The sequence below is a fragment of the Streptomyces sp. NPDC023573 genome, assembly GCF_055559735.1.
Genome location: NZ_JBVHKB010000001.1, coordinates 1,225,116 through 1,444,787 on the forward strand (window position 1 = coordinate 1,225,116; position 219,672 = coordinate 1,444,787).

Sequence of the window (219,672 nt, forward strand, 5' to 3'; positions counted from 1 at the left end):
CCCTCGCCGAAGCTCTCGAGCCTGACCGCCCACGCATCAACCATGACTAAATTGCGAGTTGATCTTGATTGGGGGCCGGCTACACTTCGCCTATGACCTCTGCACCCCATCCACCACGCCTACCTGCGGATTTCCGCATCGTGGATCTCTTCGCCGGACCCGGCGGCCTCGACATCGCGGCCACGGTGATGGGGTTGGAGAGCATCGGGGTCGAGTGGGACGACGCGACACGCGCTACGCGCAAGGCGGCCGGGCTTCTGACCACCACGGAAAAAGATGTGGCTGTACTGAATCCGTGCGATGGACAGGTAAGAAGCGCGAATGTTCTCACGGGCGGGCCACCGTGTCAGTCGTTCTCCGTGGCCGGCAACCGGAAGGGCCACAAAGCCCTGGAGGACGTCAAGCGCTTGGCCACTCGCTTGATCGGTCACAAAGACCTCCTCTCCTTCCAAGCCGCTTGGAAGGACGTCAAGGCCGAGACCGACGAGATGTCGGACGAACGAACTGGTCTCGTCCTTCAGCCATTGCGCTGGATCATGGAAGCCGAGCTCGAGCAGGAGAAAGAGCGCTACGACGTTGTCGTACTGGAGCAGGTACCCACCGTCCTGCCCGTATGGAAGCACTACGCCAAGCTCCTCAGGCAGGTCGGCTACGCCGCCGACGCCCACGTACTGCACGCCGAGGACTTCGGCGTTCCGCAGACACGCCGCCGTGCCGTCCTGATCGCCCAGTGGGACCCGGAGAACGTAGGACGGCGTGTGGAGTTTCCCCGGGCTACTCACCAGCGCTACAGCAAGGGCACCACTCGCCTCCTTCAGCAGCACGCCTCGGAGCGCGACCAGGAGGAACTGCTGTTCCCCTCGCCTCGAAAAGAGAAGACTGCGGTCAAGCCCTGGGTAGCCATGCAGGACGTACTCAGTGAGCGTCCACGCGACTTCGAAGTGGTCTCCAACTACGGATCAGGGGGCGACCCCAAGAACCGAGGCCGCCGCACATCCGACCAGCCCGCGGCGACGATCACCGGAAAGGTCCGGCGCAACCGAGTCTTCCTTCTCAAAGAGACCAAGCTCGGGACCAAGGAGATCGGTGAGGAGTTGGAGCGGCTCACATTCGAGGAAGCCGGCCTTCTCCAGTCGTTTCCGAAGCGGTACCCCTGGCGGTCCACCGACGTGGCCCAGCAGATCGGGAACGCCATTCCGCCCCTCCTGTCCCTGCACATTCTCAGCAGTGCGCTCCGGCTCGGCCCGCCGAGCAAGGAACTGATCAACAAGCTGGCAACCTGGGAACCGAAGCACTCGGACGGTGCATCGGATGAGGTGGTCCTCACCAAGGACGCATGAGCCGGACGGGGCCCTGCCACGGCAGGGCCCCGTCCGGACGCACGTGCACTTTTCAGTCCTGTGAGGCGGCGGAACGAGTTCTGTCCCGCAACGGCGCCTCTGCGGCGAAGCGCTCGAACATCCGCGTAAGGACCTCGCAGGAGGAGCGCCGGGCGGTGCCGTCGGCCGGCCCTTCGGGGAGTCGGTCCCACGGGACGGCCGGAGCCGATTCCACATCTTCGATCCAGTCGGAGAGTGCGAAGTGATCCGGTACGTCGTCCGGAGCTATCACCTCGTACATGAGCGTGCTACCGGCTACGTTGACCGCCGTACACAGCGCGTTGACTCGATCCCCGAGTCGCGTGGTTCCCTCTCGCAACAGGCCCTCAAGGACCCGCACCAGGGCCAGAGCGGTGGGTTTGTGATCGATGGTGGAGAGCCGAAGAGCGGTGTTGATCATGTCCTGGTTCCCGCAGGCGATCTCCGCGGAGGCGTAATCGGGACCGTCCCTGAACATCTCGGCCGTCCACCACAGCCGGGAAAAGGCCTGAGTGTAGTGGGGGCCTACGAACCTGACGCCGCTGACCTTCTTGGGATCGTCGTCGGTCCCTCCGAGCGGCAGGTGCCTCCACAGGACGTAGTCCGGCGCCACGGCCAAGGCCAGGAAGTTCCATAGGCCGGGGTTCGCCGCCTCGCCACGGGTCATCCGCAAGGTCGCGTGCAGTCGTGGCGCCACCCAGGCATCGGCATCGGTCCTCGCTTCATCGAACCGGCTCATAGCCTCGTCGAAAAGCTCTCGCACCGGTTCGACGCTCCATCGGACGGAGTCGCTCTCGATCGGTTCGCTCGCCCGAAGTATCGCCACCTGCGGCAAGCTGTCCTTGCCGGCGCGTACACCGTGGGTGAGGAAGGCCGTGGCTGCATTGCCCGGCAGCAGAGCGAGCCGTTCGGGAGGCTCGATATGGTGTGGGCTCATCGACGCAGACCTTCCTGAGCACGATTCACGGCGCGGATATTTGCCGTCAGATTCTTGGGCACCTGCCCTCGTCTTCCCGCTGCGTAGTGGATCCGCGACTGGATCTCCGCCCATCCCCGGCCGTCGCCTCGACGGCTGTGTGCCTCTGCCAACGCTTCGGCGAGGGGAATACCCGGAAACACCTCAGGAAGCATGGAGCGCAGCACCGACTCCCGCCATCCGCCAGGAAAGTGCGGGGTGCCGTCCTCATCGAATTCGAGGTCGCTCAATGCCGAGTGGAACATGGTCGCCCATGCCTCGCCCGCGATCTGCGCGGCCACCATCCCGGCGGTCGCCTTCTCCAACGGACCACGAGCACCGGAAAGCAGCTCGGAAATTCCCTCGAAGGACGTATTGATCAGGATCGCCGGCAGTTCCCCGCCGGTGTCGATCAGCCAAGGTGCATCCACGAAGCGGCGCAGCCAATCCTGCGGCCCCTCCCGGAAATCCATCTCCAGGATCTCCAGATCGCGTTGCCTGGTCGGCGTACGGGCAAGCAGGTCCACGACCCAGGGCGTGTCCGTCCTGCCGATGACGCGCCCGTCGATCCCCCCGTGGCTGCCGACGACGTTCACATCGAGGAGCGCGCGTGCCGCGTGGGTGGAGCGGCGCACCCGGACCTCACCACGCCAATGGTCGTCGCCCCGACGGCGCTCCAACCGAGTCACAACACGGGTGTTGGTGGCGCCCTCGGTCAGTACGGCGACGCAGCTGACCTCTGACCACGGGCCCTCGTCCAGCTCGTCTGTGGGGAGGGAGACCTCCAGGTCGAGGACACCCTCGGTCCAGTCGTCCCGCTCGACCTGATGCAAAGCGACGACCTGATCGCGCTGGGAGATCAGTGAGAGCTGCAGGGGCCTCCCGTCCATGGTCGCCCCTCGAACGGTGACTTCGATCTTCCCGATCAGGGTCGGGTACGCGTACACAGTGCTCACGCCGAAATCTCCCGTGCCTGTTGGATGTCCACGATCACACCGGCCATGGCAGCGGCCACAGGGTGGCTGCGGACAGCCGTGACGCCCCCGAAGCGCGCCGATCGCACATCCGGGTCGATGAGCAGTCGACCATCGACGACCTGGCAGTTCTCCTTGGCGGACAGGTCTGCCCATTCCAACGAGGGGCGACCCCCTGATCTCACATCGAACTTGACCACCGGCAGCAGCTGCCAACGGCTGTCGCGTTGCGGGACGGTGAGTGACACGTCCAGGGTCCAGGCCCCCTCCCTGTCCACCTTCCCGACGACCCGGTCCACGAGTGGGTGCCCTGTGCTCCGTCGACCGCTCGCGGCCGCAGGCGCATCGATACGCAGAAGCTTTCGAAGGATCTCCGGGCCGGTCGAGTCCGCACCGACGGTCCGCCGACCGATCACACTGCGCAGGGCGGCATCCATGGCCGTGTTGAACTCGGTCAAGCGCCGTGGCGCGTTGGCGTAGGCGGCGGTGAGCTCCTCGGTCGTCCCCCACCTGTCGTGCTCCGGCGGCTCCGCGGCCCGGAGGAATGCCTCGGCCGCATGCGTCGCCGGACCGTCCTCACCTGTGGCGAACCCGGCGAGCAGGACCGCTTGGAACGGATCCCCTCCTGCACCCAGGCCCCGTGGCGTCCGGGCCGTGACGGACATACGGGTGCCGCGCATACAGATGATGCGGCTGTGCTTCTCGTCGTTGTCCGCAGCGGGAGTCACAAGGAGTACGGCACGATGGTCATGCCCTCTGGCTCCGCGCCCGGCGGCCCGCGGCGACGGGACACTGAAGTGGACGTCCCTGGCCGCCACTTGGTCAGGGCCTGTGAGTTCGTCGACCGTTTCGCCGTCGAGGTATGCCCGGACAGCGTGGACCAGCGCCGGGTGCCGGTCGAGTGGGTCGACTCGCTGTTCATGAACCACGACTTCACCGTTGCGAAGTGCGCGGACAGAGGCTTCCAGCATGGCTGACGTCGAACGGCCCGAGGTCATGGCGGCCCAAAAGTTGTCGGACAGCGCCTGGCCGAGGGCCGCGTGCAAGTCCTCCAAGCTGTGGTTGCTCCCGGCGGCGTCGTGAGCACCGACGACGAGGAAAGACGTTCCCGGATCGTCACTGTCCCGATCGAGGCGTAGATCGGCGACCACCCCTTCGTCGGCCCACCAGGACCGGGCCACACCTTCGTGCTCCTTCTCCGTGTCCGGCTCACCGAGCCAGGCGGGTCCTGCGTAGGCGACTCCCTCGACCTCCCGCCAGGGAAGGTCCAGACGACCGACCACCCGACGGACCGTCCGCCCTTCATGAGTCTCCGACAGGGTGCTGTTGATCAGCACCAGGCCCAACCGGCTCGCCGCCCACAGGGTGGCCTTGCCCAAGCCGTACGAGCCACCGGCTCGGTCGTTGCTTTTGTGACTGTCGAGCTGCCGGCGCACCACGGCGGCGTATCGACCGTCTCCGTACTCGGGTCCGGTCAGACCCGAGGCGTTGTAGTCGTCGACCCTGAGGAGCAGGAGGGAGGAGTCCTCGCGCAGCGCTCGCAGCCCTTCGGCGAGGGCCCTGCCCACCTTGTGCCGGGACTGCGCCGCCGCTGCGTAATGGGGCTCGAGCTCGTCCCACTTCAGTGCGGACAGGAAGGAATGCAGGTGTTCGCCGGTGAGCTCGTGCAGGGTGAACCGCACCCGCACCGGACGCGCCGTATCCAGTCGTTCGTCCAGGGAGTTCTGCGTGACTTCCCTGGCCAGCACAGCGAGGTTCGCGTCGAAAGCGAAGACAGCCGCGTTGCCGTACTCCCGGCCACCGTCCTGGTGCGCGACCCGGTGGTACCAGCTGATCGGCCGGTCCGAACCGGCGTCGGCGTCCCTGGTGATCAGGGTGGCGACGTCGGTCTCCAGGATCTCGGCGATCTTTACCAACACCTCGGGCCTCGGCCGGGCTCTGCCCGTCACCCACGCCGAGACAGCCGCACGCGTCAGACCCAGCTGTTGGCCGAGCCCCTGCTGCGACAGCCCCTTGCGACGGAGCTGCCGCCCGAGCCAGACACCGAAGTCCTCGCTGTCCTCCATTGCCCCACTCCTTCCTCATGCCGAGCGGGGACACACGGTAGCACCGCACTTGACGCCAGCGCTTCGTCAAATGTCATTTGACGCGCAAGGTCCGTCCGAGCGCCAGCAGAGGTTGTTTTGATTCTTCCCGCTTCTGATCGGCTGGCCGATCAGTACGTGCTAGCGTTCATCTCGGCAACTCCCAACCCGGTTCGGGCCGTTGAGGGATGCGCCTCCTGAAGGCGGGAGAGCTCTGCCCTCATGTTCGATCACAAAGCGGTCTTTATGTACTCCAACTGATCAAAAGCGCTCGTTGGCGTACCTACTGGGAGGGGAACCCCAAATGATCGATGACGACGACGCCTGGATGACCTGGTTCGTCCGGCAGTACGACGAGCTGCAGGACCCGGAGCTGCAGGCCGAGCTCCTGGCATCTCACGGCATTCACCCCCAGGCCCTGGCGGCGGAACGGCGGCGCCTCGCCCGCCCCTCGCGCACCATCGCACCCACGGAGCAGGTCGCCACCCCTTCCGACCCTCCCGTGCGTCGCACCTCTCGGGCCACCCGGCGCCCCAGCACCCCTCGGAACGCCGGTCGCCCTCGCACCTACCAGGTCACCCGCACCCGCCGGGTCCGGACGAACGGGCGGACGGTGACCGTCGTGACGACGACCGTCACCGTCACGACCGTCACCACGGTCACGACCACTGGCATCTGAGCCCCTTGGCTGCACCCTCCACGTAGCAGCTCCACGTCGTTCCGTGGGGTGCCGGTATACACGCCGGCACCCCACTCCCCCCGCGCGTCCTCGGTTCGTTCAACCTTTGAAACAGGTACCTCATGACCGACCGGCAGCTCGCCGACTCCTCGCTCCCGCCCGTGATCGAAACCGTGATGCGGCAGTCCGCCACCGTCCTGAAGACCTACCAGGTCGATCCGGGGCTGATACAGGAGCACGCCAACGGCGAGCGCCGCATCACCCAAGGCGGCTACGGCGAGCGCCAGTTGTACGAACTCGTTCAGAACGCGGCGGACGAGATCGCGGCCGCACCCGGCGGCAAGCTGCACGTCGTCCTCACCGATGACTTCCTCTACTGCGCGAACGTGGGCAGCCCTGTCACGCCGGAGGGAGCCGAGACGATCCTGCGAATGGGCGTCTCCCGGAAGCGCGGCGGGCAGATCGGCCGGTTCGGCGTCGGCGTCAAGTCCGTTCTCTCCGTGAGCGACTCCCCCCAGTTCTTCAGCGGGAACGGCGCCTTCGGCTTCGGCTTCGACAAGGAGTGGTCAGCTGCTGAGATCGCGCAGGCTCTCGGACAACAGGGCGATCTCCACATGGACACCCCGGTGCTCCGCATGGCCCGTCCTCTCGACGTCGAACAGGAACGCGCCGACGACGACACCTTGGACAAGCTGCTGCGCTGGGCCACCACCGTCGTCCGCCTGCCCCTGACGGCGGGGGCGGCTGAGCGCCTCGCCCGCGACATCGTCGGCCACAGGGGGCGCAACGGACGTGAGACCGACGCCTTCCCCGCCCACTTCCAGTTGTTCTCCCCCCATGTCGGCGAATTGTTCCTGCACGACCGTCGCTCCATGCCGCAGGTCCGCCGGGAAATCTCGATCGAACACAAGGGCAACTACCGGACGCTCAAGGAGGTGGCGAGCGGCGCCAAGCAGACGACGGAACAGTGGAAGGTGTTCTCGGCCTCCTACTCCCCTGCCGGCGAGGCCGAGGAGAGCGCGGGCGAGCTTCACGGCCGGCCCGTACTGGAGGTCTCCTGGGCGATGCCGGAGTACACCGTGCGTAACGGCCTGCACACGGTACCTGTCGGCAAGGGGTCCTTCTGGGCGTTCTTCCCCACCAAGTACGAGGTGTCGTTGACCGGCATCCTCAACGCGCCGTGGAAGACGAACGAGGACCGCCAGCACCTCCTCGACGGAAGCCCCTTCAACCGTGAACTCCTCCAGGTCGCGGCACGGTTGGTGATCGATACCCTGCCCTCGCTCGTGCCCGCCGAGGATCCCGCCGCCTACCTCCCCCTGCTGCCGGGACGCACCAAGGAGAAGCTCAACTGGGCCGACGAGTACTTCCTGCGCCGCGTTTGGGAGTACGCCGCCGAAAGCCCTTCCCTGCCCGATCAGAACGGCGTGCTCCAGCGGCCTCGTGAGCTCTTCATCACGCCTCCTGGCCTGGACAAGGAATGGGTCCAGATCTGGTCCGAGTACAGCGGTCGCCCGGCCGGCTGGCTCCATCCGTCCGTCGACGCGTCCGACACCACTGTTCGACGCGGCAAGATGAACCACATCCTGGAGCAGGCGGGGAAGACGCCCGAGAGCGTCAAGGACTGGCTCGAAGCTCTTGTCTCCGACGGCTCCGCGGAAGCATCGACCCACGCCATCGAGATCTTCTCCCTGATGGTGCTCAAAGACCAGGCCGGACGGCTGCGCGAGGATTCAGCGATCACCGCCGCAGCTCGCCGGGCGAAGATCGTCCTGACCGAGGGCCATGGGATGGTCGCACCCGTCGCCGGAGAGATCTACCACCGGACCTCGGCCGACACCCTCCGTGACGACATGGTCTATGTGCACCCGTCGATCTCGGATCGACCCGAGATGGCCAGGCACCTGCACAACATCGGTATCCGGGTCGCCGACGCGCAGGGGCGGTTCGAAGGCGTCCTTGACCAAGGTTTCGCCACCTACGACACCGACGCCTGGTCCAATTTCTGGGTCCTGCTCCGGAGCGCCGGGGGAAGTGCGCAGACCGAACGCATCCGCGCGAAGGTGCCGAAGCCCTCGCATACGCTGCGCGTCCGGACTTTGGACGGCCGGTACCGACCGATGCGCGACTGTCTCCTGCCCGGACCGGTGGTGCCCGCCGACGGAAGTCGGGACAAGGGCCTCACCGTCGACATGGACTTCCACGACAGCGACAGGCCGGTGTTCCGCGACTTCGGGCTGTCCGACCGCCCGACCGGCGGCCATCGGCCGCAGGGTGAGACTTGGTTCGAGGAGTATCGACAGGCTGTGCACGAGAAGCACCTTCGCGGCCTGCCGAGCACGTCACCGCGCCCCAACATCTCCCGCCTCGTCGTGGAGGGCGCCGCGACCCTGGGCCCGCTGCACCTGCTGCCGGTTCTGTCCGACGAAGGCCGTGGCGCCTTCGTGTCCGCCCTGCCTCCGTCCGACATCTCGCAGCACTGGCAGATGCGGTACGGAACCAACGGCAACACACGCAGCCCCGTGGTGTCTCCGCTGCGCTGGATGATCTCCAGGCACGGCCTCGTACGCACCTCCATGGGTCTGACCCGCGTGTCCGAGGCCGTCGGTCCCCAACTCAAGGCCTTTCATTCCGTGCTGCCCGTCGCAGAGATCTCGGACGAGGCGGCGCGACGGCTGAGCATGCCCACGACCACCGATGAGGTCCCCGCACGTCGCTGGGGCAAGCTGCTGGACCTTCTCCTGCAGAGCGAGGACGACGCCTTCATCGGGCATGCCTATGCCCTCCTGCACCGCGTCGAGTTCGAGTTCCCGGACGATGTGCTCACCCGGTGCCGCGTGGGGAACTCCTGGGAAGGACGCCCGGACAACGAGATCGCCGTAGCGACGAGCACCCCGGAATTCAAGGAACTCGTCCGCGAAGGGCTCCCCGCGCTGCTGGTCGCCGACAAGGCCGACGCCGCCTCCGCCAAGGCGATGATCGAGGACTGGGGCATGCTCAAGGTCTCCGACGTCATCAGCCGCGAGATCGACGCGGTGAAGATCGGGCGGGCCTCCTCCCTCATCGAGGAGTTCCCCACGGTCAAGGCCCGCCTCGGTCAGGCAGGAAGCAACTACAAGATTCAGCGCTGCTCCGAGCTCACCCATGTCATGCGTACTCCCATGGGCAGCAAACGAAAGCCCCTCACGTTCGCCAGGAAGGGGCAGACCCTCTTCGTCCTGGACTCCCTCGAACGCCTCCAGGTGCTCCAGGCCGCGGACGAGGAGTTCAAATGGGGCTTCGGGCTGGCGGGCTGCAGCCAGGCCCTTGCCCTCCAGGAGAGGCAGGAGCACGATCAGGCCCTCCAGAAGCGGCTGCGCGAGGTCCGGGAGGCCGAGAGCGTCATCGACAAGATCGCTCTGCTCATCGGCGAGGAAGCCCTGCGGGGCGGGCTTCCGCCCGGGCTCATGGAGAGCGAACTCCACGAGCACGGGAGCGAACCGAGCACTCGCCGCGTCGCCGAGATGGCGTTCAACGCCCATGGCGAGGCGATCCTGCGGATCCACTCCCACGATCTCACGTTGAACTTCCCCACCCGGGCGCCCGCGTCCTTCAGCGGGGGCCAGAAGGCCCTGCTCTTCGTCACCGATCTCGGGTTCCCGGACTCCTTCGCCGGCGCCCAGGTGCCCTCCCTGGAAGCACGCCTGGAGGTGGAAGGTCCGATCGAGTTCCCGGCCCTGCACCCGTATCAGGAAGACCTCGCCCAAGCACTTCTGGGACTGCTGGAGAGCCCGATGCCGCAGCGCGGCATGCTCAGCCTGCCGACCGGAGCCGGTAAGACACGTGTCACGGCGGAAGGCGTGATCCGCTGGATCCGTGACCGCGAGACTCTTCCGGGCCCGGTCCTTTGGATCGCTCAGACCGAAGAGCTCTGCGAGCAGGCTGTACAGAGCTGGAGTTTCGTCTGGTCGAAGGTCGGCCCTGAGCACCCCCTCGTCATCAGCCGGTTGTGGGCGTCGAACGAGGCCACCCCGGTCGACGGACGGCCCCATCTGGTCGTCGCGACAGACGCCAAACTGGACCGTTGCATGACGGAGGAGAACTACACCTGGTTGCGGGAGTCGGCCTCGCTCGTCATCGTCGACGAGGCACACACCGCGATGTCCAAGCGCTACACACGTCTTCTTGAGCAACTCGGCCTCACACATCACCGGACCAGCCGTCATCTGGTCGGTCTGACCGCGACCCCTTACAAGAACAACGCGGAATTGACCCGGCTCCTGGTTCAGCGTTTCGGCAACCGGCTGGACACGGGGGTCTTCGACGGCGACCTGTCCGTCGCCATCAAGTCGTTGCAGGACATCGGAGTGTTGGCCCAGGTACGGCACCGAGAGCTGAAGGGCGCTGCCATCGCCCTGACGGCCGACGAGCGGGCCCAGTCCGACACGTTCGCCACGTTGCCCAAAGGCGCGGAACAGCGGCTTGCCGAGGACCACGACCGTAGTCAGCGCATCGTCGACGAGATCGCCGCCATGCCCTCCGACTGGCCGGTACTGGTATTCGCCACCTCCGTCGCCCACGCCAAGCTGCTCGCGGCCAAACTGGGAGACAGGGACATCAAGGCTGCGGCGATCGACTCGAGTACGCCCACGAACGAACGGCGTCAGCGGATCAGCGACTTCCGCAAGGGTAGGACCCAGGTGCTCACGAACTATGGTGTGCTCACCCAGGGCTTCGACGCGCCGGCAACTCGTGCCGTGGTCGTCGCCCGCCCGACGTACAGCCCGAACATCTACCAGCAGATGATCGGACGTGGCCTGCGTGGCCCGAAGAACGGTGGCAAGGAGAACTGCCTCATCCTGAACGTGCGGGACAACATCACCAACTACGGTGAGGCGCTCGCATTCACCGAGTTCGAGTACCTGTGGGACGGGAATCAGTGACCGCCACCCCCCTCACCGAGCATCGACTCACTCCTGCGCAGCAAGCCGTGGTGGACCAGCCCTGGGACGCTCGGGTCCTGGTCACGGCCGGAGCAGGCGCCGGTAAGACGCACACCCTCGTGCGACGACTCGACGTATTGGTGGACCGCGAGGAGTTGGAGGCCGGGGAGATCCTGGTACTCAGCTTCTCCCGCGCCGCCGTACGCGAGCTCACGGAGCGGATCGAGCGGCACGCCGCCGCCGCACAGCGCATCCGTGTCCAGACCTTCGACGGCTGGGCCTCCGCACTGCTCAACCGCGCCTACCCGGACGTGGACTGGGCGACGTACTCCTTCGACGGTCGCATAGAGGCGGCCACCGACGCGATCGACAAGGGAGCGGTCGAGGGTGGCGAGTACGTGCCCGCGCATGTGGTGATCGATGAGGTCCAGGACCTTGTCGGCGTCCGTCGGGAGATGGTCGAAGCGCTGCTCGACCGCTTCCAGGAGAACAGCGGATTCACCGTGGTGGGGGATTCGGCCCAGGCTGTGTACGGCTTCCAGGTGTCCGACCCGGAACAACGCGCCGAGGAGACCGACCGCTTCCTGGAGTGGGTGCGTGCCACATTTGGCGAGGAACTGGTGGAGCTGCACCTGGGCGACAACTTCCGGGCCCGGAGCGATGCAGCTCGGATGGCTCTGCCCTACGGCGCCCCTTTGCAGCGGTTGCCTCGCGATCGGGCCGCAGCCGCTGGCGAAGCGGAGCGTATCCACGGTGATCTCCGTGCGCTGCTGCTGTCGACGCCGAACTTCGGAAGCTTGGAGCACGAGTTCGTACGGGCGGCCCTCCGGGACTATCCCGACACCACCGCCATCCTGTGCCGCGACAATGGTCAGGCACTGACGTTGTCCGGCATCCTCGCCGCAGCCGACGTACCGCACACGCTGCAGCGTTCGGCCCGCGAGCGCTCCGCCCCTGTCTGGATCGCCGAACTCCTCGCCTCGACCAGCACGAGCGCCCTCACCCAGGAGCGCTTCGAGGAGCTGCTGGCCGATCTTCCGGTCCCCGCCGGCAGTGTGCCGGAAGCGCTGTGGCGGTCCGTACGAAAGGTGGCGCGCGGCCGTGGTCGCGGGACTCTCGATGTCGTCGCTCTGCACCGCGCACTCGCCGAAGGCAGGCTGCCGGACGAGCTCACCGCGGCGCAGCCGTCCTCTCTCGTGATATCGACGATGCACCGGGCCAAGGGCCTGGAGTTCGATCGGATCCTGATCGTCGAACCACGCGTACTGAAGGAGCCTGCCCAGGTCAGGAAGAAGAAGAACGACTACGACCCTGCTGCCGAGGCCCGGTTGCTCTATGTGGCCATGACGCGCGCCCGGGACGACGTCTACGTCTTGGACGCACCCAACTCGTGGCTCATTCGGAAGGACAAGAGGATCGACCGTTGGTACCTGGGCGGTCGCAGTTCCTGGGCACGTAACGGGATCGAGCTGATCGGTTCGGACGTCTCCCACGACCAGCCTCCCGGCACAGAGGGATTTCGACAGGACGCCGAGGAGCTCCGGCACCACCTGGTGACCGATGTCCCTGCCGGCACCGAGGCACAGCTGGTTCTGTTGCACGGTATTCCGATCGACTCCGACCAGTCGCCTCCCTACGCGGTAGTGGTCGGAGGGCGACAGATCGCCGTGGTGTCCGAGCGTTTCCGGACCCATCTGAACCGCTTGCTGCGCCGCACATCCCACTCGGAGGTCGATCGATGGCCACCTCTGATCACCGGCCTTAGGGTCGAATGTGTGGAGGGGGTGGCGGGCAGCCCCGCCGCTACCGAAGCTGCAGGCCTGGGGTCGCACGGCGCCTGGGTCGCACCCCGTTTGTGCGGCCTGGGACGCTTCCGCTGGTACGCGACCGACACCGAGGGGGACGAATAATGAGCGGGGCGACCCACCAGGCGCACTACGAGATGCGTGACTCGCTCCTCGCAGCGCTCCGCCAGGATCTGCTCGGTCCCGTGGGGGGCTTTGACGAGGTGCTGACGGATGACGCGCCGATCACCATGTACCCGGTCGGCGTGCTCTTTCCGCGCTCCCGCCCGGAGGCGTCGGGCAGCTCCGCCCAGGCCGGCGCGGTGGAGCACGGGGAGCTGGAATCCGAGCGGGACGGGCTCGACACGGTACCTCTCGGCGTCCGTCGAGATGTCGAGGAAGGGCCCGGCGACCTGGGCGTATCTCTTGCGAACGTCCGGATGCCGTCGTCCATCGGTCTCACCTTCGCCGTCGATCCGGCGGTCTCGGAACGGATACGGTTGACCGTGAGTACCGCCGTCTACCTTCCCGAGGATGCCGAGGGGAAGCCGGTGGCCGCGAAGCGGACCGAGGCGCGGAGCACGAAGGCCCAGCGGGAGCACTGGCGACGTTCCGCCTTGCGGATCGAACCAGTTGATGTGGACGTCACTCGGCCCGGGCTGCTCGATCCCTTCGTTCTTCACCCGGGGCTGGAACTGCGTCTGCTGGTCCGTCCCCGATCCACGTCGGACGGGACCGTGACCGTGACGGCCACTGTCGTCAACAGCCTTGAGGTCGGTCGGTACGACCTCCGTGACGCGCATTGCTTCTACCAGCCGGTGCTGAGCGTCACCGCGGAGGACGGCATCAGCCCGATGTTCGTGGTGCGGCCCGCCACTCTCGGCGCGGTCGACCCGGAGCAGGCTCTGAGCCGGCTCCTGCACCGCCATGTCCCGAGCTTCGCCATCGGCCACGGATGCGCGGCGCAATGGGATTGGACGCCACCTCCGGTGGGATCGGTATCGATCGAACGCCCGACGGTCACCGCTCTGCGGACCGAGCTCGTCCCCTCCCACGAGGTGCTGCTGACCGACTCCAATCCCGCGATCGACGACAAGCCACTGACCATGTACCGGTTGGGAACCGACCCGACCCACGAGGTCGTGTCGGCTTTGCGCGCACTGCTGGCAGGGTACGAACGCTGGATCCTGACCCAGGAGGACCAGGCACGTCTGCTGAGTGGCACGGAGGACGGTACCGCTGCGGCGGATCAGGTCCTGCTGTGCCGCCGAGCTCTGAGCCGGATGCGTCAAGGTGTGGCTCTGCTGGAGGACGCCGAGCAACCGGACGTCATGCGTGCGTTCCGGCTGGCGAACCTCGCCATGGCCGACCAGCGGGCACGTACCGTGTGGATCAAGGGTGGCAGGTCCGGCCGGCCGGACGAACAGGCAGGACGGTGGCGGCCCTTCCAGCTGTCCTTCATGCTGCTCTGCCTGGCCGGAATCGTCGATCCGGACCACGAGGACCGAGAGGTCTCCGACCTGCTCTGGTTCCCCACAGGCGGTGGCAAGACTGAGGCGTACCTCGGGCTGATCGCTTTCACCACCTTCCTCCGGCGGTTGCGGGACGGGGTGGCAGGGGGAGGCGTCACCGTGCTCATGCGGTACACGCTCCGGCTGCTCACGCTCCAGCAGTTCGAGAGAGCGGCAGCGCTGATCTGCGCCATGGACCTGCTGCGGGCCGCCGATCCCGCGCGGCTGGGACGCGAGGAAATATCGATCGGCATGTGGGTGGGCCGCTCGGCTACTCCCAACACGCTGGCGGTAGCCGAAGGTAAGCTCACCGACCTCGTGCGCAACGAGACCCTCCAGTTGCAGACGGAGAACCCGGTCCAACTGCGCAACTGCCCGTGGTGCGGTGAGCCACTGCGGGCCCGTGACTACGCGGTCGACAAGAACGCCAGGCGCATGGCAGTGAGTTGCCCCTCGGGCAGCTGTGCCTTCCGACGAGGGTTGCCGGTGCACCTCGTCGACGAAGCCGTCTACGCCCATCGCCCGACCTTGGTCATCGCGACGGTCGACAAGTTCGCCTCGATGCCCTGGCGACCCGCGTCAGCGGCTCTGTTCAACCGGGACATCGACGGGATCAGGCCGCCCGAACTCATCGTGCAGGACGAGCTACACCTCATCTCCGGCCCACTCGGCACGCTCACCGGCCTGTACGAAACGGCCGTCGATGCGCTGGCCGAGCGTCCCAAGGTCATCGCCTCGACCGCGACCATCCGACGCGCCGGCGAGCAGGGCACCCGGCTGTTCGACCGTAGGGTGGCGCAGTTCCCGCCCGGCGGCCTCGACGCGAGGGACTCCTGGTTCGCCGTCGAGACACCACGTGAGCGCAAGGCGGCACGCTGCTACGTCGGCCTGCTGACCTCCAGCACCAGCCAGGCCACGTTGCTGATCCGCGTCTACGCAGCCCTGCTTCACAGGGCTCACGCCCACGATGCTCCGCCAGAGGTGAAAGACGCGTACTGGACACTGGTCGGCTACTTCAACAGCCTGCGCCTGCTGTCGGCGGCAGAGCTCCAGGTTCTCGACGACGTGCAAGAGCGGCTGGGGCACCTCGCGACACGTGACGGCCTCAAGGCGCGCCGGGGGGACGCTCTCACGGAGCTGAGCAGCCGAGCAAGCGCCAGCGACATCTCCCGCCGGCTCAAGGATGTCGAGCGACCGCACCCCAGCCCGGAGGCGCTCGACGTTCTGCTCGCCACCAACATGATCTCCGTCGGAGTCGATGTCGATCGACTCGGGTTGATGGCCGTGATGGGGCAACCGCAGACCACTGCCGAATACATCCAGGCAACGAGTCGTGTCGGCCGACAACACCCGGGCCTCGTCGCAATCATGCTCAACTCCACCAGGTCGCGAGATCGCTCTCACTACGAGGACTTCCAGAGCTTTCACTCCGCCCTGTACCGCGAGGTGGAGTCCACGAGCGTCACACCGTTCTCCGCCCGGGCCCGCGACCGAGGCCTGCACGCCGTGGTAGTGGCCCTGGCCCGGTTGATGTTGCCTGCCGCGCGGGCCAACGAAGCGGCAGCCCACGTGGAGGACTTCCTCACCGCTCTCCACGACGAAGTCGGAAGAGTGCTGCTCGACCGGGTCGCGGCGGTCGAACCGGCCGAGATCGAGGCCACCACCGCAGCCTTCGAGCAATTCGTCGAATGGTGGCGGGAAGAGGCACACGACCATCCGAACCTCGTGTACGAGGCTCCACGTGGGTCGCGCAGCACCGCTTTGCTGGCCAACTACGACGACGAGTCGGCCTACGTGTCGCCGTGGAAGACACTGTGGAGCCTGCGAGACGTAGACGCCTCGTCCACCTTCTTCGAGGAGCGCTGATCATGGGCCCCGTACCGCCCCGCACCCGCCGTCGCGGCCTTCCCTCGACAGCGGCACGAAGCGCCCGAAAGCTCGGAGAGATTCGTCGCGCGCAGCTCATCACGACCTACGGCGTCGGAGCCATGATCGCAGTCGAGAACGAGTCCTTTCTCGTTCGTGGCATCGACTCGTGGGACATTTCAGAGGCACCTTTCATCTCGGAACCCCGTTTGGCTTGGCAGCTGGGAGTCTCCGGATTCCGCATGCCCCCCGCTCCAGATACAGACTCGGCACAGGACGGGGTGCGAGCGGTGCGCTTTCCGGAGATGTACTCATGCCCTCACTGCCACCAGTTGCAACCCTTCCGCAAGTTCAACTCACCAGCCGGGCGAGCAGAGTGTTCGATATGCCAGGAGAGCTTGGTGCCTTCCCGGTTCGTGATCGCGTGCACCCATGGTCATCTGGAGGATTTCCCCTACTGGAAGTGGGTTCACCGGGGCAACCGGACGGGCACCGGCAGCTGCGGTGGCCAACTGACCTTCCAGACCGACGGCTCGACCGCGTCCCTGCGCGCCGTGTTGATCGGTTGCAGTTGCGGGGTGGAGAAGGTTTCCATGGAGGGATCGTTCCGGCGCCAGGCGCTCAGGGACCTCGGCATCCGGTGCAGCGGCCGTCGCCCCTGGCTCAAGGATGCTCCGGCCGAGGGCTGCCAGGAGGCACCGCGCACCCTCCAACGTGGTTCCTCCTCCGTCTGGTTCCCGGTCATGCACTCGGCCTTGTCGATCCCGCCGTACAGCCAGGGCATCGCCAAGCTGGTCGCCCCTTTTTACGACGGCTTGAAGGAGGAGAATCCCTCCTCCATCAAGACGTTCGTACGCGTCAGCAAGCTGTTGCTTCACTCGAAATACACTGACGACGACGTGGTGGCAGAAGTCGAGCGAAGGCGTGCGGTCGAGATCGCCGCTGCGGCACAGGACGAGGACACGGAAGCTGCAAAGCGTGCAGGCGACTACCGGCGGAAGCTCTACGAGGGCGAGTACCGGAGTCTGTCCGCGCCACATCCCGAAGATGCCGAGGAGGAGCAAGAGTTCGTCTGCGAGCCCCCCATTACGTCGATCGACGCCGTGCGCACGTCGCACGGACTGGCACAGGTCATGCTGGTCAAGCGACTGCGCGAGGTACGTGCGCTGCAATCGTTCCGACGGGTGGAGGAGCCGAGCCCGGCCGATTCCCAGCTGCGCCAGGCAGCCCTCTCGTTGACGAAGCCGAGCTGGCTTCCGGCTTTCGAAGTAAGCGGCGAGGGTGTGTTCCTTCGTCTCGATCAGGAGCGGCTGCGGGCATGGGAGGAGCAACCGGCTCAGGTGGCTCGCGCCGCTCGGATCCGCGAAAACCACGAGAGACTGCTGGCGGCACGGGCAGGCGACTCGGCCAAGCCGATTCCTCCCTCACCGGCGACGCCGCGCTTCCTCCTTCTGCACGCCTTGGCCCACATACTGATCAACGAATGGAGCTTGGACGGCGGCTATCCGGCCGCGTCCCTGCGAGAACGGCTCTACAGTGACGAGAACATGGCTGGCGTGTTGATCTATACAGCCACCAGTGACTCCGCCGGCAGCCTCGGCGGCGTCGTCGCGCAGGGTGAACCGAGCCGTCTCGACTGCTCCCTCCGGGCCGCTCTGCGCAGGGCGAGTTGGTGCTCGAACGATCCTCTGTGCATGGAGGCGGAGGCGAGCGGCGCGGACAGCCTGAACATGGCTGCCTGCCACGCCTGCCTGCTCCTCCCGGAAACAAGCTGCGAGAACAACAACATTTTGCTCGACCGCGCCGCCTTGGTGGGAACGCCGGATGGTCGGGTGCCTGGGTTCTTCACCCTCTGAGTCGCACCGCTCAGGTGGTCGAGCAGCCGACACGACCAACACCCGTGGGTGAGGCGCGGATTGTGGGGTCTGTCGAGGGATGGCGGGCCGGCTCTGTCTCCGAGCCAGGCGCATGGACCTCGCCAGTTGGCTGGGATGTGCTTGCGTCGGAGATCGCGCAGCTCGTGGCGGCCGTCCGCAAGGACGTGCTGGCGCTTGGCATTAAGCCCGGCCTGATACCTGATCTTTGAGGAAAGCCCAGAAGTGCCCCAGCTCTACTCGTCCGCCACCTCTGCTACACCCGTGAACTGTCCTTTACCGCTGCCGCTCCGCCACTCGACGATCTTGTCGAGGTGGTCTATGGCCACCCCGGCGCCTATTCAGACGCGCGAGTCGGCAGCGAGCGCCCTGAACGCGGACCACGCGTGAGGAGAGACCGTCAATGCGCGCCTCCGTACTTCCTTCGAATCCCGGATCAGCACGGCCTCGGCAGTAAAGGCGATCTCCACGCAGTTGCCGCCGCCGCCACCGCTGTAGCTGCTCTTGAACCAGGCAAGTTCGGTAGTGCTCATAGCGCTCCTCGCATCTGCTCCAGCAGACCCGTGGTGGCATGGTGGCTCAGAGCCTGCGACCGCATCTTGCCATAGCGCTGAAGCATCGCGCTTGCGGCTTTCGGGTCGGTGATCAGCATGCTGCTGTCATGGGCCTCGACATATCCCACCCACCGGTTCTCTGCCGTCTCGGCAAGGGAGAGTGGGCCTTCGAACCCTGAGTGGTCCTCCTGGATCAGGGGCATGGCCTGAATCTCCACGTTCCGCAGGCGGCCCACCGCGAGCAGGTGGTCGAGGAGAACACGCGTGATCTCGTTGCCTCCCATGCGGCGTTCCAACAAGGCCTGTTCGATGACGAAGCTGAAGGTGGTGTTCGGCCGCTCCGCCAGGAGACGCTGCCGCTCCAGTCGGGCGGTGACCTGATGCTCGAACTGTTCCTCTGCGAGGGGCGGTAGGCGGCGCTCGAAAAGCGCACGGATGTACGGCTCCGGTTGCAGCAGGCCTGGGATCACGCTGGACTCGTACGAGAGGAGCGAGACCGCATCCTCCTCGACCGCCGCCCACTGCAGGAACCAGGACGCCAGTCCCACCTTCCGCGTCAGACTCCTCGCCGCCGCCGCCAGTACCCGCGCCGCCGCGGGCCCCAGCACCGCTTCCGAGCGGTCGAGCAAGTCCCTCGGAGGGAATCGCTTGCCCTGCTCGATCTTGGCGATGTACGCCACCGAGTACTGCACCAGCGGTGCGAACTGCTCCTGCGTCAGGTTCGCTTCGTCGCGCAGCGCCTTCAGCACGGCTCCGAACGTTTTCAGGCTGTCCGAGGACTCCGGCTCGCCACAGTGTCCCCCGCCGTTGTCCGAAGCCATGCCCGGCCACCTCTCCCGCTGCGCTGCGCCCGCTTGTGGGCCACGAGCAAGAGTTACGTACAGTGACCCTCCCAGTCCAGCGCGTGAGCCAGTACAAGCCGATCTGTATCGGCGCCGTGCCTGCCGCTCAGCATCGTCTCCGCACCAGGCTGGGGCCATGCCAGCCCCTCACACCCACTCCCCCGCCGCCACACGCCTGTTCGTGCAGCGCTTCTCCGCCACGCGACGCGGAGCCCGCCTCGCCCGCCTGCTTGCCGGGCTGCAGTTGGCCGAGTGGGGGCACCCCCGCGGTACGGACGACCACGACACCGTCACGATCGTCGTCGCCGAGCTCGCCGCGAACGCCGTCCTGCACGGCCGCGTGCCCGGCAGGGACTTCGCCCTGGTCCTCCGTTACGACCGCGCCCGGGGCGTCATCCGTATCGAGGTCTCCGACACCCACTCGGCCCGGCCCGCCCTCGTCGTGCCGGCCTCCGGCGAGGACCACGGTCGCGGGCTGGTCCTCGTGGACGCCCTCGCCACCCGTTGGGGCGTTCATGACCGCGTGGGTCCTGGCAAGACGGTCTGGGCGGAGTGCGCCCTGTCCACGGCGGCCGGATAGCCCGGGGCCGGGTCGCACGCGTACCTGCCGACGCCTGATGAGGCGAGGCCTCCGCCGCACCCGCGCGTATCGCCGGTGCGGTGGAAGCCTCGCCCGAGGGCCCTGGGCTCAGGATGCGTAGAAGCCGAAGCGGCTGTAGTCGGCGTCCGCGAACTTGAAGCGGAAGATGGTGCCGTCGTTGACGTCGGTGGCGATCGTCGTCCACTCGTTCGCCCTCGTCGTCTTGTAGTTGGTCTGGCAGTAGTTGAGGCTGCCCGAGGGCTTCTTGTAGAAGCAGACCTTCACGCTCTTGGCGTCCGGGATCTGGATGTTGATGTCGGCGCAGTTGCTGGTCGCCGACCAGTAGCTGTTGCCGGTCGGCAGGTACTGATTGCCGTCCGACTTGTAGAAGGACTTGTAGCTGCCGTAGCAGGTGGCCGCACTCGCGGACGTGGCGCCGGCCAGGCCCCCGCCCGCCAGGGCACCGGTCAACGCCATCGTGACCAGCAGGCTTCGCTTCTTCATGGTGCTTCTCCCCCGTGACGACCGACACTGTGACATCGCCCATCGTGGCGGCGTACGCCCGTCACGGGTACCTGGAACCTTCCAGGTACCCGTGTCACCGAGCGGCTGGTAGGCGACGGGGCCGGTCCGTCAGGGGGTCTGCTCCGGGCCGCTGCCGCTGGGTGCGTGGCTCAGGTCCACCACGCAGAAGATGTTGCCGTCCGGGTCGGCGAGCACGACGAAGTCGGGGTCCGGCGGGTACAGGTCCCAGTCGACCGTCTGCGCGCCGAGGCCGATCAGGCGCCGCACCTCCGCCTGTTGTTCCTCGGCCGTGTCCGCGAAGAGGTCCAGGTGGATACGGGGGCGCGGCTCGGCCGGGGAAGCGCTCCGCATCAGGCCGAGGGCCCGTCCCGGGCTGCCGGGGTACTGGAGTGTCCGCCATGTGTCGCTCGCCCACTCCTCGGCGACGACCAGATTCAGCGCCTCGGTCCAGAAGGCCACTGCGCGGGGGATGTCCGTGACACCGATGACAGGGATTCCGAGTTTCAGCATGGGGCGAGCCTAATCAGGGGCCGGTGGAGACGGCCCGGACCCACCAGGATCGCCCGTCGACGTCGTGATGCCCCTCGGGCCCCCTGCCCCGACGCTTTGGCGGACCCGCGACGTACCGGCACCCACACGGTTCGAGGCACCGGTGTCGCTGATTGCCGGGCGTTGCCGCATGTTGGTCGGTATCAAGACCGTGCCGGGCCCTGGAGCGCGGAGTGACGGTCGAGCAGGCTAGTTTGCTCGGATGAGTCTCCTTGATGATGTGGCCGAGCGCGACGGCTGGCGCTGCTGGGTGTGTGACGAAGCGGTCGACCCCGACGAGTCGGTGAACGACCCGCGGGGTCCCAGCGTCGACAGCCGGACCGCCGACCGGAAGGCCAAGGTCGCCGAACGGCTCGCCCACCGCGGATGCAACACCCGTAAGGGTGCGGTCAAGGTGGCCATCGCTTGGCCGGACCACCTGTACGTGGTCGAACCCGCGCCGCTGATCACCGTTGCCGGAAGGCTGGAGCGCAAGGGAGGTCGCGAGATGGTGGGCCGCTGTCCGACCAAGCGGGACGCCCAAGAGGCCGCGGACTGGCTGGTGGACCGGTTCTCCCGACTGGTGCCGGGACTGCCGGTGACGGCCGACATCGAACCGGGCGGCGGTCAGTTCCTCGTCATCCTGTCCGCAGGCCGCCGCTGACCATCGGCGGGGCCGCACCCGTGACAGGGGCCGAGCCGGGAACGCGGCATGTGCCGCCCCGCGGCCTGGATGCGCTCCCGCTCATCGACCGGGGTGCGGCTCCCGTCCATCGTCGGCCGGCTTCCCGTCGGGACGTTCGCGCAGCCAGGCGCGGTCAGCCAGTTCGCAGCTCGCGCCGGTCAACTCTGGAACGAAGGAAAACTATGGCTCGCCCTTACGCATCCGGACCGAAGCAGTTCGTCTTCGTCGGCGGTGACGGTGACCATCAGCAGGTCTCCGTGGGCGACCCCCAGGAAGCCTACGTAGCTTTCTCCGCGTTCTTCCGCGGTCGGGAGTCCGACACCTACACCATCGAAGACGAACCGGCCGGTCAAAGCCTGGTGCTCATGCCCGGTCAAGGTGTGATCGCCCGGATCGAAGCGGCGGAGCAGCCGCGGTCGGAATATCTCCAGGTCGACAGGGCCAATCGCTACCTGCCGAGCGCGATGCTGTTCTTCGAGAACGGATATGCCGGCCTCGACCACTTCGGCCAGTGGTTCTCGGACCTCGCCGACCTCGACGCGTCACCGGAGACCCGCGGCGCCACCCGCGCCGCCACTGTCACGACCGAGGCCGCGGCAATCAGGGAAGTCGCCCGGATCTGGGCGGACTCGGGCATCGTGGACCCGAGCAACCAGTACTACGTCTTCTTCGACTCGCATGATGTCGGCGATGACCGCGCTGAACGAGCCGAGCTGCTCAAATTGATCGAATTCCTTGGTGTCGAACGCGTCGACGCCCCGGCCGAGGCCGCCGAAGGCGAAGTCTGGGTGCGCACCGACGTGCGCCTCGACGCCGAATTCGAACGGTGGTCCTGACCAGGCACTACGGCCACGATCCTCGGCGCCCTCCGGCCCGGCCGACCGGTCGCCGGCGGGCCCGGGCCCCTCGCGCACCGGTCCGGACAGCACCGCCCCGTCAGCCCGTCCGGGGGCCGGGGCGAGGGTTGGGCCCGCGCGGTGGGGGCTCGTCCGGGGGCCGGGGGAGGAAGTCGACGCTGTCGTCCATCAACTCCGTACGGGACCAGGTCCGGTAGTCCGCCGCAGGGATGTCCGCGTTCGGCCACTGCGGGTCGGCAGGCGCGTAGCCTTCCTCGGACAGACCCGCGACCTGCAGCAGGTCCAGGAGCATGCGCTGCGTCAGGGGTTCGTCCAGGTGCTCGGCGGCGTCCTCGGCCCCCCAGCGGACCACTGTCTCGGCTGCCCGGGCAAGGCCCTCCACGCTGGCCGCCGGAAACGCCAGAGCGAGGGATACCTTCACGATCTCGACGGCGTCCTCTCCGCGCATGGTCTACCGCCTCCTTTCGCAGACGATGCAGAGTCCCGCAAGGGCGGTGAAGAGCAATCCCATCTTGCTGGTGTTCTGCGCCTGGCGCAGGCACTCGCGCCGGTCGAGATGGGCGTACTGCGGAGTGGACATGATGTCCCGGACGTAGACCTCCCAGTGGTCCTGCGCCCGCTTCCAGTCGTTGCGGTGCGCGACCCGGACCCAGGCGTCGACGAACTCCTGCCTGGCGTGGTTGCCGTGGAAGTAGGGCCGGAGGTCGTCGATCAGCCCGGGCGGCCTGAGCCGCTGGCCCCAGGTGCGCTGCCGGAAAAGGGAGTTGGCGGAGATCGACTTCACGCTGCCGATACGTGTCGTGATCACATGTCCGGCGAAGCCACCGATGAGGGCCGGGACGAGGAGCCAGCCGAGCAGGGACAGGGCCCAGAGGAGGGTGTGTTTGGGCGCCTCGATCAGCGTGAAGACCTCGTACACGCCGGTCGGGCTGCCGGCTCTGGCGGCGAAGACGTACAGCACCAGCAGGCAGAGGGCGATGGGGACGCCCCAGTCCAGCACCCACTGTGTGACGCCCTTCAGCGCCTTTCGCGATCTCCAGGTGCGGCGCAGGCGCGCCGTGAGCCCGGACCGGCCTGGCGGCAGATCCAGGTGACTCGGGACAGGAACAGGGCCGTGCACCGACTATCGCCCCCCGGCTGGTCTTTTGTGTCCGGCACGCGGCCACCGGCCGTCGTGCTCCCCGGCTGCCGCAGTCGGCTTCGCCAGGGCGAAGGTCAGGATAAGGGTCGTGCGTCGCCTCCGATCCTCGCTGGGCCATCGCCGGACCTCTTGGACCTCCTGGACTTGCCAGACCTGCCCGAGGGTCCGCCGGTCAGCCCGCCCGGCGACGCCGGTCAGCCCGCCCGGCGACGGCGCCGGGCTCGCTCTCCCCTTCAGCCGCCGCTCAGCGGCGAGCGCCACGCGGATTCGTGCCGGGGCCGTCCCATGAGATGGGCGAGCAGTCGCTCCGCCGTCTCCGGCGCGGTCCCCTGCGGCGCTCCGGCCGAAACCAGGGCGGCCCCGAGCCTTGCCGGCGCCGTCTCCGGCACCTCCAGGTCGTCGAGGAGGGGGAGGGTCAGCAGGAGCCGTGCGGCGGCGTCCTCGACTCCTTCCGACGCGGGGCACGGATGGTCGGCCATACGGACCAGGTCCCGCCACGGCAGCCCGGCGCCCAGGACCCCTCCTTCCCGACTGACGGTCCGCTGCGCGCCGCTCCGGTCCGGGTGGGTGAGGAGGTAGTCGATGCCGTAGTCGCCGACGAGGTTGCGGTAGATCAGCACGGCTCCGGGGCCGTGCGCGGCGGATATACGGAACACCGGCCACCGTCCGGGGTCGAACAGGGTCTCCGACAAGGCATCCGTATCAGCACCGTCGTCGCCGAACCATTCCGGAGAAGCGCGCCCGGTGCCCGTCCCCTCACCGCACATCGCCAGGAGGTGGTTCGACCAGAAGCCCCGCCGGGCCAGCAGCGGCTCCCCCGCGACCAGCGGAGCGTCATATCCCTCGATCAGCACCCTGTAAGCCTGCCACCGGCCACTGACAATGCCGGGTCGGCGATCCGCCAGGGTTCCGGCCTCGCAGCCGTACGCGTCCGTCCCGCACCCCGGGGCGCGGGACGGACGCGTACGGGGGTACTCAGTCGCAGAGCATCGCCCACGAGTTGTTGGGGCGCCAGGTCTTCTCGCCCGAGGAAGCGCCCTTCCAGCTGAACGTCGCCACCACACCGAAACTCGACGTCGGCCACCTGCACGGATCGACGCTCGTGGCACCCGCCAGGTCCTCGGTGTCCTTCCAGCCGTCGTAGTCCTTCGTGGTCCGCAGCGTCACCCAGCCGTTGCCGTTGAAGCGCTGGAGCTTCACGTCGGTGACCTTGACCTGGTAGCTGCCGCCGCCGGCGACGTCGGTGATCTTCGCCCGCGCCCGGTAGGTGTCGGCCGTCTCGTCCCACCAGACGGCGGCGCACCGCTTGACCGCGGTGCCGTAGCACTCCCACGCGCTCTCCGCGGATGCCGGCGACGGTGTGAAGACGATCGAGGCGCCGAGCGAAGCTGCGACCAACGCGCCTGTCGTACCGAACCGGCCCACACGCTTGAACCTCATGAAAACCCCCTCATGATTCACCAGTGATTCCGGGGGACCTTATCCAGCGGGCGGACGTGGTTCCCGCGACGTGCGGAGCGGTTGCCCCGCTGTGACAAAGTAAGAATTCGGTCCCTCCGCAGCCCGCGGCCCGCGGCCCGAAGCGGGTTACGGAACTGATGCCCGGCCAGGGGGTCGTGCTTGCGCAGACACGCCGGACCGACAAGCGCGCGTTGGTGCGGCGGGGGCGGGGCGTGCAGCGGCGGTCAGCCTCGCGATGACGATGAGCATGGTGGCCCGGTCGACCAGCGCATGAGGCAGGTCGAGGGCGGCGGGACAGTGGAGCCGAAGGGATCGGGGACGGCACCGGATCCGTGAACGGGAAGGACGGGCCGCGTTCCCGTCGGGCCGGACGCTGAATTCGGAGTTCGTGGAAGGTGCCGTCGCGGAGCGTCGTGGGGAGCACGTCACCCCGTTGCCCCGCTCGGGTCCGCGATCAGTTGTGCTCCTCGTCGATGGTGACGGCGGCCCCGTCCTCGACCTGGACGACGACGGCGACGCTGCCCTTCTTGGCTGCGGCTTCGAGGTCTTCCTCGGTGCAGGGCGTGACGGTCTCCGCGTCACCGCAGATCCAGCCGGCTCCGTTGATGACGGTGCTGGTGGCGGTGAAGAACGCACGCTCGTTACCGTCGCGGCTCACGGAGTACTTGCCCGGGGCCATGTACCCGAGCGTGCCGGAGAAGAGCCCCGACTTCTCGCCCTCGCCCATACCGTCGCCGGTACCGGTGCCGCTGTCGGTGTGGTCCTCGACGATGCTGACAGCCACTCCGTCCTTGACGTCGACCGTCGCCCCGAACCCCTTCTTGGCCGCGGCTTCGAGCTCCTCCTCGCTGCACGGCGTGGCGGCCTGGCCGTTCGCGTCACCGCAGATCTTGCCCGCGCCCTCGATGTCGGTGTCCTCGGAGATGAAGAACGCCTGCACCGCGTCGTTCGCGTCCGTGACGGTGTATTTGCCGGGGGCGAGGTAGGAGACCGTGCCGACCCACTTGCCCGACACCTTGCCGCTCTTCGAGCTCTTCTCGCCCGACGCGGACTCGCTGCCGGCACCGTCGCCGCTCCCGCCGTCGTCGGACTTCCCCTTGGCGGCCGAGTCCGAGACCGTGGCCCCGGCCGGCTTACCGCCGTCCTCTCCCTGACAGGCGGTCAGAAGCATCGTCGTGGCCACCAGGGCCGCGGCGGCGAGGACGGACTTGCGGCGGTGCGTGCGAAGCATGGTGGGGCTCCCCCTGCTGATGGTGATGTGGCCGGGCCGGACTGGTCATTCCGGCTGGTCCCTGCCTTGTCGATCACCATCCTGATCGGTGCGGCGCCCCCCTGGGAAGCGGGGTTACGGTGTCATGACACTCCTGTCGTGAGCACGGGACACCGCTACCCCGACGCCCCGCCCTCCGCGATGTGGGGCGCTACTTCTCCGGTGCCGGCTCCTCGCCCCGGGCGGGGGTGGGGGCCGGGGCCGGGCCGGCCTTCGTGCGGCGGGGGGCGATGGCCGGCGCGAGGAAGACGGCCACGGCTACGAATCCGAGGACCACGATCATGGCGGACCGCAGCCCGTAGTGGTCGCCGAGGAAGCCCAGTCCCGGAGGCCCGACGAGGAACGCGATGTAGCCGATCATCGCCACCAGGCTGACCCGGGCCGCCGGGTCGGGGCCCGAGTCGCCCGCCGCCGAGAGGGCGACGGGGAAGCCGAGGGAGGCGCCCAGGCCCCAGAAGAGGACGGCAGCGCCCGCCAGGACGGGTGAGTCGGCGAAGATGACGACGGTGAGCCCGATGGCCGCGGACAGGGCGCTGGCCCGGACGACGGGGGCTCGGCCGAAGCGGTCGATGAAGAAGCCGCCGCAGAAGCGGCCGAGCGTCATGGCCGCGGCGAAGCCCGCGTAGACGGCCGATCCCAGGGCGGGGTCGACGCCGTGGCCGTCGACCATGAGCAGGGGCAGCCAGTCGTTGGCGGCGCCCTCGGCCAGCGCCATCGCGAGGATGATGCCGCCGATCAGCAGGAGGCGGCGGTCCTTCCACACCGCGGGGCGGGCCGGCGCGGTGCCGCCCTCGGAGTGCCGGGAGTTCCTGGTCCTGCCGACGCCGGCGGGGATCGAGCGGATGGCGTACGCGAACATCCCGGCCGTGACCAGGGCCATGGCGGCCAGGTGCCACTGCACCGGGAAGCCGACCGCGGTGCACAGGATGCCGAGCACGGCTCCCACGACGGTGCCGAGGCTGAAGAAGCCGTGCAGGGTGGGCAGTACGGTGCGGCGGGTGATCCGCTCGACCTCCGCGCCGTCGATGTTGACGGCCACCTCTCCGCCGCCCATCCCGGCGCCGAAGAGGAACAGCCCGGCGGTGACGGTGGGGGCGGAGGAGAGCGGAGTACCGCAGCCGATGGCCACCGCTCCGGCGATGATCAGCACGGTCCCCACGCCCATGACGGGCCGGGTGCCGAAGCGTGCGACCAGCGGGCCGGAGGTGAGGATGCCGAGCATGGAGCCGACGGAGAGACCGAAGAGGACGAGCCCCATCTCGGCGGTCGACGCGCCCAGTTGGTCCCTGATGTCCGGGGTCCGCGTCACCCATGAGGAGATCGAGAGGCCGGGTATGAGGAAGAAGAGGAACAGTGCCGCTCGGCGGCGGCGTGTGGCCAGGTCCATCAGTGACGCGCTCTTTCAGGAGTGCACGGCCGGGGCGGACGCCGACCCCGGATGAGTATGTACAAACGTACACTCCTAGGGGGAGCAGGAACGGACCCGCTCGCTCCACGGCCCGCCGACGGCCGGAATCAGTGCCCCCGGCGGCGACTCCGGCAGGAGACACCGCGAGCAGCGGGGACCTGCGGTGCGGCCGGTACGAGCGTCCTGGCAGTCAGGACGTCAGCCACGGTGGTCCGCCGTCCCGGGCTGCGCGGGAGACTTGGTGATCTCGGCGTGGACCACCTCGAAGCCGCCCTTGACCACGGTCGTGAAGGGCGCGGGGGCCATGCACGTGCCCGTTCTCGGACTTACGGGCAGGCCGTTCTCGTCGACGTGCCCGGGGTCGGCGTTCACCACACCCCACGAGAAGCCGAGCCGGTCCGGTTCGCCCTTCCCGCCCTGCTGGACGCTGATTCCCAGCCGGGCGCCGATGTCCCCGACGTTCGACTTCGTCACCACCGCGGTCAGGGTCGCCGTCCGGCCGCTGGTGACCAGGCAGTCCACCCGGGCCTCAGCCCACCCGGCGGCTCCGCCCGGAGAGGTGTGGGAGAACTTCAGCGTGCCCCGGGCGTCCGTGGACAGCCCCTCGGGGGCCTCGGGGGGAAACGGCCGGGTGAACGGCTTCTGTTCGGCACGGATGGCGAAACGGATGTCGTCGTCGGGTGACTCGATGTAGAAGATGCGTCCTTCCCCATGGACGCCGGCCGCCCGTGCCGGCTTCTTCTCGACGGACGCGGCCGGAACCGCGGCAGTGGGACCGGCGTTGACCAGCCCGGCAAGGAGGGCGACGGCCGCCGTGGCGCCGATTGCGGTGTTGCGCATGGTGAACTCCCGTGGAGTGGAGGGACTGTGTGCCGGCCTGTTCGGTCGGACGGCTCAAGCCTCACCTCCTGCGCCTCCGGATCCCATCCGCCGATCGGCAGAGCGATCGCGTTGCCGCCCGGCCTCCCTATGCCGTTGGGCAGAGAGCCGCCCGGCCCACCCGCCCGTACGCTGACCGTCATGTGGGAAGCAACCGGCCCGGCTTTCACGGTGCTTGACGCCGCGCCGTCCGTCGTGGCCGCGTGCACGCTGGTGTGGGCCGTTGCCGTTCCCCGTGCCACGGCCCGTGAGCGGCTCAGCCGTCTCGCCTTGCCGACCACGGTCTGCGCGGCCCTCTCCCTGATCACCAGTTTCGCCCTGCCGACGGCCGGTCTCGGCTCCGGCTGGAAGCTGGTGGAGTCCGCCGCCCTACTGCTGCTCCTGGCCGTGGTCACCCGCTGGTCACCCCAGCGCGAAGTCGCTCACGCCCTTCCGTCGGCCGCCCTCGCGGTGTCCCTGTGGCCGCTGCCGCTGATCGCCGGTGAGTCCTTCCTGGAAGCCACCGGAGTCGCCGCCTTCTGGCTGCTTCCCGTGGCCGCCTCGGTGGCGGCCGGCGGCTACCCCCGCCGCCAGGACCTCCGCCGCCGGAGCGCGGTGGCGGAAGCCCGGCGGGCCCAACGCCTTCAGCTCTCCCGCGACCTGCACGACTTCGTCGCCCACGACATCAGCGGGATCGTCGTCCAGGCGCAGGCCGCCCGCTTCGTCGCCGCCACCGATCCCTCCCGCGCCCTGATCGCCCTGGAGCGCATCGAAACGGCGGGTCTGAGCGCCCTGGCCGCGATGGACCGGACCGTACAGATGCTGCACGGTGCGGAGGCACCCACCACCGAGGCGCTCCCCGACGTGTCCCGACTCCCCCGACTCATAGAGAACTTCACCTCCGCGGGAGCCACCGAAGCACGTCTGGACCTGTCTCCCCGGGCCGCGGGTGCGCTCTCCCGCGAGGCCGGCGCCGTCGCCTACCGCATCGTCGTCGAGGCACTGACCAACATCCGCCGGCATGCCCCCGACGCCTCCCGCGCCACCGTCGCGTTCACCCCCACGGCCACCACCGTGGAAATCCGGGTCACCAACGACCGCGGTGCCGGTCCGGCTCCGGCCCGCCGTCCCCGGGGCGGGCTCGGCCTTCCCGCGCTCAGCGAGCATGCCCGGGCCCTCGGCGGCACCCTCTCGGCGGGCCCGTACGGCGACGGTGGCTGGCAGCTCACCGCCGTCCTGCCCGCCACGCTCCCGGAAGAGACCCGATGACCACGCCCCTCGGCCCCACCCGCATCCTGATCGCCGACGACCAGGAGGACATACGCGGCGGCTTCCGGCTGATCCTCACCTCGCAGCCCGACATGACCGTGGTCGGCGAGGCACCGGACGGCGTCACCGCTCTTGGTCTGGCCCGCACCCTGCGCCCCGACCTGGTCGTCGCGGACATCCGGATGCCGGGCCTGGACGGCCTCGAACTCACCCGGCGGCTCGCGGGCCCCGGCGTGGCCGACCCGACACGCGTCCTGATCGTCACCACCTTCGACCACGACGACTACGTACGCACGGCGCTGCGCGACGGCGCCTGCGGGTTCCTGCTCAAGCGCTCGGGACCCGGGCTGCTCATCGAGGGCGTCAGGGCGGCGATGGCCGGGGACCTCCTCATCGGTCCACAGGTCACCGTCCGGCTGCTCCGGACCCTCGCCCCCGCCCCGGCAGCGCCCACGGCACCGTCGCCTCTCACCACCCGGGAAGGGGAAATAGCCCGGCTGGTCGCCGAAGGACTCACCAACGCCGAGATCGGCGACAGGCTCTTCATCTCGGCGGGCACCGCCAAGACACATGTCGCGAACGTCCAGGCGAAGCTGAAGGCCCGTAACCGGGTGGGCATCGCCGCCTGGGTCTGGGAGAGCGGCCTGGCCGGTCCGGCACCACGGGGGTAGGCCTCCTCGCGTGTCAGAGCCAGCCGTGTTCGCGGGCGATGCGGGCGGCGACGTGCCTGTTCTCCGCGCCGAGCTTCATCGCCGCGGCCGAGAGGTAGTTGCGGACCGTTCCGCTGGACAGCGAGGCGCGGGAGGCGATGTCCGCGACCGGGGCCCCGTCCTCGGCGTACGACAGGACTTCCGCCTCCCGGGGAGTCAGGGGTGATTCGCCGGCGGCGATGGCGTCGGCCGCGAGTTCCTGGTCGACGTAGCGGCCGCCGGTGTGGACGGTCCTGATGATCTGCGCCAGTTGCTGCGCGGAGACCGTCTTGGGCACGAAGCCGCGCACCCCCACGCTCAGCGCGCGCTTCAGGGCTCCCGCCCGGGCGTGGCTGGTGACGATCATCGCGGCGCAGCCGGGCACGGCGGCGCGCAACTGGTCGGCGACCGCAACGCCGTCGAGGCCGGGCATCTGGAGGTCGAGCACGGCGACGTCGGGGCGGTGCGCCGTCGCCATCGCCAGGGCCTCGTCGCCGGTTCCGGCCTGTGCGACGACGGTGATGTCGTCCTCCAGGGTGAGGAGGGAGGCGAGCGCGCCCCGGATGAGGTGCTCGTCGTCCGCCAACAGGACCCTGATCATTCGGCTTCCTCCCAGGGGATGCGCGCGGTGAGGCGGAAGACTCCGCCGGAGTGCTGTTCGAAGGCCAGCGTGCCGTTCAGCGCGGTCAGGCGTTCCTTCAGTCCGGCCAGGCCCGTGCCGGTGCCGGGTTCCGTTGCGGACGCGCCGTCGTTCTCCATCACGAGCAGGGCCGTGGCCGGATCCGCCGTACGGAGTGACATGGTGCAGCGGGACGCGCCCGGCGCGTGGCGGAGCACGTTCGTCGTCGCCTCGCGCACCACCCAGCCGAGGGCCGACTGCACATCGGCGGGCAGGCGGTCGGCGGGCCCGTATTCGATGCGGCAGTCGATGCCCGCGGCCTCCAGGACGGACCGCGCTCCGGCGAGTTCGGTGTGGAGGTCGGCGGTGCGGTAGCCGCGGACCACCGAGCGGATCTCCCGCTGGGACTCCCGCGCGATGTTCTGCACCTCTTCCATGTGGTCGACCGCCTCGGGCCGGCCGCGCCGCGCGAGCTCTGCGGCGAGTTCGCTCTTGAGCGCCACGACCGCGAGGTTGCGGCCGAGTACGTCATGGAGGTCCCGGCCGAAGCGCAGGCGTTCCTCCGCGACTGCCAGGCGTGTCTGCGTCTCACGGGCGGCCACCAGTTCCTCGACGAGCCGCACACCCCAGCCGGAGGCCAGGGACGCGACGGCCATGAACGGCACCATGACCGTGGTCGCGCCGATGAGGAGGAGCAAGTCCTCGCCCGTCAGCCCCGCCATGGCCGCCCCTGCCACGGACGCCACCGAAACGACCGCCACGAGGGCCGACCCCGTGCGGGGTCCGAGTCCCAGCACGGGCGGTCCCGCGTAGAACATCAGCAACCACAGCATGAAGGCGGTCAGGTCGCCGTTCTCGATGCGGCCGGACGACAGCAGTACGCATCCCCATGCCGCCGTGGCCACGGTCACGGCCGTGTACACCGCCACGAGCCGGTAGGGCCGTGGGCCGACGGCGAGGTAGTGGTGCAGGGCGGAGCGCCACAGCAGCAGCTGGACTCCGGCGTGCGCCGTGCCCAGCACGATCACGGTCGCCGGCACCAGCACCCCGAAATCGCCCCGCACGACCCAGATCGTCCACAGCCCCACCTCGCAGACGGACATGAAGCCCACGCTGCTCACCGCGTAGCGGCGGTACCGGCCGGGGCCGTCCGGGCCGCCGAGCCTCTCCACCCAGTCCTCCACGCTCATGGTGCTCATGGTGCTCATGGTCCCCGACTTCGTCGTCCGTGCGGGCGCGTACGCCCTCACGCGCACGGTCGGCGTCCGTGCGCCCGCGTGGACCATGGCGCGCTGTCAGCCGCGCGGGCCCCAACGGAACCACTGCCGCACTCCGAGGACCGCCACACCTGTCCAGGCCAGGGCGGCGAGCAGCAGGCGGATCTGGTCACCGCCGCCGAGGCTGCCCGTCCAGCCGCCCTGGAGGAGGTCCATCACCGGTGAGAAGGGCAGCCAGGCGCTGATGTCTCCTGCCACGCCCGGCAGTACTCCACGCGGTACGAACATCCCGGAGCCGACCATGCTCAACAGCCAGAACGGCAGGAAGGTCAGCTGGGCGCTCTCTGCCGTCCGGGTGACCGCGGCCGTCAGCGCGCTCGCGGCCACGAGCATCGCCCCGCCCACCAGCAGGCCGAGGACCACCAGGTGCGGCGCCGCGGGTGCGGGTGCGTCCAGGACCACCGTCAGGCCGATGATCAGCAGGACACACTGCACCAGCGCCAGCATCAGAGCCGGGAGCGCTCCGCCCGCGAAGATCTCCCAGTCGCGCACCTCCCCCGTACGCAGCCGCTTGAGCACGAGGCTCTCCCGGCGCGTGACGTACACACCGACCAGATTCGAGTAGACGGAGAAGATCAGCGCCAGGCCCAGCGAACCGGGCAGCAGGACGGTGGCGATCGAGAGGCCGGTGCCGCCCAGGTCCAGGCCCTTCACCATGCCCCGCATACCGAAGGCCGTGACGGCCGGCACGAGGAGTGCGGTGACCAGCGCGGCCCTGCTGCGCAGCAGGAGGGTCAGCTCCGCGCGGCCGAGGGCGGCCAGCCGGGCGGGGGCACCGCTGCGCGCGGGCGCGGTCGTCCCCGGTCGTGTCACGCTCGCTGTCGTCGTCATCGTGTCTCCCGCTTCCCGGCGTTCGCGAAGTCCTCGGCGTGCTGGGCGTTTCCGGTGTGCTCGGCGTTTCCGGCGTTCTTGAAGCCCTCGGCGTCGTCGAAGCCCTTGGCGATCTCCATGAAGGCCTCTTCCAGCGACGCGGAACGGGCGTCGAGCGCGTGCAGGGCGACGCCCGCGTGGTGGGCCCAGGTGAGCAGTTCGGTGGTCGTGCGCTGGAGGTCCCGGGTCTCCAGCCGCACGGTTCCTCCCTCGTCGGAGTGCCGGGTCACGCCCATCGACGCGAGCGGCGGCAGTTCACCGAGGAAGCGGTCAGGGGGCAGTCGGAAGCTGATCCGGGAGGGCCGCTCGGCCACCACGTCGGCCACCCGGCCGGTGGTGGCGATCAGCCCCTGGTGCATGATCGCCAGCCGGTCGGCGAGCTGCTCGGCCTCCTCCAGGTAGTGCGTGGTGAGGAGCACGGTCGTGCCCTGGGCCTTGAGCTCGCGGATCAGCTCCCAGGTGTCCCGGCGCGACTGGGCGTCCAGGCCGGTCGTCGGCTCGTCGAGGAACAGCACCTCGGGCCGGCCGAGCAGGGCCAGGGCGAGGTCGAGGCGGCGGCGCTCGCCGCCGGAGAGCTGCTTGACCCTGACCGTGCGCCGGTCGGAGAGACGGGTCAGTTCGAGTGCCTCGTCGGCGGGGCGGGCGCCGGTCGTGCAGCCCGCCCACATCCGTACGGTCTCCAGGACCGTCAGCTCCGGCGGGAAGCCGCCCTCCTGGAGCATCACGCCGATGCGGTGCCGTACGGCCCTGCGCTCGTGGAACGGGTCATGGCCCAGCACCCGGACGGTCCCGCCGCTGGGGGTGTCCTGGCCTTCCAGGAGTTCGAGCGTGGAGGTCTTGCCGGCCCCGTTGGTTCCCAGCAGGGCGAAGAGCTCCCCGCGGGCGACCGTGAAGTCGACGCCGCGTACGGCCTCGAAGCCCCGGTAGCTCCGTTTCAGTCCGATGGTTTCGATGACTGGGTTCATGTCCTCCACACTCCCGGCGGCAGAGGCCGGACGGCAGTGCGGTGTGTCATCGGGTCCGTATGACGCCTGTCATGGGGGCGCATGACAGGCGTCATACCGCCGGGCACAGAAAATCCCCGTCCTGAATTGCGGGACGGGGATTTACTCACGTATATTGAGTGGTTCTGTGTGCCCACAGAAAAGGCCCCTCACCAGGGGCCACTAGAAACACTATATCCGGCAGGGAGCGATTTTGTCAACTCGCGGAAACGTCGAATTGCAGAAGGAGCAGGAATTCATCGACCGGCTCTACGACCGTGTCGACGAGCTGCGCGGGGTCACCGCTCAGCGCGTCGAGGACGCGTTGACGCCGGTGGGGAACGGCCTGCAGGCCCGGCTCGAACGCGATGTGCTCGTCTCCGAGCGTTCCGGCCTGCTGGCCGCCCTGAATGCGGTGGACGGTTCGCTGTGCTTCGGCCGGATCGATCTCCGCGACGGCGCCGCGCACCATATCGGCCGTATCGGAATTCGTGAGGACGACACCGAGCACACGCCCCTTCTGATCGACTGGCGGGCACCCGTCGCGCGCCCCTTCTATCTCGCGACCGGGCATACGCCGATGGGACTCCGCCGGCGCAGACACCTCACCACCGAGGGCCGCACGGTCACCGAGCTGCACGACGAGATCCTCGACCTCGGGGACGACGAGCGCAGCGGCTTCGAGGACCCGAGCGGTGACGCCGTGCTGCTCGCCGCGCTGAGCTCCGCCCGCACCGGCCGCATGGGCGACATCGTGCGGACCATCCAGGCGGAGCAGGACCGCATCATCCGCGCCCCGCACCGTGGGGTCCTCGTCGTCGAGGGCGGCCCCGGGACCGGCAAGACGGCGGTCGCGCTGCACCGGGCCGCGTTCCTGCTGTACGAACACCGTGAGCTGCTGGCCAAGCGTGCGGTCCTGGTCGTGGGCCCCAACCCGGCCTTCCTGCGCTACATCGGCGAGGTGCTGCCCGCGCTCGGCGAGACCGGCGTCATGCTCGCCACCCAGGCCGAGCTCTTCCCCGGGGTCCACGCCCGCGCCACGGACACCCCCCGCGCGGCAGCCGTCAAGGGCGGTGCGGAGATGGCCGAGGCCCTCGCCCTCGCCGTACGCGACCGGCAGGGGCTGCCCGAGCCGGGCGCACCCCTGGTCATCCCGCACGACGACGGCGACCTGATCCTCGACTGGGAGATCGCCTACGAGGCACGGCAGTCGGCCCGCGAGACCAGGCTGCCGCACAACCTGGCCCGCCCGTACTTCACGTTCCAGGTGATCGACGCGCTCACCAGGCAGCTCACCGAACGCATCGGCGCCGACCCGTACGGCGGCCCCAACTTCCTGGGCCCGGACGACGTCGCCCAGCTCGGCAAGAGCGTCGCCACGAGCGAGGAGGTGCACGCGGCGGTCGGCGAGCTGTGGCCGCTGCTCACCCCCGAGGACTTCCTCGCCGACTATCTGGCGGAGCCGGTGTACGTACCGGACGAGGACGCGGAGGCCATCCGGCGCGCCCCCGGCGACAGGGAGTGGACCCCGGCCGATGTGCCGCTCCTCGACGAGGCGGCCGAGCTGCTCGGGTCCGACGACAGCGCCGAGCGGGCCGCCGCCGAGGCGGAGCGACAGGAGCGGGTCGCCTACGCGCAGGGTGTCCTGGAGCTGTCCCGGGGCTCGGAGACGTACGAGTTCGAGGACGAGGAGGAGTCGGAGATACTGGCCGCCCACGACATCATCGACGCCGAGCGGATGGCGGAGCGGCACGAGGAGGCCGACCACCGCAGTGCCGCCGAGCGCGCCGCCGCCGACCGGACCTGGGCGTTCGGGCACATCATCGTCGACGAGGCGCAGGAGCTGTCGCCGATGGCCTGGCGGCTGCTGATGCGCCGGTCGCCGACCCGCTCGCTGACCCTGGTCGGCGACCCGGCGCAGACGTCCGAGGAGGCGGGCATCGGCTCGTGGGAGAAGATCCTGGAGCCGTATGTCGGCGACCGCTTCGAGCACGTGCGGCTGGGGGTCAACTACCGTACGCCCGCCGAGATCATGGAGCTGGCCGCCAGGGTCGTACGGTCCGATGACCCGTCCTTCGAGCCGCCCGGTTCGGTGCGGTCCACCGGCGAGACGCCGTGGACGCGGGATTCCGGCGCCGATCTGGCGGGCGCGGTGGCGCGGGCCGTCGAGGAGCTGACGCCCGAGGAGGGGCGCCTCGCGGTGATCGCGCCGCGCGAGCTGCACGACGAGATCGCGGCCCCGCTCGACGGGATCACACCGGGCGCCGAACCCGACCTCACCCGCCCCGTGGTGCTGCTGGGTCCGCGTGAGGCCAAGGGGCTCGAATTCGACCACGTGCTGGTGGTGGAGCCCGGAAGGTTCGGGACGAGCGACCTGTACGTGGCGCTGACCCGCGCCACGCAGCGGCTGGGCATCGTCCACCGGGAGGAGCTGCCCGCGTCGCTGCGCTGAGGGGGTGCCTGAAGGGCTCCGCGAGGGTCGGCACCGGCCAGCTGCCCCGGCCCCGCCCGTCGTCCCGTCCGCCGGGGGCAGCACCCCGATCGCGGGCGTTCCTCGTTGCCGAAAGTCCTGCTGGGCCGTCAGTCGCCGTGCCACAGTGGATCGGTCAGGCCCGGTTCCGTGCGGGCCGGGAGGGCGGGGGCGAGTGGTATCGGGAACCGACAGGCGCGGCGAGGGTCAGTTGTACCCGGTGCGCGATCTGGTGCGTTCGGTCGTGGAGAGCGTCGCGCCGGAGGAACTGCCGCTCATGGAGGGGCTGTGCCGCTTCGACGACGCCACGGTGGTGCGGCGGCTGAGCGGCGGGGACGGGCGTCGCGAACCGCTGGGCTTCGGGATCGGAGAGGTCGCCGCGCTGGTGACACCCGTCGTGTGGCTTGTGCTCAACGGGGTGGCACAGCAGATGGGGAACACCGTCTCCGAAAAGTTGACGGGCATGCTGGGGCGGTTGTTACGACGGCCGGCCCCGTCGGCAGCGGTCCCCGCGATGACGCGCGATGAGATGGCCCGAGTCCGGGCGCTCATCCTCGCGGCTGCCCGGCAGCGTGGGCTCCCGGCCGAACGGGCCGAGGAGATCGCTGATGCGGTGGTGGCCCGGCTGGTTCTGTCCGACGAGCCGGAGACGCCTCCGCCGACGCCTGAGCCTCCGGAGGAGCCGGACGCCACGGGCCCGGCCACCCGGCAGGACTAGGTGTCCCCGGGGCTCGGAGCGGATGGGCGGCTCCGGATCGACGAGAAGGTCCTGGGCGCGGGGACGGGCCCCCGGTTCGTCGCCCTGCTGCTTCTGATGCTGACCGCCGCCGGGTCCATGATCGCGGAGGTCATCGGGGTCCTGGCCGACGGGGATCTGACCGGATGCCGCCTCGCCGCAGGCGTGGACCCCGCTGACGGCAGCTACTGGAACCCGACGCTCAGCATCAGCGGCCAGAGCATAGCCACCCGGTACTGCGTATCCGTCTGGGCACCCGCGCCGCCGTGGTGGCAGTTGGCCGGCTGGCCCGTGCTGCTGATGGCCATGGCCGGGCTGCTGTTCGCCGTGCTGCCGCGGTGGAAGGCCCGTCACAGCCGTGTCGTGCCGCTGGAGTCGGTCGACACGGACGGGGCGATCCTCGCCGAGCTCAGCCGGATGTGCGCCGACACGGGCGTGACGCCACTGCCCCGGCTGGTGATCGACCCGGCGGCCACCTCGGTCGGCGCGGTGGTGTTCGGGCGCACCCGCCGTCCCGTGGTCTGTCTTCACGGCGGCCTGCTCGTCGTCCGCAACAGCGATCCGGAGCGGTTCCGGGCGGTGCTGCTGCACGAGCTCGCCCACATCGCCAACCGTGACGTCACCCTGACCTACCTCACGGTGTCCCTGTGGCGCGTCTTCCTCGCCCTGGTGTTGCTGCCGTACGTGCTCTGCCTGGCGTACGTGGCGTACGGGATGGCTGCGGACGGCGACATGCCAAGGCTGGACCGGTCGGCGGCACTGTCCGTCGTCATGGTCGTGCTGCTGTATCTCTCCCGCTCGGACACCCTGCGGAGCCGGGAGATCTACGCCGACCTGACCGCCGTGCGTTGGGGCGCGGACCCACGCGGCTGGTCCGTCACCGACACGCCGCACCGCAGTGCGGCACACCGCGCTCTCGACTCGTTCCTTGAGCTGTGGCACACACACCCGCGCTGGGGGCTGCGCCAGGGGGCACTCGCCGACCCCGCGCCCCTGTTCCACACCGCGCTCCTGCCGCTCTTCCTCCTCGGCATCGTCCCCGTCATGGCCGTGCCCCAGGTGACCCGGCAGATCGCGCTGTACCACGTCAACTTCACCAACAACTTGATGGTGTTCCTGGTCGTCGTCCCCGGTGCGCTGGTGGCCGGCGTGCTCGTCGTCGCCCTGTGGCGGTCTGTTGCGTACGCCCTGCTGACCGGTTCCCGAGTGCCGTCCGGAGCGCCGGCCGGCGGTTGGCTGGGGGCCGGGATGTCGGTCGGGCTGGTGCTGAGCGGTTTCGGCGCCGGCTGGTCCTGGCTCCCGGAGCGACCGCTGGTCCTGCTCGTGCCGGTGACGGCGGGGGCGGCCTTCGGATGGTGGGTCACGCAGTGCGCGCGTCTGTGGACGAGTGCCTCGCGCGGCCGGACTCTGCGCCCCGCGCTCGCGCTCTGTGCGGCTGTCTCGTCCCTTGCCATGACGGCGTGGCTCACGTGGTGGCTGCTCGCCGGTGCCACCAACCTGAACAGGGACAGTCCGAGCGCCCAGATGATGGCCCGCAGCGTTCTGCGGTGGCTTCCCTCCGCGGAGCCGGCCGGGGACCTGAGCGAGGTTCCCGGCATCACCACGGTGCTGCCCCAGTTGAGCAGCGTCGCGGACACGCCGATGGGCGCCCTGGTGATCACCCTCCTGTGGGTCCTGCCCCTGCTCGCGTGGGCGAAGGGCCCCGCAGCGGGTAGCCCCGGCTGGGAGCCGACCCGGGCGGCTCTGCGGGAAGAGCCCATGGCGTCGCTGCGCAAGGTCGTACGCCCCGGACTGGCGGGCGGGGCACTGGCGTGCCTGGCCGTCGTGGGCGTCCAGGCGTACGTCCACACCGGACAACCGGTTCCGGAGGCGCGGGGCGGCCTCTACGCCCTGCGGTACACATGCCTCCTGGTGCCGGCACTGTGCCTGCCCGCAGCCGTGGCCGCCGCCGCTGGGAGCACCGCGGACAGGCGCTACCGCCTGCTGGGAGCATTGATAGCCGGCCAGTCGGCAGCCCTACTGGGGCTCACCGCCATGACCGTGCTCGTGTCCTTGGACGGCTGCGTCACCCCCCTCAACGTCCTGTCGGACAGCTGCGCCTGGCGGCCGGCCTGGTGGCGGCCGTTGTTCCCGTTCACGTTCGTCCTGAACAACACCCTGGTCCTCTCCGCGCTCACCGCCGCCATCATCGCTCTGGTCACCGGTGTGCTCCGCCGCCGACGGCCACCGGACGCGCGCGTCACCGGACAGACGGCTGCGCGGGTCCAAGGGTCCCGCCCCCGGCTCCTCACGGTGGGTCTGCTGTGCGCGGCGGCGGTCGCGGCCACCGGGACGGACGGAGCCGTCCGGAGATACCAGCTCGGGCTCACCACCGATGCCGTCACCGAGCAACGCAACCTCGTGCAGAGCTGGGGCCTTCCGGACCCGGCGCTGTCGAAGGACACCCGCCTCAGGCAGATAAGGGCCTGGTACCGCCTGCGCGGCGACGTTCTCATCGACGCGGTGACCTGGTACGACCGTCAACTGACCACCGCACTCCGCGCGGCGAAGGCGGACGAGGACCTCTGGGGCACGTTGTACCGGGAGCTTCCGCCGGTCTGCGACGACTGGACGACGGCCGCCTGGTTCGAGACCTTGTGGTTCCGCGTGCCCGCCGACCCGGCCGTACGGGCCGACTGGCATCAGATGGTCACCTGGGCCGATACCGGAAGCAGCCGCTGCACCCGAGCACTGGAAGCACGCGATCCCCGGGCCCTCCTGGACGCCTTGGCCAATCTACGAGCGGCCACCCGCTGCGCACGGGCCGTCAATGCCGGGATCGACGGAATCCTTCGCGAAGGCGGCTACCGGGGCACCTTGCGCCCGGCCGCGACGGGCTCGGACGCCCTCTGTGACCACACCGCCCAGGACCCGGCCAAGGACAGCTCCTGAGGGCAATTCAGAGCCCGTTCTGCCAACAGGAAGCCGGGCCGCCCACGCCCACGCACGCCCGACGCTCGAAGCTCGGGTCCCGGGGCCCGAGCGCCGGGACGGGTCTGTTCACACTTTCGGGGCCCGGAATCGAGGCTTCCGCCCGACGCTTGAGCTTCGGGATCCGGGCGCCGGGATCCGAGGGCCGGGATTCGAGCGATGCCTTTGACCGGGAGGGAAAGAAGGGGGTTCGGGAAGACCTCCCCGACCTCCCTGACCCGTCACGGCCAGCAAGTATGACTAATCGTGACCGACTTGCGGCGGAGCGTGGCCACTGCTTACGGTGCGAGAACCGAACGACCCCGACGCGGTGTTGAACGCACCAGGCCGGGGTCTGACCGCAAGATCGAAAGAGCGATCCCGTGGCTATCCAGCACCCTAGCTCCGCCCTCCGCGCCCCCGCATCCTCGCGCCCGTACCCGATGGCCAGGCCCGGTTACGGCAAGCGCTCCATGCCCGGACAACTCCCCCGTGCGGCGGATGACTTCGCCCTGCTGCCCGCCCGTGAGCGGTACATCGCCGGATTCATCGACCGGCTCCCCGACGGCGCCTCGATGGACGTCAAGAGCCTCGCCAAGCAGCGCCCGCTGTACGGCCAACAGGCCGTCGGCTCGGCCCTGAAGGCGCTGGCCACCGCCGGATACCTGCGCCGCGTACGGTGCCTGATCGGCGAGCAGGGGCAGGTCCGCTGGGTCTCGCGGACGTTCTGGTCGCGTACGGCCCGCGACAACGAGTGGTGGGCGGCCACCGAGGTCGCCCCGGCCGCCGCCGAAGCCACCCTGGCGGCCTCCAAGGGCACCCCGGAAGCAGCCGATGCCCCCTTGGCGGCCGCCGCCGCGCAGCCCTGTGGTCCTGCGGAGTCGCCCGCGCCACCGGAGCCCGCCCGTGCCGCGCCGGTCGTTCCGGTCGCCCCTGCCGTGCCCGTCGTACCGGCTCTGCCCGTCGTGCCCCCGCAGCGTGCCGTGGCCTCCGCCGAGCCGTCCCCCGCCTATCTGACGCTGGCGCGGCTGGGCCGCGTCGACTCACGCCTGACCCTGTCGGCCGCCGACTGCGCGGTCCTGGAGGCCCTGGCCGCCGCGTGGTTCGACCGAGGCGTGGACGCCGACTACCTCACGCAGGCCCTCACCGCCGGGCTCCCGGCGCGGGTCGACTCCCCGGTCGGCTTCGTACGCTGCCGCCTCACCGGCAAGATCCCGGCGCACGTACCCGCCGCCCCCGCGCCGCCCGCACCGGGCGCGCCCGTACACCGCGTGATGCTGGAGTGCACCAAGTGCGGCGCCCCTGGCCGCCCGGAAGCCCTCCCCGACGGCCTCTGTCGCCCGTGCCGCGCACCGGGGGCCGACACCGCGCCCGAGGACACCCTGGGGCGGCCGACCGAAGAAGAGGTCCGGACGTTCACCGCCGGACTCCGGGATCTGCTCAAGTCGCCCTGATCTCACGTCGCGCTGGGCCGAGAGGCCGACTCCCGGTACGGCCTCGCGGAACCGGGAACGCAGCCGTGAGCCGCCTCGTTGACCCCACGCGCACCGCTGCGAACCGTGACCCGAGGGAGTCCGAGTACCTTGCCCGAAGCCCTGTCCGATGCTTCGTCCACCGCCCCAGTGCCCCCGCTCCCGCCGGTCGCCGCCCAGGCGGAGCGGCTGATCGAGCTCGGGGTGCACGAGCTCGCGCGGATACCGGCCGCCGACCTGCGCGCCTTCGCCGGGAGAGCGGGCCAGGACACCGACAACGCCCTCCTGGTGGTCCACCCGGACCGTGTTCCGCCGTCCGCCCTAGCTCCGCTGCTCCGCCGCGACGGCAAGCCCGGCTTCGTCGTCATCGACATGCCCGATGTCGACCGGTTCGCGCCCTCCTCCGTCGAGCCGCCCGACGCCCCGCTCTACCTCGTCACCGGCGTCGACCGGGGCGACCGCATGGCCAACTGGAGCCCGGAGGAGGCACTGCCGGCCCTGACCGGGGAGAACCGCACCCCGCTGCTGCTCACCGAAGGCATCCACTGGGTGCTCCAGCAGCCGACGGCCCTCGCACGCAACCGCTGCTTCATGACCATCGGGTCCCGTCTGCGGAAGGCGAACGGCACCTTCGACGCGCGTACGCCCGCAATCTGGATCAGCAACGGCACCGGGCGGGACGGCCGCGAACGCCGCGGCGCGCCGAAGATCGGCTGGTGCTGGTGGGGCAACCGCCACACCTGGCTGGGCTTCGCCTCCGCGACAGGCCGCACGAGCCAGGAGCCCTGACTGCCCTGACCGGCCCCGGATGAGCGGGGCAGGATGACCGGTCGAGCACCGGGCCCCGGCACGCCCTGGCCGCTCGGTGCCCCGAGACCCCTCGGCCCGCGTCCCGGCCGCGTGCCCGGCGGGCCCCACCCCACCGCATCGGGCACAGGATGTCGGGTCCGGCAGGGTGGGTCCTTCCTAACGTGAGGGACGAAAGGGAAGGAGTCCGGGATGCTGGACCGGCTGAACCAGGCCATGGATCACATCGAGGCCCACCTCGACCGGCCGGTCGACGTGGCCGGTCTCGCGCGCATCGCGGCGACCTCGGAATACCACTTCCGGCGGATGTTCTCCGCACTGGCGGGCCTGCCGCTGTCGGAGTACATCCGGCGCCGGCGGCTGACCGTGGCGGGCGCCGAGGTGCTCGCCGGTGACCGGACGCTGCTGGACGTCGCGACCCGCTACGGCTACGGCTCGGGCGAGGCCTTCGCCCGCGCCTTCCGTGCCATGCACGGCGTGGGCCCGGGCGAGGCGCGGCGCACGGGTGCGGCGCTGCACTCGCAGCCACGGATGTCCTTCCGCCTCATCGTCGAAGGGAGCAGCAGCATGCGATACAAGATCGTGGACAAGGGTGATTTCCGGGTGGTCGGCAGGAAGGCCCGCGTACCGCTCGTGCACGAAGGGATCAATCCGGCGATCGCCGACTTCATCCGGGGCCTCGGCAAGGACACGGTGCGGCGCATCGCCGCACTGGCCGGTCAGGAGCCGTCGGGGATCGTCCAGGTCAGCGACCAGCTCGACCCGAGCCGGGCGGAGGGAACCGAATTCGACTACTACCACGGGGTGGTGACGGCCGCCGAGGTGCCCGATGACATGGACGCCCTCGCCGTCCCGGCGGGACAGTGGGCCGTCTTCGAGAACTCCGGTCCCTTTCCGCAGGCACTCCAGCACCTCTGGCGGGACGTGTTCACGCAGTGGTTCCCGTCCAATCCGTACGCCGGCAGGCCGGGGCCCGAGATCCTGAGCGTGCGGCTGTCCGAGGACGGGTCGCGGGCCGAGGCCGAGCTGTGGATCCCGGTGGAGCGGTCCGGCGCCTGAGCGCGTCCCTACCGGGCGCCGCCCACCTTCTCCTCGATCCACTCGATGCCGAAGCGCACCACTTCCCCGGCCTCGAAGAGGTGACTGCCGGCGGCGCCGACCCTGCCCCTCCGGCCGATCCCGGCGGCCACCATGGCCCGGCCAATCGTCTCGAACGGGTCCTGGCCCTCGGGCGTGACGGCGGAGTAGTCGAAGGCCCCCTTCGACGAGTCGATGTCCCGGAAGTGGCGCCAGACGCGCCGGCCGTCGCCGTCCAGGACCGGCTGCTCGTACTCCACGAACCGTTTGCCGGGCGCCTCGGCGAGCGCCTCCGCATGGTGCAGGAGGGTGAGGGTCTCCAGCGGTGCGCCCAGCATCAGCACCCGCCCGCCCAGGGCCACCAGCCGGGCGAGCGGACTGCCGGGGCCGTGCGGGTCGTCCCACGGGTGGTCGGCCGTCAGCTCGACGGCGGCCGCGCCGAGCGCGGCGCAGCTCACGTCGGGGTGCCGGCTGCGGACGGCTCCCGGCCACCGGCGGAGCGCCTCGGGGAGGCGGCCGTTGTCGTGGTCCGCCTCGCTCGACTCCGGTTCGTACGGCGGGTGTTCCGCGTGTACGGCGTCCCGCCAGGCCGTCGGCCACGCGGAGAAACCGTACGGCAGGGCGTCGTTCCAGCCGCAGGTCACCATCAGGGTCCCCCGCTCCCCCACGACGTCCCGCAGGGCGCCGATGAGGGCCTGGGAGCCACCGGCCACGTAACCGATGGCGGACAGCCGCGTGTGGAACATGACGGTGTCGCCCTCGGCGAGACCCAGCGCGGTCAGATCGCGGACGAGCCGGCCACGGGTGACGGGGCCGTCGGCGCGCGCGAGCAGGGCGTCCTGGTCCAGGGGTGGTTCGGGTGCGGTCACTTGTTCACTCGGTCCGTCTTCGTGAAGTGAGCAGCGGTACGGGTGCGGCGCTCGGGCCGCGCCCAGAAGGTACCAGCGGTCCACACGGCACCGGCGGACCCAGGAGCCGCACGGAGCGGCCGGGCCCGGCTCCGTGCGTAACAGGCCCCGTGGCGGCCGTTCCGTTGCGGCTCGGTGCCGATCCCGACCGCTTGGCACATCCCGGGAACCGCGCCGCGCGGTTCGGCCGTCCTCACGCCCGAACTCCGCGCGGGTCACCACGGGTGCCGTGCGGAACACGCCACGTATCCAAGGAGCAGCATGACCGCCCACGGCAGTACGCGCCCCCGGAACAGCCTCCCGAACAGCGCCGGTTCCCCGTCGAAGCGCAGCACGCGCACGGCCCTCCGGGACTGCGCGAAGGGTGTCCTGATCCTCACGGTCGCGCTCGGTGCCGCCACGGCCTGCGGGCCGCTGTCGGACAGCGGCAGCGGGTCTGCGAAAGGTGGCGGTCAGAAGTCCAGGGACTGGAAGGTGGGCGACTGCGCGGGTCCGGACACGAGCCAGTCGAAGGACGGATTCCAGGGCCTCGACTGCGACGACCCGAAGGCGACGATCAAGGCGCTCGCGGTGAAGGACGGCGAGTTCTTCGCCGGGGCCGTCGAGTGCCCGGCCGGGACCGACGAGATCATCTCGGTGAAGGTCTCCTTCGGCGGGGACGCCTCCACCGGCGGCATCCCCAGCAAGACGATCTGCGGCCGTAACCTCTCCGGCGACCACCCCGGGGACGCGGGCGCGGGCGGCGGGCAGCTCGTGGTGGGCGACTGTGTGAGCGACGAGGCGAAGGAGGTGCCCTGCGCGAGCGGAGGGAACAAGGTCCTCGCCCTGACCAAGACCGCCGAGGAGTGCCCGGCGAACGCGGACAACCCCATCGAGCTCTTCCCGAGCCCGGGACGCCCGTACGACGCGATCTGCACCAGCAAGGCCTGACGACGGCCGCCGGCAGGCCCGCCCCGCTCGGCCGGGGGCGGGCCGCCCGGGGCGCGGTCAAGGCCGAAGTGTGCGCGACATCTTGACGTGCCCCTGTCGAGGTGGCTTTATGGGAGCGCTCCCATAAGCCATCCGATGTTTGCGTCACCCGGCGCCCACTTTCTGGAGTCGCAGTGAGATCAGCACCGAACACGGCACGGAGAAGCCCCTTGACCGTCCTGCTGAAGGGCATGGCCGCCCTCCTCGGCGTCGTCCTGCTGGGCGCGCTCGGCCCGGCCGCGGCGCAGGCCAGGCCCGCTCAGGCGGAGGCCGCGGCCACGGGCCTGCACATCAGCGACGGCCGTCTGCTGGAAGGCAACGGCAACGACTTCGTCATGCGCGGCGTCAACCACGCGCACACCTGGTACCCGGGCGAGACGCAGTCCCTGGCCGACATCAAGGCCTTCGGCGCGAACACCGTCCGCGTCGTCCTCTCCGACGGCCACCGCTGGACGAGGAACGGCCCCGCCGAAGTCGCGGGCATCGTCGAGGACTGCAAGGCCAACCGGCTGATCTGCGTCCTGGAGGTGCACGACACCACCGGTTACGGCGAGGACGCCGCGGCGGGCACCCTGGACCACGCGGCCGACTACTGGATCAGCCTCAAGGACGTCCTCGCGGGCCAGGAGGACTACGTCATCGTCAACATCGGCAACGAGCCCTGGGGCAACACCGACCCCGCCGGCTGGACCGCGCCCACGACCGCCGCCGTCCAGAAGCTGCGCTCCGCGGGATTCGCCCACACCATCATGGTGGACGCGCCCAACTGGGGCCAGGACTGGCAGGGCGTCATGCGCGCCAACGCCCAGGCCGTGTACGACGCCGACACCACCGGCAACCTGATCTTCTCGATCCACATGTACAGCGTCTACAGCACCGCCCAGGCGGTCACCGACTACCTGAACGCCTTCGTCGACGCCGGACTGCCCCTCCTCATCGGTGAGTTCGGCGGCCCCGCCGACCAGTACGGAGACCCGGACGAGGACACCATGATGGCCACCGCCGAGCAGCTGGACCTCGGCTATCTGGCCTGGTCCTGGAGCGGCAACACCGACCCGGTCCTCGACCTCGCCATCGACTTCGACCCGAGCCGGCTGAGCTCCTGGGGCGAGCGCGTCTTCCACGGTGCGAACGGCATCGCCCAGACCTCCCAGGAGGCCACCGTCTTCGGCGACGGCGGCGACCCGGACGACACGGAGGCCCCGACCGCCCCCGGCACCCCGACCGCCTCCGCGGTGACGGCGACGTCGGCCACCCTGAACTGGTCCGCGTCGTCCGACAACGTTGCCACCACCGGCTACGACGTCGTCCGCGTCAGCGGCGCCACGGAGACCGCGGCCGCCTCCTCCACGGCCAACAGCGCCACCGTGACAGGCCTCACCGCCGGTACGGCATACGAGTTCGCCGTCTACGCCCGCGACGCGGCGGGCAACCGCTCGGCCCGGTCCGCCACGGTGAGCGTCACCACCGACGGGAGCGGACCCACACCGGGTACCGGCTGCTCCGTGGGCTACCGGGTGATCGGCGACTGGCCCGGTGGGTTCCAGGGCGAGATCACCATCCGTAACACCGGAAGCAGCACCGTCAACGGCTGGAACCTCGGCTTCGCCTTCGCCGACGGCCAGACCGTCTCCAACATGTGGGGCGGGACCCCCACACAGAGCGGTGCGACCGTCAGCGTCGCCCCCGCCGGATACACGGCGTCGATCGCCGCGAACGGCTCCGTCACGGTCGGCTTCACCGCCACCAGGAGCGGCACCAACACCGCCCCGACCGCCTTCACGCTCAGCGGCACCACCTGCGCGACGGCCTGACCCCGGCCGTTCCACCGGCCGGCAGGGGCCCCGACCCCTGCCGGCCGGCTCTCTTCCCGCCGGGCCCCGGCTTCCGCCATGATCAGGCGATGCAGACCGACAGCAGGGCGGAAGAGCTGGTCCGGGCGGCGGAGACCGGCGAGGTGGCCCTGGTGGCCCAACTCCTCGGCGACGGCGTGCCGGCCGACGCCTACGGGGCGGAGAAGCGCACGGCCCTGGACCTCGCGGTACGCCACGGCCACGTGGAGGTGGTCCGTCTCCTGGTCGCGGCGGGCGCCGATCCGGAACAGCGAGCCGGCGAGTGGGGCGAGTTGAACGTCCTGACCCAGGCGGCGATGTTCAGCAGGACGGACATCGCGCGCGTCCTGCTCGACGCCGGCGCGCACCCGGACGCCCGGGGCCGGATCGGCTTTCCGCTCCTGCTGGCCTCCACCTCCACCGACCCGGGCCCGACCTGCCCGGAGCTCGTGGACCTGCTGCTGGACCGGGGGGCCGACATCGGCCTGCGGCTGAGGGACCTCACCAGCCTGGAGTGGGCCGTCTGGTTCCGGCTGCCGGACATGGTGCGTCAGCTGCTCGGCCGGGGCGCGGACCCTTCCGCCCACGCCCTCGATCTCGCCCATGAGCGGATGGGGCGCTGTCCGGAGGCCCGGCAGGACTACGAACACATCATCGAGGCGCTGCGCGCGGCCGGCGCCCCTGCGAGGACGGGCCCGTGATCCGCGACCTGTACAACGTCCGCCCCGTGGGGCCCCGACCGGGCCCCACGCCGCTGACGCCCGATGAGGAACAGCGGGTCAGGGGCACCCTGTTCACCGAGCTGGGCAACGCGATCGCCGATCGCGGCTGGACGCGCTTTCCCGCGTACAGCCCCGAGGAGCGGCGGCGGCTCGTCACCGTCGGGCGCATGCTGAGCGAGCACTGGGGCAGCCCCGTCACCGTCGAGGCCGAGGACGCGTGCTCCATGCGGCTCTCCCTGGCGGGCCACGCCCTGAGCACCTGACGCCGGGGCACCTCGCCATCCGTCACCCGTCGTCGATCGCGCCGACCACGCGCCGGAGCTCCCGGGCCCCGCGCGGCGACAGTGCCCCCATCACCGTCCCGAGGAGCTCCCGCGCCTCCAGCGGGTCACCGCAGCAGTCCCAGTGGCCGCTGCCCAGCTCGTGCTCGCGCCACAGCACGCGCGGCGACTGCCGCCTGTGCCGCTTCCACGTACGCACGGCCTGACCGACCGCACCGGGCGTGAGGTAGTTGCGGCTCAGCTCCAGGCGGGTGATCTCGGCGAGCGTGCGTGAGGAGAGCCCGTCGATGACGGTGCTCGTGCCGTCGGGCCGGCGCCCGTACGCCCGGCCCCTGCGGTGGTGTCCTGACCGGCTACGCGGCATGGACCTTTCGGTTCGTCGTCATGGCGGCCATGGTGCCATGCGCACACGCGTGCGTACCGGTCATTTTCCGGCGCCCCGACTGATGTGCGGAGCACCTGCCGGGCCGCCGGCCTGGCGTAGAGAGTGTCCGCGAGCCCGGCGGCGTCACCGCTGAGAAGCTGCTGCCATGGCCCCTCTGCCCCGGATCGCCCCCATGCTCGCCACCCCCGGCCGCCTGCCGTCGCCCGCCGTCGACGAGCAGTGGGCGTACGAGGTGAAGCAGGACGGCCAGCGAGCCATGGTCTATCTGCCGGGGGACGGATCGGTCGAGCTGCTGGCCAGGTCCGGGGCCGACATCACCCCCGCGTATCCGGAACTGGCCGCGCTCGGGCCCGCGCTCGGCGGCGTACCGGCGGTGCTGGACGGCGAGATCGTCGCGCTGGACGACCAGGGGCGCAGCGACTTCCAGCGGCTGCAGTCGCGGATGGGGCTCTCCGGGTCTCCCGCGAAGGCCGCCCGCATGGCGCAGCGGGTACCGGCGCACCTGATGCTGTTCGACGCGGTGTTCCTGCGCGGGCGGGACCTCGTACCGCTGCCCTACGCGGAGCGTCGGGCGGCACTGGAAGGGCTCGGGCTGAACGGGCGGCGCTGGTCGACGCCCTCGGTGGTCGTGGGACACGGCGAGGAGGCCCTCGCCATGACCCGGGAGGCCGGTCTCGAGGGCGTGATCGCGAAGCGGCTGACCTCGGTGTACGAGCCGGGGGTCCGCGCCCGTACGTGGATCAAGATCCGCCATGCCCGCACGCTGGACGTGATCGTCGGCGGCTGGGTGCCCGGGCGCGGCCGGCTGGGCGGCCTGCCGGGGGCGCTGCTGGTCGGCGAGCGGCACCCGGGCGGCCTGCGCTACGCGGGCAGCGTCGGGACGGGATGGAGCGACGCCGAGCGGACCGGACTCGCCGAGCTGCTCCGGGTCGCCGCGGTCGACACCTGCCCCTTCGACGAGACGCCACCTGTGGCCGGGGCGCGCTGGGTGCTGCCTCGGCTGGTCGGCGAGGTGCGGTACTCGACGCGGACGAAGACGGGGAAGCTGCGCCAGCCCTCCTGGCACCGGCTACGCCCGGACCTGGCGCCCGACGACATCGGGTGACGGGCCGGGCCGCCGCCCGATGCCGTCGGGCGACGGCGCCGCTCAGGATGCCGTGCGCTTCTTCGCCGCCGTCTTCCTCGCGGGCTGCTTCTTGGCCGCCGTCTTCTTGGAGGCCGCCTTCTTCGCCGCCGGGGCGGCCTTCTTCCGGGCGCGGGACGTGCCGGGTATCATCTCGTGCACCGTCGCGTCCTCGCCCCGCGTCTCCTTGGCGGCCTTCACCGAGGCGTTCAGCGCGGCCATCAGATCCATGACCTTCCCCGGCTCCTCCTCCTCTTCCCCTGCCGCCGCCGGGAGCGCCTTGCCCTCCGACTTGGCCGCGAGCAGCTCCTCCAGGGCCTCCCGGTAGCGGTCACGGAAGCCGGAGATGTCGTCCAGGGCCATGCTGTCGGTGAGCTGCACGGCGCGTTCGATCTCGTCCTCGTCCAACTCCGTCTCCCGGGGGGCGAGGGACGCCGGGTCGCGGATCTCGTCCGGCCAGCGCATCGAGTGCAGCACGATCGCGTCGTCCCGCACCCGCAGCAGGCCCAGCCGCTCACGGTTGTGCCAGGCGAACTTCGCCACGGCGACCTTGTCGCTGCGCTCCAGCGCCTTCCGCAGCAGGGCGTACGGCTTGGCCGCGACCTGGCCGTCGACCGCGAGGTAGTAGCTGTCGCTGATCCGTACGGGGTCGATGCTGTCGGCCTCGACGAACGCGACGATCTCGATGGCCTTCGCCGTCGGCAGCGGCATCCGGTCGAGTTCCTCGTCGGTGACGGGCACGGTCCGGTCCTTGGCGACCTCGTACCCCTTGCCGATCTCGTCCTGCGAGAGGACCTTGCCGTCGATCTCGCACACCTTGCGGGTGCGGATCCGGCCCATGTCCTCCTGGTGGTACTGGTGGAAGGAGATCGAGTGGTTCTCGGTGGCGGAGACCACCTTGATCGGGATCGTGACGAGCCCGAAGCTGATCGCTCCTGTCCACAGGGGCCGCGGCATCCAGTACCTCCATACCCCCCTGACGGCTTGGCCGGGAGGCGGACCGGAGCGCCTGGAAGGGAGACCGGCCCGAGAGGGCCGAGGCGCGGCCGGGCCACCGCCCGTAATGCCGATCCTCGCGCCCCCGCCCCCGGACCGCATGTGGATCACCGGGGCCGGCGGGGGGTCAGCCGCGCGGCAGGTCCGTCTCGCCGACCACCTCGTCCTCGCTCATCTCACCGGTCCTGCGGAAACCGAGCCGGAGATAGAACTCCTCGGGGCCGTGCTCCCCCTGCCCCCAGGTCACCGTCACACGCTTCTGTCCGCGCCGGAGGATCTCCTCGCAGACGGCGTCCACGGCGAAGCGCCCGTACCCCTTGCCCTGCTCGTCCGCGGCGACGGCCAGCCGCCAGAGTCCGGAGCGGAGCCGGTTCCCGGGATCGGCGGGGCCCCCGAGCCCGAACCGTACGTCGAAGAAACCCATCACGAAGGCGACGAGCCGGTCACCGTCGTAGACCAGCCGGGGCCAGGCCCTGTCCGGATCGGCGTACGCCTCGGCCAGCGACTGCGCGACCGGGGAGACGAACCGTTCCTGCTCGGGTGCGACCTTCAGCCGGCACGCGTCGAGGACGTTGTCCGGGGTCACCTTTTCCAGGCGGAGCTGCGCAGTCATACGCGCACCGTACGGGCGCGCCGGGGCGCCGGGCCACCGGATTCCCGCCCCGGCCCGGCGCGGAACCACCAGGCGGCGGGGCCGTCCTCGTCCGCAGGTGCGCGCCGCCGTCACCGGCACCCGGGCCATGGTCTGAACCGCCTCCTGGGAGGCCGCCCGCGGGAGCCCGGGCATCCGGCGAGCTCTCCACATGCTCTCCACATTTTCATCACGTTTTCGCCACCCTTTCGTGGAAGCCGACGCGCCGCCCGTCCGCCGCTGCGAGCATCGCCCTTCCGCTGCACAGCAGCACGGAAGCGCCTTGGGGGGCACATGAACACACACGTGACGAACGGCAGGCTCAGAATGTCGGCGGGGGCCGCGGTCCTGGCACTGGCCCTGGCGGGCTGCGGGGGCGAGAACGGCGGCACGGGGCAGGACGCGAAGCCCGCGGCGGCGTCCGCGTCACCCTCCGCCGAGCGGGCGCTCGCGCTCGCCGACGACACGGCGGGCACGGAGGCCGGCCAGGAGATCGTGATCGACGCACTGGCCAACGACCTCGTGACACTGGAGGACGGCACCGACGGCGAGTTCCTGGAGACCTACGAGCCCGCCGAGTTCACCCTCACCGCACAGAGCCCGACCCCGCACGGGACCGTCACGGTCGAGGGGAACGCGCTCGCCTACACCCCCACGGACGGATACGCCGGCGAGGACGAGTTCACGTACGAGGTCGCGGTGAAGGGGAAGGGGAAGGGGAAGGGGAAGGGCCCGGCGGACGGCAGCGCCGTCGTACGGATCACCGTCTCCGAGCCCACCCCGTCCCCGACGCCCACACCCACCCCGAAGCCGACGCCGACGGTCGCACCGAAGCCGAAGGCGAAGGCCACCAAGCCGGCCGAACCCTCCGTGTACTACGAGAACTGCGATGCCGCACGGGCCGCCGGCGCGGCCCCCGTCCGGCGGGGCGACCCCGGCTACGCCGCCCACCTGGACCGGGACGACGACGGAGTCGGCTGCGAGCCGTACGGGTCGTCAGGCGGCGGCTCGACGGGCGGCAGTTCGAGCGGGGGCTCCACCAGCGGCGGCTCCAGCGGGGGCTCCAGCGGTGGCGGCGACGTCTCGTACGCCAACTGCACCGCCGTACGCGCCGCGGGGGCCGCCCCCATCCACCGCGGGGACCCCGGGTACGGCTCCCACCTCGACCGCGACGGCGACGGCGTCGCCTGCGAGTAGTCCGCTCCCCCGCCACCATCCCAGCAGCCGCCTCCAGATCCCTTCGGAGGCGGCTGCTCTTTTCCAATCTGCTTCAAGCAGGCTATAAATGAGCAACTTCGAGCACCATTCGCCTGGGTTCACGCAGCCCGCATCCGCGAAGGACGCCCATGCCGCTCATATCCACCGGTGTCATCACGCACGGCGCCCGGACCGGCGCGACCGGCGTCGGGGCCTTCAACGTCGTGCAGATCGAGCACGCGCAGGCCATCGCGAGCGGGGCGGAGGCCGCCGGGCTGCCGGTGATCCTCCAGGTCAGCGAGAACACCGCCCGCTACCACGGCGCCCTCGAACCGATCGGGCTCGCCTCGCTCGCCGTCGCCCGAGCCGCGGGCGTGCCGGTCTCCGTGCACCTGGACCACGCCGAGTCGGCCGAGCTGGTGCGCGAGGCGGTCCGGCTCGGCTTCACCTCCGTCATGTTCGACGCGTCGGCGCTCCCGTACGCCGACAACGTCGCGGCGACCCGCGAGATCACCGCCTACTGCCACAGCCACGGCGTCTGGGTGGAGGCGGAGCTCGGCGAGATCGGCGGCAAGGACGGGGCGCACGCCCCCGGCGTGCGTACGGACCCCGACGAGGCCCGTGCGTTCGTGGAGGCCACTGCCGTCGACGCGCTCGCCGTGGCAGTCGGCAGTTCGCACGCGATGCTGACCCGCGACGCCGTCCTCGACTTCGCGCTCATCTCCAGGCTGCGTGACGCGGTGGGGGTCCCGCTCGTCCTGCACGGCTCCTCGGGTGTCGGCGACACGGGTCTCGCGGCGGCGGTCGGCGCCGGCATGACGAAGGTCAACATCTCCACGCACCTGAACAAGCTGTTCACCCGGGCCGTCCGCGGCTATCTGGACACCCACGCCGAGGCCGCCGACCCCCGTGCCTACCTCGGCCCGGCACGCGACGCGGTCGCCGCGGAGGTGGCACGCCTGCTGGGGGTCCTGGCGCGGCCCGGGCGATAGGCTTGTGAGCTGCGAGCGAGGAGGATCCGGTGGCGGCACACACACGGTGGACCCGGCTGCTGGAGATCCTCAGCGACCAGGGCCATCTCGACGTACTCGAAGCCGCCGAACAGCTCGGCTGTTCCGCCGCCACCGTCCGCCGCGACCTGGACGAGCTCGCCCGGCAGAACCTGCTGACCCGCACCCGGGGCGGCGCGGTGGTGAGCGCCGTCGCCTATGACCTGCCGCTGCGCTACAAGGCGGCCCGCAGGGCCGACGAGAAGCAGCGCATCGCGAAGGCCGCGGCCGAGCTGATCCCGACGGGCTCCACCGTCGGCCTCAACGGCGGCACGACGACCTCCGAGGTGGCCAGGGAGCTGGCGCTGCGGCCGGAGCCGTCGGGCGGGGGCGTGGCACTGACCGTGGTCACCAACGCGATCAACATCGCCAACGAGCTGGCGGTCCGCCCCCAGGTGAAGATCGTCGTCACCGGCGGGGTGGCCAGGCCGAATTCGTACGAACTCGTGGGCCCCCTGGTCGACTCGGTCCTGCGCGGCCTCGCGCTCGACTACACGATCCTCGGCGTGGACGCCGTGCACGCCCGGTTCGGCGCGGCCACGCACGACGAGTCCGAGGCCGGAGCCAACCGCGCCCTCGCCGAGTGCGCGGGCACCGTGATCGTCGCCGCCGACTCCTCCAAGCTCGGCCGCCGGGCCTTCGCCCAGGTGTGCGAGACGAGCGCGGTGTCGGTGCTGGTCACGGACCGGGACGCACCCGAGGACGTCGTCGAGGAGTTCACCGCCCTGGGGATCGACGTCCTGCGGGTGTGACCCGGCAGGTCCGCGGCAACGACCGCCGCGCACACCACCAGCAGCACTCAGCGGCTCCGCTCACCCACATTTGCATATACATACAATCGAGTGCATACTCTTCCTATGTCTAAGGTTCTCACCTCCCTGCCCACCGGCGAGCGCGTCGGCATCGCTTTCTCGGGCGGCCTCGACACCTCGGTCGCGGTCGCGTGGATGCGCGACAAGGGTGCCGTCCCGTGCACCTACACCGCCGACATCGGCCAGTACGACGAGCCCGACATCGCGTCGGTGCCCGGCCGCGCGAAGGCCTACGGCGCCGAGATCGCGCGCCTGGTCGACTGCCGTGCGGCACTGGTCGAGGAGGGCCTGGCAGCGCTCGCCTGCGGCGCGTTCCACATCCGCTCGGGCGGGCGTGCCTACTTCAACACGACGCCGCTCGGCCGCGCCGTCACCGGCACCCTGCTGGTCCGGGCGATGCTCGAGGACGACGTGCAGATCTGGGGCGACGGCTCCACCTTCAAGGGCAACGACATCGAGCGGTTCTACCGCTACGGCCTCCTCGCCAACCCGCACCTGCGCATCTACAAGCCGTGGCTCGACGCCGACTTCGTCACCGAGCTCGGCGGCCGCAAGGAGATGTCGGAGTGGCTGGTCGCCCACAACCTGCCCTACCGCGACAGCACGGAGAAGGCGTACTCCACCGACGCCAACATCTGGGGCGCCACCCACGAGGCGAAGACGCTGGAGCACCTCGACACCGGTGTGGAGACCGTCGACCCGATCATGGGCGTCCGGTTCTGGGACCCCTCGGTCGAGATCGCCACCGAGGACGTCACCATCGGCTTCGACCAGGGCCGCCCGGTGACGATCAACGGCAAGACGTTCGGCACGCCGGTCGACCTGGTGATGGAGGCCAACGCGGTCGGCGGCCGTCACGGCCTGGGCATGTCGGACCAGATCGAGAACCGCATCATCGAGGCGAAGAGCCGCGGCATCTACGAGGCGCCCGGCCTGGCCCTCCTGCACGCGGCGTACGAGCGCCTCGTCAACGCGATCCACAACGAGGACACCCTCGCCCACTACCACAACGAGGGCCGGCGCCTCGGCCGGCTGATGTACGAGGGCCGCTGGCTGGACCCGCAGGCCCTGATGGTCCGCGAGTCGCTGCAGCGCTGGGTCGGCTCGGCCGTCACCGGCGAGGTGACGCTGCGGCTGCGGCGTGGCGAGGACTACTCGATCATCAACACCACCGGCCCCGCCTTCAGCTACCACCCGGACAAGCTGTCGATGGAGCGCACCGAGGACTCGGCGTTCGGCCCCGTGGACCGCATCGGCCAGCTCACCATGCGCAACCTCGACATCGCGGACTCGCGCGCCAGGCTCGAACAGTTCGCCGGCCTCGGCCTCGTCGGCACCACCCAGCCCTCGCTGATCGGCGCCGCGCAGGCGGCGGCGACCGGCCTGATCGGCGCCATGTCCGAGGGCGGCGCGCAGGCCATCGCCTCGCGCGGCGAGGTCTCCCACGACGACGAGCTGCTGGACCGCGCCGCGATGGAGTCCGGCACCGACTGACGTCCCGGCCCGTCGGCCGACCGGCTGACGGGCCGCCCGCACCGGGACCTTATCCTCGGATTCCCGGCGGTCACGCCGGCGAGAACGCAGGAAAGCGAAGGTGGCGGCAATGGCGAAGGTCCCGGCAGCGGCAGTGGCGGCGGGCGGACTCGTCGGCGGGTACGGAATCGCCCGCTGGACCAAGAAGCGCCCGCTGGGCGGCGTCGCGCTGGCCGCCGCAGGCTCGGTGGCGGCGTACGAGTGGAACCGTCAGGCCGGGTCCCGGGCGGCCACCGCCTTGACCGTCGCCTACGTCGCCGCGTTCGCCGGCTCGCACCCCCTGGCCAAGAAGCTCGGCGCCTGGCCCGCGGTGTTCACCGTGGCGGGCGGTGTCGCCGCCGCGTCATGGGCGGTCACCCGACGCGGCGACCGGTAGACCCACCGGGCCTCGTCCAGGGCGCGCGGCGCCTTCCGGAAGAAAGTCCGGCCCCGGGGATTGAACACGGGCGCCGCGGGGTGCGTACTGAAGAGCAACTCCCCGCGTGACCCGGGGGCGTGCCCGTACGACAGGACGGGCACGTCTCCGGTCAGCCTCCCAGCGCGTGTGACACCGAATAGATCGCCAGGCCGGCCAGCGCACCCACCACGGTGCCGTTGATCCGGATGAACTGCAGGTCACGGCCGATGTGCGCCTCGATCTTCTTCGACGTCTGGTCCGCGTCCCAGCCGGCCACCGTGTCGCTGATCAGCGACGTGATCTCCGTGCGGTACGTCGTGACGACATACGCCGCCGCGTCCTCCAGCCAGCCCTCCAGCTTCGCCTGCAGCCGCTCGTCCGTGGAGAGCCTGGCGCCCAGGGAGATCAGCGAGGCCCGGGCCCGCATCCGCAGCTCGCTCCGCTCGTCCTCGGCCGCCGCGATGATCATCGTACGGACGGAGGACCAGGCGGAGGCGATGACGTCCTGGACCTCGCCGCGCCCCAGGATCTCCGACTTCAGCCGCTCCACCCGGGCCCGGGTGTCGCTGTCGGTCTGGAGGTCGGCCGCGAAGTCCGTCAGGAACGTGTCGATCGAGCCGCGCGCCGGATGGCCCGGCATGTCACGCATCTCCGTGACGAAACGCAGCAGCTCCTTGTAGACCCGCTCCCCCACCCGCTTGTCGACGAACCGGGGCGTCCAGCCGGGCGCCCCGCCCTGGACCGCGTCCATCACGGATTCACCGTGCAGGACCAGCCAGTCGTGCGCCCGCACGCAGACGAGGTCGACGACCCTGCGGTGACCACCGTCCTGGACGACCTTCTCCAGCATCTTCCCTATGCCAGGACCCACTTCCGCCGCGTCCGCCCGCCGGGTGATCGCCTCCCCGACGACCGCCTGCACATCGGAGTCCCGCAGCACGGTCAGCGCACCACGCAGCGCGGTGGCCAGCTCGGCGGTGACCCGGTCCGCGTGCTCCGGCTCCGCCAGCCACGATCCGAGCCTCTTACCGACCCCCAGAGCGTGAATTCGGTCACGAACGACGTCCCCGGAGAGAAAATTCTCGCCCACGAAGGAACCGAGTGACTCCCCCAACTGGTCCTTCTTGGTGGGAATGATGGCGGTGTGGGGGATGGGCAGGCCGAGCGGACGCCGGAACAGCGCCGTGACGGCGAACCAGTCCGCCAGCGCACCGACCATCCCCGCCTCGGCGGCCGCCGCGACGTAGCCCGGCCAGCCGCCCACACCCGCGTTCTCCGCCCAGGTGGCGAGGACGTACACGAGCGCGACGAGCAGGAGGAGACCCGTGGCGGTGGTCTTCATCCGGCGCACACCGCGCCGCTTCTCCTCGTCGGCGGCGGTGTACGCGAACCCGCCCAACCCCGTTCCGCGACCCTCCGCCCCGGATGCCGTTCCCTGTCCCGCGTCCTGTTCCATCCGCTCCACCTGTCCGCGTACACGTCACCCAGTGCCGTACGCATTGTCCCTACCTCACCTACTCCCGGGCCGCACGTCGAGTTCCCCACGGCTTGCCGCATCATGAAAGCGACCCGAACACCGGGCCGGACACCGCAAGGAGAACCACCACAGATGCCCAGGCGCCAGGGGTATGCCCTGCTCATCGCCCTCGTAGCAGGCACCGTCGCGCTCGCCGCCGCCGTCGCGTTCGGCACGTCGCTGATCGCCGGGAAGCGTCAGGAACCGCTGAGCGCGTCCCAGAGCCACACGGCGGCCCGCAATCCCGCCGCACCGGCCAACTCCCTCGGCACCTGGGTCGCCACCTGGACCGCGGCCCCCGTCAGCGCGGAGCCGAATGCCGCACAGGGCTACCCCGGCAGCACCATCCGCAACATCGTGCACACCAGCGTCGGTGGGGACGCCGCACGCATAACGCTGTCCAACCTCTTCGGCGCCGCACCGCTCGTCATCGACCAGGCCACCGTCAACACCCGCCCGGTGACCTTCCGCGGCCGGCCCACCGTCACCGTCGCCGCCGGCCTCCAGGTCGTCAGCGACCCGGTCGTGGTGCCCGTGGCCCCGGACGCCGATCTGGAGGTCACCCTCCGCACTCCGTCCGCCGGCGGGCCCGTCACCCAGCACCCCAACGCGCACCAGACGTCCTACCTGGCCGACAGCCGGGGCACCTGGAGCACCACCCGGTGGCGCTACCTCACCGCCGTCGACGTCCGCAACGAGGCGTCCCCCGGCGCGATCGTCGTCCTCGGCGACTCCCTCACGGCGGGCAGCGGCTCCACCACCGACGCCAACACCCGCTGGCCGGACGTCCTCTCCGACCGGCTGCGGCACGCCTACGGCATCGCCAACCAGGGGATAGCCGGCAACCGACTCCTGCGCGACAGCCCGCTCACGGTGGACGGCGTCAAGAACGTCGGCGGCCTGAGCGGAGCCCACCGCTTCGAGCGCGACGTCCTGTCCGTCGCAGGAGCGAAGACCGTGATCATCGCCCTCGGCATCAACGACGTACAGCAGTACCCCCAGGAGGCCGACCCCCAGCGCATCACGGCCGGGCTCCGCGCCCTCGCCGAGCGCGCACACGCCCAGGGGCTGCGGGTCGTCGGGGCGACACTGACGCCCTTCCAGGGCTACTCCACCTGGTCACCCGAGAGCAACAGCGTGCGCCTGGCCGTCAACAGGGAGATCCGCTCCGGCCGGATCTTCGACGCGTTCATCGACTTCGACCGCGCCGTACGTGACCCCTACGCGCCCAACCGGATCCTGCCCGAGTACGACTCCGGGGACCGGCTGCACTTCAACGACGCCGGCTACCGCGCCCTGGGCCACGCGATCGACCTCGGCGCCGTGGACGGGACACCGAAGGCCGACACCTTCTGAGCTCAGCCGAGCTCCTTGCGCCCGTCCCCGGCCTCCGGCTTCCGCAGGCGGTTCCCCTCCGCCTCCCTGCGCCGCTGCCGCTGCGCCTTGGTCCACTTACGCGTCACACCCACCCCGCCCATCAGAGCGAACCCGGTCACCCGCACCCGCGGGGCACCCGGTTCCGGTTCGCCCGCGTCCTTCGTCTGCTCGTCGAAACCGCCCATGAAACCGAGGCCGTTGACGTGCACGTCCACATTCGGCGGAACCTTCACGTCGATCCCGCCCATGACCGCGAAGCAACGGATCACGACCTCGCGGTCCTCGAAGTTCGCCTCGCGCAGATCGATGTCGCCGCCGCCCCACACCGCGACCGCGGTGAACACCCGTCCCACCGTCCACCGGCCCTTGCGGCCGAACCCGCTCCAGAAGGCGAACGCCCCCGTCGACGTCGCGGGGCCGCCGATCCTCCGCGACCAGTCCACGGACGTGGAGGCGGACGACCCGTGAGCCGCGACGGGCGGCAGACCGGCCACCGGCGCCACGGTCGTACCCGGCACCGGCAGATCGCGTACGAGCGGCACCAACTCCCCGTGCGTACGCGCCTTGAACGTCGCGTCGAGCCGCTGCTCGAACTCGTCCATCTCCAGCCGGCCCTCGGCCACGGCCTCCCGCAGGGTCTCCGCGACCCGCTCACGTTCCGCGTCGGAGGCACGCATGTCCGGGTTTTCACTTGTCATACCGGCACCCTATAGAGCGATCGAGGGACGGGCCTAGACAGCAGAATCCGACACGTACATCTTCGCGATCACCGACTCGATGTCCGGCTCCCGCACCGACAGATCCACCAGCGGATAGTCCGCCGCGATCCGCGCCACCAGCGGCGCGGCCGACGCCGCGGCCGGGAACGCCAGCCACTGCCGGGGCCCCTCCACCTTCACCACCCGCACCGAGGGCTCACCCAGCTCGACCGGCGGCAGCTCCCTCTCCAGATCCACGACGAGCGTGCGCTCGCTCTCCCCCACCTCGTGCAGCCCGGCGAGCGCACCGTCGTACACCAGCCGGCCGTGGTCGATGACCATCACCCGCTTGCACAGCTGCTCGATGTCGGTCAGATCGTGCGTGGTCAGCAGCACCGTCGTGGAACGCTCCGCGTTCAGGTCCCGCAGGAAACCCCGCACCTTCGCCTTGGAAACCACGTCCAGCCCGATCGTGGGCTCGTCCAGATACAGCACCTCGGGATCGTGCAGCAGCGCCGCCGCGATATCGCCCCGCATCCGCTGCCCCAACGACAGCTGACGCACCGGGACCTCCAACAGCGCGCCCAGATCCAGGAGTTCCACACAGCGGTCCAGATTCTCCCGGTAACGGCTGTCCGGGATCCGGTACATCCGGTGCATCAGCCGGTACGAGTCACGCAACGGCAGGTCCCACCACAGCGTCGTACGCTGCCCGAACACCACACCCATCCGGTGCGCCAGCTTCGTACGCTCCCGGCTCGGGTCGATCCCCGCCACCCGCAGCCGGCCGCCACTCGGCGTCAGGATGCCCGTCAGCATCTTGATCGTCGTCGACTTGCCCGCGCCGTTCGGGCCGATGTAGCCGACCATCTCACCGCGCGGCACCCGGAAGCTGATCCCGTCCACCGCCCGCACCTCACGCCGCTCACGGCGCATGAAGCCCGTCTTACGGCGCACGTCGAAGACCTTCTCGACGCCGTCCAGCTCGATGAAGTCCATGTCGTCCACGCCCACTCCTCAGCTTCCCGTGCTGCGGTACGACCGCAGCCCCACACGCCACGCCAGTCCCGCAAGCACCCAGCACCCCGCCGCCACCACCGGAGGCAGGAACGCCACCCACCCCGGCAGATCCAGCGGATAGTCCCGCCCCAGCACGTACAGAGCCGGCAGCCAGCTCACGAACGCCAGCGGCACCACGAACGTCACCCCGCGCACCAGGTCCTTCGCGAACACCGTCGGCGGGTACTGCAGCATCGTCGTCCCCCCGTACGTGAACGCGTTCTGCACCTCGGACGCGTCCTGGGCGTAGAACTGGAAGGCCGCCCCCACCACGAACACCGCCCCGAAGATCGCCGCCCCGCTCAGCACCATCAGCGGCAGCATCACCACCTTGAGTGGCGACCAGTCGATGTCCAGCGTTCCCAGCGCGTAACCCAGCACCAGCAGGCCCTGCGTGATCCGCCCCAGCCTGCGCAGCGCGAACCGGTCAGCCGCCACCTGCGCCAGCACCGGCACGGGCCGCACCAGCAGCGTGTCCAGCGTCCCGTCCCGCACCCGCCGCCCCAGCCGGTCCATCGACCCCAGCACCAGATCGGACAGCCCGAACGCGGTCGCCGACGTCCCGTACAGCAACGCGACCTCCGGCAGGGTGAAACCGCCCAGCACGTCGACGTGCGCGAACATCAGCATGATCGTGACGAAGTCGAACGCCGTCGACACGAAGTTCCCGACGGTCGTCATCACGAACGACGCGCGGTACGCCATCGTCGATCGCAGCCACATCGCCACGATCAGCCCGTACGCCCGCACCCCCTCGACCAGCGGGGACCGCTCGGCGAACACGGGCTCCGGCTCCGGCTCCGGCTCCACGGCCGCGACACGCTCCACCCGGACCTCAGCCACCCTGGACCACCACCCTCCTGGTCGCCACCGACTGCAGGAGCCTCCCCGCCAGCAGCAGCACCACCGCCCAGCCGGCCTGGAAGGCGTACGCCCGCACGACGTCCCATCCCGCGTACTTGCCGAGGAACACATCGGCAGGGACCTGGAGCAGCGACGACCACGGCAAGGCGCGGGCCAGCTCCCCGAGCCAGCCGGGGAACAGCGTCAGCGGCAGCATCATCCCCGAGAAGAACAACCCGGCCAGCCAGGCCATCTGCATCGCGCCCGCCCCGTCCATCAGCCAGAACGCCGACAGCGCCACCAGGAAGCGCACCGCGAAGCTCACCACGACGCCCAGGGCCACCGACACGAGGAAGGCCAGCCAGGTCCACCCGGAACCCGGCAGCGCCAGATCGAAGGCGAGCGCCCCCAACGCCATCGGCACGACCCCGCGCCCCAGCAGATGGAACGCCGCCCGGCCCAGATCCCCCGCCAGCCACCACAGCTGCAGATCGGCGGGCCGGTACAGATCGACCGCGATGTCACCCGTACGGATGCGCTCCATGAGCTCGTCCTCGAAGCCGCCGCCCATCATCGCGCAGGCCATCAGCAGGGCCTGACCCAGCCACACATAGGTCAGCGCCTGCGACATGTCGTAGCCACCCAGCTGGGGCCTCTCGTCCCACAGGGCGATGTAGGTGTACGCCATGATGAAACCGAAGACGGTGTTGGTGAACACCCCCGCGAACGTCGCCACCCGATAGGTGGCATACCGCCGGAAGCCACCGGCCGCCACCACGGCATAGAGCCGCACCTCGCCCCCCTCAATCCGCCAAAGCGCCCGAGCCTAGGCCACGGCGTTCGGCCGCCGCGACCCCATTTCCACGGAGGGATCCGAGGGTTATCCGCCCGAAAAGTGCACTATAGGAAAATCATCCGCAGTCGAGGAGCCTCCACAGTCATGAGCCAAGAGCCACCGCAGCACGGCGGAGACCCTGGTCAGCAGGGCCCCGAGGGCTGGGCCCCCCGAGACGCCTCGGCCGCGGCCCCCACCCCCGACTCCCCTCACCCGAACGGCGCACAGGACCCCAAGGGGCGCAAAAAACACCCCAAGCGGCCCAAACGCACCGGCTGGCGCCGCGCCCTCCCCACCTGGCGCATGACCCTCGGCGGCGTACTGCTCCTCGCACTGCTCCTCGTAGGCGGATTCATCGCCGGCTACCAGCTCATCGACATCCCCGCCGCCAACGCCGCCGCGACCGCACAAGCCAACGTCTACGTCTACGCGGACGGAAAGACCGTCATCGCCCGCGACGGAGAGATCAACCGCGAGAAGATCCCGCTGGACCGCATCCCCCCCACCATCCAGCACGCCGTACTCGCCGCCGAGGACCGGGACTTCTACTCCGAGGACGCCATCGACATCAAGGCCACCCTCCGCGCCGGCTGGAACACCGTCACCGGCAAGGGCAGACAGGGCGGCTCCACCATCACTCAGCAGTACGTCAAGAACTACTACCTCGGCCAGGAACAGACCGTCATCCGCAAGGCCAAGGAATTCTTCATCTCCATCAAGCTCGACCGCGAGCAGAGCAAGGACGAGATCCTCGAGGGCTACCTCAACACCAGCTACTTCGGCCGCAACGCCTACGGCATCCAGGCCGCCTCCCACGCCTACTACGGCAAGGACGTCGAAGACCTCGACACCGGCGAAGGCGCCTACCTCGCCTCCCTGCTCAACGCCCCCAGCTCGTACGACGTCGTCGCCCACCCCGAGAACAAACAAGCCGTCCTCGCCCGCTGGGACTACGTACTCGACGGCATGGTCAAGCACGACTGGCTCAGCGAAGCCGACCGCGAGGCGATGACCTTCCCCGTCCCCGACGAGGCCAAGCCCGCCACCGCGCTCTCCGGCCAGCGCGGCTACATCGTCCAGGCGGTCGAGGACTACCTCACCAGTAACAAGATCATCGACGCGGACACCCTCGCCACCGGCGGCTACCGCATCACCACCACACTCCAGAAGAAGAAGCAGGACGCCCTCGTCGAAGCCGTCGACGAGAACGTCCTCTCCAAGACCAGCGACGAACGCGAAGCCGACCGCAACGTCCGCGCCGGCGGCGCCTCCATCGACCCCGCCACCGGCCACGTCGTCGCCCTCTACGGCGGCGTCGACTACACGAAGCAGTACGTCAACAACGCCACCCGCCGCGACTACCAGGTCGGGTCCACCTTCAAGCCGTTCGTCCTCGCCGCCGCCCTCGCCAACGGATCCACCACCCAGAAGCACCGCGCCATCACCCCCAACACCCGCTACGACGGCACCAACAAACGCACCGTCCAGAGCGCCGCCGGCTCCACCGGCTACTCCCCCGCCAACGAGGACGACGTCGACTACGGCTCCATCACCGTCCGCGAGGCCACCGACAAATCCGTCAACGCCGTCTACGCCCAGATGGCCCAGGACGTCGGCCCCCAAGAGGTCAAGGACACCGCCGTCGCCCTCGGCATCCCCAAGGACACCCCCGACCTCACGGCCTCCCCCTCCATCGCACTCGGCCCCGCCACCGCCAGCGCCGTCGACATGGCCTCGGCCTACGCCACCCTCGCCGACCACGGTAAGCAGCGCCCCCACACGCTCGTCGCAAAGATCAGCAAGGACGGCACCGCACTGGACCTGCCCGCCAGGAACGCCCGGCAGGCCATCAGCCGCGAAGCCGCCGACACCACCACCTCCGTCCTGCGGAGCGTCGTCGACGGCGGCACCGGCACCGCCGCCCTGGGCGCCGGCCGCCCCGCGGCCGGCAAGACGGGCACCGCCGAGGAGGACAGGGCCGCCTGGTTCGCCGGCTACACCCCCGACCTCGCCACCGTCATCGCCGTCATGGGCCAGGACCCCAGGACCGGCGTACAGAAACCCCTCTACGGCGCACTCGGCCTCGCCCGCATGAACGGCGGCGGCGCCCCCGCCCAGACCTGGGCCGACTACACCCGGGCCGCACTCGAAGGCAGCGAGGTGAAGGGCTTCGAGCTCCACGCCGACGAAGGCCCCGAGGAGCCCGACCCGGAGGAGAGCGGGGAGAGCGAGGACACCGAGGACACCGAGGAAGCCGGAGGCACCGACGAACCCGGCACCGGGGACCCCCGCAAGAAGCGGGACAGCGCCCGCTCCCGCACCCCGGACGCCCCCTCGGGAGCGTCACGGGCCCCACGGGCACACCGCACCGCCGCCCCCGCCGCCGCGCCCTCCCACGTCCCCGCGGACGAAGGCACCGACCGGGGCCCCGCCACGCAGGAACCCGACACCCGGCAGCAGCAGCCCGGCATCCGGCCCGCCCAGCCCGCCTCCGGCCTCCCCGTCGCCCAACGCGAAAGGGGCGGGCAGGGCCACAACGGCCCCACCCGCCCCTGAACACTCAGTGCCCGGACGTCGCCTTCAGGCCCACCACAGCCACCAGCAGCAGACAGACGAAGAAGATTCGGGCGGCCGTCACCGGCTCATTCAGCACCACCATGCCCAGCACCGCCGCACCGGCCGCACCGATCCCCACCCACACGCCGTACGCCGTACCGATCGGCAGCGTCTTCGCCGCCTGCGACAGCAGCATCATGCTGGCCACGATCCCCACGCCCGTGAACACACTGGGCCACAGCCGGGTGAACCCCTCGGTGTACTTCATCCCGATCGACCAGCCCACTTCCAGCAGACCGGCCACGATCAACAGAACCCACGCCACGACAGAACCTCCACGACGAAACACGCGAACAACACGGGTGCGTCGTCTTTGCGGAAACCCGGTACGGCGCGTCTCGTCGGGATCACTCCAGCCTAGCAAAAAACAGCAGAAAGGCCTGGTGACAACGGTCACCAGGCCCACTCACCCCACACCCGCCTACAGATACAGCCCGGTCGAATCCACCGAACCCTCGAACCGGTCCGCGGCCACCGCGTGCAGATCCCGCTCCCGCATCAGCACGTAGCCCACACCCCGCACCTCGACCTCGGCACGGTCCTCCGGGTCGTACAGCACCCGGTCACCCGGCTCCACGGTCCGCACGTTCTGGCCGACAGCGACCACCTCGGCCCACGCCAGACGCCGACCGACCGCAGCCGTCGCAGGAATCAGAATGCCGCCGCCCGACCGCCGCTCGCCCTCGGGCGTATCCGACCGCACCAGCACACGGTCGTGCAGCATCCGGATCGGCAGCTTGTCGTCGGTGTTGCTCATGCCGTTGTCGCTCACGCCCCGAAACCTACCTGCCCCGAACCCCTCCGCACGCCCCAGGGCCGCACCGGGACCGCTTTCAGCGCCTCCTGCGGCGCACGCCCCGCGAAGACCGCGAGGACCGCGAGGACACCGTCAGCAACACGGCCGCCCCGGCCACCACCAGCGCCGCCGGAATCACCCGCTCCAGCCGCGGCGAACCGTCCTCCGCCACGAACTGCGCCTTCACGTCCGAAACCGAACGGTTCACGGCGACGAACGCACGCCCGGCCGTCCGGTCCACCGTCGACGCGACCTTGGCCTTCGCGTCACCCATCATCGTCTTCGGGTGCACCCGCACCCCGATCTCGTCCAGCACCACCGCAAGCTGCTCACGCCTGCTGATGATGTCCGCCTCGATCTGCGCAGGGGTCCTGGTATCCGACACTGCGCCGCCTCCGTGGTCGTCGTCGGGTAAACCTTCATCGACAGTCTGTCAGCTCGGGCGCCCCTACACCCGGCGGCACCCCCTATTACGCTCGGTGCCACACAGCACACGTGCCACTCGAGGAGAAACATGAGCGAGCGACTCCAGACCGGCGACACCGCCCCCGCCTTCACCCTTCCGGACGCCGACGGAAACGAGATCTCGCTCGCGGACCACAAGGGCCGCAAGGTCATCGTCTACTTCTACCCCGCGGCGCTTACCCCCGGCTGCACCAAGCAGGCCTGCGACTTCACGGACAACCTGGACGTCCTCGCCGGAGCCGGCTACGACGTCATCGGCGTGTCGCCGGACAAGCCGGAGAAGCTCGCCAAGTTCCGCGAGCAGGAGAACCTCAAGGTCACACTGGTCGGCGACCCCTCCAAGGAGACCCTGACGGCCTACGGCGCGTTCGGCGAGAAGAAGCTCTACGGCAAAGTGGTGACAGGCGTGATCCGCTCCACGATTGTGGTCGACGAGGAGGGCAAGGTGGAGAAGGCCCTCTACAACGTCAAGGCGACCGGCCACGTCGCCAAGATCATCAAGGATCTCGGAATCTGACCCCGGTTCGTGGGGATCTCGACCGAAAAAGGTGTGAGCGAGCTCGCAATCATCCGTTGATTCGGTTTGCAACCGCCATGACTGCGCAGAAGCCTTTCCTGGAACACCGTTCGACGAAAGGAACCGGCCATGGCGGCCTCCGACCCCCACCAGGCGGCCGACCCTGATGCGGTCAAACGCCACCCAGCGCTCTTCCGGGCCATCCGGAAGCGCCAGAACCCCCGGCTCCGTCGGACCGACATCACCATCACCGACGACCAGGCGGTCAAGCGCGCGGTGAAGGCGGCGTCGCTCGGTAACGCCATGGAGTGGTTCGACTTCGGCATCTACTCCTACCTGGCCGTCACCATCGGGCATGTCTTCTTCCCTTCAGGGAACGACACCACCCAGCTCCTCTCGTCGTTCGCGACCTTCGCCGTGGCCTTCCTCGTCCGGCCCCTCGGCGGCATGTTCTTCGGCCCCATGGGTGACAAGATCGGCCGGAAGAAGGTCCTGGCCCTCACCATGATCCTCATGGCGATCGGCACCTTCGCGATCGGCCTCATCCCCTCCCACGGCACCATCGGCGTCTGGGCCGCGGTCCTCCTGATCTTCTTCCGGATGCTTCAGGGCTTCTCCACCGGCGGCGAGTACGGCGGCGCCTCGACCTTCATCGCCGAGTACGCCCCCGACAAGCGCCGCGGCTTCTTCGGCAGCTTCCTCGAATTCGGCACCCTGGCCGGCTACGTCGGCGCCGCAGGGCTCGTCACCCTCCTGTACGCCCTCCTGGACACCGGCCAGATGGAGTCCTGGGGCTGGCGCATCCCGTTCCTCGTCGCCGGTCCCCTCGGCCTCGTAGGCCTCTACCTGCGACTCCGCCTGGACGAGACGCCCGCCTTCCAGAAGCTGGAGGGCGGCACCGCCCACGCCACGGAGGCCGCGGACCACGTCGAGTCCACCGCCAAGGGCGACCTCGCCAAGATCTTCCGCCAGTACTGGCCGACGCTGATCCTCTGCATCGCCCTGGTCGGCGCGTACAACATCACCGACTACATGCTGCTGTCGTACATGCCGACGTACCTCTCGGACGAGCTCGGCTACAGCGAGACGCACGGCCTGCTCATCCTGCTCGCCGTCATGGTCTTCCTGATGCTGATCATCAGCCAGTTCGGCAAGCTCTCGGACCGCTTCGGCCGCAAGCCGCTGCTGATGGCCGGAATGCTCGGCTTCCTGTTCCTGTCACTGCCGGCGTTCCTGCTGATCCGCCAGGGCAGCATCCCGGCCATCATCATCGGCATGCTGATGCTGGGCCTCTCCCTGGTCTGCATGCTGGGCACGATGTCCGCCGCGCTCCCTGCGCTGTTCCCGACCAACGTGCGCTACGGCTCCCTGTCGGTCGGCTACAACCTCTCGGCCTCGATCTTCGGCGGTACGACCCCGCTGGTGATCACCGCCCTGATCAGCTGGAGCGGCTCGAACCTGATGCCGGCGTACTACGCGATGGCGGCGGCCCTGATCGGCGTGATCGCGGTGGCCTGCATGAAGGAGACCGCCAACCAGCCCCTGGCCGGCTCCCCGCCCTCGGTGGAGACGGAAGAGGAAGCGGCCGAACTGGTCCACTCCCAGAGCCCGGACCCGAAGTTCTGACACACCCTGCGTGAAGGGCCCGTACCGCCACATGCGGTACGGGCCCTTCCGCATATCGTCGCATTACGGACGTGACCATCCGATGAGCGGTTCCTTGCTCCGTACGAGGCTGCGAACGCGCGGCCGGATGCGGAGGGGGATATGCCTGCCAGCCCGTACACCCGAGAGCGCCTCGCAGAGGCGGCCTCGTCCTGACGCCCACCCGACGCCCTGAGGATCTGCTGGTGAAGCACGACGGCAGGCGCCGCACGAAGACCGCGCTGCTGCGTCGAGCCCTGTCCGAGGTCGGAGTGCCCGAGCAATGCGGCGAGTGTGGAATTGATCCGGTGTGGCGTGGATACCCGATCACTCCGGAAATCGACCACATCAACGGCGACTGGAGCGATGACCGGGCTGAGAATCTTCAACTCCTGTGCCCGAACTGCCACGCCATCACCAGCACGTGGTGCCGAGGGGGCACACGCCGAACAGCGCGCCCTCGAGACTCGCTTACCACCTCGACAGCCCGCCCGGTACGATGACAGGCGGCTAGCGGCGGTGGTGCAATGGCGACACAGCAGACTTAGGATCTGTGGCCCGTGAAACGGCTTGAGGGTTCGAATCCCTTCCGCCGCACTCTGGACGGCCTGCGTATCGAAGGTTCGATGCGCAGGCCGTTTTTGCCGCTCTGGTCAGCCCACCAGCTCCCGCACCACCGGCACCAGCGCACGGAACGCCTTGCCGCGGTGGCTGATCGCGTTCTTCTCCTCCGGGGTGAGCTCCGCGCAGGTCCTGCTCTCGCCGTCCGGCTGGAGGATCGGGTCGTAACCGAAGCCGTAGCCGCCGGCCGGGGCGTGGCGCAGCGTGCCTTCGAGGCGGCCCTCGACCACGCGTTCCGTGCCGTCGGGCAGGGCCAGGGCCGCCGCGCAGGCGAAGTAGGCCCCGCGGTGCGGGTCGGAGATGTCGCCGAGCTGGGCGAGGAGCAGGTCCAGGTTGGCCGCGTCGTTGCCGTGGGCGCCGGACCAGCGGGCCGAGAAGATGCCGGGGGCTCCGCCGAGCACGTCGACGCAGAGGCCGCTGTCGTCGGCGATGGCGGGGTGGCCGGTGGCCTGGGCCAGGGCGTGGGCCTTGAGGAGGGCGTTCTCGGCGAAGGTGACGCCGGTTTCCTTGACGTCGGGGATGTCGGGGTACGCGTCCGCGCCGACGAGGTCGTGGGTGAGGCCCGCGTCGGCGAGGATCGCGTGGAGTTCGGTGATTTTCCCGGCGTTGCGGGTGGCGAGGATCAGGCGCGTCATGCGTCGATTATCGCCGCCCGGTCAGGGCGTGCAGACCTTGCCGATCTCCGTGGCCGCGTCGGTGACCGGGGTGATGTCGGGTGTGGCGTCGCCCTTGTCGAGGGAGTCGCGGACGTTGGTGACTCCGGCCTGGAGGTCGTCGACGGCCTTGCTCAGGTCGGCGTTGTCCGTGGTGTCGCCGAGGTCCTTGAGCTCCTTGTCGATCTGGTCCAGGGCTTCCGAGGCCTGCGTCGGGTCGTCGGAGGCGCTGGATATCGCCTGCTGGAGGTTGTCGACGCTGGTGGCGATGGCGTCGGCGGTGCGGACGCAGTCCAGGGCCTTGTCGACGGCTCCGCAGCCGACGGCGGCGGTGAGGGTGAGCAGGGTGGTCGTGACGACGAGTGCGGTGCGGTGGCGGCGCGAGGCCATGGCGCGGTCCCTCCCCGGGGGTGGATACGTGGACGGGCGCACGGTTCGACCCGTGCGCCCGTATCCGGTACGACGCTCTGTGCTGCGTATTTGGTTGCTTCTTTACTCGCCGAGAGTGCGGGCGAGTGCCTCTTCCTGGAGCTTGGCGAGGTCGGTGCAGCCGGCGGTGGCGAGATCGAGGAGTGTGTTGAGCTCGGCGCGGTCGAAGGGTTCGGCCTCGGCGGTGCCCTGGACCTCGACGAAGCGGCCGTCGCCGGTGCAGACGACGTTCATGTCGGTGTCGGCGCGGACGTCCTCCTCGTAGCAGAGGTCGAGGAGGGGGGTGCCGTCGACGATGCCGACGCTGATCGCGGCGACGGTGCCGGTGAGGGGCTTGCGGCCGTGCTTGATGATCTTCTTGCCCTGGGCCCAGGCGATGGCGTCGGCGAGGGCGACGTAGGCGCCTGTGATGGCGGCGGTGCGGGTTCCGCCGTCGGCCTGGAGGACGTCGCAGTCCAGGACGATGGTGTTCTCGCCGAGGGCCTTGTAGTCGATCACGGCGCGCAGGGAGCGGCCGATGAGCCGGCTGATCTCGTGGGTGCGCCCGCCGATCTTGCCGCGTACGGACTCGCGGTCGCCGCGGGTGTTGGTGGAGCGGGGCAGCATGGAGTACTCGGCGGTGACCCAGCCTTCGCCGCTGCCCTTGCGCCAGCGCGGGACGCCTTCGGTGACGGAGGCGGTGCAGAAGACCTTGGTGTCACCGAAGGAGATGAGTACGGAGCCTTCGGCGTGCTTGCTCCATCCGCGTTCGATGGTGACGGGGCGGAGCTGTTCGGGGGTGCGGCCGTCGATACGAGACATGGCGTCGAGCCTATCGGCTGGGGCGGCCGGGTCCGTTCGGGTGCATCGCAGGCCCCGCTCCGGGCCGGTCGGGGCGGGTGGAGCGGGGCCTGGGTGCGGACCTGGGTGGGTCAGCCGGTCACATCATGTCTTCGATGTCGGCGGCGATGGGGTCGGCGTCGGTGCCGATGACGACCTGGATCGCGGTGCCCATCTTGACGACACCGTGTGCTCCGGCGGCCTTGAGCGCGGCTTCGTCGACCTTGCTGGGGTCGTGGACCTCGGTGCGGAGGCGGGTGATGCAGCCTTCGATCTCGTCGATGTTCTCGATGCCGCCGAGCCCGGCGACGATCTTCTCAGCCTTGCTGGCCATGTCCTTCTCCCTGGTCTGTACGTGCGTGGGGCGGCCCACCGTGGGTCCGTTTCGTCACGGTAACGCACGGTTGGCCCAACTTCACGGGCGGGTAACCGCGCAGTCCCCAATGATGACGATCACCGGCGCCCTGCCTTCCGGCGGGGCTCCGCACCGTATCGCAACTGGTCTACACCAGTTTGCAACGACCGCCGAACCAGGTGTGTTCCGGGAGGATGCCGATGAGTGCGAACGCGGCGGCAGCATCGCAGCGGAAGTGGTGGAACGGGCCGGTCCAGGGACTGCAGAAGGTCGGCCGTAGCCTGCAGCTGCCGGTTGCCGTACTGCCCGCTGCGGGCCTGCTCGTCAGCCTCGGCAACCTCTTCGACTCGTATCTGGACGGCGCCTTCTGGAACAAGACGTCCAAGGTCCTGCTCAGCGGCGGAAACGCCATCCTGGACGGCACCTTCGGGCTCCCCCTGCTGTTCTGCATCGGCGTCGCGATCGGCTTCGCGAAGAAGGCGGACGGTTCGACGGCGCTGGCGGCCGTCGTCGGCTTCCTCGTCTACCGGGGGGTGCTGGCGGCGTTCCCCGTGGACGGGTCCGTGACGGAGGCCCTCCCTGACGGCGAGCCCCAGAACCCGGGCGTCCTGGGCGGCATTCTCATCGGCCTGCTCACCGCGGTGGTGTGGCAGCGCTACCACCGCACGAAGCTGGTCGACTGGCTGGGCTTCTTCAACGGGCGCCGCCTGGTGCCGATCCTGATGGCGTTCCTCTGCGTGATCCTGGGCGTGCTGTTCGGCCTGTTGTGGCAGCCCGTCGGTGACGCGCTGACGTGGTTCTCCAAGCAGCTGATCGACCTCGGCGCGTGGGGTGCGGCCATCTTCGGCTTCGCGAACCGGCTGCTGATCCCGATCGGGATGCACCAGTTCCTGAACACGTTCTTCTGGTTCCAGGCGGGTGAGTTCACGGGGGCCGACGGCAAGACCGTGCAGGGTGACATCTCCCGGTTCTTCGCGGAGGACCCGACGGCGGGGCAGTTCACGTCGGGGTTCTTCCCGATCATGATGTTCGGCCTGCCCGCCGCGGCCCTCGCCATCGCGCACACGGCGCGGCCGGAGCGGCGCAAGGAGGTGACGGGCCTGATGGTGTCCGTGGCGCTGACGTCCTTCGTGACGGGGGTGACGGAGCCGCTGGAGTTCTCGTTCATGTTCGTCGCGCCGCTGCTGTACGGGGTGCACGCGGTGCTGACCGGCCTGTCGATGGGGGTGACCTGGGCGCTGGGCGTGCATGCCGGGTTCAGCTTCTCGGCCGGGCTGATCGACTACGTCGTCAACTGGCATCTGGATACGAAACCGTGGCTGATCATCCCGATCGGGCTCTGTTTCGCGGTGATCTACTATGTGATCTTCCGGTTCGCGATCACCAAGTTCAACCTCCAGACCCCGGGGCGCGAGCCCTTGGAGGAGGAGGAGAAGATCGAGGACGACCTCACGAAGTAGAGGCCTTCCCAGTCCTTCGCGCGGCCCCCGGACCTGACGGTCCGGGGGCCTTCGCCGTGTCACCCAGGGTGGCGGTGGAACTACGCGGCAATCGTGAGGGAATTGCAGGTTCCTTATCTAACCCTCACCGTGCTAAAACTGGTCTACACCACTGAGTGGTCCAGACCACGCGGCCGTTTTGCCGCCGCGTTCTTCGAGTCGCCGCCTCCCTTCGATCAATGACATGGGCGGCACCTTGCCCCATGGAGGAAGTTGATGAGCACGGATACCGCTGCGCCGGCACCCGAGAAGAAGAAGGGCGCGGGCGTCATGGCCGTCATGCAGCGCATCGGCCGCAGCCTCATGCTGCCGGTCGCCGTGCTGCCCGCGGGCGCGCTCCTGGTCCGTCTCGGTAACCCGGACATGCTCGGCCGGGACTCGTTCCCGGACTTCATCGTCAAGATCGCCGGATTCATGGCGGCGGGCGGCAACGCGATCCTCGACAACATGGCGCTGCTCTTCGCCGTCGGCATCGCGATCGGCTTCGCCAAGAAGTCGGACGGTTCCACCGCCCTCGCGGCGGTCACCGGCTACCTGGTCTTCAAGAACGTCCTCGCCACGTTCACCGACAGCAACCTGCCCAAGGTCGCGAGCGTGGTGGACGGCAAGATCGTCATGAACGAGGCTCCGGTCAACGCCGGCGTGCTCGGCGGTGTCGTGATGGGCATAGTCGTCGCCCTGCTCTACCAGCGCTTCTACCGGACGAAGCTGCCCGCGTGGGCCGGCTTCTTCGGCGGCCGCCGTCTGGTCCCGATCCTCTCCGCGTTCGCGGGTCTGCTGATCGGTATCGTCTTCGGTTACATCTGGCCGGTGCTCGGCACCGGCCTGCACAACTTCGGTGAGTGGCTGGTCGGTTCGGGCGCGGTCGGAGCGGGCATCTTCGGTGTCGCCAACCGTGCGCTGATCCCCGTCGGCATGCACCACCTGCTGAACTCGTTCCCGTGGTTCCAGGCCGGTTCGTTCGAGGGCAAGAGCGGCGACATCAACCGCTTCCTGGCCGGTGACCCGACCGCCGGGCAGTTCATGACCGGCTTCTTCCCGATCATGATGTTCGCCCTTCCGGCGGCCTGTCTCGCGATCGTCCACTGCGCCCGTCCGGAGCGCCGCAAGGTCGTCGGCGGCATGATGTTCTCGCTCGCCGCGACCGCGTTCGTGACGGGTGTCACCGAGCCGATCGAGTTCACGTTCATGTTCATCGCGCCGGTGCTGTACGCGATCCACGCGGTGCTGACCGGTGTCTCGATGGCCCTCACGTGGGGGCTGGGGATGAAGGACGGCTTCGGCTTCTCGGCCGGTGCGGTCGACTTCTTCCTCAACCTGGGTATCGCGACGAAGCCCTGGCTGCTGGTCCTGGTCGGCCTCTGCTTCGCGGTCGTCTACTACGTGGTCTTCCGCTTCGCGATCACGAAGTTCAACCTGCCGACTCCGGGCCGCGAGTCCGACGAGGAGCTCGCCGAGCTCCAGAAGGCCGAGGCCAAGTAAGTCCGGTCGGCCTCCGTACGTCGCGCGGAAGCCCCACTCTCCCGCGCGGGAGGGTGGGGCTTCCGCGTGGGCCGTGGCGCCCTAGACCTCGTACACCGCGCCCGGGACCGCCAGCTCGACCGGGCCGTCGTAGACCTCGCGTGCGTCGGCGAGGTTGCGTTCGGCGTCCGTCCACGGCGGGATGTGGGTGAGGACGAGGCGTCCCACTCCGGCGCGGGCGGCGTATTCGCCTGCTTCGCGGCCGTTGAGGTGGAGGTCCGGGATGTCCTCCTTGCCATGGATGAACGATGCTTCACAGAGGAACAGATCGGAGCCCTCGGCGAGTTCGGCGAGCGCCTCGCAGGTGCCGGTGTCGCCGGAGTAGGTGAGTGAGCGCCCGTTGTGCTCGACCCTGATGCCGAAGGTGTCGACGGGGTGGCGGAGCTTCTCCGTGCGGACCGAGAAGGGGCCGATCTCGAAGGATCCGGACTTCAGCGTGTGGAAGTCGAAGACCTCGCTCATCGCGTGGTCGGACGGGGTGTCGGCGTGGGCCGTGGTGAGCCGCTGCTCGGTGCCGTCGGGTCCGTACACGGGGATCGCGGCGGGGCGTCCGCCGTCGAAGCGGTAGTAGCGGACGACGAAGTACGCGCACATGTCGATGCAGTGATCGGCATGGAGGTGGCTGAGGAAGATGGCGTCGAGGTCGTAGAGACCTACGTGGCGCTGCAGCTCGCCCAGGGCGCCGTTGCCCATGTCGAGGAGCAGCCGGAAGCCGTCGGCCTCTACGAGGTAGCTCGAGCATGCCGAACCCGCGGAGGGGAACGAGCCGGAGCAGCCGACGACGGTGAGCTTCATGGAGCGTGAACCTCCGAGGCCTGGGAACGGGGAGGGTTCGTGCGGTCCGTCGAGCGTAAGGCGCGAAAGAGCTGGTCGCTCCTCCACGGCCTGCCGTTGTGGGGGAACTCACCTGTGCTGTCACCGGTTCGATGGAAGGCGGGGTGTCGGCGGGCGCCGGTACGGTCGGGATATGAACTCGTGGTGGTGGGTGGCGCTGGTCGTTGTTGTCCTGTTGGCGCTGGTGGCGACGGTGTCCGACGCGCGGCACCGGGGCGGGCGGGGTCCGCGGCGGCCGGGTGGGCGGACGCGGCCTCCGGGGCGGGCTCCGGGGCGGGCTCCGCAGCGGGCTCCCGAGCGGAAGAAGGGGCGCCCGCACGGGGTGCCCCGACCGGGGGAGATCTGGTGGGCGGATGTGCCGTTCGAGGACGGGCCCGGGTCCAAGGACCGGCCGTGTCTGGTGCTGTCGGTGCGAAGCGGCACGGCGGTCGTCGCCAAGATCACCAGCAGGCATCACGAGGAGCGGCCGGGTGTGATCGCTCTGCCGCCTGGTGCGGTGGGGGACGCGCGAGGCCGGCGCAGCTACCTGGAGACGGACGAGCTGCGGGATGTGGCGGTGTCGGGGTTCCGCCGGAAGGCGGGTGAGCTGGACGGCGAGGTGTGGGGGCGGGTGCGCGGGCTGGGGTGAGCGTGCGGGAGGCGCGGGCCGGGGTTTCGCTCCCGTCCCGCGCCTCCTGGGGGTGCGCGGCCGCCGGTGGCAGGCGGCTCGATGGCCTGTCAGGCCCAGAGCTGGCCGTGCAGGGTCTCGATGGCGGCTTCCGTCGTGGGGGCGGTGTAGACGCCGGTCGACAAGTATTTCCAGCCGCCGTCCGCGACGACGAAGACGATGTCCGCGGACTCCCCCGCCTTGACGGCCTTGCGGCCGACGCCGATGGCGGCGTGGAGTGCGGCGCCGGTGGAGACGCCCGCGAAGATGCCCTCCTGCTGGAGGAGCTCGCGGGTGCGGGTGACGGCGTCGGCGGAGCCGACGGAGAAGCGGGTGGTGAGGACGGAGGCGTCGTAGAGCTCGGGGACGAAGCCCTCGTCGAGGTTGCGCAGGCCGTAGACGAGGTCGTCGTAGCGCGGTTCGGCGGCGACGACGGTGACGTCGGGCTTGTTCTCCCGGAGGTAGCGGCCGACGCCCATGAGGGTGCCGGTGGTACCGAGGCCCGCCACGAAGTGGGTGATGGAGGGCAGGTCGGTGAGGATCTCCGGACCGGTGGTGGCGTAGTGGGCGCCGGCGTTGTCCGGGTTGCCGTACTGGTAGAGCATGACCCAGTCGGGGTGCTCGGCGGAGAGCTCCTTGGCGACGCGCACGGCGGTGTTGGAGCCGCCCGCGGCGGGGGACGAGATGATCTCCGCGCCCCACATGGTGAGCAGGTCGCGCCGCTCCTGCGAGGTGTTCTCCGGCATGACGCAGACGATGCGGTAGCCCTTGAGCCTGGCGGCCATGGCGAGCGAGATGCCGGTGTTGCCGCTGGTGGGTTCGAGGATCGTGCAGCCGGGTGTCAGGCGGCCGTCCTTCTCCGCCTGCTCGACCATGTGGAGCGCGGGGCGGTCCTTGATCGAGCCGGTGGGATTGCGGTCCTCCAGCTTGGCCCAGATCCGGACGTCCTCGGACGGGGAGAGCCGCGGGAGGCGGACCAGGGGTGTGTTGCCCACGGCCGCCAGCGGGGAGTCGTACCGCATCAGCGCATGCCGCCGGCGACGGCCGGGAGGATGGTGACGTTGTCGCCGTCGGCGAGCTTGGTGGAGATGCCGTCGAGGAAGCGGACGTCCTCGTCGTTGAGGTAGACGTTCACGAAGCGGCGCAGCTGGTCGCCGTCGACGATGCGCTCACGGATGCCGTTGTGGCGGGTCTCCAGGTCGGCGAGGAGGTCGGCGATGGTCTCCCCGTTGCCTTCGACGGCCTTGGCGCCGTCGGTGTAGGTGCGGAGGATGGTCGGGATGCGGACCTCGATGGCCATGGCGTGGGCTCCTGTCGAAAGCGTGGAGGTGGCGTGGGGCGCGCGTTCGCGCCCCCGCGCGGGGGTGGTGCGTACGTGGTTGCGCTCGGACCGCGGCTCAGGCCGTGCGGTTCACGGGCAGGCGACAGCCGGACACATCGCGCTGGAGAGCCTGCACAGGTCGACGTGCAGCCGCGCGACGAGCAGTGTGCCCGGGGCCTTTTCGCTCACGTCATGGGGAACCATGCGCTCATCGTATCGATTCCCCACCCCGGGGCCGGAGTGTGATCCCACATGGTGGATGGTGAGCGTTCGCCATGTGGACTCTCGATGGAGGGCGGCGCTGTCGGGGCCGTCCCCGGTGGTCACGCCTCGGCGGGATAGGCGTCGACGACCTGGACTTCTTCCTCGGTGATCTCCCCGTCCACGATGCGGTACGAGCGGAACTGGAAGGGGCCGGCGTCGTCGGTGTCCGCGGTGGAGACCAGCACGTAGTGGGCGCCGGGCTCGTTGGCGTAGGTGACGTCGGTGCGGGAGGGGTAGGCCTCGGTCGCGGTGTGGGAGTGGTAGATGATCACCGGCTCCTCGTCGCGGTCGTCCATCTCGCGGTAGAGCTTCAGCAGGTCGGTGGAGTCGAACTCGTAGAAGGTGGGTGAGCGCGCGGCGTTGAGCATGGGGATGAAGCGTTCGGCGCGGCCCGCTCCGGCGGGTCCGGCGACGACTCCGCAGGCTTCGTCGGGGTGGTCCGCGCGGGCGTGCGCGACGATCTGGTCGTGGAGCGCCTGGGTAAGGGTCAGCATGGCGCCAGGATAGACAGACGGGCCCTCGCGTACCGAAGGGTGGTACGCGAGGGCCCGGATGCCGGACAGGACCGTTGGGGCGGCCGGTGTCCCGGGGCTGCCGTGGCGCGGGTCAGCGCTTGGCGAAGGCCTTGTTGCCGGGGTTGCGGGCCTTGAGCACGAGGTAGGAGACGCCGAGGAGCAGGCCCCACACGGGTGCGCAGTAGAGCGAGATCCTGGCGTCCTTGTCGATGGCCATCATGATGATGACGAGGCCGATGAAGGCGAGGGCGAACCAGCTGCTGAAGGGCGCTCCGGGTGCCTTGAAGGTGGACTGGGGCAGTTCGCCCCGGTCGGCCTTGGCGCGGAAGCGGATCTGGCAGATGAGGATCATGATCCAGGCCCACATGCCGGAGATGGTCGCGAAGGAGACGACGTAGTTGAACGCGTCGCCGGGCCACTGGTAGTTGATCCACACGCCGACGAGCATCAGCGCGGCGGAGAACGTGGTGCCGACCAGCGGGAGGCCGTTCTTCGTCAGCTTGGTGAAGGCCTTGGGTCCCTGTCCGTTGAGCGCGAGGTCCCGCAGCATGCGCCCGGTGGAGTACATGCCGGAGTTGCAGGAGGAGAGCGCCGCGGTGAGCACGACGAAGTTGACGATCGCGGCGCCGATGCCGAGGCCCATCTCCTCGAACGCGGCGACGAACGGTGAGACGCCGGGCTCGAAGGTGCTCCAGGGGACCACGGAGAGGATCATGATCAGCGCGCCGACGTAGAAGACGGCGATGCGCCACGGCACGGTGTTGATGGCCTTGGGCAGGACGGTCTTCGGGTCCTTGGACTCGCCTGCGGTGACGCCCACGAGTTCGACGGCGAGGAACGCGAACATCACGATCTGGAGGGTCATCAGCGTGCCGCTGATGCCTTCGGGGAAGAAGCCGCCGTCGTTCCACAGGTTGGCGACGGTCGCGGTGTCACCGGCGTCGGAGAAGCCGATGGTGAGCACTCCGGCGCAGATGAGGATCATGCCGAGGATGGCGGTCACCTTGACCATCGAGAACCAGAACTCGAGCTCGCCGAAGAGCTTCACGGAGATCAGGTTGGCGCCGTACAGAATGACGGTGAACACCAGTGCGGACAGCCATTGCGGGATATCCCACCAGTACGTCATATAGGTGGCCGCGGCGGTGACTTCGGTGATTCCGGTGACAACCCAGAAGAGCCAGTACGTCCAGCCGGTGACGAATCCGAAGAAGGGCCCGAGGAATTCGCGCGCGTACTCCGAGAAGGATCCCGACACCGGGCGGTACATGAGGAGTTCGCCCAGGGCGCGCATGATGAAGAAGATGACGAGGCCCGCGATGGCGTACGCCAGGATGAGGCTGGGACCGGCTCTGTCGATGGCTTTGCCCGCACCGAGGAAGAGTCCCGTGCCGATGGCTCCGCCGATGGCGATCATCTGGATCTGGCGGGCCCCCAGCCCACGCTGGTAGCCCTCGCCCGCGGGGGCGTCGCCGGCCTTCGGGTCGTCCGCCTGTCCGTTGTCGACCTGCGCCGATGTCATGGTGGTGCGCCTTTCTCCACGCCGATCCGCGCCTTCTGCGGCGTCGGATCAGGTCCTGATCCCCCCGGATATGGATGGAGTGCCGCCGGCGTTCGGCCGGCCTGTAGCGCCCCCGGGGACAGGGGTGGCGTCCCCGGGCGGTCGTGAAGATTTATCACGGGTACCCGGTGAGGCCACCGGACATTATGTGGCGTACGCCACATCAAAAAGCGGACAAGGGTTTCCAGCCGCTGCAAAAAGAGCTGTCCGGGTGACAGGATCGTTATTCGGATTTGAGCATCCGTTGAGAGAACCCGCCGGGTCGGCCCGGATCAGTCGGGCATCAGCGTTTCGACGAGGGTTTCCTGCAGTGCGCCGAGCCAGAGATACGCCATCACCATCGGCTTGCGCGGATCGCTGTCGGGGAGCCGGTAGAGCGATCCGTCCTGCCCCTCGTCCTCGTCGGAGACCTCAAGGCGGGTGCCGATGGTGAGCCGGAGGTCGTTGAGGGAGCCCAGCCAGTGGTGGCACTCGTCGGGGGTGAGCGCGAGCACCGTGCCGCTGTCCCCCACGGGCGAGAGCGCGTCGAGCGACCGTACGACGGCGAGGGCGTCCTCGCGCTTGCGGGTGCGCAGGTCGTTCTCGGTGAAGCGGCGGAACTCGGCGGAGGCCTCGCGCAGCTCCTTGTCCTCGTCGCCGTACGCCTCGGGGAAGAGCCGGGCCAGGGCGGGGTCGGACGGGGGTTCGCTGGGCCCCTCGGCGAAGAGGGCGGCGAGCGGGTCCTCGCCCTCGACGGGCTGGTCGCCCGGGCCGATCAGTTCGAGCAGCTGGACTGCGAGGGAGCGCAGGATGGCGACCTCGACCTCGTCGAGCGCGACGGACGCGCCGCCGCCTGGGGTGGCCTGGAAGTGGCCGGCCATGAATTCTCCGATGGTGGGTCGGACGGAGGGCAGCGGTCGGGTCAGTTGCGGTCCTGGGTCAGCGTGGCCCAGAGACCGTAGCCGTGCATGGCCTGGACGTCGCGCTCCATCTCCTCGCGGCTGCCGCTGGAGACGACCGCGCGGCCCTTCTGGTGGACGTCGAGCATCAGCTTGTGCGCCTTGTCCTTCGAGTAGCCGAAGTAGGCCTGGAAGACATACGTCACATAGCTCATGAGGTTGACCGGGTCGTTGTGCACCAGCGTCACCCAGGGGACATCGGGCTCAGGGACGGCGAAGGTCTCCTCGGCCGATTCGGGACGTTCGATCTCTACGGGGGCAGCAACGCTCACCTACCCCATGCTGCCACCAGACAGGGCCTCACGCACAAACGGCGCCCCCATCTCGTCAGTTTGACGAATAGGGAGTAGCATCGCCGGTATGAACTCAGCGGACCTTGGGCGACGGGTCGGTGTGCCGTCGACCGCGCTCTTCACCGACCAGTACGAGCTCACGATGGTGCAGGCCGCACTGAAGGCCGGCACCGCGGACCGGCGCTCCGTCTTCGAGGCCTTCACCCGCCGGCTGCCCGAGGGCCGGCGCTACGGCGTCGTCGCGGGCACCGGGCGGGTGCTGGACGCGGTGGAGAACTTCCACTTCGACGACGAGATGCTCGCCTTCCTGCGCGACCAGCGCATCGTGGACGGGCCCACCGTCGACTGGCTGGCGGACTACCGCTTCAGCGGCGACATCTGGGGCTACCCGGAGGGCGAGGTGTACTTCCCGGGCTCGCCGCTCCTGCGGGTCGAGGGCTCCTTCGCGGAGTGCGTGCTGCTGGAGACCGTCATCCTGTCGATCCTCAACCACGACTCGGCGATCGCCGCCGCCGCGTCCCGGATGTCGGCCGCCGCGCAGGGCCGCCGGCTCATCGAGATGGGCGCGCGGCGCACGCACGAGCTGTCGGCGGTGGCCTCGGCCCGTGCCGCGTACGTCGGCGGCTTCCACACCACCTCGGACCTGGCGGCCGGCTTCCGCTACAACATCCCGACCGTCGGGACGAGCGCGCACGCCTTCACGCTCCTGCACGACAGCGAGCGGGACGCCTTCCAGGCACAGGTGGACTCGCTGGGCCGGGGGACCTCGCTGCTCGTCGACACGTACGACGTGACCGAGGCCGTCCGTACGGCGGTGGAGATCGCGGGCCCGGAGCTCGGGGCCGTACGGATCGACTCGGGCGACCTGCTGCTCGTCGCGCACCGGGTGCGGCAGCAGCTGGACGAGCTGGGTGCCACGGAGACGAAGATCGTGGTGACGTCCGACCTGGACGAGTACGCCATCGCCTCGCTGGCCGCCGCGCCCGTCGACGCCTACGGGGTCGGCACGCAGCTGGTCACCGGGAGCGGGCACCCGACGTGCTCCATGGTCTACAAGCTGGTGGCGCGCGCCCGGTCGGCCGACCCCGCCGATCCGCTGCTGCCGGTGGTGAAGAAGTCGCTGGGTGCGAAGTCCTCGCGCGGTGGCCGCAAGTGGGCGGCACGCAGGCTGGACGGGACGGGAGTCGCCGAGGCCGAGGTGATCGGCACCGGAGAGGTCCCGGCCGGGCTGGCGGACCGGCAGATGCAGGTGGAGCTGGTCCGGGGCGGTGAGGTGATCGGCCGGGAGCCGCTGGAGACGGCGCGGGAGCGCCACATCGCGGCCCGGGCGGGGCTGCCGATGTCGGCGATGCAGCTGTCCCGGGGGGAGCCGGTGCTGCCCACGGAGTACGCGTGAGGCCCCCGGGTACATGTGACACCGGCCCGCGCGTGCGCCCCCGGCCGCCGGAGGGCCCCCGGACAGGGCCGGACCGGGTTCCTCCGGAACCGGCCCCGCACGGCCGGGCACGCGGGGGAAGGAGAGCCGATGCGTGTGCCCCCTCCCGCAGGGTGCGCCGAGTCTCTAGGCTCGGTGGCATCCCCACCGCGCAGGTCCGCGGAACCCGCCGGACCCGCCGAGAACGCCGCGACCTCACCGACCCCACCGAAGGACAACCGTCATGCATCGCGCCTTGATCGTCGTTGACGTTCAGAACGACTTCTGCGAGGGCGGCAGCCTCGCGGTGGCGGGCGGCGCCGATGTCGCCGCCGCCATCACCGACCTGATCGGTGAGGCCCAGCCGGGCTACAGCCATGTGGTGGCCACCCGCGACCACCACATCGACCCGGGTGACCACTTCTCCGTCTCCCCCGACTTCGAGCACTCCTGGCCGCCCCACTGCGTCGCCGGCACGGAGGGCGTGGGCTTCCACCCGAATTTCGCCCCCGCGGTGGCCTCCGGTGCGATCGACACCGTCTTCGACAAGGGTGCGTACGCCGCGGCGTACAGCGGCTTCGAGGGCGTCGACGAGAACGGCACGGGGCTCGCCGAGTGGCTGCGGGACAGGTCCGTGACCGCTGTCGACGTCGTCGGCATCGCCACGGACCACTGTGTGCGGGCCACCGCCCTGGACGCGGCCCGCGAGGGCTTCGCCACGCACGTGCTGCTGGACCTCACCGCCGGTGTCGCGGAGGGGACCACGGAGCGGGCCCTGGCCGAGCTGCGTACCGCAGGCGTGGAGCTGTCCGGCAAGCCGGTCGTCTGACCCGGGCCGCCCCCGGGCGCCGGCCGGTGGCTCAGGCCGCCGGGCGGGCCGGTCCCGCGTAGCCGGAGGCGCCCAGCAGCGCCCGTATCGGGTGCCAGAGCTCCTGGCCGGTCTGCGGCGCCGTGCGCCACAGCAGCCCGTCGGGGTGGTGCAGGACCGCCGTGATCTCGTCCGGGGTGGGCGGATGGGCGTTGCCCCTGAGGTAGACGGCCCGCAGCCCGAGGTTGCGCAGCCTGGTCAGGGCGCGCGCCCGGTTCGCCGCGTGCACCAGCACCCGCACGGGCTCTCCGGGCCCGGACCCCCCGGCCGGGCTGTTCAGGGTCAGTGCCACCACCACAGTGCCGTTGGGCAACCTGCAGAAACCTCCGCCTGCCATGCTTCGTGCTCCCCCGTAAGACTTCGTGTCAATAAGGATCGGTAGGACGCACCTAAACACGACCGGCCGCCGCCCCGCTAGGGGGCGACGGCCGGTCGCGCTTCGACCAGGTGTTTTTCGGACTACTTGCCCGAGGGGCCGACCTTCACGGTCATCGTCGAGCCGCTGAGCGGCTCGTTAACGATGGTGATCCGAGTGTTGGTGTCAGTAACCTTGACACTTCCGGTCGGGTTCTCCTCGTACCAGTAGGTGCCCTTGCGGTCGTCGAAGGCCGGGACCCCCAGCGACGGCTTGATCTTGAGCGGTACGTCCGCGTTGTGCAGCGTGAAGCCCTTGTTCGGGTACCAGCTGAACGGCGCGTCGAAGGGCTGGATCTTGTTGCGCAGGAGCGTGCCGTCCGTCCACTTCAGCGGCTTCGCGTGCGAGTCCACCGGAAGGATCAGCCCCTGTCCGGGGTGGACCGAGGTGTTGTTGTCCTTCTGGGAGGTGTCCCAGAGCCACACCATCAGACCGTTCTGGTACGCGTAGTGCTCGACCCAGTCCGGGCGGGTGGTCGAGAAGCCGAAGTTGTACGGGCCGACCTCGAGGGTCTTGTCGTACGAGACGTACTGGCGGTTCTCGGCGATGTAGTACTGCGGGTAGTCGTTGGTGAACGACTCACCGATCCGCGAGAAGCCCTTGGACGTCCAGCCGTTGTCGTCGCCCTCGGCGTCGTCCGTGAACAGCGCGGAGCCGTCGGCGGTGACCGTGATGGCGTCGGCCGCGAAGCCCTTGCCGCCCGCGCCGCCGTCCGTCTGGTAGCGGAAGCGGAGGTCGATCTTCTTGCCCGCGTAGGCGTCCAGCGGGAACGACAGCTTCTTGTACGCGCCGGAGACGTCCGTCAGGGCCGGCTTGTCACTGGCGTCGCGCGGGATGGCCTTGCCGTCGGCCGTGCCGTCGAGCGCGGTCCAGCTGGTGCCGCCGTTCTCGGACACCTCGGTGTAGAGGTAGTCGTAGTCGGCCTCGATGTCGTACCAGCCGGACAGGTCCAGCGTGGCGGACGACTTGCCGGTCAGGTCGACCGGGCGGGTCAGGGTGTTCGACAGGTCGTCACCCATGTCGCTCCACCACTGCTTGGAGCCCTCGGCGGGCTTCGTGACCGTGGTGGTGACGGCCTTCTCGGGCAGCTCGACGACGAGTGCCTGCTTGTTCTTGGTGTTGTACTCCGAGACCCCCAGCTTGTGGGTCGACTTCGTCGCGGCCTTCGCCGTGTCGTAGTCGAGCCAGCCGAGCTGGAGCTTGTCCCAGGCGGTCATGTCGCCCGGGAGGTCGCCTATCTCGCCCTTGCCGGTGCCGAGCCAGGAGCCCGCCGACATCAGGGACCAGAAGCCGACCGAGTTCTCGCCGCCGCCGGAGGTGTCGTACAGGTCCGGGAGGCCGAGGTCGTGGGCGTACTCGTGGGCGAAGACGCCCAGGCCGCCGTTCTCGGGCTGCGCGGTGTAGTCGCCGACCCAGATGCCCGTGTCGCCGATCTCGGCGCCGCCGGCCTTGTTGCCCTCGGGGCCCGTCGCGCCGGCGTTGGTGCCGTACGCGTACCAGCGGTGCGCCCAGATGGCGTCGGTGCCCTCGGTGCCACCGCCCGCGGACTCGTCCTCGCCGGCGTGGACCAGCTGGAAGTGGTCGATGTAGCCGTCGGGCTCGTTGAAGTCGCCGTCACCGTCGAAGTCGTAACGGTCCCACTCGTCGTACTGCGCGAGGTCGGCCTTGATCTCGTCCAGGGTGCGGCCCTTGGCCTTCTGGTCGGTCACCCAGGCGTTGACGCCGTCGCGGACCGTGTCCCAGACGTTGGCGCAGTTGGTCGAGCCGCAGTAGTTGGAGCCGTAACGGGCTTCGTTGTACGGGACCTTGACCCAGTCGGAGACCTCGCCGTCGACGGAGTAGCGCCCGGAGGACGTCTTCTCGTAGTACGTCTTCAGCGATTCCTTGCCCTTGCCCTCACCGAAGTAGAGGTCCTGGAAGTGGGCCTGGTCGTAATCGGCCTGCCAGGCGGTGCTGTTGTCCTTCGCCGGGTCGGGCTCGGCTATCTCGTTGTGCAGCGGGCCGGGCGTGCCGCCGTACTTCTTGACGGGCGGCTTCGGGCCGTCGCCGTCCGGGTCGAACATCGTGGTGTCGTCGACCTGGTCGCCGAACTCCACGAGGATCGTGAAGATCTTGTCGGTCTTCTCCCGGCCGAGCTCGACGTACTTGCTCTTGCCGAGCTTGACGACCTTGGAACCGCCCTTGGCGGTCACCTTCTTGTCGCCGGACAGGACCTGCTCCAGCGCTGCCTGGCGCTGTGCGTCCTGCTCCTTGCTGAAGGGGCCTTCCAGGTCGTGCTCGTGCGCCTTGGCCGGCGCGGGGTCGCGGCGGTCCACGAGGGAAGCGCCGGAACCTGACGTCCTGTCGTCCGCCTGCGCCGTGGCGAAGGCGGATGCCGTCGCCGCGGTGGCGGCCAGGCACACGGCTACAGCGGTGGCGCGTAGCGCCCGTCTCTGAGTGGTCACTTGATGCAGTCCTCCCCGGCGTTCGCGTCCGCGGCCAGGGGGTGATGTCAGGGCCGCGCGCGTTCAACGCGTCACAAGTGACGACATTCGATCGGAGTTATGAGAGAAAAGACAGACCTTGACTTGGACATACCAAGTGCACTATGCGGGAGTCTCTTCCCGGTATCCGGACGCACCTCCAGGCGGACCGGTCGGCCGACCGGCGCGTCGAAAGCCCGTCCCGGCGTCGGTGTGACTCAGTGCGCCCCCCGTGCACCGGTACCGTGGGTTAGGTCACGCTTACTACCCGTTCCTCCCGGGCATCCACCGTCGTAGAGTCGATTGACAGTGCGAACGTGTTGAGAGACTTCCCTATCCGACGCCCCGAGGACGGATACCGCCATGCCGCGTCCGACAGCCGCACAGTTCTTCTACGGTTCGGCCACCGTCGTCTTCTCCGCCCTCGCCCTGCTGCTGCTGTTCCGCACGGAGTCGGGCCTCGGTGTCGCCGCCGTCTCCACCGTGGCGCTGGCCCTGGGCCTGCTGGTGGCCATGGCCCTGCCCGCGCGCACGAGGACGGCCCGGCGGGCGACGCCACCGCCCGGCACCGCCCGCACACACCGCACGATCGAGGACATAGAGATCGCCGCCGCCCAGCGGGAGCACATCGGGGAGCACTCGCTGCACCGCTGAGAGCCCTAGGCGGTGCTGACGACCACGGTCTTGCCCGCCTTGTCCTGCAGAGCCTGACGGTAGGGCTTGTCCGTGAACATCAGCACGATGTTGATGAGCCACCAGAGACACGGGCAGCACAGCAGCGCGGGGAGCCAGAGCACCACGGCCCGCATCAGCGAGGAGCTCGTGTCGGGGACCGATCCGTCGTTGAGCATCGCGACGCGCATCTTCAGCAGCCGCTTGCCGGGCGTCCGGCCGTCCTTGTGGGTGAAGTACGTGTCGTACGCGACGTAGACCACGAGGCCGATCAGCGACCACACCAGCTGATGTCCGGTGTAGGTGTTGCCGATGGCGTTCCCGAAGTCGTCGTTGCCGTCGTCCGACGAGACGTCGACCGCACCGCCGAAGGGCAGCGAGATCAGGTACAGCGGGATCGAGATGATGAGGAAGTCGATCAACCGCGCCAGGATCCGCTTGCCCGGTTCGGCGAGCGGCGGCATGCCGGACAGCGGATCCGCGCCACCGTAGGGGCCACCGCCGCCGTACGGATCGCGCGGCGGCGGGGGCGGAGGCGGCCCGCTGTCGTAGGGCGAACCGCTCGACGGGGGCGGAGGCCCCTGCGGCGGCCGCTTCGAGAAGGGGTCGTCCTCGGGCGGCGGCGGAGGCGGTGGTTCGTTACTCATGGGGGCAGTGCACCCCGGCCCACGAAGGCCCGCAACGGCTGAGGTCCCTTCGGGGGACGGGGCGTCAGCACACGGGCGTACGGGACGCTTCCGGCCCGCCGTCCGTGGGGATCAGGCCGGGCTCTTCAGAGCGTAGAAGGCCATCGGGGAGTTCGGCCGGAAGCCGATGCGGGGGTAGACGGGCGCGCCGGCCGCGGTCGCGTGCAGCGTCGCACGGGTCAGGCCGGTGGCCCTCCCTCCTTCGTACAGCGCCTTGCGGGTCACCGCTTCGCCGTAGCCGTTGCGCTCCCACGCCGGGGCCGTGGCGACGAGCACGACGAAGAGACGGCCCGCCACCTCCACCGTCGCGGCGCACGTCACCGGCTCACCGTCCCGCAGGCCCAGGTAGGCGTGCGCCCGCTCCTTCCACAGCACGGAGCCGGCCAGGCCGTCGCGGCCGTCCTCCAGAGGGAAGCCGTAGGCCTGGGAGTTGAGGTCGGCGTAGGCCCGCAGGTGTTCGTCGGTGCTCACCCGTACGAACGTCAGACCGCGGGGCGCCGGCTCGGGAAGGGGCAGCACGTCTCCGGCCATACCGGTGCCGGGAAAGGCGTGTTCGAGGCCTGCCTCCCCGGCTGCCGCCCCGAGTGCCTCGCGCGCCTCGCCGGTCAGGAGGTCCTCGAAGACCCACAGGAATCCCGGCCGCTCCTTGGCGCGCATGATCTCCGCCGCCTGGCTCAGCCGCTGCCGCACCAGCGTCGGGGCCGCACCGACGTCGGTCAGCGTGACGCAGTTCCAGAAGGCGAACCGGGAGTCGGCCCACCGTACGGCCATGCCCGGGAGGTCGCGTACATCTGCGGCCGCGTCCCGGTCGAGCACCAGCTCACGCCAGCCCACGACGAGCTGCTCCATCGACTCGACGGCGTCCGCGAGGTCGTCCACCTGAACTCCTGAGGGGCGTAGAACGAAGGGTGAAGCGGACCGGAGCTCTCTCAGCCCGCGACGAACGTACGGGCCGCCTTGTCGTGCCAGCACTGGCGCCACGGGCGGTCGATCAGACACCAGAGCACGTTGAGCACCCCGACGACGACCAGGCCCAGCACCCCGTACACCAGCCAGCGGCGCAGGGCGGCGCCCAGGGACGGGGCGTCGTGGGACTCGATGTCCCGCACCTCGAGACCGCACAGCTTCTTGCCCAGCGTGCGGCCCCACTTGGCGGTGGGCAGGGCCTCCAGGACGAAGCCGAGGACGAGGAACGCGGCGAGCACCCCTCCGAACAGCACGGCCGTGGTGGAGTCCAGGAGCCAGACGGTGACCGTCTCTCCGGAGAGCTTCGCCGCTTCGATCTTCTGGTCGATGTGGTCCGTCGCCTGGGTGACCAGCGGGAAGCCGGCCGCGCCGACGAACACGCCGAGGACGACCGTGTCGATGATCCTGGCGGCCAGCCGCTTGCCGAGTCCGGCGGGCCTGGCCGAGGCCTGGGACCGGACGAGCTGCTGGAAGGGGTCCTCCGCCACAGGCTTCCAGGGCGTGACCGGCTGCTGCCCGGGCCCGGCGCCCAGCTGCTGCGCGGGCATCGGGCCCTGCTGCTGAGGGCTCTGCCGCTGGTGCTGCGGCTGCTGCGGGCGGGCCGCCTGCTCGGGCTGGGCGAGCTGGTGGACCTGCTGCGCCCAGGAAGCTGAACCCCCGCCGGGTCCCGGGGTCATGGGCGTGTTCAGCGGCGCCTGGGCCTGCGGCGGCGTGGGCGCCGGTGCGGGAGCGGGCGGCTGCTGGGTGGAGCCGGGCGGCACGGCGCGGATCGTCATGGTGCCGTCGGCGGGGCCGGAGGCCGGGGCGGGGCCCTCCTCGCGCGGTCTCGGGGGACGGCCGCCGGATCCCACCGCGCGGATCGTGACCGTGCCGTCGGTCGGCGGGCGGCGGCCGGCGTCGCCGTTGCCGGGCCGGTCGGCGCGGATGGTGACGGTGCCGTCGCCCACCTCGTCGTCACCGTTCCGCATGCCGGGCAGGGCGCCGCGCGTCGGGTCCGGGGTGCCGGGCTGACGGGGGTCGGCGGGTGCGTCCGGCGGGGTCGTACGGGCGGGAGCGGCGGGCGGCGTCCCCGTCCTGGATCCGGGCGTGTGCGCCTCGGGCGTACGCGGGTCCGGGCCGCCCCAGGAGACGCGGTGGTCGCGTTCACCGCCGAAGCCGGTCTGCCGGGAGGTGTCCGCCTGCCAGGCGGTCGCCGGCCTGGGCCTGCCGGGGGTGTCGTCGGCCTCGTCCTGGCCTGCCCCGGCGTCGCCGCCGGGCGCGTCCGGGGCGTCGGCCTCGTCGAGGTACATCGGCCCGGTCTCGTCCACCGGCCGCTGCGGGGCGGCGTCGGCCGCCGGGGCGGACGGCGCCGGAGTCGTCTCGCCCTGCTGGGGCGCGGGCCGGCTGGTGCCGGGGACCCACGAAGCGCCGTTCCAGTACCGGACGTATCCGGGAATGGACGGGTCGGGGTAGTACCCCTCGCGGGGGCTTTCGTCACCGGGTGCCGGGGTTGGGGCGCTCATCACCGTGGTCCCGTATCTCTTCGAGGCCTCAGGCCGGCCGGCCGTCGGGGGTGGCCGACCTCAATACAAGGGTCCACATCTATCAGACCACCGAGCACCCCCGGGCCTGTCCTGTCGTTTGGACCACTTTCAGGGTCCGGGGAAGTTTTTCTGGGAAGTCGCGTCATAGACGTCCGTGAGGGCGCTCTCTCCTTGTGCGGACCGGTCACGGGACCGGACCCTACGAGCATCGGAAGGTCGTGCACCCTCATGCAGAACGCTGTGGAACGCGAACTGGAAGTGAAGCTGGTCCTGTCGCCCGAGCGGTCCGTCCCCGTGCCGGCGCGGCTGTCCTACTTCACCGACGACCCGTACGCCGTGCACATCACCTTCCACATCGGCTCCGAGTCGCCCGTGCACTGGACGTTCGCCCGTGAGCTGCTGGTGGAAGGGGTGTTCCGGCCGTGCGGGCACGGGGACGTACGGATCTGGCCGACCAGGGTCGAGGACCGGGGCGTCATCTGCGTCGCGCTCACCTCGCCCGACGGCAACGCCCTCCTGGAGGTGCCGGCGGGGGCCGTGTCCGCATGGGTGGAGCGCACCCTGCGGGTGGTCCCGCCGGGCACGGAGAGCGCGCTGCTCGGACTGGACGGAGCCCTCGCCGAGCTGCTCACCCCGCTGCCGGCGGACGACCTGTGGCTGAGCGACCCCTGGTCCCAGGACGAGACGCCGGACGGGGAGGCCTGAGCGTGGTGCGGATGGCCGTCAGAACAGCTTGCCGGGGTTGAGCAGCCCGAGCGGGTCGAAGGCGGCCTTGATGCCGCGCTGCAACTCGACGCCGACCTCGCCCAGTTCGCGGGCGAGCCACTCCCTCTTCAGGACGCCGACCCCGTGTTCGCCGGTGATGGTGCCGCCCAGTTCGAGGCCCAGCGCCATGATCTCGTCGAACGACTCGCGGGCCCTGCGGGACTCGTCGGCGTCGGTGTGGTCGAAGCAGACGACGGGGTGGGTGTTGCCGTCCCCCGCGTGGGCGCACACACCGATGGTGAGCCCGAACTTCTCGGCGATGGCTGCGGTGCCCTCGATCATCGCGCCGAGCCGCGAGCGTGGCACGCACACGTCGTCGATCATCGTGGCGGACTTGACGGTCTCCAGTGCGGGGAGTGACAGTCTGCGCGCCTGGAGCAGGAGTTCGGACTCGGCCGCGTCGTCGGCGGGCACGACCTCGGTGGCCCCGGCCGCGGTGCACAGTTCGCCGACGGCGGCGAGGTCGGCCGCCGGGTCGGGCGTGTCGAAGGCGCAGAGCAGCAGCGCCTCGGTGGTCTCGGGGAGGCCCATGGAGGCCATCGCGTTGACGGCGCGCACCGTCGTACGGTCCATCAGTTCGAGGAGTGACGGGGTGTGCCCCCGCTCCATGATCCGGCACACGGCGTCGCAGGCGGCCGCCGCCGACGCGAACTCGGCGGCGAGCACGAGCTGCTGCGGGGGCTGGGGCCGCAGCGCGAGGACGGCCTTCACGACGATGCCGAGGCTGCCCTCCGAGCCGACGAAGAGCCGGGTGAGGTCATATCCGGCGACGCCCTTCGCGGTGCGGCGTCCGGTGTTCAGCAGCCGCCCGTCGGCCAGGACGACCTCGAGGCCCAGGACGTATTCGGCGGTGACTCCGTATTTCACGCAGCACAGCCCGCCGGACGCGGTGCCGATGTTGCCGCCGATCGTGCACATCTCCCAGCTGGAGGGGTCCGGCGGGTAGTACAGCCCGTGTTCGTTGACGGCGCGGGACAGCGTCGCGTTGACGACGCCCGGCTCGACGACCGCGATCCGGTCGACCGGGCTGATCTCCAGGATCCGGTCCATTTTCACCAGGGAGAGGACGATGCAGCCGTCGGAGGCGTTGGCCGCGCCCGACAGCCCGGTCCTCGCGCCCTGGGGGACGACGGGGACCCGCAGGGCGGTGGCGGTCCGCATGACGTGCTGGACCTCCTCGACCGTGCGCGGGAGCACCACGACGGCGGGGGCACCGGCATCGCAGAAGCTCGCCATGTCGTGGGCGTACGAGGCGGTGACGTCCGGGTCCGTGATCAGGGCCTCGGCGGGGAGACCTGCGCGCAGTCGTTCGAGGAGAGGGTCCATGATCCAAGCGTGGCACCCGGGGCCAATGGTGTGAACCCGTCTGCGTCACCCTTCGCGGAGCGCGATGCGATCTTCATACTGACGCAGAGTGATGGCCATGGATGCCAAGCCGCAGCAGAACCCGGAGCCGCCCCCCTCCCCCCTGCCGCCCCAGGGTGCGACGGCCGTCCCACCGCCCCCCGCGCCGATGCGCACCACGCTGCGCAGGGCGGCGTTCGGCGCGGTGGCGGGAGCCGTACTCGTGGCCGGTGCGGTGATCGCCGTGCCGGACGACGACGAGGTCGCCGCACCGCCCACGCCGGGGCCGGTGGCCCGGGCCGAGGCCGCCGCGGCGGCGGGCGCCCCGGCGTCCCTGTCCGATCTGACGGCTCTCATCGGTGACCGGCAGAAGTGGGTGGAGACGCACCCCGCGGACGCCCCGTCCTGGGCGGTGCTCGGCACGGCGTACGTGGAGTGGGGCCGGCGGTCCGCGGACACGGCGTACTACACCCGGGCCGAGCAGGCCCTCCAGCGCTCGCTGGCCGCACAGCCGGGTGAGCGCGGGAACGTGCGGGCCTGGGTGGGGCTCGGGACGCTCGCCAACGCGCGTAACGACTTCCTCGCCGCGAAGAAGTGGGGCGAGACGGTCCGCGCGCGGCAGCCGAAGGACTGGACGGCGTACCCGGTGCTGATCGACGCCTACAACGGCCTCGGCGAGTACGCGGCTGCGGCCAGGGCGACGGAGAAGTTCGGCACCCTGCGCAAGGGCACCCCCGCCCTGGCCAGGACGTCCGACATGTACCGCAACCAGGGCTGGCGCGAGGACGCCCTGGCCACCGCCCAGGAGGCGGCGGACCACGCCGGCACACCGGCCGCGAAGGCCGTGGCCCTGCACCGCCTCGGGGACCTCGCCGGCGAGCGCGGGGAGCCGGCGGAAGCCCTCGCGCAGTACGACGCCGCCCTGCGCACGGACCGCGGCCACCTCCCCTCCCTCGCGGGCCGGGCCCGCGCCCTGGCCGCGCTGGACCGCACGGACGAGGCACTGGCGGAGTACCGGACGGTGACGACGAAACTCCCCCGCCCCGAGTACGTGCTCGAACTGGCCGAGCTGTACGAGTCCCTGGGCCTGGACGGCGACGCGCGGACCCAGTACACGAAGCTCCGCGAGCTCCTCACCCGGGCGAGGACGGCCGGGGTCGACGAGTCCCTGACCGAGGCCCGCTTCGAGGCCGACCACGGTGATCCGGAGGCGGCGGTGGAGCTGATGCGCACCGAGTGGGCGGCGCAGCGCCGCAGCGCGGCGGTGTCGGACACCCTGGCCTGGTCACTGCACCGGGCGGGCCGGAGCGAGGAGGCCGTGCAGTACGCGGAGCGGGCGGTGGAGACCGGTGTGCGGGACGCCTCGTACGCCTACCACCTGGGGGTGATCGAGAGTGCGCTCGGGCAGGAGGGCCCGGCCCGCGGCCATCTGGAGGAGGCGCTCCGCACGAACCCGGACTTCTCGCCCCTGGCCGCCCCGCTGGCGCGGGAGGCCCTGGACGCGCTGGGCGACCCGGCGGGCGGAGGCCCCGCGGCGGTGCGGCCGCCCGGGCCGGAGGGCGCCTCCGAGCCCGGGAAGCCGGAGAAGGGGGCCGGGAGCGAGTCCGGGACGGAGCCGTCGCCGGACTCCTCGGCTGAACCCTCCGCTGAGCCCTCGGCTGAGGCGTCGGCGGAAGGCGGCAAGGCGGCCGGGAAGCCTGCCGGACCGGAGCCGGCACGGTCGGCGTCCGCCTCGGCGGCTCCGGGGGCCGCGAAGACCCCGTGACAGCACGCCGCAGGGCCCCTTCTCCCGGCCGGGAGAAGGGGCCCTGCGGCGCTGTGGCTACAGGTTGCCGCGCTTCTCCTGCTCGCGCTCGATCGCCTCGAACAGGGCCTTGAAGTTGCCCTTGCCGAAGCCCATCGAGCCGTGCCGCTCGATCATCTCGAAGAAGACCGTCGGGCGGTCCTGGACCGGCTTGGTGAAGATCTGCAGCAGGTAGCCGTCCTCGTCCCGGTCGACGAGGATCTTCAGCTCGCGCAGCGTCTCCACGGGGACGCGGGTCTCGCCCGCCCACTCCCCCAGGGTGTCGTAGTACGAGTCCGGGGTGTCCAGGAACTGCACGCCGGCCGCCCGCATGGCCTTCACGGACGCGACGATGTCGTTCGTGGCGAGCGCGATGTGCTGGACGCCGGCGCCGCCGTAGAACTCCAGGTACTCGTCGATCTGCGACTTCTTCTTCGCGATCGCGGGCTCGTTGATGGGGAACTTGACCTTCAGCGTGCCGTCCGCGACGACCTTCGACATCAGGGCGGAGTACTCGGTGGCGATGTCGTCGCCGACGAACTCCTTCATGTTGGTGAAGCCCATGACCTTGTTGTAGAAGGTCACCCACTCGTTCATCCGGCCGAGCTCGACGTTGCCGACGCAGTGGTCGATGGCCTGGAAGGTCCTCTTGGGCGCCGGCTCGACGATCGGGTCCGCGGCCGTGTAGCCCGGGAGGTACGGGCCGTCGTAGCCGCCGCGCTCGACCAGCGTGTGGCGGGTCTTCCCGTACGTCGCGATGGCGGCCAGGACGACCGTGCCGTGCTCGTCCTTGACCTCGTACGGCTCGGTGACGCCCCGCGCGCCGTGCTCGACGGCGTAGGCGTAGGCCGCGCGGGCGTCGGGGACCTCGATGGCGAGGTCCACCACACCGTCGCCGTGGGCGTGCACATGGTCGGTGAGGAAGGTGCCCCACTCGGTGGACGCCTTGATGACGGAGGTGAGGACGAAGCGGGCGGAGCCGTTTGTCAGGACGTAACTCGCGGTCTCGCGGCTGCCGTTCTCCGGTCCGGAGTAGGCGACGAGCTTCATGCCGAAGGCGGTCGAGTAGTAGTGCGCCGCCTGCTTGGCGTTGCCCACAGCGAAGACCACCGCGTCCATTCCCTTGACCGGGAAGGGATCGGCCTGCCGGGCGGTGTCGGGGGTGGTGTGCACAGTCTCAGTCATGTCCGAAGGTTCCCGCCGCTCCGCAAGGTGCGCAACAGTTCGCGGATCCACTGGTCAATCTGCACACCCGGACGCCAGGATGGGCGGGCTGTCCGTACAGGCTGACCATCGGGAGACGGATCATGGCGATCGATCGACTGGACGGCCGGCTCATCGTGCTGCTGGCCCGTGAGCCCCGTATCGGTGTGCTGGAGGCGTCGCGGCGGCTCGGGGTGGCGCGCGGGACGGTGCAGGCGAGGCTGGACCGTCTTCAGTCCAATGGCGTCATCCGTGGCTTCGGCCCGGACGTGGACCCGGCTGCGCTGGGCTACCCCGTCACCGCGTTCGCCACGCTGGAGATCAAGCAGGGACAAGGCGCCGACGTACGGGCCCATTTGAGCAGCGTGCCGGAGGTGCTGGAGCTGCACACCACGACCGGACACGGGGACATGCTCTGCCGGCTCGTGGCTCGCTCGAACGCCGATCTCCAGCGGGTGATCGACCTGGTCCTCGGCTTTGATGGCATCGTCCGGGCCTCCACGGCGATCGTCATGGAAAATCCGGTGCCCCTGCGTATTATCCCGCTGATCGAGCAGGCTGCAGAGGACACCGACTGAGCCGAGGGAGCAACATGTGAACTTCTGGGAGTATGTGGGCACACGGCACCAGCAATTGCTCACGGACGCGTTCCAGCACGTCAGCGCCGTCTTCCAGTGCATGGTCATCGCCACCGTCCTCGGCGTCCTGATCGGTGTGGTCAGTTACCGCAGCGGCTGGGGCGGTGCCCTGGCGGTCACCTCCACCTCGGCGATCCTCACCATCCCGTCCCTCGCGGCGATCGGCCTGCTGATCCCGCTGGTCGGCCTGGGGGTCCCGCCCACCGTGATCATCCTGACCCTGTACGGGCTGCTGCCCATCGTCCGTAACTGCATCGTCGGACTGCGCGGGGTCGATCCCTCCCTCGTCGACGCGGCGAAGGGCATCGGGATGTCCCGCACGAGGCGGCTGCTCAAGGTGGAACTGCCGCTCGCGTGGCCGCCCATCCTCACCGGCATCCGGGTGGCCACCCAGATGCTGATGGGCATCGCCGCCATCGCCGCGTACGCCTCGGGTCCCGGTCTCGGCAACGAGATCTTCCGCGGACTCGCCTCACTCGGAAGCGCCAACGCCATCAACCAGGTCCTCGCCGGCACGGTCGGCATCGTCATCCTCGCCCTGCTCTTCGACGCCGCGTACGTACTGCTCGGGCGGCTCACCATTCCTAGGGGGATCCGTGCCTGAGACAGCCACCGGGTCGACGGAGTCGGCCCCGCCCCGCCCGGCCACCTCGGGCGCGACGATCCAGCTGGAGAACCTCAGCAAGTCCTACCCCGGGGAACCCAATCCCGCCGTGGACAACGTGTCCATGGACATCAAGGCCGGTGAGACCGTGATCCTCGTGGGCCCCTCGGGCTGCGGGAAGTCCACCACCCTGAAGATGATCAACCGTCTGATCGAGCCGACGTCCGGGCGGATCAGGATCAACGACGAGGACGTCACCGACATGGACCCGGTGAAGCTGCGCCGCAAGATCGGTTACGCCATCCAGTCCTCCGGTCTCTTCCCGCACATGACGGTCGCGGAGAACATCGCCCTCGTGCCGAAGATGACGGGCTGGTCGAAGTCCGGGGTGAAGGACCGGGTCGAGGAGATGCTCGACCTGGTCGGCCTCGACCCCCGGGAGTTCCACGGGCGGTACCCCCGCCAGCTCTCCGGCGGCCAGCAGCAGCGCGTGGGCGTGGCCCGGGCGCTGGCCGCCGACCCGCCGGTCCTGCTGATGGACGAGCCGTTCGGGGCGGTCGACCCGATCACCCGCGACCACCTCCAGGACGAGCTGATCCGGCTCCAGCACGAGCTGCACAAGACGATCGTTTTCGTCACCCACGACTTCGACGAGGCCATCAAGCTGGGCGACCGGATCGCGGTGCTGCGGGAGCGGTCGCACATCGCGCAGTTCGACACCCCCGAGGCCATCCTGACCAATCCGACGGACGACTTCGTCTCGGGGTTCGTGGGGGCGGGCGCGGCCCTGAAGCGTCTCAACCTCACCCGCGTACGGGACGTGGGGATCGCCGACTTCCCCACGGTGACCGTCGAGGACCCGCTCCAGTCGATCTTCAACAAGCTGCGCGACGGCCAGCACAACGAGCTGTTGATGCTGGACCGCCGCAACCGTCCGTACAAATGGCTGCGGCGCGGCGACCTGATGCGGGCCAAGGGCTCGCTCGCCAGGGCCGGTCAGCTGGTGCACGACACGGTGACCCGTGACGCGACGCTCCACGACGCGCTGGAGGCGGTGCTGACCGACAGCGGCGGGCGGGTCGCGGTGACGGGGCGGCGCGGCGAGTTCATCGGCGTCGTCGACATGCACACGCTGCTGAACTCCGTGCAGGAGCTCCTGGAGGCCGACCGGCTCGCCGCGATGGAGCACCGGCACGACCTGGAGGAGTCCCGGTCCCATCAGACGGAACAGGAGCTCGAAGGCGGTGGCAGCGGGCTATGACCCCCAGCCGTCAGGTATCCCCGAAGGACGCGCGGCCACCCGGCGAGCACGACGTCAACGGTCACGCCTTCCGCGACGAGGAGAGCGAGCCCGCCCCGGCGCCGTCGGGCCCGGCGCGCCGCATCACCTGGAAGAAGCTCGTGCTGGTGCCGGCCGTGTGCGCCGTCGTCCTGGTCGCGACCTATCTGTGGATCACCAACGTCGACCTCGACTCCGTCGCGGAGAACTCCCTGGCCGGCGACACCGTGCAGGTGCGCTGGTGGCAGCACGTCAGGCTGACCGCGATCTCCACCTTCTGGGTGCTGATCATCGCCGTCCCGATCGGTATCGCGCTGACCCGGCGCGGTCTCAAGAAGGCCGCCCCCTGGGTCACGGCCCTGGCCAACATCGGTCAGGCGACGCCCGCGATCGGGCTGCTGGCCCTGCTGGTGATCTGGCTGGGCATCGGCCCTTCGACGGCCATCACCGGCATGGTGATCTACGCGGTCCTGCCGGTGCTCTCCAACACGGTGGCGGGTCTGAACCAGATCGAGCCGACGCTCGTGGAGGCCTCCCGGGGCATCGGGATGTCGGCGATGGGCACGCTCACCCGGGTCGAACTGCCGCTCGCCGTCCCGCTGATCCTGGCGGGCGTACGCACCGCCCTGGTGCTCAACGTGGGCACGGCGACGCTGGCCACCTTCGGAGGCGGCGGCGGGCTGGGTGACCTGATCACCTCGGGCATCCAGACGCAGCGCATGCCCGTGCTGGTGCTCGGTTCCGTACTGACGGTGGTGCTCGCACTGCTGGTGGACTGGCTGGCATCGCTGGTCGAACTGTGGCTGACGCCGCGCGGACTGGAGGAAGCGTGAGGGTACGTACGGGCCTGGCATCGGCGGCCGCGCTCGCCCTCCTCCTCACGGGGTGCGGGCTGAAGAGCGGATCACCGCTGGTGGACGAGGTGGAACCGGGGTCGGTCGGGCAGGGGCAGCCCCTCCAGGGCGCGTCGCTGACGGTGACCTCGAAGAACTTCAGCGAGAACATCATCCTCGGGCACATCATGGGCCTGCTCTTCAAGGCGGCGGGCGCCGAAGTCCTGGACCGCACGAACCTGCCGGGGTCGATCAGTGCGCGCGAGGCGGTCGTCAAGGGTGAGGCCGACGCCCTGTACGACTACACGGGCACGGCGTGGATCACCTATCTGGGCCACGCCGAGCCGGTCGTCGACCCGCAGAAGCAGTACGAGGTCGTCCGCGACGAGGACAAGGGCAACGGGGTGACGTGGCTGCCGCCGTCCACGCTCGACAACACGTACGCCCTGGCCATCAGCAAGAAGAACAACGCCAAGTACCACCTGAAGACGCTGTCGGACGTGGCGGCGCTGGCCAAGAAGGACCCGAAGGCCGTGACGGTCTGCGTGGAGAACGAGTTCGCCTCGCGCGACGACGGACTCCCCGGCATGCAGAAGAAGTACGGGATGAAGCTTCCGGCGTCGAACATCCAGAAGATGGACGCCGGGATCATCTACACGCAGGTGTCGGAGTCCGACTCCTGCCTGCTCGGCGAGGTGTACACCACCGACGGCCGGATCAAGGCGATGAACCTGGACGTCCTGGAGGACGACAAGCAGTTCTTCCCCAACTACAACGCCGCCCCCGCCATCCATACGGCGACCCTCGACAAGTACCCCGAGATCGCCGGACTGCTGGCGCCGGTCACCAGGAAGCTGACGACACCGCTCGCGCAGGAGCTGAACTCCAAGGTGGACGTGGACGGCCAGGACCCGCACGAGGTCGCGAAGGACTGGCTCGTGAAGGAAGGATTCATCAAGGAGGGCTAGCGGAGACGAAAGGCCGGGCAGGACGGGCCGGGCGGAACAGGCCAGGCGGAACGGGGACTTCCAAAGAAGTCGTTGCAAAAAACGTGTTGCAAAGCAGCCTTTGCAACTCTATGGTCATGCCATGCCACCGAACGAGCCCGACCGCCGGCCGTCGCCGTACGCCGACGACCCGAAGATCCACCACGTCGATACCCGCACCCTGCGCGGTCTCGCCCACCCGCTGCGGATCCGGCTGCTGAACACCCTGCGCGAGTTCGGCCCCGCGACCGCCTCCGGACTCGCCGACCGGCTCGGCGAGTCCAGCGGGGCCACCAGCTACCACCTGCGCCAGCTCGCGACGTACGGCTTCGTCGAGGACGACCCGGAGCGCGGCAAGGGGCGCGAGCGGTGGTGGAAGGCCGTCCACGTGGGCAACACCTTCAGCACCGGCGCCTTCCTGGACCACCCGGACGCCGAGGTGCGCGGTGCCGTCGGAGTCGTGCTCCACGAGATCGCCACCACGCACGCCCAGGAGCTCAACACGTGGCTGGGGACGATGCACGAGTGGCCCGAGGAGTGGCGCAAGGGCTGGGACCTCAGCGACTTCAAGGTGCGCCTCACCCCCGAGCTCTCCATGGAACTCGCGGACAAGGTGCGCGAACTGGTGCAGAGCTACCGGGGCCGCGTCCCCGACGACGCCGAGGGATCAGCCAACGTCCGCACCCACCTGCACATGTTCCCGCGTCCCACCGACTGAGGGGATCACCGTCATGCACAGCGACATCCACCTGCTGCTCCACACCTACCGCGCCGCCGAACTCCGTCACGAGGCGGCCGAGTTCATCCCCGTACGCCCCGGATTGCGCCACCGGATGGGCTGGACCCTGGTCGAGCTGGGCCTCCGGCTGGCCCAGAGCCCGCCTCCCCCGGCACGCTCCGTGCGAACGGCCTGACGGTGGACGGGGGGAAACAGACACGGGACCGCACACCGCTCACCGCCGTCCTGGCGGCCAACTCGATATCGACCGCGGGGACTTCGCTCACCCTCATCGGCGTACCGTGGTTCGTCCTGGAGACGACGGGGAGCGCCGGCCGGGCCGGTGTCGTCGCCTTCTGCGCGACCCTCCCGATCGTCGTCGCCGCCCTGATCGGCGGGCCCGTGATACCGCCAGCCTCTTCGACGCGGTGTCGCGTGGCGCCCGCATGGTGGGCGCCGCCCTGGCCGGCGTGCTGATCGCCTTCGCCGGCGCGGAGACCGTGCTCCTGCTGGACGCCGCCACGTTCGCACTGTCCGCACTGCTGGTCGCGGCGGGCGTACGGGGTGTCCGCTCGGCAGAGCCGAGCAGGGCCGCGGCCCCCGTGTCACTTCGCACCTACGGCGCCGAGCTGCGGGAGGGCTACGCCTATCTGCTGGGCAACCGGCTGCTGCTGGCTGTCGTGGTGATGGTGATGTTCATGAACGGCACCGATCAGGGCTGGAACGCCGTCCTGCTGCCCGTGCACGCCGAGGGTGAGCTGGGCGGGGCGGCCCATCTGGGGCTGCTCACCGCCCTGTTCGGCGCCGGCGGGCTGGCGGGCGCCCTGCTGTACGGGGCGGTGGGGCACCGCTTCTCGCGGCGGACGGTGTTCTCGGTCTGCGTGGTGCTGTGCGGCGCTCCGCGCTTCCTGGTCGCCGCGCTGACCGGGACCACTCTGCCGCTCGCCGTCACGATGGCGTTGAGCGGGATCGCGGGCGGCATGCTCAACCCGATCCTGACGACGATGACGTACGAACGCGTACCGGAGCAGCTGCGCAGCAGGGTCGCCGGGGCCCTCACCGCGGGCTGCGAGCTCGCCATGCCGGTGGGCGGGCTGGCGGCGGGGCTGCTGGTCGAGGGGGTGGGCGCGACGGGGGCCCTGCTGGCGATGGGCGGACTCTACTTCCTGGCGACGCTGAGCCCGCTGGTCTTCCCCGCCTGGCGCACCATGGACGGCCCGGAGCCGAAGGTCAGCAGCCCGGAACCTTGCCCCCCTGATCCAGGGCCCGTAGCGAGGACACCGCACCCTTCAGCGTCGTGACGGGGATCAGCCGCAGGCCTTCGGGCTGCTCCGCCTTGGCCTGCTTGCACTCGGCCTTCGGCACCAGGAAGACGGTCGCGCCGTCCCGCCGGGCGGCCTGCGTCTTGAGGCTGACCCCGCCGACCGCGCCGACCGCGCCGTCGGCCTCGATCGTCCCCGTGCCGGCGATGGTCCGGCCGCCTGTCAGATTGCCTCCGGATCCGTTGTCCGAGAGCTTGTCGATGATGCCGAGGGAGAAGAACAGGCCCGCGCTCGGACCGCCGACATCGGCGAGGTGCAGGGTGATGTCCACCGAACCGGGTTCCAGGTCCAGGTAGTTCAGGGCCGCGTCGACGGCGACGTTCTGCGACTCCTCCATGTCCTGGAGGTTGTGCTGCTCGATCTCCTTCTCGGAGTCGCCGGTCGGGTAGACGGAGTCCCGGGGCATGACCGCCCGGTCCGTCCTGAACCAGCTGTCCACCACGTCGCTGACGCCGACGTCGGCCGTCGGTGACGTCGCGAGGATCGTCGTCATCAGCAGCTTGCCGTCGGTGGGGTGGGTCGGCGCGCCCTTGACCGTGATGACCGGTGTCCCCTTGGCGGCCCCGAGGACGTCCGCGGTGGTGCCGGGCTGCGCCACGGTGAACGGCAGCGGCGCGAAGGCCGCCGTACCGAACAGTGCGAGGACGGGCAGCGCGCAGAGGGCGAGGAGGCGGGGGCGGGAGAGACGAATGGCCACCCGCCCAATCTATCCGCCGCGCGCCCCCGGCTCCGACCGCCCCGGCGCGGTGGGGCCGGGGCGGTCCGCTCGTCTAACGCAGCGCGTCGGCGACCTCACGGGCCGCGTCGAGGACCCTCGGCCCGACCCGTTCCGGTACGGCGTCCGCGAGCATGACCACACCCACGCTGCCCTCCACACCGGAGACCCCGACCAGCGGCGCCGCCGCCCCGCAGGCACCGGCTTCGAGCTCGCCCTGGGTGAGGGTGTAGCCCGGGTGGTCGACGGTCTTCTGCCGGGCGGTGAGGATGGCCCGGCCCGCGGCACCCCTGTCCAGGGCGTGCCGGAAACCGGCCCGGTAGGCCACGTGGTAGTCGGTCCAGGTCGGCTCGACGACGGCGACCGCCAGCGCGTCCGACCCGTCGACGAGCGTGAGGTGGGCGGTGGCCCCTATGTCCTCGGCCAGGGAGCGCAGCGCGGGCAGTGCCGCCTCCCTGACGAGCGGGTGCACCTGACGGCCCAGGCGCAGCACGCCCAGACCCACTCGGGCCCGGCCGCCCAGGTCACGCCGGACGAGCGCGTGCTGTTCCAGGGTGGCGAGCAGTCGGTAGACCACGGTGCGGTTGACGCCGAGTTTGTTCGACAACTCGGTGACGGTCAGGCCGTGGTCGGTATCGGCGAGCAGCTTGAGGACACGCAGTCCCCGGTCGAGCGTCTGAGAAGTCTCCGCGGTCACGACGCCCTCTCCCTCGTGGTGAGCGGGGCGGTTGTCTCCGGGATACCGACGCCGGTCCCACGGCGACGCACCGAGAGGCCGCCGACTGGCCATGGCACCGGCTGCGCTCCGCGGCCACACTGCCACGGGGCGTTCATGTTTCGGGGACATTAGCGAGAGGGTCCGCTCAGCGGAAGACCTCGTCCAGAATCCGGTCTCCCTCCGGAGCCGCACGACATAACCGCCGGTCAGCGGCGGACCGTCCGGAACGCGAACATCTACGCGCGTCCAAGTCGGGTGACGCCTCCGCAACGCTGCGTACATGACGCGTGAACGATTGTTAACTCACCGTGAAACAAGTGCCGAAAATATTCCCCACCGCAGGCGCGTGTGGCACCCTCACGCGCCCTCGGGGGACGGCGCGCACCCCCGCGCGAGCCGCCTGCGGCTCGGCCCGGATCACGCCGAGGCCCCGATGCGCGCGGATCACTCCGCCCACGCACCGGGGCCGTCAGGGAGGGGTCACCGCATCCGGGTGGCCCACTCCTGGACCTTCTTGATGCGGTCCTGGATCTGCCCGGCCGTCGCCTCCGCGCTGGGCGGGCCGCCGCAGACCCTGCGCAGCTCGGTGTGGATCACTCCGTGCGGCTTGCCGCTCTGGTGGGTGTAGGCCGAGACCATCGTGTTGAGCTGCTTGCGCAGTTCCAGCAGCTTCTTGTGCGTGACCACGGGGCGGTTCTCGGCCGCCTTCTCCAGCAGGTCCGCCTCTTCCGCCGGCTTCTGCCTGCTGTGCGCGATCTGCCGGGTCTGCCGCTTCTGGAGGAGCAGCTGCACCTGGTCGGGTTCGAGGAGGCCGGGGATTCCCAGGTAGTCCTGCTCCTCCTCGCTGCCCGGGTGCGCCTGCATGCCGAATTCCGCGCCGTCGTACAGCACCCGGTCGAAGACCGCGTCGGACTCCAGCGCCTCGAAGGGCAGCTGCTCCTCGGTCTCCTCGTCCTCGAGTTTCTCCGCGTCCGCGAGGAGCCGGTCCTCCTCGGCGAACGGGTTCTCCTCGTCGCTGCCCTTCTTGGGCTTGTCGAGCACGTGGTCGCGCTCGACCTCCATCTCGTTCGCGAAGTCGAGGAGCATCGGAATGGTCGGCACGAAGACGGAGGCGGTCTCGCCGCGGCGACGCGACCGTACGAAACGGCCTACGGCCTGGGCGAAGAAGAGCGGCGTCGAGATGGTCGTGGCGTACACACCGACCGCGAGGCGCGGGACGTCGACGCCCTCCGACACCATGCGCACCGCGACCATCCAGCGCGATTCGTCCTGGCTGAACTTGTCGATCTTCTTCGACGCCGCCTTCTCGTCGGAGAGGACCACGGTCGGGGACTCGCCGGTCACCTTCTTCAGGATCTTGGCGTACGCGCGCGCCGACTCCTGGTCCGTCGCGATGACGAGCCCGCCCGCGTCCGGGATCCCCTTGCGCACCTCGGTGAGCCGCTTGTCGGCGGCGGACAGCACGTTGGGGATCCACTCACCGGTGGGCGCGAGCGCGGTGCGCCAGGCCTGACCGATGGCGTCCTTGGTCATCGGCTCGCCGAGCCGGGCGGCGATCTCGTCACCGGCCTTGGTGCGCCAGCGCATGTTGCCGCTGTAGCTGAGGAAGATAACGGGGCGGACGACCCCGTCGGCGAGGGCGTTGCCGTAGCCGTAGGTGTAATCGGCCGAGGAGCGGCGGATTCCGTCGTTGCCCTCCTCGTACGCGACGAAGGGGATCGGGTTGGTGTCCGACCGGAACGGCGTACCGGTGAGCGCGAGCCGCCGCGTCGCCGGGTCGAACGCCTCCTGGCAGGCCTCCCCCCAGGACTTCGAGTCACCGGCGTGGTGGATCTCGTCGAGGATCACGAGCGTCTTGCGCTGCTCGCACCGGTTGCGGTGCAGCATGGGGCGCACGCCGACACCGGCATACGTGATCGCGACCCCGTGGTACTCCTTGCTCACGGGTCCGGCGCTGTACTCCGGGTCGAGCTTGATGCCTATGCGGGCCGCGGCCTCCGCCCACTGCTTCTTGAGGTGCTCGGTGGGCGCCACCACGGTGATCTGCTGGACCACGTGGTGGTGCAGCAGCCATGAGGCGAGGGTCAGCGCGAAGGTGGTCTTCCCGGCGCCGGGTGTCGCGACCGCGAGGAAGTCGCGCGGCTGTTCCTGGATGTACCTGTCCATCGCACCCTGCTGCCAGGCTCGCAGCTTGCCGGCCGTACCCCAGGGGGCGCGGCCGGGAAAGGCGGGTGAGAGGTGGTGGGAGGCGGTAGTAGTCACGGTCTCCGGTTCGGGTCTCTCGGGTACGTGGGGTGCTGTCCGACGGGGCCGCAGCCGGCCCGTACGCGATACGACAACCGGGCCACCCTACCGGCGGGGGGAGCGGAACCTCCCTGGGCGACGCCTCTCGGGAGGATAGTGCGACAGCGGTCACACCTCGGCGACGACCAGCTCGCGCAGCTCCTGGGCGATGGCCTTCACCTCGTCCACCTCGCCAATTGCCACCGCGATGACCAGCCGTTCCGCCGCATCGATGTCCGGGCGCAGATCGACCCCGTTCATCGCCAGGAACGAGACGCAGGACAGCCATGCCATCCGCTTGTTGCCGTCGAAAAGTGGACGGTTGACCGCAAGCGACTGGAGGAGCGCCGCGGCCTTGCCGATCACGTCCGGGTAGGCCTCCTCCCCGAACATGGCAGCGGACGGACGGTGCGCCGCGGACTCGAGGAGACCGACGTCGCGCACGACGACCTGCATGTCGTCGCAGGCGTATCCCGCGATGACGAGGATGTCCTCGGAAGAGAGATAGACGCAGGTCACTTGAGCCGATCCATGAGCTCGCCCCACTTGGCTGCCTGCTCCTTGGCGGTCTTACGGACGATGGCCTCCTGAGCCGTCCGGGCGAGGTAGTCGTCCACAGCCTTGAGCAGTAGCGCGTGCATGCTGGTGCCCTCCTGCTCGGCCCGCTGCTTGAGTGCCTCGGTCTGGTCGTCGCGGAGACGCAGGTTCATGGCCATACCAGAACGGTACCACCGCGTGGGGCCACACCAGTACCACTCATTCCCGGCGAGGCTGCACCCGGCCCGCCACCCACACCCCCACCAGCGCCACCGCCGCCATCGGCAGGAACACCACCGTGAACGCCCCGGGGTGCGCCGTGGCCGTACCGCTCCCCACGGCCCCATGGGCGGCCGCACCCACCGAGCCGCCGCCGAGCGCGGCGAAGGCGGCACCGCCCGCGGCGAGCAGCAGTGCGTTGGAGAGGCCGTCCGAGATCTGGAGGGCGGCCGAGTTGGCTCCCGCCTCCTGCGGGGCCGACAGCTTCAGCAGCAGCACGCTCGTCGACGCGATCACGATGCCCATGCCGAAGCACCCGACGCCCCAGACCGCGGCCAGCGTCCACACCGGCACGGACTCGATCAGCACGGCGGGCGCGGCGAGGATCGACAGCGTCACGAGCACCATGCCCATAACCATGAGTGCCCCGCGATGAGGCTCCAGCCGAGGCCGGGCCAGGACGTACGAGCCGAGCGCCCAGGTCAGACCACCGGCGGCCAGGGAGAGTCCGGCCAGCGTCGGGGAGAGCCCCCGCTGCGTCACGAGCATCAGCGGCACGAAGGACTCCGCGACGATGAACGAGCCGGCCGATATCCCCCGCAGCAGGATCACCGCGGGCAGCCCCCGCGCGGCCCGAGCGGTCCCGGCGGGCAGCAGCCCGCGCACGGCGGGCACGAGCAGCGCGGCACCGGCCAGCGCCGGGACGAGCGAGAGCCACCGCAGCTCCTGCCCCGCGTACTGGAGCAGCCCGGCGCCCGCCGAGATCCCCAGTGCGAGCCGGATGCGGCGCCGGTCGAAGGGCTCCGCGGCTGCCTTCGCGTCGGTGGCCCCTCCCGCCATCCGCCGGATCGCGGGCAGTGCGAGGCCCAGCGGCAGAAGGATCAGGACCGGGATGCCGACGAAGACCCAGCGCCACCCGAGGTGCTCGGTCACGGTCCCCGAGGCGAGCGGGCCGACGACGGACGGGACGATCCAGGCCGCGGAGAAGCCCGCCATGATGCCCGGCCGGATCCGCTCCGGGTACGCCCGCCCGATGACGACGTACAGCGCCACGATGACGAGCCCGCCGCCGACGCCCTGGACGGCGCGTCCCAGGATGAACGTCCACATGTTCGCCGCGGTCCCGGAGAGCAGCAGCCCCGCCCCGAAGGCCCCGATCCCGGTGGCGAGCGGGGCGAGGGGCCCGCGCCGGTCGGCCCACTGCCCGGACAGCACCATGGCGAAGAGGCTGGTGGTGAAGTACGCGGAGAAGGCGAACGCGTAGAGCGGGATGCCGTGCAGCTCCCGGGCCGCGACCGGCATCGCCGTGCCCACGGCGGTCGCCTCGAAGGCGATGAGCAGGACGACGGAGACGATGCCGATGCTGAGTGCCCGGTAGGTCCGCCCGAGGACGCCTTCCGCCGGTTCGGCGACCTCCACCGGCTCGGTGGAGGTCTCGACTATGGCGGCGGTGATTTCGGCGTCACTGGGTTCCAGGGCAGTCATGGGCCCCAGAGTAAGGGCCACCACACCTGGTGACCCCTGTCGGTGGGTGGAACGCGGCTGGTCCCTTGGCCGTAGGACCAAGGCTCGCCTGGACCGCGAGCATGAACGCGGTATGGCAGTCATGTTGCGGCCCGCCCGCGTCCCTTGGCCTGGCCCCAGCGGGCCCGTACGGTCGACAGCAGATCAAGAAACGCACGGCCGTGTGCCCGAGAGGCTCAGGGGCTCGACTGCAACTCGAGTTACACCGGTTCGAATCCGGTCACGGCCTCCACACGGGAGAACCCGAAAGGAACGGCCGCCCCCATGGCGCGGGGGCGGCCGTTCCTGCGTGCCGCGACTCGCCGGGTACAACGACGGCTGCGCCTGCAGTGCTCCGTCGTCCTCGCAGCCCAAACTCTTGGCCATGGGACCACAGTCGCGTTGACGAACACATGGTCCGATGCCGTACCGGCCAGCTTCCCCCTCTGCAGCGCGGTGCACCGCGACGCCAGGGCCCCATGGGAGGCTGGCCGGAAAGGCGCCAGGTGATCCGAAGGTGGAAGCCGGTCCCCTCTGGCGCCGGGGGTGTAGACGCAGCAGACGTCCCCGTGCCCTGTTCCGGAGGTTCGCCACAAGGCTTTCGCCGTCCCGGCAGACACCGCAGCACCTCCGCACAGCCGCTCGGGAGGCATGGACTGCTTCTAGGGACTCCCAGGCCGGCTCTTTTCGTCCTCACCGCAGCCGATGGCACCGGCCACCAGCAATACGGCCATCGCCAGGCCCGCGATTGCCTGGCGGTAGGAACACCTCAGAAGCATCTGTCTCTCTGACGCCGGTGGTTCAGCCCATGAGGCTGCGAAACCTCCGCAGAGTCCGCACCGGACACGACGTCTCTACTTCGGGGTGAGCACGGGGGTCTTCGGCAGACCGCCGTTGTTCTGGCAGTCGAGTTCCTTCACCAGCTTGAGCGCCATGGCGTGGAGGATGGTCATGTTCATATTGCGGTACTCACGCGTATCAGGCGCGTCGCTCTTCCCACGCCCGAAACCGCCCTGGATCCGGAGCGGCGTCTTGTCCGAACCTTCCAACTGCGGACTCACGCATTCAAAGTAGAGTGATGCGCCACCCCGCCTGACAGAAGACTGCACACCCATGGTGTACAGCTCGCCGCCCGACGGGAGCCTCTCGTCCTCCGCATCCTGCGGGGCGTACATGGAGAACGAGATGCCAGCCTCGTCACCCAGACCCCCACCTTTCGGGTCGGCTTCACACAGGTGCGCTCCCCCGGCCCACGAACGGCCGGACGCATAGCCCTTTTTGAGCGCCGCCACAACCTTCTCCATGCCGTTTCCGTTCGCCCAGGCGAAGACCTTCTCCCCCGTCACCTTTTCGAGCATCGCCGCCGTCGGACCGGCGAACAGACCGCCGCACACCTCATCAGCCCCGACGAATTGCGCGTGCTCCTCCTCCTGGGCGCCGCATGCCACGCCCCCGGCACCCAGGACCAGGACCACTCCCACAGCCGTCAGCAACCGCCGCACCCTCGCACACCCAATTCCCTGGTCTCGCGTTCGGTTCAACCCATCCACCCGTTCACCACCTGTTGGCGCGCCGGCAGTGCCATGCGCTCAGATCAGGCCTCGGGCCCGGTGCCCTGGACCCTCGCACGAAGGTTCCCGTCCTGGTAGCCCACGAGTCTGGATTCATTCAAGTCCTCGGCCAACGATCCCTCCGTCCTTGCGTCCAACCTTTCAACCTCTTCTTTGTGACGCGACAGGAAATCGTCGACCGGTGTCTCCGTGTACGCCTCTCCAGCGGTGTACACGGCCATCTTTTCGACGTCGGTGAGGTCGTCCACCTCCTCCTTGTTCTCGTCGATCACCTTCTCGCCCATGCCTCCCAGCACATCTCCCATGACCTGCTCGACGGCTCCGGTCGCTGTGTCGGTGAAAATAGGCACCAGGAGTGCCCCAGCGCCGATGACCGGCGCTGCAGGCAGGAAGAACGCGGCTGTCGCCACTCCGGCGCCGAGTGCTGCAGTGCTGCCGAATTCCACCCATCCGGCGCGCCTTTCTGCCGCCTTCTCGAAATCCTCATGGGACTTGAGGTTTGTCGCCTCGATCTGATCTGCACGAGACTGGTCCAGGATGCCCTGTACGCCGGATCCGATCCTCACCGCCCTTCGGGCATCCCCCGTATCAATGTTGCCGTCGGCATTCACCTGGGCCTCCAACACGCTGCCCGTATAGAGCTGTTCGGCAGCACTCACCGACGCGTAGGCGTCCGGGTGGTGGCCCAGAACGCTCAAAAACTTCCTTGTAATGCCCCGGCCGTTGCCGTCCTCGGTATCGGAAAAAGCCATATGCCCGTCGGGGTTTCTCACCGGGGCGAAGACGCTGTCATCCCCATTTTTGTCCAGCGCCCAGTTGATGTCGTCGATGTAGCCAGCACCCATGACGCCCAGGCTGTCGACCATCCCCTCGCGGGGGTCCTCGAGCAGTTTGGCGTCCTCGCCGTACTTCTGCATGACCTGTTCCATGACAGCGACATTGTCCGCGTCCCGCACCGCGCCCGCGTCCGGGTCGCCGACCGGGTAGCCGAGGGTCGCCGCTTCCAAGGCGTGGCCCAGGGCATCGGGCATGTAGCCTCGAGAATCCTTGAGTTCGTCCGAGCCGTTTGTGTTGACGTCCGCGAAGTTGTCCCACTTCTCGTTCCCGAAGAAATCAAGGTAATTACTGATCGCCTCGCCGTCCTTCTTTCCAAGGTCGGCCGTGGCCCCACGGTTGATCGTTCCGTCTTCGTTGTACGCAGTCGGGTCGTCGGCGAAGAATCGCTTCGCCGCGTCCGGACTATTGCCGAGAGCCTCCAACATGGAGACGGTCGGGTCGTAGCCGGCCCCGTTCACACCGGAAGGGTTGAACGGATTACTCCGGGCGTTCGCCACCTTGCTTTCGGCGAACATGTCCGAGTCTTTCTGGTGCAACTGCGCCACATGCTCGGCAATCGGATTCAGGAACTTCGCGTCGTAGTTCCCGTACCGCATGATGCCGCCGAGCAATTGATATCCGAATGGCCCACCGTAGTCGTTCTTCGCCATTGGAATGCGCTCCGTGCCGAGCTTGCGCAGCTCTGGCCCCCACTCGGCCGTGAATGCCTTGTCCTGCGAAGCCGTGGCCAGGTTGAGACCCAGATTCTTCTGGAGCGCCTGGACGTCCTTGAGGCGCTCCTTGTCGACCTGCCCGTACGGGTAAGTGGTCTCCGAGACCTGCCCGAAGAACGCAAGCGATTTCTCGGGGCCAAGCTTCTCGTAGAAGCTCTTCGAGAACTCCACCGATTTACTGTTCTCCTTCAGCAGCTCGTTGAGTGCCTGGAGTTCGGTGTGCGTGATGTCACGACCCTTGGCTGCCAGGTCGGCGGCCCGGGCTGCCTCTTCCTGGTCCATCTTCGAATACTTCGGTGCACTGAAGTCCTTGCGGTCGGTGACGTTGGCCTCAAGGGAGTTCTTGAAGGACACATCGATGTCGTTGCAGTTGTCGACGATCAGGTCGATCTTCTTCTGCCAGGCTCTGAGCGCCGCCTTCTCCCGGCGCACGAGCTCCGGGTAGTCGGGGTCGTGGCGGCGCTGCTCGAAGGGGATGTCCTCCACCGGGTTCCGGGCACTTACCTTGCCTGCGGCGCTCACATGCAAACCAATGGCCGGCGCTTCGTGGTCCCGGATACTGATCAAGTCATCCTTGGCCTTTTTGATGGCCGCATGCGCCTCTGCGAGTATCTGCTTCACACCCTTGGCCTCGGCCGCCGCGTCCTCGATCTCCTTGGCCGTCTTGGATATGAAGGGCTTGGTAACGGCGGCGTTCACACCGCCCCAGTCAGCCTTGTCCGCCTTCGCCTTCATACCGTTACGGGCGTCGTCGGCCAGTGCCTCCAGCTTGGTGACCATCTCCGACCAGTCGTCGGCAGCTGCCTTCAACTTGGCCACAGGGGCTTCGACAACATCCGCGTACGTAAGTCCCGACTTCACTTCTGCACTCCCCCGACCACTGTTCCCCCGACTGTCACCAGCCTCTCACTCCCCGTGGTCGGCTTAGTTGCCGGGCTGCTCAGTTGGCGGAAACTCAACCGATCCGGAGGCCGACGAGCAGGGCCCATCCCTGCACCCGGCCCCCGCCGCCGTCGGCTCGTCGGTACGGGCGCCCGGTGCTGGCAGGGATGGCGTGCGGTCAGCCCGTGACTGTACTCGCCAGGAAGGCCGTCCACGCGGCGGGGGCGACGGTGAAGGTGGGGCCGTCGGTGAGCTTGGAGTCGCGGACGTGGACGGTGTGGGGGCAGGTGGCTACCTCTACGCATGCCTCGCCCTCGTTGCCGCTGTAGCTGGACTTGTGCCAGTCGTAGGCGACTTCGAGGCAGGCCCCGCCCTCGTTGTTGCTGTAGCTGGACTTGAACCATGTCAGGCCGGGTCCGTGGCTCACAGTTGCCTCACCTTCGTCTCGATGACCTCCGCGGACTTCCAGGGGTTGAGCGCCTGCGCCCGCAGGATGCCGAAGAGGTCGAGCTGGTCGCTCACTTGCTCCGGCTTTGAGATCAACCTACCGCCGCCCTGCGCCTCCACATACATCAAGTTGCGTCCTTCCGCCGTGGACATCAACTGCATCGGCCCCATCAACCCCGCATGGTGTGCTGCGCCGACGGCATCACCTGCACCGTCAGGTGGTTGTGTCGCTCCACGCAGTCGAGTACGTGCCGCAGTTGCTCCTTCAGCACCTCGGTCCCGCCGAGTGTCCGGTCCAGGACCGACTCCTCGATGACGTACCCGATGCGCGGCGGCGGCGTGCGCGACAGCACCGTCTGCCGTTCCAGCCGCGCTCCGACGTGCCGGGCGATCTCGTCCTCCGTGTATGCCGGTACCCGCGACCGGTACAGCGCGTGCACGTACGTCTCCGTCTGGAGCAGGCCCGGGATCAGCATCGTCTCGTACGCGCTGATCACCCGCGCGTTCCGCTCCAGCTTCGCCCAGTCCAGGAACTTCGGCGGGTACTTCTCCTCGTCCACCAGCTCGCAGTACGCCTTCAGCGCCCCGCCCGCACCGAACACCCGGTCCGCGTCGATCAGCAGGTCGCGCGACGGAATGCGCTCCGCCCGCTCCACCGCGCCCATCAGCGACTCCGAAATCAGCAGCTGCTCCGCCGCCTCCTTCTGTGTGAGACCCGCCCGCACCCGGTGGATGCGGATCAGCTCCCCCACCAGCCGTCGCCCGCGCGTCGTCTCGCCACCCGTCCCCACAGCCATCACCGTCCTTCCCACATCGCGTGGATGCGGATCGCGTCCTACTGGTCACGCTACGCAGTCACCGTGATGCTCATAGCCATGACGAGCAAGAAGCTCCCCGAATGGGTACCCGCATCGGGGCTACAACTCCGCCTCTTCGGCATCCACTTCGATGCCATCCGACTGCGCGGCGTCCGAGGGGAGGCGGTGCTGCACCACCTCGTCACCCTCACGGACGGCGATCCAGGGCCCGTCGTGCGGGAGATCGCAGGGGCGCGGTGGACGTACTTCCTGCTGGAACCCGGCGCGAGCCAGGACTTCGACTGGCCGCCTGGCGCGAAGTGCTTCGGCCCGGCGACCCGCGACCAATACGTGGGGATTCCGGCCGCGCACGGCAACACGTACCCGCTGAGCTGGCGGTGCGGGCCGCCGGAGGACGGCGACTTCGTGGACGCGGAGCTGCTGTACGGGCTGGTGGTGGCCCAACTCGGCCCGACACATGACCACTCAGGGCGTACGCATCAGGTTGCGGAGGCCTGCGACGAGGGCCGGGACGTCGCGTTCGACCTCGGCCGGGGCTGCGGTCCCTGACGACTCCGCCGACGGGTGCGCGGTCGTACAGGGGCGACAGAGGCCGTCCGGGAGCGCTTCGGCAGGACCGGGGCGGCCGCAGTCGGTGCACTCGACCAGGAGTCCGCGCGCAGGGCGAGCGGCAGGCGGTCCCTGGGTCGGTGCGGGCAGGTGGGGCGGCATCTTGTCGGTGAGGCGGCGACGTACCAGGCCTACGGATGAACCGACGCGTTCGGGGAGCCCGGCCGTGAGTGCCGAGGTCAGGTGGTCAGTGCTGACGCCTCGCGCGAACCATGCGGCGGCGAGCGGCTCCAGCGTGGCGCAGTCGGCGGCGGAGAGCGCCAGGCGGGGCTCACTTCGGCCGAGTTCGGCCAGGGCGAGGTAGGCGGGGGACGGGGCCGCGGCAGCTGTGGGTGCGTTCACTGCGGGTCGCCCCGCTGTGCGCTGCTGGGGTACGGCCGCCGGCTCGCCGGAGGGCACGGGTGCCTGCTCCGGGGCGGCGGCCGGTTCGCCTGCGAGCTTGGCGGTCCACCACTCGTTGTCAATGCGGTGCGGGACCAGTAGGTGAGCGTCACCCACCGGCACTGCCCGGCCCCTTCGACCCGGCAGCGCACACGGCGCAGGTGCCCGGCCACGGCGAGGGCGCGCAGGGTGGTGCCGATGGCCATCTGGCCGTACAGCGGCAGGTCCTTGGCCAGCGACTTGATGTCCATGGCCGCGCCGTCGGGCAGGTGGTCGACATACGCCGCGACGTAGCGTTCACGCTCGGGGAGGAGGGCGAAGGCGCCTGCGACGGCGGGGCCTTGAGCGGGGACCGTCTGCTTGCCGTAGCCGGGGTGGGCCTTACGGTACGGGCGCGAGGCTGCGGGAGCGGGCGGGGCGGAGCTAATGTGCTGGATAGCCACGAGATCGTTTCTTTCTAGGTGTTCGATCTTGGGTCAGACCCCGGCCGGTGCGCCAAACACCGCGTCGGGGCCGTCTCGTTGTGGGCACCGTAAGCAGCCGCGAATCTCCGCTGCAACTCGATCACGATTAGTCATACTTGCTGGCCGTGATGGGGTTGGCGGGAGGGGAGGTTTCCCCAAAAACCCTTACCTACCCCCCGGGTGAATAACACGTCTCGAACCCCGGCCCTCGCGTCTCAGCCCTCGAAGCCCGAAGCTCAAGCGTCGACCCCGCAGGCATCCCCCAACCCTCGAACGAGTGACAGGACCGCACCCGGCGCTCGGCCCCCGAGACTCGGGGCCCGAGCGCCGGGGTCAGGCAGCGTCCAGGGTCGGCTGGGGCTTCAGGCCGCCGTCGTTCTCTCAGCCCAGCTCCTTCGCCATGGACAGGGCGAAGGAGTGCGCCACGGTCGCGTAGGCGTCTTTCAGCGCCTGAGGGTCGCCCTCGGGTTCCGTGGGCATGCCCCCGCGCTCCACACCGATGTCGATGTGGGCCGGTTCAGTGCCGGTCAGCTTTCCGCTCCGGCAGGCGAACCGGAGGAACGAGCCGTCCGTCGCGGTCAGGGCCCGTTCCCCCATCTTCAGCACTGTGAACTTGGAGGCGGGGTCGTCCGTCGGGGCGTTGCCGGACAGCTGCCAGGTGATCCGGAGCTCGTCGTCCGGCGCGTAGATACGGCAGACGTCCCCGTCTCCGGTGGAGGAGGACGCCGAGCCGTCGGTCAGCTCCTGTGCGGCATTCGCGACCGTGGACTTCTCACCCGACGCCTCGAAGCGCGAGGACCCCTTGATCACCCTCAGGGACTCGGCCGCGCCGGCCGACACGGCGTCGCCGCCGCAGAGGTCCGGCCCCGCGACCGTCGCGGCTTCCGCGTGGTCCGGCTCACTCCCGCCACATCCCGCCGCACCGGCCAGCAGCATCAGCACCGCGACCGTGCCGAGGAACACCCTCCCCCCAGGGGCTGCCGCCTCTACTTCGGGGTGAGAACGGGAGCTTCGGGCAGCCCCGCGTTGTTCTCACAGCCCAGCTCCTTCACCACGGAGAGGGCCCCGGCGTGAAGGATCTCCAGATTGGCCTCACGGGTCTCGGGCGTGTCCGGGGCATCGCTCTCCCCCACCGAGAAGCTCCCGTAGACGCGCAGGGGTTCGGCCTCCGAGCCCTTGAGCCGCGGACTCACGCACTCGAGGTAGAGCGAGGCTCCGGTGGCCCTCGCCTCGGACCTCTTGCCCATCGTGTAGGACACCGTGCCGGGGTCGGTCTTCGAGTCCTTCACGTCCTGCGGGGCGTACATGGAGAACTTGACCGCTGCTCCGTCCCCGGCTCCACCCCCCTTGGGGCTGAGCTCACACAGGTCTGCCCCTGTGGCCCAGCTACGCCCGGCCTCGTATCCCTCCGTCAGCGCTTCCGCAACGGCCTTCAGGCCCTTGCCGCTCTGATAGAAGAACTCCGAGTCAGCCGTGACCGCCTCGACCCTCTTCGCCAAGGACGCGTCGAACAGACCGCCGCAGACCTTGTCGGCCCCCACGAAGGTCTCCTCCGTGCTCTTGCCCTCCGCGTCCGAGCCGCAGGCCGCCAAACCCGCCCCCGCGGCCACGACCAAACCGACGGCGGCTGCCAGGCGCCCTGCCCGTGCCAGTCCCACGATGTTCATCCCTCCACCGGTACCCATGTTCTCGTCAGCCCGTTTCCGGATCCTGGCCCTGCTGGTTCTCCCGTTCGTTACCGGTCGAGTAGCCGACCCTCATGGACTCCTTCATGTCCTGGCGGAACACCTTGTCCTCGTCCGAGTCCCCGGTGTTGCGGCCCAGGAAGTCCTCCATCGGCGCTTCGGCCCTGGACTCGCCGGCCCGATAGATCTTGTTCCATTCCTCCCTGGTCAGCTCCTCGGCCTTCTCCTTACTCGCATCGACCGAGTTGTCCGATACATCACCGATGACCTGTCCCGCGAGCTGCTCCAGCCCACCACTGGCCGTGTCGGTGGCCAGGGGGATAAGCACGGCCGCCGTCCCGACCGCCGCGGTGGCCGGCAAAAAGGCAACACCCGCGGCGATACCCGCCGCCGCGCCGAACTCGACCCACCCGGAGCGCTTGGCCACGGCCTTCTCGTAGTCCTCGTGGCTCTTCATGTTGTCGGCCTGGACCTGGTCGGCCCGGGACTGGTCGAGCATGCCCTGGACCTCCGCGCCGACGTGCACGGCATTCCGGGCGCTACCCTTGTCGATCACCCCGTTGGAGTCGACCTGGTTCTCCAGCACACTCCGCGTGTACACCTCTTCCGCGGCCGAGACCGTCGCGTAGGCGTCCGGGTGCTGACCGAGGGCGCTGAGGAAGCCGCGAGTGATGCTCCTGCCCTCTGTGTCGTCCTCGAAGTCGATGTGACCTCCCGAGTCCTTCGGGGCGAACACACTGTCCGAGCCGCCCTTGTCCAGAGCCCAGTTGATATCGTCGATGTAGCCCGCGCCCATCGTGCCCAGGCTGTCGGACATCGCCTCCTGCTCCTTGAGCAGGCCGGCGTCCGCCCCGTACTTCTCCATGACCTGCTGCATGACCGCGGCGTTGTCGTCGTCCCGCACCACGCCCGCGTCCGGGTGACCGGCCGGGTAGCCGAGCGTCGCCGCCTCCAGTGCGTGGCCCAGCGCGTCGGGCATCTGGTCCAGCGACGCCTTGAGCTCGTTCTCGTCGAGGGTGTTGACGTCCGGGAAGGACTCCCACTTCTCGTTGCCGAAGAAGTCGAGGTAGTTCTCGATCGGCGTATCGCCGTTCTTGCCCAGGTCGGCTGTGGCGCCCTTGTTGACCGTGCCGTCCTCGTTGTACGCGGTCGGCGGGTCGTTGAAGAAGTGCTTGGCCGCGTCCGGGCTGTTGCCGAGCGCCTCCAGCATGGCGGTGGCCGGGTCGTATCCCGCACCGTTGACGCCGGAGGGGTTGAACGGGTTCTTGTACGGGCTGTTCACCTGCTTGTTGTCGGCGAACATGTACGGGTCCTTCTGGTGCAGCTGTGCCACGTGCTCGGCGATCGGGTTGAGGAACGCCTTGTCGTAGTTCCCGTACCGCATGATGCCGCCGAGCAGCTGGTAGCCGTACGGCCCGTTGGAGTCGTACTTGGCCAGCGGGACGCGTTCCGTGCCCATCTTGCGGAGCTCGGGGCCCCACTCGTCGGAGAACGCCTTGTCGTGGGAGGCGGTGGCCAGGTTGAGGCCCAGGTTCTTCTGAAGTTCCTGGACGTCCTTGAGCCGCTCCTTGTCGACCTTGCCGTACTCGTACGTGTCCGTGGAGAGCTGGCCGAAGAACGCGAGGGACTTCTCCGGTCCGAGCTTCTCGTAGAAGTTCTTCGAGAACTCCACCGACTTGCTGTTGTCCTTCAGCAGTTCGTTGAGCTGCTGGAGTTCGGTGTGCGTGATGTCGCGACCCTTGGCGGCCAGGTCTGCCGCCCGGGCGGCCTCCTCCTGGTCCATCTTCGTGTACTTCGGGGCGCTGAAGTCCTTGCGGTCTGTGACGTTGGCTTCGAGGGAGTTCTTGAAAGACACATCGGTGTCGTTGCAGTTGTCGACGATCAGGTCGATCTTCTTCTGCCAGGAGGCGATGTTCTCCTTCTCCTGCTGGACGAGCGCGGGATAGTCAGGGTCGTGCGCCTTCTGCTGGGGAGGTATGTCCTCCACCGGATGGCGTGCAGAGACCTTGCCGTTGCCGTCGACCCGGATCCCGGCCGCAGGACCTTCGTGGTCCCGGATGTTGATCAGGTCGTCCTTGGCCTTCTTGATGGCGTTGTGACCCTCTTCGAGGATCTGCTTCACGCCCTTGGCCTCGGCCGCCGCGTCCGCGATCTCCTTGGCCGTCTTGCCGATGAACGGCTTCGTGACACCGGCATTGAGGCCGCCCCAGTCGGCCTTGTCCGCCCTGGCCTGCATCCCGTCGGTGGCCTCGGTGGCGAGCCTGTCCAGATCGCCCGCCATCTTCGACCAGTCGTCGACCGCGGCTTTCAGCTTCCCCACAGGGGCGTCGACTATGTCCGCGAACGTGAGCGTACCCATGTTTCCCCGCCCCCTACTTCATGTAATCCGACAGCGCGGAGATCGGCGCCAGATCTCCCTTGATCTTCACGTCGTCGTTCGAGTGCTGGGCCTTGGTGTAATCCAGGTGATTCGAAATGTGCGCAAGAGAATCCAGCAGCGTCTTCAGGTGCGTGTTCCAGCGGTCATGTACCTTGAGCACCGCCGAACCGCTCGTGAAATTGCCGTTGGTGAGCGCGATCGCTGCGTCGAAGGTGGCGGCGCGGGCGTGGTCGCCCTGCCGGGACACCTTCGTCCGCAGCTCATAGGCGTCATTTCCGATACGACCGAGGTCGTCCCGATTGACCACCAGATCACCGGAACTACCCCCGCCACCCTCGGCCGGGACGCTGTTGATCCGCATGGCGCTCCGCGCGGCTGCGGCAGCGCGCAGTTCGGCCCATTCCTGTTCGAAGCTCACGAATTTCCCCACGTTCGTCTCTACAGACCGCTTCGTCCGAGACAGGCGGCCACCGACCTACTCACCGTATCGGTTTCAGCCTCATGGGCAACGAGCGGCCGGAATACCGGGGCTCGACCGCGACATGGGCCGCGCGGTTCCGGGCCGGTAGCCTCTGCCCCTTGTCCAGGCACCGATTCAGCGGAATCGCGGGGAGTGCGTTCATGGTCGCCGTCGTCTTCTTGTTCTCCATCGCCGGCGCGTTCCTCGTCATCGCGCTGGTCGGCCCCTACCGGCTGTACTGGCGGGCACGTCCGCACGCACCGCGACAGCCGTCGGACGCGGCCCTCGCGCTGGGGCGGATCGCCGCGTTCGGGGCAGCCGGGGTGTTCGTCTTCGGAGGATGCTCGGTCCACGAAGGTGTCGACAAGAGGACCTGGAGCGCCAGCGAGGTCCGGGAGGCCGCCGAGGACGCGGCCGAGTCCATGGCCACCGACACGCAGATCCGCCGTGACCCGACGGACGGCTACACCTCACTGATCGAGGCGGCCGTCCTGAAAGCCGGCGAGGACCAGGGTCCCTCGTACAGGGTCTCCGTGGAACGAGCTGGCGAGGACCACGACTACGAGATCGTGGCGGGCGGTAGCGACACCACCGTCTGCATGCACCTCACGGAGGCGGAGTCCTCGGAGGGCGGAGTCTTCGTCCCGGGCGCGGACGGCAGCAGCAACTCCATCCCTGAGTACGAGCTGACCGCCACCGTCGACGACGGCGCCTGCTGAGCATTCAGGCGGGCCGGTGTCCCGGCGGCGCCCGCCTGCGTCAAGGCCTTCTTCTCCGTGAGCCCGGCCCGCACCCGATGGATGCGACCAGTACGTCGATGCCCCCGCACCGGACGTCAACACGTTGCCCCGGCGCTGGCGTTGTGGGGCGCCGGAGGAGGGCCAGTTCGTGGACGCGGAGTTGCTGTACGGGCTGATGATGGCCCAGCTGGGGTGTCATCACCGAGATCGTCGACGACGTCTACCTCCCGCTGCTCCTCGCGCCGCCGGGTGCCCTACCGAACACCGGCTGGGGCCAGGCGCCGAGCGGCACTGCTGGAGACGCCTAGCAACGCGTCGTTACCCTGCGTGGTATTGCCTGCGGGTGTCAGGCTGTCGGGCCTGGAGGGCTCCCTTGCGGCGCGTTGGCTCCGGGGCCACCGGGCGGGGGGCCGTACTGCGGGTACGGAGGCTGGGATTGCTGCTGCTGGTGTGGGTACGGGGGCTGGTACGACTGCGCGGCGGCCGGGGCTGCGCTGCGGCGGCGGGAGCGGACGACCAGGACGGTCGCAGCGACTCCGATGAGGGCTGCCGCGCCGATGCCCAGGCCGATCCAGAGACCGGCACTGCCCTCATCGTCGGTGGCCGGTGCTGCGGCGGCCGGCCTGTCGCTGTCCTCGGAGCCGGCCGTGGGCTCGGACGGCTCGGCGGAGGGCTTCGAGGACTCGGCCGCCGCCAGGTCCGGGAGGGGGTACTCGTCGGCGGGGCCCGGGTCGCCGGGGGTCGTCAGGGCGATTCGGGGTCGGACGATGCCGTAACCGATGTCGTCCACACGCTCCTCGCCGGTCGTGGGGCCGCCGGCCGTGTTCAGCAGCACGCGAAGGACCTGGTTGTTGGTCCAGTCCGGGTGCTCGGACCAGATCAGTGCGGCGGAGGCGGAAGCGAGAGCTGTGGCGTCACTGGTGCCGTGCGAGGTACAGAGGCCTGTCTCGCTCTTGCAGGCATGGATCATCTCCTCACCCGGCGCGGACAGGTCTACCTGGGGGCCGAACTGGGATTCCTCTGTCCTCTGCAGGTTCTTGCCGATGGCCGCCACACCTACCGCCCCGGGTGTCGCTCCCGGGTATTTGACACTATTGGTGCTCTTGGCATCGTTACCCACTGCAGCGAAGACCAACGAGCCCTTTTCAGTCGCGTACTTGACCGAGTCCGTCAATTGTTGGGAACCCTCACTCGTACCCAGCGAGAGGTTGATGACCTTGGCACCCTTGTCGGCTGCGTACCGGATGGCCACAGGCACCTTCGCGTTGAACTGCTCAATGTCTTCCGCAAGGTTGGCAGCCTTGTCGGGAATCCGGACAGGAAGAATTTTCGCGCCGGGCGCGAGGCCGAAGGCACCGTCTCCGCTACGGCTGTCGCCTGTTCCTGCGATCAGGCCAGCCATGCCCGTGCCGTGACCGTCGTAGTCAGAGTGCTCATCGCCGGATTCGCCCGGAGCGAAGTCCCTCCCGTCGAGCACCTGTCCCTGCAGATCAGGGGTTGACGTGTCGACCCCTGTGTCGATCACCGCAACGGTGACGCCGCTCCCTGTGCTGCTCTGCCACATCTCCTCGGCCTTCATCGCTGTCAGGTGCCACTGATCCGAACGGACCGACTCCGCTTGGGCAGTCCCTGCAGTGACAGCCACCAGCAGTGTTCCGAGCGCCGCCGAAACGATGACCGTTGTCCCGACCCTGTGCACACCGCTGGCGGGCATTCGCGTCCCTATCTGAAGTCGTTCCATCAGTCGATGACGGGCGGCGTTGCGCGACGTCCGCCCTGCTTCCACGTCTCTTCATCTTCGATCAAGTAGTCCGGACGCTCACCGCCCTCATCACGGCGCGGGTCTCCAGGCCGGCGGCTTGACGGTGCCCGCAATCCACCTGCCGTCTGTCCGGCAGCACGCCCGTTTTCGTTGCCCCGGACAAGGCCTGTGCCACCAGGCGTGAAGGGACGCTCACCTGAACGCCCCACCTGCTGGGGCCGGCCACCGACGACTCCGCTGGTCCCACCAGCCGGTGGCCGTACGCCCATGGCCCCGCTCCGAGCGGCGCCGCCGCCACTCATCCCGCCATTCCCCGTGGGGCCCCGCGCCTGCGTTCCCTCACCGCCGACAACGGTTCCGCCGGGAAGCCCTCGGCCTGTGGGCTGAGCTACCGGCCGACCACCGGTGATGCCGGCATCACGAGGCGTGCGGCTGGTCGAGCCCGAACCCGGCGCGCCCTGGCCAAGCAGCGACGGTGGGCGCACACTCGGCCCTGCGCCCTTAGCACTGCCGAAAGTTCCTGGATTCGACCGTGTGCCACCGCCGAACGCGGGCGGCACGGCGAGTCCAGTAGGCACACCGCTGTCCGGCCTACCCGTCACCGGCGGCCCCTGCTGTGGCACCGAGGGCGCGGACGACGACTGCGGCAGAGTCGCCGTGCTGTTGACCTCCGTGCTGACCGAGGTTTCCAGGTGGGCCGGCACGCGGACCGCTGACGAGCCAGGAGCGCCTTGGCTTCCTGAGACCGTTCCCTGCGAGGACTCGGAGTGCGTAATCACCCCGCGAGTCGCGCCTTCGCCCTCTACCGCCGCTCCCCTGCCACTGGCTGGTCCACCGTAGGTCTCGGAGCCACCGTAGCCAACTGTTCGCTCCGGCACGATCGCCCCCGGCGGAGGCGGGAACGCGGGCTTCTCCATCCCGTCCATCTGCGAAGCCGACAACGCATACGACTGGGCCAGTTTGCGCATCTCCGCCGCAGCCTCCTGGCGGTTTGCTTCCTTCTCGGCGATCAGCGTCTCAGCCGACTTCTGCGCCACTGCGGACGCATCCGGGTCGTTCCGCGCCGCCCGCGCCGCATCCAGGTTCGCCTGCGCCCCCGCGTGCGTACGCGGGATGGCCACCTGCGCCGAGGCGAGGGAGTCGGAGGCCCGGGCCAGCCACTTCGATGCACCCTCGCTGTAGTCGCCGAGGCGCAGCGTCGCGTTCGCGAGATCCGCGCTCCAGGTGCGGAACGCATCCGCGCCCTCCCCCTTCCACTCGACGGTCTGCGGGCGGACCTTGATCTCCTCTGCGATCTTGCGGATCTCCTCCGCCGCGCTCACCAGCCGGTCCGACGCACCCTGTATCGCCCCGCTGTTGGCCATGTCCAGCCAGGCCAACATGGTTTCGTGCGTCATGCTGTCGAAGGGCGTACCCTGCCCTGCTTCCCCGTGGTCCATCCCTAGCCCCCGCCCATCCGCCGTGCCGTTCCCGTGCACGTCGTCGTCATCAGATCGCTCCGGTGGACGGCAGCGGCTTGGGCACGTCCGGTGTCGCCTGCCCGTTTCGCTGCCCCGGCGGGTCGTACTTCCCCCCGTAGTGCTCCTCGGCCCCCGCGCTGATCGCGAGCATGCGGCGGCGCAGGTCGTCGTCGATGTTCGCGTAGCCGTTGTGCGAGGCGAGCACCGCGATGCTCATGCCCTCGATGCAGTCCGAGAGCAGCTTGGACAGCGTCTCCAGCTCCGTGATCACCGTCCGGTACGACGTGAACAGCGAGGCGGCTTCGGCCCACCGGTTGTCGCCGCCGCCGAGTTGCTGGCGGGACATGGGGTCCTCGGCCAGTTTCCCGGGTCCCGCAGGGGACTCCTTCAGGTCGCGCAGAAGTTCGTCTATCCGGCTACGGAACTTCGTGAACGACGTGAGCTCCGTCGCCAGAGACGCCGCTGCGATGCCCGCTCCTGCGAACCCCAGCATCGGGACCGCCGCCAGTCCCGCCGCTCCACCCTCACTCGGCAGCACAGCGCCCTCCCCCGGATACAGCCGACTACAGCTACCGAGTCACTGTAACCAGCACCGGTGACACACGGTGCCCCAGGTTGCACATGCGGTGCGTAACCACATCCGAAGCGTTACGACTTGGGGGAGGCCACCGCCGCCTGCGGTCTGATCGGGAGACGGTTGACCGGGCGGCCCGTGGCCGCGCGGACCGCAGAGGCCACCGCTGCCGGGGATGTCACCACCGGGGCCGCCGAGGCCGGCTTGGCGCCGAAGGGGGCCACCACGTCGCGTTCCTCGATCAGCTTCACGATGTGGATGTCCGGCGCGTCCAGGGCCGTCGGAAGCGCGTACCCGGTGAGGTCCGGGTGGCGGATCAGGCCGCGGGCGGTGCGGAGGTTCTCCGTGAGGGCCGCGCCGATGCCCTGGGTGACGCCCGCCTCGATGCGGGTCGCCAGCTGCGACGGGTTGAGTACCCGGCCGACGTCCTGGGCGACCGCCATCTCGACCACCCGGACCGAGCCCAGCTCGACGTCGACGTCGACCACCGCGCGGACCGCGCAGAAGGCCAGGCCCACGAAGGCGTCGCCCTGTCCTGACTCGTCCAGGGGCTCGGTGGGGTGGGGACGGCACTGGGCGGTGGCCCAGAGTTCCTTGCCCTCCATCGCCTCGCTGACCGTCGTGGACAGCACACCGTCGTACGAGGTGATCTTGCCGTCGGCGATCTGGAGGAGCTCCGTGGACATCCCGAACTTGTGGGCCAGCGGCTGGAGGAGCTGCGTACGGACCATCTTGGCGGCGCGTTCGATCGCGCCGCCCGATACCCATGTGTGGCGGCCGTGCGTCGCCGGCCCGGCGGGGGGCTGGTCGGTGTCCACCGCCGCCACGTGGACCTCTTCGACGCCCAGGGTCTCCTGGACGATCTGGCGGGCGAGGGTGGTGAAGCCCTGGCCGGTCTCGACAGCCGCGCAGATGACCGTGGCGACCCCGTCATGGACCCGTACCGTGGCCGTGGAGACCTCGTCGGCGCCCTCGGCTCCGAGCATGTGGACCATGCCCAGGGCGTAGCCGACACCTCTGCGTACGGCTCCGGGTTCGCCGGCGCCCTCCGGGCCTCCCGGGAGCAGCCAGTCGTCCTCCGGCGTGTCCTTGGGGAGCGCGGGGAGCGGGAAGTCACGGAGCGCGCCGAGGAGTTCCGCGACGGGTGCGGGGCAGGTCACGGTCTGACTGGTGGGCAGGAGGTCGCCCGTGGACAGGGCGTTGCGCAGCCGGAGTTCGACCGGGTCGATGCCCAGCTTCGCCGCCAGCTTGTCCATCTGGCCCTCGTACGCCGCGCACACCTGCATCGCGCCCTCGCCCCGCACATGTCCGGAGGGCGGGTTGTTCGTGCGGACCGCCCAGCCCTCGATGAAGGCGTGCGGGACGACGTACGGCCCGCAGGCGAAGGCCACGGCGGCGGCCAGTGACTCGGACGAGGAGTCGGCGTACGCTCCCGCGTCGAGGAGGATCTGTGCCTCGACCTTGACCAGCCGGCCCTCGGCGTCCGCGTGGTGGCGGTAGCGCAGCAGGGTGGGGTGGCGGTGGGCGTGCCCGAGGAAGGACTCCTCGCGGGTGGCGGCCAGCTTGACGGGGCAGCCGGTGCGCAGGGCGAGCAGGCCCAGCGGGATCTGGAAGCCGGGGTCCTCGCGGTCGCCGGTCGCTCCCGGGACACCGGTCACGACGACCTTGACCCGCTCGGGGTCCAGGCCGAAGCAGGCGGCGGCCAGATCGCGGTCGGTGTGCGGGTCGGTGGAGGCCGTGTAGAGCTCTACGCCGCCGTCGGGGCGGGGCACGGCGAGGCCGGCCTCGGCCCCGATTGGGGCGGGGTCCTGACGGCCGATGCGGTACAGGCCCTCGACGATGACCTCACCCACGGCGTCCGGGTCGCCGTAACGCAGCGGGATGTGGCGGATGAGGTTGCCGTCGGGGTGGAGGGGCTCGGCGGCGAAGGCCTTCTCGGGGTCGGTGACCGGTTCGAGGACCTCGTACTCGACGGTGATCGCCGCGGCGGCCAGCCGTGCGGTGTCGGGGTGGTCCGCGGCGACGGCGGCGATCGCCTCGCCGTGGTGGCGTACGAGTTCGGAGGCGAACACGGGGCGGTCGACGACCCGGCGGCCGTACGAGCCGTCCCCGGGGATGTCCTCGTGCGTGACGACCGCGCGCACCCCGGGCATGCCGGCGGCGGCCGCCGTGTCGATCGAGACGATGCGCGCGTGAGGGTGCGGGGAACGCAGCACCGCGGCCCACAGCAGCCCCTCGGCCCACAGGTCGGCCGCGTAGGGGAAGGTGCCCTCCGTCTTGGCGCGGGCGTCGGCGGGCGGCAGCGAGGCGCCCAGTCCGAGCGCGGGCGTCTCCTGGGCCGGGTCGGGGCCGTCGGGCGGCGGTGGGGTGTGCGTGGTGCTGGTCGCGGTGGCTGCGTCGCTGGTCACGCCGCCTCCTTGTCGTTCGCTCCGCTGTGGCGGCTGGTGGTGGGGATGACCGGTGGTGCGGGAGACGGCGCGGTGTTCACCGGACGTCTCCCTCGTGTGCCTGGACGCTGCCCGCGCCGGGGGCGGCCTGGTGCGGGATGCGCGGTTCGGCGTCGTCCGGAGCGGTCGCCGCCGCGTCCGCGGTCGCCTCCCGGCCGGCGACGACGTCGCGTACGGCGTCGAGCACGCCCCGGTAGCCGGAACACCGGCAGAGGTTGCCGCACAGGGCCTGTCGGGTCTCCAGCTCGCTGGGGGCGTGGTTGCCCTCCAGGAGGTCGTGGACGGTCATGGCCATCCCGGGGATGCAGAATCCGCACTGGACGGCCCCGCACTCGGCCAGGGCCCGCTGGACGTCGGAGGGTTCGCCGTCCACCGCGAGCCCTTCGACGGTACGGACCTCGCTGCCCGCGGTGGTGGCCGCGGGAACCAGGCAGGAGGCCACGAGGCGGCCGTCGACCTGGACGTTGCAGGCACCGCACTCGCCCTGCGAGCAGCCGTCCTTGGCGCCCGCGAGGCCGAGGCGCTCCCGGAGCACGTACAGCAGTGATTCGCCGATCCAGGCGTCGCTGACGGGGCGGTCCACGCCGTTCACATGGAGGACGTACGAGGCCGAGGGGTGTTCGCTGGGGCCCGCCAGGGGGGCCGGGCCGGCGTGCTGCTCCGGGGGCACGGGGCCGTGTTCGAGGGTGGGTTCGGGGATGAGCTCGGAGCCGGACCCGGCCTCGGGTGCCTCGGCCTCGGGTGCCTCGGTCCCGGGTGCCTCGGTCCCGGGTGCCTCGGTCCCGGGTGCCTCGGTCCCGGGTGCCTCGGGCGCAAGCACCTCGGCCGCAGGTTCCTCGGACGCGGATTCCGGCGTTTCGGCTGAGGGTTCCGGGTTTTCGGCGGTCGGCGCCGGGGCCTCCGGCTCGTCTGCGGCCTCCGCGACGGCCTCGGGGCCCGCGAGGGGCTCCTCCGCGGTCTCCTCGGCGGTCTCCCCGGCCTCCTCGGCCGGCGCGTGCTCCGGGAGGGCCTCCACGGCCTCCGACGGCCCGGGCGCGGCCTCCTCCGGGGCAGCCACGGGCTCGGCGGCAGGCGGCTGCGTCGCCCACGGGGCGGGCGCGCCGCCGGGCAGCGTGGCCGGAGGCGGGTCGGCGTACCACTGGGAGGCCATCGCCGACGAGGCGAACTCGCCGGATTCCTCCGGGAGGTCACCGCTCGCCACCGGGATCGTCCACTCACCGGTGTGGCCGGCGGGCTCGGGAGCCGGTTCCGGCTCGGGCTCCGCGGGGACGGCCTCGGTGAAATTCCACTGGGCCGTCGTGGACGACGTCTGCGTGTACTGCGACGTGTCCGGGTACGGCTGCTGGTACGGGTCCTGCTGCTGGTTCGGGTCGGGCCAGTGCACCGCCTCCGGTGCGGGCTCCGCGGCCGGGGAGTGGGCGTCCGACCGCTCCTGCCGGCTCTGCGTCTGCACGACCCAGCTGCCGGTCGCCGCGGGGTCGAGACCGGCCGCCGGGGTCAGCGGCAGGATCATCGGCGGGACGTAGCCCTGCCCGGGGGCGGCCAGCGGGTCGCTCCCCAGGCCGGCGAGGTCCTCCGGGTCCAGGTGCACGAAGGCGGTCGCCTCGGCGTCGTACTCACCGCCCTGCGGGGTCGGCTGCCAGCCGGCGTACGGGTCGGGCTGCCCGTGCCGCTGCTCGGGGTTCTCTTCATTGCTCACGACAGTGCCCTCCCCAGTGCGCGTCGGGCGAGCGCGGCGACCGTGCGCCGCAGGTGCAGGACGGCGGGCGACAGCGGAGGTGCCTCTCCCCCGTCGTCCGGTGGAGCCTGGTCCGGGATGCAGGCCGCCGCGACGTACTCGCCGAAGGCTGCCAGCGCGTCGGGGGCCAGGCCGCGTTCGCCGTCCCAGTCGATCAGGGAGGCGATCCAGCGTTCGGCCTCCAGGGGCCGCAGAGGCATCGGGGCGATCGCGCCGACGGCGCAGCGCACCCCGCGCCGCGCCGGGTCCAGGACGACCGCCACGGAGGCGGTGGCGCGGCCGGGACCGGTGCGGCCGGTCGCCTTGAGGAAGACCTGGGGGGCGTGCAGCAGGGGCACGCGGACGAAGCCGATCAGCTCGGCGGGCTGGAGCATCTCGCGGCCCGCCAGCAGGTGTGAGACGGGGATCTCACGGCGGGAGCCCCCGGGGCCCGCGATGACCAGCTCGGCCTCCAGGGCGGCCAGTGCGGGCAGGGCGTCGCCGGTCGGCGCCGCGCTGGCGATGTTCCCGCCGAGCGTCCCGGCGTTACGGATCTGGGGCGGGCCCGCGGCACGCGAGGAGGCGGCCAGCGCGGGGATGAGGGCGGCGAAGTCGGGCCGCCCCATGCGCGCGTGGGTGAGCCCGGCGCCGAGCAGGGCGTGGCCGTCCTGGTAGTGCCAGCCGCGCAGCTCGCTGATCCGGCCGAGGCCGACCAGCCCGGAGGGCCGCAGGAGGCCCTTGTTGACGGCCGACATGAGATCCGTGCCCCCGGCGACGGGGACGGCGGCAGGCATGGCGCCGAGAGCCGCCACGGCCTCGTCGAGCGAGGCCGGGAGCGTCACCGACTGCATCGCCTGCGGTGCGTGCGTGGTCAACCCAGCTGCCCCTTCCCGGTGTCCCGGCAGTCCCGCCTGTCCGCCGTACGGTACGTGCTCACGGCCGGGACGTGGCAACTCTGGCACATCTTCCAGGCTGTCCGACGCGAGGGTCCACCAAGGGTGTTTCCACCCCCGACCAGGGGAAAAGTCACCTTTGGCAGTCCTTCTGCCCGTCGCACGAATTGACGCTCTTCAGCGGGTTCGTACGACTTATTCGGTTCCCCTGGCCGTCGGATGGGACAGCGGTCACACGGTCGGGGGCGGTCCCTCGATCGGGCGACCCAGGACGCCGGGCCGGCGTTGCCACGGGTGCGGGCCGGCCGGGGGCCGGTAGGCGACACCCAGGGCGTCGAGCCGTGCGTAGTGCGTGGTCATCCGGCGTTCGAAGCCGGCGAAGTCCCGCTCGTCCGGGGCCGGGAGCCGCGACCAGGCGACCTCGGCGAAGGCGGCGAGTCTCGGGAAGACCTGGTAGTCGACGCGGTCCCGGTTCTGCATGACCTCGGTCCAGACGTTGGCCTGGGCGCCCATGATGTGCCGGGCCGCCTCCTCTGAGAGACCCGGGGGCACCGGCTCGAAGCGGTAGACGTCCTCCAGGGTCCGGATGTACCCGATGGGCATCGGCTCGTCGGGACCGCCGTCCTGACGGTAGTCCAGGTACACCTGCTGCACGGGGCACATCACGACGTCGTGCCCCGCCTCGGCGGCGGTGATCCCGCCCGCGTAGCCCCGCCAGGACGTCACGGCCGCGCCCTCGGCGAGACCGCCCTCCAGGATCTCGTCCCAGCCGATGAGGCGACGGCCCCGGGCGGTGAGCCAGCGGTCGAAGTGGCGGATGAACCACGACTGGAGCTCGTCCTCGTCGGCCAGGCCGGCCTCGGCCATGCGGGCCTGCGCGGTGGGCGACGCCTTCCACTGGTCCTTGGGGCATTCGTCGCCCCCGACGTGGATGAAGGGCGAGGTCTCCGCGGGGAACAGGTCGAGCAGTTCCTCGAAGACGCCTTCGAAGAAGCGCAGGGTGTTGTCAGTGGGGGCGAGTACGTTCGGATTGACTCCCCAGGTGTCCCACACGGAAAGCGCGGAGGTATCGATGACGTCGGTGTTGCCCAGTTCCGGATACGCGCTGATCGCCGCCTGCGAGTGGCCCGGGATGTCGATCTCGGGGACGACCCGGATATGCCGCTCGGCGGCGTACGCGACGATTTCGCGGATGTCGTCCTGGGTGTAGAAACCGCCGTGCGGGGTCTCGTCCCACAGTTCGGACGCACGGTGGCCGTATTTGGTGCGTGCGCGCCAGGCGCCCGCTTCCGTGAGCCGGGGGTGGCGCTTGATCTCGACGCGCCAGCCCTGGTCGTCGGTGAGGTGGAAGTGGAAGACGTTCAGTTTGTGGGCGGCCAGCAGATCGAGCATGCGCAGCACGCCGTCCTTGGGCATGAAGTGCCGTGCCACGTCGAGCATCAGCCCGCGCCAGCCGAAGCGGGGGCCGTCCTCGATCTCCGTGACGGGGATGCTCCTGCTCGTGACCGGGCCGGCCGGCGCGCGGCGGAACGCCTCGGGGCCGAGGAGCTGACGCAGGGTCTGCGCTCCCCAGAACACTCCGGCCGCGCTCCCGCCGGTGATCCGTACGCCGTCGGCGGGCGTCACGGACAGCCGGTAGCCCTCGGGCTCCAGGGTGGCGTCGATCCGCAGGCCGACGGTGTTGCCGCCCTGGTCGGCCGGGGTGCCCGGGGCCAGCGGCAGACCGAAGGCGGCCCCGAGGGTGGTGCGCAGCCAGCGTTCCGTGCTCCCGGTCCCTGGGGCGGCGTCAAGGGTCGTGGCCCCGTCGAGGAGGAACGCGCCGCTGTCGTCTCCGCCGGTGCGCACCGGCGCGGGAATCAGGTGGTCCATGTGGGTCAGTCCTTCACCGCTCCACCGAGTCCGGAGACCAGGCGGCGCTGTACGAGGACGAAGAAGACCAGTACGGGAATGGTCATCACCGTCGAGGCCGCCATGATCCCTCCCCAGTCGTTCTCGTCGGGTTTGAAGAAGACCAGCAGCGCCATGGGAAGCGTCGACTGGGAGGTGTCGCTGATGATGAACGATTTCGCGAAGAGGAAGTCGTTCCAGGTCGAGATGAACGAGAAGACGCTGGTCGCCACGAGGCCGGGAAAGACGAGCGGGAAGAGGATCTGCCACAGGAAACGGCTGCGGCTCGCCCCGTCGATGTAGGCGGCCTCCTCCAGCGCGTCGGGGACGGCCTTGACGAAGCCGCGCAGCATCCAGATGGCGAACGGCAGCGAGAAGGCGAGATGCGGCAGGATCAGTGATCCCAGGGTGTTCAGCTGGCCGAAGTCCCGCATCAGGAAGAACAGCGGGATGGTCAGCGCCTCGACCGGCACCATCTGCGCCACGAGGAACATGATGAGCAGCGTCGTGCGGAACTTGAAGCGGAACCGGGTCACCGCCGTCGCGGCGAGGAAGGCGATCAGCGCGGACGCGATGACGACGGTGCCGGCGACGATCAGGCTGTTGAGGAAGTAACGGCCGAATTCCTGCTGTTCGAAGACCCGGCGGAACGAGTCGAGGGACGGGGACAGGGTCCAGGGGCGGGGATCGGTGGACTGGACCTCGCCCGCCGGCTTGAAGGCGGAGAGCACCATCCAGTAGAGCGGGAAGGCGACCACGACGGCGATGACGAGGGCCGCGGCCTCCGCCGCGAGCCTTCCGGGCCGGCGGACGCGCAGCAGCGTGCGTGCGCTCACAGTTCCTCCCCCTGGCGCCGCATCAGGCGCAGATAGACCAGCGTCACGGCCAGCAGGATCACGAGCATCACGACGCCGATCGCCGATCCGAGGCTGTACTGCGAGGAGGCGAACGCCTTCTGGTAGGCGTACACGTTGAGCACCAGGTTCTGTCCGGCGATGCCGCCGCCGTTGGTCATGACGTAGATCTGGGTGAAGACCTTGAAGTCCCAGATGACCGACTGGATGGTGACGACGATCAGGATCGGCCGCAGCATCGGGGCCATGACCGACCGCCAGATCCGCCACTGCGAGGCACCGTCCAGCGAGGCCGCCTCCAGCACTTCGGCGGGGATGGCACGGATGCCCGCGTACACGGTCACCATCACGAACGGGAACGAGCACCAGAGCACTTCCAGGAGCACCAGCGCGAAGGCGCTGTAGCGCCCGTACGTCCAGGAGAAGTCGCCGAGCCCCAGCACCTTGTTGACCGGGCCGAAGTCCGGGTCGAAGAGGAAGACCCACACGGTCGAGCCGGTGATGGCCGGCGTCGCCCAGGCCCCCAGCGCGGCCATCATGAGCGCGAGCCGGGGCAGGGCGCGGATCCTGGTCAGCAGGACGGCCAGGGCGCAGCCGACGAACAGGGTGGCGAGCACGCAGGCCGCGGCGAAGACCACGGTCGAGAGGAGCACCTGCCAGAACTGGCTGTCGCCGAAGAGGGTGGCGTAGTTGCCGAACCCCTGGAAGGTGGTCGGCGCGCCTCCGCTGACCTGGGCCTGGGTGTACTCCAGGAAGGAGATCAGGCCCAGCTGGTAGATCGGGTAGACGAGGAGCCCGCCGAGCAGGACGAGCGCCGGGAGCAGATAGAGCCAGGGGGTCCAGCCGGAGCGCCGCGCCGGTGACGCCGGGCGGCGCCGGGGCGTACGGGACGACGCCCCGCTCGCCCCGGACACGGAGGGGACCTTGGGCGGTGCGGTGTCGGCGGTCATCGTCAGCCCGCTTCGGCGAACGCCGCGTCCATCTTCTTCGCCGCGTCGTCCGAGGCTGCGGCCACGTCCTTACGGCCGCTGACGATCTCCTGGAACATGGTCGGCAGGACCAGCGAGGCATCGATCTGCCCCCAGGCCGGGGAGGCCGGGACGAACTTCGCGCCCGCGCCGAGTGTGTCGACGAAGGGGCCGACGAAGGGCTCCTTCTCCGCGGCGGTCTCCAGCACGTCCGTGTACGTCGGCAGGAAGCCCATGGCGTCGAACATCTTCGCCTGCGTCTTCTTGCCGGTCAGGGACTTCATCAGGTCGACCGCGAGGGTGCGGTGCGAACTACTCTTGAGTACGCCGATGTTGTTGCCTCCGGCGAACGCCGGTGCGATCGAGTCCTTCTTCGCGCCGGGGAGCGGTACGACGGCGTACTTGCCCTTCACCTTGCCCGCCTCGACCGCAGCGTGGCTGAAGTCACCCCCGATCGCCATGGCCGCCTTGCCGGACGCGAAGGCGGTCACGGTCGCGTTGCCGCCCATGGCCGCGCACTTGGCGGCCGGGCAGTTGTCGTCGCCGAAGAGCGAGGTGTAGGCCTCGATGCCCTTCCGGGCCTTCGCGCTGTTGATGGCGGACCGGTAGGTCACCCCGGTCTCTTCGGCCAGCTCGCCGCCCTGGGCCCAGATGAAGGGCATGGCGCCGTAGGTGTACGCGCCGCCGACCGCGAGGCCGTACAGGTCCGGCTTCTCCTGGTGGATCTTCCTGGCCGTGGAGATCAGCTCGTCCTGGGTCTTCGGGGGCTTCATGCCGAGCTCCTCGAAGACATCGGTGCGGTAGTACAGCGCCCGTACGCCGACGAAGAGCGGCGCCCCGTAGACCTGGCCGTTCACCGTCACGGACTGCTTGGCGGTGGGGTCGGTGTCCTTGGCCTCGTCCCAGGCGGCGAACTCCTTGGTGATGTCGGCCAGTCCGCCGTCCTTCACGTATCCGGCGGTGTCGGTGTTGCCGTACTCGATGAGGTCGGGGGCGCTCTTCGGGTCGTTGAAGGCGGCCTTGATGCGCTGGGCGCGGGTGTCGACGGGGATGTACTCGACCTCGACCTCGGCCCCCTCGTGGGACTTCTCGAAGTCGGCGACGGCGGCGTCGACGACCTCCTCCTTGGGCTTGTTGCCGACCTCCTGGAAGAGCCAGACGCGGAGCGTCCCGGACTTCTCGTCCCCCTTCGCGCCGGCCTCGGAGGTCCCCGGCGCGCAGGCGGTGACGGTGAGGCCGGCCAGCACAAGTGCCGTGGCCGGAGCGGCGATTCGAGCAGAAAGCTTCATCCGGGACCCCTACCGGTCAATCGTTGCATTCCATGCAACGTGCGTTTCGTTCTGCACAACTCGCAGGAGACTAAGGGCGCCCCAGCACGCCGACAAGTGGTCTCAACCACTCTGTGACCTCGCGGTGCAGCCCGTGCAACGCGAACCCGCGCTCCCGCCGCTCCGGGGACGGACCCGCAGGGACTCCACGGCACGCGAACGGCCCCCGGGGCGCGCGTCTCCGCGCGTCCCGGAGGCCGGGGTCAGGGTCCGTAGAGAGATAAAAGAGCTAAGAGGTCACAAGGGCCGGGCGGGCTACTTCTTGCCGCTGTTGTCCTTGCCGCCCTTGCCCTTGTCCTTGTCGCCACCGGCGCCCATGGACTCGTAGATCTCCTTGCACATGGGACAGACCGGATACTTCTTCGGGTCGCGTCCGGGAACCCAGACCTTCCCGCACAGCGCCACCACGGGAGTGCCCTCCAGGGCGCTCGCCATGATCTTGTCCTTCTGGACGTAATGGGCGTAGCGCTCGTGGTCACCGTCGCCGTTCGACACCTGCGGCGTCGGCTCTACGAGGGTCCCCGTACCTGCCCCGCGCTCGGGCTCAAGAGTGCTCATAACTGCCAAGCGTACTGAAAGCTCCGCGCATCAGTTCAGCGAAGGGTCGTCCGGATACGTCGCGATCATGGCCAGTTCGCTGCGCTGCCGCCGCAGAACCGCACGCCAGAGGTGCTCCGGGCGTGGCGAGGAGACGTCGCCGGGCTCCGACTCGACCACGTACCAGGCGCCGTCCCTCAGCTCCGTCTCCAGCTGGCCCGGCCCCCAGCCCGCGTATCCGGCGAAGATCCGCAGGGAACCGAGGGCCGCCGCCAGCAGCTCCGGCGGCGCGTCCAGGTCCACGAGGCAGATCGCCCCGTGCACCCGGCGCCAGCCGATGGGGGCCGGGGAGGGGCCCTCGTCGCCCGGGATCACCGCCACGCCCAGGGCGGAGTCGAGCGACACCGGACCACCCTGGAAGACCACGTCCGGCTCGCCGGTCAGGCCGGCCCAGGACGCGAGGATGTCCGCGACGCCGACCGGGGTCGGACGGTTCAGGACCACACCCAGCGAGCCCTCCTCGTCGTGGTCGAGGAGCAACACCACCGCACGGTCGAAATTCGGGTCCGCCAGGGCGGGGGCGGCCACGAGCAGCCGCCCTGTGAGCGAGGACACCTCCGTCATGGCACAGATGATCCCGCATCCCGGCCCTCCGCGGGGGCCAAGTGGCGCGACCGCCCCCGGAGCGCGCCCCTCCGCAGCTCAGGGCGTACGGACGCCGCACGGGCGCGCGGGGAACGCACGAAAGGGGGACCGGCGGACGGTCCTCGCGGACGGTGACGCTCCGCAAGGACCGGGGAGCAGAACGTGTTGTGGCGGATTCATGACGTTCGTACACCCCCCGGCGCCTTACGGAAGGGGGGCGGGGGCCCATTACCCTTTTGATGGCCCCCTGCCCGACCACTCCGGAACGCGAGATACATGACCGGCACAGACGATGTCCTGCTTGTCCACGGCGGAACCCCGCTGGAGGGCGAGATCCGCGTCCGAGGCGCCAAGAACCTGGTGCCGAAGGCAATGGTCGCCGCGCTGCTCGGCAGCGGGCCCAGCCGGCTCCGCAACGTGCCCGACATCCGCGATGTGCGGGTGGTCCGGGGGCTGCTGCAGCTGCACGGCGTGACCGTCCGCCCCGGCGACGAGCCGGGCGAACTCATCCTCGACCCGTCGCACGTCGAGAGCGCGAACGTCGCCGACATCGACGCCCACGCGGGCTCGTCGCGCATCCCGATCCTCTTCTGCGGCCCCCTGCTGCACCGGCTGGGCCACGCGTTCATCCCGGGCCTCGGCGGCTGCGACATCGGCGGCCGGCCGATCGACTTCCACTTCGAGGTGCTCCGCCAGTTCGGCGCGGTCATCGAGAAGCGGGCCGACGGCCAGTACCTGGAGGCCCCGCAGCGGCTGCGGGGCACGAAGATCCGGCTGCCGTACCCGTCGGTGGGCTCCACCGAGCAGGTGCTGCTGACCGCCGTCCTCGCCGAGGGCGTCACCGAGCTGTCCAACGCCGCCGTCGAGCCGGAGATCGAGGACCTCATCTGCGTACTGCAGAAGATGGGCGCGATCATCTCCATGGACACCGACCGGACCATCCGGATCACGGGTGTCGACAGGCTCGACGGTTACACCCACCGGGCGATCCCGGACCGCCTGGAGGCCGCCTCCTGGGCGTCCGCGGCGCTGGCGACCGAGGGCAACATCTACGTGCGCGGCGCCCAGCAGCGCTCGATGATGACCTTCCTCAACACCTTCCGGCGTGTCGGAGGTGCCTTCGAGATCGATGACGAGGGCATCCGCTTCTGGCACCCGGGCGGCGCGCTGAACGCCATCGCCCTGGAGACGGACGTGCACCCCGGCTTCCAGACCGACTGGCAGCAGCCGCTCGTGGTGGCCCTGACGCAGGCCGCCGGACTGTCGATCGTCCACGAGACGGTCTACGAGTCCCGGCTCGGCTTCACCTCGGCGCTCAACCAGATGGGTGCGCACATCCAGCTCTACCGCGAGTGCCTCGGGGGCTCCGACTGCCGCTTCGGGCAGCGGAACTTCCTGCACTCGGCGGTGGTGTCCGGGCCCACGAAGCTCCAGGGCGCGGATCTGGTCATCCCCGACCTGCGCGGCGGCTTCTCGTACCTGATCGCGGCCCTGGCCGCCCAGGGCACGTCCAGGGTGCACGGCATCGACCTGATCAACCGCGGCTACGAGAACTTCATGGACAAGCTCGAGAAGCTCGGCGCCAAGGTCGAGCTCCCCGGCGGCTCGCTCGTCTGACGCGCCCGCCGGCGCGCTCCGGCGTACGCACAGTGCTGCCGCACACAGCACTGCGCACCCACGCACCACAGTCCGCCGCCCCGGCCCCCACGAGGGACCGGGGCGGCGGGCTTCTGCGTCGGTCCTGCGCGAGGGTGCCCGCTCCGGCCACGGGCGGGCACGCCGCAGAACGCCCGTACAGAGCCGAACGGGACGCCCGGCCCTCCCCGGGGCCGCCGGAGGGTGCCGGAGCGCCGCAGGGCGCCTCACAGCGCCCGCACGGGCGGTGTGCGCCGGGCTGAAGACCCCCGGACACGGCCACGGCATGCCGAAGGGCGGCCGCCCCGGTCGGGACGGCCGCCCTTCATTGATGCCTTGGGGCCTTACTTGCCCTTGGCGGCTTCCTTGAGCTTGGAGCCCGCGGAGACCTTCACGCTGTAGCCGGCCGGGATGTTGATCGGGTCGCCGGTCTGCGGGTTACGAGCGGTGCGAGCGGCACGGTGGGTGCGCTCGAAGGTCAGGAAGCCGGGGATGGTGACCTTCTCGTCGCCCTTGGCGACGATCTCGCCGACGGTCTCGGCGAGGGCGGCCAGAACGGCGTCGGCGTCCTTGCGGGTCACCTCGGCACGGTCGGCCAGGGCGGCCACCAGCTCACTGCGGTTCATGTTTGTACTCCCGTGTTCTTCTTGCCTGTGAGGCGTGAGATCGAAGCCGATGCTGCCAGGGCCCTCTGACAGTCCCCGGACCCGGGTCTGCTGTCAGACCCTCGCGCCCGAATACGCATCCTGCCCCCACCTGCGGCGCTAACGCCAATCCGGAACCCCTCGTCGTCACACGAAAAGCACCACTGATTGCCCGTGATGACGTTCCGTCGACTTGTTGGAGCGGTCCGCAGCGGATGCCGGGCCTGTGGGGCTCGCTGCCCGCCCACCCTAAAGGGGCGTTTGGGACGCCGCGACCCGCGACGCGCCGTACGGACCGCCCGGACGTGAGCTACGGCACCGTCCGCGGGAGCCGTGGACGGCCCCCGCGAACGGCGTGCGGCAGGGCCGTCGGGGCGGCGGGGACTACGCGGGGTCGGACGCCGCCTCGGCCACGCCGGCCGCCTTCGCTGCCTCCCGGACCGCACCCGCGACCGCGCCCGCGACCTTGTCGTTGAAGACCGAGGGGATGATGTAGTTCGCGTTCACCTCGTCCTCGGCGACCACGTCGGCGAGGGCGCGCGCCGCGGCGAGCATCATCTCCGTGTTGACGGTGCGGGACTGAGCGTCCAGCAGACCGCGGAAGACGCCCGGGAAGACCAGCACGTTGTTGATCTGGTTCGGGAAGTCGGAACGCCCGGTGGCGACAACGGCCGCCGTCTCGCGGGCGATTGCGGGGTCCACCTCGGGGTCCGGGTTCGCGAGCGCGAACACGATCGCGCCCTCCGCCATGGCCGCGACGTCGGCGCCGTCCAGGACGTTCGGGGCGGAGACGCCGATGAAGACGTCGGAGCCGGAGACGGCCTGCTTGAGGGTGCCGGTGACGCCCTCCGGGTTGGTGTTGTCGGCGATCCAGCGGAGCGGCGAGTCCGGGGTGGCGTCCACCAGGTCCTCGCGGCCCGCGTGCACCACGCCGTGGATGTCGGCGACGACCGCGTGCTTGACCCCGGCCGCGATGAGCAGCTTCAGGATGGCCGTGCCGGCCGCGCCGGCGCCGGACATGACGACCCGTACGTCACCGATCGCCTTGCCGACCACGCGGAGCGCGTTGGTCAGCGCGGCCAGGACGACGATCGCGGTGCCGTGCTGGTCGTCGTGGAAGACCGGGATGTCCAGGGCCTCGCGCAGCCGCGCCTCGATCTCGAAGCAGCGGGGGGCGGAGATGTCCTCCAGGTTGATGCCCGCGAAGCCGGGGGCGATCGCCTTGACGATCTCGACGATCGCGTCGGTGTCCTGCGTGTCCAGGCAGATCGGCCAGGCGTCGATGCCGGCGAAGCGCTTGAAGAGGGCCGCCTTGCCCTCCATCACGGGGAGCGACGCCATCGGGCCGATGTTGCCCAGGCCCAGCACCGCGGAGCCGTCCGTGACCACCGCGACGGAGTTCCGCTTGATGGTCAGGCGGCGGGCGTCCTCGGGGTTCTCGGCGATCGCCATGCAGACCCGCGCCACACCGGGGGTGTAGATCATCGAGAGGTCGTCACGGTTGCGGATGGGGTGCTTGGACGCCATCTCGATCTTGCCGCCGAGGTGCATCAGGAACGTACGGTCGGAGACCTTGCCGAGGACGACGCCCTCGATGTCGCGCAGGCCTTCGACGATCTCGTCCGCGTGCGAGGTGGAGGAGGCCGCGATCGTGACGTCGATCCGCAGCTTCTCGTGGCCGGAGGCGGTCACGTCGAGGCCGGTGACCGAGCCTCCGGAGGACTCCACGGCCGTGGTGAGCTGGGAGACCGCTGTGCCGCTCGCGGGCACCTCCAGCCTGACCGTCATCGAGTACGAGACGCTGGGCGCCGTTGCCATGGCCGAGTCCTTCGCTTTCCTGAGCTTCGTTGCCGCACGTGGACGGGGCTCGGCCCCGCACGTGCGTTCCGATCGTCGCACCTACCGGCCGGTAGCAGTTAATGACTGCCACCTTTCGGAAACTTTCTTCCACCATACGAGAAGTAGTGGTGATGCGTAACCCTGGAACCCCAGCAGATGCGTAACCCTTGAACACAAACAGACCCGCGCCACCAGGAGGTGACGCGGGTCTGTCTTCCACGAGTCAGGTGACACCGGCCCGCCATGCTCGCCTCGCGGCAAGTGGTCGCTCGTAGCGACTAAGGTTGGGCCCGGGGGCTTGGATCGAGCCGGTGCCGACTCCAGGCTAACAAACACCCCGGAAAAGTGATTCCCGTGCGACGGGTCGACTCCGCGAAGCACTCGCACGCAGGCGCCGGCGCGGCTCCTCCCTCAGTCCCTCAGCAGGTCCGGGACCCCGTGCTCGTCCGGCATGTCGCGCTCCCCCGAGATCACGGTGAGCTGTTGCGTCGCCCGGGTGAGTGCCACGTACAGCACCCGCAGCCCGGCCGGGGACTCGTCGGCGATCTCCGCGGGTGAGACCACCACCGTGGCGTCGTACTCCAACCCCTTCGCCTCCAGGCTCCCCAGCGCCACGACACGCTCGCCGAGCTCCGCGAGCCAGGTACGGGCCTCGGCCCGGCGGTTCATCGCGACGACCACGCCCACGGTGCCGTCCACCTCGCCGAGCAGCCTGCGGGCCTCCTCGCGGACGGTCGAGGCGAGGTCGCCGTCCCGCACTGCTTCGAAGCGCGGCTCCACACCCGTCGAGCGGACCGCGGCCGGGGACTCCATCCCCGGCATGGCCAGCGCCAGCACCTTGGCCGCCAGCTCGGCGATCTCCGCCGGGTTGCGGTAGTTCACGGTGAGGGTGAACCGGCGCCGCGGCCGGTTGCCGAGCGCCTCGTCACGGGCGGCGGCCGCCTCGTCCGGGTCCGACCAGGAGGACTGCGCCGCGTCACCGACGATGGTCCAGGTCGCGTGCCGGCCGCGGCGGCCGACCATCCGCCACTGCATCGGCGTCAGGTCCTGCGCCTCGTCCACGATGACGTGGGCGTACTCGGTACGCTCCGCCGCCAGCCGCTCGGCCCGCTCGCGCTGCGTCTCCTCGCGCTGCGGCATCAGCTCCTCCAGACCCGTGAGCTGGTCCAGGGGGTCCGCCTCCCGCTGCCTCTTCGGGCGGGCCGGGGTGCCCAGGAGGGTCCCCAGCTCGTCCAGGAGCGCCACGTCGTGGACCGAGAGCGGACCCTTGCCGTCCTCGTCCAGCCGCTTCAGCGAACGGGCGAGACGGCGCACCTCCCCCTGATTGAGGATCCGGCGCGCCCATCTGCTCAGCCGCCGCTCGTCGGACATCGCGGCCAGCACCTGCCGCGGGGTGAGCTCCGGCCACCAGGCGTTCAGGAAGGTGAGGAACGGCGTCTCGGTGGACACGTCCTCGTCGAACGAGGAACGCAGCTCCGCGGCCAGCTCCGGGTCGGTGTAACGGCCCCGGCCGGACGACTTGTTCCACAGGGCGTCCAGGAGCAGCTTGCGGGCGCGCGGGCGCAGCAGGTTGACCGGCGCCGTGCCGCCGAGGACGTTGTGCCGGATCCGCCGGAGCTCGTCGGCCTCCAGCTCGACGCGCGCGCCGAAGGCCACCACCCGCAGCCGGGTGGGGGTCCCCGCCTCGGCGGGGGCGTCCCCGAACTCCAGCTGGCCCTCCTGGGGGGCGGGCCGGGGCGCGGGCTGCTCCAGGGCTCCGCGGGCCGCCTTGCGCACCACGTGGAGCATCCGGGACGAGCCCTTGATCCGGGCGACGGCGGGCTCGTCGTAGGTGGTCGCGCCCTCCACACCGGCGGCCTCGTCGGACAGCGAACCGACCGCGCGGATCGCGACCTGGCCCTCCTCGCCGAGCGAGGGCAGTACGCCTTCGGTGTACGCGACCAGGAGCGGGGTCGGTGAGACGACGAGGATGCCGCCCGCGTACCTGCGCCGGTCCTGGTAGAGGAGGTACGCGGCCCGGTGCAGGGCCACCGCCGTCTTGCCGGTGCCGGGGCCCCCCGAGACCTCGGTGACGGAGGCCGCGGGGGCACGGATCACCAGGTCCTGCTCGGCCTGGATCGACGAGACGATGTCCCGCATCGTGTGGCTGCGGGCCTGGCCCAGCGCGGCCATCAGGGCGCCGTCACCGATGACGGGCAGTTCGTCGCCCTCCAGCCGTGCGGTCAGCTCCGGACGCATCAGGTCGTCCTCCACCCCGAGGACCCTGCGGCCCTTGGAGCGGATGACCCGGCGGCGTACGACCCGGCCCGGCTCCTTCGGCGTCGAACGGTAGAACGGCGCTGCGGCCGGCGCCCGCCAGTCGATCACCAGCGGTGCGTAGTCGGAGTCGAGCACTCCTATACGGCCGATGTGGAGGGTTTCCGCGATCTCGGCGGTGTCGTCCTCCCCCACGGCGTCGTCCGCCGCCTCCACGGAGGTGAAGGCGCCGTCCGGGCCGCGTTCGCCGTCCTTGCCGCGCAGCAGATCGATCCGCCCGAAGAGGAAGTCCTCGAACTCACTGTTCAGCCGGTTCAGATGGACTCCGGCGCGGAAGACCTGTGCGTCCCTTTCGGCGAGTGCCCCGGGGGTGCCTACCTGGCCCCGTTTACTGGCGTCCTGCATGAGAAATTCCGCCTCGTCGATCTTCTCTTCGAGACGGCGGTAGACCCGGTCCAGATGTTCTTGTTCGACACCGATTTCCCGGTCCCGCAGTGAATCGACAGCGGCATCCTGCGCGGCCACCGAGGCCCCCTTCTGACGTGCATCGGGCAGCCGTCAACCGTACGCGAAAGGGGGCCTCCGGCGCACCTGCCGCCCGGATTGTGTCTACGCGTCGATCTCCACCAGCCGCTCGCCGCCGAAGGTGCGGACCTCGAAATGGCCGATGTCCCCGCGCGCCATCGCCGTGCCTCCGTGCACATACAGCGGGCGGCGCGCGTCCGGGTGGGAGGAATCCTTTATCCCGTAACCCCATTTCGGTACGGACCAGGAGGTGACGACCTCCTCGTCGCCGGTCCTGGACACGGCGACGAGGCTGCATTTCTCAGGGCCTTCGACGTTCACGAGCTCCAGGACCGTGTGCGTGCCCCAGGCCTTGGGCTCCATGCCGACCGTGGCGCCGACCCGGGTGGCGGGGTCGGTCGCCGTCAGCTTCTCCGGCATGTGGTGGAAGAAGGCGTCCTCGGCCGGGCTCGTGGGGTGCGGGCCGGCCACCTCGGTCCGCCGGCCCGCGTCCTCGCCGGCGGTGGCCGTGACCGCGACCACCGGACCACCGATCACGAGGACGGCCGCCGCGGCGATCAGACACCGGGCGCGACGCCGGCGCTGCGAGCGCTTCCGCGCGACCTCGTCGACGAGGCCGGTCAGCACCCGGGGCGCGGGGGGCTCAGGGACGTGCGGCACCGGGCGCGCGCCCGGGACGGCGGCCGGCGACTCCGCGAGCATCGCCAGCACGGGTTCCATCCCGGCGAACTCGTCGAGGTGGGCCGCGCACACCGCGCAGCCCGCCAGGTGGGCCTCGAAGGCGCTCGCCTCGGCCTCGTCCAGGATGCCCAGCGCGTAGGCGCCGGCGGCGTCGTGCCCCGGGCCCGGCGCGGGAGGCGTGAAGGGGTCGTCCGCAGGGCCGGAGGGGTGCCGGGGACCGAAGGGCTGCCACTCCTGGTCGCTCATGCCGTGATCCCCCTCTCCTCGAGTGCGAGCTTCATGGAACGCAGTGCGTAGAACACGCGGGACCGCACGGTCCCGCTGGGGATGCCGAGCACCTCCGCAGCCTCGTTGACCGTACGGCCTCTGAAGTAGGTCTCGACCAATGCTTCCCGGTGGGCGGGGGTCAAATCGTCGAGCGCGTCCGAGAGCGTCATCAGCCACAGCGCCTTGTCGATCTCGTCCTCCGCGGGGATGACCTCCAGCGGCGACGGATCGACCTCGCGGGGCCGGGCCTGCCTGCTGCGGTGGCCGTCGATGACGATGCGCCGGGCGACCGTCACCAGCCAGGGGCGGACGGAGCCGGTGGCCCGGTTGAGCGAACCGGCGTTCTTCCAGGCACGGATGAGCGTCTCCTGCACCACGTCCTCGGCCCGCTGGCGGTCGCCCGCGACGAGACGGAGGACGTACGCCAGCAGCGGGCCGGCGTGTTCGCGGTAGAGCGCCCGCATCAACTCCTCGTCGGGGACGCCGGAGGGAGGACGGGGCGGCGCACTGCGATGTCGGGCCCTGTGCGGACGGTCATCGGCCACGGCCGCATCCTTGCGCACCCGAACCTCCCGGTCGAGACCCTGTCGAGCTCTGTGGCCATCGGTACGGACGCGGGCGCCGGTTCATTCAGAAGCCGGGCGGCTTTCTTCCGGGAGTGAGCGTTCGAGACCGTTCAGGTCCTCATGTCAGGGCTCTCACGCGGCGCCGGTGCCTGGCCACCCGCTCCCGGTTGCCGCAGACCTCGCTGGAGCACCAGCGGCGGCGCCGCCCCCTCGACGTGTCCAGATAGAGCCGCCGGCAGGCGTCGCCCTCGCACCGGCGCAGTCCCGCCCGCGCGACCGGGTCGGTCAGCAGGTCGACGGCGTCGCGGGCCACCGCGGCGAGCAGCTCCCCGCACCCCGGGTCCGCGATGGGCGCCCGTACGAGCGCACCGCCCTGGCCCCGCACGGCCCGCAGCCCCGGCGGGGCGCCCGCTGCCAGCGCGTTGACCCGCTCCAGGGCGCTGTCCGCGCTCCCGCCGGTCAGCTGAGCCGTCATCAGCCGGTCGATTCCCGTACGCAACTGCCGAAAGCGCGTCACCCAGGTCTCGTCGACCGCCGCCAGCGGTGTCCCGCGCGGGACCAGCCGCGAGGCCACCAGCCACTCGGCGAGACGCGCCGGGCGGTCGAGCCGCTCGCACGCGCCGGAGGCCGGCCCCGTCGCCACCAGGTCCAGACAGACACGCCCCGAGTCGAACCGCCGGTCGTACGCGCCCGTGCCCGCCGCCATGAGCCTGTCACCGCCTCGGGGGGTCACCTGTGGGGGAGAGTCACCCCCAGAGTGCCCGCATCCGGCCCGGCCCGGAACCCCCGCGGGCACCGCCGTACCGTGTCCGCATGAACGACGCCACGGTCACGCTGACGGCCGGTCCCCTGCTCCTGCGCCCCTGGCGGCGGGACGACGTACCGGCGCTGCTCGCGGCGTACGACGACCCGGCGATGCGGCGGTGGCTGCGGACGCAGGTCCCCGACGCCGGGGAGGCGGAGCGCTGGATGACCGCGCAGGAGGAGGGGTGGGCTTCCGGGAGGCGGTTCAGCTTCGCGGTGACCGACACGGCCGGTCACGGTGAGCTCGTCGGCCACCTCGCGCTGAACCGTCCCGGCCCCGGGGCGGAGAGCGCCCGGGCCGGTTACTGGACGACGGCGTCGGCACGCGGCCGGGGCGTGGCCCCGCGAGCTCTCGGGGCGCTCACCGACTGGGCGTTCACCACCTTCGCCGAGGACGGGCTCCGGAGCCTCGACCTGTTCCACGAAGCCGGCAACGAGGCGTCCTGCCGGGTCGCGGAGAAGTCCGGCTTCCCGCTCGCCGAACTCGTCCCCGCCCGGCCCCCGCGCCATCCGCGGGGCGGGCACCGGCACTCCCGGCAGGCACCGCTCAGCGCTGCGGCGGGCCGTCGTGCAGGATGCGCTGGAACAACCGGTGGTCCTGCCACGAGCCGTTGATGTGGAGATAGCGCGGCGCCGTGCCGTAGAGCTCGAAGCCGCACTTCGCCAGCACCCGCTGCGAGGCCGTGTTGTCCAGGACCGTCCCGGCTTCGACCCGGTGCAGTCCGAGCCCGTCCCGTGCCAGCTCGCAGACCCGGTTCACGGCGGCCGTGGCCAGGCCCCGGCCCGCCCGGTCGACGTCGATCCAGTAGCCGAGCCGGGCGTTGCGGAAGGGCCCGCGCTCGATGGAGGCGAGCGTCATCGCCCCCACGACGCGGTCCTCGTCGTCGGCCAGCGCCCAGGGCATCGCGCGCCCCGCGTCCCGGTCCGCCAGCAGGCCCGTCAGCCGCTGGAGCTGGCCCTCCGGGGTGAAGAAGAGCTCGGGGCGCACGGGATCCCAGCGGCGCATGTACGCGCGGCTGCGGGTCAGGGTCTCGGCGAACGAGGCGGCGTCGTCCAGGGTCACGGGCCTCAGCCGGACACCGTCGGTCAGGGAATGGGCGTCTTCGATCATCCCCGCACCGTAGCGGCCCGTCAGGAGGCGTCGTACTTGGTGTCCGCCGAGGGGTCCAGCGCCAGCCGGTAGCCGCGTTTGACGACCGTCTGGATCAGCCGGGGCACCCCCAGCGCCGTACGCAGCCGGGCCATCGCCGTCTCTACCGCGTGCTCGTCGCTGCCGGTGCCCGGCAGGGCCCGCAGGAGGTCGGCGCGGGAGACCACCCAACCGGGCTTGCGGGCCAGCGTGTGCAGCAGGGCCATGCCGGCCGGTGGCACCGGGCGCAGGGCTCCGTCGACCAGCACGGCGTGGCCCCGGATCTCGACGTGGTGACCGGCGACGGGGAGCGCGCGGGCCCGGGCGGGCAGCTGGGCGCAGAGCACCTGGACGAGCGGCCCCAGCCGGAAGCGTTCGGGCTGGACCGTGTCGATGCCCTTCGCCTGCAGGGGCAGGGCCGTGACCGGTCCGACGCAGGCGGTGACGACGTCATGGCCGAGGGCGTCCAGCACCTCGGGGAGCATGCCGCGCGCCTCCGCCCGGTTCAGGTAGGACGCGGCGGCGGGGGCGCTGGTGAAGGTGAGGGCGTCGAGGCCACGGGCGACGGTGACGTCGAGCATGCGGTCGAGCGGGGTGATGTCCTCCGGGGGCATCCACCGGTAGACGGGTACGCCGACGACTTCGGCGCCCGCCGCGCGGAGCGACTCGACGAAGCCGGGCAGCGGTTCGCCGTGCAGCTGGAGTGCGACCCGGCGGCCCGAGACGCCTTCGCCCAGCAGCCGGTCCAGCACCTCGGCCATCGACTCGGACTGCGGCGACCACGCCTCGGTGAGTCCGGCCGCCCGGATGGCGCCCTTGACCTTGGGACCACGGGCCAGCAGCTCGATACCGCGCAGCAGTTCGAGCAGCTCGTCGCCGACGCCCCAGCCGTCGGCGGCCTCCACCCAGCCCCTGAAGCCGATGGCGGTGGTCGCGATCACGACGTCCGGTGCGTTGTCGATCAAATCCTTGGTGGCGGCCAGGAGTTCGCTGTCGTCCGCGAGCGGCACGATCCGCAGTGCGGGCGCGTGCAGGACCGCCGCGCCCCTGCGCGTGAGGAGCGTCCCCAGCTCCTCCGCGCGACGGGCTGCGGTCACCCCGACCGTGAAGCCCGCCAGGGGCCCGTGCTGTGCGTCGTCGTCGTGCATGGCGTGATACCCGGCTCTCGTCCCGCTGGTGCTCGATGATGCGGAGGACCGAGACTGTCAACCCTGCGTGACAGTCTCGGTTCTCCTGTATTTCCCGCCCGTTACGTCACACGACGTGTTGTGGTCACGCTCACACCTCGGCATAGCTGAGCTGCGGCTTCGCGGCCACCGCTTGGGTACGCCGAAGGTATACCGCCCACGTGAGGGTGAAGCAGACGGCGTAGAAGCCGAGGAAGCACCAGAACGCGGCCGTTCCGGCGCCCGAGGTGGCGAAGGACTGGCGGAACGCGAGGTTGATCGCGAGGCCGCCCAGCGCGCCGACCGCCCCGATGAGCCCCATGGCGGCCCCGGAGAGCCGCCGGCCGTACGCCGCGGCCTCCTCGCCCCGGAGTCCCTTGGCGATGCCCTGCGCGTGGAAGATGCCCGGGATCATCTTGAACGTGGAGCCGTTACCGAGCCCCGTCAGCACGAACAGCGCGATGAAGCCGACGAGGAACACCGCCAGCGACTCGATGCCGGAGGCGTAGACGACGACACCGGTGGCCGCCGCCATGGCCGCGAAGTTCCACAGGGTGATCCGGGCGCCGCCGTACCGGTCGGCGAGCCAGCCGCCCGCGGGCCGGATCAGGGAACCGAGCAGCGGGCCGATGAAGGTGAGCGAGGCGGCCTGCAGCGGAGTGCGGCCGAACTGGGTCTGCAGGACGAGTCCGAAGGCGAAGCTGTAGCCGATGAACGAGCCGAAGGTGCCGATGTAGAGCACCGCCATGATCCAGGTGTGCGGCTCGCGCACGGCCTGGAGCGCCGCCCCGGTGTCGTTCTGCACGGGCCGGAGGTTGTCCATGCGCAGCGCGGCACCGAGCGCGGCGAGGACGATCAGCGGTACGTACACCCCGAGCACGATCCGCGGGTGCGCGGCGCCCGCCGTGCCGATCACCAGCAGCCCGATGAGCTGGACGACGGGGACGCCGATGTTGCCGCCGCCGGCGTTGAGCCCGAGCGCCCAGCCCTTCTTGCGCAACGGGAAGAAGGCGTTGATGTTCGTCATCGACGAAGCGAAGTTGCCGCCGCCGATGCCGGTGAGCGCGGCGACGACGACAAACGTGGTGTACGAGGTGCCGGGCTCCATCACCCAGAAGGCGGCGAGGGTCGGCACCAGGAGCGACAGTGCGCTGAAGACGGTCCAGTTGCGCCCGCCGAACAGCGCGACCGCGAAGGTGTACGGCACCCGGACGATGGCGCCGACCAGGGTGGCCGTGGAGATCAGGAAGAACTTCCCGGCCGGGTCGATGCCGTACTCCGGCCCCATGAAGAGGACCATGACGGACCACAGGGACCAGATCGAGAACCCGATGTGCTCCGAGAGCACGGAGAACCACAGGTTCCTCCGGGCGACCTTCTCGCCCGTCTCGCGCCAGAAGGTCTCGTCCTCCGGCTCCCACTGCTCGATCCAACGACCGGCCATCACGCGCCTCCACAGGGGTCGGGGTGTTGTCCTGCCGACGCTAGGGAGCCCGCGTTTCGGTGCGGTGCCGTGAGGTGACCGGTGCGCAACCTTGCTCTCACTCGGCCGCCGGAGGTGCGGTGAGCCGGACGGCAGGGGTGCGGTGAGCCGGGCCGGCCGCACCCCTGCCGTCCGGGTCAGGCCCTGCGCGCCCCGCCGGCCCGGACCGCCCCGTTCGGCCACAGGCGCGGCCGGCGCTCGGCGGCGACGTCCTCGACCCAGCCGAACGCCAGGATGGCCATGCCGATCAGTGGCCAGACCACGATCAGGACCAACACCTCGTACGACTGTTCGATATACGTGTCGAACGTGTCGCCGAACCACGGGATGGACCAGAGCTCGTTGACGAGGTGCGCGGCCGCCATCAGCAGCAGGTTGTGCCACAGGTAGATCGTCACGGCCCTGTTGTTGGCCAGCGTGACCAGGCTGTCCCAGCCGGCGAGCCTGCCGGGGAGCTTCCTCCAGGCCGGGGCGTAGACCAGGAGGATCGCGCAGAAACCGAGGGACCAGGTGGCCTGGGCGAGCGGGATCTCGTCCAGGTTCCAGCCCTCCTCGGTGAGGTGCCCGGACGCCCACCACAGGCCGAAGCCCATGACGATCGCGGCGGACGACACCGCCAGATAGCGCGGGATCTCCTTCAGCAGCCCGTCGTTGTGGGCGAAGCCGAGGATCCAGCAGGACCCGAACACGGCGAAGTCCAGGAGTCCCTCACCGAAGGTGCCGGGGACGGTCACGAGTCCGGTGCCGATCACCGCGGTGAGGGCGACCGGGGCGAGCAGTGTGGCCCACGGCAGCCTGCGGAACGCCTTGAGCAGCAGGGGCGAGGCCAGGACGAACCAGAGATAGGTCTGGATGTACCAGAGCGGCCCCGCCGCCTGGTCCGCCCAGGTCAGCTCCAGCCACCCGCCGGTGGAACCGTTCTCCTCGGGGTAAGGCGGCGAGCCCAGCGGGAAGAGGTAGTTGCCGAGCTTGATGAACCACCACAGCCCCTCCTCCCGGACGGGCTTCCAGCTCAGCGCGAACATCACCGGCACGACGACGAGCGAGAACAGCCACATCGGGGGCAGCAGCCTGCGCAGCCGGCTGCGGATCACGCTGCCCGCGGGCCGGGCGAGCGAGCGGGCCATCAGCGAGCCCGCCAGGGCGAACATCACGCCCATGGACGGGAAGAGGACGGTCAGCCAGGCCCAGCCGAAGAGGTGGAAGACCACGACACGGACGAGGGCCACGGCCCTGAGCAGATCGAGGTAGCGGTCCCGCACGGGCCTTGCGCGGGGCGCGGGCTCCTGGCCTGCTGCCTCCGGGGCGGCGGTGCCGTGCTCCGGGTACACCGAGGGGACGGGGGCGACGGACGGGAGGGGCAGCGGCACGGTGGACGCGGCACCGGCCGGCGCGTGCCCCTGGTCGGGATGGGTCATGCCACCGGCCTCCGGTCCTTGTCCGTGTCCTTATGTCGGTTCCGGGTGCCGCCCGGTGCCTCCACCACGCCCGTACGCCGCAGCTTCTGCCAGCGCAGCCGGCCCCCGGTGAGAGCGGTGATCCAGGACTGGAGCAGCACGACGTACATCAGCTGCCGGTAGAGGATCTGCTGGAGCGGCAGGGAGATCAGATGCGTCATGCGCTCCCGGTCGAGCCGGAAGGCGTACGCGGCGCAGACGGCCTGCACCAGCAGCACGCCGAACCAGGCCGCGACCGTCTTCCCCGTCGGGCCGAAGACCAGTCCGTAGAGCAGGAAGACGTCGATGAGGGGCGCCAGCAGCGGGGCGACGACCATGAACAGGGAGACGAACGGCAGGCCCACCCGTCCGAAGCGGCCCGAGGGCCCCTTCTCGATGACCGCGCGGCGGTGCTTCCAGATGGCCTGCATCGTGCCGTAGGACCACCGGTAGCGCTGCGACCACAGCTGCTGCACCGACTCGGGGGCCTCGGTCCAGGCCCGGGCGTTCTCCGCGTAGACGACGCGCCAGCCGTCGCGGTGCAGCGCCATGGTGACGTCGGTGTCCTCGGCGAGGGTGTCCTCGCTCATCCCGCCGATCCGGTCCAGCCCCTCCCGGCGGAAGGCACCTACCGCGCCGGGAATGGTGGGCATGCAGCCCAGGAGGTCGTACATCCTGCGGTCGAGGTTGAAGCCCATCACGTACTCGATGTGCTGCCAGGCACCGATCAGCGAGTCGCGGTTGCCGACCTTGGCGTTGCCCGCGACCGCTCCCACCCTGGGATCGGCGAACGGCTGCACGAGCTCGCGCACGGTGGAGGGTTCGAAGACCGTGTCACCGTCCATCATCACGACGATGTCGTAACGGGCGTGCGCGATCCCGTTGTTGAGGGCGGCGGGTTTGCCGGCGTTGCGCTGGCGCACGACCCGGACGTTCGGGATCCACATCGCCTCGACGAGGTCGGCCGTACCGTCCGTCGAGCCGTCGTCGATGACGATGACCTCGATCGGGTAGTCGCTCGCCACCAGCGACCGGACGGTCGCCTCGATGCACTCACGCTCGTTGTAGGCGGGGACGAGGACCGAGACGGGCCGGGTGAACTCCTCGCCCCAGCTGAAGTTCCCGCGTCGCACCTTCCTGGCGTGCAGGAAGGACAGCAGCAGCATCAGGCCGAAGCGGACCATCACCAGCACGCCGATGACGGCGAGGCCCACCACCAGGACGCCGGTGACGTGTTCGGAGATCCCCACCGCTCCGACGAACGCCTTGCCCTTCCAGAGCGCGAACCCGGTGGCCGGGGTGTGCGCGCTGGGGGCGCCGAGCGCCGACGTCAAGTTGGTGAAGTCGTAACCCCGCTCCTGCATCTCGGGCAGGAACTTCCCCAGGGCGGCCACGGTCTGGGACCGGTCGCCTCCGGAGTCGTGCATCAGGATGATCGCGCCCTTACCGTGCCGGGGCGTGGCGCGCTCGATGATCGCGTCGACGCCGGGGCGCTTCCAGTCCTCACTGTCGGTGTTGTTCACGACGGTGAGGTAGCCGCGGCTGCCGATGTACTGCGTGACCGGCCAGGACTTGTCGTCCATGGCGTCGGAGAACGAGGAGTACGGAGGCCGGAACAGCGACGTACGGATACCGGCCGCGCCCGCCAGTACCAGCTGGTTCTGGGACAGCTCCCAGTCGATGCGGCTGGTGGACTGGAAGGAGAGGTCGGGGTGGTTGAAGGTGTGCAGCCCGACCTCGTGCCCTTCGTCGACCATCCGCTCGACGAGGTCCGGGTAACGCGAGGCCATGGTGCCGGTGACGAAGAAGACGCCGTGCGCGTGGTGCTTCTTGAGCGCGTCCAGGACCCTCGGGGTCCAGACCGGGTCGGGGCCGTCGTCGAAGGTCAGGACGATCTTGTGGTCGGGTATCCGGAGCGTCTCGGCTTCCTCGCCTGCCGCGCGGGCGTCGATGACCGGGCCGCCCTCGATCACCTTGTCGGGCACCTGGGTGGTGGGAGCGGGTGGCTGGACGCGGTGGTCGGCGAGGATTTCGCTGTGCACGTATCCGCGCAGCATGAGCATGGCGAGCAGGGCCACGAGAAGGACTGACGGAAGCAGGTAGCGCATGGGGAGTCTGCGCCTGACGGTCCGCTTCTTCTTCCGGTTGTGCCTGCCCCGCGAAACGGGGGTTGTCATCTACTGAGCGCCTTCTTGTGGTTGCACCGGTGATTCCGAGGGGTCCGGGGAAGCCGGCGGACTGTCGTCGACGGACGGCTCGGTGGTACCCGTCGGCGAAGGGTCACCTGCCGGCTGTCCGGAGACCGCGTCGTCCGGGACGACGGGCGCCGAAGCGGCGCCGGTCCGGGCGGGCTCGCCGGCCGCGGAGGCCGAGGCCCTCGCGCCGGGTCCTGCGGAGACGGACGCGGAGGGGCCGCCCGACGGAGGGGCGACCACGGTGCCCGAGGCCGAGGCGGAGGCGCTGGGCGTCGCTCCGGGGCTCCCTGACACGGTGGCCTCACTCGGGGCGGGGCGCACCTCGACCTCTTCGGCGTGCTTTTCCTCCTGCCGGGAGAGCGGCAGCCAGGGAGCGCTGGAGTTCCCCCCGAGCACGGCGACCACGAGCGTCACCGCGTACACCGCGCAGATCGCGGCGAGCACCCAGCCCACACGCCTGTACGTCTTGCTCCGGCGGCCGCTCTCGTCGACGAAGACCGGACCGTCGGACGGAACCGGCGGGCCGGGTTCGACGGGTAGTTCGAAGAGCTGACGCCCGAGTCCGTCGAGTTGGACGGTGACGTCGTTCGGCTCGTGCGTGTGCCCGGTACGGGTACCTTCGCGCCAATTTTCCACAGGTGATCGCACTTCCCCCACTGAATCAAACAGGTGCGCGGGAAATGACTGGAATCAGGCCAACGGAAGGGGCCCCCACCCCGTCCGCGCGCCACCTGTCGCCGAGCACCCGAAGCCCCGAATGTAGCGCACGCCGGCGGCCGGAAGAGGGCCGTATCGGCTGTTGTTCATGAACAGTGACTCATAAGTGATACATCGGCTTCCGGTAGCCATGATGTCCGTGGCCGTACCATCCATCCTTCTGTCGCCGCGAGTTCGGCCGTTGCGGCACGCAATGCGGAGAGGCCGGGGTGGTCGAGCCCCCTGCGCCACACCATCAGCAGCGGCGACAGCGGCACCGGCCGCACGAGCGGGCGCAGGACCGTCCCCGGCAGCGGCGGGAAGTCGACGACGGTCAGGACGGGGTTCCGCGACTTGGCCATCACGCGTTGGAATTCAGCCACTCCGACGGCCATCGGTGCAGGCGGGGCCAGCACGACGCCCCACTCCGCGAAAAGCAGGGCCGCGAGGTCCGTCCACTCGAGCGTGCGCGTATTGCCCGCCCCGGCGTAGACGGTTTCCCCGGTCAGATCACTCATCGCGACCTCCTCGCGCCCGGCCAGAGGATGACCGTGCGGCAGGAGGACGGCCATCGGCTCGTACCGCACGGGCTGTACGGCGAGCTGGGCCAGCACGGCGGGATCGAGCCCGGCGGCCCGCCCGAAGGAGACGTCGAGCCGCCCGGCGAGCACCTCACCGGCCGCCCAGGTCAGCCCGCTCTCGAAGCGCGCCATCAGCTCGCACTCCGGCGCGAGCTCCCGCGCCCGGGCCAGCACCCGGGCCGCCGTCATCCCGTCGGTGTTGAGATCCACGAGCAGCGCGCGGTCCGCCGGGTCCGCGAAGGCTTCGGAGAGCGACGCGTGGGCGTCCAGCACCCGGCGGGCGTGCGGGAGGAGGCGCTCCCCGTCCGGGGTGAGCGACACCTGCCGGGTCGTACGGACGAAGAGCTCACGGCCGAGCTCGCGCTCCAGCCGGCGGATGTCCCGGCTCAGCGCCTGCTGGGCGACGTAGATCCGGGCGGCGGCCCGGGTGAAGTGCAGCTCCTCGGCCACCGCCACGAAGGCGCGCAGGAGCCGGGGATCGGTATCGGATGAGGCCACGGAGGGAATTTACAACAGAAGTGCGTCAATGGCGTCGCATCAGGTGTTGGACGCCACGGGCCGCACGCTCCGAGGGTGAGGACGTGCCTCACGAAACCGCCACGCCCTCTCCCGACCGCGCCCGGCCCGCCCCGTCCAATCCGTACCTCCGGCTGCTCGCCACCCCCGGAGCGCGCGCGTTCACCGCGGGCAACCTCCTCGCCCGGCTTCCCATGGGCATGTTCAGCGTCAGCGCGGTCATCATGATCGCCGGGGCGCACGGTTCGTACGCCCTGGCCGGAGCCGTCACCGCCACCGGCCTCGCCGCCACCGCCGTGGTCGCCCCCTGGACGGCACGCCTCGTCGACCGGTACGGGCAGGCCAGGATCGCGGTGCCCGCGACGGCGGTCGCGGTGCTCGGGTCGCTCACCCTGGTGCTCTGCGTGCACTACGACGCCCCGGTCTGGACGCTCTTCGCCGCGTACGCCGCCACGGCCACCGCCCCGAACACCGGCGGCATGTCCCGGGCCCGATGGGCTCATCTGCACCAGGGCGACCCGGCAGCTCTGCACACCGCGAACTCCTTCGAACAGGCCGCCGACGAGCTGTGCTTCATGCTCGGCCCGGTCCTCGCCGCCACCCTGTGCGGGGCACTGTTCCCCGAGGCCGGCACCCTCGCCGGCGCGATCCTCATGATGACCGGCGTCCTGATCTTCGCCGCGCAACGCGCGACCGAGCCCCCGGTGGCACCCCGGATCCGCGCGGCCTCTCCCCTGCGGACCCCCGGCATGCCCGCCCTGCTCGCGGCCTTCCTCGCGACAGGCGCGGTGTTCGGCGCCCTGGAGCTCGTCTCGATCGCCCATGCCGGGGGCGCGATCCTCGCCCTCCAGGCGGGCGGTTCCTGCGTGGCGGGGCTGCTGTACGGGTCGCTGCGCCCCGCCGTGGACGTCCGGCGCCGTCTGCTGCTCTGCCTCACCGCGATGACCGCGCTGATGTCGCTCCCCCTGATCGCCGCGGCGACGACCGACTCCCTGCTCGTCCTCGCGGGATGCCTGCTGGTGGCAGGTGCCGCCACGGCGCCCACCATGGTCACCGTGATGACCCTGGTGCAGCGGCTCACTCCGCAGGCGCAGCTCAACGAGGGCATGACGCTCATGGTCACCGCGCTGCTCGGCGGAGTGGCCGCGGGTTCGGCGGTCGGCGGCCGTCTGGTGGAGCACTCCGGGACGGTGGCCGGCTACGCGGTGCCGATGTGCGCGGCGGCAGTGGCGCTGGTGGTGGCCACCGCCGGGACGCGCAAGGCCTGAGCGCAGGCGCCCGGAGAAAAACGAGGACCCCGCTGCCAGGGGCAACGGGGTCCTCGTTCACATGGGAATTGTGGAGATGGCGGGAATCGAACCCGCGTCCAACGGTGCGGAACCAGGGCTTCTCCGAGTGCAGTTCGCTACGCTTTTCTCGGCCCCGGAGGTCACGCGAACAAGCCTCCGACAGGCCCAGTCACTGTTTGATTTCCTTCTAGGCCCCGTGACCGGGCTTAGAAGTTTAGATCCCTAGTTGATGCCAGGATCCGGGTCGGGATCAACCCCGGGCTGACACTCCGCAGAGTCTTCGCTCAGCTGCTAATTAGGCAGCGAGGGCGAAGGCGGAGGAATCGCGCTTGGAATTGGCGATTATTGTTTGCGACATATGGTTTACGAGATCATTGCCGCTTCCTCGACTCGCTTCCCCTGCTTCGACATCCGCTGTCGAAACCGATCATCCCCATGTTGTTTTTTCAAAGGCGCACACCCTCTGTGGAGGTGCACGGCCCATCGTACGTGACCAACGCACGCGGATGCCACTGTATTCCGGCGGCTCAGGGGCGCGGGCCCCGGACACGCGCCGCGCAGGTCCGGCTACGCGCTGCGCTGGCGCCTGCGGGCCGCCGAGATCGCGCGGTTCGTCTCCCGCGTGTCCTGCTTCTCGCGCAGCGTCTGGCGCTTGTCGTACTCCTTCTTGCCCTTGGCGAGCGCGATCTCGACCTTGACGCGGCTGTCCTTGAAGTACAGCGCGAGCGGCACGATCGTGTGGCCCGTCTCCTGCGACTTGGACTGGAGCTTGTCGATCTCGGCCCGGTGCAGGAGCAGCTTGCGCTTGCGCTTGGCGGAGTGGTTGGTCCAGGTGCCCTGCACGTACTCCGGGACGTGGATGTTGTGCAGCCACGCCTCCCCGTTGTCGATCTGGACGAAGCCGTCGACCAGCGACGCCCTGCCCATCCGCAGCGACTTGACCTCCGTGCCCATGAGCACGAGGCCGCACTCGTAGGTGTCGAGGACGTGGTAGTCGTGCCGCGCCTTCTTGTTCTGCGCAATCATCTTGCGCCCGGTGTCTTTTTCCTTGGCCATAGTGCGGTCATTTTCGCACTACGACCCACCCCCGAGGCCACTCAATACTGTTTCGCCCCGCTGCTGGGCCTCCCGGTCCGCCCGCACGTCCGGCGTGATGCCGCTGCCCTCGACGGTGCGGCCCGCCGGGGTGCGGTACTGCCCGACGGTCAGTTCGGCCACCGAACCGCCCGGAAGCTCGCTGGGCAGCTGCACGGACCCCTTGCCGAAGGTGCGTGATCCGACGGCCACGGCCCTCCCCCGGTCCTGCAGCGCCCCGGTCAGCAGCTCCGCGGCGCTCATCGTGCCGCCGTCCACCAGGACGACCACGGGCCGGGCGGTGTCGCCGCCGGGCTCGGCGTACAGGGCGTGCTGCTCGCCGTGCACGTCGTAGGTGGCGACGAGCCCTCCGTCCAGGAAGGCGGAGGAGGCGGTGACGGCCTCGCTGACCAGACCGCCCGCGTTGGCCCGGAGGTCCAGGAGGATCCCGGCGTCCCCGGGTGCCTCGTCCACGGCGTCGCGAACCGCGGTGCCGGTGCCCTTGGTGAACGCGGCGACCTTGATCAGGACAGCGGCGGAGGGGTCCTGGCCGAGGCGCCGGACGCTCACCGGATCGGTGCTGAGCCTGGCCCTGCGCAGGGTCGTGTCCCAGGAGTGCCCGCCCCGGCTCAGCCCGAGGACCACGGAGGAACCTTCCGCCGCCTTCGTCCGGTCCCCGCGCAGCAGCGCGACCACCTCGGCGACGGGGCGCTTCTCGACCGGCCGGCCGTCCACGGTGCGCAGCAGGTCGCCCTTGCGGACCCCTGCCCGCTGGGCCGGTCCGCCCGCCCGGACCCCGCTCACGGTGACCTCGCCGCGTGCCGAGCGGCGGGCCGAGATCCCCACCCCGGTGTACGAGCCGTCGAGGGCCTGCTCGAACTCCTCGTACTCCCGCTCGTCGTAGACCGCGCCCCAGCGGTCCCCGCTGCGGCTGACGACCTCCTCGGCGGCGTCCGTACCCGACTTGCCGTCGGCCTCCGCGTCGGCGACCGCGTCCGCGATCTCCTCACGGTCCACGGAACCGACGGTGGAGGACACCGCACGGGTCTCTATGTCCGTGTCCGCGCCGGTCTCACGGGGCAGGGACCCGGTGGCCGCGGCGGTGGCCAGCACGCTCGCGAAAACCAGCGTCAGGGCCGCTCCGCGGCAGACACCGCGGGGTTTCACATGGTGCGTAAGGCCCAACATGTGGCCGAGTGTAGGACAACGCCCCGGCCGCACACGGTTCGTTGGCCGCATGCGGGACGGGGCGCTCGTCACACCTTGAGGTACTTGCGCAGTGCGAAGAGGGCGGCAACTGCGGGCATCAGCAACCCGATCGCGAGGACCAGCGGAAGCTTCGTGAGGACGGCTTCCCATCCGATGAAGTCGATCAGGTTCAGCTTCTCCTGGAGCGCGAGTCCGCCGTCGATCAGGAAGTAACGCGCCGCTATGAGGATCACGCAGGCGAGCAGTCCGCCGATCAGGCCGGCGAAGGCGGCCTCCATGATGAACGGCATCTGGATGTAGAAGCCCGACGCCCCCACGAGCCGCATGATGCCCGTCTCCCGTCTCCGGCTGAACGCCGAGACGCGGACGGTGTTCACGATGAGCATCAGCGCAATGACCAGCATCAGCCCCATCAGGAAGATCGCGGCCACGTTCATGCCGTTCATCAGCCCGAAGAGGTTGTCCAGGATGCTCCGCTGGTCCTGGACGGACTGCACCCCGTCACGGCCCGCGAACGCCGTCGCGACCACCTTGTACTTCTGCGGGTCCTTCAGCTTGACGCGGAACGACTCCTGCATCTGGTCCGGCGTGATGTTGCCGGCCATCGGCGAGTCGCCGAACTGCTCCTGGTAGTGCTTGTACGCCTGGTCGACCGTCTCGAAGAGGACCGGCTTCTCGACGGCCTCCATCTTCTCCAGGTCTGCCTTGATCTCCTTCTTCTGCTCGGCCGTGACGGCGCCCTTGGCGCACTTGGGCACGTCCTTGGCGTCGTTCTTGTTGCAGAGGAAGATCGAGACGTTGACCTTGTCGTACCAGTAGGTCTTCATCGAGCTGACCTGCTCGCGCATCAACAGCGCACCGCCGAACAGGGCGAGCGAGAGGGCGACGGAGATCACGACCGCGAAGGTCATCGTGAGGTTACGACGAAGACCGACGCCGATCTCCGACAGGACGAACTGGGCGCGCATGGCGTCCTTTCAGTACTCGATGCTCAGTGCTGGTAGCCGTAGACGCCACGCGCCTGGTCACGGACGAGACGGCCCTGCTCGAGCTCGATGACGCGCTTGCGCATCTGGTCGACGATGTTCTGGTCGTGGGTCGCCATGATCACGGTGGTGCCGGTCCGGTTGATCCGGTCCAGCAGCTTCATGATGCCCACGGAGGTCTGCGGGTCGAGGTTGCCGGTCGGCTCGTCCGCGATCAGCAGCATGGGGCGGTTGACGAACGCCCGCGCGATCGCGACACGTTGCTGCTCACCACCGGAGAGCTGTCCGGGCATCCGGTCCTCCTTGCCCCCGAGACCGACGAGGTCGAGAACCTGCGGCACGGCCTTGCGGATCTCACCGCGCGGCTTGCCGATGACCTCCTGCGCGAAGGCCACGTTCTCGGCGACGGTCTTGTTGGGGAGGAGCCGGAAGTCCTGGAAGACCGTGCCCAGCTGGCGGCGCATCTGCGGCACCTTCCAGTTGGACAGGCGCGCGAGGTCCTTGCCGAGCACATGGACCATGCCCTGACTGGCACGCTCCTCGCGGAGGATGAGGCGCATGAAGGTGGACTTGCCGGAGCCGGAGGAGCCCACCAGGAAGACGAACTCGCCCTTCTCGATGTCGAGTGAGACGTCCCGGAGAGCTGGACGGCTCTGCTTCGGGTAGGTCTTGGAGACGTTGTCGAATCGGATCACGGATGCACCACGGTCGGCCGGGAGTAGGTGAGCGTGACCATACGCGAACCGGGCTGACGCGTGCATTCGGCGTCCGGCAATGGGCGTTATGTACGGAACGTGACGGCGTACGAACCGGGGCGTGCCGGACCTGGGCCGCTCCTGACCTCGCGGGGCCGCGCCGAAACCCCCGCGACCTGGCACAGTGGTAGGGGGAACGGTTGGGTTTCCCGGAGCGTTGTGCGGAGAGAGCGTATGCGGCTCCGCCGCGCGGGAGGAGGAAAGCGCATGACCTACGACCGACTGGTGTGCGCGAACTGCGCGGCTCCCGTGAGCGAGGGCCGCTGCAGCGTCTGCCGGGCGAGCCGGGAGCGCATGCAGGAGAGCGGCCCGTTCGCGGGGCTGAACCCAGCGATGCTGATCGCCCTGATGGTGATCCTCACGGCCGCCCTGGCGCTCCTCGTGCACCAGGCCGTGTAGCCGGGCGACCACCTTTGGTTACGTACGCCGTTGTCACGCCTCCCCCGGGAGCACCTGCGGGCGCACCTCTTCGAGAAGCTCGGCCACCCTCACCTTCCCGTCCGGCTGTACGCTAGGGACGCGACCTGCGACACATCGGCGGGCAGGCGCGCGGAAAGCGGACAGCCCGGCGACCCCGGCTCACGCTCCGCTGACCAGCGTGCCCGCGCGCGCTCGCCTCGGGTAAGGCTGCGCTGCGCTGCAGGACCGTGAGCAGTCCGGTCTTCCCGCGGGTCGTCCGTTCCAGGCTTCTCGCCGGACACGTTGATCGGGTTGCCCGGCGGGTACGCGATGACGAAGGGCTCGACGACATCCCCCGCCAGGGCCTCGGAAGCGGTCCGGTAGGTGTTCAGGCCGCCTGCGCGCTCCTCGACCTCTCGCACTCCGCCGACATCCCGGGGCCCAACCGGTACGCCGTCGGCGCGCTCGCGGTCGTCTGCTCCGCCGTCAGCTTCTCCTCCGCGAAGAGGGAGAGCGCCTCGACGGAGACCGTGCCGGCATTCGCGAAGGCCGAGGCGTCACCGTCACCCCGCGCCGCGGAGAGCCGGGAGGCGGCGGACACCACGGCCTGAGGGTCCGCCCTCTCCCCCACGTCCCCGCACACGCCCCCACGCAGAGGGACCCGGCCCGCGCATGCGGACCGGGCCCCTCTGTGCGTGCGTGTACGCCGTCCGCTGCTAGGCGGCCGTACGACCGCCGCCGGCCAGACGCGGCAGGATGCGGAAGCCGATGCCACCGGCGATCATCGTCGCGGCACCGATCAGCAGGAACGTGGTCTCGGCCGCACCGGTCTCGGCGAGCTCGTCCTTGCCCTTGCCCTGCTCGACCGGCTGGTTGCCGATGCTGTCGGTGTCGGTGTTGTCACCGGCGTCCGGGTAGGACGGGTCCGACGGCTCAGCCGTGGGCGCACCGGTGTCGCCACCGGTCGTACCACCATCGCCGCCGCCGTTGGCACCGCCGCCGTTGGCGCCACCATCAGCGCCACCGCCGTTGGCGCCACCATCAGCGCCACCGCCGTTGGCACCACCGTCAGCGCCGCCGCCGTTGGCACCACCATCAGCGCCGCCGCCGATAACGCCGCCGTCAGCACCACCATCGGCACCGCCATCGGCACCGCCGTCAGCACCACCATCGGCACCGCCGTCAGCGCCACCATCAGCGCCACCATCGGCACCGCCATCGGCACCGCCGTCAGCACCACCATCGGCACCGCCGTCAGCGCCACCATCGGCACCGCCATCAGCACCGCCATCAGCGCCACCATCGGCACCGCCGTCAGCACCGCCATCAGCACCGCCGTCAGCGCCACCATCGGCACCGCCGTCAACGCCGCCGAGCAGGCCGCCGTCGGCGCCACCATCGGCGCCGCCGTCGGTGCCACCGTCAGCACCGCCGTCGGTGCCACCCTCGGTGCCGCCGTCAACGCCGCCGAGCAGGCCGCCGAGCACGCCGCCCTTTGTGCTGACCTGGGTCTCGCTGGCGTCCTCGTTGCCGATTTCGACAAAGCCCGCGGCCTGCGCTGCGCCCGCGGCCGTAAGCGAGGCACCCGCGGCGATAACCGCGCCGGCGGCTATCCGCGCGACGCGGATTCGCGTCTTCTTGGTCATATGTTGCTACCCCCAGTAGCTGATCTCGTCGATGGAGCAGCCCTATGCGGTCCACGGCCCTGCGGGGTCACTCTCTCTGCAGGGCCACGCCGTACCGTGGTCATCCCGCCCGCCCCCGTTCACACCTGTCCCAGACATAAGCGTGCTGCCCTAGCACCCTGTCCAGAGTTAAGGACTACGTCAAGGCCGTTCCGGGCGCATACGGTCCGCTATGGGGGCACTTGACGGGTATTCGGAATCACGACTGTGACTCATTCACCACAGCTTCCCCTCAACTCCCCTGCGTACCCGGCGGGGTGAGCACGCGGAAGGGCCCGGACAGGAGACCTGTCCGGGCCCGACAGCCTTACGGCCGCCGCTACTTCTCGCTCTGCTTGCGCCAGCGGATGCCCGCTTCGATAAAGCCGTCGATCTCGCCGCCGAAGACCGCTTCGGGGTTGCCCATCTCGAACTCCGTACGCAGGTCCTTGACCATCTGGTACGGGTGGAGGACGTAGGAACGCATCTGGTTGCCCCAGGAGTTGCCGCCGTCGCCCTTCAGCGCGTTCATCTTCGCCTGCTCCTCCTGGCGACGGCGCTCGAGGAGCTTCGCCTGGAGGACGTTCATCGCGGACGCCTTGTTCTGGATCTGCGAGCGCTCGTTCTGACAGGAGACGACGATGCCGGTCGGCAGGTGGGTCAGGCGCACCGCGGAGTCCGTGGTGTTGACGCCCTGGCCACCGGGGCCGGAGGAGCGGTACACGTCGACGCGGAGCTCGGACTCGTCGATCTCGACGTGGTCCGTCTTCTCGACCACGGGCAGCACCTCGACACCCGCGAAGGACGTCTGGCGGCGGCCCTGGTTGTCGAACGGTGAGATCCGGACGAGGCGGTGGGTGCCCTGCTCGACGGAGAGCGTGCCGTAGGCGTACGGGACCTCCACCGCGAAGGTGGTCGACTTGATGCCGGCCTCCTCGGCGTAGGCCGTCTCGTAGACCTCGGTCTTGTAGTTGTGCCGCTCGGCCCAGCGGAGATACATGCGCTGGAGCTTCTCGGCGAAGTCGGCGGCGTCGACGCCACCGGCCTCGGCGCGGATGGTGACCAGGGCATCGCGCGCGTCGTACTCGCCGGAGAGGAGCGTGCGGACCTCCATCTCGTCCAGGGCCTTACGGACGGACTCCAGCTCGGTCTCCGCCTCCGCGCGCGCGTCGGCGTCACCCTCGTCCTCGGCGAGCTCGAAGAGGACCTCGAGGTCGTCGATGCGGCTGCGCAGGGCCTCGGTCTTGCGGACCTCGGCCTGGAGGTGCGAAAGCTTGCTGGTGATCTTCTGCGCCGCCTCCGGGTCGTCCCAGAGGGACGGCGCCGCCGCCTGCTCCTCGAGCACGGCGATGTCGGCCTTCAGCGCATCCAGGTCCAGGACGGCCTCGATCGACCCCATGGTCGAGGAGAGGGACTTCAGCTCTTCGGAAATATCGACGACTGCCACGGGTCCAGCGTAACGGCTGGACGAGTGAACGTGTCCCTCCCCCGGAGCCCGGCCCCTCCCGGACGGCTCTCAGGGGGCCGTGGGAGCCGAATTCCGCGTGTCCTCGGGGGCTGCGCCCGGATCGTCGCCGCTCGTGGCGAACCACCCGCCCACCCCTATCGCCGCGCACACGGCGACCGCGGCGACACCCAGGGTGATCCTGCGCTTGCGGACCGCCGCCGACTTGTTCCGGGCCGAGCCGGGGCGCGGCCGGCCGGGGGCGCGCGGCGCGCGGGCAGTGCCGAGCGGGCCGCCGGAGAGCTCGTCGGGCGCGGGCACGCGCATGCTCGTGTGGGTGTCCCGGTTGGAGTCCGGGGAGGAGCCGGGCACCAGCGGGACCGCGCCGCGACGGCGGGGCTCCTCGGGGGCCGGCGTGTACTGCTGTTCGTCGTATGCCTGCGGCTCGGTCTCGTTGTCCGGCTCGTCGACGTCGAGCGGGGGTATCCCGGACAGCAGCGGCAGCAGCTCGCGCAGCCGGGCCGCGAGCTCGGAGGCGCGCAGCCGGGACGCCGGTGCCTTGGCGAGGCACTGGACGAGGAGCTGCCAGAGCTCCTCGGGGATGCCCGGCAGCGGGACGACCGTCTCGGTCACATGGCGGCGCAGGACGGCCCCGGGGTGGCCGCCGCCGAAGGGGGTGAAACCGGCGAGCAGCTCGTAGAGCACGGTCGCGAGGGCGTAGATGTCCACGGCGGCGCGCGGCGGGAGGCCCTCGACGATCTCGGGGGCCAGGTAGTCCGGCGTACCGATGATCTTGGTGGCCTTGGTGCGGCGGGGGGTGTCGATGAGCTTGGCGACACCGAAGTCGGTGAGCAGGGCGGGGTGCGCGCCGCCGGGGCCGGCCGGTCCCTCCATGTCGAGCAGGATGTTCTCCGGCTTGACGTCGCGGTGGACGACTCCGGCGCGGTGCGCGGCGGCGAGACCGTCGGCGACGTCCGCGATGACCGACGCGGCGGCCTCGGGCGCGAGGCGGCGCTCCCGGTCCAGGCGCGTGCGCAGGTCGGTGCCCCGCACCAGGTCCATCACCAGAGCGAGATCGGTGCCGTCCACCACGAGGTCGCGGACGGCGACGACGTGCGGATGTCCGAGCCCGAGCAGCGCGGTTCGCTCCTGCACGAAGCGGCCCACGAGCTCCTGGTCGGACGCGAGGTCCTCGCGGAGCAGCTTGATGGCGACCGGGCCCTCGGGCCCCTCGCCGAGCCACACCGTGCCGGCGCTGCCGCGCCCCAGGATCTGGTGGGCGGTGTACCGGCTGCCGATATTCCGTGCCAAGACTGCTCCCTCAGCGGCTGGCGTTGACCCCCGGTCGACAAAGTTACGCGGCGAACGGGGTCCTGCGTGCCCTGGATGGCGCCAACCTTCACTTCTGCGGGCGAATTGGGCCCGCAGAAGTCGACAAAGACACAGAGCAGGGGGGTGTTACTGGCCGCTCGTGCCGCCGGAGCTGCTTCCGCCGAGGTCCTCGAACCAGCCGGTGACCTTGCCGATGCCGTCCCCTATGGCGTCCCAGAAGCTCTTGCCCTGGGCCACCCAGTCCTGCAGCGGTGTCAGCTCCCAGATGAGCCAGGCGGCGACGATGAGCAGCACCACTGTGAACAGGCACCCCTTGAGGCAGCCGAGGCCGGGGATGCGCATCGGGTTGGCGCCGCGCTGCCGGGGCGGCCGGGGGGCCGGCGCCTGGGGCGGGGGCTGCTGCGGGGGCGCGTACTGCTGCCGCTGCGGCTGCGGGGGCCGCTGCTGCTGGGGTTGCGGCTGGTAACGCTGGGGCTGCTGCTGCGGCGGGTACTGCTGGGCGCGCTGCGGCGGCTGCTGCTGACGCTGGGGCTGCTGCTGCGGCGGCTGCTGCCGCTGGGGGCGGCGGCGCAGCGGGTCCTGGCTGGGGTCGAGGTACTGGACCTGCGTCTGCTCGTTGCGGTCCCGGGCGGCCCGGAGCTGCGACTGCCACGGGTGCGGCTCGTCGGGCCCGGGCGGACCGTCGGGGCGCGGCGGCACGGGCGGCATCATCGCGGTCGGGTCCGCCTGGCCGCCCCCGCCCGGGGTCTGCCGCATCACGCTGGTCGCGGCCGAGGGGTCGTACGAGCCCGCGTTGCTCGGCAGCACCTGGGTCGGGTCGGCGGCCCCCGGGGTCTCCGGGACGGCGGCCGGTGCCGGGTCGGGCGCGAGCAGGGCGCCCACGCCCTCGGCGGCCGCGATCTGCGCGGAGTTCGCGTGCACGCCGATGCCGGCGCCGACCGTGCGCAGCGCACGGGCGAGGTTCACGGCGCTGGGCCGCTGGTCCGGGTCCTTGCGCAGGCAGCGCTCGATGACCGTCCACAGCGGTTCCGGGACGTTGCCGGGGCGCTGCGGCTCCTCGCTGAGGTGCCGGTGCAGGACCTCGAGCGCGGTGCCCCCGGCGAAGGGGGGACGACCGGTGACCAGCTCGTACAGCAGGATGCCCGCGCCGTAGATGTCCACGGCGGAGGTCTGCGGACGCCCCTCGGCGGACTCGGGCGCCACATAGGCGGGCGTACCGACGAACTCGTGGGTCCGGGTCAGCCCCGGGGAGTCCGCGAGGCGCGCGATGCCGAAGTCCGTGAGCATCGGCTTCATGCCGCCGTCGCGCTCGTCGAGCAGCACGTTGGCGGGCTTCAGGTCGCGGTGCACGACGCCGTCGGCGTGGCTCGCGGCCAGCGCGTCCGCGATCTGGGCGGTGAGCAGCGAGGCGGCGACCGGGGTGAGCGGGCCGTTCTCACGGAGGTAGCGGTGCAGGTCGGGGCCGTCGACCAGGTCCATCACCAGGGCGAGGAGATCGCCCTCGACGACGAGGTCCCTGGTGCGCACGATGTTCGCGTGGGTGAGCCGCAGCAGCACGGAGCGCTCGCGCAGGAAGCGCATGACGACATCCGCGTCGTTGGCGAGCTCCTCCTTGAGCACCTTGATCGCGACGGTCTCGCCGGGCTGCCCGGCGACGGCCGCCTCGGCGCCCGCGGTCTCCCGCTGGCGGGCTCGCCAGACGGTGCCCGTGGCGCCGCGTCCGAGCGGCTCCTCGAGCAGGTACTTGCTGCCGACTGGCCGCACGTCACGCGCTCCCTGCTGATCGTTGTGCTCGCGGTCCCCCGGGGCCCGCCGGATGTTCCGGCCCACTCTAATGCCGCCGTACGGGGCACCGGTCGGTCGTACTCCGGTCGTGTTGCCGCTGTGTCACGGGAAGACGCCCACACGGAAGAGTTGGTTGCCGAACGAGTGTGCAGCACGTCCCCGGCAGGACCAAGCAGGCACTTTTACACCCACACTCAGCCATTCAAGATCACTAAGCGGTCACTCCCGGGCGTGTTGTCAGTGCCAGGTGCGAGGATGCCTGCAGCACAGAACTATGAGGTCGGGAGCCTCACGTTCCGTGACGACCTGTACCGGACGACGCGTCCGTGCCGGGTGGGGGGAATCACAGGGCATTTCCCCTGCCGGGCGCCCCGCGCAGAAGGGACCGCTGACGGCGATGCAGATCCGGCTGACCGTCCTCGCGCCGCGCAGCGGCCAGACCCCGGCGCGCGCCTGCGACGTGCTCGTGACCGCCCCCGCGGGGACGGCTCTCGCGGCCGTCGCCTCCGCCCTGGCCACCGCGGTGTCCGGTCCGGAGAACTCCCTGGGCGGCGGCGCCACCGTGCTGTACGCGGGGCGCGACCGGCTCGACCCGCAGCGCTGCGCACTCGGCGAGCCGCCCCTGGTGGACGGCACGGTGCTCTCCCTCCAGGTGCCCGGCGAGGACGAGGCGGCCGACGACGCCGTCCCGGCCCGGCTGCACGTGATCGCGGGCCCGGACGCCGGCGGGGTCCACCTGCTGCACGGCGGACAGATCCGCATCGGCCGCTCCGCCGACGCGGACGTGCCCCTCGACGACCCCGACGTGTCACGGCTGCACTGCGCGGTCACGGTCGCGGACGACGGGCGCGTCTCCGTCGCCGATCTGGGCTCCACCAACGGCACCTCGCTGGACGGCACGGACATCCACGACCGCCCGGTCCGGCTCGTCCCGGGCGCCCTGCTGCGGCTCGGCGAGTCGACGCTCCGGCTCACCCCCGGCGACCGCACACCCACGCTGACGACGACACCGGACGGCGAGGGCCATCTGCGGGTGGCCCGCCCTGACGCGGGCGGCGCCCCGGGAGCGGCCGGGGAGCCGGACCCGGTCCCGGCCGGCGGACACGGCCACGCCTACGGCTCCCCCACCACCGGGCACGCGGCGTACGACGACGGCCCGTCCGGCCACGACGCCCACCAGGGCGAGCCCTTCGCGCAGGCCACCCACGGCCGCGGCTCCGCACTCGCCCCCTGGGAGACGCCCAGGCGCGGCATAGGCGCCTGGGCCCGGCGGCTCACGAGCGGCAAGGGCGAGCAGGCGCACGGCGCGCCGTCCGGTGACGCACCGGTGGCCGGCCCCGAGCCCGTCTCCGCCCCGCACGCCCCCTCCGTACCCCCGCACGCCCCCTCCGCCCCCGCCGGGACCTGGCCGGACCCCGCGACCGTGCTCCTCACGGCGCTCGGGCCCGGCCCCCGTCTGTGGGAGCGCGACACCGCGCACCCCGAGGCCCTGGTCGTGCGGCTCGGGACGACGGAGCGGGCCGATCTGCCCGCCGTGCCGGTCACCGTCGGGCTGCGTGAGGCCGGCTCCCTCGGGCTCGCGGGCCCCCGGGCCCGGCTCTCCGGCCTCGCCCGCTCGACGGTGGCGCAGCTCGCCGCGCTGCACTCCCCCTTCGACCTGGAGATCGTGCTGATCAGCACGGACCGGACCCGGAGCCTGGAGGAGCGCCGGCGCGAGTGGTCCTGGCTCGGCTGGCTGCCCCATCTGCGCCCCATGCACGGCCAGGACTGCCGCCTCCTCCTCGCGTACGACCGTGAGCAGGCGGGCGCACGCGCGGCCGAGCTGGCGCGCCGCATGGAGGAGGGCCCGCTGGGACCCGGCTGGGCCAGCGCCGACCGGACCTCCGTGGCGGAGGCGGCCCGGCTCCACACCGGGCCGTACACCGTGGTGATCGTGGACGGCGATCCCGGCTCCTCGGCCCTGCGCGAGACCACCGCCGCTCTGGCCGGCGCCGGAGCCGCCGCCGGAATCCATCTGATCTGCCTGGCGGAGACCCCGGCCGCCTCCCCCACCTCCCCGGTCGCCGCGACCTACGACACCGCGTGCCGGGCCTCGATCGCCTTCCGCGAGTGCGGTGCGGTGGCCATGCTCAGCGGCGACGTCGCGACCGCGCTGCGGCTCCTGCGCACAGCGGGCGGCCAGGCTGCCGGCCATGGCACGGTCGCCGCGGTGGACGCCGTGTCGGCGGCCTGGGCCGAGCGCTTCGGGCGCGCCCTGGCCCCGCTGCGCGACGAGGGCACCACAGCCCTCCCCGGCCGGCCCATAGCGGCGGCCCTGCCACCCTCCGCGCGCCTGCTGGACGAGTTGGGCCTCGCCAGGGCCACCCCGGCCTCCCTGATGGCCCGCTGGGCCTCCACGGCCGAGGACCAGCCGGGCGCGACGGTGCGTACCCCCGCGCCGGGCTCCACGGACCTGGACACGACGAACTCGGGCCGCACCCTGAGCACCGGGCCACGGGTGGGCGCGCAGCGCGAGTCCCCCGACTCCGGGCACACCCCGTTCCGGAGCAGCGGGCCGACGAGTTCGGGATCGGGCCGCTCCGCCTACACCCCGGCCGGGAGCGGTGCCTCCCCCCGGATCGGCGCGCAGCGACGCGACAGCGGCTCCCCGGAGACCGGCCCCGCGCCGATGTCCTCCGGTTACGCCGGCCGGCCCGTGATCGTCCTCGGCGCCGGCCCCAGGGGCCCGCTCTCCGTCGACCTGGCCGACGAGGGACCACATCTGCTGATCGAGGGCCCCGCCGGCAGCGGGCGTACGGAGCTGCTGCGCGCCGCCGCCGCGTCCCTGGCCTCCGCCGCCCGCCCCGACCGGCTCGGCATCCTCCTCATCGACGGGTCGGGCGGAGAGCGCGGGGAGCGGAGCGAGGGGCTCCGCCCCTGCACGGAGCTCCCGCACGTCTTCACGCACCTGGTGGCCTCCGACCCCGTACGGATGCGGGAGTTCGCCCAGGCGCTGGGCGGCGAGCTGAAGCGCCGGGCGGAGCTCCTCGGCACGCTGGACTTCGCCGAGTGGCACGCGCGGTACGAGGAGTCGCAGGGGCTCACCGGCCGTCGCGCCACCGGCTCCGCCGAACAGCGCGGTGACCTGGAGTCACCCGCCAGCGGCACGCTGCGGCTGCGGCCCGCCGCGGCCCGCCCGGCGGACCCAGGGCCCTCTCCCCTCCCCCGGCTGGTCGTCCTCACCGACGACTTCGACGCCCTGGTGGCACCGGCGCTGGGCAGTCCGGGCCGCCCGTCAGCCGGGTCCGTCGTCCGGGTGCTGGAGGCCGTGGCCAGGGACGGCGGACGGCTCGGCGTCCACCTGGTCGCCACCTCCGCCCGCCCGGACCGCACCGAGGACACGGAGCTGGCCCGGGGCGCCCGGCTGCGCATCGTGCTCGACCCGCCCGTCGTCCCCCCGTCCCCGGACGAGGCCGCCCCCGGCCGGGGACGGCTGGGGCATCCGGACGGCCGGGTGACGCCGTTCCAGGGCGGCCGGGTCACCGGCCGCATCCCGCGCACGGCGACCCTGCGCCCCACCGTCGTACCGCTGGAGTGGGAGCGGATGGGGGATCCGCCGGCCCGCCGTCCGGTCCGCGAGCTCGGCAACGGCCCCACGGACCTGGCCCTGCTGGCCAGCGCCCTGGAGAGGGCGGCCCGCTCGGTGAACGCGGTGCCCCTCCCTCCGCTGATCCCGTAGGGCCCGCTCAGCGTCTCCTCCTGACGTCACGAGCCCATCACGATCACGGAGTTGGCCCAGGCGGCGGTATTGCGGCCCCGGGGTGCCGGGCATAGGACTGTGCGCACGGACGACGTGAACCGCACGATGTGAGACGTGAACGGCACCGCAGAGTCCCACCGTTGGTGCCGGTCGGTGCTCATGCGCGCGCAGGAGAGACGGGGCAGGAATGCGCAGAACCCTTCGCATGCGTAGGGCCGCAATGGTGTTCACCGCGATCGGGGCGCTGGCCCTCGCCGGATGCGGCGGGGACGGCGACGGCAAGGACAAGACGGCAGACGGGCCCGGCACGACCGAGGACACCACGTCGACCGTCGACCTGCCGAAGCTCGACGGCGAGAAGATATCGGTCGCCGCGGTCTGGACCGGACCCGAGCAGGCCAACTTCACCAAGGTCCTCGACGAGTTCGAGAAGCGGACGGGTGCCACGGTCACCTTCGTCCCGGCACAGGACCCGATCGTCAACTTCCTCGGTACGAAGATCGCGGGCGGCCAGCCCCCGGACGTCGCGATGATCCCGCAGGTGGGCGCGATCCAGCAGGCCGTGGCCAAGAAGTGGGCCAAGCCGGTCGGCAACGAGGCGCGGGCCCAGCTCGGCCAGAACTACTCGAAGGTCTGGCAGGACCTCGGCGCGGTCGACGGCACCCAGTACGGCGTCTACTTCAAGGCCGCCAACAAGTCGCTGATCTGGTACAACGCCAAGGCGTTCGAGAACGCGGGCGCGAGCGAGCCGAAGACCTGGAAGGACTTCCTGGCCACGGCCGAGACGGTCTCCGCCTCCGGTGTCACCCCGGTCTCGGTCGGCGGCGCGGACGGCTGGACACTCACCGACTGGTTCGAGAACGTCTACCTCTCGCAGGCCGGCCCGGAGAAGTACGACCAGCTGGCCAAGCACGAGATCAAGTGGACGGACCCGTCCGTCAAGGACGCGCTGACCACTCTCGCCGAGCTCTTCGGCAAGCCGAGCCTGATCTCCGGCGGCGCCGACGGCGCGCTGCAGACCGAGTTCCCGGCGTCCGTCACGCAGACGTTCACCGGCGGCGACCAGCCCAAGGGCGCGATGGTCTTCGAGGGCGACTTCGTCTCCATCAACATCGCGCAGACCGACGCGAAGATCGGCACGGACGCCAAGGTGTTCCCGTTCCCGGCGGTCGGCGCGGACTCCCCGGTGGTGACGGGCGGCGACGCGGCCGTGGCACTCAAGGACAGCAAGGGAGCCCAGGCACTGCTGACCTGGCTGGCCTCCAAGGACTCGGCGAAGATCTGGGCCGAGGCGGGCGGGTTCATCTCGCCCAACAAGTCGCTGGACACCGCCGCGTACCCGAACGACGTGCAGCGCACGATGGCCGAGGCACTGATCGACGCCGGTGACGACGTCCGGTTCGACATGTCCGACCAGGCCCCGCAGTCGTTCGGCGGGACGCCCGGCAAGGGTGAGTGGAAGACGCTCCAGGACTTCCTGAAGAACCCGAAGGACATCGCGGGGACCCAGGCGAAACTGGAGTCCGACGCGGCCAAGGCGTTCACGAGCTGACGGCATGACCACAGCGACAGCGGGGGGCACGGACAGCGCGCCCCCCGCCGACAAGCGTCCCGGCACGGGCACGGGCACGGGCAAGCGGCCGCGCGGAAGCGTGACCGGCACCAGGAAGGCCGTCGCGGCGGCCTTCCTGCTGCCGGCCCTGGTGCTGCTCGGCTCCCTCGTCGTCTATCCGATCGTCTACTCCGTCTACCGCTCGTTCCTCGACCAGTCCGGCACCGGCTTCGTGGGCCTCGACAACTACAAGGCGCTGTTCACGGACGACACCATCCGGACGGCGGTCAAGAACAACGCGGTCTGGGTCGTGTTCGCGCCGACGGTCGCCACGGTGCTGGGGCTGATCTTCGCGGTGCTCACCGAGCGGATCCGGTGGGGCACGGCGTTCAAGCTGATCGTCTTCATGCCGATGGCGATCTCCATGCTGGCCGCCGGGATCATCTTCCGCCTGGTGTACGAGCAGGCGCCGGAACGCGGCGTCGCCAACGCCGTGGCGGTGGGGGTCCACGACACGTTCGCGCAGTCCTCGGGCTTCCCGAAGGCGCATCCGCTGCCCGTCCATCCACTGAAGGCCGGGGGCGGCGGTTCCTTCGTCACGAAGGAACCGGTGCGTGCCGGCGAGCCGGTGAGCCTGCCGCTGGTCGGCGTGGTCCCGGCGAAGATGCCGGGCGACGCGGAGCCCGCGAAGGCGGCCACCGCGAAGGGTGAGGGCATCACCGGGACGGCGTGGCTCGACTTCACCAAGGGCGGCGGCGGCAAACCCAACGTCGTCGACCCGAAGGAGCTCGGCCTCAAGGGAATCACCGTCGAGGCGGTGAAGGACGGCAAGGTCGTCGCCTCGGCGACGGCCGGCGCGGACGGGGTGTTCACCCTGCCCGCCTCGGCGGACGGGTCCCTGCTCCGGCTGCCGGCGGACAACTTCCGTGAGCCGTACAACGGGGTGGACTGGCTCGGGCCCTCCCTGGTGACGCCGGGCATCATCGGCAGCTACGTCTGGATGTGGGCAGGATTCGCGATGGTGCTGATCGCCGCCGGCCTGGCGGGGCTGCCACGCGAACTCCTCGAAGCGGCGCGGGTGGACGGCGCGAACGAGTGGCAGGTGTTCCGCCGGATCACGGTGCCGATGCTGGCGCCCGTGCTGGCGGTGGTCCTGGTCACGCTGATGATCAACGTGCTGAAGATCTTCGACCTGGTCTTCATCATCGCGCCGGGCTCCTCCCAGGACGACGCCAACGTCCTGGCGCTCCAGCTGTACCGCTCCTCGTTCGGCACGGACGCGGACCTCGGGGTCGGCAGCGCCATCGCCGTACTCCTGCTGCTGCTGGTGATCCCGGTGATGCTGTTCAACATCCGCCGCATGCGGAAGGAGGGGCGCCGGTGACGACGACCGGGAACACAGAGGCCAAGCAGTCCCTCGGCGCGCGGGTCGCCGCCCGGGCGGGCGGTGGTGCCATGCGGGTCTTCCTCGTCCTGGTGGGCCTGTTCTGGCTGATGCCGACCATCGGGCTGCTGCTCTCCTCGCTGCGTGGTCCCGAGGACATCGCGGCGAGCGGCTGGTGGAAGGTCTTCACCGCACCCTCCGAGCTCACCCTCGACAACTACCAGCGCCTGCTGGACAACTCGACGATCACCGGCTCCCTCTTCAGCACGGTCATGATCACCGTCCCGTCCACCTTCCTGGTGGTCGTCATCGGATCGTTCGCCGGCTACGCCTTCGCCTGGATGGACTTCCCCGGGCGCGACTGGTGGTTCCTGGTGGTCGTGGGGTTGCTGGTGGTCCCCGTGCAGGTCGCCCTGATCCCGGTCTCCGAGCTCTTCGGCACCATCGGGATCTTCGAGACGACCTTCGGCGTGGTCATGTTCCACACGGCGTTCGGCCTGCCGTTCGCCATCTTCCTGCTGCGGAACTTCTTCGCCGAGATCCCGCGCGAACTGCTGGAGGCCGCGCGGCTGGACGGCGCGGGCGAGATCCGGCTGTTCACCCGGGTCGTGATGCCGCTCGGCGGCCCCGCGATCGCCTCCCTCGGGATCTTCCAGTTCCTCTGGGTGTGGAACGACATGCTGGTCGCGCTGATCTTCGCGGACTCGGAGTCCCCGCCGATCACCGTGGCCCTCCAGCAGCAGGTCCGGCAGTTCGGCAACAACATCGACGTGCTGGCGCCCGGCGCCTTCGTGTCCATGGTGATCCCGCTGGCGGTGTTCTTCGCCTTCCAGCGGCAGTTCGTCTCCGGTGTGATGGCGGGCGCCGTCAAGTAGCGCGAGGCCGCGAAACGGCACTTCAGCACAGATGTTCGTCAACACCAGGGCGGCCCGTTCACTCGCGATCGGGCCGCCCTACCTCGTACTTCCCCCGAATGCCATATTCCACGTAACCACGTCACCCCATCGGCCGTTTGCGGGCCACCTGCCCTCCCGCGAGCGACCCCTGGATGTGTTGTGCCCCGGTTCAGTGTCATCGTGCCCGCGTACCGGGTCCAGGCGTATCTGCACGCGTGTCTCGACTCCGTGCTGAACCAGTCCTTCAAGGACTACGAGATCATCGTGGTCGACGACTGTTCGCCTGACGCCTGCGGCCCGATCGCCGACGAGTACGCCGTACGCGACCCCCGGGTCAGCGCCGTCCACCTGCCCCGCAACTCCGGTCTCGGACCGGCCCGCAACGCCGGCGTCGCCAGGGCGACCGGGGACTACCTGCTCTTCCTCGACGGCGACGACACCTTCGCCCCCGAGGCGCTCCAGGCCATCGCCGACCGCCTGGACGCCACCGGCGGTCCCGACGTCCTGGTCTACGACTACGCCCGTACGTACTGGTCGGGCGAGAGCGTACGCAACACCTTCGCCCAGTGCCTCGCCGAGCACGGCCCCGCCTCCTTCCGGCTCTCGGAGCGGCCCGAACTGCTCAAGGTCCTGATGGTCGTCTGGAACAAGGCGTACCGCCGCGAGTTCGTCGAGGCCGAGGGCTTCACCTTCCCGCCCGGCTACTACGAGGACACCCCCTGGACCTACCCGGTGCTGATGGCCGCCGGGTCGATCGCCGTGCTGGACAGCGTCTGCGTGCGGTACCGCCAGCGGCGCCGGGGCAACATCCTCTCCACCACCACCCTCCGCCACTTCGACGTCTTCGACCAGTACGACCGGGTCTTCGCCTTCATCGACGCCCGACCCGAACTCGCCGTCTGGCGCCCGGTGATGTTCCGCCGGATGCTCGACCACTTCTCGACCCTCTTCACCTCCCGGGGCCGGCTGCCGCGCGGCAGCCGGGCCCGGTTCTTCCGCCGCGCCCGCGCCCACTGCCGCCGCTACCGCACCCCCGGCGCCCCCGTGTCCCGCCGCACCCGTCTGCGGCACGCGCTGTTCCGGCTGGGCGCCCACCGCACCTACCGCGCCCTGTGGGCCGCACAGCGGGTCCACGGCAGGCTCGGGCGTGCGGCCTCGGCGACGCGCCGGACGTTCCGCGCCGCGGTGCTCCAGTTGCACTACCGCGTCCAGCTGCGGCTGCCCGTCCGGTGTGAGGACGCCGTGTTCGCCGCCTACTGGCACCGCGGCTACACCTGCAGTCCCGCCGCGCTGGAGGCCACGGCCAGGGCCCTCGTGCCCGGGCTGCGCACCTCCTGGATCTGCCACCCGGAGGACGCCCGTTCGGTGCCGGAGGCCACCCGCGTGCTGCACCCCGGGACAGCGGCGTACTGGACGGCGCTGGCCCGCTCCAAGTACCTCGTGAACAACGTCAACTTCGACCGCCGGCTCGTGAAGAGACGCGGCCAGGTGCTGCTGCAGACCCACCACGGGACCCCGCTGAAGACCATGGGCACCGACCTCGTGCACCGTCCGGCGGCGGCCGGCTCCATGGACTTCGGCCGGCTCCTGCGCAACGTCGACAAGTGGGACTACTCGCTCTCGGCCAACCAGCACTCCACGCTCGTCTGGGAGCGCACCTACCCGTCGGCCTACACCACACTGGAGTACGGCAGCCCACGCAACGACGTCTTCCACCGCACCGGCCCCGAGGAGACCGCACGGCTGCGCGAGCGCCTGGGCGTCCCGGAGGGCAGCACCGCCCTGCTGTACGCGCCGACCCACCGGGACTACCGGCGCGCCCAGCGGCACTCCCTGGACCTGGAACAGCTGGTCCGCGTCCTGGGGCCGCACTTCGTGATCCTGGCCCGCTCCCACTACCTGGACACGACGGCCCGGGCCACCGCGGGTCATCTGCGGCACCCGCGGATCATCGACGTCAGCGCCCACCCGTCCGTCGAGGAGCTCTGCATCGCCTCCGACGGGCTGATCACGGACTACTCGTCGCTGATGTTCGACTACGTCAACCTGGACAGGCCGGTCGTCCTGCACCTGGAGGACGCGCAGGCGTACGAGGCGGCCCGTGGCACGTACTTCGATCCGGCGGCCTTCCCGCCGGGCGCGGTCGCCCGCGACCAGGAGGAGCTGCACGAGATCTTCGCCACGGACCACTGGCGCGGGCCCCGCTCCGCGCAGCGCCGGGCGGCGTTCCGCGCCAGGTTCTGCCCCTACGACGACGGGCACGCGGCGGAGCGGGTGGTGCGCCGGGTCTTCCTGAACGACACCTCGGGCCTGCCGTTGCCCGCCCCGCAGCCGGGCTGCGGGGCCGTGGAGGTCCCCCGGCAGGTGACCGTACGGGAGTACAGCAACGGGTGAGGGCCTGAGCGCCCCGGGGACGCCCCCGGGGCTTCAGCGCTCCAGCAACGCGAACAGCTCTTCCCAGCGCCCCATGATCTCCGCCTCGGAGAACCGCTGGACGTTGACCCGCGCCCGGTCCCCCATCGCGTCCCGCATCCGGGGGTTGCCGGTGAGTCTGAGCAGCCGGTCCGCGAGGGCCCCGATGTCGCCCGCGGGGGCGAGCAGCCCGTCCTCGCCGTCGCGCACGATCTCCCGCACGCCCGGCGCGCAGTCGAACGCCGCGCACGGCACCCCGCTCGCCATGGCCTCCAGGAGCGCCAGCGGGAAGCCCTCGCCGCGTGAGGACTGGACGAAGACGGAGGACGCGGCGAGCGCCCCGGGGACGTCGTCGGTGCGCCCCCGCCATCCGACCGAGGCGTCGAGCCCCAGGCCGGTGCACCGTGCCCTGAGGTCAGCCTCGTCCTCACCCGCCCCGTACACGTCCAGCCGCCAGTCCGGGCGCTGCGGGGCCACCAGCGCCCAGGTGTCCAGGAGCATGTCGATGCCCTTCTGGTCGGTGAGCCGTCCGATGCTGGCGACCGACTTCTCGCGGCGCGGGGAGGGCACATCGGGCAGCGCGGCCAGGGCGTTGGGCATGAAGCCCACGTTGTTCATCCCGTCGCCCGCCCACTTGTCGGCGTCCTCCTCCGTGAGGACGAGCCAGCGGTCGAGCGGCGGGTAGTGGTTCCTGATCCAGCGGTAGCGGTGGCTCGCCCGCGAGTAGTCGTAGGACTCGTGGCTCATCCCGATGACCCGCATGCCGCCGGTGTCCGCCTCGCCGACCCACTCCATCGCCCAGACCTGGCTGACGATCACCACTCCCCCGGGGCGGGCCGCCCGGAAGATCTCCGAGAGCTGGTCGACCGCCCGCCGCTTCCGGGCGGCACGGGCGGCCTCCGCGCGCCGGGCGGCGAACCGGAAGCGGTCCCGTGCCCCCTTGGGCGCCCAGGGTGTCGGCGGATGCGCCGGGTACAGGGCGGTCACCGGGTAAGCCGGCGGGTCGGGCAGGGCCATCTTCCGCTCGGCGGCGTGGATGCCGATGGTGTGCACCCGGTGGCCGGCCTCCTGGAACAGGTGGGCGGTCCGGTGCATCCAGCCGGTCACACCCCCGAGTTCGTCGGTGCTGTTGGAGACGATGAAGACGTCACGGCTGCGGTTCATCGACGGGCCTCCCCGGTGCGAGCGGAACGGGACGGAACGAGGTGCCGGGCGAACACGGTGTCGACGACCGCCCGGGCCGCGTCCCCACGGTCGTAGGTCCCGAACTCCTCGGCGAAGGCGGCGCGCTGTTCCTGGAAGCCGGTGTCCGCGGTCTTCAGCCGGGCCAGCACGGCGAACAGTTCCTCCTCGGTCGCCGTCACCGGGCCCGGCGCCTTCTCCCGCAGGTCGAAGTAGCTGCCCCGCTCGGCGGCATAGGTGTCGAGGTCGGGGGCGAAGAGGACGATCGGGCGGTCCAGGAGGGCGTAGTCGAACATGATCGAGGAGTAGTCCGTGACCAGGACGTCGGCGAGCGCGAGGAGTTCGCTGACGTCGTGGTGGCGCGAGACGTCCACGACCGTCCCGGGCGGGCAGACGGGCAGGCTCGCCGCCTCCAGGTAGTGCGCCCGCACCAGCAGCGTGTACGTGTCGCCGAAGCGCTCCGCGAAGCGCGCCGCGTCCAGGAGCAGCCGCTGCCGCTTGCGCGTGCCCGGACCGCCCCGGAAGGTCGGCGCGTACAGCACGACCTTGCGGTGGTCGGGCAGGCCGAGTTCCGCCGCGAGCGCCGGACGCGGCAGCCTCCCCTGTGTCTCGTCCCGGGCTCGCGCGGCGACCAGCGCGTCGTTGCGCGGGTAGCCGGTGCGCAGCAGCGTGCTCCCGGGCAGCCGGTAGGCGCGCGCCAGTGTCCGCTCGTCGTGCTCGGACCGTACGAGGAAGTGGTCGAACCGGTGCACGGCCTGCTGGAGCCGCTCGCGCTGCGGGGCGTTCTGCATGCGCACCCGGGTCTCGTCGAATCCCATGCGCTTGTACGCCGATCCGTGCCAGGTCTGGAGATAGGCCGTGCCGGAGGGCTTGTCGAGGTGCTGGGGGAACCCCTGGTTGTCGACCCAGTACTCCGCCCGTGCCAGGGCCCACAGATAACGCCAGGACCAGCGGCGGACCAGCCGGGCGTCCGCCGGGAACCCGGCCGGGGAGTCGGCGTACGACCAGACGCAGCGCAGCGGGAGCCCCCGGGCGCGCACCTCTTCGTGGACGGCCCGGGGGCTGTCGCCGTAGCAGGTGCCCATGTGGCTCTCGAAGACCACGGAGCCCTTGCGCACGGGCAGCCGGAGCAGCCAGGTGCGGTAGACGGAGACCTTGAAGCCCCTGGCGTGCAGCCTGTCCCGGCGCTTGCGCAGAGCCCGGAGCAGGAGCCTGGCACGGCGGGCGGGGCGGAAGTGGGTGGCGTAGTGGACCAGCCGGCGGGCCGTGCGGGCGGGCCGGCCGTGGGCTTCGAGCCGCAGCGCCAGATGGTCCCGGAGCGTGATGTACGGCTGCCAGGTGTCCCCGGTCGTCCTGCCCAGCCGCGGAGCGGCGGGGGAACGGTCCGACGGGCCGACGAGGTCGTGGGCGGCGAAGAGGTCGCTCACCGAGCGGGCCCTGCCGTCCTCCACGACCATCCGCGCGTCCCACACCGTGTCGCGGGGGCCGAAGGGGCGCAGCAGGCGTGTCAGGTCGGCCCGGACGGACCAGCTGATCCCGGTGGCGTCCGGCCGCAGCTCGTCGACCGGGACGCGGAAGGCGCGGGAGCCGTCGCGTACGCGGAACTCCAGATGGGCCGTGAGGGTGCCCTCCGGGTCGGGCCCGGTGTGCGCGGGCAGCACGAGCCGGCCCCCGATCAGGACCCGGCGGCCTTCGGCCTCGTAGCGGGTGAGCCTGTTCATCAGCTTCAGCTCGCCGAACGCGCGGTACTGATGGCCGAGTTCGGTGACGTCCAGTACGGGGTCGGGGCCGCCCGGCCAGTACACCCGCCCGTCGTCGGCCATGCTGAGGGGCGCGGCCACGGCGCCCCTCCTGCGCAGCGCGTACGCCGCGGTGAGCACGCCCTCCTCGTCCCCCCGCTCCAGCAGCCGCACACCGACGCGCTCGACGGGCGGGAGGGTGAGCAGCACCGGCCCGGGGACGGTGCCGGGCAGCACCCGGGCCGCCGTCTCCGCGACGCGTTCGCGTGCGGCGGCGGGCAGTTCGGGGAACCTGCGCACCAGCGGCACGAGGTGGTCCAGCAGGAAGGCGCGGTCCCGCCGCTCACGCAGTTCCGCCAGCCCCTGGGCCACCAGCACATGGCACACGCGCCGGTGCGCCTCGACGAGTCCGGCGAGGTCCCGGCCGGCGTCGGGCACGGCCCGCCCGGAGACGATTCTGCGGCGTACGAGGGCGATCCGGCCGACCACGGACGCCACCAGGGGGCCGAACAGGACCCCGCTGTGGGTGAGGTCCTCGTCGTAGCGCAGCGCGTGCCGTTCCAGTGCCGCGCGCCGCACGCAGAAACCGGTCACCAGTGCGTCGTGCACGGCCAGCTCCGGTGCCTCGGAGAACCGGACCACCGTACGGGAGCGGAGGAACAGCGGGTGCTGCCAGGAAGGTTCGCGTTCCTTCGCGCCCTCCCCGGTGAGCCGGGCCCAGCGTCCGGCGACCAGGTCGGCACGGGTCCGCGCCCCGGCCTCCCAGAGGTTGCGGCAGGCGTGCCGCTGGAGGCGCTCGCCGACGTCGAGCACGAGGACGTACGTGCCGCGCGCCGCGTCCAGCCCGGCGTTGCGCAGCGAGGCGACGGGGTCCGTACCGGGATGGAGCACACGGACGCGGTCCGGGGAGCGCCCGGCGAGCGAACCGGCCGCACTCCGCACGGCTGCGGGGGCTCCGGCGGGCAGGACGACGAGGGCCTCGACGGCGCGCAGGCTCTGGTCGAGCACGGACTCCACGGACGCCGTCAGCGCGTCCTCGCCGCCCTCCGCGGCGGTGATCACACAGCTGAAGTCGGGCGTACTCATGCCTGCGCCCCCTTCAGCATCCGGTCCACTACCCGGGCGGACGCCGTCCCGTCGTCGAGATCGCAGAACGACTCGCGGAAGCCGGCGTACGCCTCCCGGTGGCCCGCCGTCGCGGCCTCCGGGTCGCGCAGCGCCTCCACGACGGCCGCCGAGTCGGTGATCAGCGGTCCGGGTGCCCGGTTCTCGAAGTCGAAGCAGAAGCCCCGCAGGGTGTCGCGGTAGTGCTCCAGGTCGTAGGTGTGGAACAGCATCGGACGCCCCGTCTGCGCGAAGTCGAACATCAGGGAGGAGTAGTCCGTGACCAGCACATCGCTGATCAGCATCAGCTCGGCGACGTCGGGATGGCGTGACACGTCGCGCACGAAGTCGTTCTCGGGGATGCTCCCGCCGACCAGGTAGTGGCGGCGCACCAGCAGGACGTGGTCGTCGCCGAGCGCCTTCCGCGCGTGTTCCAGGTCCAGCTGGAGGTCGAGCCCGTACAGCCCGCTCTGCTTCGGCCGGTCCTCGCGCCAGGTGGGGGCGTACAGGACGACGCGCTTGCCCTCGGGGACGGCGAGCGACTGCCGGACCGCGGCGGCGACCTTCGCACGGTCGGAGGCGTACAGCAGGTCGTTGCGCGGGTAGCCGCACTCCAGCACCTCGCCCGTGTGCCCGAACGCACGGCGCAGTACAGGCGTGGAGAAGCGGTTCGGCGAGACGAGGACGCTCCACTGGGCGGCCCGGCGGGGCATGGACTCCATGTACGCGGTGTCCGCGAAGGCGGTGCCCGCCAGGTCACGGCCGATGCGCTTGAGCGGGGTGCCGTGCCAGGTCTGGACGACGAACTGCCCCTCCGCCCGCTCGAACCACCCGGGCAACTGGGTGTTGGTGACGATCCACCGGCTGCGGGCCAGGGCTTCGTGCCACTCGGCGCTGTGCAGGGTCACGGCGCGGACCCCGGCGGGCACGACGGCCTGCTGGTCCCGCACCACCCAGAGGTGCTCGACTCCGGTGGCGCGCCGGACCAGCTCCTCGTGGATCGCGCGCGGTGAGTCGGAGTACTGACGCCCGTCGAAACTGGAGTACAGCACGGTGTCGCGCAGCTCCCGTCCGAGCAGGCCGACATACCACTCGCGCAGTCGCCGCTGCCCGTACGCCCCCCGGTCCTCCGGTGGCAGGACGCTCCCCGACCGCAGGGAGAGCCGGTCGTGGAAGCGCCGCTCCAGGGTGAAGTGGCGTCCTGCCGACTCGTGCCCGAGCGGCAGCTGCGCGTGCAGCTGGTGCACCACGCGCAGCGGCAGATAGCGCTCCGGGTCCGTCTCGCCCCGCGACCGGAGGAACGGGTACCACCTGCCCTCGGCGAGCGGCAGCGGGCCACCGGCCCCGTCGACCGCTTCGGGGGACAGCTCCGTACGGAAACCTGAACCCGTGCGTTCCACCGCGAAGGCGTTCTCCTCCTGGTGGCCGCTGTGCCGCAGGACGAGCTCGACCGGGCGGTAGCGCACCGCCGGGAAGGTCCCTTCCAGGACCAGTCCCGTTTCGTCCGTCCAGGAGACGCCCGTGACGACGGGCCGCACGTCCCGGTCGCTGAGCACCAGGTCACCGGAGGGGTTGGCGGCGGCGTAGACCTCGCGGCCGCCGGACAGCGGGTACCGGCCCGCGTCGGTCTCCGGACGGGCCGCGACCGTGAGCCGCCGCGCCCCGCAGACCAGCTGGACACCCCAGTCGCCGTCGGAGCCCCCGAACACCACCAGCGGCACGTCGGCGAGGACCGTACGGCCGTCGGTGTCCTCGTCGGTCACCAGGGGGAACTCGCGGATCTCCTTCGTACGCCACTCCTGGATCCGCAGAGCCGTCGGCACGTCAGGGCCCGGCAGCCGCACCGCGATCCGGATCCCGTCCCCGGCGTCCGTCGGCCGGTGTCCCGCGAGCACGGCGTCCACCCGCTCGGCGCGCAGCTCCAGCTTGTTCCCGGAGAGCAATGGGACGACCCGGGTGCGCTCGTCGACGTACCGCACGGCGGGCGCGGCCGGATTGCCGAGGAGCCGCATCGGGCCGCGCCGCGGGCGCCCCGCGCCGACGACGACGGATTCCAGCTTCCAGAGCGTGCGGGCGCCCCGTGCCGTACCCCGGGTGACGAGCCGGCGCGGGTCGACGACGGTCTCGAAGCCGGAGCGCTCGTAGCGGTGCAGCGAGCGGCCCGAACCGGCCGTCGCCTCGTCCGTCGCCGTCCCGCGCAGCCTCAGGGGGATCAGCCGGCGCCCTGACCTCAGCCAGCCGGCCCCGGCCGACCTCCCCGGGGCGTTGCGGACGTACGCGTACCCCTTGAGGTGCAGCAGCCCGTCCCTCCACACGGCCTCGGTGAGATGCGCGTGCACGGGGAGGTCCTCGGCGGACAGAGCGGTGACCTTGCGCGGCAGAGGGGCGTCGACTCCGGGGTACTGGGCCCTGGGCCGCAGCCGCCCCCGCACGTGGAAGGTGTCGCGGTCGGTGGACTCGTGGGCAAGGAGCGCCAGCAGCTCCGCCGTCCTGCGTTCCCGGATGAGCTGCCACTTGACCCGCAGAGGCAGGGGCAGCGCGTCGAGTACCGCGGGTTCGACCGTCGAGGCGAAGGCGTTGGCGTGGGTGAGGAATGCCTCGTGGAAGCTCTCGTCACCGTCCGGGAGGGCCTCGATGAACAGCCACAGGTCGCCGGAGAGCGCGTGTTCGTCGTAGCGCCGCTTCGCCTCCGTCATGCCCCGGTCGGCGAGGAACCGGCTGACCGTGGAGACCGCAGTGACCCGGTCGCGGATGCCCCGGGCCACCGCGCGCCGGGTGGTGATCGAGCCGTCGCGGTCCCGCCAGTGGTAGACCGGGGCCTCCACGACGTCGACGCACCGGGCCAGGAAGTGGGCCGGCAGGACCACGGCGATGTCCTCGTAGAGGACGCCGGTCGGGAAGGCGAAGGCGTGCTGGTCCCAGAAGGACCTGCGGAACACCTTGTTGCACGCGATGCGGTCACCGAGCAGGACCCAGTCCCTGGTGACATGGGTGGCCCGGCGGGCCCTCTCCATCGGCCTGCGGAACATGGGGGACTGTTCGAGCACCCCGTTCGCCCGGAGCCTGAGTACGTTGCCGGTCGCGAAGTCCGAGCCGGAGGCGTCCAGTTCACCGAGCATCCTGGCGTAGGCGCCCGGCGGCACGACGTCGTCGCTGTCGACGAACGTCAGGAAGTCCGCGTCCGGGTGGGCCTGTGCCGCGCCCGCGTTGCGCGCGGCCCCCAGCCCCGCGTTCCTCTGCCGGATCAGCCGGAAGCGGGAGTCCTGCCGGGCGAACCGCAGAGCCACGTCGGCACTGCCGTCCGTCGAACCGTCGTCGACCATGACGACTTCCAGGTCGGCCATGGTCTGCCCGGCGAGCGAGTCCAGGCAGGCGCCGAGGTACTCCTCGACGTTGAAGAGCGGGACGACGACGGTGAGACGGGGTGACATGACGCTGCGCACGATCCTTCCGGACGGACGAACGGACTTCCTCTGTATGGAACGAGCCCCGTGCCGGTGAGGCACGGGGCTCGCAACGGGACGCTGTACCTAGGGTTTGACGGCGATGCGGCCTTCGTCCATGCGCAGCAGCAGAAGCCGCTCCCCGGTCTCCTCCAGGAATTCGTCCACCGCCTGGCGTGATCCCTGCCAGTAGCCGTAGTCGTCGATCAGCAGCACCCCGCCGCTCACCAGACGCCCGTACAGATGGGTGAGCTCGTGCTTCGTCGACGCGTACCAGTCGGTGTCCAGGCGGAGGATGGAGATCTGCTCCGGTGCCTGCTCCGGGACGGTGTCCTCGACCTTGCCCCGCACGTAGTGGACGCGGTCCTTCGGGTACGGGACCTGCTCGAAGCCGGCCTGTACGTCCTCCAGGGAGGCCACGGCCCAGATGGGCCGGTCCTTGCCCTGCGCGTCCAGCAGCTCCTGGGCCGGCCTGCCGTCCCGCCGCAGGTCCTCCGCGGTGGGCGGTGTCATGCCCTCGTACGTGTCGAAGAGATAGAGGTCGCGCTCCGTCTCACCGAGCGACAGCAGCGTCCTGGCGCAGGCCTGCATGGAACCGCCGCGCCACACCCCGCACTCGACGATGTCACCCGGGATGCCGTGCTTGACGACGTGCCGCGTCGCGAGGACGAAGGCGTTGAGCCGCTCCGGGGAGGTCATCGTGTACGGCTTGACCGCGCGGATGACGTCCTTCGCCTCGTCGTCGTAGTCCGCGGGGAACTGCGGCTTCTTCGCCACCGCCGGCTTCACCGCGGCAGGCTTCTTCGCCACCACCGGCGGGTCGGCGGGGGCCGAGCGGGGAGCGGGCAGGGTCGCGCGCCTGAGCTGGTATCCGGTGAGTTGCTGAAGGACGCCGTTGACGGCGTTGCGCCAAGCCATGGGGCCGGACAGTACGCGCGTTTTGTGGCTCATGTCATCTTTCGTCAACCTGTGGTTGATGGGGCCGTACGGCTGTCCGGGCGCCCGCACCGTGCCCGTCCGTCGAGCGGGCGCGGCAGCGGCACGCGGTCCACGCCACCGGCCCGGTTGGCCCACCACACGGCCGTCTCCCGCACGGCGAGGTCCGCCAGGCTGTTCTTCAGCCGGGTCACCGGCCGGCGGTGGGGTAGCGGCCGGCGGAAGACGCCCACGGAGTCGCCCCAGTAGGCGGCCTCGGTGTCGATGGACCCGTAGTCGTGCCAGATGCCCTTGGCGGGCGGGAAGTCCGTGTACGCCTCGCGGAGTTCGAGGCGGGAGTGGGCGGCCATCGCGCGGAAGCCGTCGGGGTAGTAGCGCCAGCAGTCCTGCGCGTCGTGGGCGTGGCCGCGCGAGGGTGCGGTGATGAAGGCGTGGCCACCGGGCCTGAGCACCCGGGCGATCTCCATCATCGACACCCAGAAGAAGGGGATGTGCTCGAACGCCTGGCCCGACAGCACCACATCGGCGCTGCGTGACTTCGCGGGGATCCGGTAGGGCTGCTTCATCACCGCGTCGACGTTGGGGCCGTCGAGGACGTCGACCCCGAAGTAGTCGATGTCGTGGCCGGCCAGGAGTCCGCGGTGGGTCCGGGTCTGCTTGCCGGAGATCCGGGAGCCGAGGTCCACGACGCGGTGCCTGCGGGTCCTGGGCAGGTACTCCTCGATGCAGAGCTGCATCTGCTCGTAGGCGGACCGGTGCATGAGGTTCTCCCAACGTTGCCGTGTGCGCGCGCTGTTGAGCACAACGACGGTGGGACACGGAGGGAGCGCCCCGTACGGGTGATGCCGGGGTTCAGTTCGAACCGACCGGGAAGACCCTGCGCACCACGCGCTCCGCCGCGTGGCCGTCGTCGTACGGGCAGAAGCGGTGGCGGAACGCGGCGCGCAGCGCGTCGGCGTCCTCGGACCTCCAGGCTCCGCCCACCAGCACCTCGCGCAGCTCGTCCTGCGTGGTGGCGACCGCGCCGGGGGTGTCGCCCGGACGGCCGGACAGCAGGTCGACGTAGGTGCCGCGGGCGGCCCGGTATGCCTCCCAGTCGGGCACGTAGGTGATGATCGGGCGGTCCAGGCAGGCGTAGTCGAACATCAGGGACGAGTAGTCCGTGATCAACGCGTCGGCGGCCAGGAAGAGCTCTTCCACGACGGGATGGCCGGTGACGTCGACGACCCGGCCGGCCGCCGCCGTCCCGGCCGATCGCCCGTAGAAGTAGTGGGCCCGCACCAGCAGTACCCATCCGGGCCCCAGATCCCGCGCGAGACGCTCCAGGTCGAGCAGCGGCAGGAAGCCCTCCCGGTAGTCGCGGTGGGTGGGCGCGTACAGCAGCACGGTCGATCCGGGCGCGATGCCGAGCTCCGCGCGGATCTTGCCGGTCTGCTCGGGGGTGGCGCCGTACAGGACGTCGTTGCGCGGGTACCCGTACGGGAGTTGTTCGTACGAGGAGGGGTAGACCCGGTCCCAGACCTCGGTGCTGTGCGGATTGGCGGAGAGGCTGAAGTCCCACTGGTCGGTGTGCGCGACGATCCGTTCGAAGCTGACGCCCTTGGTGAGCGCGGGGTACGGGAGCTGGTCCAGGCCCATCGTCTTCAGCGGGGTCCCGTGGTGGGTCTGGAGATAGGTCTGGCCGGGCCGTTTGGTGAAGCCGCCGGGGAAGCTGGAGTTGTTGACGAGGTACGTCGCGGTGGCCATGGCCCGCCAGTAGGCGCGGGAGCCCTCGATGACGTACGGCACTCCGGGCGGCATCCGGTCGCGGTGGCGGGAGGAGACGACCCAGACGCCGCGGATGTGCGGGACCAGCTCGCGGGCCTTGGCGTAGACGGCGGCCGGGTTGCAGGCGACGCCCCTGTTCCAGTAGGCCCCGTAGACGGCGAGGCAGGGGTCCAGCGGCCGGTGCAGATCGGCGCGGTAGAGCGCCCTCATCACGCGGGCGCGCAGCGACTTCCTGCCCGCGCGCGCGACGGCCCGCGCCCGGGCGCGCACGGCGCGGACCGCCTCCCCGCTCCGGCGCGCCGCGTACCGGCCGGGGAGCCCCGCCGCCCGGAAGAAGGCGGCGCGGTCGCCCGGCGCGATCCGGCCGGGGTCGTCGAGCACGGCGGTCAGGTGCGCGGTGCGCGCGGCCGGGATCCGCGGGTCGTCCCCGGTCCCGGCGGCCAGCCGCTCGTAGGCGTCGATGACCGCGAAGTGCGCGCGGTCCGGTGCTGGGGCCGACGCGCCCGTACGGCGCACCCGGTGGCGCACGCAGATCCGGTCGAGCGAGGCGAGGGTGCCCGCGTCGGAGGCGAGGAAGCGCGCCCGGTGGACGGGCACGACGTCCCCGTACGGGCCCTCGGTGAAGCGGAGCCCGCGGTCGTTCCAGAAGGCGCGGCGGAAAAGCTGCTTCCGGGCGGCCGGGAGAGCGTCTCCCGGCTCCGCCGTGCCCCACCAGTCGACCCGGTCGTGGCCCAGGGCCAGCACGTCGGGCCGGCCCTCCGTCAGCCGTGCGGAGATCTCCGCGAACGCTCCCGGGAGGAGCAGGTCGTCACCGTCGAGGAAGAGCAGATGGGCCCCGCGCGCCGCCTCCGCGCCGGTGTTGCGGGCCGTGCCCGTGTCCCAGGGGCCGTCGGGGACGACCACGCGCACCCGGGGGTCACGGCCGGCGACCTCCCGTGCGATGGCGAGGTCCGGCTCGTCGTCGGCCGCGCAGACCACGACCAGCTCCAGGTCCGCCCGCCCGCTCTCCGCCGGCGGCTGCCCGGTCACGGACTCCAGGGCCGCCCTCAGGTATCCCTGGACGCGACGGGCGGACACGACGACGGTGAGCAGCATGGCAGCCGAGCGTAATGGTGACCGTGCGGCCTGCCCCAGGGACTGTCACCCGTTCGGGTCAGTGGCGTGACCCGGGGCGCTCCCCCGGGTTGAGCCGTTCATGAAGCCACTCCTCAGCGTCGTCGTCCCCGTGCACAACGTCGAGGACTATCTGGAGGAGTGCCTCGTCTCGCTGGCCGGGCAGACCCTGAAGGACATCGAGGTGGTGCTCGTCGACGACGGCTCGACGGACGGGAGCCGTCGTATCGCGGAGGACTTCGCCGCCCGGGACGACCGCTTCCGCTGCGTCCACCAGCCCAACGCGGGCCTCAGCGCCGCCCGTAACACGGGGGTCGCCCGCACCACCGGCGAAGTGCCGTACCTGGCGTTCGCCGACAGCGACGACGTCCTCGTCCCCGACGCGTACGAACGGATGGTGGCGTCCCTGGAGACGACCGGATCGGATCTGGTGACGGGCAATGTGTGGCGGCTCAACGAGCGGGGAAGGCAGCAGGCCTGGCAGTACCGCTGGCTGACCGCCGACCATCTCCGCACCCACATCACCCGCGATGCCCGGCTGCTGGCCGACCGCGTCGCCTGGAACAAGGTGTTCCGGCGCTCCTTCTGGGACCGGCACGCCTTCACCTTCCCGGTGGGCAAGCTCTACGAGGACACCCCGGTGATGATCCCGGCGCACTACCTCGCCGGGGCGGTGGACGTGCTGCGCGAACACGTCTACCACTGGCGGGTGCGGGAGGGTTCGATCACCCGGCGGCGTACGGACGTCCGGGGGGTACGGGACCGGATCGCCGCCTGTGAACAGGTCAGCGCCTTCCTAGCGGACCGCGACCCCGCACAGCGGCTTCGCTACGACGCCTCCTGCCTGCGCGACGACTTCGTGTACTTCCTGGAGGGGCTGCCGATGGGCGGGCCCGCCTACCGCTCCGCGTTCATGGCGGACGCGGGTGCCTTCCTCGACCGGGCGGGAGACGCGGCCCTGGACGGGCTGCCCGCCGAGGCACGCATCCGCTGGCAGCTGGTGCGGGAGCGCCGCGTCGGCGAACTGCTGGCGGTCCTGCGGTCCGAACGGGCCAACGGGACGGGCACGTTCGCCGTGGCGGGCCCGCCGGGGAGGCGGCGCGCCGTGCACCCGGGGGCCGGCGGCAGCGCCTCGGCGCGCCTCGGCCGGGGCGATCTGCCCGCCGTGGCCCGGCTGGTGGAGTCGTCGTGGGGCGAGGACGGCAGGCTGCGGCTGCGCGGGTACGCGTACATCCGTAATCTCCCGGCCCGGGCGGCCCGGCACTCGCTGAAGGCGGGCCTGGTGCGGGAGGCGGGGGGCGGCCTGCCGCGTGCCGTACCGGTGCGCTCGGTCCGGACGGACCGCGCGACCGCCGACTCGGGCCAGGAACTGCACAGTTACGACCACGCGGGCTTCGACATGGTCCTCGACCCGGGGCGGCTGGGGCCGGGCGACTGGCTGGTGGGCGTGGTGGTGGCCGGCCACGGCGTCGTACGGCGGGCGGCGGTGCGGGCCGTCGAGGCGGCGGCCGCGCAGCCGCTGGTCCACGACCTGGGCGGCGGGCGGCGCGCGGTGCTCGGCTACCGGGACGGCCGGCTGGGGCTGGCCGTGTCCAGGCTGCCCGCGGTCGCCACCGGCCACGACGGCGGGCCGGACACCCTGGTACTGACCGGCAGGCTGTACGGGGACGCCCGGCCGACAGCCCTCGTCCTGACCCGCGAGGGGAGCGCGGAGCACGTCTGCCCGGTGCGGTGCGGCGGCGGGGGCGACTTCAGCGCCCTGATCCCGCTCGCGGCACTCGCGGCGCAGACGCCTCCAGCCCCCGGCGGGCCCTCCGAGCCCGCCCCGGGGGCCGGAGGCCGGTGGCGGGCGGCGCTCCTGACCGACGGCGTCCGCGTGCCGCTCGCGGCGGCCCCGGACCTGCCGCCGCCCGCTCTCGCGGATCCGGCCGGTCACCTGGTGGTGGAGCTGTCCGGGGAGCCGCGCGTGGACCGCGCCGGGCCCGCTCCGGACGGTGGGCTGCGCGTCGAGGGGACCGGGACCGGCGCTCTCGAACTGCGGCACGGCGCCCTCGGGGAGACGGTGGCCGTCCCCGCCCGAGGGGACGACGGCCGCTTCGCCGCCGTGCTCGCGGCCCCTCCCCGCGAAGGTGACTGGGAGGTGTTCCTGGGCGGCCGGCCCGTGCGTGTGGGGCCCGCGCTCGCCGCCCTCCTGCCGGTGAGCACGGTGAGCGCCACGGGAGCCCGCTTCCGCCTCGACCGCCGCCACGGTGACCGGCTGACCGTGCACTGCGAGCCGGCGCTCGCGGACGCGGAGCGGAGCGCGTACGGCCAGGGGCTTCTGCGGACGGCGCACCACCCCGCGCAGCGCCGGCTGCCGCTCCGGGACGTCGTGCTCTACACCGGTGAGGGCTCCACGCGCGCCGTGCACGCCGAGCTCGTACGCCGGAGCACCGGTGCCGAGCATCTGTGGGTCACCGACGGCTCCCCGGGTGCCGCGCCTCACGTCCCGTCCACCGCCGTCCCCGTCGTGGCGCACAGCACCGCCTGGTACGAGGCGCTGGCGCGAGCCCGCCGGATCGTGGCGGCAGGTCAGCTGCCCGAGTGGTTCGAGCGCCGCCCTGACCAGACGGTCGTACGGGTCTGGCCCAACGCCCCGCTCGGCCGGTTCGGCCTGGACCTCACCGGCACCCTGTACGCCGACCACCAGCACCTCGCCACGCTGGAGCACCGCTCCGCCCAGTGGTCGGTGCTGGTCTCCCCCAGCGCCTTCGCCACCCCGCGTCTCCGCCGCGCCCTGGCCTACGGCGGCGAGGTGCTGGAGGCCGGCTGCCCGGCCGACGACCTGCTGTTCGCGCCCGGCCGGGACAGGACGGCCGAGCGGGTACGCCGGCGACTGGGCATCCCGGACGGCCACCGCGTGGTGCTGTACGCGCCGACGTACCGCGACCACCTCGCCCACGCTCCGGCCGGTGTCCCCGTCGGCTCCTCCCCCCTGTACCGCTGGGATCCGGCGCTCGACCTGGCCGCCTTGGCACGGTCGCTGGACGGCCGCACCACCGTGCTGGTGCGCAGACACCCCCGGGTGACGGGCAGCGTCCCGGCGCACCCCGCCCTGCGTGACGTGTCCGCGCACCCCGACTCCACCGAGCTCCTGCTGATCGCCGACGTGCTGGTCACCGACTACTCGGGCCTGGCCTTCGGCTTCGCGCACACCGGCCGTCCGATGCTCTTCCACACCTACGACCTGGAGCACTACCGGGACACCGTGCGCGGCTTCTGCCTGGACTTCGAGACCCGCGCCCCCGGGCCGCTGCTCGCCACCACCCGGGAGGTGGTTCAGGCGCTGGGGGCCGCAGCCGCTCCGGCGGACGTCCACGCGCAGGCGTACGAGAGCTTCCGGCGCGACTACTGCGGGCCCGGCGACGGCGACGCCGCCCGCCGCGTCGCGGACCGGCTGCTGGCCGAGGACTCCTCCGGCTCACCGCGCCTGGTCAGGCCTCGGGAGGCCGGGCCACGCCCCGTCAGGCCTTGAGCGCCCGGACCGCCGAGGCCGCGAGGTCGTCGAGGTACCCCTTGGGCAGGTCGCCCCGGACCACGACGAGGCGCCAGTACAGCGGGCCGACGATGAGATCCAGCGCCCGGTCGGGGTCGCTGCCCTCGGGCAGTTCGCCGCGAGCCACCGCCGCCCTCACGACCACGGCGGCCACCCCTTGCTGCTGGTCCAGCAGGGCCGCCTTGATGGCGTCGGAGATCTCCGGATTGCGGGCCGCCTCGACCAGCAGGTCGGGGATGACCTGCGAGGCGACGGGGTGGCGCAGCGCGTACGCGGCCAGTTCCAGGACGGCGCGCACATCCCCGTACAGCGAACCCGTCGCGGGCGCCGGCATGCCCTGCGCGGCGACGGCCGCGACCAGGTCCAGGACGAGATGCAGCTTGGACTTCCAGCGGCGGTAGACGGCGGTCTTGCCCACCCCCGCGCGCCGGGCGATGCCCTCGATCGACATCCGCGCGAAGCCCACGGCGGCCAGTTCCTCGAAGACGGCACCGCGGATCGCGTCCGTCACGTCCTCCCGCAGCACCGCGGCACCTGCCGGGGTGCGGCGCCCGGTTCGCCGTTGGGTGGTCATGGCCCGAATGATAGACCGTAACGACGAAACGGTTGCGTTGCGACGCACAAACGTCCTACTCTCAGCGTTGCGACGATACGGTCCCGTCCCATCGAGCCGGATCCGTCCGCCCTGTTCCCCCGCCCCCCGTCGAAAGCGACCGTGGTGAGCCAGACAGCAGCCCCGCCGGCCCCGGTGGACACCGCATCCCCAGCCCCCCTCCTCCCCGTGTACGAACCCGGCGAGCTGGCCGCTCTCGCGGCCCGGCACGGGCTGAACGTCAGCGGGGCGCGGCCCACGCTCGGCGCGTACGTCCGGCAGCTCTGGGGGCGGAGGCACTTCATCACGGCCTTCGCCACGGCCAAGCTGACCGCGCAATACAGCCAGGCGAAGCTCGGCCAGATCTGGCAGATCATGACCCCGCTGCTCAACGCGACGGTCTACTACTTCATCTTCGGCGTCCTGATGAACACCAAGCACGGAGTCCCCGACTACGTGCCGTTCCTCGTCACGGGCGTCTTCATCTGGACCTTCACGGCCAGCTCGATCACCGCCGGCACCCGGGCCATCAGCGGCAACACCGGACTCGTCAGGGCCCTGCACTTCCCGCGCGCCTCGCTGCCGATCGCCCTGGCCATCCAGCAGCTCCAGCAGCTGCTCTTCTCGCTCGGCGCGCTCTTCCTGATCCTCCTCGTGTTCGGCCAGTACCCGCGGCCGTCCTGGCTGCTCGCGATCCCCGCGCTCGCCCTCCAGGCCCTGTTCAACACCGGCATCTCGATGGTCATGGCCCGGCTGGCCGCCAAGACCCCCGACATCGCCCAGCTGACGCCCTTCATCCTGCGAACCTGGATGTACGCGTCGGGCGTCATGTGGAGCCTCGACACCCTGCTCACCGCCGACCGGGTGCCGCGGCTCGTCCTGCTGGCGCTGGAGTGCAACCCGGCGGCCATCTACATCGACCTGATGCGCTACGCCCTGATCGACAGCTTCACCGGCGCGCAGCTGCCCCCGCACGTCTGGGCCCTCGCGACGGCCTGGGCGCTCGTCTGCGGCCTCGGCGGTTTCGTGTACTTCTGGAAGGCCGAGGAGAGGTACGGACGTGGCTGACACCCCCGACACCCGTGTGCCCACCGTCGTCGTCGACGACGTGCACATCACCTACACGGTGAACGGCGCCCGCACCGGAAAGGGCAGCGCCACCTCCGCCCTCAACCGGATCGTGTCGCGCCGGCAGCCTCGGGGGGCCCGCCAGGTGCACGCGGTGAAGGGCGTCAGCTTCGCCGCGTACAAGGGCGAGGCCATCGGCCTGATCGGCTCCAACGGATCCGGGAAGTCGACGCTCCTCAAGGCGATCGCAGGGCTGCTGCCCGCGTCCAAGGGCCGCGTCCACACCCAGGGCCAGCCCTCACTGCTCGGCGTGAACGCCGCCCTGATGAGCGACCTGACCGGGGAGCGCAACGTCGTACTCGGCGGTCTGGCCATGGGCATGACCCGGGAACAGATCCGCGAGCGCTACCAGGACATCGTCGACTTCTCCGGCATCAACGAGAAGGGCGACTTCATCACCCTGCCCATGCGGACCTACTCCTCCGGCATGGGCGCCAGGCTCCGCTTCTCCATCGCGGCCGCCAAGAGCCATGACGTGCTGCTGATCGACGAGGCACTGTCCACCGGAGACGCGAAGTTCCAGCGACGCAGCAAGGACCGGATCATGGAGCTCCGCGAGGAGGCCGGCACGGTCTTCCTCGTCAGCCACAGCAACAGGTCGATCACCGACACCTGCGACCGGGCGATCTGGCTGGAGGCGGGCACCCTGCGGATGGACGGGCCGGCCAAGGAGGTCGTCGCCGCGTACGAGGAGTTCACGGGGCCCGCCAGGTCCAAGCAGCCCGCGCGGCCGAAGAAATGACGCCGTGAAGCCGTGAGCCGTCCGCCGGACGGGCCGATGAGGCCCGTCCGGCGGACGGCTGTGTGACGGCCGTGCGGCCGCGCCGGGTCAGGCGTGCGTACGCAGCAGGGTCCGCATCGTCCGCATGGCCACCGACAGGTTCGCCAGGTCGAAGGCCTCCGACCCCCGGATCTCCTCCAGGGTGGCGCGCGAACGCGCGAGGATCGCCGCGTTCTTCTCCTCCCAGGCCTTGAACCGCTGCTCGGGCGACGACGTGCCGTCGCCGACGGACAGCACGTCCGACGTGAGCGCGGCGTGCGCGGCGTACAGGTCCTCGCGGATGGAGGCGCGGGCCATGGACTGCCAGCGGTCGCCCCGCGGGAGCTCGATGATCCGGTCCATCAGCTGGGAGATCCCCAGCCGGTCGGCGAGGTCGTAGTACACCTCGGCGACGGCCAGCGGGTCCTTGCCCGTGCGCTCGGCGATCGCCACGATGTCCAGGGCCGGGAAGGCCGACGAGAATCCCGCCACCCGGCCCGCCAGCTCGTCCGGGACACCCACGGCGGTGAGCTCGTCGAGGATCGACTGGTACCACTCGATGTCGGCGCCCCGCAGGAGCTTGGGCAGCTCGCTCCAGACGCGTTCGACGCCGTCCCGGAAGAACTCGACGGTCTCCGCGATCGCCACCGGCTGCGGCCGGTTCCCGAGCAGCCAGCGGGAACCGCGCTCCACGAGCCGGCGCGAGTGCAGCCGGATCCGGGTCTGCACATCGGCGGCCACCGTGTTGTCGAGCGCCTCCACGGCGTCCCACACCCCGGAGAGGCCGAAGATCTCGCGGGCGGCGAACTGCGCCCGCACGATCTCCTCCAGCGAGGCCCCGGTCTCCTCACGCAGCCGGTGCAGGAACGTCGAACCACCGCTGTTCACGGTGTCGTTGACCAGCACCGTCGTGATGATCTCGCGGCGCAGCGCATGCCCGTCGACCGCCTCGGGGAACCGCTCGCTCAGCTGCTTCGGGAAGTAGGCGTGCACCAGCTTCTGCAGGTGCGCGTCGTCCGGCAGGCTGGTGGAGATCAGCTCCTCGGCCGCCGTGATCTTCGTGTAGGCGATCAGCACCGCCAACTCCGGCTGGCTGAGCCCCTTGCCGTGGTTCAGCAGCTCACGGATCTGCCGGTCGTTCGGCAGGAACTCCAGGGCCCGGTCCAGGTGCCCCTCGCGGCCGAGCCTGCGCATGAAGCGCTGGTGGGCGTGGAGGAGCGACGGCGCCTGGGCGCAGGCGTTGGAGAGTGCGACGTTCTGCGCGTAGTTGTTGCGCAGCACGAGCTGTCCGACCTCGTCGGTCATCTCCGCGAGCACCTTGTTGCGCTGCTTCACGGTCATGTCGCCCTCACGGACCAGGCCGTTGAGCAGGATCTTGATGTTCACCTCGTGGTCGGAGGTGTCCACACCGGCGCTGTTGTCGATCGCGTCGGTGTTGATCCGGCCGCCGGCCCGGGCGAACTCGATCCGGCCGAGCTGGGTGGCCCCGAGGTTGCCGCCCTCACCGACGACACGGGCCCGCAGCTCGGCGCCGTTGACCCGGATCGCGTCGTTGGCCTTGTCACCGACGTCCGCGTTCGACTCGGCCGTCGACTTGATGTACGTACCGATGCCGCCGTTCCACACGAGGTCGACCGACGCCTTGAGGATGTTCTGCATCAGCTCGGCGGGGGTCATCTTCGTGACCTTCGAGTCGATGCCGAGCGCCGCGCGGACGTGCGCGTTGACCGGGATCGACTTGGCGGAACGCGGGTGGATGCCGCCGCCCGCGGACAGCAGGTCCTTGTCGTAGTCCGCCCAGGAGCTGCGCGGCAGGTCGAACAGGCGGCGCCGCTCGGCGTACGAGGTCGCGGCATCCGGATTCGGGTCGATGAAGATGTGCCGGTGGTCGAAGGCCGCCACCAGCCGGATGTGCTCGGAGAGCAGCATGCCGTTGCCGAAGACGTCACCCGACATGTCGCCGACACCGACGACGGTGAAGTCCTCGGTCTGGGTGTCGTGGCCCAGCTCGCGGAAGTGCCGCTTCACGGACTCCCAGGCACCGCGGGCGGTGATCCCCATGCCCTTGTGGTCGTATCCGGCCGAGCCGCCGGACGCGAAGGCGTCGCCGAGCCAGAAGCCGTACGCGACGGCGACGTCGTTGGCGATGTCGGAGAAGCTCGCGGTGCCCTTGTCGGCGGCGACGACGAGATAGGTGTCGTCCTCGTCGTGGCGGACGACCTCCGCCGGGTGCACGACCTCGCCCGTCACCATGTTGTCGGTGATGTCGAGCAGCGCCGAGATGAAGATCCTGTAGCAGGCGATGCCCTCGGCGAGCCAGGCGTCACGGTCCACGGCCGGGTCCGGCAGCTGCTTGGCGACGAACCCGCCCTTGGCGCCCACCGGCACGATCACGGTGTTCTTGACCATCTGCGCCTTGACCAGGCCGAGGATCTCCGTACGGAAGTCCTCCCGCCGGTCCGACCAGCGCAGGCCGCCTCGGGCGACCTTGCCGAAGCGCAGGTGGACGCCCTCGACCCGCGGCGAGTAGACCCAGATCTCGTACGCCGGGCGCGGGGCCGGAAGATCCGGGATGGCCTGTGGATCGAATTTCATCGAGATGTAGCTGTGCGGCTCGTGGTCGTCGGCCAGCTGGAAGTAGTTGGTCCGCAGCGTGGCCTTGATGACCGTGAGGAAGGACCGCAGGATCCGGTCCTCGTCCAGCGAGGCGACCTGGTCGAGCGCCCCGTCCAGCTCCTCCAGCAGCCCGTCCGTCAGCTCCGTGCCGGCCTTCTGGCGGGCCGGGGACATCCGGGCCTCGAAGAGGGAGACCAGGAGCCGGGTGGTGTGGACGTTGTTGCGGAGGGTGTCCTCCATGTAGTCCTGGCTGAACGTCGAACCGGCCTGGCGCAGGTACTTCGCGTAGGCGCGCAGCACCATGGCCTGACGCCAGTCGAGGCCGGCGCCCAGCACCAGGGAGTTGAAGCCGTCGTTCTCGGCCTCGCCGGTCCAGATGGCCGCGAACGCCTCCTGGAAGCGGTCCCGGGCGTCGTCGGCGAGATAGTCGCCGTTACCCGTGGCCCTCTTCGGCAGGCGCAGCCCGAAGTCGTAGATCCAGGCGTGCGTGCCGTCCGAGCAGCGCAGCTCGTACGGACGTTCGTCGACGACCTCCACGCCCAGCTGCTGGAGCGCGGGGAGGACGGCGGAGAGCGAGACCTGCTCACCGATCCGGTAGATCTTGAACCTGCGCTCGGCCGGGACGGCGCCGACCGGCTCGTACAGGCTGAGCGCGAAGGCCTGGCGCTCACTCTTGAGCTCTTCGAGGTGGACCAGGTCGGCCACGGCGGCGCGCGGCGAGTGGTCGGCCTTGTAGCCCTCGGGGAACGAGTGCGCGTAACGGCGCATCAGCTCGGCGGCGCGCTCCTCCCCGCACTCGGCGCCCAGCGCCTCCTGGAAACCGTCGGACCAGGAACGGGCGGCCTCGACGAGGCGCGCCTCGATGCGGTCCGCTTCCGCGTCGGTGAGGTGCGGGAGCTCGGTGCCCGGCGGGACCCGGACGACGAAGTGCAGCCGGGAGAGGATCGACTCCGTGTTCCAGGCCGTGAAGTCGACGCTGGTGCCGCCCAGTTCCTCCTTGAGGATGTCGATCAGGCGGAGCCTCACACCCGTGGTGTAGCGGTCGCGCGGCAGGTAGACGAGGGCGGAGTAGTAGCGCCCGTACTCGTCCTGGCGCAGGTAGAGCCGCAGCCGGCGGCGCTCCTGGAGGTACAGCACGGAGGTGACGATGGAACGCAGCTGGTCGACGGGCGTCTGGAAGAGCTCGTCGCGCGGGTACGTCTCCAGGATCTGGAGCAGGTCGCGGCCGTCGTGGCTGTTGGGTGTGAAGCCGGCGCCCTCCAGCACCTCTGCGACCTTGCGGCGCACCACGGGCACCCGCCGCACCGACTCGGTGTACGCGGCGGAGGAGAACAGACCGAGGAAGCGACGCTCACCGACGACGTTGCCGTCGGCGTCGAACTTCTTCACCCCGACGTAGTCCAGGTAGCTGGGGCGGTGCACGGTCGCCCTGCTGTTCGCCTTCGTCAGGACGAGGAGCTTGTGCTCCCTGGCCTTGGCCCGGGCGTCCGCGGGCAGCCGGTCGAAGGACGGGCTCACGGGGTGCGCCTCGTCCTCGGTGTGCTTCGGGTCGGAGCGCAGAATTCCCAGGCCGGAGCCGGGGACGGCCGTCAGCGCGTCGGACTCACGGAGCTCGTACTCCCGGTACCCGAGGAAGGTGAAGTGGTCGGCGGCCAGCCAGCGCAGCAGCTCGCGGGCCTCCTCGACCTCCTCGTCGCCCAGCTCGTCGAGCGGCTCCGAGGGGAGGTCGTCGGCGATCCGCAGGGCGGAGTCGCGCATCTTCTCCCAGTCCTCGACGGTCTCCCGTACGTCGGACAGGACACGCAGCAGATCGGCGGTGATCTGCTTCAGGTCCGCGCGGTCCGTCTCCCGGTCGATCTCGACGTGGATCCAGGACTCGACGAGCGCGTCGTGCGGCAGCTCGGTCCCGGGCACCTTACGGCCGCCGGAGCGCTTCGCCCCGTGGTTCGTCGCCGGGTCGGCGAACACCTCGATCAGCTTGCCGGCGACATCGCGCCGGACGATGACCTGGGGGTGGATCACGAGGTGGATGCCGCGGCCCTGCCGGGACAGCTCGTTGGTGACCGAGTCGACCAGGAAGGGCATGTCGTCGGTGACGACCTCGACGACCGAGTGGCTGTTGGTCCAGCCGTTCTCCTCGACCGTCGGGGTGTGCACCCGGACGTTCGCGGTGCCCTGCGGGCGGTTCTCGGCGAGACGGTAGTGGGAGGAAGCGGCCCCGAAGATGTCGACCGGGTCGCGGTCGCTGATGTCCTCCGGAGCGGTGTGCAGGTAGTAGCGCTGGAGATAGGCGAGCAGCGCCCTGTGGCCCGGCCGCCCGCCCGGTCCGGCCTCGGTGGCTTCGTCCGCTTCGACGCCGGTCCCTTCGGCGAGGTGTACCCGGAGGCCACCTCCCGGGCCACCGACACCACCGCCCGGACTGTTGTCAGCTACCCGGGCCGCCCGTGCGAGCAGCTCGGCCTTGGCTTCGTCCAGCTTGGTCTGCATGTCCTCTGGCTCCTGTCGCGCGCCGTTGCGTGACGTAGGTGAAGAAGGCGACGTACCGCCACGACGCGGGGTTTCCGGTCTGACTCGACGCTATGCCGCCTGGGGAGATGTCCGGGACCATATCGGCCATTTTCGGCGCGGGGCCCGGGACGCGGAGATCACGCATCGCCCGGGTGCTGTGGCACTCCGGGCGCAGGCCGGGGGCTTCGCTGCCCCCGAGGCGTATCGCGCTGATCACCGCACCAGGCTATCCCTCCTGCACCCACAACCGTCATGAGCCGCATATGTACAAAAGAAGACCCCGAACTTTGACACTCTGGACATCGCGCCGAATCGTTGCCGCACGTACGGACACACAAAGGACACAGAGGCGAGCAGATCCGCTCAGTCCGCCATCAGCTCGGCCAACGCGACCGCCTCGGCCAGGGTGTCCACCACGGGCACGCCCACCGCCTCCAGGCTGCTGCGGCTGTGCGAGCCCCCGGTGTAGAGCACGGCGCGCGCGCCGACATGGGCCGCCGCCACGGCGTCGTCCACCGCGTCACCGATGACCACGGCGGATTCGGGTGCTATGCCGCCGAGCACCTCGAAGTGGCGCTCCATGTGCTGGGCCTTGCTGCCGCCGGAGGGGCCCGTACGACCGTCGACCCGTACGAAATGACGCTCGATGCCATATCCCCGCACCACCGGGACCAGGTGCTCATGGCCGTACATGCTGAGCAGCGACTGGCTGCGGCCGCCGCGCTGCCACCGGGCCAGCAGCTCCTCGACGCCCTCGGTCAGCCCGCAGGCCGACCGCTGCTCGGTGTAGTGGCGGTGGAAGAGGCCGTCCATCCGCTCCCACTCGGCGGGGGTGGGGAGCCGGCCCATGAGCCGCTCGTAGAACTTGGGAATCGGCACGCAGTACGTCTCGCGGTACTGGTCCAGCGTGAGCGGCTCCAGGTCGACCTCCGCCAAGGCGGCGTTCGACGCCCCGACGACCGCTTGGATGTCGTCGAGCAGTGTGCCGTTCCAGTCCCAGACCAGATGCGTGCGGTGCTTCCCCGGTGTCGCCATGAGTAGAAAATACTCGCCCGGTACGACAGCCACCCGGACAGCGGCGGCCGCCCGCCGGGCCGGTCAGGCGAGCAGGCCGGGGATCTCCTGGATGCCGAACCACAGCAGCTCGTGGTCCTCCGCGCCGTCCACGGTGAACTGGGCGTCGTCGTCGCCGAGGTCCGCAGCCCCCAGAGCCGCGGCCGCCGCGGCGACGTCCTTCTCCGCGTCGTCCGCGTCCACGTGCACGGCCGCCGCCTTCGACAGCGCCACGGCGTGCGCGATCCGCACCTCGCCGAGCGAGGACGCGTCCAGGACGTGGTCCGGATCGGCGACCGCCGCCCCGTCCGGCACGTCGAGGGCGACGACGACCCGGCGCCTGATCTCCTCCGGCCGGCCCGCGATCAGCCGCAGCGAGGCGGAGGCGGCCCGGTTGAGCGCCGCGTACTCCAGCTCCTCGATGTCGTCGGAGACGTACCACTCGCGCAGACCGGGCGTCACGGCATAAGCGGTGAGCGGCCCCGGACCGACCTCGCCCGCCCTGTGCACCGAGGCAAGACCGGAGAGGGTCAGGGGGACGTACACACGCATGGCTGACCGCTTTCGTAGTCGATGACCCCCACAGGATACGTGCGACGTCCCCCTTCAGGGCGACCGATCCGCCCGCCGCTGTCCACCGCGCGACGACCGTCACCCCCGTCGTTCCCTTGCGGCCAGGGGCCCATCACCCGGATAGGTGATCTCACCGGACGCCCGGCCGGCCCCCGCCGCCGCTTGCGGGGCCGGTGACCTGCCCCGTAGAAGATCCCCAGCAAAAGTTACCGCCCGGTACTCATCCGGGCACCGCACAGCAGCCACGGGGGCTACGAGCATGAGCAAGGACAGGACGAGGCCGGCCGGCCGACGCGACAGCAGCAGGCCGGGCACGGTACCGGCGCAACGGCCCCGGCGGCCGCTGCGCCCGCACCAGTGGTTCGCGGAGCGCCTGCTCGCCGTCCTCAGCGGCCAGCGCCCGGTGCACTGGATGCTGGGCCACACCATCGGCGAGGCCTACGACCAGCTCGCCGAGCTGGCCCCTGACGCCCCGCTCGGGCCGGGCTGCCGGCGCCCGGTCGTACGCACCTGCCACGGCACCCAGCCGGCCAACGGCGTGGTCGAGGCCTTCGCCAGCATCGCCACGGGCGAGCAGGTCCGCGCCATGGCCTTCCGCCTGGAACAGGGCCCCGACCTCCGCTGGCGCTGCGCCGCGATCGACCTGGGCGGCGAACGTCTCCCGGCGGTGAGATGACCCGGGGGCCGGCCCGCACCCACCGTCCGAGTGCAACCAGACCAAGCCTGTGGGGGTACCCGCGGACGGAGTCAGGGGGAGATCGAGGACACATCGCACGGAACCCGCACAAGGGCTCCGAAGGGCCGCAGGAGGGACCCTCCGGCCCGAGGGGAGCCCGGGACTGCCCCCCGGGCCGCCTCGCCCGGAAGGCCCCGCAGAAGCCCACCAAAAGCACCTGGCCCGGACACCCCCAAGGGCATCCGGGCCAGGCAGGAAGGAACCGCTACTTCTTACGGCGCCGCCCACTCGCGCTCTTCTGCGCCTTACGGCGCTCCGCGCGCGTCATCCCGTCGCCCTCGGACCGCGCACCGTCACCTTCGCCGTTGGAGAAGTCACCCTCGACGACACCGCCCTCCCCGTCCACCGTGGGGGCGGAGAAGTGCAGCCGGTCGGGACGCTGCGGAGCGTCCAGGCCCTTGGCCCGGATCTCCGGGCGCCCGGCCGCGGCCGCCACCGGGGCGTCCTGCTTCTCCAGCGAGGTCGCGCCCTCCTGCACCGGGACCTCCTCGACCTGCTGCTCGACCTGGACCTCCAGGTTGAACAGGTAGCCGACGGACTCCTCCTTGATGCCCTCCATCATGGCGTTGAACATGTCGAAGCCCTCGCGCTGGTACTCGACCAGCGGGTCCTTCTGCGCCATGGCACGGAGGCCGATGCCCTCCTGGAGATAGTCCATCTCGTAGAGGTGCTCACGCCACTTGCGGTCCAGGACCGAGAGGACCACGCGCCGCTCGAGCTCACGCATGATGTCCGAGCCGAGCGTCTTCTCCCGCTCCGCGTACTGCTCGTGGATGTCGTCCTTGACCGATTCGGCGATGAAGTCGGCGGTCACGCCGGCCAGGTCACCGGCGGCCTCCTCGAGCTCCTCGACCGTGACCTTCACCGGGTAGAGCTGCTTGAAGGCGCCCCACAGCCGGTCGAGGTCCCACTCCTCCGCGAAGCCCTCGGCCGTCTCCTGCCGGATGTAGTCGTCGATCGTGTCGTCCATGAAGTGGCGGATCTGGTCCTGCAGATCCTCACCCTCCAGGACCCGGCGGCGCTCGCCGTAGATGACCTCACGCTGCCGGTTGAGCACCTCGTCGTACTTCAGGACGTTCTTACGCGTCTCGAAGTTCTGCTGCTCGACCTGTGACTGCGCGGAGGCGATCGCCCGCGTCACCATCTTGTTCTCGATGGGGACGTCGTCGGGCACGTTGGCCATCGACATCACACGCTCGACCATCTGCGCCTTGAACAGACGCATCAGGTCGTCACCCAGCGACAGGTAGAACCGGGACTCACCCGGGTCGCCCTGACGGCCGGAACGACCGCGGAGCTGGTTGTCGATACGCCGCGACTCGTGCCGCTCGGTGCCCAGGACGTAGAGCCCGCCGAGCTCCTTGACCTCGTCGTGCTCGGCCTTGACGGCCTGCTCCGCCTTCTCCAGTGCCGCGGGCAGCGCGGCCGCCCACTGCTCGACGTGCTCGACCGGGTCGAGCCCGCGCTGACGCAGATCCGCCTCGGCCAGGTCGTCGGGGTTGCCGCCCAGCTTGATGTCCGTACCGCGGCCGGCCATGTTCGTCGCGACCGTGACGGCGCCCTTGCGGCCCGCCTGGGCGATGATCGGCGCTTCCCGGTCGTGCTGCTTGGCGTTGAGGACCTCGTGCTGCACACCGCGCTTGGACAGCTGCTGCGAGAGGTACTCGGACTTCTCGACGGAGGTCGTGCCGACCAGGATCGGCTGCCCCTTCTCGTGCTTCTCCGCGATGTCGTCGACGACCGCGGCGAACTTCGCGACCTCGGTGCGGTAGATCAGGTCCGACTGGTCGGCGCGGACCATGGGCCGGTTCGTCGGGATGGGCACGACGCCGAGCTTGTAGATCTGGTGGAACTCGGCCGCCTCGGTCATCGCCGTACCGGTCATGCCGGAGAGCTTGCCGTACAGGCGGAAGAAGTTCTGCAGGGTGATCGTGGCGAGGGTCTGGTTCTCGTCCTTGATGTCCACCCCTTCCTTCGCCTCGATGGCCTGGTGCATGCCCTCGTTGTAACGACGGCCGGCGAGGATACGGCCGGTGTGCTCGTCGACGATCATGACTTCGCCGTCGATGACGACGTAGTCCTTGTCGTTCTTGAAGAGTTCCTTGGCCTTGATCGCGTTGTTCAGGTAACCGACGAGCGGGGTGTTCACCGACTCGTAGAGGTTGTCGATCCCGAGCCAGTCCTCGACCTTCGAGACACCGGGCTCGTGGATGGCCACGGTCCGCTTCTTCTCGTCGACCTCGTAGTCGCCGGTCTCCTCGATGCCCTTGAGCGGGTTGCCCGCCTCGCCCCTGGTGAGGCGCGTGACCAGCTTGGCGAAATCGCCGTACCACTTGGTGGCCTGGTCGGCCGGGCCGGAGATGATCAGCGGGGTACGGGCCTCGTCGACCAGGATCGAGTCGACCTCGTCGACGATGGCGAAGTTGTGGCCGCGCTGGACGAGCTCCTCCTGGGACCACGCCATGTTGTCGCGGAGGTAGTCGAAACCGAACTCGTTGTTGGTGCCGTACGTGATGTCGCAGGCGTACTGCTCGCGGCGCTGGGCCGGAGTCATGTTGGCGACGATGCAGCCGACCTCGAGACCGAGGAACTTGTGCACCCGGCCCATCATCTCGGAGTCGCGCTCGGCCAGGTAGTCGTTGACCGTGATCAGGTGCACGCCCTTGCCGGAGAGCGCGTTGAGATACGCGGGCAGGGTGCCGACGAGGGTCTTGCCCTCGCCGGTCTTCATCTCGGCCACATAGCCGAGGTGCAGGGCGGCACCGCCCATCATCTGGACGTCGTAGTGGCGCTGTCCGAGAACGCGCTTGGCGGCCTCACGGACGGTCGCGAATGCTTCGGGAAGCAGGTCGTCCAGGCTCTCGCCGTCCGCGTACCGTTGTTTGTACTCGTCGGTGAGCGCCCGCAGCTCGGCGTCGGAGAGGTTGACGAAGTCCTCTTCGATGGAGCTGACCTGGTCCGCGATGCGGTGCAGTTTGCGCAGGATCTTGCCTTCGCCTGCACGCATGAGCTTGTTGAAGACGGACACTGAGGCTGGTCTCCTTGCCGGTCGGGCCTGGCACTGGGTCGTGTGATGGACTCTGGCGCGGGCACGGCAGGTGGGCCCCACCGCAACGGCCATCGTAAGCGAGGACCCCGCCACGCCGGGAGGGCTGCCGCCGCGTTCTCCCCACCGCGCCCTTCCAGGACAACGGCCGGAGCGGACGGAAGGTGCCGGGAACCGCCGAAAAGCGCTCGCTTCCGGTGGCCCCCGTCCCCAGAATCCACGCATGGAACCCATCACGCTCACCACGGAACGCCTGCTCATGCGCCCCTTCGCGCCCGAGGACGCGGACGCGGTCCACGCCGCGTGCCAGGACCCCGACATCCAGCGGTGGACAGTTGTCCCCTCTCCGTACACGCGTGCCGACGCGGAGCTCTTCACCGGGAAGCTCTCCCCCGCGGGCTGGCAGGACGACACGATGTACAACTTCGCGGTGCTGCTGCGGGACGGCGGGCCGCTCGTCGGCGCGCTCGGCCTCAACCGCCACGAACCGCGGGGAACGTACGAGGTGGGCTTCTGGACGGCCAGGGAGCACCGCGGCGCCGGCTTCATCACGGAGGCGGTGCTCGGCGCGGCCCGCTGGGCGTTCACCGCCCTCGCCGCGTACCGCGTCGAGTGGCGGGCCGAGATCGGCAACGCCCCGTCCCGGGCGGTCGCTCTGCGTGCGGGCTTCCGCATGGAGGGTGAGCAGCGGTCCGCCCTGCTCAACAAGGGGATACTGCGCGACACGTGGAACGCCGCGCTGCTCCCTGCCGATCTGGGGCTGCCCGCCACCCATCCCTACCGGCGGGCGCCGGGTGTCAGTGGCGGGCTCTAGGGTTCGACGCATGACGTCTGTGCCGCCGCCCGTCCTGGAAATCTCCGCCGACCAGGCGCGCCGCATCGCGCTGCGCGCCCAGGGCCTCCTGGGCGCTCCGGACCGCCGCGGCGGGGTCCCGGGAGTGCTGCGCCGTCTCGGCGCGGTCCAGCTCGACACCATCTCGGTCCTGGCCAGATCGCACGAGCTCGTGCCGTACGCGCGCCTCGGCGCGCTCGGCCGCCGCGCCGTCGACGAGGCCTACTGGTCGGGCGGCCGCTCGTTCGAGTACTGGTCGCACGCCGCCTGCGTCCTGCCCGTCGAGGAGTGGCCGCACTTCGCGTTCCGCCGCCGCGCCTACCGCTCCCGCCCGCACTGGGGCCACGACCTGCCCGACGGGGCGTACGAGACGGTGATCAAGCAGCTGCGCACCGAGGGCCCGCTGACGGCGACCGAGCTCGGCGGCGCGAAGAACGGCGGGGAGTGGTGGGACTGGTCCGCCTCCAAGGTCGCGGTGGAGCGGGCCCTGATGTACGGCGAGGTGGTGTGCACCGAGCGGCGCGGCTGGAAGCGTGTCTACGACCTGGCCGAGCGCGCGATCCCGGACGCCGTGCTCCACGACGACCTGGACGACGCGGAGTGCCTGCGCCGGCTGGTAGCCCTGGCAGGGCGGTCGCTGGGCGTGGGAACCCGTGCGGACATCGCCGACTACCACCGGCTCAAGGCCGAGCAGTTCGACGCCGTGGTGGCGGACTCCGGACTGGTGCCGGTCTCGGTGCGGGGCTGGGCGAAGCCTGCCTGGGCCCACCCGGAGGCCCTCGCCTCGGAGCCGCGCGGACGGCACCGTACGACCCTGCTGTCCCCCTTCGACTCACTGATCTGGGAACGGGCGCGTACGGAGCGGATCTTCGGCTTCACCCACCGCCTGGAGGCGTACGTCCCCCGGCCCAAGCGGATCCACGGCTACTTCGCGATGCCCCTGCTGGCAGGCGGCAGGCTGCGGGGCCGGGTCGATCCGGCCAGGGACGGGGCCGCACTGGTCGCCCGCCAGGTGTCCCTGGACGGCGCGAAGTCCGTGGCACCCATGGCCGAGGCCCTCGTGGAGGCGGCGTCCTGGGTCGGCTGCACGGAGGTGCGGCTGGAGCGCGTCGACGCGCCCGAACTGCGCGAGCCGCTCATGGCGGAAATCGCCCGTGCCCTCCTCTAGGGCCCTCGCGCGGGCCGGCCGGACCGAGCCCGCCGGTCACCTGATCTCGAGGATCTTCTCCCGCATGGCATAGACGACGGCTTCCATCCGGGAGTGCAGCTGGAGCTTCTCCAGGATATTGCGGACGTGGTTCTTCACCGTGTTCTCGGAAATGAACAATTCCTTGGCGATATCACGGTTGTTCATGCCCGTGGCCACGAGTTTGAGCACTTCCAGCTCCCGCTCCGTGAGCCGCGGCGCGGGAACGAGCCTGCGCTCGTCGGTGCGCTGGATCATCGACTTGAACTCGGTGAGCAGCTTGGAGGCCATCGACGGGCTGATCTGGGACTGCCCGTCCGCCACCGCACGAATGGCCGTGGCCACCTCGTCGGTCGAGATCTCCTTCAGCAGATAACCGGTGGCGCCTGCCTTGATCGCCTCGTAGAGGTCGGCCTCCTCATCGCTGATCGTCAGCATGATGATCTTCGCGCTGGGGGCCACCTCCTTGATGGAGGTGCATGCCTCGATGCCGCCACGCTTGGGCATCCTCACGTCCATCAGCACGATGTCGGGCAGCAGGTCCGCCGCTTTGTCGACCGCCTCCGCCCCGTCCCCCGCCTCCCCGACGACCTGGATGTCCTCCTCCTGCGCGAGGACGATCTCCAGCCCTCTGCGGAACAGCGCGTGGTCGTCCACCACCAGGACCCTGATGGGTTCCTTGCGGGAACTGCCGTCATCCGTAACGGAGTCCGCACCGGCAGCGCTGTCGGCATCATTCGTCCCGCGCACGGGACCGAAGGTGTCCGCCATCGTTCCTCCCCCTGAAGGCCACTGCCTGAGGTCACAGGCTGTCCGCCAACGACACTGCACAGAGCACCGATTGGCCTGGGGCGCCATGATTCCATGCCTGGCCGCCGAGGCGGTGCCCCGCGGTCACGCGCGGTGCCCCCGGGGACGCGTGAACGCCTCCAGGGGCACCGCGTACCTGCCGTGCGCGGGGGTGTCAGCCGCCGAGCGCACCGCCCGCGCCGCCCGCCTCGTCGGAGGCCAGCGGGTCGGTCCTCAGGTGGATGACGCCGTAGTCATAGGCGTGCCGCCGGTAGACGACACTGGGCTCCTTGCTCTCGGAGTCGACGAACAGATAGAAGTCGTGACCGACGAGCTCCATCTCGTAGAGCGCCTGGTCGAGCGTCATCGGCGCTGCGACGTGCGTCTTCTCCCGCATCACCAGCGGGCCTTCGCCCTGGACCTCGAGCGAGCCGATCCTGGTGGTGGGCACGGACGGTTCCGGCTCGGTCGGGATGAGTTCGCCGTCCCCGTTGAAGGAGGCGGCATCCGGCACGACCTCTCCGACCTCGGCTGCGGACCGACGGCCGTTGCCGCGCCTGCTGTAGCGCTTGTCGTGCTCCTTGCGCAGCTGGGTGTCCAGCTTGTCGGTGGCCAGGTCCAGCGCTGCGTACGGGTCGCCTGCCGCCGCTTCCGCCCGGATGACCGGGCCACGCGAACGGAGCGTGATCTCCACCCTCGCCGCACGGTCGGCCTGACGGGGATTGGGCTCCTTGGACACCTCGACGTCGAGGCTCATCACCTTGCCGTCGAACTTCTGGATCTTGTCCAGCTTCAGCTTCTCGGCCACGTGCTTGCGGAACCGCTCGGGCACCTCGGTCTTGCGGCCCTTGACGACGATGTCCACGCAGAACTCCGTTCCCGGATCGCTCCGCTTCGGCGGCGGAGCATCTCCCTTTTGCACCAGGCTCCGGTGATCGCCGGAGCCGCGGACTCGGTGGCTGTCACCTCCTCCTCCCCCGTCGGCAGGGTCTCCACCCCACCGATTTCCAAGCTTCTGGCGTACTGATGGGTTACCTGCCCGAAACCTGGTGGCGCATTCACGGAGGCACGGAATTCACCGTCCCTCACAACCGAACATAGCCTGACCACGACCGTGTCGGCACCCGCTACTCACGCGTACCTCCGATCGGTCCGCTTTACCCACTCACTACCTGCAACGACGCAAGAAATCTGTCAGTTCCGGTTTATTTCGAAGGCAGACGGAGAAGCTGCGACAACCGCGGCGCGGAGTCCCTCCGCCGGGCCTTCGCCGGAGCTCGCCGCACGGACCGCACGCGCGGCCTCGGCCAGCGACGACCCCGTCGTCAGCAGGTCGTCCACCAGCACGACGCGGGCCCCGTCCAGCAGCCTCCGGCCGCCCTCCGCGACCACGAGGGCTCCCGCCAGATTCGCCTGCCGCGCCCGGGCTCCCAGCCCCGCCTGGTCAGCCACCGCACGCCCCTGCCTCAGCACGGCGGACACCCCCGCCCGCACGCCTACGCGCCGCAGTTCGGCCGCGGCGGCCACCGCGATCCTGCGCGCCGGGTCATGCCCGCGCCCGGCCGTCGCCCGCCGCGCCGACGGCACGGGAACCAGCAGCAGCGGGTCCGCGTCGCCCTCCTGCCCCACGCCGGCCCTCACAGCGGCCGCCAGCGCCCCGCCGAGCACGCCGGCGAGAGCCAGTGCCCCACGCTCCTTGTGGGCCAGCAGCATCGCGCGTACGGCGTTCTCGTACGGCGCCGCCGCATGGACCACGGGCAGGCCCGGCGGCTCGGGGGACGGCCTCACACGGCGCGGCCCGGCCGCCAGACCCGCGGCGCACCCCTCGCACAGCTCCGTCCGCGGCCTGCCGCAGCCACCACAGGCCACGGGCAGCACCAGCCCCACGATCTCCTGCCACCAACCCCGCACGGTCCCACTGTGACCGGCCGGCGGGCACTCGGCCATCCCTGTGGAAAACCCGGGGCCAGGCCGACCGCACGCCGACGGTGCCGACCGCACGCCGACGGTGCGGACAGCCCTCACGGGCGGATCAGCCCGGGTAGACCAGCGAGGAGCCTTCCTTGAGGACCGTCTGCCAGTTGTCCCCCGGCGACAGCTTCACTATCCCGTCGCTCTCGGTGTCCGCCATCAGCGGAAGCTGATCGTCGTCGGCCGCCGCGACAGCCGTCACCTGGTTCACACCGGGCAGGACCCCGGAGGCCGACGTGGATCCGTCGGCCTGGATGTAGCGCACCTGCTGCACACCGCCCTCCTCCTTGCCCACCACCACAAGCCGGCTGCGGCCGGACCAGGAAACAGCCGTCACGTCCGCCAGCTGGGGCGCGGCCTGGCGCAGGTCCTCCACCGAGACCTGCTCGGTCCCGTCCGAACCATGACGCTCGACGCGGCCGATGAGCAGCGTCGTGTGCCCGTCCCTCGAAACCCGCAGGGCGATCCGCACCCCGTCCGAGGACATCCGCAGGGCCTCGATCCGCCCACCGCTCAGACCGGGCACCGACACCTCCTGCGGCTCTCCGGCACCGTCGACCAGACGCAGCAGTCTGGGATCCGACGGGTCACGGTCGGCGACCCACAGGTCGCCCTTGCCGTCCCAGCTGGGTGCGGACAGCCGGTCGGCGGGCTTCTTCGCCCGACTGGTCACCACGGGGGCGGCCGGCTCGCTCTCCTCGGTGAGGGAGGACACGTAGAGATGCTGCTGGTTCTCCGAGACCGCGGCGGCCTGCTCCTCGTCCCGGGCCACACCCACGGCGCTCATGGCCACCGTCCCGCTGCCCAGCGGACCGGTCACGGGCTCCGGATCGCCGCTGCCCTTGCTGCTTCCGGGGATGCGCTGCACGCGCCCCTTGTCGTCCACGAAGTACTGGCTGTCGGGCTCGTCCGATCCTCTGCCCGAGGCGAAATCCTCCGCCTCGTCGGCGCCGAGAGAGCACAGCGGGCCCTGCTGCCCCTGGAGTTCCACCTGGCCCACCCGGGCGGACGTCAGGTCCCGCAGCGTGAAGAGCACCTGGGCCGCCATCATGCGGCAGGCGCCCTGCCCGACCTTGTCGGCCTTCTTGTTGAGCGGCACCTTCAGGACGTTCTGGTCATCGGTCGTCAGCGAGGTGACCCCGCTCTGCAGCTCCGTACCCGCGGGAAAACGTGAATCGACCACCGGCCGCAGCCAGTTGGACGGCCCCTCCAGCAGCGTCCGTACCGTCTGCGTGGCGGTGTCCATACGCGTCACAGGATCCGTGCGGTTCCGCACATAGACGGGATCGGCGACCAGCGCGGCCTCCTCCTCCGTCCGCCCGGCGGCGAAGTAGTACTTGTTCACGGGCCGGTAGAGACGCTTGAAGTCGGACTGCCCGAGCACCAGACCGTCCGGCACGATGTCGATGCGCCACTCCTGCTTGCCGTCCGTGCCCTTCTCCCGGACCAGATGCAGCATCTGGGAGTACTCCGACGGGGCCAGCGGCCGGTACGAACTCTGCTCATCGACCGCAGCCACCTGTTCGCCGGTCAGCGTGTACGTGGTCTCCGCGCTCCCGCGTTCCTTCTCGTGGATCGTGGGCCCGTTGCGGTTGGGCGCCTTCGCGAGCACCGTGGTGCCCTCGCCCGGCTGCCACCTCCGGCCCGCCTCCGCCGTCAGATACGTGCGCGTCGTCTCGAAATCGGGGTCGTCACTGGTCATCGACTCCAGGAAGCCGTCGACGACCTCGATGGGCGTGGCACCCTCCCTCGGCGGCACGGCGTACACCTGAACCTGCGAATCACCGGGCTGGGAGGCGTCGACCGCCTTCACGTCGCCGGTGACCGGCATCGCTCCGCACCCGGCGAGCACCATGACGCCGCAGCCGAGCAGCACGGACAACCGCACCGCCCGCCCGCCCCGACGGCGGTCAGTGTCCACGAGTCGTGTCCTCCTGCTCCGGATCCTGCGTCTCTGGGTCGGCGCCCTCGTCCGGCCGGCCCCCGGCCGGACGTGACACCACACGTGCTCCACTGCCCGGCAGGGCCGTCGGATCGACCGACATCGCCACACGCGACGCCGCAGGCCCGTGCGCCGGCACCGCCAGGTGCGAACGCGCCGTGGAACCCGTCTGGCTCGGTACGGACATCAGCCGCTGCTCGCTCACCGCCGGCACCGCCTCCGCACGCTCACGGTTCTCCCGGTTGCGCCGCGAGTCCTCCGGCTCCAGCGGTATCGGAGATCCGCGCAGCGGCTCGTCCGCCGTACGCGGCAGGGTCAGCCGGAACTGCGAACCGCCACCGGGCTCGCCCCAGGCCTGCAGCCAGCCTCCGTGCAGCCGGGCGTCCTCGACGGCGATCGACAGCCCCAGCCCCGTGCCGCCCGTGGTGCGGGCACGTGCCGGGTCCGCCCGCCAGAAACGGTTGAAGACCCGCGTCGCCTCGCCCGGCTTCAGCCCCACGCCGTAATCCCTGACCGCCACGGCCACAGCACCCTGCGCGACACCCATCCGCACGATGACATCCCGCCCCTCACCGTGCTCGACGGCGTTGACCACGAGATTGCGCAGGACCCGCTCGACCCTGCGCGCGTCCGCCTCCGCGACCACGGGCTGTTCGTCACCCACCACCCGGATCCGGGTGCCCTTGCGCTCCGCCAGCGGCTCGGCGCCGCCGATCACCCGCCGGACGACCGTACGCAGATCTATCGGCTCGGCCTCCAGCGCCGCGGCCCCCGCGTCGAACCTGCTGATCTCCAGCAGATCGGACAGGAGCGACTCGAAGCGGTCGAGCTGGTCACCCAGCAGCTCCGCGGACCGGGCCGTCACCGGGTCGAAGTCGACACGCGCCTCATGAATGACGTCGGCTGCCATCCGCACGGTCGTCAACGGGGTGCGCAGCTCATGGCTGACGTCCGAGACGAAACGCCGTTGCATGCGGGAGAGCTCCTCCAGCTGCTGGATCTTCAGCTGGAGGTTCTGCGCCATCTTGTTGAAGGCCTCGCCGAGGCGCGCGATGTCGTCCTCACCGGTGACCTTCATCCGCTCCTGGAGCCGCCCCGCGGAGAGTCTCTCCGCGATCCCCGCCGCCATCCGCACGGGGGTGACGACCTGGCGCACCACGAACCAGGCGATGGCACCGAGCAGCACGACCACGAAGAGGCCCGCCGTGGCCAGGGTCGTCGTGACCAGGGTCAGCGACTTCTCCTCCTGCGTGAGGGGGAAGAGGTAGTACAGCTCGTACGGGTTGTGGTCGACGTCGTAGAGCCGCTTGCCCACGACGAGCCCGGGCTCGGCGCTCTTCCCGTGCGAGTACTTGATCAGCGAGTACGTCTGGAAGGCACCCGCGCCCTTGCCCACGTCGTCCCGCAGCCTCTGCGGGATGCTCGACGCGTCGACGCTGCCCGAGCCGCGCGGGGCGCGGCTGGTGGTGCCGGGCCCTACGGAGTCGGGGCTGAGCGCCATCACGTTGAAGGCGTTCGTGCCACCACTGGCGAGCTGGTCGACGAGCTCGGTGCGCCAGGAGGTGTTGGCCGTCATGCCGTCGGCGCCCTCCTCGCTCTGGTCACCCGGGACGAGAGGCGCGTTGGCGTTCGTCTGGGCAGCCGCGAAGCCGCCGGCCGCCTGTGTCTGCGCGGCCTTGCCCTTCGCCTCGAGCAGACCGTTACGGACCTGCCCGATCACGACGAACCCGAGGAGCAGCACCACTGCGATCGACATCAGCAGCGTGCCCGCCACCACACGGAGCTGCAGATTGCGCCGCCACAGGCGGACAGCCGGCAGCAGCGGGCCGCTGATCCAGCGCATCAGCAACCGCGGCACGGGACCGCCGGGCGTCCGGTCGCGGAACAACCGGCCGCCCAGCCGGGCCCGGCCGAAACGAGAAGCACTCCGTGCCGGACCGGCAGCCCGCTCCGTACGGGCCCCGGGCCTCCCGGGTGGCGGAGCAGGGCTGCCCAGGGTCATGTCAGCTCGGTCCGGCCTTGTAACCGACCCCACGGACGGTCACGACGATCTCCGGCCGCTCCGGGTCCTTCTCCACCTTCGAGCGCAGCCGCTGGACGTGCACGTTCACCAGACGGGTGTCAGCGGCGTGACGATAACCCCAGACCTGCTCGAGCAGCACCTCACGGGTGAAGACCTGCCACGGCTTGCGGGCGAGGGCGACCAGCAGGTCGAACTCCAGCGGGGTGAGGGCGATGGACTGCCCCTCCCGCTTGACCGAGTGACCGGCCACATCGATGACCAGGTCACCGATCGCCAACTGCTCCGGCGCGGGCTCTTCGGACCTCCGCAAACGAGCCCTGATCCGGGCAACCAACTCCTTCGGTTTGAACGGCTTGACGATGTAGTCGTCGGCCCCGGACTCCAGGCCCACCACCACATCCACCGTGTCGCTCTTGGCAGTGAGCATGACGATCGGCACACCCGACTCGGCCCTGATCAGCCTGCAGACCTCGATGCCGTCCCTTCCGGGCAGCATGAGGTCCAGCAGCACCAGGTCGGGCTTGGCCTCACGAAATGCGGCCAGTGCCTTGTCGCCGTCCGCTACGAACGACGGCTCGAAACCTTCTCCCCGCAGCACAATGCCGAGCATCTCGGCCAGTGCGGTGTCGTCGTCGACGACAAGGACGCGTCCCTTCATAAACGACATCATCCCATTAGCTAATCGTTACCTGCGATGACCTGGCACACAGCTCTGCCAGTCCGACCCCCGTGACCGGGGAAATGACGCCCTCCTCCGTGACGATCGCCGTGACCAGTTCGGGCGGCGTGATGTCGAATGCGGGGTTGTACGCATGGGTTCCCAGGGGTGCGACGACCGTCCCGCCGCCCTCACCCCCTGCCGGTGCACCCGGCGTGGATGTGAACTCCGTCACTTCCGTCGCGGAACGCTGCTCCACGACGATCGATGTGCCGTCCACCGTCTCCAGATCGACCGTGGTCGTGGGCGCCACGACGAGGAACGGCACGTGGTGGTACTTCGCGAGCACCGCCAGCGGATAGCTCCCCACCTTGTTGGCCACCGAGCCGTCCGCGGCGATCCGGTCCGCCCCGATGATTACGGCATCCACCTCCCCCGCCGCAAACAGAGAACCCGCCGCGCTGTCCGTGAGCAAGCTGAACGGCATCCCGTTCCGCGCCGCCTCGTAGGCCGTCAGCCGGGCTCCCTGGAGCAGCGGCCGGGTCTCGTCCACCCACAGCTGCCGCAGAGTGCCCTTCCGGTGCGCTCTCAGCGCCACCGCGAACGCCGTCCCCGCACCGCCGGACACGAGCGCCCCGGTGTTGCAGTGGGTCAGCAGCCGGTGCCCGCCTCCCCCCGGCAGAAGTTCGCCGAGCAGCTCCAGACCGTACTGCGCCATCCGCCCGCTGGCCGCCGCGTCCTCCTGGTGCAGAGACCTCGCCTCGGCCAGGGCCGCCACAGCAGCGGCCTCCGGGCCGGACCCGCTCCCGGCCGCCGCCCGGTAGGCCCGCGCCACCCGCCGTGCCCCGTACCCGAGGTTCACCGCGGTGGGCCGCGCCTGCTCCAGCAGCTCTGCGGCCTGAGCCACGTCCTCGCCCCGGGCAGCGGCCAGCGCCACCCCGTACCCCCCGGCAATGCCGAGCAGAGGTGCCCCTCGCACCGCGAGAGTCCGGATCGCCCGCACCAGCGCGGGCACATCGGCGCACACCAGCTCGGCCTCCTCGGCGGGCAGCCGCGTCTGGTCGAGGAGCACCACCGCGGGGCCTTGCGGGGGCTCGGCCCAGCGGAGCACGGAGAGGGCCGGAGCCTCGATACCCACCGGCGATTGCACGTCCTGATCAGCCATCTGCCCAGTCTGCCCGCTGAACCGCCCGCGCACGAAGGCAAGAAGGAGATACAGCGCCAGACCCGCACCGGTCCGACGCGTGGCACGATGGCTGGCAACCTGCCGCCCCGATGAGCGGACAGGACTGTGAAGGAGCGACGATGAACGACTCTCCGGGCTGGGCTTCGCCCGGATCCGCCCCCTCCGACGACCAGGGGACGGGCATTCCCAAACCCTCCACCCCCGTTGACGGAAGCGGGCCCGCCGGGCAGTGGTCTCCCGCCCAGCCACCTCCCGGGCAGTGGTCGCCGCCGAGTGCCCCCGGCACCGGTCCGGGCGCCCCACCGCCCACCCCGGGCTGGGGCGGCATGCCCCAGGGATCCGGCTGGGGCCGCCCGCCCATGGCTGCGAAGCCCGGCGTCATCCCGCTCCGTCCCCTGGGAGTCGGCGAGATCCTCGACGGCGCGGTGTCCACCATGCGCACCCACTGGCGCACGGTGCTGGGCATCAGCCTCACCGTCTCCGTGATCGCCGAGATCGTGATCATCCTTCTTCAGCGCTATGTGCTGCCCGAGCAGAAGTCGGTCGACCCGAACGCGACCGGGGCGGAGGCGCTCCGCCAGGCGACCGACTCGGCACAGTCCCAGCTGATCAACAGCGCCCCCGGCACGCTCGTCGCGATGATCGCCACGCTCATCACCACCTCGGTCCTCACCGTGGTGATCAGCCGCTCCGTACTCGGCCGGAGCCTGACACTCTCCGCAGCATGGTCCGAGGCCCGCCCACGGCTTCTCCCGCTGCTCGGGCTGACTCTTCTGCTGAGCCTGATGAGCGCCGCGATCATGGCGGTCGGCCTGCTTCCCGGCCTGGCCCTCGGCGGCGGCGCGGGCGGCCTCGCCCTGACCTTCCTCGGATTCCTCGCCTCCTGCGGCGTGGTGCTCTGGCTGATGATCCGCTTCACGCTCGCAGCGCCGGCGCTGATGCTGGAACGGCAGTCCGTGATCACCTCGCTCCGCCGGTCCGCCAAGCTGGTCAGAGGCAACTGGTGGCGGACCTTCGGCATCCTGGCCCTCACCTACCTGCTGGTCATCGTGCTGACCTTGATCATCGCGATCCCCTTCGGCATCATCGCGGTGACCGTGGACAGCGACGGCCTGAGCGAGTTCCTCAACAGCAGTTCGACGGACTTCGGCTGGCCCTTCCTCATCATCACGGGCATCGGCGAAGTGATCGTCTCGACACTCGCCTACCCCTTCACCGCCGGAGTGATGGCCCTGCTCTACGTCGACCAGCGCATCCGCCGCGAAGCCCTCGACCTGGAACTCGCGCGGGCCGCGGGCGTGCCCGGCTACGACACCCCCAGGAGCTGATGCGGTGACGGGGGCGGGGGGCACCACAGCGGTAGGACTCATCCGGGCGGGCGAGGACATACCCGTGGACACTTCACGCGTCCCCGCCCGCGAGGCGGCACAGGACGAACTGTCCGACCCGATGTACCACGAGCACGACCCGAATCTCCTGGAACGCGGCCTGGACCGCTTCTGGGAATGGATCGGAGACCTCTTCGCCGGCGCCGCCGACGCCGCCCCCGGCGGCCCGCTGGGGCTCGTCGTGCTCGCTCTGGCCGTCGTCGGTCCGGGGGCCGCCCTGTGGTGGAGGCTCGGCACACCGCGGCGCGTTCCCCGTTCCCCTGAGACGCTCTTCGACAGTTCCACCCGCAGCGCGGACGACCACCGCACCGCCGCCGCCGCGCACGCCGAAGCACGCCGCTGGACCGCAGCCGTCCAGGAACGGATGCGTGCCCTCGTACGCTCCCTGGAGAACCGGGCCGTGCTCGACCCACGCCCCGGCCGCACCGCGGACGAGGCGGCCGCCGAGGCGGGCCGGCTGATGCCCGCACACGCCGACCGGCTCCGCGCCGCCGCAAGGATCTTCGACGACGTCACATACGGGGGCCGCACCGCCGGCGAGGCCGCATACCTGACCCTGTGCGCTCTCGACCTGGAGATCGAGGCCGCCAAGCCCCTGCTGACCACCGCCACGCCTCGAGGGGACGCCGGATGACCGCCGTCACGGCCGTTCCCGCCACCTCGGAAGCCCGCAGCCCCCAACAGATCTGGCAGCGCGTCCGGGGGCTGCTGCTCGCCCTCCTCATCCTCGTCGTCGCCGGAGTCGCCCTCGCCGCCGTCCGCTCCGGCGGCCAGCACGGCCGGCTCGATCCCCGCTCCGCGGACCCCTACGGCAGCCGGGCCGTCGCCCAGCTCCTCAAGGACCGCGGCGTATCCGTCGAGGTCGCCACCACCCTCGACGAGGCCAACGACGCGGCGGGCCCGGACACCACCCTGCTCGTCGCCGGACCCAACGTGCTCACCGCACACCAGCAGCGGCGCCTCCACACGGCGACCGCCGGCTCCGCGGGCCGCACCGTCCTCATCGCCCCTGACAGTCCCTCCGTGGCCCGGCTGGCCCCCGGCGTGCGCCCGGAAGCCCGCGGACCGGTCACCGCACGCCCCCCACGCTGCGAACTCCCCGCGGCCCGCACGGCGGGGACCACCGACATGGGCGGCATCCACTACGCGACAGACGCACGCCGGGCCACCGCCTGCTACCCGGACAACGGACTCGCCTCCCTCCTTGTCCTGCCGGGGAAGAGCGCCGGCGACACCGTGCTGCTCGGCTCCCCCGACTTCCTCCACAACGAACGGCTCGACCAGCAGGGCAACGCCTCGCTGGCCCTGCAACTCCTCGGTTCCCGCCCGCATCTCGTCTGGTACCTCCCCTCGCTCGACGACCCCTCCGCAGCCCAGGGCGGCGCGGCCGGCCGCGACGACAGCAGCGACGGCGGAGCCCAAGGAGAAAGCGGCTTCCTCGGCCTCATCCCCTCCGGCTGGCTCTGGGCCACCCTCCAACTGGCCCTCGCCGCCCTGCTGGCCGCCGTCTGGCGGGCACGGCGCTTCGGCCCCCTGGTCACCGAACACCTGCCGGTGGCCGTCCGGGCCTCCGAGTCCGTTGAAGGGCGGGCCCGCCTGTACCGCAAGGCCGACGCCCGCGACCGCGCCGCGGCCGAACTGCGCTCCGCCACCCGGAAACGCATCTCCCCTCTCCTCGGTGTGTCCCCCGTCGACGCCGATTCCCGCGCGGTACTCCTTCCCGCCCTCGCCACATGCCTCAGCAACCCGGCCAGCGACCTCGGCGAGCTCCTGTTCGGCCCCACGCCGGCTGATGACGCCGCGCTCGTCCTTCTGACCGATCAACTCGACGCCCTCGAAAGAGAGGTACGCACCTCATGAGCGCCCCGACCCCGGAGACCGCCGAGCTTGCGACATCCGCAGGGACCCCTGTGGCCCCGGCGAACTCCGACAGTGCCCGCGCATCCCTGGAAGCCCTGCGTTCCGAGATCGCGAAGGCCGTGGTCGGCCAGGACCCGGCCGTCACCGGGCTGGTCGTAGCCCTCCTCTGCCGAGGTCACGTCCTCCTGGAAGGCGTGCCCGGAGTAGCGAAAACCCTCCTGGTCCGCGCCCTTGCCGCTTCGCTCGAACTGGACACCAAGCGTGTCCAGTTCACCCCCGACCTCATGCCGAGCGACGTCACGGGATCACTCGTCTACGACGCCCGCACCGCGGAGTTCTCCTTCCAGCCCGGGCCGGTGTTCACCAATCTCCTGCTCGCCGACGAGATCAACCGCACTCCTCCCAAGACCCAGTCCTCCTTGCTGGAGGCAATGGAGGAACGTCAGGTCACGATCGACGGGTCTCCCCGGCCGCTGCCCGACCCCTTCCTGGTCGCGGCCACCCAGAACCCTGTCGAATACGAGGGGACCTACCCGCTGCCGGAGGCACAGCTGGACCGCTTCCTCCTCAAACTGACGGTCCCCCTTCCCTCACGCGAGGACGAGATCAACGTGCTCACTCGCCACGCGGACGGGTTCAACCCTCGTGACCTCAAGGCAGCAGGCATACAGCCCGTCGCCGGCCCCGCCGACCTCGAAGCGGCCCGCGCCGCCGTCGCCAAGACCTCGGTCTCCCCCGAGATCGCCGCCTATGTCGTGGATATCTGTCGCGCCACGCGTGAATCCCCCTCACTCACCCTCGGGGCCTCCCCCCGAGGAGCCACCGCCCTGCTCTCCACCGCACGGGCATGGGCCTGGCTCACAGGCCGGGACTACGTCATCCCGGACGATGTGAAAGCCCTGGCTCTGCCCACACTCCGTCATCGCATACAGCTGCGACCGGAAGCGGAGATGGAGGGAGTCACCCCGGACTCCGTCATCACTTCAGTCCTCGCCCACGTCCCCGTCCCCCGGTGAGGCGGTGACCATGGCCCTCACCGGACGGGCCGCCCTGGTGGCGGCTCTGGGGTCACTCCCCGTAGGCATCCTTGCCCCGAGTTGGACAGGCATGCTCGCGGTCAATGTCCCGCTCTCACTGGCAATTCTGTGCGACTACGCCCTGGCTGCGCCAGTGCGTACGCTGCAGTTCACTCGAACCGGTGACACATCCGTTCGACTCGGCGACACTGCGACAGTGCAACTCACAGTGACCAATCCGTCCGGACGCCGCCTCCGCGCTCAGCTCCGCGACGCCTGGCCCCCCAGCAGCTGGACCTCGGAGGCCGAACATGCCTCCTCCCGCCACCAGTTCGGCGTACCCGCCGGGGAACGCCACCGCCTGACCACGCTCCTGCGTCCGTCGCGGCGCGGAGACCGCAAGGCCGACCGCGTCACCGTCCGGTCGTTCGGCCCCCTCGGCCTCGCGGCCCGGCAGGGCTACCACCGCGTGCCCTGGACGGTCCGCGTACTGCCGCCCTTCACGAGCCGGAAGCACCTGCCTTCACGCCTGGCCCGGCTTCGAGAACTCGACGGCCGGACCAGCGTGCTCACACGTGGAGAAGGCACGGAGTTCGACAGCCTCCGCGCCTATGTTGCGGGAGACGACACCCGTTCCATCGACTGGCGGGCCACGGCACGCCAGTCAGCGGTCGCTGTTCGCACCTGGCGGCCTGAGCGAGACCGCCACATCCTCGTCGTCCTCGACACCGGCCGGACATCGGCGGGCCGGGTAGGTGATGTGCCGCGACTCGACGCAGCCATGGACGCGACCCTCCTGCTCACCGCCCTCGCCACCCGCGCCGGCGATCGTATGAACCTGATCGCCTACGACCGGCGTGTCAGGGCACAGGTACGGGGGAGGACAGCGACAGGGGACGTCCTGTCGACTTTCGTCAGCACCCTGGCCACTCTGGAGCCCGAACTCGTCGAGACCGACGCACGTGGTCTCAGCACGGCCGCGCTGGCAAGCGCTCCCCGCCGCTCCCTGATCGTCCTGTTCACGAGCCTTGAAGCCGCGCCTGTCGAAGAAGGCCTCCTGCCCGTCCTGCCTCAGCTCACCCAGCGCCACACGGTTCTGGTCGCAGCCGTGGCGGACCCCCACGTCGAAGTGATGACCCGCGCACGCGGCACAGTGGACGCGATCTACGAGGCCGCCGCCGGCACGCAGTCACAAGCTCAGCGTCGCCGCACCGCGGACCAGCTCCGACGCCACGGCGTCACGGTCGTCGATGCCGCACCCAACGACCTCGCCCCCGCCCTGGCTGATGCCTACCTCGCGCTCAAAGCAGCCGGGCGACTGTAGAAGGGCCCGGCAGGCAGCGCTCCGGTATCCGGATCTGGAGAGTGCCGCCTGCCGGCTCTGATTCAGTCCGTGAACGCAGAAAAGCCCCGTGCCACAAGGGCACGGGGCTAGTCCGTAATAATTGTTCGGCGGCGTCCTACTCTCCCACAGGGTCCCCCCTGCAGTACCATCGGCGCTGAAAGGCTTAGCTTCCGGGTTCGGAATGTAACCGGGCGTTTCCCTAACGCAATGACCACCGAAACACTATGAAATTAACCAACACCGGATACTGTGTTTATTCAACACAGTCACGGCCGTTCGTTATTTCAGAACTAACACAGTGGACGCGAGCAACTGAGGACAAGCCCTCGGCCTATTAGTACCAGTCAGCTCCACCCGTTACCGGGCTTCCACATCTGGCCTATCAAC

General features: G+C 70.4%; 183 protein-coding genes, 2 tRNA genes, 2 rRNA genes, 1 other RNA gene, 4 pseudogenes and 1 riboswitch (1 of these 193 cut by a window edge). Of the genes and pseudogenes, 74 read left to right on the forward strand and 118 right to left on the reverse strand.

The features are described from left to right. A protein-coding gene (locus tag ACZ32T_RS05505) for a DNA cytosine methyltransferase (RefSeq protein ID WP_467365468.1) crosses the window boundary here: on the forward strand, positions 1-50 show its end. 931 nt of this gene lie to the left of the window's left edge; only the last 50 of its 981 coding nucleotides appear in the window; its start codon lies beyond the left edge, outside the window; the stop codon is at positions 48-50. A gap of 42 nt (positions 51-92) precedes the next feature. Continuing rightward, positions 93-1,340, forward strand: a complete 1,248-nt coding sequence (locus ACZ32T_RS05510; protein WP_467365470.1) for a DNA cytosine methyltransferase — start codon at positions 93-95, stop codon at positions 1,338-1,340. 52 nt (positions 1,341-1,392) lie between these two features. On the opposite strand, the gene ACZ32T_RS05515 is transcribed toward ACZ32T_RS05510, so the two are convergent. From ACZ32T_RS05515 to ACZ32T_RS05525, 3 genes are all read right to left on the reverse strand, one after another. After that, a complete protein-coding gene (locus ACZ32T_RS05515) occupies positions 1,393-2,184 on the reverse strand; it encodes a DUF6339 family protein (RefSeq protein WP_467365671.1) in 792 nt (263 codons plus the stop codon). A gap of 107 nt (positions 2,185-2,291) precedes the next feature. Then, positions 2,292-3,269 (reverse strand): hypothetical protein, encoded by a 978-nt coding sequence (locus ACZ32T_RS05520; protein ID WP_467365471.1) that lies wholly within the window; start codon positions 3,267-3,269, stop codon positions 2,292-2,294. Further along, positions 3,266-5,353: a helix-turn-helix domain-containing protein gene (locus tag ACZ32T_RS05525; protein WP_467365473.1), complete on the reverse strand. Its 2,088-nt coding sequence runs from the start codon at positions 5,351-5,353 to the stop codon at positions 3,266-3,268. The genes ACZ32T_RS05520 and ACZ32T_RS05525 overlap by 4 nt, the downstream gene beginning before the upstream one ends. 322 nt (positions 5,354-5,675) lie before the next feature. Between ACZ32T_RS05525 and ACZ32T_RS05530 the strand changes: the two genes are divergently transcribed. The 5 genes from ACZ32T_RS05530 (at position 5,676) to drmB (ending at position 17,989) form a co-directional block, all read left to right on the forward strand. Continuing rightward, complete coding sequence (locus ACZ32T_RS05530) at positions 5,676-6,050, forward strand: hypothetical protein (protein ID WP_467365475.1); 375 nt, start codon at positions 5,676-5,678, stop codon at positions 6,048-6,050. Between the two features lie 122 nt (positions 6,051-6,172). Then, entirely contained in the window at positions 6,173-10,972 is a 4,800-nt protein-coding gene (locus tag ACZ32T_RS05535) for a DEAD/DEAH box helicase (RefSeq protein ID WP_467365477.1), read from the forward strand. Next, on the forward strand, positions 10,969-12,882 hold the full coding sequence (locus ACZ32T_RS05540; RefSeq protein ID WP_467365478.1) for a UvrD-helicase domain-containing protein: 1,914 nt from the start codon (positions 10,969-10,971) through the stop codon (positions 12,880-12,882). The genes ACZ32T_RS05535 and ACZ32T_RS05540 overlap by 4 nt, the downstream gene beginning before the upstream one ends. Then, positions 12,882-16,133 carry a helicase-related protein gene (locus ACZ32T_RS05545; protein ID WP_467365673.1) on the forward strand — a complete coding sequence of 1,084 codons (3,252 nt, stop codon included), beginning with the start codon at positions 12,882-12,884 and terminating at the stop codon, positions 16,131-16,133. The genes ACZ32T_RS05540 and ACZ32T_RS05545 overlap by 1 nt, the downstream gene beginning before the upstream one ends. Before the next feature lie 2 nt (positions 16,134-16,135). Continuing rightward, a complete protein-coding gene (drmB, locus tag ACZ32T_RS05550) occupies positions 16,136-17,989 on the forward strand; it encodes a DrmB family protein (RefSeq protein ID WP_467365480.1) in 1,854 nt (617 codons plus the stop codon). Between the two features lie 359 nt (positions 17,990-18,348). Here the strand turns inward: drmB and ACZ32T_RS05555 are convergent, their stop codons facing one another. Together ACZ32T_RS05555 and ACZ32T_RS05560 are read right to left on the reverse strand one after the other, a co-directional pair. Continuing rightward, positions 18,349-18,540, reverse strand: coding sequence for a DUF397 domain-containing protein (locus ACZ32T_RS05555; protein WP_467365482.1), 192 nt, complete (start codon positions 18,538-18,540; stop codon positions 18,349-18,351). After that, positions 18,537-19,382 (reverse strand): helix-turn-helix domain-containing protein, encoded by an 846-nt coding sequence (locus tag ACZ32T_RS05560; RefSeq protein ID WP_467365484.1) that lies wholly within the window; start codon positions 19,380-19,382, stop codon positions 18,537-18,539. Before ACZ32T_RS05560 ends, ACZ32T_RS05555 begins: the two co-directional genes overlap by 4 nt. 157 nt (positions 19,383-19,539) lie before the next feature. Here ACZ32T_RS05560 and ACZ32T_RS05565 point away from each other — a divergent pair, with 157 nt between their 5' ends. Beyond that, complete coding sequence (locus tag ACZ32T_RS05565; RefSeq protein ID WP_467365486.1) at positions 19,540-19,983, forward strand: ATP-binding protein; 444 nt, start codon at positions 19,540-19,542, stop codon at positions 19,981-19,983. Positions 19,984-20,091: 108 nt separating this feature from the next. Here the strand turns inward: ACZ32T_RS05565 and ACZ32T_RS05570 are convergent, their stop codons facing one another. Continuing rightward, positions 20,092-20,487: a hypothetical protein gene (locus ACZ32T_RS05570; protein ID WP_467263086.1), complete on the reverse strand. Its 396-nt coding sequence runs from the start codon at positions 20,485-20,487 to the stop codon at positions 20,092-20,094. A gap of 129 nt (positions 20,488-20,616) precedes the next feature. Beyond that, positions 20,617-21,018, reverse strand: a complete 402-nt coding sequence (locus ACZ32T_RS05575) for a VOC family protein (RefSeq protein ID WP_467365488.1) — start codon at positions 21,016-21,018, stop codon at positions 20,617-20,619. A 241-nt stretch (positions 21,019-21,259) separates the two neighbouring features. Between ACZ32T_RS05575 and ACZ32T_RS05580 the strand changes: the two genes are divergently transcribed. Further along, positions 21,260-21,700 carry a hypothetical protein gene (locus ACZ32T_RS05580; protein WP_467263091.1) on the forward strand — a complete coding sequence of 147 codons (441 nt, stop codon included), beginning with the start codon at positions 21,260-21,262 and terminating at the stop codon, positions 21,698-21,700. A gap of 50 nt (positions 21,701-21,750) precedes the next feature. After that, positions 21,751-22,557, forward strand: coding sequence for a DUF6357 family protein (locus ACZ32T_RS05585; RefSeq protein ID WP_467365675.1), 807 nt, complete (start codon positions 21,751-21,753; stop codon positions 22,555-22,557). 100 nt (positions 22,558-22,657) lie between these two features. On the opposite strand, the gene ACZ32T_RS05590 is transcribed toward ACZ32T_RS05585, so the two are convergent. The 7 genes from ACZ32T_RS05590 to ACZ32T_RS05620 form a co-directional block, all read right to left on the reverse strand. Continuing rightward, the gene (locus tag ACZ32T_RS05590) at positions 22,658-23,026 is read right to left on the reverse strand and encodes a hypothetical protein (RefSeq protein ID WP_467263093.1); all 369 of its coding nucleotides are present in this window, start codon (positions 23,024-23,026) and stop codon (positions 22,658-22,660) included. A 3-nt stretch (positions 23,027-23,029) separates the two neighbouring features. Then, positions 23,030-23,578: a DUF6313 family protein gene (locus ACZ32T_RS05595; RefSeq protein ID WP_467365490.1), complete on the reverse strand. Its 549-nt coding sequence runs from the start codon at positions 23,576-23,578 to the stop codon at positions 23,030-23,032. Positions 23,579-23,952: 374 nt separating this feature from the next. Further along, on the reverse strand, positions 23,953-24,573 hold the full coding sequence (locus ACZ32T_RS05600) for a hypothetical protein (protein ID WP_467365492.1): 621 nt from the start codon (positions 24,571-24,573) through the stop codon (positions 23,953-23,955). Positions 24,574-24,694: 121 nt separating this feature from the next. After that, entirely contained in the window at positions 24,695-25,159 is a 465-nt protein-coding gene (locus tag ACZ32T_RS05605; RefSeq protein ID WP_467365494.1) for a hypothetical protein, read from the reverse strand. Between the two features lie 475 nt (positions 25,160-25,634). Next, positions 25,635-26,411: a hypothetical protein gene (locus tag ACZ32T_RS05610; RefSeq protein WP_467365496.1), complete on the reverse strand. Its 777-nt coding sequence runs from the start codon at positions 26,409-26,411 to the stop codon at positions 25,635-25,637. 190 nt (positions 26,412-26,601) lie between these two features. Then, entirely contained in the window at positions 26,602-27,837 is a 1,236-nt protein-coding gene (locus ACZ32T_RS05615) for an MFS transporter (protein WP_467365498.1), read from the reverse strand. A gap of 219 nt (positions 27,838-28,056) precedes the next feature. Next, the gene (locus ACZ32T_RS05620) at positions 28,057-28,698 is read right to left on the reverse strand and encodes a hypothetical protein (RefSeq protein WP_467263106.1); all 642 of its coding nucleotides are present in this window, start codon (positions 28,696-28,698) and stop codon (positions 28,057-28,059) included. Between the two features lie 180 nt (positions 28,699-28,878). Here ACZ32T_RS05620 and ACZ32T_RS05625 point away from each other — a divergent pair, with 180 nt between their 5' ends. Both ACZ32T_RS05625 and ACZ32T_RS05630 read left to right on the forward strand, forming a co-directional pair. Next, on the forward strand, positions 28,879-29,985 hold the full coding sequence (locus ACZ32T_RS05625) for a sensor histidine kinase (RefSeq protein ID WP_467365500.1): 1,107 nt from the start codon (positions 28,879-28,881) through the stop codon (positions 29,983-29,985). Beyond that, positions 29,982-30,656, forward strand: coding sequence for a response regulator (locus ACZ32T_RS05630; RefSeq protein ID WP_467365502.1), 675 nt, complete (start codon positions 29,982-29,984; stop codon positions 30,654-30,656). The genes ACZ32T_RS05625 and ACZ32T_RS05630 overlap by 4 nt, the downstream gene beginning before the upstream one ends. Before the next feature lie 13 nt (positions 30,657-30,669). Here ACZ32T_RS05630 and ACZ32T_RS05635 read toward each other — a convergent pair whose 3' ends face one another. From ACZ32T_RS05635 to ACZ32T_RS05650, 4 genes are all read right to left on the reverse strand, one after another. Beyond that, positions 30,670-31,275 carry a response regulator transcription factor gene (locus ACZ32T_RS05635; RefSeq protein ID WP_467365504.1) on the reverse strand — a complete coding sequence of 202 codons (606 nt, stop codon included), beginning with the start codon at positions 31,273-31,275 and terminating at the stop codon, positions 30,670-30,672. Next, positions 31,272-32,492: a sensor histidine kinase gene (locus ACZ32T_RS05640; RefSeq protein WP_467365506.1), complete on the reverse strand. Its 1,221-nt coding sequence runs from the start codon at positions 32,490-32,492 to the stop codon at positions 31,272-31,274. The genes ACZ32T_RS05635 and ACZ32T_RS05640 overlap by 4 nt, the downstream gene beginning before the upstream one ends. Before the next feature lie 96 nt (positions 32,493-32,588). Further along, positions 32,589-33,401 carry an ABC transporter permease gene (locus tag ACZ32T_RS05645; RefSeq protein WP_467263119.1) on the reverse strand — a complete coding sequence of 271 codons (813 nt, stop codon included), beginning with the start codon at positions 33,399-33,401 and terminating at the stop codon, positions 32,589-32,591. Continuing rightward, a complete protein-coding gene (locus tag ACZ32T_RS05650) occupies positions 33,398-34,405 on the reverse strand; it encodes an ABC transporter ATP-binding protein (RefSeq protein WP_467365508.1) in 1,008 nt (335 codons plus the stop codon). Before ACZ32T_RS05650 ends, ACZ32T_RS05645 begins: the two co-directional genes overlap by 4 nt. A gap of 256 nt (positions 34,406-34,661) precedes the next feature. Here ACZ32T_RS05650 and ACZ32T_RS05655 point away from each other — a divergent pair, with 256 nt between their 5' ends. From ACZ32T_RS05655 to ACZ32T_RS05680, 6 genes are all read left to right on the forward strand, one after another. Continuing rightward, positions 34,662-36,875, forward strand: coding sequence for a HelD family protein (locus ACZ32T_RS05655; RefSeq protein ID WP_467263404.1), 2,214 nt, complete (start codon positions 34,662-34,664; stop codon positions 36,873-36,875). 238 nt (positions 36,876-37,113) lie between these two features. After that, positions 37,114-37,611 carry a hypothetical protein gene (locus ACZ32T_RS05660; protein WP_467365510.1) on the forward strand — a complete coding sequence of 166 codons (498 nt, stop codon included), beginning with the start codon at positions 37,114-37,116 and terminating at the stop codon, positions 37,609-37,611. Then, the gene (locus ACZ32T_RS05665; RefSeq protein WP_467365512.1) at positions 37,612-40,560 is read left to right on the forward strand and encodes a M56 family metallopeptidase; all 2,949 of its coding nucleotides are present in this window, start codon (positions 37,612-37,614) and stop codon (positions 40,558-40,560) included. Between the two features lie 461 nt (positions 40,561-41,021). Further along, positions 41,022-42,032: a MarR family transcriptional regulator gene (locus ACZ32T_RS05670; RefSeq protein ID WP_467365514.1), complete on the forward strand. Its 1,011-nt coding sequence runs from the start codon at positions 41,022-41,024 to the stop codon at positions 42,030-42,032. Positions 42,033-42,173: 141 nt separating this feature from the next. Then, on the forward strand, positions 42,174-42,839 hold the full coding sequence (locus ACZ32T_RS05675) for a DUF5701 family protein (protein WP_467365677.1): 666 nt from the start codon (positions 42,174-42,176) through the stop codon (positions 42,837-42,839). Positions 42,840-43,049: 210 nt separating this feature from the next. Then, positions 43,050-43,916 carry an AraC family transcriptional regulator gene (locus tag ACZ32T_RS05680; protein WP_467365516.1) on the forward strand — a complete coding sequence of 289 codons (867 nt, stop codon included), beginning with the start codon at positions 43,050-43,052 and terminating at the stop codon, positions 43,914-43,916. Between the two features lie 8 nt (positions 43,917-43,924). On the opposite strand, the gene aac(3) is transcribed toward ACZ32T_RS05680, so the two are convergent. Next, the gene (gene aac(3), locus ACZ32T_RS05685) at positions 43,925-44,782 is read right to left on the reverse strand and encodes an aminoglycoside 3-N-acetyltransferase (protein WP_467263406.1); all 858 of its coding nucleotides are present in this window, start codon (positions 44,780-44,782) and stop codon (positions 43,925-43,927) included. Positions 44,783-45,103: 321 nt separating this feature from the next. Between aac(3) and ACZ32T_RS05690 the strand changes: the two genes are divergently transcribed. The 4 genes from ACZ32T_RS05690 (at position 45,104) to ACZ32T_RS05705 (ending at position 48,628) form a co-directional block, all read left to right on the forward strand. Continuing rightward, positions 45,104-45,772 (forward strand): hypothetical protein, encoded by a 669-nt coding sequence (locus ACZ32T_RS05690; protein ID WP_467365518.1) that lies wholly within the window; start codon positions 45,104-45,106, stop codon positions 45,770-45,772. Positions 45,773-46,002: 230 nt separating this feature from the next. Next, positions 46,003-47,625, forward strand: coding sequence for a cellulase family glycosylhydrolase (locus tag ACZ32T_RS05695; RefSeq protein WP_467365679.1), 1,623 nt, complete (start codon positions 46,003-46,005; stop codon positions 47,623-47,625). Between the two features lie 89 nt (positions 47,626-47,714). After that, on the forward strand, positions 47,715-48,344 hold the full coding sequence (locus ACZ32T_RS05700; protein ID WP_467263136.1) for an ankyrin repeat domain-containing protein: 630 nt from the start codon (positions 47,715-47,717) through the stop codon (positions 48,342-48,344). After that, on the forward strand, positions 48,341-48,628 hold the full coding sequence (locus ACZ32T_RS05705; protein WP_467365520.1) for a hypothetical protein: 288 nt from the start codon (positions 48,341-48,343) through the stop codon (positions 48,626-48,628). Before ACZ32T_RS05700 ends, ACZ32T_RS05705 begins: the two co-directional genes overlap by 4 nt. 22 nt (positions 48,629-48,650) lie before the next feature. On the opposite strand, the gene ACZ32T_RS05710 is transcribed toward ACZ32T_RS05705, so the two are convergent. After that, positions 48,651-49,010 carry a hypothetical protein gene (locus tag ACZ32T_RS05710; protein WP_467365521.1) on the reverse strand — a complete coding sequence of 120 codons (360 nt, stop codon included), beginning with the start codon at positions 49,008-49,010 and terminating at the stop codon, positions 48,651-48,653. A gap of 166 nt (positions 49,011-49,176) precedes the next feature. Between ACZ32T_RS05710 and ligD the strand changes: the two genes are divergently transcribed. Continuing rightward, a complete protein-coding gene (ligD, locus tag ACZ32T_RS05715) occupies positions 49,177-50,136 on the forward strand; it encodes a non-homologous end-joining DNA ligase (protein ID WP_467365522.1) in 960 nt (319 codons plus the stop codon). A 42-nt stretch (positions 50,137-50,178) separates the two neighbouring features. On the opposite strand, the gene ku is transcribed toward ligD, so the two are convergent. Beyond that, on the reverse strand, positions 50,179-51,111 hold the full coding sequence (gene ku, locus ACZ32T_RS05720; protein WP_467365525.1) for a non-homologous end joining protein Ku: 933 nt from the start codon (positions 51,109-51,111) through the stop codon (positions 50,179-50,181). 166 nt (positions 51,112-51,277) lie between these two features. Further along, a complete protein-coding gene (locus ACZ32T_RS05725) occupies positions 51,278-51,763 on the reverse strand; it encodes a GNAT family N-acetyltransferase (RefSeq protein ID WP_467365527.1) in 486 nt (161 codons plus the stop codon). A 312-nt stretch (positions 51,764-52,075) separates the two neighbouring features. Here ACZ32T_RS05725 and ACZ32T_RS05730 point away from each other — a divergent pair, with 312 nt between their 5' ends. From ACZ32T_RS05730 to ACZ32T_RS05750, 5 genes are all read left to right on the forward strand, one after another. Then, positions 52,076-52,978, forward strand: a complete 903-nt coding sequence (locus ACZ32T_RS05730) for an excalibur calcium-binding domain-containing protein (RefSeq protein WP_467365529.1) — start codon at positions 52,076-52,078, stop codon at positions 52,976-52,978. A gap of 149 nt (positions 52,979-53,127) precedes the next feature. After that, positions 53,128-53,970 carry a class II fructose-bisphosphate aldolase gene (locus ACZ32T_RS05735; protein WP_467263151.1) on the forward strand — a complete coding sequence of 281 codons (843 nt, stop codon included), beginning with the start codon at positions 53,128-53,130 and terminating at the stop codon, positions 53,968-53,970. A gap of 29 nt (positions 53,971-53,999) precedes the next feature. Then, entirely contained in the window at positions 54,000-54,779 is a 780-nt protein-coding gene (locus ACZ32T_RS05740; protein ID WP_467263153.1) for a DeoR/GlpR family DNA-binding transcription regulator, read from the forward strand. A gap of 105 nt (positions 54,780-54,884) precedes the next feature. Then, positions 54,885-56,333, forward strand: coding sequence for an argininosuccinate synthase (gene argG / locus ACZ32T_RS05745; protein WP_467365531.1), 1,449 nt, complete (start codon positions 54,885-54,887; stop codon positions 56,331-56,333). A 109-nt stretch (positions 56,334-56,442) separates the two neighbouring features. Further along, entirely contained in the window at positions 56,443-56,748 is a 306-nt protein-coding gene (locus ACZ32T_RS05750; RefSeq protein WP_467263157.1) for a hypothetical protein, read from the forward strand. 151 nt (positions 56,749-56,899) lie between these two features. Here ACZ32T_RS05750 and ACZ32T_RS05755 read toward each other — a convergent pair whose 3' ends face one another. Next, a complete protein-coding gene (locus tag ACZ32T_RS05755) occupies positions 56,900-58,225 on the reverse strand; it encodes a DUF445 domain-containing protein (protein WP_467263159.1) in 1,326 nt (441 codons plus the stop codon). 153 nt (positions 58,226-58,378) lie between these two features. Between ACZ32T_RS05755 and ACZ32T_RS05760 the strand changes: the two genes are divergently transcribed. Continuing rightward, the gene (locus ACZ32T_RS05760; RefSeq protein WP_467365532.1) at positions 58,379-59,641 is read left to right on the forward strand and encodes an SGNH/GDSL hydrolase family protein; all 1,263 of its coding nucleotides are present in this window, start codon (positions 58,379-58,381) and stop codon (positions 59,639-59,641) included. A 2-nt stretch (positions 59,642-59,643) separates the two neighbouring features. Here ACZ32T_RS05760 and ACZ32T_RS05765 read toward each other — a convergent pair whose 3' ends face one another. From ACZ32T_RS05765 to ACZ32T_RS05780, 4 genes are read right to left on the reverse strand one after another with little or no spacing between them, the layout of a single operon-like run. Further along, the gene (locus tag ACZ32T_RS05765; protein WP_467263408.1) at positions 59,644-60,339 is read right to left on the reverse strand and encodes a DUF1707 SHOCT-like domain-containing protein; all 696 of its coding nucleotides are present in this window, start codon (positions 60,337-60,339) and stop codon (positions 59,644-59,646) included. A gap of 54 nt (positions 60,340-60,393) precedes the next feature. After that, entirely contained in the window at positions 60,394-61,359 is a 966-nt protein-coding gene (locus tag ACZ32T_RS05770) for an ABC transporter ATP-binding protein (protein ID WP_467263411.1), read from the reverse strand. 18 nt (positions 61,360-61,377) lie between these two features. Further along, a complete protein-coding gene (locus ACZ32T_RS05775; RefSeq protein ID WP_467365534.1) occupies positions 61,378-62,262 on the reverse strand; it encodes an ABC transporter permease in 885 nt (294 codons plus the stop codon). Beyond that, a complete protein-coding gene (locus ACZ32T_RS05780; protein WP_467365536.1) occupies positions 62,255-63,055 on the reverse strand; it encodes an ABC transporter permease in 801 nt (266 codons plus the stop codon). Before ACZ32T_RS05780 ends, ACZ32T_RS05775 begins: the two co-directional genes overlap by 8 nt. Positions 63,056-63,202: 147 nt before the next feature. Between ACZ32T_RS05780 and ACZ32T_RS05785 the strand changes: the two genes are divergently transcribed. Beyond that, positions 63,203-65,653 carry a transglycosylase domain-containing protein gene (locus tag ACZ32T_RS05785; protein WP_467365538.1) on the forward strand — a complete coding sequence of 817 codons (2,451 nt, stop codon included), beginning with the start codon at positions 63,203-63,205 and terminating at the stop codon, positions 65,651-65,653. Between the two features lie 4 nt (positions 65,654-65,657). Here the strand turns inward: ACZ32T_RS05785 and ACZ32T_RS05790 are convergent, their stop codons facing one another. The 3 genes from ACZ32T_RS05790 to ACZ32T_RS05800 all read right to left on the reverse strand — a co-directional run bounded on the left by ACZ32T_RS05790 (position 65,658) and on the right by ACZ32T_RS05800 (position 66,894). Next, positions 65,658-65,978, reverse strand: coding sequence for a DMT family transporter (locus tag ACZ32T_RS05790; RefSeq protein ID WP_384452507.1), 321 nt, complete (start codon positions 65,976-65,978; stop codon positions 65,658-65,660). Between the two features lie 36 nt (positions 65,979-66,014). Further along, positions 66,015-66,081: riboswitch (guanidine-III (ykkC-III) riboswitch) on the reverse strand. A 53-nt stretch (positions 66,082-66,134) separates the two neighbouring features. Continuing rightward, entirely contained in the window at positions 66,135-66,470 is a 336-nt protein-coding gene (locus tag ACZ32T_RS05795) for a GroES family chaperonin (protein WP_467263413.1), read from the reverse strand. A 76-nt stretch (positions 66,471-66,546) separates the two neighbouring features. Further along, the gene (locus ACZ32T_RS05800) at positions 66,547-66,894 is read right to left on the reverse strand and encodes a DUF3618 domain-containing protein (RefSeq protein WP_467365541.1); all 348 of its coding nucleotides are present in this window, start codon (positions 66,892-66,894) and stop codon (positions 66,547-66,549) included. Positions 66,895-67,023: 129 nt separating this feature from the next. On the opposite strand from ACZ32T_RS05800, the gene bcp reads away from it, so the two are divergent. The 4 genes and pseudogenes from bcp (at position 67,024) to ACZ32T_RS05820 (ending at position 69,732) form a co-directional block, all read left to right on the forward strand. Further along, positions 67,024-67,491, forward strand: coding sequence for a thioredoxin-dependent thiol peroxidase (gene bcp, locus ACZ32T_RS05805; protein ID WP_467263171.1), 468 nt, complete (start codon positions 67,024-67,026; stop codon positions 67,489-67,491). Positions 67,492-67,620: 129 nt separating this feature from the next. Continuing rightward, a complete protein-coding gene (proP, locus tag ACZ32T_RS05810) occupies positions 67,621-69,117 on the forward strand; it encodes a glycine betaine/L-proline transporter ProP (RefSeq protein WP_467263173.1) in 1,497 nt (498 codons plus the stop codon). 164 nt (positions 69,118-69,281) lie between these two features. After that, positions 69,282-69,638, forward strand: a pseudogene (locus tag ACZ32T_RS05815) (HNH endonuclease signature motif containing protein); the annotation flags it as partial. A gap of 10 nt (positions 69,639-69,648) precedes the next feature. Further along, a tRNA-Leu gene (locus ACZ32T_RS05820) sits at positions 69,649-69,732 on the forward strand. Between the two features lie 56 nt (positions 69,733-69,788). Here ACZ32T_RS05820 and rdgB read toward each other — a convergent pair. The 4 genes from rdgB to ACZ32T_RS05840 form a co-directional block, all read right to left on the reverse strand. After that, a complete protein-coding gene (gene rdgB / locus ACZ32T_RS05825; RefSeq protein WP_467365543.1) occupies positions 69,789-70,391 on the reverse strand; it encodes an RdgB/HAM1 family non-canonical purine NTP pyrophosphatase in 603 nt (200 codons plus the stop codon). A gap of 21 nt (positions 70,392-70,412) precedes the next feature. Continuing rightward, the gene (locus tag ACZ32T_RS05830; protein WP_467365545.1) at positions 70,413-70,799 is read right to left on the reverse strand and encodes a hypothetical protein; all 387 of its coding nucleotides are present in this window, start codon (positions 70,797-70,799) and stop codon (positions 70,413-70,415) included. Between the two features lie 102 nt (positions 70,800-70,901). Continuing rightward, positions 70,902-71,639 carry a ribonuclease PH gene (gene rph / locus ACZ32T_RS05835; RefSeq protein ID WP_467365547.1) on the reverse strand — a complete coding sequence of 246 codons (738 nt, stop codon included), beginning with the start codon at positions 71,637-71,639 and terminating at the stop codon, positions 70,902-70,904. Between the two features lie 118 nt (positions 71,640-71,757). Then, entirely contained in the window at positions 71,758-72,030 is a 273-nt protein-coding gene (locus ACZ32T_RS05840) for a PTS sugar transporter subunit IIB (protein WP_078468346.1), read from the reverse strand. Positions 72,031-72,212: 182 nt separating this feature from the next. Here ACZ32T_RS05840 and ACZ32T_RS05845 point away from each other — a divergent pair, with 182 nt between their 5' ends. Continuing rightward, positions 72,213-73,472, forward strand: coding sequence for a PTS transporter subunit EIIC (locus ACZ32T_RS05845; protein ID WP_467365549.1), 1,260 nt, complete (start codon positions 72,213-72,215; stop codon positions 73,470-73,472). Positions 73,473-73,727: 255 nt separating this feature from the next. Next, entirely contained in the window at positions 73,728-74,993 is a 1,266-nt protein-coding gene (locus ACZ32T_RS05850; RefSeq protein WP_467263182.1) for a PTS transporter subunit EIIC, read from the forward strand. Positions 74,994-75,074: 81 nt separating this feature from the next. On the opposite strand, the gene ACZ32T_RS05855 is transcribed toward ACZ32T_RS05850, so the two are convergent. Then, positions 75,075-75,827 carry an MBL fold metallo-hydrolase gene (locus ACZ32T_RS05855; protein WP_467365552.1) on the reverse strand — a complete coding sequence of 251 codons (753 nt, stop codon included), beginning with the start codon at positions 75,825-75,827 and terminating at the stop codon, positions 75,075-75,077. A 172-nt stretch (positions 75,828-75,999) separates the two neighbouring features. Between ACZ32T_RS05855 and ACZ32T_RS05860 the strand changes: the two genes are divergently transcribed. Further along, positions 76,000-76,494 carry a type II toxin-antitoxin system PemK/MazF family toxin gene (locus ACZ32T_RS05860; protein ID WP_467263186.1) on the forward strand — a complete coding sequence of 165 codons (495 nt, stop codon included), beginning with the start codon at positions 76,000-76,002 and terminating at the stop codon, positions 76,492-76,494. A gap of 89 nt (positions 76,495-76,583) precedes the next feature. On the opposite strand, the gene ACZ32T_RS05865 is transcribed toward ACZ32T_RS05860, so the two are convergent. The 7 genes from ACZ32T_RS05865 to clpS all read right to left on the reverse strand — a co-directional run bounded on the left by ACZ32T_RS05865 (position 76,584) and on the right by clpS (position 81,383). Then, a complete protein-coding gene (locus ACZ32T_RS05865; RefSeq protein ID WP_358979423.1) occupies positions 76,584-77,534 on the reverse strand; it encodes a PLP-dependent cysteine synthase family protein in 951 nt (316 codons plus the stop codon). Next, a complete protein-coding gene (locus ACZ32T_RS05870) occupies positions 77,534-77,812 on the reverse strand; it encodes a MoaD family protein (RefSeq protein WP_467263189.1) in 279 nt (92 codons plus the stop codon). Before ACZ32T_RS05870 ends, ACZ32T_RS05865 begins: the two co-directional genes overlap by 1 nt. 111 nt (positions 77,813-77,923) lie before the next feature. Then, entirely contained in the window at positions 77,924-78,037 is a 114-nt protein-coding gene (locus ACZ32T_RS05875; protein WP_467263192.1) for a putative leader peptide, read from the reverse strand. Between the two features lie 119 nt (positions 78,038-78,156). Then, positions 78,157-78,591: a M67 family metallopeptidase gene (locus ACZ32T_RS05880; protein ID WP_467263194.1), complete on the reverse strand. Its 435-nt coding sequence runs from the start codon at positions 78,589-78,591 to the stop codon at positions 78,157-78,159. 112 nt (positions 78,592-78,703) lie between these two features. Continuing rightward, the gene (locus ACZ32T_RS05885; protein ID WP_467263196.1) at positions 78,704-80,134 is read right to left on the reverse strand and encodes an amino acid permease; all 1,431 of its coding nucleotides are present in this window, start codon (positions 80,132-80,134) and stop codon (positions 78,704-78,706) included. A gap of 311 nt (positions 80,135-80,445) precedes the next feature. Further along, positions 80,446-81,033 (reverse strand): DUF2017 domain-containing protein, encoded by a 588-nt coding sequence (locus ACZ32T_RS05890; protein WP_467263198.1) that lies wholly within the window; start codon positions 81,031-81,033, stop codon positions 80,446-80,448. Between the two features lie 41 nt (positions 81,034-81,074). After that, positions 81,075-81,383: an ATP-dependent Clp protease adapter ClpS gene (gene clpS / locus ACZ32T_RS05895; RefSeq protein WP_031100168.1), complete on the reverse strand. Its 309-nt coding sequence runs from the start codon at positions 81,381-81,383 to the stop codon at positions 81,075-81,077. 88 nt (positions 81,384-81,471) lie between these two features. On the opposite strand from clpS, the gene ACZ32T_RS05900 reads away from it, so the two are divergent. Together ACZ32T_RS05900 and ACZ32T_RS05905 are read left to right on the forward strand one after the other, a co-directional pair. Further along, positions 81,472-82,800, forward strand: coding sequence for a nicotinate phosphoribosyltransferase (locus tag ACZ32T_RS05900; RefSeq protein ID WP_467263200.1), 1,329 nt, complete (start codon positions 81,472-81,474; stop codon positions 82,798-82,800). Positions 82,801-83,062: 262 nt separating this feature from the next. Continuing rightward, positions 83,063-83,647: an isochorismatase family protein gene (locus tag ACZ32T_RS05905; protein WP_467263202.1), complete on the forward strand. Its 585-nt coding sequence runs from the start codon at positions 83,063-83,065 to the stop codon at positions 83,645-83,647. A gap of 31 nt (positions 83,648-83,678) precedes the next feature. Here ACZ32T_RS05905 and ACZ32T_RS05910 read toward each other — a convergent pair whose 3' ends face one another. Both ACZ32T_RS05910 and ACZ32T_RS05915 read right to left on the reverse strand, forming a co-directional pair. Continuing rightward, positions 83,679-84,023 (reverse strand): hypothetical protein, encoded by a 345-nt coding sequence (locus ACZ32T_RS05910; protein ID WP_467263204.1) that lies wholly within the window; start codon positions 84,021-84,023, stop codon positions 83,679-83,681. A 122-nt stretch (positions 84,024-84,145) separates the two neighbouring features. After that, positions 84,146-86,545 carry an immune inhibitor A domain-containing protein gene (locus ACZ32T_RS05915; RefSeq protein WP_467263207.1) on the reverse strand — a complete coding sequence of 800 codons (2,400 nt, stop codon included), beginning with the start codon at positions 86,543-86,545 and terminating at the stop codon, positions 84,146-84,148. A gap of 381 nt (positions 86,546-86,926) precedes the next feature. Here ACZ32T_RS05915 and ACZ32T_RS05920 point away from each other — a divergent pair, with 381 nt between their 5' ends. After that, positions 86,927-87,217, forward strand: coding sequence for a hypothetical protein (locus tag ACZ32T_RS05920; RefSeq protein WP_467365555.1), 291 nt, complete (start codon positions 86,927-86,929; stop codon positions 87,215-87,217). Between the two features lie 5 nt (positions 87,218-87,222). Here ACZ32T_RS05920 and ACZ32T_RS05925 read toward each other — a convergent pair whose 3' ends face one another. The 3 genes from ACZ32T_RS05925 to ACZ32T_RS05935 all read right to left on the reverse strand — a co-directional run bounded on the left by ACZ32T_RS05925 (position 87,223) and on the right by ACZ32T_RS05935 (position 90,389). Beyond that, positions 87,223-87,882 (reverse strand): RDD family protein, encoded by a 660-nt coding sequence (locus tag ACZ32T_RS05925; protein WP_467365557.1) that lies wholly within the window; start codon positions 87,880-87,882, stop codon positions 87,223-87,225. Positions 87,883-87,993: 111 nt separating this feature from the next. Beyond that, positions 87,994-88,800: a GNAT family N-acetyltransferase gene (locus ACZ32T_RS05930; protein WP_467365558.1), complete on the reverse strand. Its 807-nt coding sequence runs from the start codon at positions 88,798-88,800 to the stop codon at positions 87,994-87,996. A 50-nt stretch (positions 88,801-88,850) separates the two neighbouring features. After that, positions 88,851-90,389 carry an RDD family protein gene (locus ACZ32T_RS05935; RefSeq protein WP_467365560.1) on the reverse strand — a complete coding sequence of 513 codons (1,539 nt, stop codon included), beginning with the start codon at positions 90,387-90,389 and terminating at the stop codon, positions 88,851-88,853. A gap of 249 nt (positions 90,390-90,638) precedes the next feature. Between ACZ32T_RS05935 and ACZ32T_RS05940 the strand changes: the two genes are divergently transcribed. Then, positions 90,639-91,115 carry an SsgA family sporulation/cell division regulator gene (locus tag ACZ32T_RS05940; RefSeq protein WP_467263217.1) on the forward strand — a complete coding sequence of 159 codons (477 nt, stop codon included), beginning with the start codon at positions 90,639-90,641 and terminating at the stop codon, positions 91,113-91,115. 18 nt (positions 91,116-91,133) lie between these two features. On the opposite strand, the gene ACZ32T_RS05945 is transcribed toward ACZ32T_RS05940, so the two are convergent. Then, positions 91,134-92,501: an FAD-binding oxidoreductase gene (locus ACZ32T_RS05945; protein WP_467365562.1), complete on the reverse strand. Its 1,368-nt coding sequence runs from the start codon at positions 92,499-92,501 to the stop codon at positions 91,134-91,136. Between the two features lie 97 nt (positions 92,502-92,598). On the opposite strand from ACZ32T_RS05945, the gene ACZ32T_RS05950 reads away from it, so the two are divergent. Next, positions 92,599-94,284, forward strand: a complete 1,686-nt coding sequence (locus ACZ32T_RS05950) for a tetratricopeptide repeat protein (RefSeq protein WP_467263221.1) — start codon at positions 92,599-92,601, stop codon at positions 94,282-94,284. Between the two features lie 57 nt (positions 94,285-94,341). On the opposite strand, the gene hppD is transcribed toward ACZ32T_RS05950, so the two are convergent. Continuing rightward, on the reverse strand, positions 94,342-95,487 hold the full coding sequence (gene hppD, locus ACZ32T_RS05955) for a 4-hydroxyphenylpyruvate dioxygenase (RefSeq protein ID WP_467263223.1): 1,146 nt from the start codon (positions 95,485-95,487) through the stop codon (positions 94,342-94,344). A gap of 122 nt (positions 95,488-95,609) precedes the next feature. Between hppD and ACZ32T_RS05960 the strand changes: the two genes are divergently transcribed. The 8 genes and pseudogenes from ACZ32T_RS05960 (at position 95,610) to ACZ32T_RS05995 (ending at position 101,864) form a co-directional block, all read left to right on the forward strand. Beyond that, entirely contained in the window at positions 95,610-96,083 is a 474-nt protein-coding gene (locus ACZ32T_RS05960) for an Lrp/AsnC family transcriptional regulator (protein ID WP_362926962.1), read from the forward strand. A gap of 16 nt (positions 96,084-96,099) precedes the next feature. After that, a complete protein-coding gene (locus tag ACZ32T_RS05965) occupies positions 96,100-96,747 on the forward strand; it encodes an ABC transporter permease (RefSeq protein ID WP_467263225.1) in 648 nt (215 codons plus the stop codon). Next, complete coding sequence (locus tag ACZ32T_RS05970; RefSeq protein WP_467365564.1) at positions 96,740-98,008, forward strand: ABC transporter ATP-binding protein; 1,269 nt, start codon at positions 96,740-96,742, stop codon at positions 98,006-98,008. Before ACZ32T_RS05965 ends, ACZ32T_RS05970 begins: the two co-directional genes overlap by 8 nt. Further along, positions 98,005-98,859 carry an ABC transporter permease gene (locus tag ACZ32T_RS05975; RefSeq protein ID WP_467263227.1) on the forward strand — a complete coding sequence of 285 codons (855 nt, stop codon included), beginning with the start codon at positions 98,005-98,007 and terminating at the stop codon, positions 98,857-98,859. The genes ACZ32T_RS05970 and ACZ32T_RS05975 overlap by 4 nt, the downstream gene beginning before the upstream one ends. Continuing rightward, on the forward strand, positions 98,856-99,827 hold the full coding sequence (locus tag ACZ32T_RS05980) for a glycine betaine ABC transporter substrate-binding protein (protein WP_467263229.1): 972 nt from the start codon (positions 98,856-98,858) through the stop codon (positions 99,825-99,827). The genes ACZ32T_RS05975 and ACZ32T_RS05980 overlap by 4 nt, the downstream gene beginning before the upstream one ends. A 121-nt stretch (positions 99,828-99,948) precedes the next feature. Continuing rightward, complete coding sequence (locus ACZ32T_RS05985; RefSeq protein WP_467365566.1) at positions 99,949-100,563, forward strand: ArsR/SmtB family transcription factor; 615 nt, start codon at positions 99,949-99,951, stop codon at positions 100,561-100,563. 13 nt (positions 100,564-100,576) lie between these two features. Then, positions 100,577-100,759, forward strand: a complete 183-nt coding sequence (locus tag ACZ32T_RS05990; protein WP_467263233.1) for a hypothetical protein — start codon at positions 100,577-100,579, stop codon at positions 100,757-100,759. A gap of 2 nt (positions 100,760-100,761) precedes the next feature. Next, positions 100,762-101,864: pseudogene (locus tag ACZ32T_RS05995) on the forward strand (MFS transporter). Here ACZ32T_RS05995 and ACZ32T_RS06000 read toward each other — a convergent pair. From ACZ32T_RS06000 to ACZ32T_RS06025, 6 genes are all read right to left on the reverse strand, one after another. After that, positions 101,794-102,582 carry a S16 family serine protease gene (locus ACZ32T_RS06000; protein WP_467365568.1) on the reverse strand — a complete coding sequence of 263 codons (789 nt, stop codon included), beginning with the start codon at positions 102,580-102,582 and terminating at the stop codon, positions 101,794-101,796. The pseudogene ACZ32T_RS05995 and the gene ACZ32T_RS06000 sit on opposite strands and share 71 nt — an antisense overlap. Positions 102,583-102,655: 73 nt before the next feature. Continuing rightward, positions 102,656-103,297 (reverse strand): IclR family transcriptional regulator, encoded by a 642-nt coding sequence (locus ACZ32T_RS06005; protein WP_104786256.1) that lies wholly within the window; start codon positions 103,295-103,297, stop codon positions 102,656-102,658. A gap of 501 nt (positions 103,298-103,798) precedes the next feature. After that, positions 103,799-105,580 (reverse strand): DEAD/DEAH box helicase, encoded by a 1,782-nt coding sequence (locus ACZ32T_RS06010; protein ID WP_467365570.1) that lies wholly within the window; start codon positions 105,578-105,580, stop codon positions 103,799-103,801. A 150-nt stretch (positions 105,581-105,730) separates the two neighbouring features. Continuing rightward, complete coding sequence (locus tag ACZ32T_RS06015; RefSeq protein WP_467365572.1) at positions 105,731-106,120, reverse strand: type II toxin-antitoxin system death-on-curing family toxin; 390 nt, start codon at positions 106,118-106,120, stop codon at positions 105,731-105,733. Continuing rightward, a complete protein-coding gene (locus ACZ32T_RS06020; protein WP_467263243.1) occupies positions 106,117-106,317 on the reverse strand; it encodes a CopG family transcriptional regulator in 201 nt (66 codons plus the stop codon). Before ACZ32T_RS06020 ends, ACZ32T_RS06015 begins: the two co-directional genes overlap by 4 nt. Before the next feature lie 40 nt (positions 106,318-106,357). Then, positions 106,358-107,842: an MFS transporter gene (locus ACZ32T_RS06025; RefSeq protein ID WP_467365574.1), complete on the reverse strand. Its 1,485-nt coding sequence runs from the start codon at positions 107,840-107,842 to the stop codon at positions 106,358-106,360. Positions 107,843-108,038: 196 nt separating this feature from the next. On the opposite strand from ACZ32T_RS06025, the gene ACZ32T_RS06030 reads away from it, so the two are divergent. Beyond that, a tRNA-Cys gene (locus ACZ32T_RS06030) sits at positions 108,039-108,113 on the forward strand. Between the two features lie 601 nt (positions 108,114-108,714). Here the strand turns inward: ACZ32T_RS06030 and ACZ32T_RS06035 are convergent. From ACZ32T_RS06035 to ACZ32T_RS06050, 4 genes and pseudogenes are all read right to left on the reverse strand, one after another. Then, a complete protein-coding gene (locus ACZ32T_RS06035; protein WP_467263247.1) occupies positions 108,715-109,362 on the reverse strand; it encodes a polysaccharide deacetylase family protein in 648 nt (215 codons plus the stop codon). A gap of 92 nt (positions 109,363-109,454) precedes the next feature. Continuing rightward, positions 109,455-111,761, reverse strand: a complete 2,307-nt coding sequence (locus tag ACZ32T_RS06040; RefSeq protein WP_467263415.1) for a hypothetical protein — start codon at positions 111,759-111,761, stop codon at positions 109,455-109,457. A gap of 280 nt (positions 111,762-112,041) precedes the next feature. Then, complete coding sequence (locus tag ACZ32T_RS06045; protein WP_467263250.1) at positions 112,042-112,290, reverse strand: DUF397 domain-containing protein; 249 nt, start codon at positions 112,288-112,290, stop codon at positions 112,042-112,044. After that, positions 112,287-113,107: pseudogene (locus ACZ32T_RS06050) on the reverse strand (helix-turn-helix domain-containing protein). The gene ACZ32T_RS06045 and the pseudogene ACZ32T_RS06050 overlap by 4 nt, the downstream one beginning before the upstream one ends. 78 nt (positions 113,108-113,185) lie before the next feature. Between ACZ32T_RS06050 and ACZ32T_RS06055 the strand changes: the two are divergent. Further along, complete coding sequence (locus ACZ32T_RS06055; protein ID WP_467365576.1) at positions 113,186-113,677, forward strand: hypothetical protein; 492 nt, start codon at positions 113,186-113,188, stop codon at positions 113,675-113,677. Here ACZ32T_RS06055 and ACZ32T_RS06060 read toward each other — a convergent pair. From ACZ32T_RS06060 to ACZ32T_RS06080, 5 genes and pseudogenes are all read right to left on the reverse strand, one after another. Beyond that, positions 113,594-114,561, reverse strand: a pseudogene (locus tag ACZ32T_RS06060) (MarR family transcriptional regulator). The gene ACZ32T_RS06055 and the pseudogene ACZ32T_RS06060 sit on opposite strands and share 84 nt — an antisense overlap. Positions 114,562-114,963: 402 nt before the next feature. Further along, positions 114,964-115,545, reverse strand: coding sequence for a hypothetical protein (locus ACZ32T_RS06065; protein ID WP_467365578.1), 582 nt, complete (start codon positions 115,543-115,545; stop codon positions 114,964-114,966). A gap of 23 nt (positions 115,546-115,568) precedes the next feature. Next, positions 115,569-116,249, reverse strand: coding sequence for a hypothetical protein (locus ACZ32T_RS06070; RefSeq protein ID WP_467365580.1), 681 nt, complete (start codon positions 116,247-116,249; stop codon positions 115,569-115,571). Positions 116,250-116,274: 25 nt separating this feature from the next. Continuing rightward, entirely contained in the window at positions 116,275-118,626 is a 2,352-nt protein-coding gene (locus ACZ32T_RS06075) for a hypothetical protein (RefSeq protein ID WP_467365582.1), read from the reverse strand. A gap of 13 nt (positions 118,627-118,639) precedes the next feature. After that, on the reverse strand, positions 118,640-119,065 hold the full coding sequence (locus tag ACZ32T_RS06080; protein WP_467365584.1) for a hypothetical protein: 426 nt from the start codon (positions 119,063-119,065) through the stop codon (positions 118,640-118,642). A gap of 161 nt (positions 119,066-119,226) precedes the next feature. Here ACZ32T_RS06080 and ACZ32T_RS06085 point away from each other — a divergent pair, with 161 nt between their 5' ends. Further along, positions 119,227-119,826 (forward strand): hypothetical protein, encoded by a 600-nt coding sequence (locus tag ACZ32T_RS06085; protein WP_467365586.1) that lies wholly within the window; start codon positions 119,227-119,229, stop codon positions 119,824-119,826. Between the two features lie 367 nt (positions 119,827-120,193). Here the strand turns inward: ACZ32T_RS06085 and mycP are convergent, their stop codons facing one another. The 12 genes from mycP to ACZ32T_RS06145 form a co-directional block, all read right to left on the reverse strand. Beyond that, complete coding sequence (mycP, locus tag ACZ32T_RS06090; protein WP_467365681.1) at positions 120,194-121,561, reverse strand: type VII secretion-associated serine protease mycosin; 1,368 nt, start codon at positions 121,559-121,561, stop codon at positions 120,194-120,196. Positions 121,562-121,587: 26 nt separating this feature from the next. Next, positions 121,588-123,006, reverse strand: coding sequence for a WXG100 family type VII secretion target (locus ACZ32T_RS06095; protein ID WP_467365588.1), 1,419 nt, complete (start codon positions 123,004-123,006; stop codon positions 121,588-121,590). Positions 123,007-123,097: 91 nt separating this feature from the next. Then, positions 123,098-123,607, reverse strand: coding sequence for a hypothetical protein (locus tag ACZ32T_RS06100; protein ID WP_467365590.1), 510 nt, complete (start codon positions 123,605-123,607; stop codon positions 123,098-123,100). Between the two features lie 110 nt (positions 123,608-123,717). Further along, positions 123,718-126,051: a xanthine dehydrogenase family protein molybdopterin-binding subunit gene (locus ACZ32T_RS06105; RefSeq protein ID WP_467365592.1), complete on the reverse strand. Its 2,334-nt coding sequence runs from the start codon at positions 126,049-126,051 to the stop codon at positions 123,718-123,720. Between the two features lie 76 nt (positions 126,052-126,127). Then, positions 126,128-127,789, reverse strand: coding sequence for a (2Fe-2S)-binding protein (locus tag ACZ32T_RS06110; RefSeq protein WP_467365594.1), 1,662 nt, complete (start codon positions 127,787-127,789; stop codon positions 126,128-126,130). Next, positions 127,786-128,682: an FAD binding domain-containing protein gene (locus ACZ32T_RS06115; RefSeq protein ID WP_356708660.1), complete on the reverse strand. Its 897-nt coding sequence runs from the start codon at positions 128,680-128,682 to the stop codon at positions 127,786-127,788. The genes ACZ32T_RS06110 and ACZ32T_RS06115 overlap by 4 nt, the downstream gene beginning before the upstream one ends. Before the next feature lie 249 nt (positions 128,683-128,931). After that, positions 128,932-130,569 carry a beta-N-acetylhexosaminidase gene (locus ACZ32T_RS06120; protein WP_467365596.1) on the reverse strand — a complete coding sequence of 546 codons (1,638 nt, stop codon included), beginning with the start codon at positions 130,567-130,569 and terminating at the stop codon, positions 128,932-128,934. A 5-nt stretch (positions 130,570-130,574) separates the two neighbouring features. Further along, positions 130,575-131,423, reverse strand: coding sequence for a carbohydrate ABC transporter permease (locus tag ACZ32T_RS06125; protein WP_467263279.1), 849 nt, complete (start codon positions 131,421-131,423; stop codon positions 130,575-130,577). Then, positions 131,420-132,391: a carbohydrate ABC transporter permease gene (locus ACZ32T_RS06130; RefSeq protein ID WP_467365598.1), complete on the reverse strand. Its 972-nt coding sequence runs from the start codon at positions 132,389-132,391 to the stop codon at positions 131,420-131,422. Before ACZ32T_RS06130 ends, ACZ32T_RS06125 begins: the two co-directional genes overlap by 4 nt. Positions 132,392-132,393: 2 nt before the next feature. Next, positions 132,394-133,698: an extracellular solute-binding protein gene (locus ACZ32T_RS06135; RefSeq protein ID WP_467365600.1), complete on the reverse strand. Its 1,305-nt coding sequence runs from the start codon at positions 133,696-133,698 to the stop codon at positions 132,394-132,396. Between the two features lie 294 nt (positions 133,699-133,992). Then, positions 133,993-134,295 (reverse strand): DUF3039 domain-containing protein, encoded by a 303-nt coding sequence (locus ACZ32T_RS06140; protein WP_042837321.1) that lies wholly within the window; start codon positions 134,293-134,295, stop codon positions 133,993-133,995. 30 nt (positions 134,296-134,325) lie between these two features. Beyond that, the gene (locus ACZ32T_RS06145) at positions 134,326-134,898 is read right to left on the reverse strand and encodes a YqgE/AlgH family protein (protein ID WP_467263284.1); all 573 of its coding nucleotides are present in this window, start codon (positions 134,896-134,898) and stop codon (positions 134,326-134,328) included. Between the two features lie 297 nt (positions 134,899-135,195). Between ACZ32T_RS06145 and murA the strand changes: the two genes are divergently transcribed. Beyond that, positions 135,196-136,536: a UDP-N-acetylglucosamine 1-carboxyvinyltransferase gene (gene murA, locus ACZ32T_RS06150; RefSeq protein ID WP_329037820.1), complete on the forward strand. Its 1,341-nt coding sequence runs from the start codon at positions 135,196-135,198 to the stop codon at positions 136,534-136,536. Between the two features lie 362 nt (positions 136,537-136,898). Here murA and ACZ32T_RS06155 read toward each other — a convergent pair whose 3' ends face one another. From ACZ32T_RS06155 to ACZ32T_RS06180, 6 genes are all read right to left on the reverse strand, one after another. Continuing rightward, on the reverse strand, positions 136,899-137,180 hold the full coding sequence (locus ACZ32T_RS06155) for an HU family DNA-binding protein (protein ID WP_003968811.1): 282 nt from the start codon (positions 137,178-137,180) through the stop codon (positions 136,899-136,901). Positions 137,181-137,582: 402 nt separating this feature from the next. Beyond that, positions 137,583-139,016, reverse strand: a complete 1,434-nt coding sequence (locus ACZ32T_RS06160) for an NAD-dependent malic enzyme (RefSeq protein WP_467263286.1) — start codon at positions 139,014-139,016, stop codon at positions 137,583-137,585. A gap of 432 nt (positions 139,017-139,448) precedes the next feature. Beyond that, a complete protein-coding gene (locus ACZ32T_RS06165) occupies positions 139,449-141,818 on the reverse strand; it encodes a HelD family protein (protein ID WP_467263288.1) in 2,370 nt (789 codons plus the stop codon). Between the two features lie 84 nt (positions 141,819-141,902). Next, complete coding sequence (locus ACZ32T_RS06170) at positions 141,903-142,745, reverse strand: anti-sigma factor (protein ID WP_467365603.1); 843 nt, start codon at positions 142,743-142,745, stop codon at positions 141,903-141,905. Beyond that, complete coding sequence (locus ACZ32T_RS06175; RefSeq protein WP_401512094.1) at positions 142,742-143,329, reverse strand: sigma-70 family RNA polymerase sigma factor; 588 nt, start codon at positions 143,327-143,329, stop codon at positions 142,742-142,744. The genes ACZ32T_RS06170 and ACZ32T_RS06175 overlap by 4 nt, the downstream gene beginning before the upstream one ends. Before the next feature lie 121 nt (positions 143,330-143,450). After that, positions 143,451-144,038, reverse strand: a complete 588-nt coding sequence (locus ACZ32T_RS06180) for a CGNR zinc finger domain-containing protein (protein WP_467263291.1) — start codon at positions 144,036-144,038, stop codon at positions 143,451-143,453. A 107-nt stretch (positions 144,039-144,145) separates the two neighbouring features. On the opposite strand from ACZ32T_RS06180, the gene ACZ32T_RS06185 reads away from it, so the two are divergent. Next, entirely contained in the window at positions 144,146-144,751 is a 606-nt protein-coding gene (locus tag ACZ32T_RS06185; protein WP_467263293.1) for a GNAT family N-acetyltransferase, read from the forward strand. Here the strand turns inward: ACZ32T_RS06185 and ACZ32T_RS06190 are convergent. The 7 genes from ACZ32T_RS06190 to ACZ32T_RS06220 all read right to left on the reverse strand — a co-directional run bounded on the left by ACZ32T_RS06190 (position 144,684) and on the right by ACZ32T_RS06220 (position 153,320). Beyond that, on the reverse strand, positions 144,684-145,247 hold the full coding sequence (locus ACZ32T_RS06190) for a GNAT family N-acetyltransferase (protein WP_467263295.1): 564 nt from the start codon (positions 145,245-145,247) through the stop codon (positions 144,684-144,686). The two genes, ACZ32T_RS06185 and ACZ32T_RS06190, sit on opposite strands and share 68 nt — an antisense overlap. Positions 145,248-145,267: 20 nt before the next feature. After that, entirely contained in the window at positions 145,268-146,413 is a 1,146-nt protein-coding gene (locus ACZ32T_RS06195) for a uroporphyrinogen-III synthase (RefSeq protein ID WP_467263297.1), read from the reverse strand. A gap of 130 nt (positions 146,414-146,543) precedes the next feature. Beyond that, positions 146,544-147,875 (reverse strand): nitrate/nitrite transporter, encoded by a 1,332-nt coding sequence (locus ACZ32T_RS06200; RefSeq protein ID WP_467263299.1) that lies wholly within the window; start codon positions 147,873-147,875, stop codon positions 146,544-146,546. Positions 147,876-148,051: 176 nt separating this feature from the next. Then, complete coding sequence (locus tag ACZ32T_RS06205) at positions 148,052-149,332, reverse strand: acyltransferase family protein (protein ID WP_467365605.1); 1,281 nt, start codon at positions 149,330-149,332, stop codon at positions 148,052-148,054. Continuing rightward, positions 149,329-151,527, reverse strand: a complete 2,199-nt coding sequence (locus tag ACZ32T_RS06210; RefSeq protein ID WP_467263303.1) for a glycosyltransferase — start codon at positions 151,525-151,527, stop codon at positions 149,329-149,331. The genes ACZ32T_RS06205 and ACZ32T_RS06210 overlap by 4 nt, the downstream gene beginning before the upstream one ends. Next, on the reverse strand, positions 151,528-152,181 hold the full coding sequence (locus ACZ32T_RS06215; RefSeq protein WP_467365607.1) for a hypothetical protein: 654 nt from the start codon (positions 152,179-152,181) through the stop codon (positions 151,528-151,530). A gap of 167 nt (positions 152,182-152,348) precedes the next feature. Then, a complete protein-coding gene (locus tag ACZ32T_RS06220; RefSeq protein ID WP_467365609.1) occupies positions 152,349-153,320 on the reverse strand; it encodes a LysR family transcriptional regulator in 972 nt (323 codons plus the stop codon). A gap of 83 nt (positions 153,321-153,403) precedes the next feature. On the opposite strand from ACZ32T_RS06220, the gene ACZ32T_RS06225 reads away from it, so the two are divergent. After that, positions 153,404-154,606 (forward strand): MFS transporter, encoded by a 1,203-nt coding sequence (locus ACZ32T_RS06225; protein WP_467365612.1) that lies wholly within the window; start codon positions 153,404-153,406, stop codon positions 154,604-154,606. A gap of 68 nt (positions 154,607-154,674) precedes the next feature. On the opposite strand, the gene ssrA is transcribed toward ACZ32T_RS06225, so the two are convergent. From ssrA to ftsE, 5 genes are all read right to left on the reverse strand, one after another. Beyond that, positions 154,675-155,062: a transfer-messenger RNA gene (gene ssrA, locus ACZ32T_RS06230) on the reverse strand. A gap of 132 nt (positions 155,063-155,194) precedes the next feature. Beyond that, the gene (gene smpB, locus ACZ32T_RS06235) at positions 155,195-155,683 is read right to left on the reverse strand and encodes an SsrA-binding protein SmpB (protein WP_103760447.1); all 489 of its coding nucleotides are present in this window, start codon (positions 155,681-155,683) and stop codon (positions 155,195-155,197) included. An 18-nt stretch (positions 155,684-155,701) separates the two neighbouring features. Further along, entirely contained in the window at positions 155,702-156,889 is a 1,188-nt protein-coding gene (locus tag ACZ32T_RS06240) for a S41 family peptidase (protein ID WP_467263311.1), read from the reverse strand. A gap of 68 nt (positions 156,890-156,957) precedes the next feature. Next, a complete protein-coding gene (gene ftsX / locus ACZ32T_RS06245) occupies positions 156,958-157,878 on the reverse strand; it encodes a permease-like cell division protein FtsX (protein ID WP_356708698.1) in 921 nt (306 codons plus the stop codon). A gap of 23 nt (positions 157,879-157,901) precedes the next feature. After that, complete coding sequence (ftsE, locus tag ACZ32T_RS06250; protein WP_031100680.1) at positions 157,902-158,591, reverse strand: cell division ATP-binding protein FtsE; 690 nt, start codon at positions 158,589-158,591, stop codon at positions 157,902-157,904. Positions 158,592-158,858: 267 nt separating this feature from the next. Between ftsE and ACZ32T_RS06255 the strand changes: the two genes are divergently transcribed. Then, positions 158,859-159,050: a hypothetical protein gene (locus ACZ32T_RS06255; RefSeq protein ID WP_467263313.1), complete on the forward strand. Its 192-nt coding sequence runs from the start codon at positions 158,859-158,861 to the stop codon at positions 159,048-159,050. A 248-nt stretch (positions 159,051-159,298) separates the two neighbouring features. Beyond that, a complete protein-coding gene (locus ACZ32T_RS06260) occupies positions 159,299-159,661 on the forward strand; it encodes a hypothetical protein (protein WP_467365614.1) in 363 nt (120 codons plus the stop codon). A gap of 105 nt (positions 159,662-159,766) precedes the next feature. Here the strand turns inward: ACZ32T_RS06260 and ACZ32T_RS06265 are convergent, their stop codons facing one another. From ACZ32T_RS06265 to ACZ32T_RS06280, 4 genes are all read right to left on the reverse strand, one after another. After that, complete coding sequence (locus tag ACZ32T_RS06265; RefSeq protein WP_467365616.1) at positions 159,767-160,696, reverse strand: LPXTG cell wall anchor domain-containing protein; 930 nt, start codon at positions 160,694-160,696, stop codon at positions 159,767-159,769. A gap of 358 nt (positions 160,697-161,054) precedes the next feature. After that, entirely contained in the window at positions 161,055-162,161 is a 1,107-nt protein-coding gene (gene prfB / locus ACZ32T_RS06270) for a peptide chain release factor 2 (protein WP_467263318.1), read from the reverse strand. Between the two features lie 69 nt (positions 162,162-162,230). Beyond that, entirely contained in the window at positions 162,231-163,469 is a 1,239-nt protein-coding gene (locus ACZ32T_RS06275; RefSeq protein ID WP_467365618.1) for a serine/threonine-protein kinase, read from the reverse strand. Positions 163,470-163,616: 147 nt separating this feature from the next. Continuing rightward, positions 163,617-165,254 carry a serine/threonine-protein kinase gene (locus ACZ32T_RS06280; protein ID WP_467263322.1) on the reverse strand — a complete coding sequence of 546 codons (1,638 nt, stop codon included), beginning with the start codon at positions 165,252-165,254 and terminating at the stop codon, positions 163,617-163,619. A gap of 418 nt (positions 165,255-165,672) precedes the next feature. Here ACZ32T_RS06280 and ACZ32T_RS06285 point away from each other — a divergent pair, with 418 nt between their 5' ends. The 5 genes from ACZ32T_RS06285 to ACZ32T_RS06305 all read left to right on the forward strand — a co-directional run bounded on the left by ACZ32T_RS06285 (position 165,673) and on the right by ACZ32T_RS06305 (position 175,240). Beyond that, positions 165,673-168,993 carry an FHA domain-containing protein gene (locus ACZ32T_RS06285; RefSeq protein ID WP_467365620.1) on the forward strand — a complete coding sequence of 1,107 codons (3,321 nt, stop codon included), beginning with the start codon at positions 165,673-165,675 and terminating at the stop codon, positions 168,991-168,993. 241 nt (positions 168,994-169,234) lie between these two features. Next, positions 169,235-170,566, forward strand: coding sequence for an ABC transporter substrate-binding protein (locus ACZ32T_RS06290; RefSeq protein WP_467365684.1), 1,332 nt, complete (start codon positions 169,235-169,237; stop codon positions 170,564-170,566). Between the two features lie 4 nt (positions 170,567-170,570). Further along, the gene (locus ACZ32T_RS06295; protein WP_467263326.1) at positions 170,571-171,950 is read left to right on the forward strand and encodes a carbohydrate ABC transporter permease; all 1,380 of its coding nucleotides are present in this window, start codon (positions 170,571-170,573) and stop codon (positions 171,948-171,950) included. Then, positions 171,947-172,825, forward strand: a complete 879-nt coding sequence (locus tag ACZ32T_RS06300) for a carbohydrate ABC transporter permease (protein ID WP_467365622.1) — start codon at positions 171,947-171,949, stop codon at positions 172,823-172,825. Before ACZ32T_RS06295 ends, ACZ32T_RS06300 begins: the two co-directional genes overlap by 4 nt. Positions 172,826-173,005: 180 nt before the next feature. After that, positions 173,006-175,240, forward strand: coding sequence for a bifunctional glycosyltransferase/CDP-glycerol:glycerophosphate glycerophosphotransferase (locus tag ACZ32T_RS06305; RefSeq protein WP_467365624.1), 2,235 nt, complete (start codon positions 173,006-173,008; stop codon positions 175,238-175,240). 33 nt (positions 175,241-175,273) lie between these two features. Here ACZ32T_RS06305 and ACZ32T_RS06310 read toward each other — a convergent pair whose 3' ends face one another. The 6 genes from ACZ32T_RS06310 to ACZ32T_RS06335 form a co-directional block, all read right to left on the reverse strand. Beyond that, positions 175,274-176,422, reverse strand: a complete 1,149-nt coding sequence (locus ACZ32T_RS06310) for a glycosyltransferase (RefSeq protein WP_467263332.1) — start codon at positions 176,420-176,422, stop codon at positions 175,274-175,276. After that, on the reverse strand, positions 176,419-179,265 hold the full coding sequence (locus ACZ32T_RS06315) for a bifunctional glycosyltransferase/CDP-glycerol:glycerophosphate glycerophosphotransferase (protein ID WP_467365626.1): 2,847 nt from the start codon (positions 179,263-179,265) through the stop codon (positions 176,419-176,421). The genes ACZ32T_RS06310 and ACZ32T_RS06315 overlap by 4 nt, the downstream gene beginning before the upstream one ends. Continuing rightward, positions 179,262-182,714 (reverse strand): bifunctional glycosyltransferase/CDP-glycerol:glycerophosphate glycerophosphotransferase, encoded by a 3,453-nt coding sequence (locus ACZ32T_RS06320; RefSeq protein WP_467365628.1) that lies wholly within the window; start codon positions 182,712-182,714, stop codon positions 179,262-179,264. The genes ACZ32T_RS06315 and ACZ32T_RS06320 overlap by 4 nt, the downstream gene beginning before the upstream one ends. A gap of 99 nt (positions 182,715-182,813) precedes the next feature. After that, positions 182,814-183,677 carry a TylF/MycF/NovP-related O-methyltransferase gene (locus ACZ32T_RS06325; protein ID WP_467263338.1) on the reverse strand — a complete coding sequence of 288 codons (864 nt, stop codon included), beginning with the start codon at positions 183,675-183,677 and terminating at the stop codon, positions 182,814-182,816. An 11-nt stretch (positions 183,678-183,688) separates the two neighbouring features. Continuing rightward, a complete protein-coding gene (locus ACZ32T_RS06330) occupies positions 183,689-184,423 on the reverse strand; it encodes a methyltransferase domain-containing protein (RefSeq protein ID WP_467263340.1) in 735 nt (244 codons plus the stop codon). 91 nt (positions 184,424-184,514) lie between these two features. After that, complete coding sequence (locus ACZ32T_RS06335; protein WP_467365630.1) at positions 184,515-186,524, reverse strand: CDP-glycerol glycerophosphotransferase family protein; 2,010 nt, start codon at positions 186,522-186,524, stop codon at positions 184,515-184,517. Positions 186,525-186,624: 100 nt separating this feature from the next. Here ACZ32T_RS06335 and ACZ32T_RS06340 point away from each other — a divergent pair, with 100 nt between their 5' ends. Next, the gene (locus ACZ32T_RS06340) at positions 186,625-190,056 is read left to right on the forward strand and encodes a CDP-glycerol glycerophosphotransferase family protein (protein ID WP_467365632.1); all 3,432 of its coding nucleotides are present in this window, start codon (positions 186,625-186,627) and stop codon (positions 190,054-190,056) included. On the opposite strand, the gene ACZ32T_RS06345 is transcribed toward ACZ32T_RS06340, so the two are convergent. Then, positions 190,046-190,651 (reverse strand): TetR/AcrR family transcriptional regulator, encoded by a 606-nt coding sequence (locus ACZ32T_RS06345; protein WP_187355758.1) that lies wholly within the window; start codon positions 190,649-190,651, stop codon positions 190,046-190,048. The genes ACZ32T_RS06340 and ACZ32T_RS06345 overlap by 11 nt on opposite strands. A 144-nt stretch (positions 190,652-190,795) precedes the next feature. On the opposite strand from ACZ32T_RS06345, the gene ACZ32T_RS06350 reads away from it, so the two are divergent. Together ACZ32T_RS06350 and ACZ32T_RS06355 are read left to right on the forward strand one after the other, a co-directional pair. Further along, positions 190,796-191,737, forward strand: a complete 942-nt coding sequence (locus ACZ32T_RS06350) for an ABC transporter permease (RefSeq protein WP_467263346.1) — start codon at positions 190,796-190,798, stop codon at positions 191,735-191,737. Then, positions 191,730-192,539, forward strand: a complete 810-nt coding sequence (locus ACZ32T_RS06355; protein WP_467263348.1) for an ABC transporter ATP-binding protein — start codon at positions 191,730-191,732, stop codon at positions 192,537-192,539. The genes ACZ32T_RS06350 and ACZ32T_RS06355 overlap by 8 nt, the downstream gene beginning before the upstream one ends. 87 nt (positions 192,540-192,626) lie before the next feature. Here the strand turns inward: ACZ32T_RS06355 and ACZ32T_RS06360 are convergent, their stop codons facing one another. The 3 genes from ACZ32T_RS06360 to ACZ32T_RS06370 form a co-directional block, all read right to left on the reverse strand. Beyond that, positions 192,627-197,660 carry an NAD-glutamate dehydrogenase gene (locus tag ACZ32T_RS06360; RefSeq protein ID WP_467365634.1) on the reverse strand — a complete coding sequence of 1,678 codons (5,034 nt, stop codon included), beginning with the start codon at positions 197,658-197,660 and terminating at the stop codon, positions 192,627-192,629. Positions 197,661-198,044: 384 nt separating this feature from the next. After that, positions 198,045-198,716 carry an HAD family hydrolase gene (locus ACZ32T_RS06365; RefSeq protein WP_467263352.1) on the reverse strand — a complete coding sequence of 224 codons (672 nt, stop codon included), beginning with the start codon at positions 198,714-198,716 and terminating at the stop codon, positions 198,045-198,047. Positions 198,717-198,779: 63 nt separating this feature from the next. After that, complete coding sequence (locus ACZ32T_RS06370; protein WP_467263354.1) at positions 198,780-199,286, reverse strand: DUF6912 family protein; 507 nt, start codon at positions 199,284-199,286, stop codon at positions 198,780-198,782. Positions 199,287-199,566: 280 nt separating this feature from the next. Between ACZ32T_RS06370 and ACZ32T_RS06375 the strand changes: the two genes are divergently transcribed. After that, complete coding sequence (locus tag ACZ32T_RS06375; protein ID WP_467263356.1) at positions 199,567-199,983, forward strand: Rv3235 family protein; 417 nt, start codon at positions 199,567-199,569, stop codon at positions 199,981-199,983. 265 nt (positions 199,984-200,248) lie between these two features. On the opposite strand, the gene secA is transcribed toward ACZ32T_RS06375, so the two are convergent. Continuing rightward, complete coding sequence (gene secA, locus ACZ32T_RS06380) at positions 200,249-203,071, reverse strand: preprotein translocase subunit SecA (protein ID WP_467263358.1); 2,823 nt, start codon at positions 203,069-203,071, stop codon at positions 200,249-200,251. A 241-nt stretch (positions 203,072-203,312) separates the two neighbouring features. On the opposite strand from secA, the gene ACZ32T_RS06385 reads away from it, so the two are divergent. After that, complete coding sequence (locus ACZ32T_RS06385) at positions 203,313-203,903, forward strand: GNAT family N-acetyltransferase (protein WP_467365636.1); 591 nt, start codon at positions 203,313-203,315, stop codon at positions 203,901-203,903. Between the two features lie 10 nt (positions 203,904-203,913). Next, a complete protein-coding gene (locus ACZ32T_RS06390) occupies positions 203,914-205,089 on the forward strand; it encodes a winged helix-turn-helix domain-containing protein (protein ID WP_467263362.1) in 1,176 nt (391 codons plus the stop codon). A 36-nt stretch (positions 205,090-205,125) separates the two neighbouring features. Here ACZ32T_RS06390 and ACZ32T_RS06395 read toward each other — a convergent pair whose 3' ends face one another. The 7 genes from ACZ32T_RS06395 to mtnA form a co-directional block, all read right to left on the reverse strand. After that, a complete protein-coding gene (locus ACZ32T_RS06395; RefSeq protein WP_356708781.1) occupies positions 205,126-205,878 on the reverse strand; it encodes a response regulator transcription factor in 753 nt (250 codons plus the stop codon). Between the two features lie 193 nt (positions 205,879-206,071). Next, a complete protein-coding gene (gene hpf, locus ACZ32T_RS06400) occupies positions 206,072-206,761 on the reverse strand; it encodes a ribosome hibernation-promoting factor, HPF/YfiA family (protein ID WP_356708783.1) in 690 nt (229 codons plus the stop codon). Positions 206,762-207,090: 329 nt separating this feature from the next. After that, positions 207,091-207,807 carry a ComF family protein gene (locus tag ACZ32T_RS06405; protein ID WP_467365638.1) on the reverse strand — a complete coding sequence of 239 codons (717 nt, stop codon included), beginning with the start codon at positions 207,805-207,807 and terminating at the stop codon, positions 207,091-207,093. A gap of 121 nt (positions 207,808-207,928) precedes the next feature. After that, positions 207,929-209,755 (reverse strand): LpqB family beta-propeller domain-containing protein, encoded by a 1,827-nt coding sequence (locus ACZ32T_RS06410; protein WP_467263419.1) that lies wholly within the window; start codon positions 209,753-209,755, stop codon positions 207,929-207,931. A gap of 22 nt (positions 209,756-209,777) precedes the next feature. Continuing rightward, positions 209,778-211,811 (reverse strand): MtrAB system histidine kinase MtrB, encoded by a 2,034-nt coding sequence (gene mtrB, locus ACZ32T_RS06415; protein ID WP_467365640.1) that lies wholly within the window; start codon positions 211,809-211,811, stop codon positions 209,778-209,780. Between the two features lies 1 nt (position 211,812). Next, positions 211,813-212,502 (reverse strand): two-component system response regulator MtrA, encoded by a 690-nt coding sequence (mtrA, locus tag ACZ32T_RS06420; protein WP_187281934.1) that lies wholly within the window; start codon positions 212,500-212,502, stop codon positions 211,813-211,815. A 4-nt stretch (positions 212,503-212,506) separates the two neighbouring features. Next, entirely contained in the window at positions 212,507-213,655 is a 1,149-nt protein-coding gene (mtnA, locus tag ACZ32T_RS06425; protein ID WP_467263368.1) for an S-methyl-5-thioribose-1-phosphate isomerase, read from the reverse strand. A 140-nt stretch (positions 213,656-213,795) separates the two neighbouring features. On the opposite strand from mtnA, the gene ACZ32T_RS06430 reads away from it, so the two are divergent. Genes ACZ32T_RS06430 through ACZ32T_RS06450 form a run of 5 tightly spaced genes read left to right on the forward strand, consistent with a single transcriptional unit; the run spans position 213,796 to position 219,264 of the window. Then, positions 213,796-215,004: a DUF7847 domain-containing protein gene (locus ACZ32T_RS06430; RefSeq protein ID WP_467365642.1), complete on the forward strand. Its 1,209-nt coding sequence runs from the start codon at positions 213,796-213,798 to the stop codon at positions 215,002-215,004. 4 nt (positions 215,005-215,008) lie between these two features. Beyond that, positions 215,009-215,698 carry a DUF4129 domain-containing protein gene (locus ACZ32T_RS06435; RefSeq protein WP_467365644.1) on the forward strand — a complete coding sequence of 230 codons (690 nt, stop codon included), beginning with the start codon at positions 215,009-215,011 and terminating at the stop codon, positions 215,696-215,698. Then, positions 215,695-216,924: a DUF4350 domain-containing protein gene (locus ACZ32T_RS06440; RefSeq protein ID WP_467365646.1), complete on the forward strand. Its 1,230-nt coding sequence runs from the start codon at positions 215,695-215,697 to the stop codon at positions 216,922-216,924. The genes ACZ32T_RS06435 and ACZ32T_RS06440 overlap by 4 nt, the downstream gene beginning before the upstream one ends. Further along, positions 216,921-217,940 carry an AAA family ATPase gene (locus ACZ32T_RS06445; protein WP_467263376.1) on the forward strand — a complete coding sequence of 340 codons (1,020 nt, stop codon included), beginning with the start codon at positions 216,921-216,923 and terminating at the stop codon, positions 217,938-217,940. The genes ACZ32T_RS06440 and ACZ32T_RS06445 overlap by 4 nt, the downstream gene beginning before the upstream one ends. Before the next feature lie 10 nt (positions 217,941-217,950). Then, positions 217,951-219,264 carry a DUF58 domain-containing protein gene (locus tag ACZ32T_RS06450; RefSeq protein WP_467365648.1) on the forward strand — a complete coding sequence of 438 codons (1,314 nt, stop codon included), beginning with the start codon at positions 217,951-217,953 and terminating at the stop codon, positions 219,262-219,264. Between the two features lie 123 nt (positions 219,265-219,387). On the opposite strand, the gene rrf is transcribed toward ACZ32T_RS06450, so the two are convergent. Together rrf and ACZ32T_RS06460 are read right to left on the reverse strand one after the other, a co-directional pair. Beyond that, positions 219,388-219,504: ribosomal RNA gene (gene rrf / locus ACZ32T_RS06455) — 5S ribosomal RNA — on the reverse strand. Between the two features lie 95 nt (positions 219,505-219,599). After that, positions 219,600-219,672 (reverse strand): 23S ribosomal RNA (locus tag ACZ32T_RS06460); the annotation flags it as partial.

Coding starts and splice junctions, on each gene's coding strand:
- ACZ32T_RS05510 (WP_467365470.1), top strand. CDS start 93: ATGACCTCTGCACCCCATCCACCACGCCTACCTGCGGATTTCCGCATC.
- ACZ32T_RS05525 (WP_467365473.1), bottom strand. CDS start 5,353: ATGGAGGACAGCGAGGACTTCGGTGTCTGGCTCGGGCGGCAGCTCCGT.
- ACZ32T_RS05530 (WP_467365475.1), top strand. CDS start 5,676: ATGATCGATGACGACGACGCCTGGATGACCTGGTTCGTCCGGCAGTAC.
- ACZ32T_RS05535 (WP_467365477.1), top strand. CDS start 6,173: ATGACCGACCGGCAGCTCGCCGACTCCTCGCTCCCGCCCGTGATCGAA.
- ACZ32T_RS05545 (WP_467365673.1), top strand. CDS start 12,882: ATGAGCGGGGCGACCCACCAGGCGCACTACGAGATGCGTGACTCGCTC.
- drmB (WP_467365480.1), top strand. CDS start 16,136: ATGGGCCCCGTACCGCCCCGCACCCGCCGTCGCGGCCTTCCCTCGACA.
- ACZ32T_RS05555 (WP_467365482.1), bottom strand. CDS start 18,540: ATGAGCACTACCGAACTTGCCTGGTTCAAGAGCAGCTACAGCGGTGGC.
- ACZ32T_RS05560 (WP_467365484.1), bottom strand. CDS start 19,382: ATGGCTTCGGACAACGGCGGGGGACACTGTGGCGAGCCGGAGTCCTCG.
- ACZ32T_RS05565 (WP_467365486.1), top strand. CDS start 19,540: ATGCCAGCCCCTCACACCCACTCCCCCGCCGCCACACGCCTGTTCGTG.
- ACZ32T_RS05570 (WP_467263086.1), bottom strand. CDS start 20,487: ATGAAGAAGCGAAGCCTGCTGGTCACGATGGCGTTGACCGGTGCCCTG.
- ACZ32T_RS05575 (WP_467365488.1), bottom strand. CDS start 21,018: ATGCTGAAACTCGGAATCCCTGTCATCGGTGTCACGGACATCCCCCGC.
- ACZ32T_RS05580 (WP_467263091.1), top strand. CDS start 21,260: ATGAGTCTCCTTGATGATGTGGCCGAGCGCGACGGCTGGCGCTGCTGG.
- ACZ32T_RS05590 (WP_467263093.1), bottom strand. CDS start 23,026: ATGCGCGGAGAGGACGCCGTCGAGATCGTGAAGGTATCCCTCGCTCTG.
- ACZ32T_RS05605 (WP_467365494.1), bottom strand. CDS start 25,159: ATGAGGTTCAAGCGTGTGGGCCGGTTCGGTACGACAGGCGCGTTGGTC.
- ACZ32T_RS05610 (WP_467365496.1), bottom strand. CDS start 26,411: ATGCTTCGCACGCACCGCCGCAAGTCCGTCCTCGCCGCCGCGGCCCTG.
- ACZ32T_RS05615 (WP_467365498.1), bottom strand. CDS start 27,837: ATGGACCTGGCCACACGCCGCCGCCGAGCGGCACTGTTCCTCTTCTTC.
- ACZ32T_RS05620 (WP_467263106.1), bottom strand. CDS start 28,698: ATGCGCAACACCGCAATCGGCGCCACGGCGGCCGTCGCCCTCCTTGCC.
- ACZ32T_RS05625 (WP_467365500.1), top strand. CDS start 28,879: ATGTGGGAAGCAACCGGCCCGGCTTTCACGGTGCTTGACGCCGCGCCG.
- ACZ32T_RS05630 (WP_467365502.1), top strand. CDS start 29,982: ATGACCACGCCCCTCGGCCCCACCCGCATCCTGATCGCCGACGACCAG.
- ACZ32T_RS05635 (WP_467365504.1), bottom strand. CDS start 31,275: ATGATCAGGGTCCTGTTGGCGGACGACGAGCACCTCATCCGGGGCGCG.
- ACZ32T_RS05640 (WP_467365506.1), bottom strand. CDS start 32,492: ATGAGCACCATGAGCGTGGAGGACTGGGTGGAGAGGCTCGGCGGCCCG.
- ACZ32T_RS05645 (WP_467263119.1), bottom strand. CDS start 33,401: ATGACGACGACAGCGAGCGTGACACGACCGGGGACGACCGCGCCCGCG.
- ACZ32T_RS05650 (WP_467365508.1), bottom strand. CDS start 34,405: ATGAACCCAGTCATCGAAACCATCGGACTGAAACGGAGCTACCGGGGC.
- ACZ32T_RS05670 (WP_467365514.1), top strand. CDS start 41,022: ATGGCCAGGCCCGGTTACGGCAAGCGCTCCATGCCCGGACAACTCCCC.
- ACZ32T_RS05680 (WP_467365516.1), top strand. CDS start 43,050: ATGCTGGACCGGCTGAACCAGGCCATGGATCACATCGAGGCCCACCTC.
- ACZ32T_RS05690 (WP_467365518.1), top strand. CDS start 45,104: ATGACCGCCCACGGCAGTACGCGCCCCCGGAACAGCCTCCCGAACAGC.
- ACZ32T_RS05695 (WP_467365679.1), top strand. CDS start 46,003: ATGGCCGCCCTCCTCGGCGTCGTCCTGCTGGGCGCGCTCGGCCCGGCC.
- ACZ32T_RS05700 (WP_467263136.1), top strand. CDS start 47,715: ATGCAGACCGACAGCAGGGCGGAAGAGCTGGTCCGGGCGGCGGAGACC.
- ACZ32T_RS05710 (WP_467365521.1), bottom strand. CDS start 49,010: ATGCCGCGTAGCCGGTCAGGACACCACCGCAGGGGCCGGGCGTACGGG.
- ligD (WP_467365522.1), top strand. CDS start 49,177: ATGGCCCCTCTGCCCCGGATCGCCCCCATGCTCGCCACCCCCGGCCGC.
- ku (WP_467365525.1), bottom strand. CDS start 51,111: ATGCCGCGGCCCCTGTGGACAGGAGCGATCAGCTTCGGGCTCGTCACG.
- ACZ32T_RS05725 (WP_467365527.1), bottom strand. CDS start 51,763: ATGACTGCGCAGCTCCGCCTGGAAAAGGTGACCCCGGACAACGTCCTC.
- ACZ32T_RS05730 (WP_467365529.1), top strand. CDS start 52,076: ATGAACACACACGTGACGAACGGCAGGCTCAGAATGTCGGCGGGGGCC.
- ACZ32T_RS05735 (WP_467263151.1), top strand. CDS start 53,128: ATGCCGCTCATATCCACCGGTGTCATCACGCACGGCGCCCGGACCGGC.
- argG (WP_467365531.1), top strand. CDS start 54,885: ATGTCTAAGGTTCTCACCTCCCTGCCCACCGGCGAGCGCGTCGGCATC.
- ACZ32T_RS05750 (WP_467263157.1), top strand. CDS start 56,443: ATGGCGAAGGTCCCGGCAGCGGCAGTGGCGGCGGGCGGACTCGTCGGC.
- ACZ32T_RS05755 (WP_467263159.1), bottom strand. CDS start 58,225: ATGGAACAGGACGCGGGACAGGGAACGGCATCCGGGGCGGAGGGTCGC.
- ACZ32T_RS05760 (WP_467365532.1), top strand. CDS start 58,379: ATGCCCAGGCGCCAGGGGTATGCCCTGCTCATCGCCCTCGTAGCAGGC.
- ACZ32T_RS05765 (WP_467263408.1), bottom strand. CDS start 60,339: ATGCGTGCCTCCGACGCGGAACGTGAGCGGGTCGCGGAGACCCTGCGG.
- ACZ32T_RS05770 (WP_467263411.1), bottom strand. CDS start 61,359: ATGGACTTCATCGAGCTGGACGGCGTCGAGAAGGTCTTCGACGTGCGC.
- ACZ32T_RS05785 (WP_467365538.1), top strand. CDS start 63,203: ATGAGCCAAGAGCCACCGCAGCACGGCGGAGACCCTGGTCAGCAGGGC.
- ACZ32T_RS05795 (WP_467263413.1), bottom strand. CDS start 66,470: ATGAGCAACACCGACGACAAGCTGCCGATCCGGATGCTGCACGACCGT.
- bcp (WP_467263171.1), top strand. CDS start 67,024: ATGAGCGAGCGACTCCAGACCGGCGACACCGCCCCCGCCTTCACCCTT.
- proP (WP_467263173.1), top strand. CDS start 67,621: ATGGCGGCCTCCGACCCCCACCAGGCGGCCGACCCTGATGCGGTCAAA.
- rdgB (WP_467365543.1), bottom strand. CDS start 70,391: ATGACGCGCCTGATCCTCGCCACCCGCAACGCCGGGAAAATCACCGAA.
- ACZ32T_RS05830 (WP_467365545.1), bottom strand. CDS start 70,799: ATGGCCTCGCGCCGCCACCGCACCGCACTCGTCGTCACGACCACCCTG.
- rph (WP_467365547.1), bottom strand. CDS start 71,639: ATGTCTCGTATCGACGGCCGCACCCCCGAACAGCTCCGCCCCGTCACC.
- ACZ32T_RS05845 (WP_467365549.1), top strand. CDS start 72,213: ATGAGTGCGAACGCGGCGGCAGCATCGCAGCGGAAGTGGTGGAACGGG.
- ACZ32T_RS05850 (WP_467263182.1), top strand. CDS start 73,728: ATGAGCACGGATACCGCTGCGCCGGCACCCGAGAAGAAGAAGGGCGCG.
- ACZ32T_RS05855 (WP_467365552.1), bottom strand. CDS start 75,827: ATGAAGCTCACCGTCGTCGGCTGCTCCGGCTCGTTCCCCTCCGCGGGT.
- ACZ32T_RS05860 (WP_467263186.1), top strand. CDS start 76,000: ATGAACTCGTGGTGGTGGGTGGCGCTGGTCGTTGTTGTCCTGTTGGCG.
- ACZ32T_RS05865 (WP_358979423.1), bottom strand. CDS start 77,534: ATGCGGTACGACTCCCCGCTGGCGGCCGTGGGCAACACACCCCTGGTC.
- ACZ32T_RS05870 (WP_467263189.1), bottom strand. CDS start 77,812: ATGGCCATCGAGGTCCGCATCCCGACCATCCTCCGCACCTACACCGAC.
- ACZ32T_RS05875 (WP_467263192.1), bottom strand. CDS start 78,037: ATGGTTCCCCATGACGTGAGCGAAAAGGCCCCGGGCACACTGCTCGTC.
- ACZ32T_RS05880 (WP_467263194.1), bottom strand. CDS start 78,591: ATGCTGACCCTTACCCAGGCGCTCCACGACCAGATCGTCGCGCACGCC.
- ACZ32T_RS05885 (WP_467263196.1), bottom strand. CDS start 80,134: ATGACATCGGCGCAGGTCGACAACGGACAGGCGGACGACCCGAAGGCC.
- ACZ32T_RS05890 (WP_467263198.1), bottom strand. CDS start 81,033: ATGGCCGGCCACTTCCAGGCCACCCCAGGCGGCGGCGCGTCCGTCGCG.
- ACZ32T_RS05900 (WP_467263200.1), top strand. CDS start 81,472: ATGAACTCAGCGGACCTTGGGCGACGGGTCGGTGTGCCGTCGACCGCG.
- ACZ32T_RS05905 (WP_467263202.1), top strand. CDS start 83,063: ATGCATCGCGCCTTGATCGTCGTTGACGTTCAGAACGACTTCTGCGAG.
- ACZ32T_RS05910 (WP_467263204.1), bottom strand. CDS start 84,023: ATGGCAGGCGGAGGTTTCTGCAGGTTGCCCAACGGCACTGTGGTGGTG.
- ACZ32T_RS05920 (WP_467365555.1), top strand. CDS start 86,927: ATGCCGCGTCCGACAGCCGCACAGTTCTTCTACGGTTCGGCCACCGTC.
- ACZ32T_RS05925 (WP_467365557.1), bottom strand. CDS start 87,882: ATGAGTAACGAACCACCGCCTCCGCCGCCGCCCGAGGACGACCCCTTC.
- ACZ32T_RS05935 (WP_467365560.1), bottom strand. CDS start 90,389: ATGAGCGCCCCAACCCCGGCACCCGGTGACGAAAGCCCCCGCGAGGGG.
- ACZ32T_RS05940 (WP_467263217.1), top strand. CDS start 90,639: ATGCAGAACGCTGTGGAACGCGAACTGGAAGTGAAGCTGGTCCTGTCG.
- ACZ32T_RS05945 (WP_467365562.1), bottom strand. CDS start 92,501: ATGGACCCTCTCCTCGAACGACTGCGCGCAGGTCTCCCCGCCGAGGCC.
- ACZ32T_RS05950 (WP_467263221.1), top strand. CDS start 92,599: ATGGATGCCAAGCCGCAGCAGAACCCGGAGCCGCCCCCCTCCCCCCTG.
- hppD (WP_467263223.1), bottom strand. CDS start 95,487: ATGACTGAGACTGTGCACACCACCCCCGACACCGCCCGGCAGGCCGAT.
- ACZ32T_RS05960 (WP_362926962.1), top strand. CDS start 95,610: ATGGCGATCGATCGACTGGACGGCCGGCTCATCGTGCTGCTGGCCCGT.
- ACZ32T_RS05975 (WP_467263227.1), top strand. CDS start 98,005: ATGACCCCCAGCCGTCAGGTATCCCCGAAGGACGCGCGGCCACCCGGC.
- ACZ32T_RS05985 (WP_467365566.1), top strand. CDS start 99,949: ATGCCACCGAACGAGCCCGACCGCCGGCCGTCGCCGTACGCCGACGAC.
- ACZ32T_RS05990 (WP_467263233.1), top strand. CDS start 100,577: ATGCACAGCGACATCCACCTGCTGCTCCACACCTACCGCGCCGCCGAA.
- ACZ32T_RS06020 (WP_467263243.1), bottom strand. CDS start 106,317: ATGGCCATGAACCTGCGTCTCCGCGACGACCAGACCGAGGCACTCAAG.
- ACZ32T_RS06025 (WP_467365574.1), bottom strand. CDS start 107,842: ATGACTGCCCTGGAACCCAGTGACGCCGAAATCACCGCCGCCATAGTC.
- ACZ32T_RS06040 (WP_467263415.1), bottom strand. CDS start 111,761: ATGGTCACCAAGCTGGAGGCACTGGCCGACGACGCCCGTAACGGTATG.
- ACZ32T_RS06055 (WP_467365576.1), top strand. CDS start 113,186: ATGACGAGCAAGAAGCTCCCCGAATGGGTACCCGCATCGGGGCTACAA.
- ACZ32T_RS06070 (WP_467365580.1), bottom strand. CDS start 116,249: ATGAACATCGTGGGACTGGCACGGGCAGGGCGCCTGGCAGCCGCCGTC.
- ACZ32T_RS06075 (WP_467365582.1), bottom strand. CDS start 118,626: ATGGGTACGCTCACGTTCGCGGACATAGTCGACGCCCCTGTGGGGAAG.
- mycP (WP_467365681.1), bottom strand. CDS start 121,561: ATGCCCGCCAGCGGTGTGCACAGGGTCGGGACAACGGTCATCGTTTCG.
- ACZ32T_RS06095 (WP_467365588.1), bottom strand. CDS start 123,006: ATGACGCACGAAACCATGTTGGCCTGGCTGGACATGGCCAACAGCGGG.
- ACZ32T_RS06120 (WP_467365596.1), bottom strand. CDS start 130,569: ATGGACCACCTGATTCCCGCGCCGGTGCGCACCGGCGGAGACGACAGC.
- ACZ32T_RS06130 (WP_467365598.1), bottom strand. CDS start 132,391: ATGACCGCCGACACCGCACCGCCCAAGGTCCCCTCCGTGTCCGGGGCG.
- ACZ32T_RS06135 (WP_467365600.1), bottom strand. CDS start 133,698: ATGAAGCTTTCTGCTCGAATCGCCGCTCCGGCCACGGCACTTGTGCTG.
- ACZ32T_RS06140 (WP_042837321.1), bottom strand. CDS start 134,295: ATGAGCACTCTTGAGCCCGAGCGCGGGGCAGGTACGGGGACCCTCGTA.
- ACZ32T_RS06145 (WP_467263284.1), bottom strand. CDS start 134,898: ATGACGGAGGTGTCCTCGCTCACAGGGCGGCTGCTCGTGGCCGCCCCC.
- murA (WP_329037820.1), top strand. CDS start 135,196: ATGACCGGCACAGACGATGTCCTGCTTGTCCACGGCGGAACCCCGCTG.
- ACZ32T_RS06155 (WP_003968811.1), bottom strand. CDS start 137,180: ATGAACCGCAGTGAGCTGGTGGCCGCCCTGGCCGACCGTGCCGAGGTG.
- ACZ32T_RS06160 (WP_467263286.1), bottom strand. CDS start 139,016: ATGGCAACGGCGCCCAGCGTCTCGTACTCGATGACGGTCAGGCTGGAG.
- ACZ32T_RS06170 (WP_467365603.1), bottom strand. CDS start 142,745: ATGAGCGACCAGGAGTGGCAGCCCTTCGGTCCCCGGCACCCCTCCGGC.
- ACZ32T_RS06180 (WP_467263291.1), bottom strand. CDS start 144,038: ATGGCGGCGGGCACGGGCGCGTACGACCGGCGGTTCGACTCGGGGCGT.
- ACZ32T_RS06185 (WP_467263293.1), top strand. CDS start 144,146: ATGAACGACGCCACGGTCACGCTGACGGCCGGTCCCCTGCTCCTGCGC.
- ACZ32T_RS06190 (WP_467263295.1), bottom strand. CDS start 145,247: ATGATCGAAGACGCCCATTCCCTGACCGACGGTGTCCGGCTGAGGCCC.
- ACZ32T_RS06195 (WP_467263297.1), bottom strand. CDS start 146,413: ATGCACGACGACGACGCACAGCACGGGCCCCTGGCGGGCTTCACGGTC.
- ACZ32T_RS06200 (WP_467263299.1), bottom strand. CDS start 147,875: ATGGCCGGTCGTTGGATCGAGCAGTGGGAGCCGGAGGACGAGACCTTC.
- ACZ32T_RS06205 (WP_467365605.1), bottom strand. CDS start 149,332: ATGACCCATCCCGACCAGGGGCACGCGCCGGCCGGTGCCGCGTCCACC.
- ACZ32T_RS06210 (WP_467263303.1), bottom strand. CDS start 151,527: ATGACAACCCCCGTTTCGCGGGGCAGGCACAACCGGAAGAAGAAGCGG.
- smpB (WP_103760447.1), bottom strand. CDS start 155,683: ATGGCCAAGGAAAAAGACACCGGGCGCAAGATGATTGCGCAGAACAAG.
- ACZ32T_RS06240 (WP_467263311.1), bottom strand. CDS start 156,889: ATGTTGGGCCTTACGCACCATGTGAAACCCCGCGGTGTCTGCCGCGGA.
- ftsX (WP_356708698.1), bottom strand. CDS start 157,878: ATGCGCGCCCAGTTCGTCCTGTCGGAGATCGGCGTCGGTCTTCGTCGT.
- ACZ32T_RS06255 (WP_467263313.1), top strand. CDS start 158,859: ATGACCTACGACCGACTGGTGTGCGCGAACTGCGCGGCTCCCGTGAGC.
- ACZ32T_RS06265 (WP_467365616.1), bottom strand. CDS start 160,696: ATGACCAAGAAGACGCGAATCCGCGTCGCGCGGATAGCCGCCGGCGCG.
- ACZ32T_RS06285 (WP_467365620.1), top strand. CDS start 165,673: ATGCAGATCCGGCTGACCGTCCTCGCGCCGCGCAGCGGCCAGACCCCG.
- ACZ32T_RS06290 (WP_467365684.1), top strand. CDS start 169,235: ATGGTGTTCACCGCGATCGGGGCGCTGGCCCTCGCCGGATGCGGCGGG.
- ACZ32T_RS06295 (WP_467263326.1), top strand. CDS start 170,571: ATGACCACAGCGACAGCGGGGGGCACGGACAGCGCGCCCCCCGCCGAC.
- ACZ32T_RS06310 (WP_467263332.1), bottom strand. CDS start 176,422: ATGAACCGCAGCCGTGACGTCTTCATCGTCTCCAACAGCACCGACGAA.
- ACZ32T_RS06315 (WP_467365626.1), bottom strand. CDS start 179,265: ATGAGTACGCCCGACTTCAGCTGTGTGATCACCGCCGCGGAGGGCGGC.
- ACZ32T_RS06320 (WP_467365628.1), bottom strand. CDS start 182,714: ATGTCACCCCGTCTCACCGTCGTCGTCCCGCTCTTCAACGTCGAGGAG.
- ACZ32T_RS06325 (WP_467263338.1), bottom strand. CDS start 183,677: ATGAGCCACAAAACGCGCGTACTGTCCGGCCCCATGGCTTGGCGCAAC.
- ACZ32T_RS06330 (WP_467263340.1), bottom strand. CDS start 184,423: ATGCACCGGTCCGCCTACGAGCAGATGCAGCTCTGCATCGAGGAGTAC.
- ACZ32T_RS06335 (WP_467365630.1), bottom strand. CDS start 186,524: ATGCTGCTCACCGTCGTCGTGTCCGCCCGTCGCGTCCAGGGATACCTG.
- ACZ32T_RS06340 (WP_467365632.1), top strand. CDS start 186,625: ATGAAGCCACTCCTCAGCGTCGTCGTCCCCGTGCACAACGTCGAGGAC.
- ACZ32T_RS06345 (WP_187355758.1), bottom strand. CDS start 190,651: ATGACCACCCAACGGCGAACCGGGCGCCGCACCCCGGCAGGTGCCGCG.
- ACZ32T_RS06360 (WP_467365634.1), bottom strand. CDS start 197,660: ATGCAGACCAAGCTGGACGAAGCCAAGGCCGAGCTGCTCGCACGGGCG.
- ACZ32T_RS06365 (WP_467263352.1), bottom strand. CDS start 198,716: ATGGCGACACCGGGGAAGCACCGCACGCATCTGGTCTGGGACTGGAAC.
- ACZ32T_RS06370 (WP_467263354.1), bottom strand. CDS start 199,286: ATGCGTGTGTACGTCCCCCTGACCCTCTCCGGTCTTGCCTCGGTGCAC.
- ACZ32T_RS06375 (WP_467263356.1), top strand. CDS start 199,567: ATGAGCAAGGACAGGACGAGGCCGGCCGGCCGACGCGACAGCAGCAGG.
- ACZ32T_RS06385 (WP_467365636.1), top strand. CDS start 203,313: ATGGAACCCATCACGCTCACCACGGAACGCCTGCTCATGCGCCCCTTC.
- ACZ32T_RS06390 (WP_467263362.1), top strand. CDS start 203,914: ATGACGTCTGTGCCGCCGCCCGTCCTGGAAATCTCCGCCGACCAGGCG.
- ACZ32T_RS06395 (WP_356708781.1), bottom strand. CDS start 205,878: ATGGCGGACACCTTCGGTCCCGTGCGCGGGACGAATGATGCCGACAGC.
- mtrB (WP_467365640.1), bottom strand. CDS start 211,811: ATGACCCTGGGCAGCCCTGCTCCGCCACCCGGGAGGCCCGGGGCCCGT.
- mtrA (WP_187281934.1), bottom strand. CDS start 212,502: ATGATGTCGTTTATGAAGGGACGCGTCCTTGTCGTCGACGACGACACC.
- mtnA (WP_467263368.1), bottom strand. CDS start 213,655: ATGGCTGATCAGGACGTGCAATCGCCGGTGGGTATCGAGGCTCCGGCC.
- ACZ32T_RS06430 (WP_467365642.1), top strand. CDS start 213,796: ATGAACGACTCTCCGGGCTGGGCTTCGCCCGGATCCGCCCCCTCCGAC.
- ACZ32T_RS06440 (WP_467365646.1), top strand. CDS start 215,695: ATGACCGCCGTCACGGCCGTTCCCGCCACCTCGGAAGCCCGCAGCCCC.
- ACZ32T_RS06445 (WP_467263376.1), top strand. CDS start 216,921: ATGAGCGCCCCGACCCCGGAGACCGCCGAGCTTGCGACATCCGCAGGG.
- ACZ32T_RS06450 (WP_467365648.1), top strand. CDS start 217,951: ATGGCCCTCACCGGACGGGCCGCCCTGGTGGCGGCTCTGGGGTCACTC.